General features: G+C 44.5%; 115 protein-coding genes, 1 tRNA gene, 3 pseudogenes and 2 CRISPR repeat arrays. Of the genes and pseudogenes, 62 read left to right on the top strand and 57 right to left on the bottom strand.

Annotation, left to right across the window (positions count from 1 at the left end; genetic code table 11):
* Positions 1-428: 428 nt before the first annotated feature.
* The 3 genes from QUA58_RS04670 (at position 429) to QUA58_RS04660 (ending at position 4199) form a co-directional block, all read left to right on the top strand.
* Entirely contained in the window at positions 429-914 is a 486-nt protein-coding gene (locus QUA58_RS04670; RefSeq protein ID WP_333257217.1) for a CRR6 family NdhI maturation factor, read from the top strand.
* Positions 915-1173: 259 nt separating this feature from the next.
* The gene (locus tag QUA58_RS04665; RefSeq protein ID WP_333393181.1) at positions 1174-2706 is read left to right on the top strand and encodes an NAD(P)/FAD-dependent oxidoreductase; all 1533 of its coding nucleotides are present in this window, start codon (positions 1174-1176) and stop codon (positions 2704-2706) included.
* A gap of 278 nt (positions 2707-2984) precedes the next feature.
* Positions 2985-4199 carry an FAD-dependent oxidoreductase gene (locus tag QUA58_RS04660; protein ID WP_333257221.1) on the top strand — a complete coding sequence of 405 codons (1215 nt, stop codon included), beginning with the start codon at positions 2985-2987 and terminating at the stop codon, positions 4197-4199.
* A gap of 146 nt (positions 4200-4345) precedes the next feature.
* On the opposite strand, the gene QUA58_RS04655 is transcribed toward QUA58_RS04660, so the two are convergent.
* Positions 4346-5218 (bottom strand): pentapeptide repeat-containing protein, encoded by an 873-nt coding sequence (locus QUA58_RS04655; RefSeq protein WP_333257224.1) that lies wholly within the window; start codon positions 5216-5218, stop codon positions 4346-4348.
* A 1217-nt stretch (positions 5219-6435) separates the two neighbouring features.
* Positions 6436-7113 carry a 5'/3'-nucleotidase SurE gene (gene surE / locus QUA58_RS04650; RefSeq protein WP_333393185.1) on the bottom strand — a complete coding sequence of 226 codons (678 nt, stop codon included), beginning with the start codon at positions 7111-7113 and terminating at the stop codon, positions 6436-6438.
* A 660-nt stretch (positions 7114-7773) separates the two neighbouring features.
* Here surE (QUA58_RS04650) and QUA58_RS04645 point away from each other — a divergent pair.
* Both QUA58_RS04645 and QUA58_RS04640 read left to right on the top strand, forming a co-directional pair.
* On the top strand, positions 7774-10026 hold the full coding sequence (locus QUA58_RS04645) for a carotenoid oxygenase family protein (RefSeq protein WP_333393180.1): 2253 nt from the start codon (positions 7774-7776) through the stop codon (positions 10024-10026).
* A 122-nt stretch (positions 10027-10148) separates the two neighbouring features.
* The gene (locus QUA58_RS04640) at positions 10149-15461 is read left to right on the top strand and encodes an AAA family ATPase (protein WP_333393179.1); all 5313 of its coding nucleotides are present in this window, start codon (positions 10149-10151) and stop codon (positions 15459-15461) included.
* Positions 15462-15566: 105 nt separating this feature from the next.
* Here QUA58_RS04640 and surE (QUA58_RS04635) read toward each other — a convergent pair whose 3' ends face one another.
* A complete protein-coding gene (gene surE, locus QUA58_RS04635; protein WP_333393178.1) occupies positions 15567-16244 on the bottom strand; it encodes a 5'/3'-nucleotidase SurE in 678 nt (225 codons plus the stop codon).
* A gap of 715 nt (positions 16245-16959) precedes the next feature.
* Between surE (QUA58_RS04635) and QUA58_RS04630 the strand changes: the two genes are divergently transcribed.
* The 3 genes from QUA58_RS04630 (at position 16960) to mscL (ending at position 20660) form a co-directional block, all read left to right on the top strand.
* Positions 16960-17694: a PEP-CTERM sorting domain-containing protein gene (locus QUA58_RS04630; RefSeq protein WP_333254263.1), complete on the top strand. Its 735-nt coding sequence runs from the start codon at positions 16960-16962 to the stop codon at positions 17692-17694.
* A 303-nt stretch (positions 17695-17997) separates the two neighbouring features.
* Positions 17998-19431 (top strand): DUF3370 domain-containing protein, encoded by a 1434-nt coding sequence (locus tag QUA58_RS04625; RefSeq protein ID WP_445301863.1) that lies wholly within the window; start codon positions 17998-18000, stop codon positions 19429-19431.
* A gap of 791 nt (positions 19432-20222) precedes the next feature.
* Positions 20223-20660 carry a large conductance mechanosensitive channel protein MscL gene (gene mscL / locus QUA58_RS04620; protein WP_194067975.1) on the top strand — a complete coding sequence of 146 codons (438 nt, stop codon included), beginning with the start codon at positions 20223-20225 and terminating at the stop codon, positions 20658-20660.
* Positions 20661-21267: 607 nt separating this feature from the next.
* Here mscL and QUA58_RS04615 read toward each other — a convergent pair.
* From QUA58_RS04615 to QUA58_RS04605, 3 genes are all read right to left on the bottom strand, one after another.
* A complete protein-coding gene (locus QUA58_RS04615) occupies positions 21268-22572 on the bottom strand; it encodes a dihydrolipoamide acetyltransferase family protein (RefSeq protein WP_333393184.1) in 1305 nt (434 codons plus the stop codon).
* A gap of 173 nt (positions 22573-22745) precedes the next feature.
* The gene (locus QUA58_RS04610; RefSeq protein WP_006631983.1) at positions 22746-23186 is read right to left on the bottom strand and encodes a YlqD family protein; all 441 of its coding nucleotides are present in this window, start codon (positions 23184-23186) and stop codon (positions 22746-22748) included.
* Between the two features lie 144 nt (positions 23187-23330).
* Entirely contained in the window at positions 23331-25280 is a 1950-nt protein-coding gene (locus QUA58_RS04605) for a long-chain fatty acid--CoA ligase (protein ID WP_333254271.1), read from the bottom strand.
* 135 nt (positions 25281-25415) lie between these two features.
* Here QUA58_RS04605 and QUA58_RS04600 point away from each other — a divergent pair, with 135 nt between their 5' ends.
* The gene (locus QUA58_RS04600) at positions 25416-26618 is read left to right on the top strand and encodes a leucine-rich repeat domain-containing protein (RefSeq protein ID WP_333393176.1); all 1203 of its coding nucleotides are present in this window, start codon (positions 25416-25418) and stop codon (positions 26616-26618) included.
* A 273-nt stretch (positions 26619-26891) separates the two neighbouring features.
* Here the strand turns inward: QUA58_RS04600 and QUA58_RS04595 are convergent, their stop codons facing one another.
* The 3 genes and pseudogenes from QUA58_RS04595 to QUA58_RS04590 form a co-directional block, all read right to left on the bottom strand.
* Entirely contained in the window at positions 26892-27854 is a 963-nt protein-coding gene (locus tag QUA58_RS04595; RefSeq protein WP_333393175.1) for a hypothetical protein, read from the bottom strand.
* A 209-nt stretch (positions 27855-28063) separates the two neighbouring features.
* The gene (locus tag QUA58_RS31470; protein ID WP_445243688.1) at positions 28064-28162 is read right to left on the bottom strand and encodes an RQC domain-containing protein; all 99 of its coding nucleotides are present in this window, start codon (positions 28160-28162) and stop codon (positions 28064-28066) included.
* Positions 28163-28343: pseudogene (locus tag QUA58_RS04590) on the bottom strand (IS630 family transposase); the annotation flags it as partial.
* A gap of 660 nt (positions 28344-29003) precedes the next feature.
* Between QUA58_RS04590 and QUA58_RS04585 the strand changes: the two are divergent.
* The 6 genes from QUA58_RS04585 to QUA58_RS04560 all read left to right on the top strand — a co-directional run bounded on the left by QUA58_RS04585 (position 29004) and on the right by QUA58_RS04560 (position 33016).
* The gene (locus QUA58_RS04585; RefSeq protein ID WP_333168740.1) at positions 29004-29096 is read left to right on the top strand and encodes an HNH endonuclease; all 93 of its coding nucleotides are present in this window, start codon (positions 29004-29006) and stop codon (positions 29094-29096) included.
* Positions 29097-29878: 782 nt separating this feature from the next.
* Complete coding sequence (locus QUA58_RS04580; RefSeq protein WP_333254280.1) at positions 29879-30085, top strand: hypothetical protein; 207 nt, start codon at positions 29879-29881, stop codon at positions 30083-30085.
* Positions 30086-30469: 384 nt separating this feature from the next.
* The gene (locus QUA58_RS04575) at positions 30470-30652 is read left to right on the top strand and encodes a CsbD family protein (protein ID WP_333254282.1); all 183 of its coding nucleotides are present in this window, start codon (positions 30470-30472) and stop codon (positions 30650-30652) included.
* A gap of 77 nt (positions 30653-30729) precedes the next feature.
* Positions 30730-31173: a hypothetical protein gene (locus QUA58_RS04570; RefSeq protein ID WP_333254284.1), complete on the top strand. Its 444-nt coding sequence runs from the start codon at positions 30730-30732 to the stop codon at positions 31171-31173.
* A 116-nt stretch (positions 31174-31289) separates the two neighbouring features.
* Entirely contained in the window at positions 31290-31802 is a 513-nt protein-coding gene (locus QUA58_RS04565; protein WP_333254286.1) for a hypothetical protein, read from the top strand.
* A 431-nt stretch (positions 31803-32233) separates the two neighbouring features.
* Positions 32234-33016 carry a DsbA family protein gene (locus tag QUA58_RS04560; protein WP_333254287.1) on the top strand — a complete coding sequence of 261 codons (783 nt, stop codon included), beginning with the start codon at positions 32234-32236 and terminating at the stop codon, positions 33014-33016.
* A gap of 96 nt (positions 33017-33112) precedes the next feature.
* On the opposite strand, the gene rpe is transcribed toward QUA58_RS04560, so the two are convergent.
* Positions 33113-33814, bottom strand: a complete 702-nt coding sequence (gene rpe / locus QUA58_RS04555) for a ribulose-phosphate 3-epimerase (RefSeq protein ID WP_333254289.1) — start codon at positions 33812-33814, stop codon at positions 33113-33115.
* 240 nt (positions 33815-34054) lie between these two features.
* On the opposite strand from rpe, the gene QUA58_RS04550 reads away from it, so the two are divergent.
* The 3 genes from QUA58_RS04550 (at position 34055) to QUA58_RS04540 (ending at position 36598) form a co-directional block, all read left to right on the top strand.
* Positions 34055-34429, top strand: coding sequence for a hypothetical protein (locus QUA58_RS04550; RefSeq protein WP_172192965.1), 375 nt, complete (start codon positions 34055-34057; stop codon positions 34427-34429).
* Positions 34430-34533: 104 nt separating this feature from the next.
* Positions 34534-35949: an LCP family protein gene (locus QUA58_RS04545; protein WP_333254291.1), complete on the top strand. Its 1416-nt coding sequence runs from the start codon at positions 34534-34536 to the stop codon at positions 35947-35949.
* 220 nt (positions 35950-36169) lie between these two features.
* Positions 36170-36598, top strand: a complete 429-nt coding sequence (locus QUA58_RS04540) for a DUF202 domain-containing protein (RefSeq protein WP_333254293.1) — start codon at positions 36170-36172, stop codon at positions 36596-36598.
* A 153-nt stretch (positions 36599-36751) separates the two neighbouring features.
* Here the strand turns inward: QUA58_RS04540 and QUA58_RS04535 are convergent, their stop codons facing one another.
* From QUA58_RS04535 to QUA58_RS04515, 5 genes are all read right to left on the bottom strand, one after another.
* The gene (locus tag QUA58_RS04535; protein ID WP_333393174.1) at positions 36752-37201 is read right to left on the bottom strand and encodes a DUF2809 domain-containing protein; all 450 of its coding nucleotides are present in this window, start codon (positions 37199-37201) and stop codon (positions 36752-36754) included.
* Positions 37202-37295: 94 nt separating this feature from the next.
* Positions 37296-38204 carry a hypothetical protein gene (locus tag QUA58_RS04530; protein ID WP_333393173.1) on the bottom strand — a complete coding sequence of 303 codons (909 nt, stop codon included), beginning with the start codon at positions 38202-38204 and terminating at the stop codon, positions 37296-37298.
* 1 nt (position 38205) lies between these two features.
* Positions 38206-39498: a DUF3696 domain-containing protein gene (locus QUA58_RS04525; RefSeq protein WP_333393172.1), complete on the bottom strand. Its 1293-nt coding sequence runs from the start codon at positions 39496-39498 to the stop codon at positions 38206-38208.
* Complete coding sequence (locus QUA58_RS04520) at positions 39488-40615, bottom strand: DUF262 domain-containing protein (protein WP_333393171.1); 1128 nt, start codon at positions 40613-40615, stop codon at positions 39488-39490. Before QUA58_RS04520 ends, QUA58_RS04525 begins: the two co-directional genes overlap by 11 nt.
* Positions 40616-40831: 216 nt before the next feature.
* Positions 40832-41737 (bottom strand): alpha/beta fold hydrolase, encoded by a 906-nt coding sequence (locus QUA58_RS04515; RefSeq protein ID WP_333393170.1) that lies wholly within the window; start codon positions 41735-41737, stop codon positions 40832-40834.
* Positions 41738-41975: 238 nt separating this feature from the next.
* Here QUA58_RS04515 and speB point away from each other — a divergent pair, with 238 nt between their 5' ends.
* From speB to QUA58_RS04470, 10 genes and pseudogenes are all read left to right on the top strand, one after another.
* On the top strand, positions 41976-42905 hold the full coding sequence (gene speB / locus QUA58_RS04510) for an agmatinase (RefSeq protein ID WP_333254308.1): 930 nt from the start codon (positions 41976-41978) through the stop codon (positions 42903-42905).
* Positions 42906-43038: 133 nt separating this feature from the next.
* Positions 43039-43596, top strand: coding sequence for a thioredoxin family protein (locus QUA58_RS04505; protein ID WP_333254311.1), 558 nt, complete (start codon positions 43039-43041; stop codon positions 43594-43596).
* Between the two features lie 183 nt (positions 43597-43779).
* Positions 43780-44586 (top strand): molybdate ABC transporter substrate-binding protein, encoded by an 807-nt coding sequence (gene modA / locus QUA58_RS04500; protein ID WP_333393169.1) that lies wholly within the window; start codon positions 43780-43782, stop codon positions 44584-44586.
* Positions 44587-44656: 70 nt separating this feature from the next.
* A pseudogene (gene modB / locus QUA58_RS31465) lies at positions 44657-45289 on the top strand (molybdate ABC transporter permease subunit); the annotation flags it as partial.
* A pseudogene (locus QUA58_RS31460) lies at positions 45275-45920 on the top strand (sulfate/molybdate ABC transporter ATP-binding protein); the annotation flags it as partial. The pseudogenes modB and QUA58_RS31460, both read left to right, overlap by 15 nt.
* Before the next feature lie 644 nt (positions 45921-46564).
* The gene (msrB, locus tag QUA58_RS04490; protein ID WP_333254318.1) at positions 46565-46963 is read left to right on the top strand and encodes a peptide-methionine (R)-S-oxide reductase MsrB; all 399 of its coding nucleotides are present in this window, start codon (positions 46565-46567) and stop codon (positions 46961-46963) included.
* Between the two features lie 275 nt (positions 46964-47238).
* Positions 47239-47967 carry a UMP kinase gene (gene pyrH, locus QUA58_RS04485; RefSeq protein WP_333254320.1) on the top strand — a complete coding sequence of 243 codons (729 nt, stop codon included), beginning with the start codon at positions 47239-47241 and terminating at the stop codon, positions 47965-47967.
* Entirely contained in the window at positions 47954-48502 is a 549-nt protein-coding gene (gene frr, locus QUA58_RS04480) for a ribosome recycling factor (RefSeq protein WP_333393167.1), read from the top strand. Before pyrH ends, frr begins: the two co-directional genes overlap by 14 nt.
* Before the next feature lie 855 nt (positions 48503-49357).
* Positions 49358-49813, top strand: coding sequence for an NADAR domain-containing protein (locus QUA58_RS04475; protein WP_333393166.1), 456 nt, complete (start codon positions 49358-49360; stop codon positions 49811-49813).
* 370 nt (positions 49814-50183) lie between these two features.
* Positions 50184-53189, top strand: coding sequence for a GAF domain-containing protein (locus QUA58_RS04470; protein WP_333393165.1), 3006 nt, complete (start codon positions 50184-50186; stop codon positions 53187-53189).
* A gap of 148 nt (positions 53190-53337) precedes the next feature.
* Here the strand turns inward: QUA58_RS04470 and QUA58_RS04465 are convergent, their stop codons facing one another.
* From QUA58_RS04465 to QUA58_RS04455, 3 genes are all read right to left on the bottom strand, one after another.
* Positions 53338-54114, bottom strand: a complete 777-nt coding sequence (locus QUA58_RS04465; RefSeq protein ID WP_333393164.1) for a pentapeptide repeat-containing protein — start codon at positions 54112-54114, stop codon at positions 53338-53340.
* 260 nt (positions 54115-54374) lie between these two features.
* Entirely contained in the window at positions 54375-55019 is a 645-nt protein-coding gene (locus QUA58_RS04460; protein WP_333254329.1) for a pentapeptide repeat-containing protein, read from the bottom strand.
* 531 nt (positions 55020-55550) lie between these two features.
* Positions 55551-55673 (bottom strand): hypothetical protein, encoded by a 123-nt coding sequence (locus QUA58_RS04455; protein WP_333393163.1) that lies wholly within the window; start codon positions 55671-55673, stop codon positions 55551-55553.
* A 435-nt stretch (positions 55674-56108) separates the two neighbouring features.
* Between QUA58_RS04455 and QUA58_RS04450 the strand changes: the two genes are divergently transcribed.
* Positions 56109-56546 (top strand): helix-turn-helix domain-containing protein, encoded by a 438-nt coding sequence (locus QUA58_RS04450; RefSeq protein ID WP_333254331.1) that lies wholly within the window; start codon positions 56109-56111, stop codon positions 56544-56546.
* Positions 56547-56848: 302 nt separating this feature from the next.
* Here the strand turns inward: QUA58_RS04450 and QUA58_RS04445 are convergent, their stop codons facing one another.
* On the bottom strand, positions 56849-57202 hold the full coding sequence (locus QUA58_RS04445) for a metal-sensing transcriptional repressor (RefSeq protein ID WP_006632109.1): 354 nt from the start codon (positions 57200-57202) through the stop codon (positions 56849-56851).
* Between the two features lie 177 nt (positions 57203-57379).
* On the opposite strand from QUA58_RS04445, the gene QUA58_RS04440 reads away from it, so the two are divergent.
* From QUA58_RS04440 to QUA58_RS04430, 3 genes are all read left to right on the top strand, one after another.
* Positions 57380-58669 carry an HhoA/HhoB/HtrA family serine endopeptidase gene (locus QUA58_RS04440; RefSeq protein WP_333254333.1) on the top strand — a complete coding sequence of 430 codons (1290 nt, stop codon included), beginning with the start codon at positions 57380-57382 and terminating at the stop codon, positions 58667-58669.
* 105 nt (positions 58670-58774) lie between these two features.
* On the top strand, positions 58775-59425 hold the full coding sequence (locus QUA58_RS04435; protein ID WP_333393162.1) for an RNA ligase family protein: 651 nt from the start codon (positions 58775-58777) through the stop codon (positions 59423-59425).
* On the top strand, positions 59400-59543 hold the full coding sequence (locus tag QUA58_RS04430; protein ID WP_333393161.1) for a hypothetical protein: 144 nt from the start codon (positions 59400-59402) through the stop codon (positions 59541-59543). The genes QUA58_RS04435 and QUA58_RS04430 overlap by 26 nt, the downstream gene beginning before the upstream one ends.
* 47 nt (positions 59544-59590) lie before the next feature.
* Here the strand turns inward: QUA58_RS04430 and QUA58_RS04425 are convergent, their stop codons facing one another.
* On the bottom strand, positions 59591-60991 hold the full coding sequence (locus tag QUA58_RS04425; protein WP_333393160.1) for an ADP-ribosylglycohydrolase family protein: 1401 nt from the start codon (positions 60989-60991) through the stop codon (positions 59591-59593).
* Positions 60992-61022: 31 nt separating this feature from the next.
* Positions 61023-62651: a DarT ssDNA thymidine ADP-ribosyltransferase family protein gene (locus QUA58_RS04420; RefSeq protein WP_333393159.1), complete on the bottom strand. Its 1629-nt coding sequence runs from the start codon at positions 62649-62651 to the stop codon at positions 61023-61025.
* A gap of 357 nt (positions 62652-63008) precedes the next feature.
* On the opposite strand from QUA58_RS04420, the gene QUA58_RS04415 reads away from it, so the two are divergent.
* Positions 63009-63227, top strand: coding sequence for a hypothetical protein (locus QUA58_RS04415; protein WP_333393158.1), 219 nt, complete (start codon positions 63009-63011; stop codon positions 63225-63227).
* Positions 63228-63410: 183 nt separating this feature from the next.
* On the opposite strand, the gene QUA58_RS04410 is transcribed toward QUA58_RS04415, so the two are convergent.
* The 5 genes from QUA58_RS04410 to QUA58_RS04390 all read right to left on the bottom strand — a co-directional run bounded on the left by QUA58_RS04410 (position 63411) and on the right by QUA58_RS04390 (position 74157).
* Positions 63411-63806 carry an ACP S-malonyltransferase gene (locus tag QUA58_RS04410; protein ID WP_333393157.1) on the bottom strand — a complete coding sequence of 132 codons (396 nt, stop codon included), beginning with the start codon at positions 63804-63806 and terminating at the stop codon, positions 63411-63413.
* Positions 63803-64177 (bottom strand): DUF433 domain-containing protein, encoded by a 375-nt coding sequence (locus tag QUA58_RS04405; RefSeq protein WP_333393156.1) that lies wholly within the window; start codon positions 64175-64177, stop codon positions 63803-63805. The genes QUA58_RS04410 and QUA58_RS04405 overlap by 4 nt, the downstream gene beginning before the upstream one ends.
* Positions 64178-64279: 102 nt before the next feature.
* The gene (locus QUA58_RS04400) at positions 64280-65494 is read right to left on the bottom strand and encodes a glutathione S-transferase family protein (RefSeq protein WP_333393155.1); all 1215 of its coding nucleotides are present in this window, start codon (positions 65492-65494) and stop codon (positions 64280-64282) included.
* Between the two features lie 205 nt (positions 65495-65699).
* Positions 65700-66449, bottom strand: coding sequence for a peptidylprolyl isomerase (locus QUA58_RS04395; protein ID WP_333393154.1), 750 nt, complete (start codon positions 66447-66449; stop codon positions 65700-65702).
* An 82-nt stretch (positions 66450-66531) separates the two neighbouring features.
* A complete protein-coding gene (locus tag QUA58_RS04390) occupies positions 66532-74157 on the bottom strand; it encodes a S8 family serine peptidase (protein WP_333393153.1) in 7626 nt (2541 codons plus the stop codon).
* A 378-nt stretch (positions 74158-74535) separates the two neighbouring features.
* Here QUA58_RS04390 and QUA58_RS04385 point away from each other — a divergent pair, with 378 nt between their 5' ends.
* Positions 74536-78156: a WD40 domain-containing protein gene (locus QUA58_RS04385; protein ID WP_333393152.1), complete on the top strand. Its 3621-nt coding sequence runs from the start codon at positions 74536-74538 to the stop codon at positions 78154-78156.
* Between the two features lie 155 nt (positions 78157-78311).
* Here QUA58_RS04385 and QUA58_RS04380 read toward each other — a convergent pair whose 3' ends face one another.
* Positions 78312-79187: a tetratricopeptide repeat protein gene (locus QUA58_RS04380; protein WP_445301862.1), complete on the bottom strand. Its 876-nt coding sequence runs from the start codon at positions 79185-79187 to the stop codon at positions 78312-78314.
* Between the two features lie 358 nt (positions 79188-79545).
* Positions 79546-82779 (bottom strand): ATP-binding protein, encoded by a 3234-nt coding sequence (locus QUA58_RS04375; protein WP_333393150.1) that lies wholly within the window; start codon positions 82777-82779, stop codon positions 79546-79548.
* A 396-nt stretch (positions 82780-83175) separates the two neighbouring features.
* On the opposite strand from QUA58_RS04375, the gene QUA58_RS04370 reads away from it, so the two are divergent.
* The 3 genes from QUA58_RS04370 (at position 83176) to kaiC (ending at position 86522) form a co-directional block, all read left to right on the top strand.
* Entirely contained in the window at positions 83176-84111 is a 936-nt protein-coding gene (locus QUA58_RS04370) for a circadian clock protein KaiA (protein ID WP_333251966.1), read from the top strand.
* A 188-nt stretch (positions 84112-84299) separates the two neighbouring features.
* Positions 84300-84614, top strand: a complete 315-nt coding sequence (kaiB, locus tag QUA58_RS04365) for a circadian clock protein KaiB (protein ID WP_006632119.1) — start codon at positions 84300-84302, stop codon at positions 84612-84614.
* Between the two features lie 345 nt (positions 84615-84959).
* Entirely contained in the window at positions 84960-86522 is a 1563-nt protein-coding gene (kaiC, locus tag QUA58_RS04360) for a circadian clock protein KaiC (protein ID WP_333251965.1), read from the top strand.
* 242 nt (positions 86523-86764) lie between these two features.
* On the opposite strand, the gene QUA58_RS04355 is transcribed toward kaiC, so the two are convergent.
* Positions 86765-86837: transfer RNA gene (locus tag QUA58_RS04355), tRNA-Arg, on the bottom strand.
* Positions 86838-87205: 368 nt separating this feature from the next.
* Here QUA58_RS04355 and QUA58_RS04350 point away from each other — a divergent pair.
* The 4 genes from QUA58_RS04350 (at position 87206) to QUA58_RS04335 (ending at position 94626) form a co-directional block, all read left to right on the top strand.
* Positions 87206-90073, top strand: coding sequence for an ATP-binding protein (locus tag QUA58_RS04350; protein ID WP_333393149.1), 2868 nt, complete (start codon positions 87206-87208; stop codon positions 90071-90073).
* The gene (locus QUA58_RS04345) at positions 90066-91502 is read left to right on the top strand and encodes a response regulator (RefSeq protein WP_333251963.1); all 1437 of its coding nucleotides are present in this window, start codon (positions 90066-90068) and stop codon (positions 91500-91502) included. Before QUA58_RS04350 ends, QUA58_RS04345 begins: the two co-directional genes overlap by 8 nt.
* A 125-nt stretch (positions 91503-91627) precedes the next feature.
* The gene (locus tag QUA58_RS04340; RefSeq protein WP_333251962.1) at positions 91628-92023 is read left to right on the top strand and encodes a response regulator; all 396 of its coding nucleotides are present in this window, start codon (positions 91628-91630) and stop codon (positions 92021-92023) included.
* Positions 92020-94626 (top strand): PAS domain S-box protein, encoded by a 2607-nt coding sequence (locus QUA58_RS04335; protein WP_333393148.1) that lies wholly within the window; start codon positions 92020-92022, stop codon positions 94624-94626. Before QUA58_RS04340 ends, QUA58_RS04335 begins: the two co-directional genes overlap by 4 nt.
* Positions 94627-94729: 103 nt before the next feature.
* Here QUA58_RS04335 and QUA58_RS04330 read toward each other — a convergent pair whose 3' ends face one another.
* The 6 genes from QUA58_RS04330 to tkt all read right to left on the bottom strand — a co-directional run bounded on the left by QUA58_RS04330 (position 94730) and on the right by tkt (position 104227).
* The gene (locus QUA58_RS04330; protein ID WP_333393147.1) at positions 94730-95818 is read right to left on the bottom strand and encodes a response regulator; all 1089 of its coding nucleotides are present in this window, start codon (positions 95816-95818) and stop codon (positions 94730-94732) included.
* Between the two features lie 124 nt (positions 95819-95942).
* Positions 95943-97445: an ATP-binding protein gene (locus QUA58_RS04325; RefSeq protein ID WP_333393146.1), complete on the bottom strand. Its 1503-nt coding sequence runs from the start codon at positions 97443-97445 to the stop codon at positions 95943-95945.
* 91 nt (positions 97446-97536) lie between these two features.
* A complete protein-coding gene (locus QUA58_RS04320) occupies positions 97537-98058 on the bottom strand; it encodes a response regulator (RefSeq protein WP_333393145.1) in 522 nt (173 codons plus the stop codon).
* Between the two features lie 204 nt (positions 98059-98262).
* Positions 98263-98709, bottom strand: a complete 447-nt coding sequence (locus QUA58_RS04315) for a response regulator (RefSeq protein ID WP_333393144.1) — start codon at positions 98707-98709, stop codon at positions 98263-98265.
* A 49-nt stretch (positions 98710-98758) separates the two neighbouring features.
* Positions 98759-101557, bottom strand: coding sequence for a PAS domain S-box protein (locus QUA58_RS04310; protein WP_333393143.1), 2799 nt, complete (start codon positions 101555-101557; stop codon positions 98759-98761).
* A 651-nt stretch (positions 101558-102208) separates the two neighbouring features.
* Entirely contained in the window at positions 102209-104227 is a 2019-nt protein-coding gene (tkt, locus tag QUA58_RS04305; RefSeq protein WP_333393142.1) for a transketolase, read from the bottom strand.
* Between the two features lie 29 nt (positions 104228-104256).
* Between tkt and QUA58_RS04300 the strand changes: the two genes are divergently transcribed.
* Together QUA58_RS04300 and lysS are read left to right on the top strand one after the other, a co-directional pair.
* Positions 104257-104394, top strand: a complete 138-nt coding sequence (locus QUA58_RS04300; RefSeq protein WP_333393141.1) for a hypothetical protein — start codon at positions 104257-104259, stop codon at positions 104392-104394.
* 329 nt (positions 104395-104723) lie between these two features.
* On the top strand, positions 104724-106277 hold the full coding sequence (gene lysS / locus QUA58_RS04295; protein ID WP_333393140.1) for a lysine--tRNA ligase: 1554 nt from the start codon (positions 104724-104726) through the stop codon (positions 106275-106277).
* Between the two features lie 335 nt (positions 106278-106612).
* Here the strand turns inward: lysS and QUA58_RS04290 are convergent, their stop codons facing one another.
* From QUA58_RS04290 to QUA58_RS04275, 4 genes are all read right to left on the bottom strand, one after another.
* Positions 106613-107212 (bottom strand): TerD family protein, encoded by a 600-nt coding sequence (locus QUA58_RS04290; protein ID WP_333251953.1) that lies wholly within the window; start codon positions 107210-107212, stop codon positions 106613-106615.
* Between the two features lie 211 nt (positions 107213-107423).
* On the bottom strand, positions 107424-107996 hold the full coding sequence (locus QUA58_RS04285; RefSeq protein ID WP_333251952.1) for a TerD family protein: 573 nt from the start codon (positions 107994-107996) through the stop codon (positions 107424-107426).
* A gap of 55 nt (positions 107997-108051) precedes the next feature.
* Positions 108052-108585 (bottom strand): peptide deformylase, encoded by a 534-nt coding sequence (gene def, locus QUA58_RS04280; protein WP_333251951.1) that lies wholly within the window; start codon positions 108583-108585, stop codon positions 108052-108054.
* Positions 108586-108831: 246 nt separating this feature from the next.
* Entirely contained in the window at positions 108832-110073 is a 1242-nt protein-coding gene (locus QUA58_RS04275) for an HhoA/HhoB/HtrA family serine endopeptidase (protein ID WP_333393139.1), read from the bottom strand.
* A 247-nt stretch (positions 110074-110320) separates the two neighbouring features.
* Here QUA58_RS04275 and dnaA point away from each other — a divergent pair, with 247 nt between their 5' ends.
* The 3 genes from dnaA (at position 110321) to dnaN (ending at position 113394) form a co-directional block, all read left to right on the top strand.
* Complete coding sequence (gene dnaA / locus QUA58_RS04270; RefSeq protein WP_333251949.1) at positions 110321-111691, top strand: chromosomal replication initiator protein DnaA; 1371 nt, start codon at positions 110321-110323, stop codon at positions 111689-111691.
* A 188-nt stretch (positions 111692-111879) separates the two neighbouring features.
* On the top strand, positions 111880-112209 hold the full coding sequence (locus QUA58_RS04265; protein ID WP_333251948.1) for a hypothetical protein: 330 nt from the start codon (positions 111880-111882) through the stop codon (positions 112207-112209).
* A gap of 45 nt (positions 112210-112254) precedes the next feature.
* The gene (gene dnaN, locus QUA58_RS04260) at positions 112255-113394 is read left to right on the top strand and encodes a DNA polymerase III subunit beta (protein WP_333251947.1); all 1140 of its coding nucleotides are present in this window, start codon (positions 112255-112257) and stop codon (positions 113392-113394) included.
* A gap of 297 nt (positions 113395-113691) precedes the next feature.
* Here the strand turns inward: dnaN and QUA58_RS04255 are convergent, their stop codons facing one another.
* Complete coding sequence (locus tag QUA58_RS04255) at positions 113692-115152, bottom strand: ATP-binding protein (protein ID WP_333251946.1); 1461 nt, start codon at positions 115150-115152, stop codon at positions 113692-113694.
* A gap of 815 nt (positions 115153-115967) precedes the next feature.
* Here QUA58_RS04255 and QUA58_RS04250 point away from each other — a divergent pair.
* From QUA58_RS04250 to QUA58_RS04215, 8 genes are all read left to right on the top strand, one after another.
* A complete protein-coding gene (locus tag QUA58_RS04250; protein ID WP_333251945.1) occupies positions 115968-117047 on the top strand; it encodes a permease in 1080 nt (359 codons plus the stop codon).
* A gap of 219 nt (positions 117048-117266) precedes the next feature.
* The gene (locus tag QUA58_RS04245) at positions 117267-118055 is read left to right on the top strand and encodes a TIGR03943 family putative permease subunit (protein ID WP_333251944.1); all 789 of its coding nucleotides are present in this window, start codon (positions 117267-117269) and stop codon (positions 118053-118055) included.
* 183 nt (positions 118056-118238) lie between these two features.
* Positions 118239-119618, top strand: a complete 1380-nt coding sequence (locus QUA58_RS04240) for an oligosaccharide flippase family protein (protein ID WP_333251943.1) — start codon at positions 118239-118241, stop codon at positions 119616-119618.
* Between the two features lie 20 nt (positions 119619-119638).
* Positions 119639-120640, top strand: a complete 1002-nt coding sequence (locus tag QUA58_RS04235; RefSeq protein WP_333393138.1) for a hypothetical protein — start codon at positions 119639-119641, stop codon at positions 120638-120640.
* A 467-nt stretch (positions 120641-121107) separates the two neighbouring features.
* Entirely contained in the window at positions 121108-122676 is a 1569-nt protein-coding gene (locus QUA58_RS04230) for a hypothetical protein (protein WP_333251941.1), read from the top strand.
* Positions 122677-122946: 270 nt separating this feature from the next.
* A complete protein-coding gene (locus QUA58_RS04225; RefSeq protein WP_333251940.1) occupies positions 122947-123513 on the top strand; it encodes a hypothetical protein in 567 nt (188 codons plus the stop codon).
* A 723-nt stretch (positions 123514-124236) separates the two neighbouring features.
* Positions 124237-125595 carry an ATP-binding protein gene (locus tag QUA58_RS04220; protein ID WP_445301861.1) on the top strand — a complete coding sequence of 453 codons (1359 nt, stop codon included), beginning with the start codon at positions 124237-124239 and terminating at the stop codon, positions 125593-125595.
* Between the two features lie 104 nt (positions 125596-125699).
* Positions 125700-127076, top strand: a complete 1377-nt coding sequence (locus tag QUA58_RS04215) for an ATP-binding protein (RefSeq protein WP_333393136.1) — start codon at positions 125700-125702, stop codon at positions 127074-127076.
* Positions 127077-127250: 174 nt separating this feature from the next.
* Here QUA58_RS04215 and QUA58_RS04210 read toward each other — a convergent pair whose 3' ends face one another.
* Positions 127251-128051: an ion transporter gene (locus QUA58_RS04210; RefSeq protein ID WP_333393135.1), complete on the bottom strand. Its 801-nt coding sequence runs from the start codon at positions 128049-128051 to the stop codon at positions 127251-127253.
* Between the two features lie 15 nt (positions 128052-128066).
* On the opposite strand from QUA58_RS04210, the gene QUA58_RS04205 reads away from it, so the two are divergent.
* Positions 128067-129662: a TerD family protein gene (locus QUA58_RS04205; protein WP_333393134.1), complete on the top strand. Its 1596-nt coding sequence runs from the start codon at positions 128067-128069 to the stop codon at positions 129660-129662.
* 329 nt (positions 129663-129991) lie between these two features.
* On the opposite strand, the gene QUA58_RS04195 is transcribed toward QUA58_RS04205, so the two are convergent.
* Positions 129992-130444: a DUF4276 family protein gene (locus QUA58_RS04195; RefSeq protein ID WP_333393133.1), complete on the bottom strand. Its 453-nt coding sequence runs from the start codon at positions 130442-130444 to the stop codon at positions 129992-129994.
* Complete coding sequence (locus tag QUA58_RS04190) at positions 130438-131637, bottom strand: AAA family ATPase (RefSeq protein ID WP_333393132.1); 1200 nt, start codon at positions 131635-131637, stop codon at positions 130438-130440. The genes QUA58_RS04195 and QUA58_RS04190 overlap by 7 nt, the downstream gene beginning before the upstream one ends.
* Before the next feature lie 140 nt (positions 131638-131777).
* On the opposite strand from QUA58_RS04190, the gene QUA58_RS04185 reads away from it, so the two are divergent.
* On the top strand, positions 131778-132122 hold the full coding sequence (locus QUA58_RS04185; protein ID WP_332991772.1) for an NAD(P)H-quinone oxidoreductase subunit M: 345 nt from the start codon (positions 131778-131780) through the stop codon (positions 132120-132122).
* Positions 132123-132468: 346 nt separating this feature from the next.
* Here the strand turns inward: QUA58_RS04185 and QUA58_RS04180 are convergent, their stop codons facing one another.
* Positions 132469-132825: a hypothetical protein gene (locus QUA58_RS04180; RefSeq protein WP_333393131.1), complete on the bottom strand. Its 357-nt coding sequence runs from the start codon at positions 132823-132825 to the stop codon at positions 132469-132471.
* A gap of 1171 nt (positions 132826-133996) precedes the next feature.
* Between QUA58_RS04180 and QUA58_RS04175 the strand changes: the two genes are divergently transcribed.
* Entirely contained in the window at positions 133997-136306 is a 2310-nt protein-coding gene (locus QUA58_RS04175; RefSeq protein ID WP_333393130.1) for a protein phosphatase 2C domain-containing protein, read from the top strand.
* A gap of 329 nt (positions 136307-136635) precedes the next feature.
* On the opposite strand, the gene QUA58_RS04170 is transcribed toward QUA58_RS04175, so the two are convergent.
* The 11 genes from QUA58_RS04170 to QUA58_RS04120 form a co-directional block, all read right to left on the bottom strand.
* Complete coding sequence (locus tag QUA58_RS04170; protein WP_333251931.1) at positions 136636-137331, bottom strand: CsgG/HfaB family protein; 696 nt, start codon at positions 137329-137331, stop codon at positions 136636-136638.
* Between the two features lie 261 nt (positions 137332-137592).
* Positions 137593-139253: direct repeats of the CRISPR family, unit length 37 nt; unit sequence GTTTCAATCCCTAATAGGGTTTTATGGGTTTTCCGGC.
* Between the two features lie 107 nt (positions 139254-139360).
* A CRISPR array of direct repeats spans positions 139361-144583; the repeat unit is 37 nt; unit sequence GTTTCAATCCCTAATAGGGTTTTATGGGTTTTCCGGC.
* A gap of 275 nt (positions 144584-144858) precedes the next feature.
* Complete coding sequence (locus QUA58_RS04165; RefSeq protein ID WP_333251977.1) at positions 144859-145224, bottom strand: DUF1823 family protein; 366 nt, start codon at positions 145222-145224, stop codon at positions 144859-144861.
* A 222-nt stretch (positions 145225-145446) separates the two neighbouring features.
* A complete protein-coding gene (gene gap, locus QUA58_RS04160; RefSeq protein WP_333393129.1) occupies positions 145447-146478 on the bottom strand; it encodes a type I glyceraldehyde-3-phosphate dehydrogenase in 1032 nt (343 codons plus the stop codon).
* 479 nt (positions 146479-146957) lie between these two features.
* Entirely contained in the window at positions 146958-147269 is a 312-nt protein-coding gene (locus QUA58_RS04155) for a P-II family nitrogen regulator (RefSeq protein ID WP_223300725.1), read from the bottom strand.
* Position 147270: 1 nt separating this feature from the next.
* Positions 147271-148242 carry a sodium-dependent bicarbonate transport family permease gene (locus QUA58_RS04150; protein WP_333251929.1) on the bottom strand — a complete coding sequence of 324 codons (972 nt, stop codon included), beginning with the start codon at positions 148240-148242 and terminating at the stop codon, positions 147271-147273.
* A 199-nt stretch (positions 148243-148441) separates the two neighbouring features.
* Positions 148442-149176 (bottom strand): glutathione peroxidase, encoded by a 735-nt coding sequence (locus QUA58_RS04145; protein WP_333251928.1) that lies wholly within the window; start codon positions 149174-149176, stop codon positions 148442-148444.
* 284 nt (positions 149177-149460) lie between these two features.
* Complete coding sequence (locus QUA58_RS04140) at positions 149461-151299, bottom strand: tetratricopeptide repeat protein (protein WP_333393128.1); 1839 nt, start codon at positions 151297-151299, stop codon at positions 149461-149463.
* Positions 151292-155383, bottom strand: coding sequence for a tetratricopeptide repeat protein (locus QUA58_RS04135; RefSeq protein ID WP_333393127.1), 4092 nt, complete (start codon positions 155381-155383; stop codon positions 151292-151294). The genes QUA58_RS04140 and QUA58_RS04135 overlap by 8 nt, the downstream gene beginning before the upstream one ends.
* Before the next feature lie 24 nt (positions 155384-155407).
* Complete coding sequence (locus QUA58_RS04130) at positions 155408-158239, bottom strand: tetratricopeptide repeat protein (protein WP_333393126.1); 2832 nt, start codon at positions 158237-158239, stop codon at positions 155408-155410.
* A 277-nt stretch (positions 158240-158516) separates the two neighbouring features.
* Positions 158517-159380 carry a calcium-binding protein gene (locus QUA58_RS04125; RefSeq protein ID WP_333251923.1) on the bottom strand — a complete coding sequence of 288 codons (864 nt, stop codon included), beginning with the start codon at positions 159378-159380 and terminating at the stop codon, positions 158517-158519.
* A 1482-nt stretch (positions 159381-160862) separates the two neighbouring features.
* Complete coding sequence (locus QUA58_RS04120) at positions 160863-161042, bottom strand: hypothetical protein (protein WP_333251922.1); 180 nt, start codon at positions 161040-161042, stop codon at positions 160863-160865.
* Positions 161043-162604: 1562 nt separating this feature from the next.
* Here QUA58_RS04120 and QUA58_RS04115 point away from each other — a divergent pair.
* Both QUA58_RS04115 and QUA58_RS04110 read left to right on the top strand, forming a co-directional pair.
* Complete coding sequence (locus QUA58_RS04115; protein ID WP_333251921.1) at positions 162605-162802, top strand: hypothetical protein; 198 nt, start codon at positions 162605-162607, stop codon at positions 162800-162802.
* Positions 162803-163511: 709 nt separating this feature from the next.
* A complete protein-coding gene (locus QUA58_RS04110; RefSeq protein WP_041622289.1) occupies positions 163512-163712 on the top strand; it encodes a hypothetical protein in 201 nt (66 codons plus the stop codon).
* Positions 163713-164039: 327 nt separating this feature from the next.
* Here the strand turns inward: QUA58_RS04110 and QUA58_RS04105 are convergent, their stop codons facing one another.
* Positions 164040-164789, bottom strand: a complete 750-nt coding sequence (locus tag QUA58_RS04105; protein WP_333393125.1) for a pentapeptide repeat-containing protein — start codon at positions 164787-164789, stop codon at positions 164040-164042.
* Positions 164790-164843: 54 nt separating this feature from the next.
* On the opposite strand from QUA58_RS04105, the gene QUA58_RS04100 reads away from it, so the two are divergent.
* Positions 164844-165356, top strand: coding sequence for a phosphoribosyltransferase family protein (locus QUA58_RS04100; protein WP_333393124.1), 513 nt, complete (start codon positions 164844-164846; stop codon positions 165354-165356).
* Between the two features lie 355 nt (positions 165357-165711).
* On the opposite strand, the gene dxr is transcribed toward QUA58_RS04100, so the two are convergent.
* Entirely contained in the window at positions 165712-166902 is a 1191-nt protein-coding gene (dxr, locus tag QUA58_RS04095; protein WP_333393123.1) for a 1-deoxy-D-xylulose-5-phosphate reductoisomerase, read from the bottom strand.
* 127 nt (positions 166903-167029) lie between these two features.
* On the opposite strand from dxr, the gene QUA58_RS04090 reads away from it, so the two are divergent.
* Both QUA58_RS04090 and QUA58_RS04085 read left to right on the top strand, forming a co-directional pair.
* The gene (locus QUA58_RS04090; RefSeq protein WP_333393182.1) at positions 167030-168613 is read left to right on the top strand and encodes a DUF2079 domain-containing protein; all 1584 of its coding nucleotides are present in this window, start codon (positions 167030-167032) and stop codon (positions 168611-168613) included.
* Positions 168614-168622: 9 nt separating this feature from the next.
* Complete coding sequence (locus QUA58_RS04085) at positions 168623-170059, top strand: DUF2079 domain-containing protein (protein WP_333393122.1); 1437 nt, start codon at positions 168623-168625, stop codon at positions 170057-170059.
* The last annotated feature ends 95 nt before the right edge of the window (positions 170060-170154 follow it).

Raw genomic sequence — 170154 nt, 5'->3', positions numbered from 1 at the left:
TTGACAGTTGACAGTTGACAGTTGACAGTTGACAGTTGACAGTTGACAGTTGACAGTTGACAGTTGACAGTTGACAGTTGACAGTTGACAGTTGACAGTTGACAGTTGACAGTTGACAGTTGACAGTTGACAGTTGACAGTTGATCGGAGGAAGAAGGAACAAGGAACAAGGAATAAGGAAGAGTTTACAGTTGACAGCTTGCCCGCTCGTTTAAAGAATGGTAAACCGAAGGAAGAATGAAGAATAAAAAATAAAGAATGAAGAATGAAGAATGAAGAATGAAGAATGAAGAATAAAGAATGAATAGGGGAATGTACGGGATGGAACGGATTGAGATGAATCACTCGAATTTCAGATAATTGGTAATTGCTAATTGGTGATTGGTGGTATTATAGATAATGACTTAATTATATAAGGTTGAATATTTATGAGTATTATGATATCGATTGATGCCGATCGCATAAACAGCTTAGATTTGTCTCCGGTGCGGACTGTGATTGAACAGTGGCTGGCGGCTGGGGCGATCGCCCAAAACGAACAACAGCTACAATTTGAAATTGAGTATCCGCGCGAAGAGTTAGATCCGCGAGAAATTTCAGAAATTCCCGAAGTGCGGCTGTGGTTTATTCGCTTGGATGCTTGTTATCCTTGGCTGCCATTTTTGCTGGATTGGAAAGCGGGAGAATTGGCGCGCTATGCGGCGATGTTGGTGCCGCACCAGTTCCACCGCACCCAAGGCATTCAGTACAATCCTGAAGCTTTGGAAATGTTTTTGATGAACAAAATTTTTGTGCTGACTGATTGGTTGAATCAGCAGGGAATTCCCAGTAAATCGAAGTTGATGGCGATGTCGCAGATGTTTGGTTATGATTTGGACGATGCTTTTTTTGATGTGATTTTGCCGCACAAATAAGCTGTAAGTAAGCCCACCTAAATTGTATTTTTTGGGCGGGCGGGACGCCCACCCCACAAGAATTCGCTCAAACTTGACTGTAAAATTTAGATGCTTCACACTATTGTGGGGTTGGCTTCTAGCCCGCCCAAAAAGGCGTAAGGTACGCACTGCGTACCCCACAAATAGCGTGGTAAGCCCTCTTCACAATTTTCTCAGAATTGAGAGCTAGTTTAAATAAACAACGATCGCCCGATTCAATCGATCGAGGAAATTTCCCATGAAAACAGATTACCTCATCGTCGGCAGTGGTTTATCAGCACTGGTTTTCGGAGCTTTGATGGCAAACTCCGGCAAAACCGTACACATCCTCGAAGCTCACGAGCATCCCGGAGGCTTTGGCCACACCTTTACGATGGCCAAAAAATACACCTTTAATGCCCAATTCCACTACGTTTGGGACTGCGGCGAAGGACATACAGTGAATCGAGTTCTCAAAAAACTGAGTCTCGATCGAGATGTCACCTTTGAGCGGTACGATCCGAATGGCTACGACCACATGAGAATGCCGGGGTACGCCCTAGATATTCCCTCGGAACCAGAGGAACTAATCCGGCGATTGTCGGCGCTGTTTCCCGAAGCCAGCGAGAGAATTCGCCAATTCGTCAACGAAGTCGAGAAAACCGGCGCAGGACTAAGAAAACTCGCTCCTCCCGTCAAACCAATAGAATTGCTCAAAAATTTCGGTGACGTATTCTGTGCTGTCCAACACCTCAACAGTACACTTCAGGACGTTTTCGACAAGTTCCAACTCCCGCAAGCCGCCCAAACCTTATTAGCCCTGCAATGGCCGGATTTTTTGCTGCCCCCAAATCAGCTTTCTTTCTATGCTTGGATTGCCTTGTTTAGAGGCTATCAAGAAGGTGCATTTTACCCGACGCAGCATTTTGAAGATGTCATCAATTCTTTAGTTAAAGTCATTGAATCCAACGGGGGGAAGGTGCTGCTAAACCATGAAGTCACGAATTTTAGGGTAACAAACAGAACAGTAACTGGTGTTGAAGCGATGGATTTGACCACCCATCAAACCCATGAATTCACGGGCGACACGGTGATTTGTAACCTTGACCCGAAAAGAGCAGCCAAGATGATTGGAGAGGAACTGTTCTCTAAAAAAGTGCGGCGGAAACTCAACTATGAGTATTCTGCATCTAACTACATGGTGTACTGCGTTGTCAAAGATATCGATCTCCGAGACTATGGATTTGGCAAGTGGAATACGTTTCATTCGGAACACCTGGATCTAAATGAAGCTTTTGCTCAAATGTATGAGCAAAATGATTTTTCTCGTCCGAGTTTTGCAATTACAACGCCAACTTTACTGACCCAAGCGCGGCGGGATTGTCCAGAAGATTGTCAAATTGTCGAATTTCTGACTGTTGCTAATTACAGCTATTTTAAACAGCTTTGGGAGACCGATCGCAAAGCTTACAGACAGAAGAAACAAGAGATTCTGGACTCGATTTTAGATGTAGTTGAAAAACACTATGTTCCGAATTTCCGCAAACACATGGTCTTTCATGTTACCGGAAGTCCGACGACTAACGAGCGCTTCTGTTGGTGTCCTAACGGTAATTCCTACGGTTCCAGCCTGACGCCGCGCAACATGGGGGTCGATCGACTAAATCATGAAACATCCCTCAACAATTTCTATTTCTGCAACGCCTCCTCGGGCTATCCAGGCTTTGCGCCGACATTTTGGACGGGGGCGCTGCTTTATCAACGTTTATCTGGGGATGCGATTTTAGACTAAGCAATGCCAATTAAATAACTGCGATATTTTCTGATTGGGTTGAGTTTTGCGAAACCTACAATTGTCTGATATCTATGAGGAAACGGCAGATAAGACGGCGGTTGAAACCGCGTCTACAAAAACGATGTCCACCTCCGCGGACTGAATAAAATAACGTAATTTTAACCGCACAGTTCTTCAACCCGCGGAGGTGTTCGGCGAGCGAAGTCGAGTCGCGGGTTTTGTTTGTATAGACGCGGTTTCAACCGCCCAGTCTTCTATCTATTTAGGAGTGAACTATGAGAATTGCAATTGTTGGGGGCGGAGCTAGCGGTATGGCAGCAGCCTACTGGCTCGATAAACAGGGGCATCACGTCACTGTGTTGGAAAGGCAGCCGATTTTAGGTGGACACATTCGGACGCTGAATAAAAATGTTGCGCCAAATCAATCAGAGTGCAATGAAATATTAGAAAATGGAGTGCTGGAATTTCCGACTGTGTTTTATAATTTTATTGCTTTCATGCAGGAATTAGGCGTTCTATTAGAACCAGTGCAGATTGGTTCGGCACTATTTTTTAAAGATGGCAGTCACTTTTTGTCTGCGGTTTCAATCAAAAAGAATTTCACGGGAATCCAACGCCTGATAGAATATTTGCGACTTGATAGCCTGTACGCTCGTTCGGCTGGATTTATTTTAAAAATGCGGTTTGCCAAACAGCACGATTTCTACGATATAGCGCTTTCTCAGAGTTTGAAAAGTTCGTGCATCCGCAACGATTGGCTGAAGTTGCTGACGATGTACAGCTACTCGATACCGTTTGAATTGCTCGACGATTTCCCGGCCCAATTGGCGATGCCTGTTTTGTGCGATTATGCCTTGGTTAATTGGTTGAGGATTAAAGGGGGAGTATATTCTTACATTGAAAAGATTCTGGAGCGCTTTCAGGGCGATATACTGCTGAATGCGGAGATTGCCAATATTTTCAGAAGTGCTGATGCTGTAAAAATTGTGTTTTCTAATCAGGAGATTCAGGAATTTGATAAGGTGGTTTTTGCGATGCCACCAGACCAAGTGATGAGGCTGTTGTCTGATCCAACTGATGCGGAAAGGAAGCGGTTTTCGGATTGGAAAGGCAATTATGCAACCACTGTACTGCATTCGGATAGTTCGATGTACGATCGCTACGGTATCCGCAAGTTATCAGAATTTGATTTTTTCGAGACGAACAAAGGGTGGGGCTATAATGCGAGCCTGAATCAGCTTTGCGGCATCTCCTCGCCACGAGAGTACAGTTTAGCTTTTCAACTGCAGGAGTCGATCGCCCAAAAGCACATTATTCATATTCAGAAACATCACACCCCGCTTTACACTGTCGAGTCTTTTCGATATCGAGATGAAGTTATCGAGACTAATGGCGAGAACAACACTTATCATGCGGGAGCTTATTTGGGGGATGGTTTGCACGAAGGAGCCATTACCTCTGCTTTGCGAGTCGCGAAATTAATCGGGTGAACTCAATTGTGATGCTACAAACTCTCGCAAATATTAGTAAATTTCTTGCCGATGCAACACTCTCACAAAAGTAATGATGTCTGCATCAAAAGTTAAACCAATGCGAGAGTCGTCCACTCGGATGCGAAATTAATTTTTGGCGTTGCCTAAGCTGCTACACCACGTGCTGCAGTTAAGTAGACATCATTGCTCACAGATGGGGGCATTGTTGATCCGGCTAACTGAGTACCCTCAAAGTTGGTTCCCATGAACGTGGCCCCGCTCAAGTCGGCTTCGCTCAAGTCTGCATAGCACAGCCTAGCCCAATCGAGGTTTGCCTGCACCAAAGAAACTCCCACCAGATTTGCCCTGGTTAAATCTGCTCCCATCAACTGGACGCCCCGCAACTGAGCCCCGCTGAGATTGGCGGCTAACAAGTTCGAGCCTTCCAAGTTTACCCCGTTGAGTTTGGCTCCGCTCAGGTTGACGCCATTGAGATCCGTCCTGCTCAGGTCGATGCCATTGATGTAAGCTTTGCTGAGATAGATGCCTGTTAGTTGAGCGCCAAAAAGCTTTGCACCGCTGAGTTTTGCCCCTCCACAGTTTGCCCAGTTGAGGTTTGCTCCCGTGAGGTTGGCACCCCGCAGGTTGATGAATTGCAGGTCGGCTGTACACAAGTTGGCGTTCCAGAGGATGGCGCTTCGCAGGTTGCTACCGATGAGTTGGGCGCCACTCAATTTTGCCCTGGGGAGTTTTGCTTTGACGAGGAAAGCTCCGCTGAGATTGGCTTTGGTAAGCTCTGCGTCCGCTAGTCTGGCTTGGCCCATTTTGGCAAAACTCAAATTTGCCCTGTAAAGGTTTGCGCCGTTGAGTTCTGCTTTGGTCAGATGCGCCCGACTCAGGTTAGCTCCTGACAGGTTAGCCCTAGAAAGGTTTATGCCAACCAACATAGCTCCGCTGAGGTTTGCTCCGCTGAGGTTTGCGTCAGCAAAGTCTCTGTTTCCATTTTCGTACTCTTTGAGCAGCTCGGTTACTTCCATACGGGTCACATTCCTAATAGCGGAAATTTATCTAGAAATAAACACTCTTTATAGATATTTTATCTCAAAGGGAGCGGACTGGATCGCACTTTCAAGAAAGCGGACAATTAACTTTATGTTTATACATATACTTTGTGCTTTTTCCAGAGTCCCGACCGTTTTGAGGTCATAGTCTGAAACCCTTGATTTATCGTGGGTCTCTAGTGTGCTTTGGCAAGCGTTGCGATCGTACTGAGATCAGTGAAACCGTTATTCTCAATAGGTAAGCCATCACACACTGTCCGAAGTGTTAATCAATAGTAAAATCTATATTCTTATTGTCCACTGTGGTTAACAGCTTTTTTAAACCGAGACTGCAAATTTGTTGTTGTTTTTGCGCCCGGTGTCTCGAAGGCTGGGATGGTCATAGCTCCATATTTTATCTACGGTCATTTTTAATTAAAATTAGATGTGGAACAACAGCTTAATCAGCGAGAATTTTTCTCGATTGTCTCGCAGCAGTTAGACGATCGTGCTTTTCAATATTTCCTTTAGTCATCGGGGTTAAAAGTAATTTCAGACATTGTACTTCTGAGGAATTTATCGATATGCCTAACGGTAGAGGGTATTCGTTCAAAAGCTAGCGGATAATATACTGCAGATTGTACAAAACTAACAGCGAGTAATAGCTGTATAGGATTACCCCCCTCTACTGGCAGTTAGGCAAATGTGTCAATCTATGTTATGCTGAGTCAAAATTGAGGAAAGATCATGTCAAAAGAAAGAAAAAGCAATAAAGAAGTCAAAAAGCCAAAGAAACAACCTGATGGTGTTGCTAAGCCGAAGGATGACAAAAAAAATTATGGTAGCACGGACGGCCGCAAGTAGAGATAGCTGCCACTCTCGGAATTGCGATTAATTTTGTTTAAATTTTATTAGTATCAATTCTGAATAAATTACAATATCCTATTTTGGGATAATCCGAAAACAGGTTTATTATACCTAGGGTATATGCAGTGCTAAACCCAAAGTACAATAAAATCTGTTTTTAGCCATGAATATGGAACATTCTGTCGCCGATCGAATTTAACACCATTTATTTATACTTGGCAAAAAAAATATATAGCGGTTCTCAATAAAATGAGGTACACACCGCTCGCAACTGATGTCCTATGCCCTATGTCCGCGAGAGCACCTCATGTTGCTGAGAAAGGCTATAGTTCGATCGCCCAAATCTATCACAGCGATATCTCAGTCACCGCAATATTACCCCCAAAACACACGTCAACATCAGTCCCCGCCGCCCGATCGCGCGCTCCGTATTCTCCAACATAATAAAAATATTCTCCCTCCATTTTGTACTCAACCGGCAGCGGCTCAGTCGAAGGCTTGCAAAACACAATTTCCGGTTCCGCACTTCCCGGCGCTAAATGCGGAAAATTCACATTCCAGAAACACCCCGACTTTGGTTCCCGCTTCAGCAAATCCGCCAACACCCGCGATGTCCAACGAGTCGCGACATCCCAGTCTATTTCGAGCGGCCTTTTAATCCGGTGGGAAATTGCGATTCCCGGAATACCGTGCATGGCTGCTTCCCGCACAGCCGCCACCGTACCCGAAATATACACGTCAACCCCCAAATTGCCACCCGCGTTAATACCCGAAAGCACCAAATCCGGCTTCGCACAAACGTGATGAAGAGCGATACGCACGCAGTCTGCCGGTGTTCCCCCTACAGCATATTCCACGGACGATCGCCGATCGACATGAATCGGACTGTGAGCCGTCACTTGATGCCCGCAGCCCGACAATTGCCCCTGCGGAGCCACCATAATTGTTTTGCCGCTGACAGCCTGCAAAAGTGCCTGAATCCCTGGAGCGTCGATGCCGTCGTCGTTGGTTAAAATTATCGTCATTAAAAATGTGTCGGTTTTATAGAACCGATTTGAGAGCGCAGAGGCTGGCAACCTTCTGGTAGCTCTAGCCCAAATTGGTTGTTGGTTGGTGGCGATCGTCAGTATGAGCATTGCCACACATTTATATCATGGCATTAATTGAACAGTTGCCCCAGAAATGTGGCGCGCCACATTTTAGCCCAGTCGCACCTTGATATGACAGCTAAAGCGACTTGTGACGCTTGCCCCAGTGCAGCATTCATGACATCAGTGTCGATGCAAACATCTAATCACATAATTTTTTCCTCAGCTCTCTCCGATGCTTGGTGTTAAAAGTAGCAGATGATACTAACTATCTGAGGCTGAACGTTGAAACTTTCGATCGTGCTAAATTATTAGCTTACGTTATCACCATAAGTACGAGAGAGCCACACGGGAGAAGAAAATATATGATATAATTATGATTCACTATTTAAGTCGAGTTGATTTTCGCTGAATCGCTTACGGTGACTAATAACGCAAGTTTCTAGTTATAAACTGCGGTGTTGCTAATTGCCAGCTTGCTAATCAAGTTTTTTACTCGAATTAGCCATTAGCAGCCTGTTTGAGATAACTAGCAACTTAAGTTAAGAGCAATTAGTGCAGGTGTCATTCATCTCAAATTTAACCCCTATAAAAACTATGAACCAATCTGTAGAAAATGACGATAAGGTTGAAAAAAATAGTAGTTTCCCGCGATCGGTATTGTCAGTTAGTCGAGTAGAATTTGGGCTAAGAGAAGATAACCCAGAGGCCAAGTATTGCCCGCTAAAACTGCTAGTTAAGGACGGAAAACAACTTCCGTCAGGATTGCAAGGCCACGTATTTATTATTTCAGCCACAGGCTCTGTTGACTCCAAATCTCGCGATGATAACAAAGATATTGTATTTCCTTCCAGTGATGGTTTCACGCCATTCTACAACGGCGACGGGATGGTTTATCGCTTTGATTTTGACAATCTTGAGGAAGGAGTATTTCTCACAACTAGAATTGCTACAACCCCCTGTTACTATGCCGACGCAGCCACAAATAAATGCCAGCCTAACCTGAGATTTAAAAATCGCGGCATCATGCGAATGTCTGACCAGTTAGGGATTCGCAATCAGCTAAACACCGGATTTCTGCCCATGAAATTTCTTCAGGAAGACAACGAAAGACTGCTGATAACTTGGGATATAGGGCGTCCCTACGAAATTGATACAAAAACGCTGGAAGCAGTCACGCCCGTGGGTTGGGATCGAGATTGGAGAGCCTTTAATCCGCTATTAGCCAACCTTCCCTTACAACCGCCTTTTCCGTTTAAATTAGTTCAGACTTCAGCCCATCCTTGTTTTGACGAGAACACAGGGGAAATGTTTACTGTCAACAGCGGGCGATCGCTCTCCACTTTTATTGCTCAATTGCGTCCAGTCCTCTATTGGGCACTCGGTTTGATTGACAGCATCAGATATCCCTCCCAGCGACGATTTCAGAAAGCTCCCGACCAAAAAAACTTTTTCCAAAAATTAGCAGCAGCCTTTAAACAAACAATTCATTTATTATGGAGTCTGCTGCAAAGTTTTAATATATTTGCCAACTTTGTCTATGTGATTTCCTGGGATGGCAAAGAAAAGATTAATAAATGGCAGGTAACGCACCCCAATGGTTGCCCGATCGCAATTAAACAGAGTATGCACCAGATAGGATTGACTGAAGACTACGTGGTGCTGATGGACACTGCCTTTAAATTCTTACTAGAAGAAATACTTCCGGCGCCAAACGAGCCAAAATATGAAGAAATAGAAAAAAGGCTGAGAAACTTAATCGATCGACCGCAATTACCCGACAGTACGATCTACATTGTCCGCCGCACTGACTTGAAATCAGATGTCAAGAAAGTGGTAGCGCGACAGGTTGTCATTCCCCGCGAAACCACGCACTTTCTCACAGACTATAAAAATCCGAACGATCAAATCACGCTGCACTTAGCGCACGTATGCGCTTGGGATGTAGCTGAATGGATTCGCGAGATCGATTTCAGCAACTCAGACAACAATGGAGGCTTACCCCATATGTTTGGGATGACAGTAGGGCCATTAGATATTAGTCGCATGGGATGCTACGTACTCGATGCTAAGGATGCCAAACAAATCAAAGTTGCCAGAAGCGATTTGACAGGAGTTTATGCAGACAACCAGCCTAACAAATATTGGCAGGATACTCAGACCAACGGTAAAGAATATTGCAAATACACTTGGGGACCAGCACTTTATGCTTACCGGGAAAATCCGCCTTCTGGACACTTTGAAAATATCTACTGGAGCTTTTTTGGATGCTGGGAAGATATTTTCAGTGAAGAAGGATTCCAAATGTATCAAAACTATAAATATCGGGAAATACCAGCCGATGAAGTGCGCCAGTTGACCAAAAAAGGCATCAAATCTAACTTGTTACGACTGCACATAGCAGATCTGGATACCCTTGAAGCAAATGAAAATCGGTTGCAGATTCAAGACGCATACGAATTTGACACAGGTTATTTCGGCAACTCGCCGCAATTTGTCCCGCGCGCGGGCTCAACAGGCGGCTCAACAGACGGCTATATTGTATGTGTAGTTTATAATGGTACAGATGAGCAACCTGACAACGGCAATGAAATCTGGATTTTCGACGCTGCGGATTTGAAGAGCGGCCCCCTATGCAAACTCTGGCATCCACAACTTAATTTTGGGATTTCCGTACACACGACTTGGTTGTCCAAGATTGGCAAACGGACGGCTAGTTATAATATTCCGGTGAAACAAGATTACGAATATTTAGTCAAACAGCAACCTCAAGAAATTCAGGAGTTCTTTAATGAGTGGGTATATCCGAAGCGAGAACCAAAAGACAGCGGTGACTGTAGCGTTAGTTAGCTCCGCAAGTCAGATTGCTAACTCAAAAGCGATCGCTGTTTCAACTGACTAGCAGTTGGCGCGATCGCTATATTGTATTTTATATATGATGGCACTGATATCACTTCAAGATTAAGACACCTATGTTAGCAATTCGCGGATATAAAATTACTTCACAAATTTACCAAGGGTTTAATACTGTTATTTATCGAGGGATCAAAGAGTCAGACGGACAGCCAGCGATATTGAAAATCCTCAAAAATGAGTATCCTAATCTAGAAGAAATCACCCGTTTAAGACAGGAATATGAAATTTCCAAAAACCTTAATATAGAGGGTATAGTTAAACCTTTAGAATTACAAGAATTGGGAAACCGCCAATTTATCCTAATTTTGGAAGATTTTGGCGGAATTGCTCTCTCAGATAGCGAACAATTTAAGCAGCCACAAATACGAGATTTTCTAGCGATCGCGATTCAGGTAGCATCTACCCTCGCTCAGTTGCACGATCGTTGCATTATTCACAAAGATATCAAACCCCAAAACATCATCGTCAATTTGGCCAAAAATCAAGTAAAAATTACCGATTTTGGTATTGCAACCCGCCTGTCTAAAGAAAATCAATCCCTCAGCCACCCCAACTTATTAGAAGGAACTCTTGCCTATCTATCCCCAGAACAAACAGGTCGGATGAATCGGGCAATCGACTACCGAACGGATTTCTATTCTTTAGGAGTCACGTTTTATGAAATGCTAACAGGGAAACTGCCCTTTCCGACCACTGACGCCCTCGAATTAATTTACTCCCACATTGCCATTCAACCCGTACCACCAGCAAAAATTAACAGCCAGATTCCTCAAGCAATTTCTGAAATTGTGATGAAATTGATGGCTAAAACTGCTGAAGAACGCTATCAAAGTGCTGAAGGTTTGAAATTCGATCTAGAACAGTGTTTAACTCAATTAGAAACTACAGGGAAAATTGACAACTTTCAAATTGGTCAAGAAGATTTATCAAGTCAATTGCAAATTCCGCAGAAACTCTACGGTCGATTTGAACAAGTTCAGACACTCCTAGCCGCCTTCGACCGCATCAGTAATGGGACAGCGGAAATGATGCTAGTAGCTGGCTATTCAGGCATTGGGAAAACTGCTGTAGTTAATGAAGTTCACAAACCGATTGTCCGGCAGCATGGCTATTTCATTTCTGGTAAATTTGACCAATTTAAGCGCAACATTCCCTACGCTTCTCTGATAGAAGCTTTCTCGGATCTGATGCGCCAGCTATTAACTGATAGTCCGCAACAGATAGAGAATTGGAAACAAAAACTCTTAAACGCATTAGGCCAGCAAGGCCGAATTATTACAGAAGTTATTCCCGAAGTTGAACTGATCGTTGGCGAACAGCCGCCCGTGCCAGAAGTGGGAGCAACTGAAGCTCAAAATCGATTTAATCGGGTGTTTGCCAGCTTTATTCAAGTTTTTACTCAACCAGAACACCCGCTGGTTATTTTTCTAGATGATTTGCAGTGGGCTGATTTATCGTCGCTCAAGTTAATTCAACTGCTAGTGACTAACCCCGACAGCCAATATCTACTGATGATTGGTGCTTATCGAGATAATGAAGTTAGTCCGACGCATCCTTTGATGCAAACTTTGAAAAATAATCAAGAAAATTCAGCTAATTTAACAACAATTACTCTCGCACCTTTGAGTAGTACAGATGTCAATCAAATAGTTGCCGACACTCTTAGGGAAAGCCAAAAATCCCAAAGTCTATCCGCTCTGCTATTTAATAAAACTCAAGGCAATCCTTTCTTTTTAAATCAACTGCTAAAATATCTTTATGAAGAAAAGCTGTTAGCTTACAATTTTAATAGTCGCCAATGGGAGTGGGAAATAGATGAAATTCAAGCGATAGGAATTGCGGATTATAACGTTGTCGAGTTAATGGTAAAGCAGATTCAAAGGCTGCCGGAAGCAAGTCAAAAGATTTTGCAGTTAGCAGCTTGTATCGGCAGCAGATTTTATTTAGATGTTTTGGCGATCGTCAATGAAGAATCTCCTGTAGAAACGGCAAATCAACTGTGGTCTGCCCTAGAGGCAGGTTTGATTCTCCCCTTGAACGACGCCTACAAAATTCCGCTCTTTTTTGACCGCGAATTGGCACAGATGCACCTTGACGATATCGCCAGCCGTCAAACTGCATCTGTGCAAATTCCTTACAAGTTTTTGCACGATCGCGTACAGCAAGCAGCTTATTCTCTCATTGCCGAAGACCAAAAAAAATTAACTCACCTCAAAATTGGTCAACTGCTGCTGAAAAATACGACCCCATCTCAGCAAGAAGAAAACATTTTTGCGATCGTCAATCAACTGAATATCGGCAGCGAGTTCATCACCGAGCAGTCAGAAAAAAACCAACTCGCTGCCCTGAATCTCGCCGCAGGTCGGAAAGCTAAAGCAGCAACAGCCTCCGAAGCGGCTGCCAATTATTTTAATGCGGGCATGGAACTCCTGGCAGCTTCTAGCTGGCAAAGCAATTACGAACTCACGCTCAACCTCTATATAGAAGCTGTAGAAGCAGAATACTTGTGTACCAACTTCGAGAGAGCTGCTGCACTGGCAGAAATAGCGCTGCAACAGGCAACAACCCTGCTCGAAAAGGTGAAAGTTTACGAGCTAAAAGTTGAATTTTATATCGCTCAAAACCAGCTATCCAAAGCCCTTGAAACCGGACTGCAAGCGGTAGAGATGCTCGGAGTTTCCCTAACTCCTCTGCCCAGCGAGGGCAGCAGTTCCGTGCAGATGCCGAGATTAGAAGAGTTAGAAAACCTTCCCGAAATGACCGATCCCTATTTGCTAGCAGCTCTGCGAATCTTGATAACGGCAACGGCCGCTGCTTCGATCTCAGCGCCTTCAACCTTTGTTCAGATCGTTTTAACGAAGGTCAATCTTTGTGTGGAACGAGGTCATTCAGCTCTGGCAGCGATCGCTTACGCAAATTACGGCATAATTTTGTGCGGGCCGATGGCAGACTTGGACGCGGGATATTACTGCGGGCAGTTGGCGATTAAACTCCTAGATATTTTTCCTGACAACAAACTCAAATGTCGAGTTTATGCGCCCTTTTACGGTTTGATCTCCCATTGGAAAGAGCAGGCTAAGGAAAGTATTGCACCGTTAGAAGAGGCGATTCAAGCCGGTTTGGAAACGGGAGATTACCAATATGCAGGCTATTGCGTACTCCACTCTTGTACCAACCTATTCTTGAGCGGCGAACGCTTAGAAATTGTCGATGTAAACATTAGCGAATATATCAAACTTTTAAATAAAATCAAACAGGAATTTCCGCTCAATTTCATTAAGGTATGGCATCAACTGACCTTAAATTTGCAAGGATTATCATCAGATAAAATGCTGCTGCAAGGCAAAAGTTTTGATGAAGCAGCGATGCTGGTATATTTGCAGGAAACCAAAAATGCAACAACGCTGTTATTAGTTTACCAGGCCAAAGCCTTTCTCTGTTATTTATTTAAAGATTATTCCCAGGCTCTTGCCTGCATTTTGGCAGCTCACGAACACCTCAGAGGCGATAGCGGCATGATGACGTTTCCCGCTCACTACTTCTATTATTCGCTGATCCTGCTCGCTAATTACAACAGCGCTGCGCCGAGGGAGCAACAGCAATATCTGGAATTGGTAGAATCTCATCAGGAAAAAATGAAATTCTGGGCGCAAGACGCGCCGATGAACTATCAGCACAAGTACGACCTGATCGAGGCAGAAAAAGCGCGGATTTTGGGGCAAAATGAGCAAGCAATTAACTTGTACGAAAGAGCGATATCGGGAGCGATAGAGTACGAACGCCTGGAAGATGAAGCTATTGCTAAAGAACTGGCTGGAGAATTTCATTTTGCTTGCGATCGCGAACATATGAGTCAGTTCTATCTGAACGAATCCTACTACGCTTATATTCGCTGGGGAGCTACGGCAAAAGCCCAAGATTTAGAGTCAAGGTATCCAAAAATATTTGGGAGAATAACAGCTCAAAAAAATCTCGGTCTTGATTTTAATACCACGACATTAACAACAGGATCTAGCTTGGAAGGATTAGAGCTACTTTCTGTGCTTAAATTTTCCAAAATCATCTCTGGGGAAATTGTTTTAAGCGAACTGATTTTACAATTTATGAAAATTGCGCTCAATAATGCTGGCGCTCAAAAAGGATTTCTGATTTTGAATCAGTCAGAAGGTTTTGAGATCGCAGCCGCTGGGGAAGTTGAGGACAGCGATATTAATGTGTTGTTATCTCCCCAGATTGAACTAGAGCAAGTTGTTCCCTTAAGCGTTATTTATTATGTGGAAAAGACTCTCAAAACTGTCGTTTTAAATAATGCTAAGGCTGAAGGAGCTTTTAGAACAGACCCTTATATCAGGACGCATCAACCCAAGTCAGTCTTATGTATTCCCATCATCAATCAAGGCAAAATGATGGGTTTACTTTACTTTGAAAATAATTTGGCAACTAGCGCTTTCACTCCGACGCGGCTGGAAGTTTTAAAACTGATATCTTCTCAAGCAGCAATCTCGCTAGAAAATGCCTTACTTTACCACACGCAGGAACAAAAAGTAGAAGAGCGCACTGCCCAACTCGCCCAAGCAAACCAGGAAATTAGCGGCCTCAACGACAAACTTAAAGCCGAAAACATCCGCCTCAGTGCTGAGTTAGAAGTCACGAAACGACTGCAACAAATGATCTTGCCCAAACAATCAGAACTTGATAAAATTAAAGGATTAGAAATAGCTGGATATATGCAACCTGCCGATGAAGTTGGTGGCGACTACTACGACGTGCTAACCCAAAATGATCGGGTAAAAATTAGCATCGGCGATGTTACGGGACATGGTTTAGAAAGTGGCGTATTAATGATTATGGCGCAAACCGCCGTCCGCACTCTCCAACAAATGAACGAAACCGATCCGGTGAAGTTTCTTGATGTGTTAAACCGCACCCTTTATGCCAATATCGAGCGCATTGACTCGTCTAAAAACATGACCTTGGCTTTGTTAGATTATCAAGATAGTAACCTCACCATCAGCGGTCAACATGAAGAAATAATTGTAGTCCGTACTGATGGTAACATCGAACTGATCGATACAATGGAACTCGGCTTTCCTCTGGGATTAGAGGAAGATATTTCTGGTTTTGTTTCCCAAGTTCAAGTGCATCTTAATCCCGGGGATATAGTAGTGCTTTACACAGATGGAATTACCGAAGCTATAAATATAAATCGAGTGTATTACGGCATAGAAAGATTGTGCCAAGTGGCGCAAAAAAATCGCCACAAAACGGTTGAAGAAATTCGACAAGCAGTAATTGATGATGTGCGGCAACATATTGACAAACATAAAGTTTTTGACGACATTACGTTGGTAGTCCTAAAACAGAAATAACGCAAGTTGGTAATTGGTAATTGGTAATTAATCATATCAAGTCCGGTTGCACCGGACTTGTATAGTGGGGGTGTAGTCGATCGAGAGTGCTATCGCCCAAATCTATCACAGCGATATCTCAGTCACCGCAATATTACCCCCAAAACACACGTCAACATCAGTCCCCGCCGCCCGATCGCGCGCTCCGTACTCTCCGGCATAATAAAAGTATTCTCCCTCCATCCGGTACACCACAGGCAGCGGCTGTGTCGAAGGCGGGCAAAACACAATTTCCGGTTCCGCACTTCCGGGCGCTAAATGCGGCAAATTCACATTCCAAAAACACCCAGACTTTGGTTCCCGGTTCAGCAAATCCGCCAACACCCGCGATGTCCAGCGAGTAGCTAAATCCCAATCAATTTCGAGCGGCCTTTTAATCCGGTGGGAAATTGCGATGCCCGGAATACCGTGCATGGCTGCTTCCCGCACAGCCGCCACCGTACCCGAAATATATACGTCAACCCCCAAATTGCCGCCCGCGTTAATCCCCGAAAGCACTAAATCCGGCTTCGCACAAACGTGATGAAGAGCGATTCGCACGCAATCAGCCGGTGTTCCTCCTACAGCATACTCAAATTCTGATCGGCGATCGACATGAATCGGACTGTGAGCCGTCACTTGATGCCCGCAGCCCGACAATTGCCCCTGCGGAGCCACCATAATTGTCTTGCCTTCTACAGCTTGCTTCATTGCCTGAATTCCGGGAGCGTCTATGCCATCGTCGTTGGTTAAAATTATCGTCATTGAAAATTTGTCTGTTAGTAACGTTATTGTGTCACTGGCGGGCGAGTCGAGGCAATCTCAAATTGTAGGGTGGCGCGGGGATTGTATCGGTGTCAGTCGATTTTAGATTTTAGATTTTAGATTTACTCCACAGATGAATCTCGGAGATTGAACAACAGCCTAAAATTTTTGAGCCCTCCACGCCGTACTTTAGTGGCTCAAACCCGTTATCTGCGCCCAGGAAGAGTTACTAATTCTATATTTACTTACTGTGCAACTATAGCGGTTCTCAAAAAAGTGAGGATAGCCCTATGCCATAGCCCTATGCCATAGCCCTATGCCATATCCCGGAAGCGTACCTGATATGAGAGATCGAAAGGCTATATATTTTACTTTCGCGTACATCAGGCGATCGACAAACCGATTTCTCAATTATTGTATAAATACACACTTATTTGTAAGTAATATTACGCAATTGGCCATTGTGACAGCCGATGATACCGAAAGTTGCAATAACGGATAGTTAGCCGTGGAATACCTCAGCAACAGTCATCCTAGCCTTTGCGGCACAACCAAGTTTACTAAAACTTTAAGAATAAACCTCGCACAATATTGTTTTGGTAAAGGTAGCAAAAATGTATATACAAATACCTTTACATGATAGATGATGTAAATAGACACCAGAAGAAATCAATAAAGTCAATCCCCCCAACGATATAAACGAGGTATTACTCTTATGAAAACCAACTTCGCCCAACCACTAACCGCCTGTATAGCTACCGCTGGTTTAGTTGTTGCTTCTTCATTACTAACTGCAACGCAAGCCCAAGCATTCAGTTTATCTGTGGCTCCTCAGTACGGTACGACCAACGGCATTGGCACCGGCGCTACTGCAACATTAGACTTCAACGTTGTCCAAAGTGGAGCCGATTTGCTCCTGAATTTGGGGATCACCAATACGACTGGCACTCAGGCTACAGCCGGTGGCGCAACCAACTCTTCTCTCGTTGCGGTGGCATTTGACGTATTGAGCGGCGTTAGTGCATCGGTTAAATCTACCGCAGGCAGCACTTTTACAAAGTTTTGGCAAAACGTTGATATTAGTGGCTTGCACAATGGTTTCGACTATGGCATTAGCACTCCGCGCAATAGCTTTAATGGTGGCAACGCTAATGGAGGCTTATATAAAAATCAGTCTACTTTGGTTAGCTTTTTGCTAACTGGCAGCAGTCTGAGTGCGTCTCAGGCAGAAAATGCTTTCTTGACGGGATTTCAGAATGGTACGCTCAAGGCAGGAGTTCGCTTCCAACAGGTAGATGGGTCTAATGTTGGTACCAGTGACAAAGTTATGGCCGGAGTTTCGGCTGATGCTGAGCCAGTACCCGAACCAACTACTATCGCAGGTATGGTAATGGGGTTGGGAAGTTTAGTCGCAGCCCGCCGCAAGCAGGCAAAAAAAGCTCTTGCTTAAATTTTCTCAGGGGTGCAGGCCATCCATCTGCAGAAAAGAAAAGCTCGTCCCATTTCTAGTGAATTCAGGTTAACTTCTAGTATCAACTCATAAGAGCCAGCGCAGCTATAGTGCTTCTGGCTCTTATTTTTGCTCTACATTTTGTCATTAAGTAGAACAAAAAATTTGCGATGCCAGAATTTCCACAAAAATTGACCTAACATCCCAAATTCCCCAAAAAATATCAACCAACTTGTGGTAAAGTTTTGTGTCGATCGCCCGATCGAATTATCAGCACAAGTTCAGTTAAACGCGATCGCAGCAATGTTTTTACCAATTCTACCCTTAGCTCAAGCAATTGCCGCACCTCCCACCCAACAGCAACTGATTATCCAGCCAGAAGTTCCCCTACCGGAAAACGAACGGGATGTGCAGCCGCCGCCGCCAAGCAGCAGCCCGCTGAATACTGTGACAGTGCCCCAGCAAGTGCGCGTTTTGCCGGGAAAACTCGACAACATTCCCGTTTTCAACAGCAACAGCCCGGAAGTCGTGCAAACCGAAGGCATTTTGCTCTCCACATTTCCCCAAGAAGGCAAACAAGTACCTTCTGCACACTTAAACTTTCCCTTCAAAGGTCGATTTGATATCTTCGCCCACCACATCGCCAAAGCTAAAAATCGCGCCGAAACTCGCACCTTATTTCAAGGAATAATTGTCTACAATCCGAACTCGGAACCTGTTACTTTAAATGTCTTGCAAGGAGCGACTTATTTAACTCGGCCGGATGCGTTGTTTGTCGATTTGCCGTCGTATTTAGAAAATCGATTCGGCACGGTGTTTGCGGGGCCTGGAAGCCGGATTACGAGCGATGTGCTGCGGGGGTACAGACAAGCCATTTTGCCCGCTGCGATCGAGATTCCGGCCAATGAGAGCCGAATGCTGATGAATTTGCCGATACCTGTGGGGAATATCACGCCTGCTTCCAACGGGCGATCGACTTTGATGCGAATGTCGAGCAGCAATTCGGTTTATGTTGCTAGTTTAGCAATGTTTGCTCCTCCAACTAAAAATGGAGTCGAACAATCTCCGACATTAGAACAGTGGGAAAATATTTTAAACACCAAAGGTTTAGCGGGGCCGAGAGATTTGGCACCAACTCCGCAAGACGAAAATCCGCTGCAAAAAATTTACGGGCGCGTGGCGGGAGTAGCTGAAGGTTCGGAGTGGAAAGCTAAAATTACTGATAATTATAGAACCGATTATTTAACTGTTCCCAAGCGCGGCGAGTCATTTTCCTATGCTCTGAGCACTACGGATACGGGTACTTTTGGAACTGGTCAAGTTCAAAGCGCTAAAATGTTAGCTCGCTATCCCGATACTGCTTATTTTGCTCACGGCAATTACGGGATTCAATACAACTTAGCTTTTCCGCTTTACAACAAATCTCGCGAGTCTCAATCGGTGAGTATTAGAATGCAAACACCGATTAAAGCAAATACAAAATCGGGTGGATTGATGTTTTACGATCCGCCGGAAAATCGGATATTTTTCCGAGGTACGGTGCGGGTGATATTTAATGACGATGCGGGCAAGACTTTGACGCGCTACATTCACATTGTGCAGCGCCGGGGACAGCAGGGGGAACCTTTGGTGAATGTGAATATGAAGCCGGGGGAACGCCGTTTGGTTCAGGTGGATTTTTTGTATCCGCCTGATGCGACGCCGCCGCAAGTCTTGACAGTGCGATCGAGTAATTAGTTTGTAGTCAGTAGTCAAAGGTTTGTAGTGAGGACTTTAGTCCGCATCAAGAAAAACTAAAATGTAGTCCATTTGGCTTTTTTTACCTGCTCACGCACTTGCCCATGTAGCACTCTCATCAGCTCTTCTATCACTCCCTGTGTTCGCCACTGCAAGTAAAGCCAATATACGGCCCTTGTAAGGGGCCAATCCTTGGGTAGGTCTTACCAATTGCAGCCATTTTTTAGTTGATAGAAGATTCCATCTAAGATTTCTCTTTTTGTCCAGTTACATGGTTTTAGTTAGCTTCTTCCTGGGCAATATCTCATGTAGTATGGGTTCAATTATTTCCCATTCTGAATCCGTTAGACTGCTACAATAAGGCATGGCTGCTGCTGGATAATGCTTTTGCGGTCACGTATAACAGCGTAAAAGATGTCAAACGGGTTTTATAGAGGCTCAAAACCTTTGCACCTTGGTTGTTCGTCTCTGGCTAAATTTGGGAATTCACCAATAAACCTACTATTTTTCAAGCTGTGTAGCCTCGTTTTTCCACTGCGTACACTTTTTCAGCAAGCCCTAAGTAGAAATCATTGACAAACGTCTTCAGATGAAACCCTTGCCTGAAAAGGCTTTCAGAGATAGCGTGAAAAGTAAGGACAACATCCGTTGCACCAAAAAGTCGCGCCACTCCGTTCTTAGATTGAACCCGATCGCCTTTGACCAGTTTGTTTGGTTTAAAATATAATAAAGTTTTTCCTGAATCATGAGAAAATAAATTTTACTGGCATATCTATAGGGGAACATCCATCATGGCAAGAAGTAGTAGCGGATTTTGGAGCGATTTCTGGAAGTTTTTAGTTCAGGGAAATGTCCTTGAACTGGCAGTTGCCGTCATCATTGGTGGAGCCTTTGGAAAAATCATTGATTCTTTAGTCAAAGATATTATTACTCCCATTCTTCTTAATCCTGCTTTAACGGCTGCGGGAGCTAAAGACCTGGAAAGTTGGGCACCAGGAGGTATAAAATGGGGTGTTTTCCTGGCATCTGTAATTAGTTTTGTGATTATCGCCTTTGTTATTTTTCTATTACTCCGAAGCGTAGAATCTGCAAAAAAAAGATTAATTCGTCGGCAAGCAGCAGAAGCAGAAGCAGAAGTTGCACTTGTTGATGCTGCTACTCTCAACCAGGAAAAGATGACAGAAGTTTTAGAACGCTTAGCAAAAGCATTGGAATCGCGTGGTATTTAGAGCCTACGTAAGTAACCAAACGAAATTAATTAGATAAAGACTCTTTACGTTGTAAGGCTTTCAGGGGATATTTTGTGTGATTAATTTTGTACAACTACTTAATACTTGATTTTTAGGGGATGCAGGCAAAAGTTTAGGCTGTTATCTCCTTTTTTGCACACTCACACTAAAGATATTTCAAAAGCCTTCTTTGCGATTTCGTAACCGGCATCCTGAATCCAAAGTTTGGTGGTGATAAACAGTATTTTTCATAATTTTTCTTTTACGTGTTTCCGAATTGCGTGCTTTTTTAACGCTGAGAAATTACACGTTATTAACGTTCAATTTGGAGATGCTTTCTTTATTATCGAGGGTATGGCTGTAGGCATAGTTCAGGCCTATAGAACCCATTTGACATCTATTCCAGACTTATTACCACAACTAGGTTTGGGGCGAATCAGTAGAATTCTAAATTTAGGCTAGAATAGTTGCCCTGTAAGGATTTTACAAAAGATGTCAAATGGGTTCTATAATAATAAAAATCCTTTTTGCAATACTGAGATGTTCCCGACTGAAGTCCTGACTACGAACCTCAGAGTAAGGTTTGTAGTCAGGACTTTAGTCCTAATTAAAGTGTCAAAGATTGAGGATTTGTCTCAATCAATTTAGCTAAATCTTGCAAGAAAGATGCAGCGTCAGCACCGTAAATCACTCGGTGATCGCAAGTAATATTCACCTGCATTTGGCGCTTCACTCCCATCAAGCCTTCCTCGTTTGCTACTACTTGCGGCCGCGAAGAGCCGATCGCCAAAATCGAGCCTTGATTCGGCGGCAAAATCGCATCAAACTTATCTACTCCAAACATTCCCAAATTGGAGAGAGTAAAAGTGCCCGTGCTGTATTCATCGGGTTTTAACTGTTTGGCGCGGGCGCGATCGACTAAATCCTTCCAAGTGCGCGAGAGCGAATAAATATCGAGGCGATCGGCATTTTGCAACACCGGCGTAATCAAACCGCCACCATCCATCGCCACCGCTACCGCCACATTAATATCAGCCCGGTGTTGAATTCCCGACTCCACATAACAAGCATTCAGCAGAGGATGTTTTTGTAAAGTTACTGCTACTGCTTTTGCCAGCAAAGCCGTCATCGTGACGCCTTTCGACTTAATTTGTTTGTAGAGTTTGTCCAGATTGTCAGTAGTAATTGTATAGCCGACGCGGAAACAGGGCACGCTCAAACTTGCTTCCATATTGCGGACTACCGCATTTTGCAGCGCGTTCATCGGTACTCTGTTACCCGAAAGCGCCACTGCTGGGACTGGTGCGGGTGCAGGTTTGGCTGCTGCGGCTGCGGGTGCTGCGGCTGCGGGTGTTGCCGGGACTGTGACTGGTTGCTGAACCGGAACAGGTTGGGCTTTACCGGCAGCAGCTTCCACGTCTTCTGCGACAATCCGGCCGTTGGGGCCGCTGCCTTTGATCGAATTCAAATCTACTTTAAATTCTTTGGCTAACTTGCGAGCACGGGGAGAAACAATGCTGCGGCCGTTTTGGCGGCTGAGGTTTTGCTGCAAACCTGCTGATGCGGTAGCTGGGGCTGGGGCTGGGGCTGGGGCTGGGGCGGCTGGGGCTGGGGCTGGGGCTGGGGCGGCTGGCGCGCCGGCTCCTTGTTTCTGAGCTTCTGCGATTTCGGCTTCTGTTTCTGCGACTAGGGCGATCGCAGCTCCCACGGTCGCAACTTCGCCGGCTGGTACAATAATTATTGCTAGATAGCCTTCGTAGAAAGACTCGACATCCATGTCGGCTTTGTCGGATTCAACCACGACTACGGTTTCGCCCTTTTCTACTTTGTCTCCGGCGGATTTGACCCAGGAAACAATTTTGCCCTCTGTCATGGTAGAGCTCAGGGCTGGCATGAAAACTTCGCGAATCATCTGTAAAAAGTCCTTGTGAGTTGGTAATTGGCGATCGGTAATTGGCGATTGATAATTGGCGATCGGCCACCGGCAATACTTATTATTATGCCAGTCTCTCGCATTCTTGATGTGTGACTGTTGACTCAAAATCAATTGCCAATTACCGATCGCCAATTACCACTTACCAATTTCTAAATATCACCTCGAATTTCTTCGACTATGCCGTCGCGGAGGAGAATTTCTACTTGCATTTTTTGAATCAAGTTTTCTCCCAGGCCGACAGTGAATGTGCCGTCAATTTGACCTTGACTCACTTCTTGTTCCAGGTCTAGCACCTGCACTTGCTGAAGCTGTTGCAGGTTTTGGTTTTTCTGTTCTAGCAGTTCGCTTTTTCTTTGATTCACCTGCACTTGAATGTTTTCTATTTGCTGCATTACTTGCGGGCCTGGGGGCTGCAGGTTTTGCTTTTGGATTTCTGAAACCATCCGCTGCCCTTGCATTTCTAACTGTTGTAGCTGAGAGTCTATTTGGTTGATTTGGGCTTGGAGTTGCTGTTGAGCTTCTTCTTTCCAGCGGGGAGTAACGACGACTTTAACGTTAATCGATCGCTTCAAGAGTAATTGTGGTTCCATAAAGTTGTTGCTTGTCAATTAGGAATTAGGCATTAGTCATTAGTTGGTAAACATGAACTAATGGCTGAGGACTGAGGACTCGGACTTGGGACTCGGGTGTTGGGATAATTTTTTCTTTTCCATTCCCCAAGTCCTGCGAATATTTCAAAACATCTCGTCAATCATATCGCGGTAGTGTTCCGTCACAACCGGGCGCTTAATTTTCAGGGTCTGGGTCAACATTCCATTTTCCATCGAAAATGGCTCCTGAATCAACCGGAACGGGCCGATCCGATCGTCCGCGCGGTATCCAGGGCGATTTTTCACCTCCCGGTTCAACTCTTGGCGGAATAAGTCTTGAATTGTCTTGCTATTCCAGTCAATTTCCTGTAATGGGGGAGTCTGAGTTTCGCCCCATTTGAGTACGGCTTCTGGATTGGGGACAATTAAGGCACCGATCGATTTCTGGTCTTGGCCTACTACGATAATTTGGTCGATGTAGGGGCTGCGGACGCAGGCATCTTCTATGGGCTGCGGTTCGATGTTTTCGCCGTTGCTGAGGACGATCGTATCTTTGGCCCGCCCGGTCAAAACTAAGTCGTTTCCCGGTGTCAGCCAGCCTAAATCGCCGGTGTCAAACCAGCCTTCGGGGTCGATCGCCTTGGCAGTCGCTTGGGGATTAAGATAATAACCTGCCATAATTTGCGGCCCCCGCGCCAATACCAAGCCGCGCTGGCCTGTGGGCAGTTGCTGTCTGGTTTCTGGGTCTACTATTTTAATTTCCGTATGGGCGATCGGCTGTCCTGCGGAACCTTTAAGATTGTGCCAAGGGCGACGGACGGTTAAAACCGGGGACGTTTCGGTTAAACCATATCCCACCAACAAGCCGATATTAGCTATTTCAAAGAAATTGTCTAAATGCGTTGCCAAAGAACCGCCGCCGCTAATGGCCCATTTTAAGCGTCCCCCTGTAGCTTCCCTGACTTTTTTGTAAACCAATTTTTCGGCGAGGGCGTGTACGGGCGACCACAGAATGCTTTTGGTGCGGGCGATTAGTTTTTCGGAAGCAGAAGCAGGTTTCAAACTGAGAGTTAATCCTTGGAAAATGCGGCGGTTCTCAATGTATTGCTGGCTGGCAGATAACAGGAAATTCACCAATTTTTGTTTCTTAGGTGGTTGTTCCCGAAACTGCTTTTGTACGGCCTCGTAAATCGATTCCCAGAGGCGCGGAACGCTGACCATGTACTGGGGTTTGTAAGTTTTAAAGTCTTGTTTGAAATAGCGAATATTGGTGTAAATTTGCGTGCATCCTTGGGAAAGCAGGAAGTATTCGACGCTGCGTTCGTAGGCGTGCCAACTGGGCAGAATACTGAGGACGCCGTCGCCGGCTTCGGGCTGGAGAATTGTGCCCAAGGTGTTGAGTTGGTGCAGCAGGTTGCCATGAGTCAGCATGACGCCTTTGGGTTTGCCGGTGGTGCCGCTGGTGTAGAGGAGAGTGGCGAGGGTTTGAGGCTTGTGGTTGGAGGGTTTGAGGGGACGGTTGGCCCCTGTAGTCATCACTTGAGAAAATTTGACTGTGCTTAGGGTTTGGCTGGTTTCCGGTTCTTCCTCGGACAGGAGGACGATGAGTTGAATGGGCAAATCAGGGAGGCGGTGTTGCAGTTTTTTCAGTAATGCCAGGTTTTCGACTACCAAGGCGGTGCTGCCGCTGTCTTGGATGATGTACAGGAGTTCTTCGGGGTCGGCGGTGGCGCCTCGAACAACATTTGCGGCCCCGGCCATCATGATACCTTGGTCGGCTATCAGCCAGCGGGGGCTGTTGTCGGCGAAGAGGGCGATGCGGGGAGGGACTGCTTCTTCGGGATTTGGTTCGATGCCTAGGGCTTGTAAGCCGGCGGCGAATTGCTGGATTTGTTGGTACAGGTCGGTGTAGGTGAATTTGATTTCGGGCTGGCTGTGGGGGTCGTGGAGGGCGACGGTTTGACCGAATTTTTGTTTGACGATCGCCCAAATTTCGGGTATCGATTGGATGGAACTGTAATCAATTAGGCGGTTGAGGTTCGCACGATCGCGATCAGTCATTTCAGATGATGTGTAAGATGGTGGGCGGTTCATAAGGTATCTTCCTGAGTTTTCGGAGATAAAATTATTGGCTATAAGTTGAATATGAGAGCTATTTTAGAACTTTATGGCAGTATCGTGACAGTTTGCCAACCTGCCATTGTCTATTTAGAAAATTAGAGAGGCAAGATGATAAAATTTATAGTTGCACAGCAACACATTAATTTATCAAGGTTGATCGTAGTTGCTTTTAGTGCGATCGGCCTAGCATCATGTGGAAATAAACTGTCTGTGAAGGCCGCAGAAGTGCGATCGGCAAACAAAACATTTGCTGATTGGTGCCGCCAAAAAGCCGATTTGAGTCCTGAAACTAAACATACTGTTGATGTGCTGTTGGAGAAAGCGGGGACTACTGATTGTGTTGAGGGCGATCGGAAACTTTCAAGTTTCACGACACTGTATCTCACCAACAATAAAATCAGCGACACCAAACCGCTAGCATCCTTGACTAACCTGACAGAGCTCTACCTCGGCAATAATCAAATCAGCGACATCAAACCGCTAGTAGCATCTTTGACCAAACTGAATCGGCTCGTCCTGTACGAGAATAAAGTTAGCGACATCAAACCGCTAGCATCCTTGACTAACCTGACTGTGATCTACCTCGACAAGAATCAAATCAGCGACATCAAACCGCTAGCATCCTTGACTAACCTGACTGTGCTCTACCTCGGCAATAATCCAATCATCGACATCAAACCGCTAGCATCCTTGACTAAACTGACTTCGCTCAGCCTCGATAATAATCAAATCAGGGACATCAAACCGCTAGTATCCTTTACTAACCTGACTCGGCTCTACCTCGACAAGAATCAAATCAGCGACATCAAACCGCTAGCATCCTTGACTAACCTGACTGTGATCAGCCTCAATAATAATCAAATCATCGACATCGAACCACTAGCATCATTGACTAAACTGACTTCGCTCAGCCTCGACAACAGTCAAATCAGTGAGATCAAACCACTACAATCCTTGACTAACCTGACTTCGCTCAGCCTCGGCAATAATCAAATCAGCGATATCAAACCGCTAGCATCCTTGACTAACCTGACTGTGCTCAACCTCCTCAACAATCAAATCAGCGATATCAAACCGCTAGCATCCCTGACTAACCTTAACTCTCTCTACCTCGACAAGAATCAAATCAGCGATATCAAACCGCTAGCATCCCTGACTAACCTTAACTCTCTCTATCTCGACAAGAATCAAATCAGCGATATCAAACCGCTAGCATCCCTGACTAACCTGAAAAAACTCCATCTCAACGGAAATCCGATCGCTCCTGAAATTTGCCCTCTCAAACCAGAGTCTATCTGTCAATGGGAATGATAAATTCAACTTCAGTCAGGGGGAGATTGTCGGGAAGGTCGATCGTAATTTGCATGATCGATAGTACCTTTTAATTTCAATTGTCTCTGAAGTGCGATCGTTACAGATTCATTAAACTTTGATTCATGCGCTGTATTCTTCAAGATTAAAACGAGTATATCTGTCAGCACTTTAACATAGCTGGGTGCTTAGGGTACACCTTAACCCAATAAAATTGAACTCTTGTGGAACAGGCATCTTGCCTGTTCATGAATCTCATGCAATATCTCAGATTTAAGCGACCTTGCGCGGTGCATCAACCATCGGCGCAGTACCAAACAAATGTCTGAGATAACTACGACTGAGCTCCCGGTTCCAGCGCCGCAAACGCACCATCACTCGTGTGAATGTAAAAGTCAATTCCAACACCAAAGAAAGCTGTTTGAGACTAAGTGAAGTATTAAACACATCGTTACCGTGCGTGCGTTCAATCTGATGGTGTTTCAGCAAAGCAATCAGGTTTTTGGTAGAGCCTTTTAGTTGATTGAAATAACTCTGGGAGAATGCCCAGCGACTGAAACCCCAAAACTTAGCCAAATGATTGAGTTCATCCTGTAAAGGCTGGGAAATTGCCTGTTGCAACGCTCCAGTTGAGTGTACCATCAACCATAAATAAACAGAAGTAGCTCCCCACTCGGTACTCAGGCGACTAATCACGTGTTTATAGGTATCTTGCCAAGCGTCACCTGTGGATTGACAGCCATTCACAGAGTTGGGTTTTACTTGCAGTTTTTCCCCTGTAAGTTGCTGGTAAATTTTCCTAAATGTCGGGCAATGTTGGCGTTCTTCTTTTTCCCAGACACCTATCTCTAGAATGTTGCCATTGTCATCAAAAATTCCTCCCATAAACCGCGCCATTTGCGGGTAAATATGCTGTAAGTAGCACCAGCTTTCTCTACCGTAGCTGCGGATGGGAGCTTCAATTTCTGCCGCACTTGCCAATATTTGCAAAAAGATTTCTGGCTTGACACCAATAATTTGGTCGCGATTGATTCTTTGCCAATCTATGGGTTCCCAAGGGCGGGGATGCGGGGTGGAAAATTGCTGGGGTAGATCGGAAAGTCGATCGCTCAAAACTTCCAATGACATATAATGGTCGATGAGCGAGTTAATCCTGGCCCGACTTTGCAAATAGCGAGGGCTTTGATACTGATTACCAGCCAAATCAATTGTATACACCTTACCAGTAGCTTTCATTGTGTCTGCCTGTTCGTGACTTTTACAGCTATTGTGCAAAAGGCATTTGGGAAGTTGCAATGAGTAACGTGCAGGCTGCTCAATTACTAGCAGTTGCCTCGACTGAGCCGAACTCAGGTGAAACGGCCTGAAGTAGGGTGAACTAAGCAACACATGATACGGCTAAGATATGCGGCAGAGTAGGCTTCCTCTAATAAATTGTCTATACTTCAGTCTTGACTAATTCCATAAGTAGAAAGTTGGTGGTGCTGGCATTGCAAAAATTTTTGATTTTTAGAACCACGTAGCACGTCTAAGCGGTTGCACATTTAAACTGTCATACAAGCATTACCCTTGTTTTTGATTGGGCGACCCCATTTAATTATTAATTTTCCTTGATTTAAGAGGTGATGCCATAAATATTCTAGCTCTGAAATTAATATAAAAAATCGATTTACAATAATATATATGTATCGAGTGCCATACTAATTTAATTAAGTTATAGTCGGGTTGTTTTCGGGAAAATTATAAATGAAGATTAGGCATTTATGTCTCAATTCTTTTTAGGCACTATTCTTTAGATATCTCCCAAATATTCCCCTTATGTGGGAAAAGAACATAACAGACTTTTTTTTAAACATAAACATGAGCGAGATACTGAATTATATTGAAGAGAATCATCAAGAAACACAGCGATTACTTGGTCTACCCTATGAACAGTTACAACAATTACTCCCAAATGCCGAACGATTTTAACTTTAGCATACTTTGGACTCTCGTTAAAATGGGCTTACCCTAAATGAAAAACCCGGGTTCGATTTCTTAGGATTAAACATCAGACAATTCCCTGTTGGGCAAAACACATCAGGCAAAGTTAATGGCAAAATCCTGGAACTTCACACTATTATCACCCCCAGCAATGAAAGTCACAAAAGACACTACATAAAAGTTGCACAAGTAATAAATAAGTCGCGTGGGTTGGGAGCATCTCATATTTGTAAAAACACTTATTCTGGCTCTTTCCTTCTTCCTCTTTCCTCCTGGCTCATGACTCCCCATTCCAATTTCTAGCTTGCCTGCTTTCATTGAGATGCTCCAGTTCAAGAATGGGAGTACGCCTCGAAATACCCGTAAAAGTGTCTAAACTACTCAAGGGACAAAAATGGAAATGTGATCACTGCGATAACTACTTCAAAGATAGAGGTTGATCACGTCATCCCCAAATCGCAAAGTGGAAGGGAATCGTATGATAATTGGCAATGACTCCATCGACATTGCCACGACACAAAAACTGCTAATGATGGCAATCTCGGTAACAAATCTAGCTGCAAAAGTGCTAAACCTAAGCCAACAGTGGAAGGAAGGCTTTGGGCGTGGGAAAACGATATGTTGGTAACGACTTACTGATGACAACAGCCGTTTTATTGAGGAGCGGAATGATGGGAAACTATCACGTTCAGTTTTGGCAGTGGAGGAGGCGACTACTTCACTGACTTTAATTATCCTGAAAAAGGGAATGAAGATGCTAGGGATGGAGCGGCAAAACGATACCTCTGGGCCAGAGGTATCCGCCTCGAAAGAAGGAAAGTGTGGGGAGAAGACCCCCTCTACTATTGACGATGCACCCTGAGATAGCAAGTGGACTTCGATGAACCATGAATTAGAATCTCCGTCCGCGACGGTCGGGGAGTATGTCAAGGATGTCGAAACAGCCTCATCAAAGAACCGAGAAAAGGTACTTATGCCGATCGCGCCGCAAAAAAATTCTCCTCCCTCCTCCCCTTTCCCCAACTCATTCACTGCCCGCGCCTTGCCACTCACCAAGCAATCTCACGCACTATTCCCCTTCCCCTCTCTCCTTTGGGGCTAATCGCAGTTTCCGTAATTTATCTTAACTATAAAACTCAAAACTCAAAACTATTCCCCAGCCCCTATCTCCCTTCAGACAGAGGGAAGCCTTCGTGATTTCCCTTATTATAAATATAAGGTTAACTTCTAAGTACCCTTGTTAAAAATAAATTTTGCAAACAATAGGGGAAAAACTAATGAATACTCAAGAAAACGCGATCCACACGGACAGCGAAAATCAAGTCACGCTACCAAAATCTAGGGAAATATTGCTCGGCGAGGAAACAGAAAAAGCCCTGGGTCAGCAAAAACAAGAAGATGCTCAAACTATGCGCGCTGTCGAACAGTTGAAAGAAGAACTTCAGCACAAAATAGATGAAGAATGCCATCACAAGGTAGATTAAAACTAATAGTCTTTTTTTAGCGTGTGGGTAAAATGTGGTCTGGCCCACACTCCCCTTGGGAAGGCAGAAGGCAGAATTAAATCAAAAGATCAAAAGTATTTTTTTTTATTGCTTAAAAAAAAGTCTTGGGTGTATGGGTGACCATACACCATTTTTTTTACATAAATACTTCATTACAACCAGCATAAAAGGTAAAAACCACAAAAATTAAGTAGGAAAGTGGCAGTTGCTTCAAGACCGAAAATACCTATTCCCTATTCCCTATTCCCTATTCCATTTGTTATTCATTCTTTCTTCCTAGAGGTAGAGTGCAACGCAGCTCCTAGTTACCTATGATGAGTTTAAGTAAAAAATGTCAAATTAGATACACATAGGGAGAAACCGATGAGCGTTGAAGATAGAGCAAAGGCAACTGGCAAAAACATCGAAGGCGCTGCTCAAGAAGCCCTAGGCAATGTTACTGGCGATCCGAAAGATAAAGCAGAAGGCAAAGCCAAGCAAAAACAAGCTGAAGCTGGTCACGCGATCGAAGATGTAAAAGATGAGCTCAAAAAGAAACTAGACTAAGCCTCATACTAATTGAGAGGGTCAATCAACCTGACCCTTTCAATTATTCAACTTGTTTTCAGAACGGAGGAAAAAAGGTGAGTTTATTGCAGCAGAGTCGCAAAGTAATTGCGGGCTTACTCTTGGTTTTAATGCTGGCTGTTACGACTGCCTGCGCGCCCAGCATTAAAACCCAAAAACCGACTGATGTACCTGTAGCAATTGGCGGCAGTCAGGGTTATTACGCACAGCTAGAACGTGGCAATACCCCCGCAGGTCAAGATTTTGGTCAATGGGTAACAAAGACGGCTCAGGGTCTGGTTCAGGATGCTTACGTGCGTGACAATAATAAATTGGGAGTTGTAATTACCCCGCAAGTCCGCCCGACTGAAGTGAAAGATTTGGCGAAATCTTTAGCACAAGGTTTTCACCGCAATTTCCCAAATCAGGATGTAAGTGTTTTGGTTTACGCTCCTGACAAAAAACTGATTTTGACTGCTAAGTACGACCAGCAATCAAATCAGATTGAATACAAGTCTTGACCGGGTTAGCAAGCTTAAATGATAGCCGCGTGGCGGTTTAATATTCCGTAGTTTTTTGAAGGCGAAACTAACTCAATTTAAGACGGAAATGTTGTGTAGATTGGAAGAGAGTTACCATGAGTAGCAGCGATAATTACAAGCGTCAAATCATGAACGATTTAGCTCAGGGCGATCGAGAAATGATGCCGGAGACAACTGGTGAAGATTACGAAAACTTTGACGATTTTGCTCAGAGAACTTCGCCTGCTCAGCGCAAACAATTATTCGGGCGTTCCCTGAATCACGACTCCCTCCCGCCGGCTCAGTTGGAACCGGAATTGCAAAAGGCGATCGCCCAAATTAAGCCAAACGAACGCGACGATGTAGCGCGGGAATTCTTCAAGCATTTGGGCAAGAGAGGATTGGATGATCGCCAATTGGAAAAGCAGCTAGGACTTTCTACCCACCACGCCAGCCGCATGAATGCTGACGATGTTACCAAGCTGGCCTCGTTTACCTATCACAATCACCCAGATATTTTCCGAGAAGTGCTAGCAGAACAGCCGAGTTTGATGAAGTTTTTGGGAAATCCCGTTGTTGTGGGTATCTTGGGAATAGTTGCGGCTAAATGGCTCAACAATCGCAAATAGTCTCTGATTCAGACAAGCTTAAAAGCTGATAATACGTGCAGTGCAGCAAATAAGAGGACGATCGCCGGGGCGATCGTCCTTTTATATTTTATATCTAGTCCTGTAAAATAACCGCGATCGTGTTTGTCGTTAAGACTTTAGTCCTCAGAATCTGAGCAGGACTAAAGTCCTCACTACAAACCTTTTTTATTGAGTCGTTTGAGGCAAATTTATATTATATTAAATTCTCATGATTTAAATCTTAATTATTAGGTTAGTAGGTGTTCGGGTGATTAATACCCCAGGCAAATTACCGACTACGAATTACCGATTGCCAATGGCTAATTATTGCTCAAAGCTAAAAAAAGCTGGACAGCAGTCAACAGCGGCATACCTGACACTCAGCAAAATTAAATGTAGGATTAAGTGTTGCTGTGAATCAGAAAAAAAAGATGAACGTATCCACTATTTGGCGAAAACTCCGCAGCCAGCAAGCCTTGTGCTTGGCTGCACTCCTGGCAGGTTGCCTGGTATTTATCGGTTGTTCCCCCGCGCAGTCAGCGGCTGGCAATTCAGTCGATCCCAAGTTTAAAGAGCAAGTCTTGCAGGTTATCCGCGAAAATCCGCAAGCAATTTTAGAGTCGGTACAAGCGTACCAGCAACAGCAGCAGCAGTCTCTCAAAGCAGCGCAGCAGTCATTTTTGCAGGACATGAAAACTAATCCCAAATCTGCGATCGGGGATTCTCCCAGCACGGGTTCAGCTTCGCAGCAGATTGTACTTTTAGAATTCTCTGACTTTCAATGTCCGTTTTGCGCGCGCGCTCACGATACTGTCAAGCAGTTTATGGCAAAACACCAGGACAAAGTTACTTTAGCTTACAAGCATTTACCCTTGACTTCTATTCACCCTCAAGCGCTGCCAGCAGCTAAAGCAGCTTGGGCTGCTGGGCAGCAGGGCAAATTCTGGGAATATTACAGCGCTTTGTTTGAAGGACAGAAAGAGTTAGGCGAGCCATTGTACACATCGATCGCCCAAAAGCTCAATCTAAAATTAGATAAATTTAACACCGATCGCAACAGCCCCGCCGCCGAAGCCGCTATTGCCAAAGACGTGCAACTCGCTCAACAACTAGGTATTGAAGGCACTCCCTTTTTTATTATGAACGGCACAACTTTCTCCGGGGCGGTCGAGCTTTCTGAGATGGAAAGCATTCTCGCATCTGTCTCGAAATAAGTAATTCCTGACTCTTGGAAACCGAGTATAAAAATGCGTTCCCAGCCAAAGCAGGCTGGGAACGAGAAAAACCAGAAAAACTCGAAAAATCTTTGATTAAACCGCAGCCAACTCTGGAGTCGGACGCTTGCTGTGGCGGATACCCTCGATCGCGCCTGCGTAATCCTTCGCCTTAAACACAGCAGAACCAGCGACGATCGCATTTGCGCCCGCTTCCAGAACCTGCCAAGTATTGTTCCCCTTCAAACCGCCATCTACCTCAATCCAAGGATCGAGGCCCTTGTCGTCGCACATTTTACGCAACTGGCGAATTTTCGGCAAAACAGCCGGGATAAAACTTTGACCACCAAAGCCGGGATTGACGCTCATAATCAGCACCAAATCGCACAGTTCCAGCACGTACTCGATCAACTCCAGCGGCGTCGAAGGATTCAGAACCACACCAGCCATTTTGCCCAATTCCCGAATTTGGCCGAGGGTGCGGTGCAAGTGAGGCGAAGCATTATGTTCCGCGTGAACCGAAATAATGTCAGCACCGGCCTTAGCGAAGTCCTCGACGTACTTCTCCGGCTCCACAATCATCAAGTGGACATCGATCACCTTGGTAGTAACGGGGCGAATTGCCTCAACAATCAGCGGCCCGATAGTAATATTAGGAACAAAGCGACCGTCCATCACATCTACGTGAATCCAGTCAGCCCCAGCTCGATCGACAGCCTGAATCTCTTCTCCAAGACGGCTAAAATCTGCTGATAATATGGATGGAGCAATAACGATTGATTTTTGGGATTGGGTCATGGCTAAGTCTGTTCTCCTGTCTGCTGTGCTGTATCCAGTTTATCAAAATACGAGTCTCCGGGTCGAAAAGTTGTGAATAATAGGTAGGGGCAGGTTTAGCGGAAAAATTTTGCTTCTAACACACAAGTTTTGTGCAAAACCTGCCCTGCTCTCCGAATTTTGGTTTACGATATTAATTTTCCGTCTAACAAATAACTTTTGTGCAAAACTAGACCTGCTGCAAATTTTGAGTAGCGAATTATGAAAAATACAGATCCCTTAGAAAATCCTGAACTCGATCGTGCAAGTCTGTTTGTATTAATGATCCCTGTCATCGGCTTTTTCCCCGCCCTGTGGACTCTTTACCGCCGTCAGGGTAGTCCCGAACGCAAAGCCATCAGCCGCTTGGCAATTGCCCTTGCTTTTAGTTGGCTCTTAGGACATATTCTTTTAGAAGCTGGAGCGATTTCTGCGGAATCTCCGACACTTCCCATGTTATTAATGAGTAGCCTGCTAACCACCAGCTATTTCATCGTTGCTCTGGGACTGATGGTTCGCCTCTGGAAGCGTCAACCGCTATGGTTGCCCGGAATTAGTCGCGTAGCCGAGCAAGTAGTAGGCAAACATTTATCATAATTTAGGGTTCTTTTAAGCCCCTACCCTATTGATTGAGTGCGTCTTCAGCTTGATACTACATATTGCCATTATCTTTTTTATTTTTGTTGTGTGTGAGGAAGCCAGTGCCAGCTCAAAAAATTCCTAATCAAGACCCTATCCAACAATCAACTGCTCAACCTGCAACCAAAAAAGCTTCCCAGCCCCATCGAGGCCGCTGGCTGGGTTTTGGTTTTGGTTTGGCTGGAGTAGCAATGCTCTCAGCCACAGCCGGAGCATTGCTAGCCGTCTCCCTTTCTACAACGCCACTTCAGCAACAAAAGTTGAGCCCTGAAGAAGCAGCAGTATTTTCTCAAGGCGACATGGCAAAGCTCAACATGAAAATGCCGGAGCTGACTCGCCCAGTTAATATTTTAGTTTTAGGACTTAAAGTTCTGAGTTCAGACATCGACGGCCATGCCGATAAGGAGCTGGGATACGAGGTCTGGCAAAACTCTTTCAAGGGGTTAACCGATACCATGCTATTGGTTAGGTTTGACCCTCAAAATAAAAAGTTAAGCGTGCTTTCCATTCCGCGAGACACCCGCACCTATGTTGAAGGCAGGGGTGTTGTGAAAATCAACGAAGCCAATTACTACGGCGGCCCGGCTTCGTCAGCCAAGTCAGTCAGCGGACTCTTAGGCGGCGTGGGAATTGACCGCTATGTCACAGTCAATATTCAAGGAATCAAAAGTTTAGTCGATGCCCTGGGTGGCATTACTATTAATGTCCCTAAAGACATGAAGTATACCGATGAAAGCCAGCATTTATATATAGATTTAAAGGCTGGCAAGCAGAAACTAAACGGCGAACAAATCGTGCAATATTTGCTTTACCGGCACGACGATTTGGGCGATATCGGGCGGGTGCAGCGCCAGCAATTGTTGATGCGGGCTTTTGTGGAACAGGAAGTTAATGTAGGTTTGCTGTCTCGACTACCGAAGATTTTATCGGTGATTCAGTCTCACCTTGACACCAATTTGAGTATAGAAGAATTGGTAGCTTTGGCTGGTTTTGCTACTCAAACCGATCGCGCTGGCGTGCAGATGTTGATGGTTCCCGGTAAATTTAGCGATTCTAAGGACTACAAGGCAAGTTTTTGGTTGCCCGACCAATATGCCATCGAAACTATGGTGGCGGAACATTTTGACTTCGGCCAAAATACTTGGCAAATTGAGAATGCTGATTCGACTTTTCTGAATGTGGCGATTCAAGATAGTACCGGAGATCCATCGGCTGTTGAAGATTTGGTCAATACTCTGACTCAAGCCGGTTATCGGAATGTTCAGGTTTATAAAGCTTGGCCCGAACCGCTGGAGGTAACTACTCTAGTAGCTCAACAGGGCGATATTAAAGGTGCTCAAGCGATTCGCCAGTTTTTGGGTTTTGGAGATGTGCTGGTTGAGAGTACCGGTTCTTTGCAGTCGGATGTGACAATCAGATTGGGTCAGGATTGGTTGGAGAAAAAGGCTCAGTCCGGCGGTGCGGCTAAGTCTTTTTAAACTGGATTATAACTGGGGTATTTGTAGGGACACAGCATTGCTGTGTCCTCTTCTTTTGTGTTGGTAGAGATGGAGGCGATCGCTTTTTTGTCGATTTACTGATACTATCTTTTTTGGTGATGATGAATCACGATCGCAAGACCGATACTGCCCTCCGCAATCACAAGTGAAACAATAATCAACAAGGGAAAGCTTAAGATATTTTATAAAGGTAGGGTTGATGAACAAGGGTGCTAAAATAGACCGACAGCGCGAACATCAGGCAAATGAACGCACCTTTCTGGCATGGTTGCGAACTTCACTCGCTTTAATTGGTTTTGGGTTTGCGATTGCTCGGTTCAGTTTATTTCTCCGTCAATTTCAAGCTACAGTAACTCAGCAAGAAGTTTCCTCTCCTCCCTTCTTCAACTCCGAAACTTTAGGGCTGAGTCTGGTCGTTTTTGGGATTGCGGTGATTGCCTTAGCAGCATGGCGTTACAATCGAGTTTTCTGGCAAATTGAGCGAAGTGATTATCGCCCAAATCGTGTGCTAGTTTGGATTCTGACGGGAGTTGTGATGATTTTAGGAACGTTAAGCATTCCGTTGTTGCTATGGCGAGATCGCGGAAATATAGCTCCCACTTCAACTCCTAAAAATTCTCAATTGTAAGTTAACCAGATCGCTTAGCTAATGTGAAAATAACCCCAACCATATCATTAAGATTTTGTGGAGCTAGATTGTCTATGGTGTTAGAGAGATGGGGAGAGGATTTGACGATTTTGGCTCTGCTCGTCGAGATATACAATTTAAATGCAGTACAACTTACAAGCGGAAGCAAGTGAAATGAAGCCATCGCACCCACAACAAACCTAAAAAACTCCCCACAAAATAAGAGATAAAATCTGACCAACTAAAGTGATTTCCCAAAATCAGCCTTCCGGGTAAAGTAGCTCGCATTGCTTGTAAAAACGGATGTGTCCACAGTTGGAGAAACTCTACTCCGCAGGTAGCTAGACACACAGCTACAGCCGCCCTAATTTGCGAAAATCGCGGCAAGATCAGAACTACCAGCAAAATCCAAAATACCTCATAAGCTATGCTCCCAAAAGAGTCGTTGAACCATTCCGGTGCAGGGCCGCGAGAAAATCTCACTATGTAACCTAAAGGGACAATCCCGATTATACTGATGAGCAGGGCAATTCGATATTTTAAGAAACGGCGATCGGGAGAAATTGGGGAAGTCATTAAATTTGAGACAGGTTTTTTGTTCACTTTAACGCTTTTGCTGTAGTACGGTTTCTACTAGCACAAGGAAGAAGGAAAATGCAATAGCGGGACTCAGACAAAAGTTATCTTGAAAATAGGCTCAAACCCAGTCGTCAAGGCAAATTAATGTCTCTTCGTCTTTTTCCTTTCTGCGACTAGGAATGTCTAATAGTTTTTTGGGATCTTGTTTACACTCATCAATCTTGCCTTTTATATCAGCTTCTCCAACATGAGATTTATCTTTATTAAACACTTCTAAGTGAGCGGATTTCCCGAAATGTAAATTATCTACATACCAATATAGGTCTGTAGCTACTTCGCGGTAGATAGCTCTGCCATGATACCTGGATGAAGTTTTTTCAAATTTGTCTTTTTCTCTTAGTATAGTTTGCTCATCTCTGGGAGGGTCATTAGAAAGTTCATCATATACTGAACAGCTTAAATTAAATGTATGTTCTAGCCAATCTTCAAGCGCAGATTTATTATCAAGACCATCTAATTTTATACAATTTACTTCATCATTATTTTTAACGATAGTAATTAAGCAACAATTAGTAATATGTGGATGAACAAGGCGAAAACTGGAATTGATAAAATTAATCAATAAATAGGTTGAACTACTGTTTTGTAATTTTCTCTCAGCTATTTCTGCTAATGATGTATCATTTACAACCTTGTACTGTTCATTAATCATCAAACAATCAAACGAGTCTGTTGAAGAATGTACTTGTTCTTTACGCCATTCTTTAGGATTTAATTTATTAAAAAAAACATTCTTGAAGGCTAGTTTAAGTGATTTATCTTTAATTTGATTTAAGCTTTGATTAAAATCAGAGCCTTTTACCGCTTCATAGTTGACAAATAATTTACTATCCTTATATATCTGTTTATCTTTAATTTTTTCATTAATCAAATCAAAAATAGCTTTAAAAAATATTACTGCTTCTTTGAATTCGACATCATTAAGATACTGTCCCTCAAGGGATACTTCATTAATAAAAATTTCCATTTTAGATTCCAAAAAGACGTTCAAAATCTTTATCCATTTGGTCAAAAAATCCTTTAGGCCATTCTTCAATTCCTCCATTAGGTTGAACAGGGATTTGTACAACTGGTGGCTCTGAATTTAGCTGTAAGTATAATATATTTAAATTTTCATGGTCAATATTTTTATCAAGCACAGCTATTCGCAAGGCATTTAAAATATGATCGCTATGTGATTCAATAAAAACTTGTACGCCACAAGTGCTAACCTTAGCTAGAAAGTGAGTTAGTCGCGATTGCGCTTTTGGGTGTAAATGCGCTTCTGGGTTTTCTACAATTAATATTTCACCTTTTCTAGCAATTAATCCTGAAACAATAATTGGCAAAATGCAATGGTATCCAAAGCCAACATTAGCTGGTTTATAACGATCTTTTGAAGCGTTGGTATTAAATAAAGGTTCTAAAATGTTACTTATTGATTGTGATATTTCTACTTTAGCTCCCTCAAAAACATAACTTAGCCATTCTTCTGTTTGATTAGATAATGTCTTTGCATTGTCTCCTAAGCACAACATATCATTAACTAAATGATTTCTTTTTGTATAAAGCAAATTTACGGTAAATTCCCCTTTTGCACCTACATTAGGAAAGTTTTTCAAAGTGGACTTGAAATAAAATTCTTGTGGGCCAATGCGATCGGCTGAAATGTAGTGCATATGACTAAAATTGAAAGATTCATCTAAGGAATTCAAATAAAATTCCTCATCTTCTATTAAAGTAGGGCTAGAATCATTAGGTATTAAATTATTTAATGAACAGTCGCCCAATCTTTTTGGTTTATTATCAGTATTTGAGTATTCATTTATATTAAAAGAAGTATTGTCTTTTTTAAAATAGTTTCTCTGTATCGTAGTAACAGAATTGTCTAAATTAAATTTATTACACAAGTTAATCTCGCTGATTTCTGCCACCATATCATCATCTAAATTTTCTCTTAATAAATATTCCATACATTTATGAATAACTTTATTGGGATGAACAATTTCATAGAAATAATATTTAAGTACAATGGGTTCATCTCTTGAGATACTACTATTTCTAACATCAACAAAATTACCCAGTCTTATACAACTTCCATTCAACAGAATTTTGGTTGTCACTTCACTATGCTCAATGGATTGTCGCAGTAAAAGCAAAGCTTGTAAAATAGTAGACTTCCCCCGCCCATTTATGCCTGTTAATAGGTTAATCTGTCTTAAAGGAAAATGTATTTCTTCTTTAAAGCACTTAAAGTTTTTTAACTCTATTTTAGTTAGCATTTTCTACGTCTCCTAAAATATCTTGTGCCAATTTAAAGCGAGTGATAACTTTAGATTTGCTACTCGTGGAATACTTTATAGCGTCAAAGTATGCTGAATTTTCAAGCAATTTAATAAAGTTATCTTGAATAGACTTCTTGTGAGATTGTAAAAACTCATCGCTCCTTGCAGACAAAAAATAACACACAGATTCAAAAATTGCGATATTTATTCTTCCCCTATTTTGACCAGAGGGCAAACGAAAATTTTTATGTCCAAAAAATTCAAAAGTTAAATTCATTACTCGCTCAAAATCATTTTTTAATAGATCTATGTCTCGATCATTCATTAAATTAATTTTTTTCATAGCTCTTTCTACAAAATCACTCATATCACCTTTATAATCGTTTTCATAATCAAAGAGTTTAAAAGCCAAGTAACGCAAAATAACTTCTCTATCCTTCATTCTTTTGGGTGAAACACCGTTGTCTATAGCCTTTTGAAAATATTCTTTTTCTGATAATTCTTTTAGCAGCTTGGTTGATTTTCCTGAAAAAATACAGTTTCTAACTTCTTGACGTTCAAGCTTAGTTCCTGCTGTATTAATTCTATTGAAAATATCATAGACAACCTTACCCGGAACAGAAGGTTTAATCAAATATATGTAAAGTTTTTTATCTTCAATTCTTGTTTCATAGTCACCAGATATTTTTTTGAGTTCTGAAAAGTTGTGTCCATTCAAATTTGTCAAAGCTTGCAAACCTATTAATTGAAATTTATCGTTAACAAATTCATGTAAAGCTGTAGTTCGCTGTAAACCGTCTACAATAATAAGCTTTCCGTCTTTTGTTTGATTTAAATAAAAGGGAGGAAGAGGAAAATTTAAGATAACAGATTCAATAAATTGACTTTGTTTTTGTATGTCCCAAATTACATTACGTTGAAAATCCGGGTCGGTAATAAGTTTGCCATTGTCATATTTTCTCAATAGCTCAAAAACAGTTTGAGATTCGTCTCTAATATCAATATCTGCTTGAGTTGGATCGTAAGGATACAATCCACCACTATCACCACTGTCTTCTTCAGCAGTATCTTTATCTGTTTTGATGACATCATCTTGGAGTTCACTATCTGTCATTAGTTGTTGCTTCTCCTAATAGGTGTAACCTGGATGATTCCTCAATTCCACTAGCCTGTAATTTCTTAACGGGACTTAAACAAATTTTAAGCCCAAACCAAGCCAAAACTTGCTTTAATAAATTGTATCATCCTTAGCACTGATTTTTTGTTTAAGTCCCGACTTCTTCAAAAAGTCGGGTATCTGGGTCTTCTATTTTTTTACAAATAAAATGCACTAATTTTCTGCAATTACCGATCGCTCTTTAATCCAATCGAGTAAAATAGGATTGACCAATTCCGGCGCTTCATCTTGCGGACAATGGCCTACTCCCTCCAAAGGAATAAACTTTTCTACAGCCGGAAACTTGGCCAATTCTTGCCCCAGGGCGATCGGCTCCCAAGGGTCATTTGCGCCCCAAATAATCAAAGCAGGACACTTCAAACGCGGCAACAAATCCTCCGGTAGCGGCCCTTGAGAATAGCTGATAAATGCCACAAATACATCCACAGCGCCGCTGTCTCGCGCTGGTTTTAACAAGATTTCTACAAGTTCGTCGGTGACAGCTTCGGGACGGTGATAAGCTTGCAAAAGCACTTTTTTTACTGTTTTTGGCGTGGCTAATTGTTTAAAAAATAATTGACTTATCCACTTGACATTTAAAACTTTTTGTGCAATCGGCGCTCCAAAACTGCGATACCAAGGCATTTCGGCGCGCTTGCGATCGTGCAGCAAGCGCAGGGAACAATTGAGTAAAATTACGCCAGAAGCAATATCGGGAAAATCAACAGCCGCTTGCATTATTGCCACACAGCCGATCGAATTTCCCACCAAAAAAGCAGGCCCGCCCGCAACTTCCCGACAAAAATCAGCAATCAACTCTCCCCAAGTTTCAAAAGTATAATCAATCTCAAGCTTGGGCGCGGGCTTAGCAGAACCGCCAAAACCGATAAGATCGATCGCGTAACAGCGACAACTAGCAGCCAAAACAGGCAAATTCTTGCGCCAGTGGCCCCAAGAAGCGCCAAAACCGTGGACAAACACCACCGCAGGGCCCTGGGAACCCGCAGCCTGGTAACAAATCGGAAAGCCTTTCCACATCCAAGTTTGAGGCGCAACAGCAGTTAACGTAGAAGAAGTCATAGAAGTAAAAAAGTGAAAATTAAAGAGTTAGGAAGGACTGAAGTCCTTACTACAAACCGTATCGTAATTCGAGGCAACCACTAAAACATAAATCGCAAACCTTCCTTCTTCCCTTCTCCCTCTCTGCGCCCTCTGCGCCCTCTGCGGTTAAATCCTCTTTCTTCTTCCTTTGCACTACGAGCCGATACTATGCCACCATTAAAGATGCTGAATTTTTTGCCTTATTGAAATTTCCCCTATGCCAACGATCGCCCCAACATCTGTCGTACCGTTTCTCGGTTCCGAAATTGTACCCGACTACGACACAGCCAGAGTAGTAATCTTGCCAATTCCCTACGAAGCAACCACCACCTACCGCCGAGGCTGCGAAAACGGGCCCGCGAAACTACTAGAAGCTTCTCATCAACTCGAATGCTACGACGAAGAATTGGATTCCGAAGTTTGCTACGATGTCGGAATTTATACCGCAATGCCGATCGCCGATACCCGCAACAGGCAACCAGTTTCATCCTCAGAAATGCTGCAAGTCACCCAAGCCGCAGTGCATAAGCTAGTTACCGAAAATAAATTTGTCATCTCCCTCGGAGGCGAACACAGCATCACTGCAGGCGTTGTCGAAGGTTATCGCCAAGCATACCCAAACGAACCTTTCACAGTCGTGCAAATCGATGCCCACGGCGACTTGCGGCACGAATACGAAGGTTCAATCCACAACCACGCCTGCGTGATGCGACGTATTGTAGATATGGGCTTACCGACACTGCAAATCGGGATTCGCGCTATCTGCAAAGAAGAAGCAGACTTGATTAAAGCAAAACAGCTAAACGTGATTCGAGCTCGCGAAATTGCTACTCAACCGGATTGGGCCGATCGGGCAATTGCCAGCATAACAACTAAGCGACTATTTTTGACGATCGACTTAGACGGCATCGATCCGACTTTAATTCCAGGGGTGGGAACACCCGAACCGGGCGGGTTAAATTGGTATTCCCTCACCGGATTTTTGCGCCGCATCTTCGAGTCCTACGAAGTAATCGGGTGTGACATTATGGAATTAGCACCTCTTGTAGATTCTGTAGTCTCCGAATTTACCGCCGCCAAATTAGCATACAAACTTATTGGATACCAAGCTCTGGCTCAAGGTTGGCTAAAGCCAGACGAGGAATAAATCGCGAAGTACGAATCACAATAGGCTGTTGGCAAGGCTAGAATTAAGCTAAAGCCAAACAACAGCCAATTTTATTCGTGCTGACAGTTTCATCTTTCATGCTGGCAAATACTGCTCTTCACCTCCTGAAAACATGAGTTTACTAATCGATACAACGGGTACTCCCATTAACGGCTACGCTCCCGATTTTGAATTGCCGGGAGTTGACGAAGAAGTTCACCATTTAGCTCGATATTTAGAAAAATTTCGGGCGATAGCGGTGATATTTATGTGCAATCATTGCCCTTACGTGCAGTTGTATCTCAATCGTATGAAAGAACTTCAAGCAGATTTTCAAGATCGAGATGTTACTTTAATCGGGATTAATGCTAATGATGCAAACCAGTATCCCGACGACAGTTTTGAGAACATGAAAATTTTTGCGGCTAACAATCAACTTAACTTCCCGTACATCCGAGATGTTGCTCAAGATGTGGCGGAAAGTTTTGGGGCTTCTAAAACGCCGGAGGTTTTTTTGTTAGACCAAGACGGCAAACTGCGCTATAAAGGTTTAATTGACGACAACGCCGACGATGCGGCGGCGGTACAGGTTTCTTATCTGCGGAGTGCGATCGACCAATTGCTCAACAGCGAACCCGTGGAACCCACTATTACAGAATCAATAGGTTGTTCTCTCAAATGGCGAGAATAGATAAGACGGCGGTTGAAACCGCGACTACACAAACGATGTCCACCTCCGTGGACTGAAGAAGATAACGTATTTTAACCGCTTGCTCTTCAACCCGCGTCGGCGGGTTTCGTCTGTATAGACGCAGTTTCAACCGCCCGGTCTTCAACCGCCCGGTCTTCTATTTCCCATAAACTTCTATTTCCCATGAACCTAAAAAGCAAACGCATTCTCAACTCGATGATCGCAGCCGTCGCGACACTGGTACTGCTGATTAGTTGGAACTTATTTCAGAGTGTTTCCCCAGCCACAGCGCAACAGCGCACGTCTTTAACTGTATCCGCCGCCATCAGTCTCTCGCAAGCATTAGGAGAAATCAAGACTGTTTATGGGAGCAGCAATCCCAATGTTACTATTACTTATAATTTTGGTGCTTCCGGTGCTCTAGAGCAGCAAATTCAGCAGGGTGCACCAGTAGATGTATTTTTCAGCGCCGCTGCTAAGCAAATGGATGCTTTGCAGCAAGCTAATTTGCTGCTGAACGAGACGCGCCGCAATTTGCTGACAAATCGCCTGGTTTTGATTGTTCCTAAAAATGGCGCTGTTTTGAGCGATTTTAAACAGTTGACAGATGCGAAAATCAAGAAAATTGCGATCGGCGAACCCAAAAGCGTACCTGCGGGACAATACGCTCAGGAAATGCTAAATAAGCTTGGATTGTGGCAGCAACTCCAGCCAAAATTAGTGCTAGGAAATAACGTCCGCCAAGTGCTGACATTTGTCGAAAGTGGTAACGTTGATGCCGGTATAGTTTACACGACTGATGCCAAAGCATCGGACAAAGTAACTGTGCGCCTAACGGCTGCTGAAAACTTGCACTCGCCCATTGTTTATCCCCTAGCAGTTATCAAAAACAGCCGCAACCAGGCTGCGGCAAAAGCGTTTGTTGAGTTTTTTGCGGGCGATCGGGCTAAAATAGTATTTCAGAAATACGGATTTGGCATAGTTCGATAATTAACTAATTATGGATTTTTTACCGCTGATGGAAGCAGATAAGCGCTGATTAACGCGGATTTATTTATAAATGGAATTTGATATTTCTCCGCTCTGGATATCTCTAAAATCCTCCGCTATTGCGACATTTATCACCTTCTTTCTGGGAATAGCCGCCGCCCGGTGGATGCTTTCAACTCGCATCAGAGGTAAAGCTTTGATTGAAGGGATTTTAATTTCTCCCTTAGTTTTGCCGCCGACAGTAGTGGGATTTTTGCTGCTGCTGCTGTTTGGGAGAAATGGGGCGATCGGTCAATTCTTGCTACAATTCGACTTAACTATAATTTTCACTTGGCAAGCCGCCGTAATTACAGCAACTGTCGTATCATTTCCCCTCATGTACAAAACTGCTTTGGGAGCTTTTGAGCAAATTGATGCCAATCTTCTCAATGCAGCCCGCACTCTGGGAGCCTCGGAGTGGCAAGTCTTTTGGCGCATTATGTTGCCGCTAGCATGGCCGGGAATTTTAGCAGGAACTATTCTCGCATTTGCTCGCGCTTTGGGTGAATTCGGCGCGACGTTGATGTTAGCGGGGAATATTCCCGGACAAACTCAAACTATCCCGATGGCAATTTATTTTGCTGTGGAAGCAGGGGATATGGGGCAAGCTGCTATTTGGGTTTTGATTATTCTTAGTCTTTCTGTGACGATGCTCACTGCTGTTAATTTTTGGACTGATTTACAAAAGAGATCGCCCAAACCGAATTCGAGCTACAGATTGCAATCAAATATTCCCAAAATAACGTCTACTTTTACCACAAAACCCCAACAACAACCGAAAAGCGGACTTTGTTTAAGCATTTTTAAACCTCTCTCAGGCTTTGCCTTGGATGTCGGTTTCGATATCGGCCCGGAAGTGCTGGGAATTTTGGGCGCGTCGGGTTCCGGTAAGAGCATGACTCTGCGCTGCATCGCCGGTTTGGAAACTCCAAGGAGCGGTCAAATTTCAGTCAATGGCAGGGTTTTATTTGACTCAGCACAGGGTGTTAATGTAGCTTCTAAAGACCGCCGCATCGGTTTTTTGTTTCAAAACTATGCTTTATTTCCTCACCTGACTGTTGCTCAAAATATTGCGTTTGGTTTGCAGCATTTATCTGAAATCGAGCAAAAACTTCGGGTAAAAGAACAGCTAATTTCGGTGCAAATGTCGGGACTGGAAAACCGCTACCCGCAGGAACTTTCGGGGGGCCAACAGCAGCGGGTGGCTTTGGCGAGGGCGATCGCCCCTTCTCCAGAATTGCTGCTATTAGACGAACCGTTTTCTGCTTTGGATACTCACTTACGCAGTCAACTTGAACGGGAGTTAATGCAGACTCTGGCTAATTATCGGGGCATTACTTTGTTTGTCAGCCACAATTTAGAGGAAGTTTACCGGGTGTGCAAAAATCTGTTGGTGTTGGCCGAGGGAAGGCCGATCGCCTTTGATACCAAACAGAACATTTTCGATCGCCCTCGCAACTTCACCGTCGCCCAGTTGACGGGCTGCAAGAACTTCTGTGCAGCTAAACCGATCTCCGTAACTGTCGTCGAGGCGATCGACTGGGGCTGTACTCTGACTGTAGTCGAACCAATTCCCAAATCTCTAGTTTCTGTGGGAATTCGAGCTCATCAACTGAGTTTTGTTAGCCGGTGCGATCGTGAAAATACTTTTGCTTGTTGGCTCGCCTCGACTGTGGAAACTCCGCACCGGGTGACATTATATCTCAAATTGCACTCGCCTCCCAATCATTCCCAAGATTATCACTTGCAAGCCGAAGTTTTCAAGGAAAAGTGGAGGGCTATTAAGGACAATCCTTTTCCCTGGTATGTTCATTTCGAGCCAATTAGGTTAATATTAATGGAAGCCTGAGTTAACTAGCAATATACCGTTAACCGTCAACACTCAACAGTTAACCGTCAACACTCAACAGCTAAATACATCTTAACCAAACATCAAATTATGACTGAAAAAGTTCAAAAAACCGACGCAGAATGGCAACAACAACTCACGCCCGAACAGTTCAAAGTCGCCCGAAAGAAGGGAACGGAAAGAGCTTTTAGCGGCGAATATCACGACAGCAAAAAAACCGGAACTTATAAGTGTATTTGCTGCGGCACTGAGCTATTTGAATCAGAAACAAAGTTCGATTCCGGTACGGGTTGGCCGAGTTTCTACGCTCCCGTTAGCGAAGAAAATGTCAAGTGCGAGTCGGATAACACCTTGTTCATGCGCCGAACAGAGGTACTGTGCGCTGTTTGCGACGCTCATCTCGGTCACGTATTTAACGACGGGCCCAAACCTACCGGTCAGCGTTACTGCATGAATTCTGCTGCTCTTAATTTCGTACCCAAGGATTGATTCTTTTAGGGGCTAGCTAGAAGCCCAACCCCTACTCCCCACAAAAAATCAACCCGGTTGTGGAACAGGCATCTTGCCTGTTCACCTAGCATTCACTGAGAAAAAATCAATCCCGTTGTGGAACAGGCATCTTGCCTGTTCACCTAGCAGCCCACGCAACAAACAAATTCTCTGGCAGCACAAGCGGGATGCTTGTTCTGGGTAATTGATGTTCAAAATGCACCCGTACTGCTATCTTATTGTGGAGGCAAAAAGAGTAAAAAAATAGTGGCGGCATGGGGATGGTTTATCAGCGAGTTTTGCTGAAGCTCAGCGGTGAAGCGCTGATGGGCAGCTTGGGCTACGGCATCGATCCGATAGTCGTTCAGTCGATCGCCCAGGAAGTAGCCCAAGTCGTGTCCCAAGGCATTCAAATTGCGATCGTTGTCGGCGGCGGCAACATTTTTCGCGGGGTGAAAGCTGCTTCAGCAGGGATGGATCGGGCAACGGCTGATTATGTGGGCATGATTGCTACGGTGATGAATGCTATCACTTTGCAGGATGCCCTGGAACAAGCAGGAGTGCCAACGAGGGTGCAATCGGCGATCGCCATGCAAGAAGTAGCTGAACCCTACATCCGGCGGCGGGCAATTCGCCACCTAGAAAAAAAACGAGTAGTGATTTTTGGTGCCGGTTCTGGCAACCCTTTTTTTACTACTGATACTACAGCCGCTTTGCGGGCGGCTGAAATTGATGCAGAGGTGATTTTTAAAGCTACTAAGGTAGATGGGGTGTACGATTCCGACCCCCACCTCAACCCCAACGCGCGCAGGTATCAAACCCTCACCTATGCCCACGTCTTGAATCAAGATTTGCGGGTGATGGACAGTACGGCGATCGCCCTTTGCAAAGAAAATAATATTCCTATTATGGTATTTGACCTCTCGGTGTCGGGCAACATCTACCGAGCTGTAATGGGAGAATCTATTGGAACTCTTGTCGGAGGTTTTTGTGAAGTTAGCTGAAGCAGAAGATCATATGCAAAAGGCAGTTGAGGCTACTCAACGGTCTTTTAATACTATTCGGACGGGACGGGCCAACGCCTCTCTCCTCGATCGAGTCATGGTAGATTACTACGGCTCTCCAACTCCGATCAAATCCCTTGCCAACATCGGCACGCCGGATGCGACTACGATCACCATTCAACCGTTCGATCGTACAGCGCTTACCTCGATCGAAAAAGCAATTTCCCTGTCCGATGTAGGACTCGTGCCCAACAACGACGGTTCAGTTATTCGCTTGAACATTCCGCCGCTGACGAGCGACAGACGCCAAGAATTTGTCAAAATGGCCAGTAAGTTTGCTGAAGAAGGTAAAGTTGCAATTCGCAATATCCGCCGCGATGCCGTTGACTCGATTCGCAAGCAGGAAAAAAGCAGCGATCTCTCTAAAGATGAATCGCGGGACTTGCAAGATAAAATTCAAAAGCTGACGGATAAGTACATTGCCAAAATAGAAGAAGTTCTAGCAGCGAAAGAGAAAGATATCACGACTGTCTAATAGTTTGTAGTTCATTGTTATTAGTTATTGGTTATTAGTTATTAGTGAGTTGATCCTCATGACTAATAACTAATAACTCATGACAACAGAAAACAAACAACAGACAAATGACTAAAATGTTTGATTGCATTATTGTCGGTCGATCGCCACTTCAGGGGAACTGATACAGCATATTCCATGTAGATGTAGAGAGCGAGAAACCGGGTTTCTTGAACAGAATTAGTTGATAGGCGAGAACTGTAAAGAAACCCGGTTTCTGGGTGTACTTCATAAACTTGGAATACGCTGTATGGTTTGGGTCAGTGGTTTGGATCGGGCCTTCTATCAGTTTACAGGAGCTGCGAATCAGAGCGGGCGTCAAATTGCCGATGACTACTAAGTTGATGAGCAAAATTTTGTGCGGTGAACTGCGTTATGCCAATATCGCTAACCGCGCTCTTCCAAAGCTGATGCCGTTTTAGAACGAAGGAAGAAGAAATCATCTTAAATCCCAATTTCTTATTTTCAATTCTTAATCGTTAATTAAAATCGGAACTATATGATTTCGGCTTGCATCCGAATAATATTTTTCGGAGTGTAGCGCAAGTGTCCTCGCTCGCACTAAGTCTAAGCGCATCTAAATTTTACAGTCAAGTTTGCTGAAATTATTGTGGAGCGAACTCTAGCAGCCAGCCCAAAAATACAATTTAGATGCCCAAAAGCTTACACTCCGTTCGCTGTGGATGACGCGAGCGCGCTCATAATTCCGATGTAACGCGATTTGATATTACATCCTATTTATACTACCGGTAAGGTACACAATGCACGCCTTACATACATAGGTTATGCGTAAATCCTGTACAATCTAAAATAAATATGATAATTTATTTTTATAAAGTAGAAAAGCCTTACGGCTGCTTTTCTAATTTTTCACTACACGACATTTCTCTGCACGGTCAATATTGGTTGACTGTGGAACATTACTATCAAGCCCAAAAATTTGTCGGTAGCGCTGATGAAAGATTAGTCGCGGCGATTCAAGCCGTAGCAACTCCTCAAGAAGCCGCTAAATTAGGTCGCGATCCCAACCACCGGATTCGCGCTGATTGGGAAGCAGTGAAAATTCCCATCATGCGCGAAGCAGTTTTAACTAAGTTTCTCGCTCATACAGACATTCAAGCTATTCTCCTCGCCACAGGGGATCGAGTGATTGTCGAGGATTCGCCAACGGATTACTACTGGGGGTGTGGCTGCGATCGAACCGGTCAAAATCATTTGGGTAAAATTCTGATGAGCGTGCGCCAAGAAATTAGTCAGCGCCTTGCGCGCTGATAGAAACTCAAATTCTTTCGTTAATTATCATTATATGAAGTTATACAACAAATGTCAAGTTATCCTAACAATGAAGAATTCTCATAGTGAAAGTTTAAGATTGCGAGAAATTTATAAGAGCATTAAAATAATAATTATTATTGGGTTAAGTCGCTCTGCCTGTTGAAGGCAAGGATTAAACCGGCGCGATCGCAGATTTTACTTACCCCAGCCCACCAGAGGCGATACACCGTCGTCTCTGACAAGTGCGCGACGGATTAATTGTACAGATCGGTTGAGTCAAAAACTCAGGGTGAGGCATTTGAGTTCGATCGCGACCACAGCACCTCAAAACTTCTTATTATCATTGTATAAGTACAAAAGGAGATTTATGCAACTCAGAGAAAATACGCAAGAATTACATCATAAACTAGACAGAGAAGTTTTGATACGGCGGATAACAGAACGCATCCGCCAATCTCTAGAATTAGAAGATATTTTAACCAGTACGGTAGCAGAAGTGCGGTCTTTTTTGAAAACAGATCGCATTATGATTTACAGGTTTAGTGCTGACGGCAGTGGAGAAGTTGTTGCAGAGTCAATTAATAACAACCATCTCCCTTCCTTGAAAGGACTGCACTTTCCAGCAGACGACATTCCCGCGCGCGCCCGGGAGATGTATGTCACTTTGCGCCAGCGGACAATAATAGATGTTAACTCAGGGACGATCGTCCTGAGTCCCCTCGATGCTGCAGACACCGGTCAACCTTTAGTAAAGGAAGAGATGCACTACAGATCGCTCGATCCTTGCCACACCGCTTACCTGATGGCAATGGGAGTGCAATCTTCCTTAGTCGTGCCGATTTTGCACCGGAGGAGCGCGTCGCAAAACAGCAACACAGATATCTGCGATGCCGCGACTTGTCTGACTCGATACGAGCCAGGAAACAATCAAAAAATTCACATCGAACTGTGGGGACTTTTAGTGTCTCACCACTGTACCCCCCTCAATATTTCACCAGCAGATTTAGAAGTAGTTCAGCTCGTATCAGATCAATTGTCTAGCGCTATAGCCCACGCACTCCTCCTGCAGCAAACCCGCTCTCAAGCCGCCCGGGAAGCCACCGTGAGCCGCATAGCAGCCCTGTTGTACGGTCACGTCAACATTCAACTGCAACAGGGTTTAGAAGCCACCGTCACCGCTTTGGGCGGCAGCGGCGGCAGACTCTATCTCAACCCGCCGAAAATCAACGGTGAAAAGTTATCTGCTCCCAAGATTGAAGGAGGATTTCCCATTGCCCCTGCCCAAAGTGATGCTACCTTTGAACTGTTCACCACAGGAGAACAACCGACACTTCCCAACTGGGAAAAAGTTAAGGAGCTCGAAGCTCATCCCCTCTGGCAGGAATGGCTCACCAAAGGATTTAAAAATACCGAAGAACTTCCCAAGTTGCCAATAATTACTAACTCTCAGTTCCCTGTTTTGATCATTACCAACTTATACAAAGAACCTCTATTTAGAGTTTTAGTTCCTGCTTTCCAATCTACTAAAATTAGGGGTTTGCTGGTAATTCCCCTCCACTACAAACAACAAGTAGTCGGCTGTTTGACCATTTTTCGCAATGCAATTGATACCGAAAAAATGTGGGCGGGGCGCTTTGACAGCAGCGCTGCACAAATCCTTCCGAGACAATCCTTTGAAGTCTGGCGAGAAATAAAAAAAGGTCAGTCGCCCGAGTGGAAGTGCGATGAAATTGAGCAAGCTTTAGCTATAGGCAGCCAATTTTGTTCGGCAATTGGGCAGTACGTTCTTTATAAAGAAGTCCAAACCCTGAATGCCAACTTGGAGCGCCAAGTTCAAGAACGCACCGCCCAATTGCAAAAATCCTTGGACTTTGCCAAAGTATTGACGCGAGTTAGAGACCAGATTCGCAGCACCTTAGATTTAAAAATCATACTGCAAACTATTGTGCGAGAAGTCAGAGTTTTGTTGGATACCGATCGCACGGTAATCTACCAATTTGCAGCAGATAAACAGGGCGAGGTAGTTGTCGAAGCTGTTTGCGGCGAGTGGCGGTCAATTTTGGGTATCACATCTCCACAAGAATGCTTTCCCGAAGGCTCAGACTGCTTTTATCGAGCCGGACGGGTGCGAGCAATTAATGATATTTATACTGAGGATTTAACACCCTGTCACCGCGATTTTTTGGAAGATTTGCAGGTGAGAGGAAGTTTAATTGTGCCGATGAGAGGCAAAGATTCCCAATTGTGGGGGTTGCTGATTGCCCATGAGTGTTCGGGGCCGAGAGTTTGGCAAACCGCAGAACAGGAATTGGTGCAACATTTAGCGACTCAAGCTGCGATCGCCATTCACCAAGCAGAACTTTATCAAGAAAGTCTCAATGCAGCAACTGCCGATCGATTAAAAGCCGAACAGCTAGCTAAAACCCTCAAAGAACTGCACAATACCCAAGCCCAACTGATTCAAACCGAAAAAATGTCCAGTCTCGGACAACTCCTGGCCGGAGTCGCCCACGAAATCAATAACCCCGTTAACTTTATCTACGGCAATCTGTCCCACGCCAGCGAATACACCAAAGATTTACTCTGCTTGGTGGAACTCTACCGCCAGCACTACCCCAATCCCAACCCAGAAATTAGCGAGTGTTCCGAAGCAATCGACATCGAATTTCTTGCCGAAGATTTGCCAAAAATTTTGGGTTCCATGACAGTCGGAGTTGAACGCATCCGCCAGTTAGTTGTATCTTTGCGTAATTTTTCCAGAACCGATCAAGCCGAGAAAAAAGCCGTTGACATTCACGAGGGCATCGACAGTACCCTGTTGATTTTGCAGCACCGGATAAAAGCCAATTCCGATCACACCACCGTAGAAATTATTAAAGAATATGGCAAGTTGCCCTTAGTAGAATGCTATGCCAGCTCGCTCAATCAGGTATTTATGAATCTGATCGGTAATTCCCTTGACGCCCTAGAAATGGGGAAAAAAGAGCGAGTTATGGATCTTCCCTTTAAAGCCGCAAGTGCAGCGGCAACGCATTTAAGCTCCCAAATACTGCCTATTGAGTCAGGAGATATACAGGCAACCACCGAGTGTTTGATTCCTGATTTCCCATCCCCTTGCATTCGGATTCGCACTGAATTAATCGATGAAAAAACGGTAGGAATTTGCATTGCAGACAATGGTCACGGCATCCCCAAAGAGTTAATTTCTCATATATTTAATCCGTTTTTTACTACTAAACCCGTAGGTCGGGGCACGGGTTTAGGACTGTCTATCAGTTACCAAATTGTAGTTGAGAAACACCAAGGCGTACTTAAGTGTGTTTCTGTACCCGGTCATGGTACAGAGTTCTGGATCGAGATTCCCCTGAATTAGGCAACCGTCAATCGATTTTAGATTTTAGATTTTAGATTTTAGAGGCGACCCCACGAATAAATGCGGGGGCTGGAGGATTTTCGATTTTCGATTTTGGATTGATTCCACGGATAAATCACGTGGCGGGTACCACCTTTGAAATTCTTGGTCAAGGCAAGATTAGCTTCACCAGCACAGAACCGATCGAACCGAGAAGACTCATAAAGTCGCCGCGGCTGGAAGTGCGGGGTTCCGTAGGCTTTTGGCGTGCAACAATGGCTTCGCCTAACTGCTTTGACAACTCCTGACCTTGGGGATTTCCTTGATCTGCAAAGAGTTTGTTTGCTATTGCAGCGTCTTGAGTCGCGCCGGCGAAGTCTCCTAAGTCAGCGCGAGACATACTGCGCGCAAAATAAACGGCGGCTAAATCCGATTTCAGATTCAGCGCTTGATTGTAATAATCAATGGCGTTTCTGTAGTTTCCGGCTTGAGCTTCCAGCACTCCCAACCGGTAGAAGTCTTCAGCGGTGCCGATATTGGTTGGCATTCCTCTAACTCCGAGCAGTTGCGCGTTAGTTAAATTAGCGCCTTGCAAATTGGCGTCGCTGAGATAGGCACTTCTCAAGTCAGCACCGCTGAGGTTCGCACCGCTGAGGTTGGCCCCCGTCAGGTTGACGCCAAACAGGCTGGTGCCGCTGAGGTTGGCACCGCTGAGGTCAGCCCCGGTAAGGTTGGCTCGACTGAGGTTAGCCAACCTTAAGTCAGCACCTTTGAGATTGGCTCCGGTTAAATTGGCTAAAACTAAGCCTGCACTGCTGAGTTCGCAGTTGGGACACTCTCGGGTGGCTAGTAATTGTTGCGTGTGTTGGATGTTCTCGGCGGCGGCAGGAGCGATCGGGGCGATCGCGCTCAGCAGCGTTACAGCAGCGAGGATTCTGAGTTTCATTTTAACCGTCCAAAATCAAAAATATTAAATCTAAAATAGCTTTTCTCGAAGCAATTGAAAATCACCATAACACAAGTTCACCCAACAAATCTTTTGACTTGCCGTATGTAGGGGTTCTGTGCGCCATCAGCACCCTACATTGAAGTTCTCGGCCTTACCTGAGTGTCAAATAAAGATTTCGCTGCCAATAAATTAGGGTAATGAAAACCTCATTACCCTTTAGCCGCTGTTCTCGGCAACCATAAAAATTAACAAATAAATTAGTCGTGAATCGTGCCGTCGGGCATCGTTGTACCCTTAAGATATACTCCGCTCAGGTTAACTTTTGTAAGGTTTGCTCCCAACAGGTTTGCTCCGCTTAAGTCTGACGCACTTAAAATCGCTTCAGTCAAGTCTGCCCTAATTAGACTCGCCCCCATTAAGTCGGCTCCGCTAAGGTCTACTTTGCTCAAGTTTGCGCCAATTAAATCGCATTCTGTCAGCACCGCCCTACGCAAGTTTACTCCGTAAAGATTTACTCCGTGCAAGTCTGCACGGCTGAGTGTGGCCCGAGATATGTTGGCTCCAATTAAAGTTGCTTGGATCAGGGAAGCTCCGCTCAAGTCTGCTTTGCTGAGGTTCGCTCCCATCAACTCAGCTCGATTCAGGTTAGCTTCAACTAAAAGTGCTTCTGTGAGGTCGGCTCCACCTAAGTCTGCTTTGCTCAAATTAATCTTGCACAAATTGGCTTTGCCAAAGTTGACTCTGTTGAGTTTGGCTTTGCTGAGATTGGCTCCAATCAGGTCGGCTTCATACAGATTGGCTCCAATCAATTCTGCTTCGTAGAGGTAGACCTCGTGCAGGTAGACCCCGCTAAAATTTCTTTCTCCTATTGCGTATAGCTTGAGCAGTTCGTCAACGTTCATTGTGGCTTCTCTACACCTTTTAAATGAAGAATACTGTCAGCAAGCTGGTTGCACCGGATGTTCTGCAATTTTCGGTTCTGAAATATTCAGACCCAGCCTGAAAATTCCCTCAATCTGCAAGGTTTGAGTAAAAATTAGATGGTTTGGTGAGGGTGAAGGACAAAGCTGCTTTCTCTTTTCCCTTTTGTGAGAAATTAATATTTAAAAATATTAACAACAAGTTCGATCGCACTTCCTAAGTAAATCCCCAAGATTCTAGGTGGAAAGTCCGATCGAACCCATAACTTTTTGTGGGTAGTTGAGCTTACTGAGTAATACTGTGACCAAGATCACAAGCCTAGGTTAGTAGGATCACATAGAAACCCCCCTTTCGATCACAGCAGGCGGGCAAAAATAGCCGATACTTATACTGTAAGGCTGAGAAATTGACAATGCCACCCTCGTCGTGTTTTACTCAATTGGCGATAAAGCCAGTAGTTTCACTGATACTTGCCCGCTTGCTGTGAAAGTCGGTTGCAACGTCACTCGGCGCTACCCGCTCTGACCGATGAGAGTGCTGATATCTAAGGATTTTTCGCACAGCGAAAGCCAAAAATGCAGTTCGGGGACTAGGGGAATGTCTGTATAAAAATGCGATCGCTGGTGTACAGACATTCCCCTGTTTGCTAGCACCTAATGGCTAAAAATCGCTTATACGTTCGCAAAAAATACCAATAAATACCAGGAAAACCATGATAAATGTTTAACAATAAGAGAATAAATGGTATTCCTTAAGAGTCACCTATTGCCGGTAATGTTACAGTCGAGCGGTTCACTGCTATCACTATTAGCAATGACGCTTGTCCATCAAATACAAAAATGATCCAGAAAGCGGGTTTTTTACCCAAAAAAATCATGGCAACCTTGCTCCAGGTTAAAATAATCCGGTTTCTGAGCGTCTGACTGCCTCCAGGAAGGAAAAAGTTTAATGAGAACGATCGCTTTTGTATTGCTTCAGGGCAAACAAAAGGTCAGCATTTAGGATAGGAGCAGCTTTTGCTCCATTGTCAAACAAAGGTATTGTAGAACGCGAATCGTGAGGTAATTGATATGGCTGGAGTATGTAAACTTAGCATCACAGAGACAATTGAAGAACTAAAAAACCTGTTAACTGAACAAAAAACAGCAAGCGGCTTTCAAAAAATTCAAGCACTTTACCTGTTCAAAATTTGTCACGTTAAGACAGTTAAAGAATTGGCAATGACGATCGGGGTAAATCGAATTACAGTGCAGCGGTGGCTGAGAAAGTACCGCTCTGAGGGACTCGAAGGACTCCTCGAAACAAAGCACAGCGGCGGCCGCAAGCCGGCTATTCCTCCTGTGGCCCGCGCTAGTTTGGCAATGCGCCTCAGCGACCCCCAGGAAGGCTTTAAAAGCTATGGAGAAATTCAAGAGTGGTTGCAGCAGGAATACAGCATTGAAGCTTCCTATAAAGCAGTTTATGCAACAGTCAGATACCACCTAAAAGCCAAGCTGACCAAAGTCTAGACAGTTCATAGCACGTTGGATTAAGCACCGATTATCTAATTGTTTGCCGTCAGCTTTGGAAGATTTTGAGGAGTTGCGTAATCCCGACAAACGTGACTAATTCTTTTTTAAGAAAACTCGCTCTCATAAACTGCGGATCATATAAATTATATGTTGTGGCAATGGGGGTGAAGGGGAGAAGGTTTGACGCTTTTCCCGTGTTTGTGAAAGATGCTTTAAAAATTAGCCAGAAAGCATAACTTGGAAGTTTTGTCTAATCTAATTTGCAGGTTTTGTTATATGGATGTAAAAATTGGCAGCGGCTAAGGCAAAAATCGATCCAAAGCCGCTTTCAACTCTTCGATTTCCGTATCGATATTACCTTCTTTAGCGGCTCGGGCAATGCACTCGGTTAAGTGTTCGTCAAGAATGATTCTCGCTACGCGATCGAGCGCGCCTCGAACCGCAGCAACTTGCACCAGAACTTCGGGACAGGGACGGTTTTCTTGAACCATTGTTTTAATGCCGCGGACGTGTCCCTCAATCCGAGACAAGCGATTTACCAGCCGCCGCATCGATTCTTCATCGTGATGGTGAGGGTGGACTGATTTATCGTCGTGATGGTGGTGGGAATTTGAGGGCAAGGATTTGTCAGTAGAAGTATCAGATAGAATCATTGGGGTTACGAGGGAAATTTAAAAGTTAGAATTCAGAATATGTTGAGTTGGTGCGGGCTCGTGACTCATGTATTGTAACTGTCAAAATATATTTAGGATCTTCATAGTGGCAGATTATTGAGTCCGCACGATCGCACACCTTTACCAGACTAACCCAGACTAACAAAGATTGACGCTATGCGACTATTTAAGTTTTTTCGCCCCACACCTCGAACGGGTGTTCGTTGGTTGGCCCTAATTTTAGGAATGACGATCGCCCTGAGTGCTCTCTTCATCGATGCTGCACCCGCTTCGGCCGCTGACGGCAAAAATCCGCCCAACTTGCGGGAACAGCCCAAAACAGCCGTGCAGAGAGTACAATCCCAGAGTTCCCCAGCAACCCCCCCGAATCCGCAACTGTTAGCGCTGCGAAGCCCGGAACTCCCGGCGACGGTGGCGGCAGATACCAGCAGTTTTGTGACGGCGGCAGTCGATCGAGTCGGGCCAGCAGTTGTTCGCATTGATACCGAGCGCACAGTCAGCCGCAACCTCGACCCGTTAATGGAAGATCCCTTCTTCCGCAGATTTTTGGGAGAAGATTTACGCAGCATGACACCCAGACAAGAACGCTTACGCGGTCAAGGTTCTGGCTTCATCATTGACAAAAGCGGGATTGTTTTAACCAATGCTCACGTAGTTGATAAAGCCGATCGAGTGACTGTCACCTTAAACGACGGCAGAACATTTCCAGGAGAAGTGCAAGGTACTGACGAAGTAACAGATTTGGCAGTTGTCAAAATTAATACTAAGGAAGTTAACTTGCCCGTGGCAACCTTGGGAGATTCCGAGGCGGTGAAAGTGGGAGATTGGGCGATCGCCGTGGGCAACCCTCTGGGATTTGACAACACCGTCACCTTGGGCATTATCAGCACTCTCAAACGCTCCAGTGCAGCCGTCGGCATCCCCGACAAGCGGCTCGATTTCATTCAAACCGACGCGGCCATCAATCCCGGCAATTCCGGCGGCCCGCTGTTAAACAGCAGAGGAGAAGTGATTGGCATCAACACGGCGATTCGAGCTGATGCAATGGGTATTGGCTTTGCGATTCCGATCGACAAAGCCAAGGCTATCTACGCGCAGTTAGCCAAGGGAGAACAAGTCAGCCATCCGTTTTTAGGGATTCAGATGATTGCTTTGACTCCTGAAATGGCCAGAGAGAATAATGCTGACCCCAATGCTCCTTTGATTGTGCCGGAAGTTAAGGGGGTGTTAGTGATGCGAGTTGTGCCAAATACGCCTGCAGAGGAAGGGGGGATTCGCAAGGGAGATGTCATCGTTCAAATTGACGGCGAGGGAGTGACTCAGCCCGAACAGTTGCAAAATTTGGTGGAAAACAGCCAAATCGGTCAAATTCTCAAACTGAAGGTGCGCCGCGGTGCCCAGACGAAAGATATTGCGGTTCAAACTGCTCAACTGAGAGATTTTTAGAGGAGAAGGAGAAGGGGGAAACTGTTAGAAACCCTTTCCTTCTTCCGACGGCATTACATCCGTTACATCCGTTACATAATCCGTTGCCGAACTTCCTTCCTCTATATGACACGAATTCAGCTTGCATATCCCAAAATTCCAGATAGTAAAAATTGCCCTAACGAACAATGTATAGCTTTTGAAAAGTACGATGGCACTAATTTTCATTGGGTCTGGGAATTTGAACTCGGTTGGTATGCTTTTGGTACGCGCCGCAGTAGATTTGATTTGGATGAAATGGGAATTGCAGAATTTAATGCTGCACATCCAGGTTTAGAAACAGCACCTGAAATATTTAAGAGAGATTTTGCTAGTCCGTTAGAGTCTATATTTCGAGAGAACGAACAGTATCACTGTGCTGAAATTACTGTGTTTACAGAGTTTTTTGGTGCTAGCTCGTTTGCGGGAATGCACCAAAAGGACGATCGCAAACAACTGGTGCTTTTTGATGTGGAAACTGAGGGCGGTATGGTTGTTCCCGATCTGTTTATTCAGGATTTTGGTACATTAAATATTGCGCGAGTGATTTATCGCGGCAAACTGACGGGCAAGTTTATGGATGATCTTCGCAAGGGGAAATACGGTGTGGATGAAGGTGTTGTGTGCAAGGGAGGCGGCAATGCTAATAATCTGTGGATGGTGAAGATTAAGACTGATGCGTATATGCAGAGGTTGCAGCAAGCTTTTAAGGATGATTGGGAAAATTACTGGGAGTAATATCAAAGCTTTGACTTTCTCAAGTTACACAAATTTGGTATTTTTGAACAAACACTCAATGGAACTGCTGCTCGATCGAATCCTCGATGGATTTATGAATGATTTGCGATCGCTATAGAGGTAATATTGACTGGGTTTTCAACAAAGGCTGGAAAACAATACGCGCTAAATGATAAATAATGTTTCACTGGGAGTGTCTGCACGGAAGGCAAACTTGCAGCTTTGACCCACATCGAAATTGATGTGTACAACTGTTACCATTCGCCCTTGGGTAAGAAGAGGTTGTGTATCTACTTCTGCGATCGCACCCTTGCCTAAGCGACGGTGTACAACTCGCATATCGCTATGCACTTCATTGCGAGATAAGCGTTTTCCTAACTTCACACCACTTGTTCCAGAGCGAATTTTTGTTTTGTCTGGTTCACTCACGGCAATTGTAGCTAAATGTTTGCCTAGCCCAATTAAAAATGGGGCATCTTGAATTTGTGATCGCCAGTTCTCAGGAATCGCTTCCAGTCCAAAAGCTCCACCACCTAAGCCTCCAACAAAAGCAGCTATTGAATCGGTATCACTGCCTATCATATTGGCGGCTGTAATAATGTTTTCCTGGGTTTGTTCTGGCTTTCGCGCAAACAGATAAATGCCAGCCATAGCAGTACCTAGTCCAGAGCCTTTGGTGTTGCGGTCAAAACAGCCTAGTTTTTTAAGTACGCTTTCCGGTGATTCATCTTTCCGTAATGCTGACCAGACTAGACGTAACTGCTCAACAGCTTCTTGTTTAGTGTTAGTAAAAACTGTCTCAAAAGGTTCTACTCTTCCTTTATTCCATTCACTCAGCCATACTTTGAGAGCGGGTATTTGCGGAATTTCCAACTGTTTTACCCAATTGCCTAGAATTTCAATTAACTCCTGAGCTGTGATAGATTCTGACCACTGCAAAACACTGTGCAGTGCATAGCCGTAGAGGATAGCTCCTATAATAGCTCTTGGATGACCATGACTGATAATTGAATTGCGCCAGATATCAGCCTCAGCTTGCGTCCAACGCCCAACATTAGCTAAGACATGAGGCGATATCCGCATAGCAGCACCATTAGCGCCACCATCGCGGTAGTCCATCGTTCCTTCTTTCATCTTACGGCTGAAAAAATTACTGTTCCAATCAGCCGACTTGCGCTGTATTTTATGGGCTGCTTCTTTGACAGTGCCACCAGCACCGCGAGCATACTCTAGCCACATAGGATACTCAAAGTCGCAAAAGGTGCGATAGTCAAAGCTTCCATTTGGAGAAATACAAGCCGCAGTACAGATCGTTAATTGGGTATCGTCGGAATAGTCACCAGGGGTCATGTAATCCTCATAACCTTGGAAGCGTCCCCCAACCTGCTTGCTCCATGCCTGATAGTCGGTGACGCGATCGACTCCCATTTTGCGTTTGAGGTCATCGGGCGATCGGATAAATTCTGTCATCCAGCCCATTGCGTCACCCGCGGCCGTCGCCAGTAGGGAGCCAGCAGTACGATTCGATAATAAGTCAATATTAGATGGTTGATTTTTTTCTTGCATAACTAGCCTTATTTAAAAACTACATCACTCACTACTTCAAAAGACCCTTCCAAATCCTAATTTCGCCTTGCCAACCTGCATCCCGCACCTTTTGCTCGTTACCTGGATCTTCATTAACCCCGATCCAGAGAACGTCATCTAAAGAGATACTTTCATGTACTTGTACTTCTGCTTGAATACAAGTGGGTTTGCGATCTAGTAGTCCTTGTCTTGTATATTCTCTCCCTTTTATATCAATTACCACAGACTTGTACATACTTTGAAGTCCGACCAAACCTTCCTTTATGTAAGCCCCCCGTTCTGACGCTGCATTAATCGGGCAAAACAGCGTTCCTTGTTTCCAGAGGTAATCTGGTTTAATAGCCAGCAATACCCAGCACTGGCTCTTGTATTTTGCATAATAAAAATACATCTCGTTGAAACTATTAATGCTACAACAAATGTGGTTCAGCTTCCCATCCCATCTTTCTTCATCTATTTGAGTGTAGGGGCTATTTCGAGACTTTAGTTGCCTGCTTGAGAGTAAACCACCTTCTCGACAAATACCTTGCAAGTTTTCAATAGTAGTAAAATGACACAGGCAGAAAATTCCACGTTCAGCAACAAACGCACGAATTGGTGTTGCTTCTGGAGTATCAGGGCGAGATTCGACACTGGGAAATCCAAATAATAATGCCCGGAACGAGGGAGTTTCTTTTACCCAATCGGGGATTTGAGGGATTATTGATGGTCGCCTAATTTTATTCCGAGCCTTATTCAACAGGGGGAGATTTTCTAAGCAACTCTGCAACTCCGTTAATAACGCATCTTCAGGTAAGTTTTTACTTTTCGCGTCTTCAATCAAAGCAATTGTAATATTTAGATGCTTCTCAAAACTTAAAAATTGACGTATTTCTTCGCTAAAACCTAATATTTCATCTGGCAAAGAATCAGAAAAACTCTCCCTTGAAACAGTTGAGAACGAACGATAAAAAAGCCTTTCCCCATCCCCAGGCAGTTTATTGATTTTATCCAATGCCAGTGCAACTTTTTCATCTGTTGTCTGGAGAGTAGTAAGATACTTATGAAATACAGGTTTCCATAGTCTTGTTTCTCTACTTTTGGCACAGCGTTCTATAATTTCCTCGTCCGTTTCTTCACTAAGAAGCTTTAACTTTAGAGCATTATCCTTGTATTGATTTTGATCTTTACGATATATTTTACGAATATCAAAAACAACGATATCTCCCTCTTTTAGCCGTTCGCTGCCACAAATAACTTTATGGTGGACAAAAACTTCTGCCTTTTTGGAAAGCATACCCAACGACTCTTGTAGGGTCGGCATCCTGCCTGCCTTTGATCTTATTTTCGGGTGTTTATAGCTCTCAAACATTTCCAGCAGCAACGAGTCATGTCTGATAAGAGTCGCACATCCAAAGCCTTTATCATAATCATACCAATCTATCACACCCACTTCTCTAAGTAGGCACAAGTTCTTTGCCTCTTTTTCTTCAATCTCAAAAGTGATAAACTGTCCTCTCCTGAGTTCATCTTCGGAACAACTAATTTCACCAGCATGAATATCCAGTCGTCGTCCGTCTTCGCATTCTAAAATTTTGTAATTAGAATGGCGTTCATTTCGGGAGTTCCCAAACCACTTGAATAGTGCTATTTCACTCATTTTAGAAATGTCTTAAGTTAATTGGAGGAATATCTTGATTTTTTTCTAACGGGCTATCTCCAAATCATCTGGTAACACATTCACCGTCCTTCCTGTTCCTTCACCATCCTCATTTAAGAGTTCAAACACACGAGTTACTTGAGCTTGTGAGGGTGTTACCTTCATGTCAAAGCCTCGTTCAATTACAAGCTGACCAGTTGATTTGATTCTATAGATTATTTTGCGATAACCCATTTTTTATCTCCCTATGTTTTCTACATAAATCTTGCTAAAAAGAAGACGACTAACTTGCATTAACATCAAGTATGGATTGCACGAGTAGCCGCATCTGCTAAAACTTCTTCCATCCAAGTATTGATGCTCTTACCTGCTTTTATAGCAGCTAAAAAAAATACGGCGCTGTTCTGGTGTCGTGCGAAATGGCAGCGGTTAAATGGTTTTTTAATTTTACCATACAGGCACAAAGCTTTGACTTTCTCAAGTTACACAAATTTGGTATTTTTGAACCAACACTCAATGGAACTGCTGCTCGATCGAATCCTCGATCGATTTATGAATGATTTGCGATCGCTATAGATACTTTCATAGACAGTATTTATGCTACTTTTAATACTACCAATGGTAGCACAACGATCGCGCAGATTGCCATTAGGGTGCGTCGCCATCTATAATCTGCAAGTTATATCCAAAATCTCGCAGCGACGCACCCTACGGATTAACTTGTTCGGCTAGCAGCACTGCCTTACTTATTGGCTCACCTTACGGAACAAAAAGACGACCAACGCCCATCCAGGTTTCGATATCCAGCAAGATTTCCAGAATATGATCGACACAACGATTTCGATAGACTCGATCGGCTAAAAATCGATCGGCATCTCCAATCGTAATCACAGGTAGGGAATCCACTGTATTTTCTTCTCGGATCACCTGTTCCAGGGAGTCTTCACCCTTCATGCTGCGGTTGGCAGTAAGCAAAATCATCTGATTTGCCTGAGCAAGTCGCCAAACAACTCGATCGTTACTGTCGATCGACAAATTCATCTGCTTGAAAGTGACAAAACGAATTGGGAGTAGATTTAACCAGCCTTGACTCGCAATATTTCCTAATAAAATCTCTGCATGACCTCCGAGATTGTGATCGATCAGAAAATTCATGCTTCTAATTCGTGTTTGGCTTTCTGCTCTTGAAGTTTTGCCCAAAGAGCCTCTCGACCGGGTTTGGGTGGCATCGCTGCAACGCGGGCTGAATGTTCGCGATTGCGCTCTTCCCAGTAATGCTGAATTTCCTTAGCTTGCCTTAAAACAATTTGATACTCTGCTTCGACTTCTGCACGATTTGCCTCAATGTAGGATAAAGCAACGTTAATCTGATCGTCTGTTAAGTCAAACAAGGAACGGATAAACTTGGGGGGATACTGAGCCGTCAGGTAGTCCATCACATCATAGAGAGTGATGCGCGTACCTGAAATTGTCAGTCCGCGCTCTGTACGAATAATGATTGGTTGGTTGTTGGATACTGAAACCATACCCATAGCCTCTGAAACAGTCTAGGAAATAATCCGATCGTACCTTACAAATCTCTGATGTCGTGTTTGTAGAAACCTTTGAGCAAATCCACGCTTGCCTCCCTACACAAAATTAGCCGGATCTTGATCTCGCCGATGCTTCAGCAGAATCGGAGAACCTTGGCCATCACCCACCAAAGCCGCCGTTTCCTCCAACGCTTCCCTCAATCGCTTGGCCGCGTAAATCGACATATCGCGGGGCACATTCACCCGATCGCGCAAATACCGCAAAGCCGCATCAGAACCACTCGGCGGCGTACAAACTTCGCCAGTCATCATCAAAGTTAAAGCACAACGCAAAGCCTCATCGAATAAGTTGTCATCAGCAGGATTGACTCGAACGATGTTGCGCTGGTGCTTAATGACGCGGTGAAGTGCTTCAGCGCGGGAGGTTTCCGGTTCTGGATACATCACATCCGGGAGTCCAGCCCAAGGCCCATTATCCACGCGGGCTTTGTTGAGTAGCATCTGCGGTTCGCCGTTTTCATAACACCCGCCCATCTGAGGCGGTAAATCGTGGACGTGGGTGTGAAAATCGCTCTGAGTGCCGCGATAGGTGGGGCGGCTTTCCATCGCCGCAAACCAGTCAGCAAAGCGCGGGTTTTCTTCCCGCATTGAGTAGCCTTTGTAGTAGTAAAGACTGGCATTCATCCGTTCGACGTAGGGCGTAAAGATGACATCCGCAGTGCCAAATTCATCGAGGAAATAAGGCCCGGATGTGCTAGCCAGAGCTTTTTCTACTTCGGCGACGACGCTGATAAATTGGTTGCGGTTGTGTTGTTCTGCTTTGGCTGAACTTGCTGGGTAGCACAGCCAGGTGCACCAGGCTCTAAATAGCAGTCGTTCTAACCGCCGCAGGGGTATTACTGCCGGGTTTTCCATGCCCAAACCCAAGGGGCCATAGACTCGTTCGAGGGCGATTAAGATATCATCGCTTTCGGTGATGATGCGGCCGTCTAGTTCGATCGCCGGTAGCATTCCCGATGGCACTTTCCGCTTGTACCAGCTTTCTTTTTCCCCATAGCAGAACATAGTAACTTTGTCAATACGGTAGGGGATTTGTTTTTCTTCTAACCACAGCCAGATTTTTTGGCAGTAAGGACACCAAGCATGGTTATCGCGGTACAGGGTGACTCGCACATCGGATTCGGTTTTACCAAAGAGGCGCAAGCAGGCTTGAGCGTTGGTGGGGCCGTTTGTGCGATCGACTTCAAAGTCTGTGAGGGCTTCTAGTTGTGTCCAGGTTAGAGGGGTGGCGATCGTGGCGGTGGATGTCATAGGTAAATTAGTGCTGATGAGGGTTCCCCAAAATATAGACTAAATGTATAGCTTTTCTTGGTCGCGATCGTCCACAAGTTAGCCACCCCCTTGATGATTCGGCGGTTAAAAGAGACTGTTGACTTTGTATGAAGGGTATTACGCCTCATACAAAGTCACAACCAATAGCGAGAATGATTATGTAATCAAAGTCACATTAAATAATCTAATTCAACTTGACATTCATATTTTGTAGTTTCTCTTTTAACCATTCCTCAAACAGAAGATTTTCCAAATCTCGCTTTAAAGCACCTTCTAACGAAGCAGGTAGCAGTTGTTCAACTTTCAACAAACAATAGCGTCCCTCAATCTGAAGCGGGCCAATAATTTGTCCAACTTGTGCATTTTCTGTGGCCTTGCGAACCATTTCTGGCATCTGAGCGCGAATAACTGGCCCCATTACGCCACCTACGACAGCATCATCTACGGTGGAGTATTGTTTAGCTAATTGGGCAAAATCTGCACCCTGTTCTAGTTGCGGTTTCAAATCTTGAGCAATTTCTGGATGCTGTACGACAATGCGTGAAAGGACAACCCGATCCAAATTTTCTTTATTTTGCACAAAGTGTTTTTGTACTTTTAATGCTGTGACCTTTTCTTTGAGATTTTCTTGTTTGATCCGAAAAATCACTTGCTGTTTAAGTACAGCATAATTTATCGCATTTGTCAATAACCATTTTTGGAAACTTTCAGGGCTAGTTAATTGCTGTTGCAACCGAAATTCTAGGATAAATTGTTCTACGATCTCGGCTTCCGGTTCAGGAATTTCTAAAGCTTTTATTTCGTTTTCTACAAGATACTGCTGGGCAATTTCTAACACAACTGTTGATAATTTACCAGCCGTGCGGAGATAGTCAAGGGATTGTTCTAAAGATAAAGTTACACTGTCTATCGATAAAAAATTGTTGATGTCCATTTGGAAATGTTGGTTAATGAGGGCGGTTGAAATGGTAAGGGCGGGTTACCACTATCCGTAGTTTAGCCGCCCCGGATCGATACTAGCTAACTAGCAACTTAAGCAACGTGGGATTGGTAGCCACTTGGGCAAGCGAGTTGGCAACACCTTTGAAATTGCCATCGCCTACTGCTTTGAAAGCATTGACTAAATCCTCGACACCGGGAATCATGTACATTCCTTCAAAGAAAGCATCTAAATACTTACCTTCTCTTAAGTTAACCGCAGCTTGGGCTAAATGTTCGCCTTCTGGGAATCCAGCAACTGTGAATCCTGTAGAAAGCGCTTTTAGGTAGTCGCCTTGCTGCAAACTCCACGCCATGTCTACCCAATTCTTACCATCTGGGAACTTGGCCATATCAAAGCCAGTCGAGAGTGCTTTGAGATAATCGCCCTCCTTGACAGATTGCACCATATCTATCCAATTTTTACCATCTGGGAACTTGGCAACGTCAAAGCCAGTAGAAAGTGCCTTGAGATAATCACCGTCTTTAATAGACCAAGCAGCATCGACCCAACTTTGAATCGTTTGGAAGTTGGAGTTTAAGAAAGCACCGATTGCTTTTCGATTAGCTTCCGCAGTTTTGCGCGTACTTAATGAGGTTGAAACATAGGGCGATACCAGTCCTAATGCGGCCAAGAATAGTGTGTAATCTAACTCTTTGTATTGGAAGGCAGGATTGCTCAAATCGAGAACGGAAAAAGAAGAGTATTTAACCCCAGATGCTTTTTGTTCGCCCTTAATTTCCACACCATTCAGCACAGCCAGTCCGTGTTTTTTCCAGACAAAAGGATTAGAGTACGAGGAAATAACGGCTTGACCGGGCAGAAATGCTTCTCCAGCCATTTGGACGATATCGCCAGATACGACGTAGTGGGTTACATTTTCTGGATTCCCTCCATTGAGGGCAAATTTAAGCGCGATCGAATCATCAATTCCGGGAGAATTAAAGGTGACAGTTTGACCCACTTTATCTGTGAATTCAGCCGCAATTGTTTGAGCTAATGCACCGCCTAAACTGTGACCCACAACATCAGGACGGCGACCTTGCTGATTTTGAGCAGCTAACCAAGCTTCGATCTCATTCTTATTCGCTTGGAATTGACTGTAACCGATGCTAATAGGATTGGCATCTTCCAAAACATCTTTTAACGTTGCGATGCCTTGCCGTTCCGTTGGGCTGCCTGCCGTACCGCGAACGGCAAGAACGGGTGGTTGACTGCCATCAATTGAAACAAGACCTACGGCATAAAATCCAGTGCTGGGATCGGAAATTACTTTGTCAACTTTGTAACCGGAGTTCAGCACTTCACCGACAGCGAGTTTATTGCCCAAGAGACTGTTATTGTTGAAAGCTGGTTCGGCAATAGCAGATACTTCAGGATCTTCGTAGGCAATACCGCGAGCCAGATATTCGTATAACTTGTGTTTTTGCGGGATAGCTGCGGGGTCTATACTTTGTCCTGGCAGCGAGTAATCGTCTGTAATAGCATCAAAAACATTCCCCACAAATGTTCCAGCATTACCCAAACCAGCCGTTTCTAAACCTGCACTCAAAGCTTGCTTGTAGTCGCCATCTTTAACTGCCCAGGCAACGTCTACAAATTTGTCAGCATTGGCAAATCCAGTGGTTGATAAACCCGTACTCAGAGCTTTCTTGTAGTCACCATCTTTGATAGCCCAGGCAATATCGACAAATTTCTCAGCATTATTAAACCCAGCGCCCGACAAACCAGCACTTAAAACATCCTTCCAGTCGCCATCTTTCATCGCCCAGGCAACATCTACAAAGGTGTTGGCGACATCGTTTTTTACATCAAGCTCTTTGAGGATATCTTTCAAGGCAGTCTTGTAGTCTTTGTTGATAATTCCCCAGCCGACATCTACTAGGATATTGACCAGCGTATCTGGAACAGCAGAGCCACCGGGTATTATACCTAGCACTCCATTGATAGCGTTCTTGACAACCTGTTTCCAATCTCCTCCAATCAGGGCAATCAATCCCTCTATGCCATTGACAACAGTGCCGACAACTGGAATTTTCTTTAAGACATCAAGGACAGCACCAACGTCTATACCGTCGAGGGAACTTTTAAGTTTGGCCGCGAGGTCATCTGCTAATTTTTTGACAGGGTTATTTTTATCCAATAACTCCTTAAATTCTTGACCCTGTTTCTTGATGTCGTCAATGCTCTTGGGAATGCGATTAGCTACTTCTTCAGCTACCTTACTGATAGCAATCCAACCTTTTTCCAAGCTCTTTTGCACGGAATGAACAGCATTGTTAGTTCCATTCCAGGCATCAGTCACCCAACCCGTCACTGAATTGGCAGTTGCTATGGTGGCGTTCCAGGTTGCTGCTGCTGTGTTTCTAACGTAGTCAGCAGCATTTACGAAACTATTCCAGCCGTTATTCACTGCACCGTCTATTGAGGTAGCAGCACTACCAACAGCATTCAAGCCATCATCAAGTTTTTCTCTAACGTAGTTAGCAGCATTCCACGTTTCCGATGCAAACTTGCTATTGAGCTGTTGTAGATAAACATCGGCATTTAGCATCGCTTGGCTAGTCTTTTGGGCAACTTGATCGAGAACTGTCACCGCACTGTCAAGCGATTGCCAGGTGCTGTTTGTCAAATCTCTTGCCCACTGCGGGAAGGGGTTGGAAGAACTACCACCACCTGAACCGCCAGAATTTCCAAACAATCCTCCAACTACTGCACCTGTTACAGGATCGCCTAAAACAGCACCAATTCCTGCACCTACAACAGCACCTCCCCAACTCCAAGCGGCTCGTTCTGTAGCAATACTACTGCCTGTACTATTCCAAACTGTACCTGTCATCTTGGCTTCCAGATCGTAGTAGTAGTACAAGTTGTAGAAGTCTTTCCAGTAAACTTCTGGGATGCCATAAGTTCTCAGAGTATTTTCAAACAGATCAAAGTTAGCAGGCTTGTAGGTTTCTGGTTCAGTTGCTTTCGCCAAATGCACCCCCGCCGCAATATTTAGCAGTCCCAAACCTGTTTTAGTATCCCAACCTGGCGTATCCAAGTCAGTCGCCGTGCGGCGAAGAATATCCATCACTTGGGTGTAGTTCAAATTGGGGTTCGCAGCCCAAATTAAAGATGCTGCACCTGTAACTTTAGCTGCTGCTACCGATGAACCAACAGCACCATTACTAGCAGTTCCCTGTGCCAAGATGTCAACACCCTTGCCGTAGTTGGAATAATCAATTTCCCCATAGCTGGAATAATCTGCCCGTTGCCAACCTTCAGCAGCACCCGCAACCAGAATATTGTCAAACTCTTTAGTTGCTTGACTTAGAGCAGACATGAGATCGTTCTGATTTCCTGTTGCGGCAACAACTAACACATTATTCTGCTGGGCATAAGTTAGAGCCGCTCTTTCTAAAGCAGTCAATTCGTGGCGCGTGACAACAATACCATCAGGTAAAGTCTGAGTTAGGTCGAAGCTGAGGTTAACTACAGAATTTGGTTGTCTTGATGCTTTGGCAGTATCAACAAACTCAATCAATGACTGTGCCCAATCGTTTGAATCAACAGCACCTCCTAGCCAAATCGGTGACTTATCATTGATGCCATCAATCCCAATGTTGTTTTTACGAGTCGCACCAATAATCTCTAGGATTTTAGTACCGTGATCGTTTCGCCACCATTCCCCAGAATCCAGCAAGGGGTTTTCGTCACCACCAACTAAATCTTTACCCAGTGTAATGCGCGAGTAGTCAATGTCTGGATTTTCGGCACTAAAACCCGTGTCAATAACGCCAATGAGTGGCAAACCGGATTTTGCATTATCGGGGGTGTTGTACCAACGATTTTCAAAGGTGGCGATTTTTGCCCAAACATCAATTTGAGCTTGAGTATCGTCAACAGAATCATTCCAAGAATTAGTAATTGCGCTATACTGATTCCAAGCGTCACTCATAACCTGCTGGCGAGTGCTGTCTTGCTCTTGATAATGAGTCCAAGCATCTGCCATAACAGCATCAGTATAGTTATCCAGAGCGTAGTATTGATTCCAAGCATCGTTGATTACCCCAGTTTGATAATCATTCATGCTGTTATATTGACTCCAAGCATCATTTATCATCCCAACTCGGTAGTTATCCAAATCGCGGTAGTCGTTCCAAGCATTGCTGATAACGGCATCCGTGTAGGAATCAAAGCTGTTATACTCACTCCAAGCATTGTCCACGACTTCAACTCGATAGTCATTCCACGCCCGGTAGTTGCGGGAAGCATTATTTAAGCTTGTATTTCTGTCCGTGGCATTATTGTTATAATCGATTACAGCATTATTCACTAGAGAGTCGCTGTAGTTGCTGAGGGCATCATACTCGTTCCATGCTGCATCTCCTACACCATATTGATTAAATTCATCTACAACATGGTTGGTACGATCGATCATCCAGTTTTCAATCCGGACGATCTCGTTCCAGTTATGGTTCGTCCATCCATACATCCAGTCGGAAACGCGATTGATTTCATTTGCCGTGTATGCTGCCCAGTCGTACATATACTGTCCGCTACCCGATATTTCATTGTTGAGGTAGTTATCCCAGGCATTTATGTAGTCCGTGTTGCTGGAGAGATTTTGCCAGATATCCCAAGCTTGGTTGTATGTAGAGCTATCGATAGAAGAGACTTCTCCTTGTAAATAGTTCGTCCAAGCATTCATAGAATCTCCACTGCTGGAAATTTGATTGCCTAGATAATCTACCCAAGCATTCATGTAGTTTCCATTACTCGATAGATTGCTCCCGATATCGGGAACTTGATTGTAGATAGAGTTCCCCGCATCACTCAGTTCATTTTGAAGACTTTGTAACTCTTGCTCTCCACTTGCTTCTAATTTGGTCATTTGGGAGTTTGCTTGTTCTAGCCACTCGTTAACGACGGTTTGGGGTGTAACAACTGACTCTGTAATTGTTACTTGTGCAGGGGAGGCGATCGGCCCTTTTCCCTCATCCTTACTAGCTGAATTTTCTACCACGGTTGGTTGTGGGATGGAGCCTGAATTACTGTCTGCTGAAGTGGGCGCGATCGCTCCTATCTCCCCACCCTCATTTGCAACAGTTTCCCCTAAAGTTGGCTGTGTGGTGGATTTCGAGTTATTGTCTTGAGTTGAAGGGGCGATCGCTCCTATCTCCCCACCCTCATTTGCAACAGTTTCCCCTAAAGTTGGCGGGGTATTAGAAGCTGAATTATTATTTTGGGTTGTGGACGTGAGCTCATCGGAGTTGGTAGAAGTTACATCAGTTTCCGTTTTAGCAGGATCGGATGTTGCGGCGGCTGGAGTGACGACGGGGGTATCTGATTTTGATACTTCAGAGGTGATCGCGACTGAATTATTATTGGTTACTACTGCTGAATCGAGATTTTTTGGAGTATCGGATACGATCGCTCCTGCATCCCCCGTGACGCTAGATGAAGACTCGGTTGTCACAACTTGCTGTTCTGGCGATACTGGTGTGGTCGATCCAGAGTCAAGCGGTGCGATCGCTTTATTTTCACTCTCAGAAGTTACCGCTGTTTCATCTGTGACAGGGGAAGTTTCCTCAACGGAAACTGATGGTTTCTCGATCGCGGGCGCGAGCTCATCGGAGTTGGTAGAAGTTACTTCAGTTTCAGTTTTAGCAGGATCGGATGTTGCGGGTGCAGTCACAACAGGGGTGTCTGATTTTGATACTTCAGAGGCGATCGCTCCTGTTTTACTAGCGTTATCTACCTGGTTATCTGTATTGCCGAAAACACTATCTAGCAACTCATCTGTTACCAACTCCCCAACGTTGGGATTCTCCGGTGTTACGTAAGGTTTAGCATACTCAGTCAACGCTTTACCCAAGTTAGTTGGACGCCAATCTTTCTTGAGATCGATGACGCTATCTATACTGACTGCGCTCCCCGTCGCACCCCGCACCTGGAAGATAATGTCATTGTAGTCGCTATCTGTACCTGGCTTGTCTACCCGCAAATCTTCCATGACAAAGGTATTTCCTATACCCGTGACATCGGCAATTTGCCCAGTCATAAAGCTACCATTTGGGTTAGCCATTGGCAGGGAAAATAAAGGCCGTGCGTCATCACCTGTTGCAGACTTGTTTGCAACTTGCTGTAAGTTAGCTCGATTAGGAACTAAGATGAAAGCAAACGTATCCCCTGGAAGCATTGTCAAGGTTTTAACGCCTTTATACTCGCCTTGATTACGGTTGATGTCGTCAGGGAGATCGCCATTAAATCGGGCTCCTTCAGTAGCATCGTTAATGACGACATAACCCAAATTAGAATTACTTACCGCTCTGCGTGCAGCCTCAGTAATAAAAGCATCGGAGTTTTGAGCTAATTTCTCCATCCCCTCCAGATTAAAAATCCCTAACTCTCCCTCATATCCACCTCCGTCAAACAGATAATCAATCCCAACATTGCCAGTTTCACCAACTTTAAATACCCCCATGTTAAATGTAAAGTTTTGAGATGTAGTGACAACGGGAGTATCTGATTTTGATACTTCAGAGGCGATCGCGACTGAATTATTATTAGTTACTACTCCTGAATCGGGATTTTTGGGAGTAGAAGTATCGGATACGATCGCTCCTTCATCCCCTGTGACGCTAGATGAAGACTCGGTTGTCACAACTGGCTTTTCGGACGATACTGGTGTGGTTGATCCAGTGTCAAGCGGTGCGATCGCTTGATCTTCACTCTCAGAAGTTACCGCTGCTTTATCTGTGACAGGAGAAGTTTCCTCAACGGAAACTGATGGTTTCTCGATCGCTGGTGCGAGTGCCTCTGAGTTGGTAGAAGTTACATCAGTTTCAGTTTTAGCAGGATCGGATGTTGCGGGTGCAGTTACAACGGGGGTATCTGATTTTGATAATTCAGAGGCGATCGCTCCTGAATTATTATTGGTTACTACTCCTGAATCGGGATTTTTGGGAGTAGAAGTATCGGATACGATCGCTCCTGCATCCCCCGTGACGCTAGCTGAAGACTCGGTTGTCACAACTGGCTTTTCTGACGATACTGGTGTGGTTGCTCCAGTGTCAAGCGGTGTGATCGCTTGATCTTCACTCTCAGAAGTTACCGCTGCTTTATCTGTGACAGGGGAAGTTTCCTCAACGGAAACTGATGGTTTCTCGATCGCACCAGCGATCGTTTTATTTTCAGTTGAAGTAATGGAAGTGTCGGGCGTCTTAGATTCACTTGTTGCTGGCGTAACGTTTTCTTTTGGCTGTTCCGTATTGTTAAGTGTTTGGCTTTGAGAAGCAGAAGGATTCGTTAATGAGTCCGGTTTTGAATTATCTATTACCGCTTCGTTTAGTTTTAAGCCTGTTAGGGTATCGATTCCTGTATCGGATGTACTAGATTTAGAGGTTACATCAGTTGAAAAAATAATTGTTTGGGTGGTGCTAGATACGGGCAAAATTACATTGTTAATTTCCTCGATTTTTAAGTCTAAAATAGTTGGTGATATATCTTTGTTAGTCGCTGAATCGTTAGCAATAACTGAATTAATAACAGAGTGACCACTGTTTATTTTATCTGATGCTGGTACGAGTGGATTTGTCGATCCTATTACTGCATCTAGGTTGCTTTTTTCATTTTCCAGGTTAAGCGTAGCGTTGTAATTAATTAATTCGCTCACGGTAAAGACCCTCTGATTTATCTACGTTGAATGGGTGGTTTTAGTGGATTTATCGTTGCCTGAATTTCAAAAAGTAAATTTTTAAGCATGGCAATAAAATTAAGCAGCTCTTGCAATGCCCATTACTACCTGATAACGAAACTGGATTAGATATGCACCCTTTTGATAGCTATTACTCTTAAGTGTGAACTTGGCTGGTTAAATCTATCTTGTTCAGTAATAACACTGATGCGCCGATCGCGTCTGTGAGTAAAAGTTATAAATAGTTATATCGTGGCTGCAAACTCTACCAACTTTTTAAGTATAATGGCTTAAACGCCTGCAATTGGGGACAGGAACCACGACCCTTGCGCTAACAAACCGGATAATTTTAAATAAATGACGATCGACGAAGCACTGCTTTTCCTCGACTCAGTTCTCAAACAAGAGCATCTCAACGATATTCACATACTGGTATTGCGGCAGTCTTGGGAAGGACACTCTTATCCACAGATTGCCAAAAGCGCGGGTTATGATGCCGAATATATTAAGTTTGTTGGCTTTCAGTTATGGCAAGTTCTCAGTCGGGTATTCGGAGAAAAAGTCACCAAGAGTAACGTTCAGTCAGTTATGCGACGGAAAGCACAACAGGCACAAGTAACCGTCGCACTACCCAATAGCCAAATTAGTCACGATATCAACCAACAAATCGATCGCAGTAGTACGATCGCCGATCGAGATCCAACTGACTTAACAAAACTCAACAAAACGATTAATTGGGGAGAAGCAATTGATGTTTCTATTTTCTACGGACGTGCAGAAGAATTAGCTTTATTAGAAAAGTGGCTGATCGTCGATCGCTGCCGCCTAGTGACGCTGTTGGGGATGGGTGGAATTGGCAAAACCTCTCTCTCTATCAAGGTAGCAGAACGCATCCAAGAACAATTTGATTATATTATCTGGCACAGTCTCCGCAATGCTCCATTAATACTCGACTTATTGGTAGAATTGATTCAATTTCTCTCGAACCAACAGGAAACGAATTTACCGGAAACTGTGGATGCTGGAATCTCGCGCCTGATGCACTATCTGCGACAGCATCGGTGTCTTTTAATATTAGATAACGTCGAGTCAATTCTACAAGAAGAAGAATGCACGGGTTGTTATCGACAGGGATATGAAGGATACGGTCAACTTCTGCGATGCGTAGCCGAAATCAACCATAAAAGTACCCTGCTACTAACCAGTCGAGAAAAACCGATCGGTGTAGCAGCTAAAGAAGGCGAAACTTTGCCTGTTCGTTCATTACAACTGACAGGTTTAACCACCCCAAGAGCACGGGAGATTTTTCAACGCATCGGTTCTTTTCAAGGGTTAGACTCCGAATGGGATATTTTGATATCCCACTATGCCGGAAATCCCCTAGCATTAAAAATGGTCGCTCCAGCCATTCGCGACTTTTTTGACAGTAGCCTGACCAAATTTTTAGAACTTTTAAATCAAGGAAGTTTAGTATTTGATGATATTCGGAACCTATTAGACCGACAATTCAATCGTTTATCAGATTTAGAAAAAAAGGTGATGTACTGGCTGGCTATTAATCGGGAGCCAGTCTCGCTGGGAGAGTTACAACAAGATTTAGTTTCAAAATTAACTGTCAAAGAATTACTAGAAGTTTTAGGTTCTCTCGTTAGACGTTCTCTCATCGAAAAAACCTCAGACGGCTACACTCAACAACCCGTCGTCATGGAATACATGACGGAACGATTAATCGAAAAAGTCTGCACTGAGATAACCAGCAGCGAAATTGACCTTCTCAGAAGCCTGGCTCTTCTCAAAGCTACAGCTAAAGAATACATTAGAGATACTCAATCAAGTCTGATCCTCAAACCTATTGCCGAGCGACTGCTTTTTAGTTTTGAATGCCAGCAACTTCTCGAAAACCAACTCAAACCAATTTTGGCATCGCTGCGCGGTAAACCAACACTAGAAACTGGCTACGCTGCGGGTAATATTATAAATCTATTGCGTCAGATGCAGCCAGATTTAAGCGGTTGGAATTTTTCTAATTTGACCGTTTGGCAAGCTTATTTAGCCGATACGAATTTGCATCAGGTCAACTTTGCTGGTGCTAATTTAGCTAATTCCGTTTTCGCCGAAGTTTTGGGAAGTGGTTTGTCAGTCGCTTTTAGCCCGGATGGAAAACTTTTAGCAATGGGCGATACAAATGGTGAGATTCACTTGTGGCAAATGCCAGAAGTTAGGCTGCTGAGAACTAGCAAAGAATACGGCAGCATCGTGTTATCCGCTGCTTTTAGTCCGGATGGGAAAACTCTTGCTACTGGCGGTAGTAACGGGACTATTCGTTGCTGGGATGTTAGCAGTTGGTCTATCCGTCAAATATTGCAGGGAAATCATAGCAGTGTGCTGGGAGTTGCTTTCAGTCCAGATGGCAAGATGCTTGCTAGTGGCATCGGTGATGGAACTGTGCGTTTTTGGGATTGGAGTAATGGACGATGTTTGCTAACTTTGCCAGCATACAAAAGTCAGGCTTGGTCGATCGCATTCAGTCCTCCAGGTAAGATTTTAGCTAGTGGCGGTGATGATGGAATACTTAAACTGTGGGATGTTGCTACTGGACAATGCCTGAAAATGTTTGAGAGTGACAGTCGTCAAATTCGATCAGTTGCTTTCAGTTTAGATGGTAAAACGGTAGCCTGTGGTGGTCATGATGCTTTGATTCGCATCTGGGATATTAGCACGGATCGAGTCGTGAGCATTTGCTCTGGACACTCACGAATAGTGGTGTCTGTTGCCTTTAGTCCAGACGGTCAGATTTTAGCAAGTTGTAGCGAAGACAGCACCGTAAGATTGTGGGAGGTGGCATCGGGTGAGTGTCTAAAAACACTGCAAAAACACACCAGTCGAGTTTCATCTGTCGCGTTTCGTCCAGATGGCAAAACTTTAGCTAGCACTGGTGAAGACTGTACGGTGAGACTGTGGGATGTTAAAACAGGTCATTGCCTGAAAACAGTATTGGGGCAAAGCAATCCAGTAAATTCGGTAGTTTTCTTGCCCGATGGCCAAACTTTAGCTAGTAGCGATCGCGCCGTGAGATTATGGAATATCAAAACGGGGAAGTGTTTTAAAAGTATACAGGATGGACGTACTAATCGATTGAAATCCATTGCCTTCAGTCTGAATGGAGACTTGCTGGCGAGTGGATTCTCTGACACTCGTGTCAGGTTATGGGATACTGCGATCGGTGAATGTCTAAAAAGTTTAGAGGGTCATTCTGCTTGGGTTTGGGGAGTTGCCATCAGTCCCGACGGTAAGACATTGGCAAGTTTCAGTGAGGACCAGACTATCAAATTATGGGAGATGAGCACAGGGCAATGTCTTGATACTTTTACTCAGCATGAGAGTTGGGTGATGGGAATTGCTTTTAGTCCTTCAGGTGATATCCTGGCTTCTGCGAGTACCGATAAGACGGTGAAGTTATGGGATCTCAGTACAGGGAAAGTTTTAAGAACTTTGATGGGAAATAGCGGCTGGGTTTGGTCTGTTGCCTTTAGTCCTGACGGTAATATCTTGGCAAGCAGCAACAGTGACGGTAGTATCAAGTTTTGGGATATCAATACCGGAGAATGTCTGACAAGTTTAGAGGGACATGAGGGTATTGTGTCATCTGTAATGTTCAGTCCTGATGGTACACAGTTGGCGAGTGGCGGTCATGACCAAACTGTACGAGTGTGGGATGTTAGCACGGGTAGATGTTTGCAAGTTCTCGAAGGACATGACAATTGGGTATGGTCAGTTGCGTGTAGTTCAGATGGTCAAATTCTAGCCAGTGCCAGCCAAGATGAGACGATTAAGCTTTGGGATGCAGTGACGGGTAAGTGCATCAAAACCTTACCAATTCCCAAACCTTATGAAGGAATGAATATTACAGGTGTTAAAGGTTTAACTGAGGCGACTATTGCGACGCTCAAAACACTGGGGGCAGTTGAAGTAAGTTGATCTGGACTTATACCAAATCCGGGTTTACTACCCCTTTTTTTGTATTATTTGTCATTGCGAGGAACGAAGCTATCACAGAGACTAAGCGATAGCTTCGTTCCTCGCAATGACGGAGGGGTAGTCATGATATTAAACCCGGATTTGGGATCGGGCGACTACATTTGGGGAGGGGGTGGGGCGTCTTGAATTTTAGCCAGTGCTGCTTTCATTTCAGGAGTGGCTAGCAACTTTTGGGTATCTGCGATTAAACGATCGCCCCAGAGGTTTTCTTTGAGATATTCTACGGTAGCATAGCGTTTGTCGAGTTTCAGAGCTGCTTCTCCCATCGCTAAGCCTTTTTCTTTGTCACCTTTGGTGTAGAATGCTACTGCTAGAGCTAGCATTGCTTCGGCTGCTTTGTCGTCGATCATGATCGCCTGTTCCCAGCGTTTGATGGCGCTATCAATATCTCCCATTTCGTATTTGACTAATCCGATATTGTTAATAGCAGGCCAGAGGTTTTTTTCTAAAGCAAAGGCTTTTTCGTATTGGGCGATCGCCTGATCAAACCGCTTCAGCTTATAAAAAGCATTGCCTAAATCAAATAATGCACCTGGAGTGTCTGGTTTTAACTTTAACCCTGCTTGCAAATATTCGACTGCTTTCTCGTAGTTCGCTTTCCGAAAGTGAGCTTCTCCCAAGACAAATTTAATTGATGGATTTTCTGGTGACAGAGATTGAGCTTGCCCCAAAGCTTCAATGCCTTTGTCAAACTGCTCGACTTGAAGGTACAAGCTACCTAACAAAGTCCAAGTTTGAGCATTTTTGGGGGCTAACTGTGTGGCGAGTTCGGCTCTGGGTACCGCTAGTTGGTACTGCTGCAGTCTGGCTAGCTGGACGGCTTCTTCTGCAAGGCTCAAGGCCGTTTGTTCGAGTTGGGCCGAGTCGATTTGCAGGGTGTAAGGCAGGAGTGCCTGACAGGCAGCAGGCTCGGGCATTGTCCACAAACCGAGTGCAAGTAGCAGAGATATTAAAGGAATGCGATTAGGCACTGTACAGCCCCAGAAAAAAATATAAGGGTTTCTCGATCGCCTATAATAACTCATATTTTTGAGTTTTGATATTGCTTCTTGACTCGCAACACTTCGGGGTTTTCATTTAAATACTTCTCAAATTATGTTTACATTCAGGATAGCCGTTTTTCTTCACCGTTGTATTGACGAATTATCACCTCACTACAAATAGGCAAAATTATGAGTTATTAGAAACTTGAATTAGTTAATAAATAACGTTTCGCGGTTTTCCGTTGAAGAATTCCCAAACTATGTTTTTAATCAGAAATAATAGTTGGTCTTTACAGGTTTAGAGAGGAGTGAATTCCTCACTACAAACCTAGTAAATTCTTCATTTTCAGGAATTTGAGTGAGTTAATAAAGTGTGTTGAATTTTGTCTAATAATTGTGCGGCTGACAAGGAAGAAGGCAAAATTTTGGCAGATACTTCTTGCAGCAGAAAGTCGATCGCCTCGGATTCGGAATTTACAGCAGACCGATAATCCCAGACTAAAATTGGCAGTTTTACTGCCATTTGTCGCAGGTTCGATAGCGCCTGCAACATAGCGGAGGATTCTGAGGGAGCATCTCGCAAGCACAGCAAAACTAAGTCAACACTTTGATATTGCAACTGCTGCAAAACTTCTGTCCAGCAAGGAGCGATGGACCATCGAAATCCTGCGGTTTGGATGTACTGAATCAAAGCTTGAAAGTTGGGAGTAGAAAACTGGGAATTGGGCATGGGAATCTCGACTTTTGTCGATCGCTCGCAATCTTTCAATTCTTCCGTCGGGTTCCCCCCAGAAGTTCGGTGCAAATCGGGTAAAGTCGAAATGTCGGCCAATAAAATGCTGGGCTTCCAACTCATGCCCGCAGCAACTTGAATCACTTGCCACAAAGCACTTGGCACCAACCCGGTACCTGAAGTTTCACTGTCGTCGGGACTGCGGGTAGCCAAACAGGGAAATACCGACAATCCTTTGACTTGATTTGCCAGTTGCGTAGTGGGATGGTCTAAAGTCACCAAGGGGAGAGAACCCAAATTTCGAGATCGACTTAACTGTTCGATAAAAGCTAAGGGGTTTTGCAGTTGACTTGTACCGTCTAAGACGATCGCGTCGGGCCGCCAAATTCTGGCCACGAGTTCTGCTTGGCCGAGGTCGTCTGCTTCTAAAACCCGGCAGTAGTTGGGGTTGAGCAGTAAAGCGGAACCTTGAGAGGAACCGTTTTGCGGGCTGAGCCACAACACGGTTAAAGAACTCCTTACTTTGGGGCTACTAGCATTACTGTGGCCGATCAAGTCTGCCAGCAGCCGCCGCAAAGCTGGTTCTTCCACCGGCAAGCTCAAAAAGCCTTCGGCTCTGTTGACACTGGCCCGTTCTTTTTCGCCTCTGGTGGCCGTGACGATCGCCGGAATCGATCGGGTATCCGGGTCACTCTTGAGCAGCGTCAGCACGTCCCAACCCGACAGCAGTGGCAGCAGCGGGTTGAGGAAAATCGCTTCGGGACTGAACCTGCGGGCTTTTTCCAGCGCTTCGGTGCCGGAACGGGCGACTATTACTTGGTAGCCCAAACCTGAGATCACGTTGGTTAAATCTTCGATATATTTGGGAACTGCTTCGACTATTAATACTAAACGAGAGCGAGAATTGGCGATCGGAGTCTGATATTTTGGTTTTAATAATTCTTCCTCGGTGGCTGTACGTGCTGGGAATTCTTCGCTGCTGTTTCCCGGAGGATTTGGCGGCAGCAGCAGGGTAAATTGAGAGCCTTGGTTTTCTGAGGAAATAAACGAAACGTCTCCGCCGTGGAGCCGAGCTAGGCGTTGAGTCAGTACCAGTCCCAGTCCGGTTCCTTGAAAGCGCCTGGTGAGGGGGCTTTCTAGCTGTTGGAATTTCTGAAAGATTAGGTGCTGTTTGTCGGCGGGGATGCCGATGCCAGTGTCCCAAACTTTGAATGCGATCCAGCCTTCCCAAACATTTACTTTCAATCCGATTTTGCCACCGAGTTCGGTGAATTTTAGGGCGTTGGAAAGGAGGTTAACCAGCATTTGCCGCAATCGCAGTTCGTCGGCAATTAAGTGGCTCAGTTCCGGTTCTATTTCGAGTGTAAATTCTATTTGGGCGGAGGGTTCTGCGTTTGCTGTACCGTCCGTTTTGCTCGGGCCGGCAGGGTTTTTTTCTTCTTGCTGTTGCAGTTGTTTTGCTTGTTCAAAGGCTCTTTGGCAGGTTGATGCTATTTCGACTGCTTCGGGAATTAGTTCTAGCTGCCCGGTTTCCATCCGGGTTAAGTCTAATATATCGTTAACTATTGTCATCAAATGCCGCCCGCTTTTATGGATTAGTTTGGCGTAGCGTGTTTGGCGATCGTTGAGTTCTCCGATCAATTTATCTTTGAGGAGGCTGGACAAACCGAGGACGGCGGTGAGCGGGGTTTTTAGTTCGTGGCTGATGCAGGATAAAAATTCGTCTTTTAGTCGGTTGAGGTGGATTAAATCTGCGTTTTTCGCTGCTAGTTCTTTGGCGACTAAATGTTCTTCGGTGACATCTTGTCCCATTACTAAAATTAGCTGGTCTGAGAGTGGCTGTTTGACAAATTGCCAGATCCGTTCTTGACCTTTTTGTACGGGGCACTCGCAAATGTAGGTGTCTGGTTTGCCGGCCATGGGACACCAAGCTGGAGCGGTTAATGTTGAAGGGGAGGCAGCAGCGTACAGGGGCAGCGGGCAACTGGTGGCTGCGGTTGAATCGCGCTCGTCCGATCTACTTGCTCCTACTAGGCTCCTGCACTCTTTGGTGATTGCCTCTAACTGCACGCTCTTGTATTCGCTTGTTAAATGGCTTGGTTTGCGGGGCGAGTGTTTACCCAAATTTGCTGCTGGTTCTGGAACTGGTTCTGGGCCTGCTCCCAGCAAAATCCGCCACGCTGCGTTTTGGCTGACTATTTGTGCAGTAGGGGTTTGCAATCTCAGGGGCAGGGGCAGTTTTTCCAACAGTTCCACTAGGGAGTTCAGGTTTTCCGAAGGTTTCAATCCTGCTTCTAGAAAGCGCACTTGAGCGTCTAGAACCGTGGCGATGGCTTCGGAAACCGGCCTTAATTCGATTTCTTTGACGACTGTTGCCGGCTCTGTGAGGCTGCAGAGCGAGCTGCTGTTGAGTGCGGCGAATTGCAGCAGGCTCAGGCTGTCTAGCATTCCTAAAAATTGACCACTGGCATCTGTCAGGGCGATCGGGTTGTTTGATGAAATGCCTGCGGTTTGGCGGTTTGGCCGGGCTGGGGTGTTCTGTTCCTCTGTTTGCAGGTACTGCCAGAATTCGCTGATGCTCATAGCGGCGGGTAATGCCCTGACTGGTTCGATCGCGATCGGGCTTTCTGACAAAGGTTGCTGCCCGTCGTTTGGGCGATCGGCCGCGCGGGCCCAAAGGCTGCGGAGGTACACTAATCCCAGCGGCTGTAGCTGTTCGTTGACTACTGCGACTCGATCGCAGTTGCTGGAGCTGAAAATTGACCGCAGCGCTTCTAGCGTCGCCGTTTGGAGGCACAGCGGCACTGGCTCGATAAAATTTTTGAGACTGGGGGTGGTGGTTGACATAACAAACCTGAGAGTCTGCTATCTATAGCAGTAATATTTTTGATACCCAATGTAGCTGCGGATTTCTATATCTTATTTGTTTTATATCAGTTCGCTATTAGGCCGGGGATCGCCACCGAGACCTAGGAGTTCGATGCCTGCACCTGATTTGAGGCGACTAGCAATTATTTTAAGGCTTAAGCTTAATTGCAGAAATCAAGCTCAGGGTGCTTGACACAAAAACCAAGGAGTACACTTTGATTATTCCTTTGCTGTAAGCACATCGCTTATTTTGCGGTTAAGATTGGTTAAAATAAATATTGAGATGATTGTTAAAATGTTAAGTTTTTTGTAAAGGAGATATCAACTCTGAGCGATCCAGCACTTTCAGGCAACTTAGGTGGTGCACCTACAGCTTTGCTTCCTCAACTGTCTATCGGTATTTTTGTCCGCTCTGAGGAAATCGCAGCCTCTGCGATCGAGCTTTTGAGAGGCGAACGCTATGCTTTAACGCACATGAAGTCGGCGGTGGAGTTTTTGGGATTCCTTAAGCATAATTATCACCTTGATTGTTTGGTTTTGGAGGTGGATGGGGATCTGCGATCGCTTCTGAGCAAGCTGCAAGAACGATCGCTCTTTTTGCCTGCTGTGATTTTTTCGCCCCAGCCGGGGGAGGATGCAACACCCGAAGCATCACCTTCAGATAATTTTGAGGCCGCGGCCAGTACCGCCGACCATAGTCAAGAGCAAAGTTGTGCTTTTTTTTACCACCCTGCTGAGGTACAACTGCCAATCGATCGATCAACTGAAATAAATGCAAGTATCGATCGGGCGATCGCACAATTTCTGAAACTTTCAACTCCGGTTCCTGTCAATTACCAATCCGTAACGGTCGATGCGACAGCCCAATTGACTGCTCAAAGTTTGCTCAGCCGACAGCAGCGGCGGCTGGCGGAAAAATTACGGGAGCGATTAGGATACTTAGGTGTGTATTATAAAAGAAATTCCCAGATTTTTTTGAGAAATCTGTCGGGACCAGAGAAGCAAAAGTTTTTGGAGCAACTCAAGTCAAGTTATCGCGACATCGTTTTGAATTATTTTTCTCAAGGTGCTGCGGTCAACAATCAAATAGATGAATTTGTGAATTTGGCTTTTTTTGCTGACGTTCCCGTGACTCAAATTGTAGAAATTCACATGGAATTGATGGACGAGTTTGCTAAACAGCTAAAATTAGAAGGGCGCAGCGAGGAAATATTGCTTGATTATCGTTTGACCCTGATTGACGCGATCGCTCATATGTGCGAGATGTATCGGCGATCGATTCCGAAAGAGACATATCAAAGTAGAATGTAGAAGGGATTCGGCCTAATTTAAGAAAGAAAAGGTAGAAGGTAGAACCTAACAAAAAAGAAAGGAGCCGACCAACGGTCGCGCGAGCGCGAGGCTGAAATTATTATAAAATAACAAAGAACAGCGGATTTAAGACAAATAACAACTACAACTAACATCTGACAACTAATACTCAACATTTAAAAAAGTTCATGAGTCCTCTGAAGAAAACCTACGTTCTGAAGCTGTACGTTGCGGGGAATACTCCCAACTCAGTGCGAGCTTTGAAAACCCTAAAGGACATCCTAGAACAAGAATTTCAAGGAGTCTACGCGCTGAAAGTCATAGACGTTCTCAAAAATCCTCAGCTAGCAGAAGAGGACAAAATATTGGCAACCCCGACGCTGGCCAAAATCCTGCCGCCGCCGGTGCGAAAAATTATTGGCGATTTGTCCGATCGTGAGAAAGTTCTGATAGGATTAGATTTGCTCTATGAAGAACTTCGCGAAGAAGACCTGAATTCATAAGATAATCAGGTGAGAGTCAGTCAATTTTAGATTTGAGACTTCGGTTTGGCGTGAAACGTTCGGCGAGCGCGAGCGTCGAAGCGTCGAGTCGCGCTCAGTCGAAAGATTTTAGATTTTAGATTTACTCAACAGATGAATCTGGGAGGTGGAACAAAAGTCTAAGATTTTGATCTCTCCACGACAGGAATACGTGGCAGGGTATCCGTTTTTCCGCGGGTCATTAGTCAGCAGTCAGCAGTCATTAGTTATTGAGCAAGAGCCAAAACTAAAAGCTGGGTACAAAGACTCATGATCGGCGGTTAATGAGTGACAACTAAAGAATACTGAGAGTTGACAAAAATCGATATGAATGAAATTAGTCAAACGGTTCAACGAGAAGGATTGGTAACCGCAGGAGTTGAAAAAATTCGCACAATGATTGAGGGTTTCGATGACATCAGTCACGGCGGAATGCCGATCGGCAGAACCACCCTAGTCAGCGGCACGTCAGGAACGGGAAAAACTTTATTTGCCGTACAATTTATCTATAACGGAATCACCCATTTTGACGAACCGGGAGTGCTCGTAACTTTTGAAGAATCTCCGACAGATATTATTAAAAATGCTTGCAGTTTCGGTTGGGATCTGGCCAAGTTAATCGATGAAGGCAAGCTATTTATTTTGGACGCTTCCCCCGATCCAGAAGGTCAGGATATCGTGGGAAACTTTGATTTATCTGCCTTAATCGAGCGGATTCAGTACGCCATTCGCAAGTACAAAGCCAAGCGCGTTTCTATAGATTCGGTGACAGCCGTATTTCAGCAGTACGACGCTGCATCGGTGGTGCGCCGAGAAATTTTTCGCTTAGTTGCGCGCCTCAAACAAGTAGGAGCAACTACAGTTATGACTACCGAACGGCTGGAAGAATACGGCCCGGTGGCGCGGTTTGGAGTGGAAGAATTTGTGTCAGATAATGTAGTGATTGTTCGCAACGTTTTGGAAGGGGAACGCCGCCGCCGCACAATGGAAATTTTGAAGTTGCGCGGTACAACTCACATGAAGGGCGAATATCCTTTTACTATGACTAATGACGGAATTAATATTTTCCCCTTGGGGGCGATGCGATTAACTCAAAAGTCTTCAAACGTGCGGGTTTCTTCTGGCGATAAAACTCTCGACGAGATGTGCGGCGGCGGTTTCTTTAAAGACTCGATTATTTTGGCTACGGGTGCGACGGGAACAGGCAAAACGCTGTTGGTGAGCAAGTTTTTGCAGAATGCTTGTATGAACGGCAATCGGGCGCTGCTGTTTGCCTATGAAGAGTCGCGAGCTCAGTTGTTCCGCAATGCTTATTCTTGGGGCATTGATTTTGAGGAAATGGAACAGAAAGGACTGCTGAAGCTGCTGTGCACTTACCCGGAATCTGCGGGTTTGGAAGACCACTTGCAGACTATTAAATCAGAAATTGCTGAGTTCAAACCTTCTCGAATTGCAATAGACTCGCTGTCGGCCTTAGCTAGGGGTGTCAGCAATAATGCTTTCAGGCAATTTGTGATCGGAGTAACAGGTTTCGCGAAGCAGGAAGAAATAACCGGCTTTTTCACGAATACCAGCGACCAGTTTATGGGTTCTAATTCTATTACGGACTCCCATATTTCTACGATTACGGACACGATTATCATGCTGCAGTATGTAGAGATTCGAGGGGAAATGTCGCGGGCAATTAATGTGTTTAAGATGCGTGGTTCGTGGCACGACAAAGGGATTCGGGAATACACGATTACTGAAAGAGGGCCGCAAATTAAAGATTCGTTCCGTGGTTACGAACGGATTATCAGCGGTTCTCCGACTCGGATTACGATTAATGAGAAGAGTGAGCTATCGCGGATTCTCCAGGGTGTGCAAGGTCAAAGCGATGACGATATTTAAGAGTTACCAGTGATTGGTCGTTAAAATTAGGTTGGGTTGAGCTAGGAAACCCAACTTTTTTAATTTGAGGAGTTTGTGAACATTTATAACAACCGCGGCGCAAAAAGTCCGGGGCAAACTTGGCAGATATGGAGGTAGTTTTGGAGATACTTGGAACAGATGGGAGCGAAACTTGAGCAGAAAATAGGACTATCGGTAATACAATTAACCTGAAACCCTTGCTCTACAAAAGACATAAACAATGAGCACGGAGGGATTTGAACCCCCGACCCTCAGGACCGGAACCTGATGCTCTATCCACTGAGCTACGTGCCCTCGACTTTTTTGAGTATAACACGTCTTGCGGAAAATGGCGAGTGTCGATCGCAAATTTCCTGGTCTACCTCCAAACCGCTTGAGCCATGCGGGTTCAACTCGCCCGCGCGCTCAAATATCAGGCTGTTCTCGAAGCCAGAGACTGCAACTTTTACCTAAATGGTAACAATAATACGACAATGGGTAAAATAATAGACTTTAATCGAGTAAACATTAGGTTCACATTAGATCGGGGTCGAGCATCTACCACAGCTAAAATAGCCCGCATCAATTCCCCCTAGCTAAGCGGCAGTAAATAAATGGTGCTGCTATTAAGACCGGTGGTACAAATACGGTTCTAGACTAAGTTCACCAAACCTCTCAATCTTATGGTTTCTAAAATTTTAGACAAATTACCGCTGCGAACAGTTCTCATAGTTCCATTTGTACTGCAAATCGTGGGAGCCGTGGGACTCGTAGGATATCTGTCTTTTAGAAACGGACAAAAAGCAGTTAATAACCTTGCCAGTCAGTTAATGAGCGAGGTGAGTTTGCGTGTCGAGCAAAACCTGCAAGTTTACCTGACAACTCCCCATCAAATCAATCAAACCAAGCTGGATGCTGTCAAGCTCGGGTTGTTAAAAATGGAAAACTTATCAGCTTGGGAGAAATATCTTTGGCGGCAAGTAAAATTATATCCCTATATCAATTTTACCTCGGTTGGCAACGAAAAGGGAGATTATAGATCCGGTGAACAACTTTCTAACGGCTCCCGCACGATGAATGTGATAGAAACATCTACTGGGTTAAATTTTAATTCTTACAATACGAACGAGCGAGGCGATCGCACTACATTTATCACCCTTGTAAAAAACTATGATAATCGGCAACATCCTGCGTACAAAAAAGCCGTAAAAATCGGAAAAGCTACTTGGAGTTCGGTTTATGTTTCCTTGCTAGAGCCGACCTTAATTATCAGCGCTATCCAACCCGTATACAGCGACAAAAATCAGGTAGAAGGAGTATTATTTGCTGCTTTGCGTCTCGACCATATTGGAATATTTCTCAACAGTCTCAAAGTGGGCAAATCCGGTCAAACATTTATTGTAGATCGCCAGGGTACTTTGTTAGCAACTTCCACCACAGAAAAACCGTTTCGCACCCAAGGTAATGAAAGACAATTGTTTAAAGTAGAAGAAAGCAGTAACCCTTTTACTCAAGCGACAGCTAAATATTTGACTGCAAAGTTTGAAAAATTAGACCAAATTAAAAAATCTGAGTTATTGAGCTTTGAAATAGATGACAAGCGACAATTTTTAAAAGTCTTGCCGTTCCAAGACGGCAAAGGTTTAGACTGGCTGATTGTCGTAGTTGTTCCCGAAGCAGATTTCACCAAAGAAATCGATGCCAATACCCGCACAGCGGTTTTGCTCTGTTTCGCAGCTTTAGGAGTAGCTGTCGCGATCGGCATTCTGACTTCTCGGTGGGTGACAAATCCTATTTTGAGCTTAAATACAGCAGCAAAAAATATTGCTAAAGGTGAATGGGACACAACAGTACAAAGCGAACGCTCCGACGAATTGGGGGAATTAGCCAAGTCATTTAACAGCATGGCTCAACAACTGCAACAATCTTTTGAAACTTTAGAACAGCGAGTGCAAGAGCGGACGGCAGAATTGGCTATAGCTAAAGACAAAGCGGAAGTAGCGAATCAAGCTAAAAGCACTTTTCTTGCTAACATGAGCCACGAATTGCGATCGCCTCTCAATGCAATTCTTGGCTTTTCCCAACTGATGACTCGCAGCCAAACTCTATCCCCAGAACATCAAGAAAATATTAGCATAGTTAGCAGCAGCGGAGAACACCTCCTTACCCTGATTAATAACGTACTGGATTTATCTAAAATTGAATCGGGGCGCACCACCCTCAATCCCCATAAAATAGACCTCTATCGCCTGCTCAATGACTTAGAAGATATGTTTCAACTCAAAGCAGATGACAAGCACTTGCAGTTGGTTTTTGACCGCAGTCCCGATGTGCCACCATACATAGAAGCGGACGAGTTAAAGTTGCGGCAAATCTTAATTAATCTGCTCAATAACTCTCTTAAGTTTACCCATGAGGGCGGTGTAGCGGTCAGAGTTAGCAAGCAGTCATTAGGCACAAATCAGCAGACAGAAGGGAGCAATTTTGAGCACTCCGAAGGATCAAAAAATACAGAAAATTCAGCAATTAATGGCATTAAAATATCTCAATTCAGTCAGTCGAACAACCAGATTATTGTAACGCCAAATGACGATTCAGCTTCTACCTCTTCCTTCTTCCTTCATTTTGAAGTCGAGGATACTGGTTCGGGTATTGCTACCAATGAATTAGACGATCTTTTTGAACCTTTCGTGCAAACCAAGACAGGCAAAGATTCGCAAGAAGGTACCGGCTTGGGATTGCCAATCAGTCGCAAATTTGTGGAATTAATGGGCGGCGAAATGAGCGTCTCTTCTGCTGTTGGTAAGGGAAGTAATTTTAAGTTTGACATTCAAGTTATTGCGGTCGATGCGGCTGATATTGAAAGCCCAAAACCGAGGCGGAATGTTATTGCCCTGGTTCCCAACCAACACACCTATCGAATTTTGATAGTAGACGATAAACCGCTCAACCGCCAACTGTTAATTAAAATCCTCTCTCCTCTGGGTTTTGAACTAAAAGAAGCTACTAACGGTCAAGAAGCTATTGAGATTTGGGATAGTTGGGAACCGCATCTAATTTGGATGGACATGAGAATGCCTGTGATGGACGGCTACGAAGCTACGCAATACATTAAAGGTACTCTTAAAGGTCAAGCTACTGCGATTATTGCGCTGACAGCGAGCGTTTTGGAGGAAGAACGGGCAGTTATTTTATCGGCGGGCTGCGATGCTTTTATGAGGAAGCCTTTCCGGGAAGCCGATATTTTTGATGCTATGCACAAACATATCGGAGTGCGCTATATTTATGAAGATCCGGGTCAAACTAATTTATCGGCAATCAAAGAGGGCGATCGCGGAATGACTGCGACTGATTTCGTGAAATTGCCGGATTCACTGGTAGCTGATTTAAAGCTAGCAATACTGAATGCAGATATGGATTTAATTGATACCTTGATAGAGCAAATTCGATTAAAGGATGCAGTAACGGCAGGTGCGATCGCAACTTGTATAGAAAATTTTGAGTACGACAAAGTTTTAAAGTTAATATCTCAAGCAATATCACATGAATAACGACATTCTTAGCACCGATCGCGGTAATATTTTAGTAGTTGACGACACCCCAGCTAATTTGCGGCTGCTAGCCGGAATTTTGAATAGCAAGGGCTATAAAGTGCGCCCGGTACCTAGCGGCGAGTTAGCGCTTTCGGCGGCAAAAGGTATGCCACCAGATTTGATTTTGCTGGATATTATGATGCCCGAAATGAATGGATATGAAGTTTGCGAAAAGATCAAAGCTGATCAACGAACTTGCGACATCCCGGTGATTTTTATTAGCGCGATTAATGACGTACTTGATAAGGTCAAAGCCTTTGCTGTTGGCGGGGTAGATTATATTACCAAGCCCTTTCAGGTGGAAGAGGTTCTAGTGAGGGTAGAAACCCATTTAGCAATGTGCCAGTTGCGAAAAAAACTCCAACAGAAAAACACTGAACTTACAGTTACTTTAGACCAACTGCAAGCTACTCAGAATCAATTAGTGCAATCGGAAAAAATGGCGGCATTAGGGCAACTGATTGCGGGCATTGCTCACGAAATTAATACGCCGTTGGGGGCGATTCGGTCGTCTATTGGAAATATTACCAGCTTTTTGGATAACAATCTCGAAAGTTTGCCAGTTTTTTTTAAAGAACTGTCAGCAGAACGCCAGCACGATTTCTTGCGTTTGATGTACAGTTCTAGTCAACAAAATTACTCTTTATCTACTCGAGAAAAACGGGTATTGAAAAAAGGCGTGAAGCAGCAACTAGAGTCGGAAGGCATTGACAATTCTGACAGCCTTGCTAGCATTTTAGTCAATATCGGATTGCAAGGAAATTTGCAAGAATTCTTGTCGTTGCTCAAAGATCCTGACAGCGAAAATATTATAAAAACAGCCTACGACTTTGCTAGCATTCACAAAAGCGCCCGAACCATCGCTACCGCTACTGAACGCGCTGCAAAAGTCGTCTTTGCTCTGAAAAATTATGCGCGTTACGATGTAAATGGGGAAAAAATACAGGTGAATATTACGGATGGAATTGAAACGGTATTAACCCTTTATCAAAACCAAATCAAGCAGGGTGTGGAAGTTGTCAGAAACTATCAAGATCAATTACCGGCGGTACTGTGTTATCCTGACGAACTCAATCAAGTTTGGACAAATTTAATTCACAATTCCTTACAAGCGATGGACAATCAAGGAACTTTAACAATTGACGCGGTACAACAAGATACCAACGTCTTGGTAAAAATTATTGACAGCGGTAAGGGGATTCAACCAGAGATTATTCCGAAAATTTTTGAGCCTTTTTTTACTACTAAACCTGCGGGAGAAGGCAGCGGGTTGGGACTGGATATTGTCAAAAAAATAATTGAAAAACATCAGGGTAAAATTGATGTGGAGTCGATGCCCGGTAAAACAGCATTTACCGTGTCTTTGCCGATTAATTTAACTGAGTAGGTAAAGCGCCGGAGACTGAAGTCTGGGGCTAAAATTTGCAGTCTACGCGCGCAGAATGTAGAATTTGGAAAACGGTGTGCTGCCCATGGGGGTTCACCCTGCCACACTAAAGAAGGAAACTAGCGATGTCTAAATCAGCAATTTTGTGTGTGGACGATGAAGTAGGAGTGTTGGAAAGTCTGGAAATTGAACTGCAACAGGCATTTAACGGTAAATATCTTTGCGAATTTGCTGAAAGTGCTGCCGAAGCCCTGGAAATTATTGAAGAGCTATGTGAAGATGAGGTTAACATTTTAGTAATTGTCTCTGATTGGTTGATGCCCGGAATGAAAGGAGATGAGTTGCTGATTAAAATTCATCAAAAATATCCGCAAATTGTGACAGTGATGCTGACAGGACAAGCAGATAAAGAAGCAATCGAACGCACAAGAACTCAAGCAAATCTTCATGCTTTCATAGAAAAACCTTGGCGAAATCAAGAATTAATTGAAGCGATTAAGTCGGGTCTAGCAAATTTATGAAAAAACCAGTCATTATTTGTGTCGATGATGAGCAGACTATACTCGATAGTCTGGAAATAGACCTGCTAAAAGCCTTTGAAGATAAATATTTAATTGAAACGGCCCAAAGTGGCGAAGAAGCTTTAGAGTTGCTGTCAGAACTTTTAGCAGAACAGTATGAAGTTCCTTTGGTAATTTCGGATCATATCATGCCGAACATGAAAGGAGATGAGCTATTAAGGAGCATTCATGCCATATCGCCGAACTGTCTCAAGATTATGTTGACGGGGCAGGCAGATTTGGAGGCGGTAGCCAATGCTATTAACTATGCTAAATTGTACCGATACATACCTAAGCCTTGGCAATGTGATGACTTAAAATTAACTGTCACTGAGGCAATATATAGATATTTTCAAGATAAACAATTAGCTGAAAAACAAAGAGAACTTCAGGAAATGAATCAGGAGTTGGTAAAATTAAACCGCAAGCAGGCAATGCTGATTGCCAAACTCCATGAAAACGAAAGTCGCTTGACGCAATATCTAGAAGCTATGCCATTGGGCGTGTGCGTGCTTGATGCGAACGGTCAATCTTTTTACGCAAATCAGAAGGCGCAGGAGATATTTGGCAAAGGCACTGTGCCGCATATTAATTCAGAGCAAAAAGCAGCAATTTATCAATTCTATAAAACCGGGACTAATCAGAGATGCCCCGTGGAAGAATTGCCAATTATGCGGGCGCTTCGGGGCGAAAATGTGCGGACTGAGGGTGTAGAAATTCGTACAGCTAGTAAGATTATTCCTGTAGAGAGTTGGGCAACTCCAATTTATGATTCTACAGGCGAGATTTCCTATGCGATTATTGCTTTTAGTGACATAACTGAACGGAAGGAAGCTGAAGCGGCGCTAATTCAAGCTGAAGAGAAGTATCGCGGGATATTTGAAAATGCTCTAGAAGGTATTTTTCAGACGACGCCGGACGGACATTTTATTAGTGCGAATCCTGCTCTGGCGGAAAGTTACGGCTACGATTCCGCGTCAGAATTGATAGAAAGTATTAATGAGATTCAGCAGCAATTGTACGTGGAACCGAACCGCCGTCAAGAGTTCCTGGCGCTGATGAAACAGCACGGTACTCTGTGTGAGTTTGAGTCTCAGGTTTACTGTCGAGATGGCAGCATTATCTGGATTTCTGAGTATGCGCGCACAGTTTATGATGCTAATGGTGAAGTGCTTTACTATCAGGGTTTTGCTAAGGATATTAGTTTGCAAAGACAGGTGCAAGTGGAACGAATCAGGTTTACTAATGATTTAGAAAAAGCTTTGGCAGCCGAAGAAAAGTTAAATGAGGCACTGTCAGAAAACGAAAGCCGATTGACTCAATTCCTGGAAGCGATGCCAGTGGGAATATTTGTTGTCGATGGTAAGGGTAAACCTTTTTACATGAATTCTTGGGGCGAAAGGATACTAGCCCAAGGTTTAATTTTTGATGGGGGTACTGACCAATTTCCTGAAGCTTATCATTTTTACGACGCTGGAACTAATCAATTGTATCCGAGGGATAGCCAACCGATTGTTCGGGCGTTGCGGGGAGAATTTGTGCGTATGGACGATCTAGAAGTTCATGGGTCGGATCGGATTGTGCCGATCGAGGTTTGGGCGACTCCAATCTACGACGAACGAAAAAACATAGTTTATGCGATCGCAGCTTTTCAAGACATCACGGAACGTCTAGAGGTAGAAACAGAGCGCCGCCAGTTCACAGACGAGTTGCAAAAAGCTTTAGCAGCGGAAGAAAAATTAACAGATGCTTACGGGCGGTTTGTGCCGCACGAATTTCTCCACTTTCTGGGATATGAAAGTATTCTGGAAGTCAAATTAGGCGATCAGGTACAGAAAGAAATGTCGGTGCTGTTTTCAGATATCCGCGATTTCACTTCTCTTTCGGAAAGGATGAATCCCGAAGAGAATTTTCAATTTATTAATGGTTATTTGTCGCGGATGGAACCGGCAATTACTGACAATTTTGGTTTTATTGATAAATACATTGGCGATGCGATTATGGCGCTGTTTGATGGCAGTGCGGACGATGCTGTGAAAGCTGGAATTGCCATGCTAGAAGAGCTTAACGAGTATAATATTAGTCGTAATCAGGTCGATTTCCCGCCGCTGCAAATTGGCATTGGCATCAATACGGGTTCTTTGATGTTAGGCACGGTGGGCGGCCAAAGTCGGATGGACAGCACGGTGATTAGCGATGCGGTAAACTTAGCCTCCCGCGTGGAAACTTTGACGAAAGAGTATGAAGTTTCGATGTTAATTACTCACAATACTTTTATAGAGTTAAACGATATTTATGATTTGAGGTTAATCGATCGCGTAACAGTTAAAGGCAAATCGCGAATGGTAACAGTTTATGAAGTATTTGCGGCCGATCCGCCAGAGTTACGACAGAAAAAGTTAGAGACAAAGACAATCTTTGAGCAAGCTTTGGTACTCTACTATAGTGACAAGTGTGGCGAAGCTATAAGATTGTTTTCGGCCTGCTTGGAAATCAACCCTAATGATAAGGTAGCTCAAATTTATATGCAGCGGTGTCTGAAAGGAGCGATCGCTCCTCCATAATACAATTTTAAATTTTAGATTTTAGAATTGGGAAGGATTTATTCCATAATGGTTGGGAGTGTGCCTACAGTTACATTTTTTTTGAAACTGGTATAATCATTGTTTAGACAGGCAGAGAAACGCAAACTATGGTTTCTTGCTGCGGTAAACTTTCTATTTTAAATTCTCCTCCGTGCAATTCTACAAGGCGTTGAACAATAGCCAGGCCCAATCCCAAACCTGCTTGTTGGTAAAGTTTGCGATCGAACTGCCTGTAAGCTTCTAGCTGTGCAATCTGATCGGTAGTCATGCCGCGGCCTTGGTCTTTGACAGACAGAATAAAAGTCTGATTTTCGATGACAGTGCTTAATAAAACAGGCGTTCCTTCTAAAGAAAATTTGAAGGCATTGTCCAATAGTTCTTCAACAATTTTTGCGAGTCGGACAGAATCCATAGCTACCGACGAATCTTGCAAGTTTAATTGTAAATCGTCTGTTCTATTCGCGTGTTTTGCTTGCTGCCGCGCTTTTTGACTCAGCAAAGATTTTACACAGCTAAATTCGCTGTTTCGCATCTCCTTTAGCAGTTCGGGATTTGTGGCTGCTATCTCCAGTTCTGCATACAGCAAAAAGTTCTGAATCAGTCGATACAAGCGATGACCGGAAGTTTGAATTTGACCGATCATCTCTAAGATATCTGATTCCTCTAAAACCTGATATTCTGACAGAATCAGCTCAGAAAAACCCATAATTGCATTCAAAGGAGTCCGCAATTCGTGGGGCAGCGACATACTAATATTCGTGCGTAATTCGTCTAGCGTCTTTTGAGATTGTCGGCTAATTGTTTTTTGTTTTTCAAGTCTAATAGAAATGGCTTTTAGCAGTTCTTGCGGCGTACACGGCTTAGTAATGTAATCGTCAGCTCCCAGTTCCATGCCTGTGCGAATGTCAACTTTATCGGCTTTTGCTGTGAGGAAAATAAACGGAATTGTGGCAGTCAAGGGTTCCGAGCGCAATGCTTTGATGACGCCGTGACCGTCTACTTCCGGCATCATCATGTCGCACAAAATTAAATCCGGGATTTTTTCGATCGCCAATTTGATGCCGACTTTGCCATTAATCGCTCCTATTCCTTCAAAATTCTCGGCTTCCAGCAACTCTAAAATATTCTCTCTAATCGCTTCTTCGTCTTCTATTACCAAAATCATAGCCACGGTGATAGCTCCTTTTAGTTAGTAGTTTGTTGAAAAATTCTGGGTTCAGACAATTGATAAGTTTGTTTGTTAGGCGCTTGATTAATCGTTAAGTAGCGGATATATATAGTTGATAATTCAGTTGTTATTGATTGGGAGGGCAAATTAGAGGCAAGGTAATAGTGAAAGTTGTGCCTTTTCCTTCTTGACTGTCGATCGCGAGTTTGCCGCCGTGAAGTTCCACAGCCCTCTTCACAATTGCTAAACCGAGACCTGTTCCCGAAATAGTGCCGACATTTGTAGCTCGGTAAAAAGTTTCTAATATCCGCTCTCGATCGGCTTGGGGAATGCCGATGCCCTGGTCTTGAACTTGGAAAATAGCTTCTTTGTTTTGACAGTTGAGGTGCAAGGAAACTGTACTGCCTGCGGGGGAATATTTGATGGCATTTGAGAGGATATTTCCCAAGATTTGCTGCAGCAGTTTTTCATCCATTTGAGCCTCGCAGTTGCCGCCTTCATATTGAAAGGCGATCGGGTGTTGGTTGCTGTCGTTGAGCTGCTGCTCTTCTACCAGTAGACGGCAAAATTTTTCGAGGTTTAAGGAAACAGGTTGAAACTGCAAGGTATTGGCTTCGATTTTGCCAATTACGAGGATATCTTCTAATAACTCTGTCATGCGTTTAATTGCTAATTGAATCCGCACAAAATGAGTAGATTTTTTATCTTGGGGCCACTGAGAACTGTAATCTTGCAGCAATCCAGCGGAAAATTGGATGGTTGTCAAAGGTGTGCGGAACTCGTGGGAAACCATTGTGACAAATTTAGCTCGCAGTTCTGAAAGTTCCTTTTCTCGTGCGAGGGCTTTGAGAATTTCCGCTTCTGCTCGTTTACGATCGCTAATGTCACGGGCTTCGGCAATCAGCAGCAAAACTTGTCCTGTTTCATTTTTAACAGGTTTCAGTGAGAAATCAACTGTCATAATTTGGCCACTTTTACCTAACAAGTCGATTTCGCTGCGGAAAAACTCGCCGCGACTTGCTTTGCCGATCGCGCATTGCAATTGTTCGCAAACCTGTAGCGACTGGGCCCAAATCGCCATTTCCCACATCGGGCGGCCCACAATATCCTCCGATCGCAATCCGGCAAAATCGAGGGCTGTCTCGTTCACTTCCAGCACGATTCCTTGGGGAGTCAGCAGCTTTGTTAGCTGAAACGAAGAGTCAAAAATCGCCCGAAAGCGGCGCTCGCTTTCCCGCAGCATTTGAAAGGTTTGAGATCGTTCGATCGCGTAGCGGATCGTCCGCACTAATAATTGAGTAGTAATGTGACCTTTAACAATGTAATCTTGAGCCCCCAAGCGAACTGATTCTAGGGCGATCGCCTCATCATCCAAGCCCGTCATTACCACCATTGCGGTATCCGGGGCAACTTCTCGCAGGCGAGTTAGGGTTTCCAAACCGTGGCTGTCGGGCAAAGAAAGGTCGAGCAAAACTACATCAAAGGGCTGTTTGCTCAGATGTGCGATCGCCTGATGCAGGTACTCAACCGACACCAGTTCCCACTGGACACCCACAGATACTTCTAACAGTTCTGCAAGCAAATCAGCATCAGCCGGATTGTCTTCTACTAACAGAATTTTAATCCACATAGCTTTGACGTTTTTGACTGTAAAATTTTCACTCTACCAATCTCAGGTTAAACTTTTTTGCTTTCCCTTGCCATTTTTAACTTGAAAGTTATTATTTGGGCGCGGTCACCACCGCCAGCCACAAATCCTCAATCCATCTTACCAAATTAGCAACTTGACTAAAATCGACAGGCTTAGTGATGTAGCACCGGGCTGACCGGGCATAAGACTTGAGAATCTCTTCATCGAATGCTGAGGTTGTCATAATTACCACCGGAATCATTTTTAACTTGGGTGCTGACTTAATTTCGGCCAACATTTCCAAACCAGTTTTTTTAGGCAAATTCAAGTCAAGCAGAATTAAATCGGGAGGGGGTACGTCCACATACAAACCTTCTTGCTTCAAAACATTCATTGCTGATATCAAATCCGGTAGCATCGGAATTATGTAGTGCGAGCGTCCCCGCTCGCGGCGTAGATCGCGAGCGGGGATGCTCGCACTGAAATCATCCAAATATATGATATCAATTCCGGTTGCATCGGAATGATTTAACCGCAGAGAACGCAGAGAACGCAGAGTCTCCAGAAGAGAGAGACGAATAATTCCGATGCTAAGAGATTTGATATCATTCATGAATTGCCCCCTAATTTATCACCTGACGATGCAACCGGAAACGATCTGACACCCCATCTTCCACTCTTGTGCAATTTGTTAAAAAAATTGCTTACCGCCAGACTTTCTAAAGCCAAGTCAGCATCGCTGGGCGAATCCTCCACCAGCAGAATGTCAATAGGTTTAACAATTTTTATATTGCTGACAAGCAAAGTATCTGGTCGTTTAATTTACAGGAAGTTCGACGACTGCGAGCCAGAATTCCTCAATTAACCTGACTACTTTAGTAAATTGTACGAAGTCTACTGGCTTAGTAATGTAACAGTTGGCGTGCAACGAGTAGGACATAAGAATATCCTCTGGGGCTGCTGAAGTGCTGAGAATTACTACGGGAATTATTTTTAAAATTGAGTCACTTTTAATTTCTTCTAGCACTTCAATACCGCTTTTTTTCGGCAGATGCAAATCGAGCAAAATCAAATCGGGACGGGGTACGCTGAGATAGGGTTCTTTGCGGCGCAAAAACTTGATTGCTTCGACTCCATCCTCCACAAAATGCAAGTTATTCAATATTTTACCCTGACCCAGGGCTTCTATTGCCAAATCGGCATCGCTGGGAGAATCCTCAATCAGCAGAATCTCTACGGGTCTAACAGTGCTTCGCTCGCTCATAACCGGCGTATCCTTTTGATTATAATAAAAAAAATTGAAATTTGAGGCTTCATGTACTAATTATAGGAATAGTGAAGTAAAAAGTCGCTCCTTTTCCCTCCTGAGATTCCACCCAGATGCGCCCGCCGTGGCGTTCTACAATTCGCTTGCATATTGCCAAACCTATGCCTGTGCCGGAATATTGGCGGCGTCCGTGCAGGCGTTGAAAAATGATGAAAATGCGATCGGCATACTCTGGCTCGATGCCAATGCCATTGTCTCGAACGCTAAACTGCCATTCACTCTCGTTCCCGCCAGCAGAAATATGAATTAATGGGAGTTCTTGGCAGCAGAATTTGACGGCATTGCCAATCAAATTTTGGAATAATTGTACGAGTTGAAATTCATCGGCCATCACTGTTGGTAGGGATTCGTAAGTGATGACAGCTTTCTTTTCGGCGATCGCAATTTGCAAATTGCACAAACTTTGCTGCACAGCCGCGTTGCAGTCCGCCGGCTCAAACTCCTGACCCCTCGTTCCCAGGCGCGAATACGCCAACAAATCGTTAATTAACTGCTGCATTCTGGTGGCGCCATCGACAATATAATTAATATACTTATCTGCTTTAGCATCCAAATTGCCTTGATAGCGCTGGGCTAACAATTGAGTGTAACTGATAACGGCTCGGAGCGGTTCTTGCAAATCGTGGGAAGCCACATAAGCAAATTGTTCTAATTCCTCGTTGGAACGCTTCAACTCTTCTGTAAGTTGCAGCATTTGCTGCTCTGCTTCTTTGCGGTATGTAATGTTGTAAACCAAGGCGCAACAAGACAGCAGATTCCCCTGGGAGTCCATGACTGGACTGGTAGAGAGATCAGTCCAAATATCTTTGCCGTCCTTGGTTGTGAATTTAAATTCGTGTTGTTCACCAATACCTTGCTTGCGGCGCTCGACATTATCAATAGCTTGTTGTTTTTGCTGTTCGTCCATGAAATCAAAAAGCGGCCGCCCGAACATTTCTAATTCACTATAGCCGAGCATTCGCGCCATTGCGTGGTTCACGTAAGTCGTGAGGGCATTGCTGTCAATTACCCAAATACCTTCTTCTGCTAATTCAACTATTTGCCTGTACTTGAATTCGCTTTCCTGCAAAGCTGTTTCAGTTAGTTTGCGCTCCGTGATATCTTTCATAAAACAGTGGTGGCCGTTAAATATCCCTTGTGCATCCCAAGCTTTTACCATCGTTAATTGCTTGTAAAAAAACGAGCCATTTTTCCGCACACCTCTAGCTTCTACTTCTACTTTGCCAGAAATTAGCATTTCTTGATAAGCTGAGCTCATCATTTCAACATCGCCCGGATGTACGGTGAGCTGCCATTCCATGCCGAGCATTTCTTCCGGTTCGTAACCGCATTTATGAGCGTAAGCTCGGTTAACCTTCACGTAGCGTCCCTCAATGTCCAGCCGCGAAATGCCTTCCACCGTATTTTGCATGGCATTGGTGAGGTCGCGCAGCTCTTTTTCAGCTTGTTTGCGATCGCTAATATCCTGACCGATACCCAAAAAACCGTTAATATTTCCCTTGCTGTCAAATAAAGCAGTCACCGACAGCAGTACCGGAAACCGCGAACCATCTTTGCGAATGTAAGTCCATTCATTTTCGTCAGCGATTTCCCGGCACGGCAAGGCAACCAAGGCTTCAATTCCCGGTTCTATTTTCACTCCCAATTCTTGAGAAAGAACTTCAGCTCTTTTAGCTATCTCCAGAGGATCGTGAATGATTGCTAGCGTGACTTTCCCCACCACTTCTTCTAGCGAATAACCTAAAAGTTTCTCGGCAGCCCGATTAAATGTTTTAATTGTACCGTCGGGTTGTGTAGAAATAATTGTGTAGTTAGCGCTATTAAGAATTGCATTTTGCAGTTGCGTCAATTCCAACAAAGTGATCGCAATTTTTTCGCGGTAGGCTATTTCTTTTTGCAATTTGTGGTTAGAAATTTCAATTTGAGCAGTGCGCTCAGCAACTCGACCCTCCAGAGTTTCATTTAGCAGTCGATTTTCCTCTTCTACCTGCTTGCGTTCTGTAATATCAGTAATAGTACACACATAACTTTTAACCTCCCCATTTTCTCCGATTTGACCGAGAGATTGACCGAAAACCCAACTAATTTGAGTGTGATTAATGCCTTGAAAGCGGTACTCAGATTTAAACGGCAATTTATCCTGCACGGCGCTATACCATTCACTAAAAACCCGATCGCGGTCGTCTGGATGAATGCCTTGCAACCACCCTTTGCCCAAAGCTTCATCACAGGTTATTCCCGAAATTTGACACCAGCGCTCGTTGACATACAAGCAGTCTCCTCCAGCATCTGCATAAAATATTCCTACCGGCGAAGCTTCAGTTAAAGTTTGATAGCGAGCTTCCGTTTCTCGGCGCTCAATGATTGCTTTTTGCAGTATTGAATCGATCATCCCTAATTGAGTTGGACTGAGGAGAGTTAATGCTTGGGGAACTAAAGGAATTAATGCAAAAGCAGTGTAAGCAGAAATCGCAGCGGTAATAATTTTCAGACTGCCAGAAACCCAATAAACAGGATGCCAAAGCGTCCAAACTTCCATTATATGAGTAGTGCCACAAGAGATAATAAAGGCTGCAAGCAGCCAAAAGATGTTACGGAAGGGCAAGTCTTTTCGCTGACCTATAAAATAAATTAGGGATAGGGGTATTGAATAGTAGGCCAGGGCAATTATAGAGTCTGACACTATGTGGAGCGCGACTAGCTCTCGCTGCCAAAGGTAACAGTAGCCTTGAGGAATATAATTCCCGGTGAATAACAGGTGATTTAAAAATTTCCAAATCATCATAAATGGAATGGGTAATCGAGAATTGGTAATTGGTAATTGGTAATTGGTAAGCGGGAATTGGTAAGCGGGAATTGGTAATTGGTAATTTAACCCAATGACTTATAACCTATCTCAAATTTTTGAAAGATACAGTCTTGAACGCACCGGGGGCTAAAAACCCGGTTTCTGGTTAGATGCCTCGTTGCCAAACCGAATATTGTCGTAGAAACTGGTTTTTCTTCCGTAACTCTTAATATAGCAATTCTCAATGATTCGCGAGCTGTAGCGAGCTCTAGGCTGGGTAGACCGAAGTGAAACCCAATATTCCGATTTTAGATTTTAGATTTTAGCTTTTCCTTCCTTCTTCCTTATCTTCTAGATAACTAAAGCCTTCTCTCGCGACGATAACTAAGGAATGAGAATTAAATAACTTACAATGCGTGATAGTTCTTGTGGGATGGGCGTCCCGCCCGTCCAGAAAGGGCGGGCGGGACGCCCATCCCACAAACGTTGTGTAAATTATTTAATTCGAGATCCTCAAGCCTTCTTCCATCCATCTGTTACATCTGTTACATCCGTCGAGCGAATCCGTTGCCGAACTTCTTCCTCCTTCTATAAAAAATGGGGCGAGCCCAAAGCCCGCCCCACCACAAATTATGCTGTTGCTATTGATTAACCCAACAGCGCCTTAGCCTTAGCTAACACATTGTCAACGGTGTAGCCAAACTTTTCTAGAACAACTGGCCCCGGTGCAGAAGCGCCGAATGTATCGATGCTGATGCTGTCGCCTTCGGAGCCCAAATAACGTCCCCAGCCGAAGCTAGAAGCCGCTTCAACTGCTAACCGCTTGGTAACAGCTTTCGGGAGTACAGATTCGCGGTAAGCGGCATCTTGCAAGTCGAACAATTCCCAGCAAGGCATTGAAACGACGCGGACTTTTTTGCCGGCTGCGCGCAATTTTTCAGCGGCATCAACGCAGAGGTATGTTTCGCCACCGGTGCCGATTAAAATGATGTCGGGAGTGCCGCCGTCGTCAGACAAAGTGTAAGCGCCTTTGGCTGTTCCTTCGATCGAGCTTCCGGCCAAATTCGGCAAGTTTTGACGGGACAAAGCCATTAATGTGGGGCGTTTGGGGCTTTCTACTGCCACTTTATAAGCACCGGATGTTTCGTTTCCATCCGCAGGGCGCATCACCAACAAATTGGGGATGGCGCGCAGGGAAGCGATGGTTTCGACTGGTTGGTGAGTGGGGCCATCTTCGCCCAAAGCTACGGAGTCGTGAGTCATGACATAGATGACTCCAGCTTCCGAGAGTGCGGAGAGGCGAATTGCACCGCGCATATAGTCGGCAAATACCAAGAATGTGGCGCAGTAAGGAATCAAACCGCCGTGGAGTAGCAAACCATTGGCGATCGCGCCCATAGCGTGTTCCCGCACGCCAAAGCGCAGGTTGCGTCCTTCGTATTGACCTTTTTGAAAATCTTTTTCACCCTTAAGCAGAGTCATGTTAGAAGATGCCAAGTCAGCCGAACCGCCGATCAATTCAGGTAGGACAGCAGCCAAAGCATTCAAACATTTTCCAGAATGATTCCGAGTCGAATCAGCCTTATCTTCTACCTTGTAAGTCGGGAGAACTTTATCCCAACCTTCGGGAAGTTTGCCAGCAACTGTGCGTTCGTATTCTGCTGCTTCGGCGGGATATTTTGCTTTATAATCTGCAAAAGTTTTATTCCATTCTTGTTCGGATGCAGCACCGCGATCGACTGCTTTGCGGAAGTGTGACAAAGCATCATTAGGAATTTCAAACGGTGCGTATTCCCATTTCAAGAAATCGCGAGTTGCTTGGACTTCATCGCTACCCAAAGCAGCACCGTGAGCGCTGTAAGAATTCCGCTTGTTAGGAGAACCAAAACCAATGATTGTGCGGACTTTAATCATGGACGGTTTGTCCGTGACTTTTTTCGCTTCTTCAATAGCTTTGTCAACTGCTGCTAGATTAGTATCGTGGTCTAGAGCAGTATTATCTACTGTAATGACGTGCCAGTTGTAAGCTTCAAAACGCTTGCCGACATCTTCAGTAAAGGCCAAGTTAGTGTCGCCTTCAATGGAAATGTGATTGTCATCGTAGAGGGCTATTAATTTGCCGAGTCCGAGGTGTCCAGCCAAGGAACAAGCTTCGCCTGAAATGCCTTCCATGTGGCAGCCGTCACCCATGATGACATAGGTGTAGTGGTCAACAATGGTGCTATCGGGCTTGTTGAATTTGGCAGCGAGATGAGCTTCTGCCATTGCCAAACCGACGGCGTTAGCAATACCTTGTCCCAAGGGGCCTGTGGTAACTTCTATGCCTTCGGTAACGAAGTTTTCGGGGTGTCCGGGAGTTTTGGATTCCCACTGACGAAATTGCTTGATGTCGTCGAGGCTGACGCTATCGTAGCCGGTCAGGTGCATGAGGGCGTACTGTAGCATACAGCCGTGGCCGGCGGAGAGGACGAAGCGATCGCGATTGAACCACTTGGGGTTTTTGGGGTTGAACCGCATAAACCGATCCCACAGCACGAAGGCCATAGGCGCAGCGCCCATCGGCAGTCCTGGATGACCTGATTTTGCTTTTTCTACCGCATCGATGGCGAGAAAGCGGATAGAGTTGATGCAGAGTTCTTCAGTCTGTGATTGAGTTGCAACAGCCATAATTCTGGTTTTTATATCTAAGAGTGTGTGTGGTCGATTCTGGCAGAGGTGCGATGAGTCGAGTTCGATCGCCCGCTTCTCTGCTGTTCAGTTTCTGTGGAACTGCCGTGAGGCTGCACTACATATCATCTCACCACTTGCGATCGACATACAACTTAATTTTTTAATGTTTCGCCCGCTTTGACAGTTGGCAGTTGACAGTTGACAGTTAGTAGTTGACAGAAAGCAGTTGACAGAAAGCAGTTAGCAGTTGACAGATTTTAGTTGACAGTCAAGGTCGGCTCGACGCTCGCAATGTATCTTGGTTGTTTGAAAAATTCGTCTGTGTTGCCCAGTTATGATAAAGTCTAGTGTTTCTCACATTTTGCAGCTTGGTCACGAACAGGCAAGATGCCTGTCCCACCCCAAGTGAATTTTCTGGTGGGGTGGGCTGGCGAGCCAGCCCGAGAATAGTGCAAGATGTAAGATATTGGTAATTTTAATCAGGCAATAAGTAATGACTCTGAGTGAAGCCGAAGTCCGCAGTCAAAAAGTAGACGAACTGCGATCGCAAGGCATAGAACCGTATCCTAGCCAATCCTACGCGCGATCGCACACAGCCCAACAAGTTCGCGAAATATTTAGTCAGCCAGGAAAAGAACTCGAAAACGGACAAAGTGACCCCGAAGAAATTCCCCTGCGATTAGCCGGCCGGATTATTTCCAAGCGAGACAGCGGCAAAATTGGCTTCATCGATTTAAAAGACGCCACAGACAAAATTCAACTCAAAATCGAGAAAGCAATCGTCACCGGCGAAGTCGGTTTGAGCTTTGACCAAATTAAAAAATTGCTTGATGTCGGCGATTTTGTCGGCGTAGAAGGTATCGGCTGCCGCACGCCCAGGGGAGAACTTTCTATTTTAGTGCGGGAATTCACGCTTTTATCAAAAGCTACGATGCAATTTCCCGATGCTTATTACGGAGTTAATGACCCCGAAGTATGCCGTCGCCACCGCGAAATGGATTTAGCTAGCAACCAAGATGCGCTCAACCGTTTCATGCTGCGTAGCCGCATCGTCCAAAGCATCCGTTCCTATCTCTGGAAAGCCGATTTTTATGAAATAGAAACACCGACATTGCAAGCAATTTATGGCGGTGCTGCTGCTAAGCCATTTATCACGCATCATAATGCTTTGGAGATGGATTTGTATTTGCGAGTTGCACCGGAACTGTTCTTAAAAAGGGCAATTTGCGGCGGTTTTGAGCGAGTATTTGAACTAGGAAAAGCCTTTAGGAATGAGGGCATTGATAGCACACACAATCCAGAGTTTACGTCTTTAGAAGTTTACCAAGCTTATGCAGATGTGTTCGACATCTTAGGAGTTGTCGAAGATATAATGTGTTTCGCAGCGGCTGCTGTCTTTGGGGATGTCAAAGAAATTGAAAATCAGGGGGAAACGATTAGTTTAGAACGCAAGTTCGACTACAGCGAAAAATATCCCGGTTTCAGTGGCAAACACTGGCAAGTGAAAACGATGGTAGAAGCTGTCAGAGACGAGTTTGGGCTGGATTTTGACAGTTTGGATCTCGAAAGTGCGATCGCCTCTGCAACCAAGCTAGAAATGCACCTTTCCAAGTTAGAACAACAGAGTTTAGGCTACGTGCTCTACGCAGTTTTTGACAAATTAGTTGTTCCCAAACTAATTCAACCTACATTCATCATCGACTATCCTGTCGAAGTTAGTCCCTTAGCCAAAGGACACCGCAGCAAACCCGGATTTGTCGAGCGTTTCGAGCTATTTATCAACGGCACAGAATACTCGAACGGATTCTCAGAATTGAACGATCCGAAAGAGCAAAGAAAGCGGTTTGAAGAACAATTAGCACAGAAGAATGCAGGAGATGACGAAGCGCATCCAATGGATGAAGATTTCATCCAAGCGCTATCTTTGGGAATGCCGAATTGTGCGGGAATGGGCATCGGCGTAGACAGATTGGTAATGCTTTTAACTAACACTCAAAGCATCCGAGATGCCGTGATGTTCCCGACAATGCGGCCTGTCAAAGATTAGTAAAATCTTGTAGGGTCGGGTTCACCAATAACATTTGATTCCCACAAACAATCTAGATAAACCCGCCCCCCCCACAACAAACAATTCACATCAACATTGATTTTTATTGAACGCTCAAATTGTGCATTTAGATTGCTGGTTGGGTGGGGGCGGGTTTATTTAGTTTGTCAATTATTGGCTAATATTGGTGGTGAACCCGCCCCTACAGTTCTGCGTGGGGAAATTGTGCATTTAGATTGCTGGTTAGGCGAGGGCGGGTTTATTTAGGTTATCAATTATTGGCAAATTTTGTTGCTGAACCCGCCCCTACAAGCCTCAATCTAACGAATTTCATATCACCGCATAAATGAACCGACAACACCGTTCATATCTTCAGTTAAAGGATTTCCCAAAGCCTTAAATTTCCACTCGCTACCTTCTCGATAGACTTCTCCCATCAACATATTTAATTTGCCTTCATAGGAAGGATCATTTGACAAGCGATAGCGAGCGATTTCTTTCCCGGCGGCATCTACAGCCCTCACGTAAGCATTTTCTACCATGCCAAAATGCTGTTTTCTTTCTTTGCCATTGTAAATATTTACGCCCAAGATAATTTTGTGATATTCTGCTGGCAATGAGCTCAGTTTCACAAATATTTGTTCGTCGTCTCCATCTCCAGCCCCGGTGAGATTGTCGCCAGAGTGAACAACTGTTTTGTCGTTTGACTCCAAATGAGAGTAATAAATTACATCCTCTTTGTAGTTCTTGATTTTGCCATTTTCCCCCAGCAGCAAAGCGTAGGAATCTAAGTCAAAATTAGCACTGCTGCTTCTGCCGAAAAGACCTTTTTTAGCTTGTGCAACATCCCAGCCCAAAGCCATTGTCACTCTGGATAAGTCGAATTCGCTTTTGCTGAGAACGATCGATTGTCCTTTTGTCAAGTTGATAGCCATAGTTTTGTGATTTTGTAAGGTTTATCGTGCAATATGGGATTGATAAAAAGACCGGGCGGTTTCAACAGTACGTCCGATCTGTTTATTCCCCGGAGATTCCCCTAAATCCCCCTTAAGGGGGGGACTTTGAGAACTCTCTTGCCCCCCCCTTTTTTAAGGGGGGCTAGGGGGGATCGACTTTACCTGAACCGTATTGTTTTATATCGACCTTTTATCCGGCATACTTGTCTACAAAGCTTTGCAAGCCTGAATTGTAGCCTTGTCCTACGGCTTGGAACCTCCACTCGCCGTCTTTCTTGTAGAGTCTGCCAAATTCCATCGCAGTTTCCTTCCCAAAATCCTCATCCAAATCGTACTTCGTGACTTCTGTGTTAGTAGTGGTATCGTAAATCCTGATAAAAGCATTCCGCACTTGACCGAAGTTTTGCCTTCTCGATTCAGCTTGGTCGATTGTTACCACAAACACAATTTCTTGCACCGCCGGATCAATTTTTGTTAAATCGACTGTAACGGTTTCATCATCGCCAACTCCTTCTCCGGTTCTGCTATCTCCCAGATGTATTACAGAACCGTCTGGCGACTCTTTGTTGTTGTAGAAAACAAAGTATTTTTCGCTGGGAATTTTGCCAGTAGCCCCCAACATAAACACGGAAGCATCTAAGTCAAAGGCCCCGCCGGTGTCTGTAGCATTTATATCCCATCCCAAACCGATCCCGGCATTTTTCAGCCCTGGTGCTTCTTTAGATAGATTGATTCTCCCGCCTTTTTCCAAATTGATAGACATTCGCCCTCCTATTCACAAAATCAATTTTAGTTACCGATCGCCATTATATCAATTATCACAGGAGCTTGACAAATTGCTGCTGGTACTCATCCTCTGTCATCAGTTCGTGGGTATTTTCCACTCTGTCTAAAAACACGATGCCATCTAAATGGTCGTGTTCGTGTTGAAAAATACGGGCTACAAAGTCGGTCAATTCTTGTCGGTGGAGTTTGCCGTCTCTACTGGTGTATTCTATCTCGATCGCCCTACTTCTCGGCACCAACCCGCGAATCCCCGGAATGCTCAAACAGCCTTCCCAGTCTTTGACCGTCTCTGTTGATACAGCGAGAATCCGGGGATTAATCATCGCCGTCGGTTCCATCTTCGGCGCTTGGGGATAGCGCAGGTTGGGGCGGGATGCGACGATGAACAGCCGATCGCCCTTCGCCGCTTGGGGGGCCGCAATCCCTACTCCGTTCGCCTGTTGTACGGTAAAAATCAGGTTGTCGATTAGCTGTTGAATGCGATCGTCCTTCACATTCTCCACAACTTGCGACGGTTGGCGTAATACGGGATTTCCTAATTGTGAAATTTGCAAGATTTCTGGCATATTAATTAGTTATTGGTGTTAAGTTAAGCCTGGAAGCATTAAAAAATCTCGTTTTTATCCGAGGCCAGATCCCCCTAAATCCCCCTTAAGAAGGGGGACTTTGATCAGAATCTTGTCCCCCCCTTCTTAAGGGGGGTTAGGGGGGATCTGGGCCTAATCGTCAAACAGCAGTCTCTAACTACGTTTGAGGTAAAACTGAAAGGAATGGGTAATGAGGAATTGGTAATTAATCTTCCTTCTTTCTTCCTATCGAATTTTTTGCACCGGCAAACTCCCCGGTTTTACAGTCAAATTAACTATTTGTCCATTCCGATTAATCTCCATTTGCAAAAGACCGCCAACTTTCGCATTTTGCACGAAATCCTGAACAGCTTCCGACTGAATAATCGGCTGATTGTTAAGCTTTTGAATCACATCTCCAGCCCGCAAACCTGCCGCCGCCGCCGGAGAATTAGGAACCACGCTCACAATCGCCACACCCCGCTCGACTGCAACTCGCAGATTGCTATTAGCATTGCTGTTAATTTGCTGCTTAACTTCAGGAGTCAGCGTCGCCATTTCAATGCCCAAATAAGCGTGTTCGACTTTCCCCGTCGAAATCAGTTCCTGCGCCACCTGTTGGGCCGCCTGAATCGGAATCGCAAACCCCAATCCTTGAGCACCTTGAATAATTGCCGTATTCATCCCAATAACTTCCCCCGAAGCATTCAGCAGCGGGCCGCCGGAATTCCCCGGATTGATTGCAGCGTCTGTTTGAATAAAACCGATGCGCTTGTCGGGCACGCCCACATCAGAGCTCGATCGCCCCGTAGCGCTAATAATCCCCGCAGTGACGGAATTGTCCAAACCCAAAGGATTGCCGATCGCGATCGCCCATTCCCCAGACAACAGCTGATCCGAATTGCCGATCGCCACCACAGGTAGAGCGTTCGCCTCAATCTTCACCACAGCCACATCCGTCACCTTATCCGCCCCCAACACCCGCCCCTGAAAGCTGCGGCCATCCTTGAGAGTTACATTTACCGTATCGGCTCCCTCTACAACGTGAGCGTTAGTGAGAATCACGCCGTCGGCACCAATGACAAAACCCGAACCAGTGCCGCGTTCGATCCCGCCCCGGCCGCCCGAATTCGGATCTGCACCAAAAAAATCTTCCGGCGACAGCCCTCTATTTCCCGGTTTCACCCGGCGCGAAGCATCGATCCGAACCACTGCCGGGCCAACTTTTGCCACCGCAGCCACAATAAAATTCACATTAGCCCCGTCGCCCGACAAGGAAGCAGGCGGCAAGACTTTGCTAACTCGATCCTTTGTACTAGGAGGCAGTTGCAATTTCGGTTCCAGCGCCCTTTGTCCCGAGTCGCCAGAATTTGCACGAAATTGAGAAACCGTCAGACGATCGCCCAACATGGCGGCCCCAGCTCCCGTTGCCAGCAGCAATATGTAAATTGCCGGTTGCTTCCAAAACTTGCCAGTAGAACTCTTCATAGCCATGTTTTTAGGCTTTCCTGCCGAATATAAATACTTGTTTAGAGCTTCTCTCTGATACCTGTTTTTTGCCTCATTGCCGCAAAATTTTGGGCGATGGCGTCCCGCCCCGCAAGCTACGGCAGACTCCCTTAAACTTTAGCATTGTTGATCGATCGATCAACCTTCAAAATCGCCAATTCGATTAAACTGAGTTTTCGAGAAGACAAATTCAATCTCTTTAAATGCCGATCGGCAAAGGTAAGCAGTGGACATTACCCTCGAAAGTCTGTGGAATCAGATACTTGAACGTCTCCAGGTACAACTGAGCAGACCTAGCTTTGAGACGTGGATCAAAACAGCTACAGCCGAACAACTCGAAAATAACTGTTTGATCGTCAGCGCCCCCAACCCCTTTGCTCGCAATTGGTTGCAAAAATATTACAGAGAAATCCTTGCCGATGCAGTCGAAGAAATTCTCGGCTATCCCGTAGACATTTACTTGACAATTGCCGGGGGAAATGAAACAGGTGGCAGCAACGACTCCGCCATGATTTGGGCATCCCCGATCGCCGATAGCCCCGAAAGCCACTCGCTACACCCACCTAAACCAGCGCATTTAAACCCAAAATACCTATTTTCCCGCTTTGTCGTCGGTTCCAACAACCGCATGGCCCACGCAGCATCCCTCGCCGTAGCCGAGTCTCCGGGCCGAGAATTCAATCCCCTATTTTTGTGCGGCGGCGTCGGTTTGGGCAAAACTCATCTCATGCAGGCGATCGGTCATTACCGCTTAGAAATTGACCCCAACGCCAAAATTTTTTACGTTTCTACTGAAAAATTTACCAACGATTTGATTGCAGCCATTCGCAAAGATAGTATGCAAGCTTTCCGCGATCATTATCGCGCAGCCGATGTTTTATTAATAGATGACATTCAATTTATAGAAGGCAAAGAATACACTCAAGAAGAGTTTTTTCACACTTTTAATACTTTGCACGAATCGGGAAACCAAGTAGTTTTAGCTTCCGATCGTCCGCCGCAGCAAATCCCCCGTCTGCAAGAGCGCTTGTGTTCCCGATTTTCGATGGGATTAATTGCTGATATTCAATTGCCAGACTTGGAAACGCGGATGGCAATTTTGCAGAAAAAATCTGAATATGAAAATATGAGGCTGCCGCGAGATGTCATTGAATATATTGCTTCTAGTTACACTTCCAACGTTCGGGAATTAGAAGGAGCTTTGATTCGGGCGGTAGCATATCTTTCAATTACCGGTTTGCCGATGACCGTGGAGAATATCACCCCGGTTTTGAACCCGCAAACTGAAAGCGTAGAGGCGACTCCCGATGCAGTAATTGCAGTTGTGGCCGAGGCGTTTGATGTTTCTGTTGAAGATTTGAAAGGCATTTCCCGCAGGCGAGAAATTAGCTTTGCCCGTCAAATAGGGATGTATTTAATTCGGCAGCACACTGGTTTGAGTTTGCCGAAAGTTGGCGAAGTTTTCGGCGGCAAAGATCACACAACTGTGCTTTACAGTTGTGACAAAATTGCTCAGTTGCGGAACACTGACCCGAATTTGGCCCAAACTTTGCGTCAGTTGAGCGATCGAATTAACGTTATTAGCCGCAAAAGTTGAGAAGAAGTCATTAGTCAGTTGTCAGTTGTCAGTCAGTCAGTTGTCAGTTGTCAGTCAGTTGTCACACCAATGACTCTATGCAGCGATTTCAAGATCCGAATCATCGAAGGGGTAACTCTCGCATAACCGACACTCTCTATGCGTAGCAGCTAGCCTGTGGAAAAACCTGTGGAAAATTTGCCCTCCATTTGTGGAAAACTTTACTCGATCGCCCTTCCATTTTTGTGCACAAAAATGGAAGGGCGATCGACTTTAGCCAGCTTTTCCACAAGTTTTCCACAGGCATTTATGAGCGACAACTCAAGCACAGCAAGCAATTATTTTATTTTTCCACAGTTTCCACAGGGCGATCGCACAAAAATAATTCAATAAAAAAAAACTGTTCCGCCAACTGCCAACTCTTCCTGGTTGCTTCGGTAAACTCTCAACTGACAACTGACAACTGCCAACTGCCAACTGCCAACTGCCAACTGTCAACTGTCAACTGTCAACTGTCAACTGTCATCAGCTTTCTGTGATACGATTTGTTTCTGTTTCAAATCCGGTTAATTAACCTTCCACCCATGAAATTGGTTTGCACCCAAAGTGACCTCAACGCCAACCTCTCGTTGGTAAGTCGGGCCGTTCCCTCCCGCCCGACACATCCGGTACTAGCCAACGTGCTCTTAGTAGCGGATGAGGAAAATCAGCGGGTTAGCTTGACAGCTTTCGATCTCAGTTTAGGCATTCGTACCAGCTTTGCAGCAGAAGTGACCGGCGGCGGCAGTTTTACCATACCCGCTAAATTGCTCAACGATATTGTTTCCAGACTCCCAGATGGAGAGATTACTTTAGAAGACGAAGCCGGAGACACCGTAGCATATCTCACTTGCAGTTCTGGCAGCTACCAAGTCAGAGGCATGGGCCCAGAAGAATTCCCAGAATTGCCTGCAATAGAAGCCGGAACAATCCTCAAATTGCCACCGGAAGCCTTGATAGAAGGACTCAAAGGAACTTTATTTGCTACTAGCCCCGACGAGGCAAAACAGGTACTTGCAGGCGTGCATTTAAAGGTATTGCAAGATTGCTTGGAATTTGCAGCTACAGACGGCCACAGATTGGCAGTAGTTCAAACTGCCAATGAAAAAGCTGAAGGCGAAGAAACCCAAGAAGAATTTGAGGTAACAGTCCCCGCTAAAGCATTGCGGGAAGTAGAAAGAATGCTGGTGATGCGGCAGTGGACTGAACCTGTAACCCTGCATTTTGAACACGGTCAAGTAGTGTTTGAATGGGCAGACCAGCGGCTGACAACCCGCACCTTAGAAGGGCAATATCCCGCATACCGCCAGTTAATTCCGCCCTCCTTTGAGCGGCAAATTACTCTAGAAAGGCGATCGCTCTTAGCAGCCGTCGAAAGAATAGCAGTCTTTGCCGACCAAAAAAATAATATCCTCAAATGCAGCATCGACGAGGAAAATCAGGAAATTACTTTGTCGGTAGATGCCAAAGATGTCGGCTGCGGCAAAGAGTCAATGCCGGCACAGATTTCCGGAGATAGCATAGATATTGCTTTCAACGTGAAATACTTAATTGACATTTTGAAAACAGCTCAGTCTCCCGAAATTCAACTGCAATTAAACGGTGCTCTTGCTCCTGTAATTTTTCAACCTTTGGGCGGAGTCAATGCTACATTCTTAGTGATGCCAGTTCAGCTAAGAGCTTAATTGACAGTTGACAGTTGACAGTTGACAGTTGTCAGTTGGCAGTTGTCAGTTGGCAGTTGTCAGTTGGCAGTTGACAGTTGACTCAAGCAACAAGGAAGAGTTGACACCCGTAGAGTGCGTCAGTTTAGTAATTCTCAATCATTATCGAAAATCTCATAGGGATCTGTTTAGGTACGTTGTTGCGCTTTAGGGCTCTTATATATAGTAGCGCCCAAGCCCAACAACATACCTTTATTGAATGTGACAGTTGCGTAATTACTCTACAAAAATACTTCGTTACTTAATCCTGAACAGCCTTCAAATCAATGGCAACAAAATTTCAAACTCAGTACCTGTACCGGGCGTAGAATGCAAATTTAACTTGCCTTTATGCTTTTCCGTAACAATTTGATGGGTAATTGCCAACCCCAAACCGGTACCTTTCCCGGCAGGTTTAGTGGTAAAAAATGTCTCAAAAATCCGCCGTTGAATTTCTGGCGGAATTCCCGGCCCGTTATCGGCAATTCGGATGGCTATCCAAGCGTTATTTTGATTTTTTTCCGCTGCTTCTGGGCAGAAGTCGCCGTTTTGGCTGGCGGACGATAGCTGTTTTGCATTTTGTCGTAGCTTGCGGGGCGGAACGCCATCGCCCAAAACATAATTTTGAAGTAATTCCGAATTCACGAAGTCTCCGTCAGAACTGTCTATTAGCTCAGTTTCAATCGTAATCGCAGGTACAAAACCTATTTCTCCTTTTACCTCTTCCAAAGCATCGATCGCATTGCTGACGATATTCATAAATACCTGACTCAACTGACCAGAGTAACACTTGACCAAAGGCAAATCCCCATACTTTTTAACTACTTTAAACCCGTACTTAAGACGGTTTTTCATGATTAGCAGCGTACTGTCAATACATTCATGGAGGTTAGCTTCTTTCAAGTGAGTTTCGTCCATGTGAGAAAAGGTGTGCAGGCTGGTGACAAGTTCCCTCAGTCTCTCTGATGAAACCTTCATACTTTTGAGAATTTCCACCCAATCTTCTTGCAAAAAATCAAATTCTATGTTTGCTTTGAGTGCGTGAATTTTTTCGCTAGGCCCGACAATTTGCTCGTAAGCCGACAGCAACTCCATGATGTCTTTCGAGTAGTTAGACAAAAAGCCGAGATTTCCGCTGATGCAGGTGACAGGGTTTCTAATTTCGTGAGCGACTCCAGCTACCATCTGCCCCAAACTGGCCAATTTTTCGGTTTGAATTAGTTGAGATTGAGTTTGCTGCCTCAGCAATTTTGTCGCTAATTCGTGAATGTTTGACTGGGCCACTAACAGTTCGCGTACATCTACCAAAGTATAAGTTTGGGGCGACACTTGAACCACAATCGGCTCGTAAAGCAGTTCTTTCGAGCGCTGCAGCGACTTGCGGGCTGCATCCACGATTAAAGTATTGCTGGGAAAGATCAAAGTCTCAATTTCAGCAAAGCGGTATAAAGCCTTCACAGGTCGTTTTAAAAATAATTCTCTTCCAAAAGGACGGCTGAGAAATTCTAAAAATCTCCGCCGGGAAATCATGCCGACAAATTTACCTTGATTTGTCAAAATGACTCCCGGTAACAGCGGATTAGTTTCTAACATCTGGGAAATTTTCATCCCGAAATCCGTAGCTTCTACTTGAAAATCGTAAAGCGATAATTCTTGGAGAGTAGAGTCTAAACGAAGTTCTCCAGAGTCAGCTTCGGACGCGGGTTGTACTGGTATTTCTACGCAAGAAGTATTTAACATAAATTCATCAGCACGCTTTTTAGGGTTTTTATTTGCCAGCAGACATTCAGTTACCAAAGCTCAGTCGGTGAGTAGCTGAGTGCTTTGGCCGACATCCCTCTGGCAAACAGCATTTTAAATTACACAAAAAACTTATGGTGGAAAATGTGATTTTACCACTCCAAGTATTAGGCAAGTTCGAGCATGACCGAGATAGATGCGCTCTGGCGATTATGCCTGACTTTATTTTATATCGGCTTGATGCGTATTAACTATTATTTGGAGTATTTAACTATTAGTTAACCTTGGGCTAAAACCTTAACCTGTTGTTAACAATAACCCAATTTTGCTGAAAAATATCATTAATTGATGATACAGGAAAATCATAATTGCGCGAATCTCAAATACCCCGCTAGGTTTACCCATAGAGTCTCGCCGTCTAAACAAGCTTGCCACTTTAATTATTTTTTCGTTGCAACAAACCAATAAAACGCCATATTTTGCGATACTTTAATTAATTAAATTTTCGTTAATTTGTCCAATGATTCGCGCCAATACAATTAAGAATTATCCGGTCTTTCAGAACAATATAAAATTAATTTTAACGAGTATTATTCTCAGGTTGAAATATAGAGATTATAGCCGAGCATTGCTAGGGAAGCGACATTGCCGTGTCCGGTGCTGGAATCTGCAACTTTTAATGGTTGCTATAACATTGAGGACGATCGCCAAAAAGTTTCAACGGAATTTTAAATTTAGTGCTGTGCAGAAGGTATGATCGACAGGGAGTCCGCCAAATACGTGAAACTAAATACCAATTTACCAGTAGGCGATCGATGCAACCAGCCCTAACGAATCAGTTAAACAATGCTTTTACCCTTTTTCTCAGCTTGTTAGTAGAAGCAATACCTTTTCTGCTGCTGGGAGTCTTATTCTCAGGTTTGCTGCTGGGCTTTGTAGACGAACGCAAACTCGTATCCCGCATCCCGCGAAACCCGCTGCTGGCGGCTTTGATGGGTAGTTCGATCGGCTTTTTGTTTCCCGTGTGCGAGTGCGGTAACGTGCCCGTTGCCCGCAGGTTACTGATGCAGGGAGTGCCCGCACCAGCCGCGATCGGCTTTTTGCTTGCGGCCCCCACCATCAACCCCGTGGTAATTTGGGCTACTTGGACGGCATTTCGGGATCAGCCAGAAATTGTAGTTTTGCGGGTGGTATTTTCTCTGTCTATAGCCACAATTATCGGCTGGGTGTTCAGCGCCCAAAAAGACTTGCGGCCTCTGCTTCAACCCTCTGTAGCCCGCGCGATTCCCCTCCCAAAACCAGAGTTTTCCGAAAAAAACCTCGCCCAAGACAACACTCCGCTATTGTTGCAGTCGGGAACTTTTATGCTCGGTCAGCCGGGGGGGGCGGTGCCGATCGAATCTTTGCTACAAGACGACTGGAAGCCATTACAAACAGGCAAAACAGAAAAAACCTCGAAACGTTCCTCGATGTTCCACCCTGTTTCTAAAGAGCGTCTGCGCCTGCTTTTAGATACTATGGTACAGGAGTTGCGCGAATTGGGAGGAGTTTTGGTAATCGGAAGTGCGATCGCCGCCATCATTCAAGTTGGCGCACCCCGCGAACTAATTCTCAACCTCGGCCAAGGCCCCGTTTCCTCGATTCTCGCCATGCTGCTATTAGGCGCAGTCGTATCGATTTGTTCTACAGTAGATGCCTTTTTTGCCCTGTCTTTTGCCGCCACATTTACCAGCGGTTCGCTGTTAGCATTTCTCGTTTTCGGCCCGATGATTGACCTCAAAGGCATCGGTTTAATGCTCTCTATTTTTAAAGGTCGAGCCGTAATTTACTTAATTGTCTTGGCTGCTCAGTTAACCTTTTTAATGACCCTCGCTGTCAACTTGCATTTAGGTTAATAACTTAGCTAGAACAGACAACTAATACCCTTTGAAAATTTTTATTTTCAAATACCTTGATTCACGACACGGAAGTCACAGATCTACGGCTAGCTATTTTTCCCCTCTTCCTTCTTCGTTATTCCCTCTTTTTGTTCCTTCTTCGTTATTCCCTCTTCTTCTGCCTTTTTTCTTCTTCCTTCAACGTCTCAATTCCCAATTATCAATGACTATTAAAAAATGAATATTAAAAAAATTAGCCCCTGGCTGGACGCCCTAGCTATCTTAGCGTGGGGAATACTGCTTCTTAAATATTGGATTACCGGGAAATTAAGCATTCTCATTCACCCCAATTACTTTGGCTTGACTCTAGCAGGAGGAATCGGCTTAATGGTTATTGGCAGTTTAAAAACTTGGGAACTCTTAAAGGTCGATCGCACCACAAAGCAATCGCGGATATCAACAGCAAATAACTCTCTCAGAATCACAGAAATTGAACACGTTACTTTGTTTCCCCCCAGTATCGGCAGCACCTTAATGTTGAGCGTCGCATTAATCGGTTTACTAACAACGCCACGCACATTTACCAGCCAGACAGCATTAGAACGAGGTCTCACCGAATCCCTGCCCATCACCAGACTGCAACCACAAGAATTTCGCAATATTACAAAACCCGAACAGCGATCGCTCGTCGAATGGGTGCGGCTGTTAAATTTCAACCCCGAGCCAGATACATACAGAAGTCAAAAAGTCAAGGTTCAAGGATTTGTAATTCATCCCCCTAACCTAGCAGAACAATATATGTGGATCGGGCGTTTTATCATTACCTGCTGCGCGGCGGATGCCTATCCGATCGGGTTGCCGGTCAAATTAGCGATCGGTCAAAGCCGCATCACCTTTGCCCCAGACAGTTGGCTAGAAATAGAAGGAGAAACAATCGTAGAAGAACTACAAGGTAAGCGCAAATTAATCATTCAAGCATCCTCCCTCAAACCAATTCCCGAACCAAAAAACCCTTATGATTATTAGATGTGGAGCCGTTTGCAGATTAAATTTTATCTTTCTGATTGTAAAATGTGCGTCGGGCCCTTCCTCCCTAGAAAAATCAAGATACGGTAAAGTCAGCTAAAAAAATGGCTGCAGCATCCTGTAGAAGTTGCCAACGGCAAATTCAGCAACTAGACTCATAATTAGGAAATAAGTTGAGAGTATATGTCATCAGAAAAAAAATTAGCCATCAAAGGCGCATTCTGGACGATCGCCAGCTATGGAAGCAGTCAAATTATTCGATTTGGCAGCAACCTAATTTTGACCCGCCTGCTTTTGCCTGAACTATTTGGTCTGGTGGGTCTAGCCTACGTTTTCATCACAGGCGTCAACCTATTCACAGACATAGGTCTGGGCCCAAGCATCATTCAAAACAAACGCGGGGACGAACCTCAATTTTTCAACACCGCTTGGACAATGCAAGTTCTTCGCAGCTTACTTGTTTGGTTGTGTTTAATTGTAATCACCTGGCCAGTTGCTAAATTCTATGAAGAACCCCGTCTCCTGTGGTTGCTTCCCTGTATAAGTATAAATACCTTAGTAGGAGGGTTCAAATCCACTTCCGTATCCACTCTCGAACGCAAAATGAGCGTCAAGCAAGTAGTGCTTTTTGAGTTGGTCATACAGGCAGTTTCAACTACAGTGATGATTGTCTGGGCCTTTTTCAATCCCACAATCTGGGCCATCATCGCCGGCGGTTTGACTAGCTCTATAATAGAGTCAGTATGGAGCCATTTTTTGATTCGCGGCCAGTCAAACCGCTTCGCTTGGGATAAAGAAGCCGCTAAAGAAATATTTTCTTATGGAAAATGGATATTTTTGTCTACGATGTTATTTTTTCTGTGCTCTCAAGCCGATCGCCTAGTTCTAGGGAAAATCTTTACTTTAACAATCTTGGGCATTTACGGCATCGCTTTTACCCTCGGCGATCTGCCACGCCAAGTGATCATCGCCCTCGGAGGTAGGGTAATTTTCCCCTCTATTTCGATGCTAGCAGAGTTGCCTCGGGAAGAATTGCGCGCCAAAATTATTAAAAACCGCAACTTAATTCTGATACCTTTAGCCATAGGCTTAGCAATTTTTGTGAGCTTTGGAGATCAGCTAGTTTTAACACTGTACAGGAAAGAGTATATGGCAGCATCTTGGATGATGCCAATCTTGGCTTTAGGTATCTGGCACACTACTCTCCACAATTTGATGGGTTCTTGTTTGTTAGCGGTTGGCAAATCTCAATATGCAGCTATGGGCAATCTGGTAACTTTCTTGAGTATCGCTATTGGCATCCCGGTGGGATATCATTTTCTGGGTAATTTAGGTGCTGTGATTGCTGTAGCTGTTGGTGATATTCCTACTTATTTAGTAACTAGCTACGGTCTTTGGAAAGAAAAGCTAACTTGTTTTTGGGAGGATCTCCAATTGACAGCACTGTTCTTAGGGGTACTAGCAGGCATACTGTGCGTTAGAATGTATCTGCTGGGTTGGGGGCTACCTATCGATAAAATATCACCGATGGATTTAGTACCGATCAATCAACTGTTTCAGTAAACAAAAAGGAGATTGTCTGTATGTCAGCCGAAAATGCACCACACAGAAAAGTAATGCACTTTATCTTTTTACAAATTGCTTTGTTACAAGAAATATCGCGAGCGGTCATTAGGTATATTAAAATGATGCTGTTTTATCAAAGAAAAACCATCATAAATTTATTCAAAGAAAACGAACAGCCCGACCAAGAACGCCCCAAAATCTTTGCTGCTGTCGCACACATTACATCAGTTGAAGAATCTGAAAATCCCGAAAAAGGGGCAGCAAAAATAGAAAGACTCAGGCATACAATAGATGGACTGTTGGCGAGTTTTGCTCATTGCGACCTGACTATTGCGATCCAAACTCTACCGAACAGGCACGTTACAGCGTATTTACCTGAATATCAAATTAAGTGCATTCAGATACAAGAAGAGCCAGAATGCGACCCGATGTTTGTAGAGTTTAGGCTTCAGGAAGAATTCGTCGAAAAAGTAGAAGAATTTAACTGGTTTTTATTCATAGAAGATGACATTATTTTATCCGATGCTTTCACGATAGAAAAATTAGAAAAATTTAACAGAGAAAGCGGGTATGAGAATGCTATTCTTTACCCAAATCGTTATGAAATGTATCAAGGAACCAAGAGATATATTGATTTGACGATAACGCACCCATTGCTAATAAATAAGCTATCTAGTGTAGAGATAGAAGGTGTAAAATTTGCTGAATTTAACAATCCTCATTCAGCATTTTACTGTTTGTCAAAAAACCAGATGAAACACTGGATAAAGTCAGGTCGTTTATTCAAAAATCAAGTAGTGAATGTCGGGCCTTTAGAGAGTGCAGCCACTTTTTGTCTTTTGGAATGTTTCTCTATATATAAACCTCACCCGTCAAATTTAAACTATTTTGAGGTCAGGCATTACGATAGCAAATATTCTAAGTTATATCCCGAACTGGAATCGCCCTATACACTGTCAGCGGTTAATAATAGTTCCCACATACCAATCGTCAAGGATTCGTGCAATGGCTCTAAGTAGGTCGTCGTGATTATTAATAGGATGGGTAAAGTGCTAGCGTTATCGCTGAACCGATCGCACAATTGGCGATTTGAGATTGTAGATTAAATTAAAAATCTCAAATCTCAAACAGTCCAGGACGCAACTGCAACAATTGTAGGGTGCTCTACGGTCGTCAAAACCTCTCTAGAACGAGCAATTTTTACCTCTGAGGCACCCTACAAGCTAAAATTTCAAATTTCACATCTCAAATCGGTTGATGCTGTTGGAAGTGCCACAGACTCCACCGATTTAAGATCGTGAGTTTAATTCAGTCCTGGACGCACCACAACTTTCAGAAATCGGGTTTTTTACCAAAAGAGGGGTTGCAGTCCTTTCCCCTGGTAAAAAAAATAGGTTTCTGAGGGTCGGGAGTGCGTCTAGGACTGTAAAATTTAATAGGGAAAATTTTATAGTTAATTTTCAGCAGAAATAGGAGAGAAAGATTTGTGAGTATTTTTAACAAAAAAAAAATTAATCCTTCACCCTTCGCTATTCTGCCATTCAAACAGCCGATCGACCGCACGGCGATCGCCCTCATGCTATTGCTGAGCTTCTTAATAGGGCTGCTGCTGCTGAGCGGCGATCGCACAGCACCCAGAGTGCGAGAATTCACCTGGGAAAACAAACAAATCGGGGCCGAAGATACCGGCTTTATCCTCACCTTCTTTCGGCCGATGAACCAGTCCAGCGTTGAGGAAAACTTAAAGCTAGAACCCCCCCTCCCCGGTAAATTTAGTTGGGCTGGAAGGCGCATGGCTTACACTCTCAAAGATCCAGCACCCTACGGCGTTACCTACACAGTAAAACTCGCCGGAGCAACCGACAAGTATTTCGGAGAAAACAACCAAAATAAAGGAACGCCAATGCAGCCGTTTAGCAGTTCGTTTCGCAGCCGCGATCGAGCTTTTGCTTACATCGGTGTCCAAGGCGAAACAGAAAGCAGATTAATGCTAGTCAACCTCTCCAGCAGCGAATCGAAACCGATAGCACTGACTCCCAAAGACTTAGTTGTCACCGATTTTAAACCGTATCCCGACAGCGATCGCATTTTATTCTCCGCCACAGATCGATCAATCGCCCGTACTCGTGGCACCCTCAATCAAGAACTATTCACAGTCACCACCGGCCTCAACCCCCAATCAGGATCAGGAACTCAACAAAAATACCCAGCCGGTAGAATCGACAAAATCTTAGACTCCAAAGATTACCAAAACCTCAAATTCGACCTCTCAGCCGACGGAAAAATCATAGTTGTCCAGCGCGTCAACCGCCGCAATCCCGGCGATTTCAGTCCTTGGATTTTGGAAGAAAAACAGCCGCCCAGACCCTTGGAAAATGAACAAGGCGGAGATTTTATGATTCGCCCCGACAGTAAATCGATGGTAATATCTCAAAAACAAGGATTAGCGATCGTCCCCCTCAAACCCGAAGCAGACCCAGTAGAATTTTTGCCAAAATACGAACAAGTATTGGGCATGGCCCGCGACAACTCTGCCGCCGCCTATGTTAAATACAACAGCGACTTTACTCGATCGCTTTTCATCTTAGATAACCAAGGTGTAGAACAAGAAATATTGCGTATTCCCGGCAGCATTATGGGCGTTTATTTCGACCCCCGCAAAAACCAAGACAACCAAGTTCAGCGTCTCTACTGTTTGTTAGCCCAACGCCTCAAAACAGAAAGCTACAAAGAACAGCCTTTCATCGCCACCATCGACCTCAAAAAAGAGGGTACTCGTTTGGTAGGAACCATCAAACCGCTGCTGATTTTGCCCAACCAATTAGATACCCAAATCAGTTTATCTCCCGACGGGCTGGCATTAATTTTCGACCAATCAGTCACAGCAGCAAATCCCTCAGCAGCAGACAGGCCCCGCAACGATAGTGGACAGTCGATCGCCACCAGCCGCCTCTGGCTGCTACCCTTAGTAGAAATACCCGCAGACGCTTCTCGCGCAAAACTACAGCCAGAAGAACTTCCCTTTGCCGGCTATCACCCCCGCTGGCTCCCCTAAATCGATTTTAGATTTTAGATTTTAGATTTTAGATTGACCGATATTGGTAAATATCAATAGGCTAAGGTGCGCCCATAAACACCAAGCGTTGAAAAGTCCGCGGTGCACACCCTACTTTTACTAAATTGATTTGAAATTTGAGATTTGAGATTTGAAATTTGAAATTGAGTTAATACTAAGCCATACTGGTAAATATTACAAACTTTTGAAACCAACTCGCCAGCCTGCAATTTCACATCTAAAACCTCAAACCTAAAATCTAAAATTCGCATGACTCCCGAAGAAATTAGCAATACCCTTAAAGACTTATTTGGTGACAGTGTGGAGATGCCTGCTGCCACTTCTTGGCAAGTAGAAACCCCCAATTTTCGCCTATTAGTCCTCCTTTCAGAAGACGGGACTTGGCTGCGGATTTTGCTGCCGATCGCCGATGCCCAGGAAGCTCAACCATTTCTTGATAAACTGCTAGAAGCTAACTTTGACACCACCCTCGAAACTCGCTACGCCTTACATCAAAACGTTTTGTGGGGAGTATTTCAGCACAGTTGTGCCACACTCGCGGCCGCCGATTTCTCAGCCGCCGTCGCCAGACTGCTGGCTTTGCAAGAGAGAGGTTTGTCTGACTTTTTCGGCGGTTTGATAGAAAGCCGCCTCCGTCAAATCATCAAAGCTGCGAAGATGCAGGGACAGTCTGTGGAAACTACCCTTCAGACTTTAGACCGTTTCTACGCAGAGGGATTGATGGGTGAAATGGAACTAGGGCGAGAGTCTAGCGAAAAAACTCTCGCCGCTTGGCGGTATCAGCTAGAACGCCTTTGGCCGGAGGTGGAACCCTAAGACGATTTGAGATGGCAGATGGCAGATGGCAGATTGCAGATTGCAGATTGCAAAAAACTGACTACCATCGAGGTTGGAAGTTGCCTAAAGTTGCATTTCTTTTGAGTGGTATAGCAACCGCCAATACGGTTAGAACGTTCTTAATTGCACAAACCCTTGCGGAACATTGCTTATTCCTTCTCTCCTACATAACTCAAGCCTTCCATCCGTTACATTCGGTTACATCCCAAGACAGCGAATCCGTGGCCGAACTTCCTTCTGCTGTACAAGCTGCAGATTTTGGCCTGGGCCCTAGTCTTGACAGTTGGAGCCTGCAGCTCCCTGGACGATGGCTAATCCCGATCCTCGAACCCTCGAAGGATGCCAATATATTCACTGATAACCCGCGAGCGGTTCTCCAATTCCCTTCTATCACTGGAAAAATGGTATAACTTATCACAATAATTCGTTATAAATATTAAAATTTTTCGGAAAACACGCGATCGCAGGTATATCATGGTAAAAAGTTTAAAGCGCCTACTCCGTAAGTTCCACAAAAGCTTAGATCGTTTAATATTGATTTAGAAACAAAATCTTTAGCACACAATGCTAGTGCGATCGGGTTTGCCCATCGGGTGCTGTTGTAATTTCACAAATTAGCAACTACCCGCTACCAATTACCCGTTACGAATTAATAGCAACTTAAGTTGTTCATGAATACAATTTTTAACAGGGGTTTCATCTATGTTTGCTGTGCGTGAGACTAGCTCGGAGTTATCAGTGTTGCATATACCTGAATTTTGTACTTGGAACATCTCCTTAGAATCAACTCTCCTAGACCTGCCACTCTCCAACTGCCAAATTGAATTAACTCAACAGGCAAAAGAAGTAGCCAAGGCTTTTGAAGAAAATTCCATGCTTCCCGGCGTCATTTTGACAAATCAGGGTAATTTTGTCGGCATCATATCCAGGCGTCTATTTTTTGAAAAAGTTAACCGCCGCTACGGAGTAGAAATGTTTTTCAAGCGGCCAATAGAGGTACTGTACAAGTTTGCCAAGCCAGAGGAACTCGTACTTCCCGCCAGTAAGTTAATAGTAGAAGCCGCCCAGGAATGTCTTTACAGATCAGCAGAATTAATTTACGAACCCGTAGTAGTGGAAATAGCCCCCCAGACCTACAAGCTGTTAGACGTACACCAATTAATGGTCGCTCAATCAAGAATTCACCAATTAACAAATAAGTTACTCCACAAACAAACCCAAGCCAAACTCATCCAAACAGAAAAAATGGCTAGTTTGGGGAGGATTGTAGCAGAAGTAGCCCACGAAATCAGAAATCCGCTGAACTGTATTTGGGGAAATTTAACTTTTCTGCTGTCCTATTTTGAACACTTGCTTCAGCTCATGTCGGTTTATGAAGAAGAATATTCGGCACCCTGTCCCCGAATTGATGCCCTTAAAAAAGAAATTGAGTTTGATTTTATACAAGAAGATTTGCCGATCACCTTAGAAGGGATGGAGTTGGGAGCCTCGCAATTGCTAAAAATAGTTAACGGGCTGCACCACTTCTCTCACATGGACGAGACAAAACCAGCCGAGACAGACATTCACGAATGCGTGGAGATGACGCTGTTAATTTTGAAAAACCGCTTTAAAAACAGCATAGAAGTGGTTAAAAATTACGGCGAACTGCCGCTAGTTAGTGGCTACTCAGGTCAGTTGAGTCAGGTGTTTTTGAATTTGCTAGTTAATGCTCTAGACGCCCTGACAGAGTACGCAGCCGATCGAGAAATACAGACCGAGTGCCTGGACAACTGGCAGCCTCAAATCGAAATTACCACTAAAGTCATAGAAACCGAAGACGGCAAGCGGGTGGCAATTTGCATTGCCGATAACGGCCCCGGCATTGCCCCAGAAAATCACCAGCAGATATTTGACACCTTTTTTACCACTAAACCAGCAGGCAAAGGCACCGGTATGGGGCTGGCTATCTCCCATCAAATCGTCACAGAAAAGCACGGCGGCCAACTGAGAATGCGATCGCAACCAGGTAAGAACACTGAATTTGAAATTCTCCTGCCCATAGTTGGCACAACAGATTAACTCAAGAGTATTCTCGGTTGTTCGCTCCTGCGGTGAAGTGATAGGCTAGCTTAGTAGTAGGTTCTCAATTCACTTTCCCAGCGTTTCGGCAACTAAAAGTTCTAGTGGCAAATAAATTCAGTTCCAAACTCCTTGGCCCTTCACTCTCCGAAGGCAGTCATCAAGACCTTTCCCTAGAATCTACCCTCTGGGACTTGCCCCTGTATGACTTTCAGGTTAAATCGAGCTGCTTGGCCGTGGCAGTTGCCGAAATGTTTGAACAGCATCCCCTAGTGCCGGGAGTGGTCTTGATGGAAGCAGGAGAGTTTGCTGGCATGATATCCCGCAGGCAACTGCTGGAATATTTGCTCAAACCCCAAGGCCCTGAGCTCTTTTTGCACCTGCCGCTGAAAGTTCTCTACAGTTACGCTCGCGTCGAAATATTATTAGTCGCAGAGAGTACAACCATTTTGGCAGCAGCTCCACAAGCTCTGCGTCGATCGCCCGAATTGCAGTCAGAACCAATCGTCGTCCAAATAGACTCCCAATCTTACCGCCTCTTAGACCCTCACGCGCTAAACATCGCCTACTGGCAAATTCGTGGCATAGAAACTCAAGTCCGCTACGAAAGAGCTCAAACTCAAATGATTCAAAGCGAAAAAATGGCTAGTTTAGGGCGTTTAGTCAACGGAGTAGCCCACGAAATTTTAGATCCGGTAGGCTTTATCTGGGGGAATTTAACCTACGTCAGCGACTACAGCAAAAACTTGATGGAGTTGCTATCAGTTTACGACGCATACTGTACTGATCCCCCGCCGCAAATAGCACGGCTCAAGGAAGAGATCGACTATGACTTTTTGCAAAACGATTTCCTCCGAACTGTTGCCAGCATCAAATCTGGAGCCGAACGTTTGAGCAAGCTGGCAAGCAGTTTGCAAAACTTCTGCCACATAGACGATGTTTATCCCAAACCGACAGACTTGCACGCCAACATAGACAGCATACTTTTGCTACTCAAAAGTCGTTTAACTAGGGAAATCAAAGTAGTAAAAAACTACGGCTACCTGCCGCCAGTGCCGTGCTATGCAGGCCAGCTAAACCAAGTATTTATGAATATCTTGACCAATGCTATTAATACATTAATTAACGAAGCAGTCGGTCAAGAGTTGGCGAAAGAATTTAAAGGTGCAGGACTCAAAGACTTTGATCGCCAGCCTCAAATTGAAATCACAACTCAAGTCTGCTGTCCCGAACCTGCGCCGGATTTAGACAAACTTCATGTTCGCTGGGTTTCGATTTGTATATCAGATAACGGGCCAGGAATGTCACCTAGCAAGTACAAAAAAATCATAGAATCATTCTCTACCGAAAAACGCGCCCTCAAAGAAACCAGTTTAGCAGTTAGCTATCAAATAGTGACGGGCAAACACGGCGGTGCATTCAGAATGCGATCGGAGTTAGGCAGGGGCACTGAATTTGAAATTTTGTTACCCTTAGCTTAAGAAGTCAGTTGTCAGTTGTCAGTTGTCAGTTGTTATTGGTTATTAGTTATTAATTATCATGAAAAATACTGCTACATATAAATTAGAGGCAATCTTCTGTAGGGAAACGGCAATGCTGTGTCCCTACTTGAAAACTGCTGTAACAGTCAACAGTCAGCAGTCAACAGTCAACAGTCAACCATTATCTAACTGAGTGCCGCACATTTTACAAAATCTAGCATTAGCATCATGTACAGACCAACCGCAACCTTTACAAACCGCTTCTACCTGATTAGCACTTTTAACTAAGTGTTTAATCAAATCCCCCAATTGCCAAGGAATCAGAGCAATTCCCGTCAAAATCATCAAAATAGTCAAAAAACGGCCGGATTCCGAAATCGGAGTAACATCGCCAAATCCCACCGTGGTCATCGTGACAACCGAGAAATAAACAGCATCCAAAAAAGTTCCAAAACTTTCGGGATTTGCCGGATGTTCGACTTGATAAATCAAACCAGAATAAACAAAAATTATTGCCAGCAAAGTAAACAAAATCCGAGCAAAAATCACCCCATCTTCGCTACTGATGCGGAAAATAGAAATTTTTAATTCCAGAAAGCGGATAAGTCGGAGAATTCTAAACCAGCGAAAAATTCGGATAAAACTAACGTTGACAAATCCCAGTAAAAATGGTAATATTGCCAGCAAATCAATAATTGAAAAAAAACTAAAAATAAATTTAACTCGATTTTCTGCACACCATAGTCGCAATAAATACTCAAACACAAAAACAACTAAAAGCGCTGTATCCAGAGTTTGCAAATTAATTCTAACAGTTTCCGAAATCGGGTAAGTTTCGGCGATGAAGCTGGCGGCAGATAAAAGAATGAGTCCGGTAATACTTAAATTGACGGTTCGGCCAATTGGGGTTTCGATGTCTTCGAGATAAAATCCAATTTGCGATCGGGTTAACATAGATGGGATAATGAATAGCATTTCTGAGGTAAGGGAATGAGCATCGAATTAACTAAGGGTGAAAGGTTCAATCTTTCTAAAGAAACTCCTAATTTCAGTAAAATTGCGATCGCCCTGGGTTGGCAAGTCAGCCAGACAGCACAAAACTGCGACATTGACGCATCTGTTTTTATGTTAGCGGCAGACGGTCGCATTCCCGATGAAAAGTATTTTGTATTTTACAACAATCTGACATCGCCGGACGGTGCGGTGCGACATTCGGGAGACAGCAGGAATGGACAAATAGAGGGAGATGACGAGACGGTTTATCTGGATTTGAGTAAAATCAATTCGGCGATTCAGGAAATAGTGTTTGTTGTGACTCTTCACGAGGGACAGGAAAAGAATCAAAGTTTTAGTCAAGTTACAAATGCTTTTATCCGGCTTTACAATTCAGAAACTGGAAATGAATTGGTTCGGTACAATTTAAATCAGATATTTTCTCAAGAAACGGCTTTAGAATTTGGACGGTTGTATAAGAAGAATGGCGAATGGAGGTTTCAGGCGGTTGGACAGGGATATAATGCTGGGTTGCAAAGTTTTGTAGACAAGTATTATGTTGAAAATGCGGTTGAGAAAAGCTCGAATGCTGGTGAAAAGGTTGATGATGCTGAGGTTGTGAGGCGGTTTAGCGATCGGGTGGATAAGCTATTGCAGGAAAAAGCAGCGGGAGAGTCTGTTGCTAATCCTGTGAATGCAGATAATTTGGAAGCTGATCAGGATGTTGATGATTCTGTTAAGGATTTTGATGATTCTGTTTCAAAAAATCAGGAACCTGCTATCACTGCTGAGGAATTTTTACGGCGGTATAACCAGGGAGAACGGGATTTTACAGGGATTAACTTAGCAGGAGTCGATTTGAGCGGAAAAACTCTGGAATATCCCATTAGTTTCAGTCAAGCAAACCTGAGCAATGCCAACCTCAGTAATGCCAAGCTAGTGAAGGCCAACTTGATTGGAGCTAACCTGCAAGGGGCAAACTTGAAATCCACAAACCTGCAACAAGCCGATTTAATTCAAGCTAACTTTAGTGGAGCCAACTTAACTAAGGCAAATTTAAATAACGCAAGACTCATTCAAGCGAATTTAAGTCAAGCAAAATTGAGCGAGACACAATTGCATAGTGCGAACTTGACTACAGCCAATTTAAGTAGTGCCAACCTAACTCAGGCAAATTTAAATAACGCTAATTTGATAGGAGCAGATTTAAGTCAAGCCAAAGTAACTAAAGTTAACTTATCTTATGCTGATCTAAGGGGGGTTAAGCTGAATGGGGTAAGTTTAGTTGGAGTCAACCTTGATGGAGCTAACCTGAAAAATGTAAATTTGAAAGTGGTAAGTTTGATCGGATCTAGTCTTGCTCAAGCTAATCTGAGCGGTCAAAACTTGGCTGGCTTAAACCTGTCTGGAGTTAGCTTTTACAATGCTAACTTGAGTGAAACAAACTTAACTTCAGCAAACCTGTGCGGAGCAAATTTGAGTTATGCAAACCTAGAGAAAGCTACCCTGAAAGATGCCAACTGGGTTGGAGCAAATATGGCAAATGCTAAACTCGCAGGTGCAATTATGCCTGACGGTACAACTCACGAATAAATCAAAGTCCAATGTTCGTAGTAAGGACTTCAGTCCTTATATTTCTGGATTGAAGCACTGCGACTCTGAGAAACCGGGTTTTTTGCCGAATCTGCGGACTGAAACGAAATATTTTCGAGAAAAAACCCGGTTTCTGGCCTGAGCGCGTAAGTCGCTCTATTTGTCTTGTTCCATGAGTTTGATGAGAGTTGTAAACATTCGCTCGCACTCCAAAGAAGCCTTGCGAACCTGGTCAACATTCAACATTTCTAACAGCTTGGAAGCGTGCTTTATCTTTTTATATTCGCCTTTCGATTTTGTGTCGCGGGTAGCTGCTTCCAGACTTGGTTCTAACCTATCCTTTCAATCGTCTCTACATTGATATTTTTAGGAATCGCCTTTTCTTTAAATCCCTGCCCGTAAAATCTTTTTAAAGTATCAATATCAGCCATGAACCAAGCTTCCATCGCTTGAACCATGAGATAGCAATGAGTGTCATCAACCCCAGGCGAATCCCAATTATCCCTCCACTTCAAATGCTCCCAAGGCGACTGCTTTACAACAGGTGCTTCTGAGTCAACCAGAAGGATGACAAACGCATCTGGGTGAGCGGCCAAAGCATTCTTGAAATCCCTGAAAGCATTATTCCGGGAACCGCAAAGAGTGATAGTCCACTTGATTTTATTGCTTTGGACAACCTGCACAATTTCTTTGAAAAAACTGCTAAATCCTTGTCGGAGCAATGCCTTTGTATTCTTGCCCTCGCCGCCGCCTTCGATGTAAATGCGAATTTCTTTTACCATCGGTTGCCCCCGATTTCTCCCATCCGCCAAAGGTCTCCCAAAGTGTAATTCTCAAGCCATTTTTTCAGTCGTTCGGGATCGAGACGGTTCAGGTGACTTCCTCTATCATCCCGATCGCATATTAACACTGACTCAGGACTCAGAGCCGACACTAAAGCATCGGAATGAGTTGTCACAATCAATTGTGTGCGCTGTGAGGCTTCGATCAACATTTCAGCAACAGCAGGCAGAATATCGGGATGCAAGCCAATCTCCGGTTCTTCAATACAAATAAGTGGCGGGGGAGTTGGATCTAGAAGTAAAGCTATTAAGAATAAATAACGCAGCGTACCGTCTGATAAACGAGTTGCGGGAATTGGCTGAATTAATCCTGTTTCGCGGATGAATATCTGGACAGTGCCGCCATAAATCTTGATACTCAGTTCTTCCGCTGCATCGTAGAACAGTTGTAATTTTTCAATAATCTGCCGGCTTCCTAATTGATACTGTAAGTTATTTAAAACCAGTCCTAAGTTCCCACCATCTTCTATGAGGGGATGTTCTGGCAAGTCAGTTTGCTGAGCCTTTCTAGATACTGAATCTCTCCCTGTCTGCCAGTTACGATATAAACCAATGTCGGCAAATTTATTTCCCAGATATGATAGTTCTGGATAGAGTTCGGGATCTTTTCTTTGAGATAAGATAGATTGATCGGGAATGATATCTTCTCGCCGCAGATTCCGCAGCTTTCTTGTTTGCTGCTCGTTGTCCTCTATAACATTGATAACAGGGCGAGCCCGATCGTTATAACGGTAATAGAAAAATGGCTGGCTTTCAAAACTATGGCGGGGTTCCATATCTTCTATAGCTTCGTCCACTACTTCAAGTCTCTGACCGGTTGCGGTAAAACTAATCTGATAGCGCAGTGGCATCGTTCGTTCTGGATAATCTAAAATAGCCTCAATTTTTGCTGTGGGAATACCTTTTTCACCTTTCCACAGCAAATCGCTGATGCCACCTCCTTGACGAATCGGAGCAAGCAAGTCTGTAGGTGTTGCCTTCAACACTCCCATCGCTTCGATTAAGTTAGACTTGCCGGATGCGTTAGTTCCGATCAACACATTTAGGGGTTGCAGTTCAATTTTTTCCCCATCACTTCCATAGGAAAGGAAGTTTTGCAGTTGCAGGGAGTGAATAAATCTCTTGCCTTCCACCTTGTCTTCCTATGCCAATTCTGAATTATTATACTTTGCGAAAGCTTTCTCTTTTAGTCTTGAATTGAGTAGGGGTCTCCTGCAACGGTCTTTGACCCATTACAATAAGTTCAGGAAAAAATCTTTACACATAAGAACTCATGCAGCTCAAGTCCACAACCCGCCATATTCGCATTTATACCGCCATCCTCGAAGACAACGAACTCGTCCCCAGCAACGACCTTTTGACGATCGACATTGACCCAGATAACGAACTTAACTGGAACGACGAGTCAGTCAAACAGGTATATGCCAAATTCGACCAACTCGTAGACGCTTACGAGGGCGAAGACTTGACCGAGTACAACCTCCGCCGCATCGGTTCGGAATTGGAGCATTTGGTGCGATCGTTCTTACAAAAAGGCCAAATCAGCTACAACCTCAACAGCCGCGCTGTCAACTACAGCATGGGACTTCCCCGTGTTGATGCCAAAATTCACCTGTAAGGGCGATCCTCTTCGAGGGCTTCGCTAACGGGCGATCGGCATTTATGTCAAGTTAAGATTGAAACCCATAATAAATGTCGCTTGTAGCTGAGTTTCGATCCCTCCTACTGCTCTTAATCAGGGGAGTACGGCAGGGCGGTTTCATTTTCTTGTAGGGGCCGTGCCCCCGTGCCGGCCCTTTTGGTCTGACTGCCGATCGAATCGTCTCGGTCGGGGGTAGGCACGGGGCACTACCCCCTACAAAATTCATGTTTTTAGTGAGAATGAAACAGCCCTGGGATTGAGGGGGATCTAGACTTCTATACAAAGGAAAGGCCCAGATGGGGAGAAGTGGGAAAATCTGCTTTTATTCTTCTTCCTGCTTGTTTCTGACTCCTGACTCCTGACTCCCGGCTTCTTCCTTCTTCCGACTTCGATCGGACTTCTCCCCCGCCTCCCCAGCATCAACCGGAGAATTTGGAACGCGATCGCGTTCCAAAAACTGTTTAACTGCAAGTTGGCGGTTGGTCATAAAGTGACCCCAAGCGCCGGGAAACAGGCCATCCAAGGTTTCCACCAGCGCCCAAACCTCAAGATTCATCACTTTATAATAAAAACTGTGAGACTGTTGAATGCTAGTGAGTATTTCGTCTATTTCAACGGCCGGCAGTAGCTTCGGATCGGGCAAATTCTTGGAAAAGGCGCTGGGTTCATGTGGGGCCATGGTTAAATACTCAACAGCTTGCAGAGGCCGGTCAGTAGATTTGAGATTTGAGATTTGAGATTCATTCCACAGATGAATGTGGGGGCTTGAACTAATATCTAATTTTTTTTGCTCTCCACGACTCCTGTGGGGGGCTGGCATCCGTCAGTTGATCGATTTGAGATTAATTCCACAGATGAATCTGGGGGCTTGTATCCATCTTTGGGTAGGGTTAAATTTAACTTCTCTTGCGAAACTAGGGCGCGAGGCACAGATGACCCTTCGCGAGAAAACCGAGAATTGATATTTATTTATACCTACCGGCTCAGGTGATTTCTACGTACCAGCATCCTACCATTATAGTTAGTCTAAAATCTCAATTCACTTGACGATCGCGATTTCTTCGCAAATTGCCACTATCAGGAATATGCTGAAAAGAGCGTGCTTTCAAGCCGAGGACTTGGGCATCGCGCGATCGTCTAACCCTCAAAGCTCATAGCAAGATTCAACCGGCCGTCAACAAAATGGTAAACTGTTCCTGTCAGTACAAGACATTAAAACCTACCCCTAGACTGGGGGAAAGTAACGCCTAAAATATTGTCAGGAGTTAGACTAAATAGCAAAAAAGTTTACTAAAGTTAGTCATACTTAACTTGACTGGTTAACCTTTGTGGGTGGTAGAATTAGAGCGATGCCAAAAACCAAGGCTTAATTATCTGGGAGAGTAAACCGAGCGTGCAAGTCAAAACTGACCAGCCTGTAAAAAGGTCGAACGGGAGTCCGCGTTTCGTTAAATTGGTTGAAAATATTGGATGACTCATGGCTAAAATATTCAACTAAAATTAATTCGATTAGGGTGGGCTACACCCGAATTAACGCCTGTGGACAAGAAGGAGCCGACTCCCTTGGGTGAAGCAGGAAGCAGACCCTTCAGGAGCAATCCCGATTGAATGGTGAGACTTAAATAAGTTTAGCCAAGTTTTGTGTAGCAGATATCACTACGCACACAACAGTGGAAACGTGGTGAGCCCGGGAACCTGAAAAATCAGGATATTAGGACTGCGAAGTCTTAAGAATCTGCGTCTGTTGAGAAAGCGGGAGTGTCAAATAATCGCCACGTATCAACCCGTCGAGGTTCAATCGCTAAAATAATTCAGATCAGCACGCTTGCCCAAAGGCGTCAGGAACCCTTATGCAAAACTCTGTGGCAAAACACTACTTATGGGCTTTAGGTGAAGGGATCAAAGGGTGTAAGCCAGGCGATCTGATCGCTGGTCGCTACTTGGTCAAGCGCGATCGACTTCTGGTCGATACTCAACCCGAACACTTGCCGGAACTGCCCGAAGAGATTCCGAGTGTTGTCACTCCTTATCTGAGACTGTTTGCCTATCAGTTGCACGTACCTCAAGTATACGGCATGGTATCGTCCAAGATGAGCAAGCTATCGGGAGATATCTGGCTACTGGAAAACGGGCCGATTTTGAAGGTGACGGAATCTTTAATGCCGGAATTGGCCGATTCCTGGAAAGGAGCAGCAGCGATGCGCCAGCTCAATTGGCTGTGGCAAATAGCCCAGTTGTGGCAGCCCTGTATCGCTCAGGGCGTGGCTTCGACCCTGCTGACTCCAGAACTGCTGCGGGTGGAAGGGCAATTGGTGCGGTTTTTGGAATTGCAGCCCGATCGCAAACCGCCTCATTTGTCGCAGTTGGGCAAATTGTGGCAGCAGTGGCTCGAAGATGCTCACCCAACTATTGCCAATTTTTTGAGGCAACTTTGCCAGCAAATGGTTGCCGGTCAAGTGCGCCACGGCGAACAACTGATGGGCCAGTTGGATAAAGCTTTGGCAAAGTGCGGCCGATTGTACGATCGTCACGTTGAAATTGCCACGGGCACAGATGTAGGCAGATCCCGGGCTCACAACGAAGATGCTTGCTATCCGCCCAGCGGTACGCTGTTCGCAGGAAACCCGGGTGCGGAAGCTTGCGCGATCGTCTGCGACGGTATCGGTGGACAAGACGGCGGCGAAGTCGCTTCGGAAGAAGCAATTGGTGTGCTGCGCGACAAGTTGCAGCAAATGCCCCTGCATCAGGCTAATTGGGACCCGTTGAGCCTGACTTCCAAGCTGGAACGGGCGGCTTGTGCTGCTAACGACAAGATAGCCAGTCGCAACGACAGCGAACACCGCCAAGGCCGCCAGCGGATGGGAACTACGCTAGTTATGGCTTTAGCCCACATTCACGAGCTCTACGTCGCCCACGTCGGAGACAGTCGGGCTTACTGGATTACCCGCACCGGCTGCTATCAAGTTACTCTCGATGATAATGTGGCTTGCCGCGAGGTGCGTTTGGGCTACTCTCTCTACCGGGATGCTTTGGAACAAGTGGCCGCCGGAGCTCTGATTCAAGCTTTGGGGATTACTTCGTCCAACACTCTGCACCCGACCGTGCAGCGTTTTCCGGTGGATGAAGACTGCGTTTTGCTGCTGTGTTCCGACGGTTTGAGTGATAAAGACCGGGTTGAGGAATGTTGGGAAGCGGAGATTTTGCCAATTCTAGACGGTAGCATTAGTTTGGCTAAGGCGCGCGATCGACTGATTGAGATTGCTAATACTAGAAACGGTCACGATAACGTCACTGTTGCTTTAATTCACTGTCAAGCGCATTTGAGGGAAGACGGTAATACTGCTACAGAACTGTCTGTCGCACCTTTAGATACGCCGATCGAACTAATTTCCGACAGCGAGGATATGCCAACGGATTTGAATGGGCCCACAAGCATTGGCGAGGGGGATTCTGAAGGAAAAACGCAGTTGTTACGGCCGGACAAAAGCAAAAGCCCATTTTCGCTGCTGCTGAAAATTTTATTTTTATTAGGGTTGGGGGGTGTATTTGCTTATTTTTTCATTCCTCCGGTGGGTCGCGCGATCGATACTGCCGGGGAGTCGATTTTCGGGAAACGCGGTTTAATTAAAGCTGGAAGCACGCCGGAGAAAACAGTTAACTCTGTACCTTCTCCGGTCCAATCTTTAGAAACAGGCTCGTTTATAGAGATTAAAAGTTCTGTGGCTGGGGAATTGAGCGCATTGGGCGATCGCTTGGATTTGCGAGTCGCAATGGGTGAGTTGACTGTCAAAGGAACAGTCCCAGCCGGCAGTGTTTTGCAGGTGACAAACAAACAGCTTACGCCTCAAGGCAATTGGCTGGAATTGAAAGTTTGTTCGATTCCTGAAATAGTGCGATCGAACTCTCCCAAACCCGAGTCAAATAAAGATTTTTCTACAGTTTCAAAACCTGCACTGAAGCCATCTCCCGCTGTGGCAAATCCCTCACCTTCCCCGGCAGTTAAGCCAACAGTTGAAGTAGAAAGCGCCAAGCTGCAAGCGGGGGAAATTGGATGGATTCAAGAACAAGCTGCCGTTTCTAAAGTAGTGTCTAACCTAGCCTTAAACCCAACTCAAAAGGGTAAGTGCGTTGAGGCTGACTCAAATCCAAACCCTAATTAAACTGTTAATGCTTGAGTATGTTGAGCGAAATTGATAGAGTTCAGTATAAAGCAATACGGTTCACTTAAGACAGATACCCCCTAACCCCCCTTAGGTCGGGGGACAAGAATGCCCTCAAATTCCCCCTTGCTTTCGGGGGATGCGAGGGGGGTCTCCGGGGTATAAATAGTGTTAAGTGAACCGTATTGCAGTATAAAGGAAAAGGCAGATTCCTAAACAAAACTAATATTAACAGGTACAATTGCAGGTCAAGGATCTGAAAAAATTTTAGATTTTAGATTGGGGAGTTAACAATTACCAATCTAAAGTCTAAAAATGTTTCAAAATTTCTAACCTAATTTGTTAGATACTTCTGCCAGTTTAGTCACCATTTGGGATACCGCTTTGTCAACTGCCGCGCTCAAAAGTGAGTCTTCATTGCTGCTGCCAGAATTGCTGCTGATACCTCTGACAGAAATATTAGAATCGCTTTGATCGGCTTCTCCTACTGCTTTGGCGGTGGCAAGAATATCTCCTGAAGCTGTACCGATTAACCGCACGTCTATTTGAACGGTAGCTTTGGTTTTTTGCGAACCGCCGCCGATTCCCATGAAACTGCCGCCGCCGGATTGTTTGTCGATATTAAACTTGGTAATGGTGCCGATGAGTACGGCGTCAACTCCTAGTTTTTTGCCAATTTCGGCTGCGGTGCCGGCATCCATTGTACCGCTGCGATTTTCCTGTTTGAGCACTTGTTCGAGCTTGCTACGATCGACTATTGTATAGGTGCCATTGTTGACGAGTTCGTTGATTAGCAGTTCGCTGATGCCTTTGGCGGCGCCGACTCCCCGATAAGAAGTGTAATAGCTGTTGGTGGTGCCGTAGTCGAAATCCATGACGACGAGGCGCTTTTTGGCCGTAGCTTGGGCGAGTTGGGTGGCGGGTTTGATGGTGGCTGGCGTGGCGATCGCATTTACTGAAACGCCTACTAGCATTAGGGTAGCTAGGGAAATGCTGGTTAAGCGAGATATGGTGGTTGTTTTCATAAGTTTTTCCTCACAGTTGTTTTGTGCCGACTCTAGGATACTTCACGGAACAGCCCGATGTCAGGGTTGGGGGTGAGGAGGTTGGAATTGGCGGGTTTTAGTGTTTTTTGACTTTCAAAAGGCTTAATTTTAATTAATTAACCGCAGAGGACGCAGAGGACGCAGAGAAAGAAAGGAAGAGTGCGATCGAGGTTTCAAGACCTAGATAGGGAAATATGGGTTTTCCGGCCCAACAGCAGGAGCGGAAGACACAATCGACAAGTTTCAATCCCTAATAGGGTTTTATGGGTTTTCCGGCCTTGGTGTCCAACCACAATTGTTGAGATGTTTCCTGTTTCAATCCCTAATAGGGTTTTATGGGTTTTCCGGCCGCCGAAGCAAAGCGCGAGGGAAAAAGTTGCACCCGTTTCAATCCCTAATAGGGTTTTATGGGTTTTCCGGCCTTCTAGTAACAAAGGCAGTGCCTTCTGCACGGTGGTTTCAATCCCTAATAGGGTTTTATGGGTTTTCCGGCGCTGAATATGTAAGGGAATACACCAAAGCAGACGGGTTTCAATCCCTAATAGGGTTTTATGGGTTTTCCGGCGTGAAAGCCCGTAGAAGGATTTATGAGTAAACGCATGGGAAGTTTCAATCCCTAATAGGGTTTTATGGGTTTTCCGGCTGGCAACGGCAACCGTCGCATAGACCGTTTACGGCAATTGGCTTATGTTTCAATCCCTAATAGGGTTTTATGGGTTTTCCGGCCTTATGGGTCGCCCTGTAGGGCCTGAAGGATTAAGTTTCAATCCCTAATAGGGTTTTATGGGTTTTCCGGCTAGAAAAAAATGAGGTTTGTTGTGTCTACTCTCTAGTGTTTCAATCCCTAATAGGGTTTTATGGGTTTTCCGGCCGGACTGTACTTTTAGATGTGGCGGAAAAAGTACCTGACCAGGAGTTTCAATCCCTAATAGGGTTTTATGGGTTTTCCGGCAATAATCTTGAAATCATTAGCAGCAAAATATTCGTTTCAATCCCTAATAGGGTTTTATGGGTTTTCCGGCGCAAATATTGCTGTACCGTCAGCCAAACAAACTCTGTTTCAATCCCTAATAGGGTTTTATGGGTTTTCCGGCCGGTGTTGTTGAAACTCTGAAATTAGTTGCAGATCGTTTCAATCCCTAATAGGGTTTTATGGGTTTTCCGGCCTGGCATATTGTGCGGTCTACCGCACTATAATAAAGAAGTTTCAATCCCTAATAGGGTTTTATGGGTTTTCCGGCAATTGCACACCGGCTTTGGTGAATGTATCACTGAGTTTCAATCCCTAATAGGGTTTTATGGGTTTTCCGGCACTGATTTTGAGGATAATCCTTGAGTTGTTGCCGGTTTCAATCCCTAATAGGGTTTTATGGGTTTTCCGGCAATGTGGTTAAAATTCGCCAAATTCAACACTGAAAGTTTCAATCCCTAATAGGGTTTTATGGGTTTTCCGGCCCGGTATGGAGCTTGGCATTACTCCGATCGCAAGCATGTTTCAATCCCTAATAGGGTTTTATGGGTTTTCCGGCTCGTTCGTCTGCCGTGGTTCGGGCTGTGTCGGCTGCCGGTGGTTTCAATCCCTAATAGGGTTTTATGGGTTTTCCGGCACTCCAGCCATTAGAAGACGCTAGCTTATTTACTGGGTTTCAATCCCTAATAGGGTTTTATGGGTTTTCCGGCTAAGCATCATCATCTGTAAGTTGTCCAAGTCGCTGGGTTTCAATCCCTAATAGGGTTTTATGGGTTTTCCGGCTGTAACAGTTTCAGCGGGGCCTTTTTCACATACTTATGGTTTCAATCCCTAATAGGGTTTTATGGGTTTTCCGGCGAGAAGCTCAAAAAAGCCAGAGGAGAATGGGGAAAAGTTTCAATCCCTAATAGGGTTTTATGGGTTTTCCGGCTAGCAGAGGGCAACAGTCATCCGGCCCCGTTCGCGGGTTTCAATCCCTAATGGGTTTTATGGGTTTTCCGGCCCCAGTCGCTCAAATTCTTGCTGTATTTCAGTGAGTGTTTCAATCCCTAATAGGGTTTTATGGGTTTTCCGGCCTGCTAATTCCATAAGTCGGTTTATAGTGTCAGTGTTTCAATCCCTAATAGGGTTTTATGGGTTTTCCGGCCCTCAAAGAAGGTATCTTTGAAGTTACAGCCGATTTCGTTTCAATCCCTAATAGGGTTTTATGGGTTTTCCGGCACTAGCTCGACTTTGTGATATGAGTGTTACAAATATTCGTTTCAATCCCTAATAGGGTTTTATGGGTTTTCCGGCGTGCATGAAGCAGCCCGCCAAGCAAAAGTGCTTGTTTCAATCCCTAATAGGGTTTTATGGGTTTTCCGGCTTGTTGATGAAGGAGCTTCAGTCAAGGCCGGTGGTTTCAATCCCTAATAGGGTTTTATGGGTTTTCCGGCTCAAGCGGCTTTTCGCTTGTATTGTTGACCCGAAGTTTCAATCCCTAATAGGGTTTTATGGGTTTTCCGGCTTTCTAACTGAATTTGCATTCTGCCATCGGCTGCGTTTCAATCCCTAATAGGGTTTTATGGGTTTTCCGGCTAAGGCGAATTCCTGCAAAGGTTCGCTTCTTAAGCTGCGGTTTCAATCCCTAATAGGGTTTTATGGGTTTTCCGGCCCCAACAATCTAATTCAAAAAACAGGTACGCGGGGTTTCAATCCCTAATAGGGTTTTATGGGTTTTCCGGCCCAAGTAATTACGAAGTCGAACCAGGTTGATTCCCGAGTTTCAATCCCTAATAGGGTTTTATGGGTTTTCCGGCATTCCCCGCAGAATCTCAGGGGAGTAATCGCCAGTTTCAATCCCTAATAGGGTTTTATGGGTTTTCCGGCTCTTGAAAGTCCGCTGCAAGCTTCCCATGCTCAAGTTTCAATCCCTAATAGGGTTTTATGGGTTTTCCGGCGCGCAATGAAGAGGAAAACACTACTAAAATAGGTGCGGGTTTCAATCCCTAATAGGGTTTTATGGGTTTTCCGGCTTGGCGCTGTGCCGTAGGCAAAAAATCAGCCCTGTTTCAATCCCTAATAGGGTTTTATGGGTTTTCCGGCGCTCGGATATTCTTCGCGTAGTTAATTTGCTTTGGTTTCAATCCCTAATAGGGTTTTATGGGTTTTCCGGCCTTCTACTGGTCTATGGGCGCACCCCTTCCTATGTTTCAATCCCTAATAGGGTTTTATGGGTTTTCCGGCCTTTGTGGTGCGGGTGTTTATTCTTGAACTTGTCTGTTTCAATCCCTAATAGGGTTTTATGGGTTTTCCGGCCCAGCGCAAACGGCGACGTTTCTTTCTTCAAGAAGTTTCAATCCCTAATAGGGTTTTATGGGTTTTCCGGCAAAGCGCAATAGCAGAAGCAGCGGTTTTTACTGTGTTGTTTCAATCCCTAATAGGGTTTTATGGGTTTTCCGGCTAGATGCTTTGCGCTAGCCCTGACGTATCAATTCTGACTTGGGTTTCAATCCCTAATAGGGTTTTATGGGTTTTCCGGCGTTATTTGTCAAAGCTATCCTACAAGCTACCGCGTTTCAATCCCTAATAGGGTTTTATGGGTTTTCCGGCGTTATGGCCGTTGTAACACCTTCAGAGCGCAAGTACGTTTCAATCCCTAATAGGGTTTTATGGGTTTTCCGGCTGATATTCCGATCGATACACGCTGAAAGTTGCCCCTTCTTCTGTTTCAATCCCTAATAGGGTTTTATGGGTTTTCCGGCTTCTGCTGCAAATGGGCTGTTTGGTACTCCTTCAAATTGAAGGTTTCAATCCCTAATAGGGTTTTATGGGTTTTCCGGCTTCAGGGACTAAGCACATGGTTGATCTTGCTAAAGGTTTCAATCCCTAATAGGGTTTTATGGGTTTTCCGGCGCTGGCTCGCAGAATGCAGTCTGTACTCAGATGGTGAGTTTCAATCCCTAATAGGGTTTTATGGGTTTTCCGGCCCTGGGAATCCGAGCAGCTTTGCAGGCATAGAGATTGCAGTGTTTCAATCCCTAATAGGGTTTTATGGGTTTTCCGGCGAGCAAAAACTCTGCGACCAACAGACAAGCTCCAGGAGTTTCAATCCCTAATAGGGTTTTATGGGTTTTCCGGCAATAATCAATTGGGTTGGCCAGTTCGAGCCCGCGTTTCAATCCCTAATAGGGTTTTATGGGTTTTCCGGCTAAAATCCATCCTTTTGACCGCAAAATTCTTGTATGGTTTCAATCCCTAATAGGGTTTTATGGGTTTTCCGGCGTTTGCCCTGCAGCGGCGTACAATGAAGTAATAGGTTTCAATCCCTAATAGGGTTTTATGGGTTTTCCGGCGAAAAGATTCAACAGCTCTTTCACTAACAAACTCAGTTTCAATCCCTAATAGGGTTTTATGGGTTTTCCGGCCACGGAGTATGCCAGACCAAAATATGTAAAGGTCGGTTGTTTCAATCCCTAATAGGGTTTTATGGGTTTTCCGGCCGTAACGGGAAGCGCTACCGTGTTCGGTGTCAATGTTTCAATCCCTAATAGGGTTTTATGGGTTTTCCGGCTTGATGAAGATTACCGATCGACTTTTGCTTTGTTTGTTTCAATCCCTAATAGGGTTTTATGGGTTTTCCGGCTTGTGCCAGATTCCCACTTTTCAATATTTTTGGCTGTGGCGTTTCAATCCCTAATAGGGTTTTATGGGTTTTCCGGCTTCCTCCCAATACTTAATATCTGTCTGTAACTTGTGTTTCAATCCCTAATAGGGTTTTATGGGTTTTCCGGCCCCAAGCTTTGTAAGCCACTTCAAATTGTTCGATCGTTTCAATCCCTAATAGGGTTTTATGGGTTTTCCGGCAGGGATTACACCTTTAGCTACCTTAAACGCACTTAGTTTCAATCCCTAATAGGGTTTTATGGGTTTTCCGGCCGCTGGCATTTGAAACGTATATTGTCGATTTCTTCCCCAAAGGTGGGCGAGTTTCAATCCCTAATAGGGTTTTATGGGTTTTCCGGCAATTTCTAGAAAGATGGACGCAGGGAGAATATGGAGTTTCAATCCCTAATAGGGTTTTATGGGTTTTCCGGCGGTTCCTTCCGGATAGCTTAGCTCCAAGTTTCCCAGCGTTTCAATCCCTAATAGGGTTTTATGGGTTTTCCGGCGCGAGCATCTGTCGAGCCTTCCTTTGCCGTCTTGGTTTCAATCCCTAATAGGGTTTTATGGGTTTTCCGGCCCGCGTAACCACCGAAGTTTCCGTCAAAAGTGTCCGGTTTCAATCCCTAATAGGGTTTTATGGGTTTTCCGGCGATGCTGACGATCGTGGAGGGAAGAAATTCAAAATCAATGTTTCAATCCCTAATAGGGTTTTATGGGTTTTCCGGCAATAAGTACGCAAGTTCCCATTAATCCAAAATGTTTCAATCCCTAATAGGGTTTTATGGGTTTTCCGGCTTAACATAGGGATCGTCTGCGAGCATCAAATCAAAGTTTCAATCCCTAATAGGGTTTTATGGGTTTTCCGGCTATCGCAATAAATTTCCCAAGGATTCCGAGCAAGTTTCAATCCCTAATAGGGTTTTATGGGTTTTCCGGCTGTCTCTAGTGTGCCTAACTCCTAGCATTAATTGATTGTTTCAATCCCTAATAGGGTTTTATGGGTTTTCCGGCATGCTAAATACTACTACTGCTACTTATGCTGGCACTGGTTTCAATCCCTAATAGGGTTTTATGGGTTTTCCGGCTTCTCTTCTTAAATCTTCCAAAAAGGATAGTTAAAAATGTTTCAATCCCTAATAGGGTTTTATGGGTTTTCCGGCTCAAAAAAGTAATTTAATAGTTTCTACCAAGTCAATGTTTCAATCCCTAATAGGGTTTTATGGGTTTTCCGGCCGGTCAGGTAATATCGATCGCCCATTGCCCAGTTTCAATCCCTAATAGGGTTTTATGGGTTTTCCGGCCTCATCTTTTGCCTCACAAATGGTGTGGATATTTGTTTCAATCCCTAATAGGGTTTTATGGGTTTTCCGGCTTTGATATTTCCGAAGCAAGTTTGAGTATTGTTGTGGGTGTTTCAATCCCTAATAGGGTTTTATGGGTTTTCCGGCATTTGCATCGGCGGCAGTAGCGTTTGAGGTAGCTGCGTTTCAATCCCTAATAGGGTTTTATGGGTTTTCCGGCCTGGAAGCAAAGGATTCGATCCAAGCGAAGTGTTTCAATCCCTAATAGGGTTTTATGGGTTTTCCGGCTCTCATCAGGTCTGACTAATGTGAGAGTTTAAATGTTTCAATCCCTAATAGGGTTTTATGGGTTTTCCGGCGTTTGATATCGAACAATCCTTGGCTCAAAGTCAAACGTTTCAATCCCTAATAGGGTTTTATGGGTTTTCCGGCTCCGAATCTTGTATTTCTTCAAAGGTGCGTCTTTGCCTGGTTTCAATCCCTAATAGGGTTTTATGGGTTTTCCGGCCCTCCAGTAGCAAGAGCGCTTCCCCCAGTAATTACAGTTTCAATCCCTAATAGGGTTTTATGGGTTTTCCGGCACGGGTTAGCTCATCCGAAGTTTGCGGGTGTAAATAGACGTTTCAATCCCTAATAGGGTTTTATGGGTTTTCCGGCGCGATCGCGCAATATAACGCGCCTCATAAATACACAGTTTCAATCCCTAATAGGGTTTTATGGGTTTTCCGGCTAACTAATTTTCAACTATTTGACGATGATTATAAATTGTTTCAATCCCTAATAGGGTTTTATGGGTTTTCCGGCACAGTCTACATTCCTGGTCTAGTCCGTCAACTATATGTTTCAATCCCTAATAGGGTTTTATGGGTTTTCCGGCTCAGAATTTCTGCTGGCAAGTGAAACTTGCTCAAAGTTTCAATCCCTAATAGGGTTTTATGGGTTTTCCGGCTTGTAAAATGCGGTACGGCTGCACCAAGGCTGGAAGTGTTTCAATCCCTAATAGGGTTTTATGGGTTTTCCGGCATTACTCGAAGTACCCTACTGGCTGCCGGAAGTTTCAATCCCTAATAGGGTTTTATGGGTTTTCCGGCTCGAGGGAAGCAAAGCCCCAAAGGGCCGGCGGCTCGAGTTTCAATCCCTAATAGGGTTTTATGGGTTTTCCGGCCGGATGCAGACTAGCTCGAACATAGTCAAAATTGTTTTGTTTCAATCCCTAATAGGGTTTTATGGGTTTTCCGGCGTGGAGTGAAGGTACTCGCTTGTTGCCTTCTCACAGATGTTTCAATCCCTAATAGGGTTTTATGGGTTTTCCGGCCGCTGGCATTTGAAACCGTTGCAGTATTTAGTTTTCAAGGTTCGTTTGCGTCTGCACCAACTAAAAATACCATTTCAGCCTCGGCCTGTCAATACCCCATTTTGACTTGTGCCTTGAAACTCCTATTAGATAAAGGTTTCAGCAATTGCGTCTGCCTTTTGTTCCGGATTGGGGCATCAAACCCTTACAGCAGTTCGATTACAGCCGAAAAATTCAACCCCTCGATTTTTACACCTACCAACAGACGCACTTTTAAACAAAAAATATAGTTCCATCTACGCCCCAGCCTCCATAAAACCCATCAACCAATTAGCCATCGTCGCCCTGCGAGTCTGTCTCGGCCCGAATTCCCCAATCTTATAGCCCTTAAACCCCAATTTTTCCTTCAGCAACTGCTTGTTTTCTGGAAGGGTCGATCGCGTCAATTTCACCGTCGCCGGCCTAGAATCGATAAAATCCGGCGGTTCAGGATAATCTTCGCGCCACTCCCTAGCAACATCAGCACTGTTCCACTTACCAGTCTCCGCATCCCAGCGGTAGCCCAGATACAGCCAAACTAACCGGTTGACGGCAGCATCGTCGATTTCTTCATTGAGAATAGCCCAAATAGTTTCGTTATTCAGCGGTGGTAATTCAGACATATAAAGGAACGGAGGGGGCATTGGGCATTGGGCATTGGGCATTGGGCATTGGGAAAGAAGGAAGATGAAACCAATTGTTTCAGCAATTAAAAATGCTTTAACTACCAAGAAGATTGCTATATAATTGTCAGAAACGGGCAAGATGCCCGTTCACAAAAAATCATAGGAATTTATTTGTGGGGTGGACACGCGAGCCCGCCCAAAATGTCACCCCACAAAAAATTAATTATTCAAAATTCCGTCTTTCTCGGCCATCGACAGCATTAAGTCTATCACGCGACTAGAATAACCCCACTCGTTGTCGTACCAGGAAATAACTTTGAAAAACTTAGAATTCAGTTCAATTCCCGCACCTGCATCGAAAATGCTCGATCGCGCGTCGCCCTGAAAATCTGTCGAAACCACCGCATCCTCAGTATATCCAAGAATGCCTTTGAGTTCGCCCTCCGAAGCTTTTTTCATTGCCTCGCAAATTTCTTTATAGCTAGTTTCCTTCGCCGTTTTGAAAGTAAGGTCAACTACAGACACGTCGGGAGTTGGCACGCGCAAAGCCATTCCAGTCAATTTTCCTTTCAATTCGGGCAACACCAAAGTAACAGCTTTCGCTGCACCGGTCGAAGATGGAATAATATTTTGAGCCGCACCGCGTCCTCCCCGCCAATCTTTTTGGCTTGGCCCATCTACAGTTGGTTGAGTAGCAGTTATCGCGTGAACAGTAGTCATTAAACCTTCTTCCAATCCGAAGTTATCGTTAATAACTTTGGCAATTGGTGCTAAACAATTCGTCGTACAGCTAGCATTGGAAACAACAGTATCTTTTGCCGGGTCAAATTTGTGGTGGTTGACGCCTACTAAAAAAGTTGGAACTTTTTCCGGGTCTTTTGTCGGTGCTGAAAGTATTACTCGTTTTGCTCCCGCCGTCAAGTGTTTTGATGCGCCTTCAAAATCTGTAAACAATCCGGTAGATTCTACAACATAATCTGCGCCGGATTTACCCCAAGGCAATTCTGCCGGGTTTCTAATCGCTGTACAGGGGATAAAATTTCCGTCAACGACAATCCCGTCTGGTTTGCTTTCAACTTCGCCGTCGTAAATGCCGTGGGTGGAGTCGTATTTGAAAAGATAAGCCAGGTTGTCTGGCGAAACTAAGTCGTTAATGCCGACAAATTCGATGTTGGGATTTTTGATGCCGGCACGCATGACTAGCCGTCCGATGCGACCAAATCCGTTGATGCCAACTTTTAATGCAGCCATGTTTAAACTCCTCTTGAAAATCTCGTTAGTCGATCGCGCGTTAGCGAAGCCCTAGAAGAGGATCGCCTGTTGTGGCTTAGAATTTACCACGCTAACGGATTTTTGCAACTGATTCTTTTCTATCTCTTAAGAATTCTGAATAGTGCCCCGGCTGGGAAGGGCAATTAACCCTGACAAGACTGCTGACTAATCGCTAATACCTGATGAGTATAAACTTGTAAAAGTGCTATAATAGACATAAAATATTTTCAAAATCGCCTTTTTTTAATCGGCTAAAGTAATAATAAAAAACTTATGGAAAAGCTAAAACGGATGGGCATTCTCACCCGTGGTGGCTGTCGGAATCCGAAGCCTAGGATTAAAGTCGCAGATACGCGCAAGAACACGGCATTGCCGTGTCCCTAAACATCTGGCGTACAATCTATATGTAGCTCTACTTTTGGGAATTGGTATAATCACCAATCACTAATGACTAATAACTACCCCACGCATCTAGTAATTAGCAATTCCACCGCATCTGAAATAAAACACGACCCACCAAATTTATTGAGCACTGGTCTAATGTTTTCTGCAACTGCTGAAACTTGAGCTGGTGAACAAAAAGCAAGCACATAAATGTTATCCAGCGCCGTCATTGATGAATCACGGGAAACGTGATCCCTAGTGCTTTTTCCAGCGACATCACGAATCACCGAATAACCAGGTACGCCAGCTTTGTCTAAACCGTCTAAAATCTTGCCGAGTTCGACTGAGTGGGCTATGATTTCTACTCTTTTGACTGACTCCATCATCTCACCTCCAAAACATATTTATTCCGTATAGATACAGGGGAATGCCAACAATGATATTAAATGGAAATGTCACTGCTAAGGCCGTTGAAATGTAAAGACTTGGATTCGCTTCGGGAACAGTTAGGCGCATGGCTGCTGGTACTGCTATATAAGAAGCACTCGCGCACAACACGGCAAACAGCAAAGTGTCTCCCTGCGGCATTCCGATTAATTTGGCTATTACCAAAGCAATTACTGCGTTGACTATCGGAATTAGGATTGCAAAGCCGATCAGAAAAATTCCTGCTTCTTGCAAATCTTTAATTCTGCTGGCTGCAACCAGCCCCATGTCTAGCAAGAAAAAAGTCAGAACTCCGTAAAACAAGTCTTGAGTAAACGGACTCATAACTTCCCAACCATGTTCTCCTGTCAGTATGCCCATAATTAGGCTGCCAATCAGCAGAAAAACTGAACTGTTTAGGAATGCTTCTTGCAACACTTCTGGCCAAACTATTTCGCGTTTTCCTTCTTCCCCGCCAAATACACTGACTAGAATGAGACCAACTATAATTGCTGGGGATTCCATTAATGCTAGCGCGGCTACCATGTAACCGTCAAAGTCGATTCCCTGTGCTGTGAGGAAGGAGGTTGCGGTAATAAATGTGACGGCGCTGATGGAACCGTAGGTGGCTGCGATCGCCGCGGCATTGTAGGCGTCGAGTTTGATCCTCAGTATGAAAAAAGTATAAATCGGTACTAGCATTGACATCAGCATGGCTGCCAAAATTGTCAGGGCGATTTGCTGGTCAATTCCGCTTTTGGATAGTTCGACGCCACCTTTAAATCCGATCGCAAACAGCAGGTACAGCGAAAACAGTTTGGGGATGGGCGCTGGAATTTCTAAATCAGATTTGAGAAAAATTGCCAGCATTCCCATGAAAAAAGCTAATATTGGGGGATTTAAGATATTTGACGATACTAAACTCAAATCCACGATCGTTCACTCCCATTTCTTGCGTTTTTAATATTACTTCCCCAGTAATTGTTGCACGAGAATGGATAAATAGACCGATCGAACTTTTAACACCGAAGCTCGATCGGGCTAAATACCGCCAAATACGGCAAAGGCGCACAGTGCACACCGTACAACGAGTAAGGTGTGCACTGCGCGCCCGCAGGCTATTGTTGTTTAACTAAGCAACTGCCAAATAAGACTCTAGGGCTTCGGAACCACCGATCAACTTGCCGTCGATAAATACTTGCGGCACAGTTGTAGCCCCAGTCACAGCCCGGAGCGATCGAGTTGTGATATCCCGGCCCAAGACGATTTCTTCATAATCCAAGCCCTTTTGACTCAGCATTTCCTTAGCCTTAGCGCAGAAGGGACAGCCCATTTTTGTAAACAGCGACACTACCTTCGGCTTGGTTGCTGCGGAGTTGATGTAGTTAAGCATCGTCTCGGCATCGGACACTTTGAAAGGGTCGCCCGGTTCATCAGGCTCAATAAACATTTTTTCAACCAAGCCATCTTTTACCAGCATCGAATAACGCCAAGACCGCTTGCCAAAGCCTAAATCTGTTTTGTCTACCAGCATTCCCATGCCTTGAGTAAATTCGCCGTTACCGTCGGGAATTAACGTCACATTGTCTGATTCTTGGTCTTTGGCCCACTCATTCATCACAAAGGTGTCGTTGACGGAAATACAAACGATTTCATCTACGCCGTTTTCTTTGAAAACTTTGGCCAATTCGTTGTAACCGGGGAGGTGCGTTGACGAACAAGTGGGAGTAAAAGCTCCCGGCAGCGAAAACACTGCTACGGTTTTACCTGCAAATATATCATCGGTGGTGACATCGACCCACTCGTTGTCTTTGCGAGTGCGAAAGGTGACTTTAGGTACTCTTTGACCTTCTTGGTTCGTCAGCATGATTTTAAATTTTTGGGTACTTGGGTTCAATTCCTTTGCTTCCTTTAGCGTACTCATAACGAGTATGAGTTGTCAAGGGTAGGCGGGTTTTTTTTAGTCAGTTGACGGTTGACGGTTGTCAGTTGACGGTTGTCAGTTGACGGTTGTCAGTTGACGGTTGTCAGTTGACGGTTGTCAGTTGACGGTTGACGGTTGACTGTGGTGAGCTTTCCAGTCAACAGTCAACAGTCAACAGTCAACAGCTAACAATGCCCAATGCCCAATGCCCAATGCCCAATGCCCAATTACCAATCAAGTTTTCGGCCTAAATACTCCTCTAGCTGCTGATTGTAAGGTCGAAAATAATCCCTCAACCAATCGCGAATCGATTGATTAACCGGCTCGTAAGAACCGGGATTAGCATTTTGGTATTCAGACAATTGATATTCCGGCAAATCTAAGAATTCTAAAACTTGCTTGACAGTTGTCGCCGCACCTGCATAAAAATCTTCGCTTTTCAAAATTAACAACTGTTCTCGGGGAAAGAAAGTCCGCCAGTTTTTGATAAATTCTATGTACCTACCGCGAGCTAAATAATTCCCCGGTTCCTCGCCGATGATGTATTCTGGATTGTGATTCAAGCGTTCAATTTCATCGCTAATTACTCGATCGAGCGATCGCCCTTCCCAATTTAACTCCCTCAAGCGGTAGAAATGAGAAATCGCCCGATCGACCGGATTTCGCAAAAGTACAATCAGTTTAGCCTCTGGAAACAGGCTGTAGAGCCGTTCCGGTGCTTCCCGATAGTCAAAATAGCTCGGACTTGCTTCACCAGTTACAAATTGCTCTCCCGAAGGCATGGGCGGAAAATGAGCCAAATACCAATCAATCCCTCTTTCAAAGTGCCACGACAAAAAATCCATCTCCTTTTTAATCGGAGTCAAAATTTGCGGGTGTTGGGATAAATAAGTGTACAGAGAAGTCGTGCCGCACCGCTGAGAACCAATGATGATAAAGTTAGGAACTTTGACTGGTTTTAAGTTCCAATTTTGTGGAACAGGCATCTTGCCTGTATCTGCTTGTGGAACAGGCATCTTGCCTGTTCTCTTACTGAGAATAGATGCAAAACTTTGTTTGTAACTGACAGTTCGATAAAAATCAATCGCCTCTGCAATTCGGTCTTGCCTCGTCAAAGCTTCCCCCAAATTCAGATAAGGCCAAAAAGCCTCCGGTTTAGCTGCAACAACTTCGCGGCACAAGTTCTCAACTTCCTCTAACTTGTTTTGCCTAACAAAAACTTCCCACAAATTGTAATAAAACCACCAAGGAAGATCGGGATTTATTTCTATTGCTTGAAAAAATGCCGCCGCCGCTTCCTCCCAATATTTTTGGTGGCTCAGAACAGCACCTAAATTGTAATAAGACCAGCAATCATCCGGTTTTTGGGCGACAGTTGCGCGAGATGAGGCTAATGCGCTAACGTACTTTTCTTGCTGCTGCAACAACTGCTCTAATTCCGCTGACAGTTCTGCACAACTCGGAGCGTATGTCAAGAGAAGTTGGTAAAAAATAATTGCGCTTTTTGGGCGATCGTACTTTACTAAATTCCCTCCTAACTGCAAATAAAACTCCCAATTTTCCGGTGTAATTTGCAATTGATATTGTTCTAAGACCAAGTTTAAATCCGACTCTGTTTGTCCGAGAGCGTATCCAAACTTCTCGTAAATCCCCGGCAAATCTTCTTCAATTTCAACAGCTTTTAAATACGTGGCGATAGCTTCATCCCACTGTTTTAGTTTAGTTAAAGCGTCGCCTAAATTGCAAAAAGACCAAGCAAAATCCGAGTTAAGTGCAATCTCGCAGCGGTAAGCAGCAGCAGCCTGTTCCCATTGCCGAAGTTTCAGCAAAGCATCGCCCAGATTGTGATAAGACCAAGAAAAATCGGGATTTAACTCAACAGCTTTTTTGTAAGCAGCGACAGCTTCCTCCCATTTTTCAAGTTTCAGCAAAACATCGCCCAAACTGTGATAAGACCAAGAAAAATTAGGATTTAATTCAATAGCTTTTTTGTAAGCAGCAACAGCCTCATCAAACCGACCGCTTTCTTGCAGGGAGTTCCCCAAATCGTGGTAGTCATTATCCATGCAAAACTCCTGCAATAGTCAGTAATTTTTCCAGCGAGTTCACATCCAACCGCATATCTTTATGTAAAGGTTTGGTCGGAGTTCCATTATTAACCAAATCACCAATTAAATAGTAATGTTCCAAACCGCACAAATTGCTAATCATCCAATAACAATACGGAACGTAAAGGGGGGAAAAAATCTCAATTACTTTAGTTCCCGGACTGCAAAAAACTAGATTAGTCAATCCTGCTCCGTGAGGTGCGACAACTACTTTAGCAGCAGCCAAACACGATGCTTGTTCGGCTACCGACATCGTTTCCAACTTGACACTGCGAAACCCAAATTGTTCTAAGTATTTAATTACCTCTTCATCGTTGACAATTCGGCGATAGGATGCTTGTTGGCGGCTGATATAAATTCGCTCTGAATAGTCTGTATTTAGTGGCTGTTGTTCATTTAAAAATGTCTGCCTGAGATATTCACACTTCCATTTTGAAACCGCTCCCGATCCGTTATAAGATATTGACGGAACTATTAATTTATCGGCTGTGATGTGTAAATTGCAGCGACTTTCTAAAAGTTGATCTTGAGGAATTCCTAAAGTATCTAAAGTTTCTGTTTGATAGGAAGCATCCCAGGCATTGACAACAAACTTATCTATAGTTTCTATTAATCCGCTTCGCTGTAAAAGGTCAAATCGCGTCATCACATCAAACATCCAATGAAAATAAGAGGCTCCACCCCAGCGAGCCGATAAAAAAGCCACATTTCCATCGACGTGTTCAGCGGGAGGCAATTTGTGGGAAGTGATTACCAATTCAGCACAACCCATTGAAATATCAGCAACAAGTTTATTGTCTGAAGTAATCACGGCGGTAGTCACAACATCCGCCCAAGCTCGTCCGTTTGGCAATACGGCAACAAAAGCTTTTCTGGAATGACTTTGATCTTCCGAAAATCTGCGGCTGCTGTCGATTGTTTTGGAATCGGATAAATTGATTTGACTCGCAGGATGGATGTCAATGCAGGTGAGGTGCGAATTGGATTCTGCTGCAACAATCAAATCTTCTGTAAACCCACAGTATTTTTTGAGAATACTTAAGGGTAAGATTTGATTGCTGTATTCTCCCCGATCGCTCTCCTCGACTTCTCCTTCTTGTTCCAGAGCATAACCTATATTATCGTAAGCTTCAAACAAATCGGGTTGAATTTGCAGGGCTTGAACTAAATTAGTGATTGCAGGTTCCCATTGCTGTTTTGCAATTAAACTCAAACCCAATCCTTCGTAACACCAACAAGATTTTGGATCGAGATTGATACCTTTTTCATAAATGGCGATCGCCCTTTCCACTTCCCCTTGATTCCGCAGTGCATCACCCAACTTTTTGTACAGCCAACTATGCTCAGGTTCTAGCTCAATAGCACGACCAAAAGCCGCTGCTGCTTCTGGCCAATTTTCTTGGAATTCCAGAATTTCCCCCAAACTATTGTACAACCAACAATCATCGGGATTTAATTCAATAGCTTTGCGGTAAGCCGCCGCCGCTTCTTCCAAGTTTTCCAGTGCAACCAAAGCCTTACCTAATCTCTCGTAAGACCAACAAAAATCGGGATTTAGTTCAACTAACTCGCGGTAAGCAACAGCAGCTTCCTCCCACTCAGAAAGCTCCATCAGCACATCACCTAAATAGTTGTAACTCCAACAAAAATCGGGATTTAACTCAATAGCTTTGCGGTAAGCAGCAGCGGCTTCGTCGTATTCCTCAATTGCCTGCAAAGTTTCCCCCAAAAAGTGGTAAGACCAACTAAAATTAGGGTTGAGTGCGATCGCCCGTTGGTAAGCGGCCCGAGCTTCCTCAAACAGTTCTTTCTCTTGCAGAGTTTTACCCAACTTGTGGTAAGTTAAATAGTTGTCCGACTTAATTTTAATAGCTGTTTGATAGCGCTCGCTCGCCTCATCCAAATAACCCGCATTTGCCGCAATATCCCCCAACTTTTCCCAACCCAGAGACAACAGAGTTTGCTCTTCGCCCAATTTTTGATTTCCGATTTTTTTGACCATCAGTTGATAGCCTTTGTGTACTACTTCTAACTGACTTCCAAACATCTCCAAAAAAACATCAATCCCAATTTTAGTATCTTGCTCCGGGCTGTCGGGAAACGTAAACTCGTAATCATCAAAAATCATCAATCCCGCAACTTTCACCAACCTCCAAGATAAAATCGCATCTTGCAGGGCGCTGGTGGGTTTGTGACAGCCGTCAACGTAAGCAATATCGTAAAATTCTGAATCTAAGTTTACTAGCAAATCTTGAGAGTAACCTTCTAATTCAATTACTTTTTCGGCGACTCCCGTTTTAACAATATTGCCCTTAAAATGTTGTTGAAAATACAAATCAATACAAGTAATCTTTGCCGTCGGATGAGTTAAAATATTATCCAGCAGCCAGCAAGCCGACATTCCCTGAAAACTGCCGATTTCCACAACTTGAAAATCCGCAATTCCGGTAAATTCCTGCAAATGCCGTTTCCAAATAGGAATATTGTGGGTAAACCAATCTTGGGTAAATTGATAATTTTTCGCCGCACACTCAGGCCAACCTCTCAATTCGCTGGCTTTTTGGTGGCAAATAATTGCTTCTTCTAATTCCCCTAATTGCGGTAAAATATTTCCTAAATCGTTGTAAGGCCCAGAATTGCTCGGATCGAGATCAATTTGGTGGCGGTAAGCGGCAATTTGTGCGTATAACTCCTGTTGTTTCGCCCGCACATCATTTAGTTGGGCGACAACTTCCGCAGCATTAGGTTCAATTTGCAGTGCCATACTATAAAATACGATCGCACCTTCCAACTGCTTCTGTTTCGCTAAACTATTGCCTAAATTTATATAAAACTCCGCTCCCTCTAACTCAATTTCCAGCAATTTGTGGTAAATTTTCCCGCTTGCAAGTACCGCAATACCTTGACAATAAGTTTCGATTGTGCTGTCTAAACCCGATTCGCTGCGCTTCCGCAAAACATATCCCAACCTCTGATTGATTCCCGTCAAATTCGGCTCCATCTGAACCGCGTGCAGGTAAGCGCTAACAGCTTCATCCCAGGATTGTTCGCAGGTTAAAGCAATTCCCAAATTGACATAAAACCAAGGAATATTTTGATTTATTTCAATAGCTTTGCGGTAGCAACTAATAGCTTCAGCCCACTGTTTCTTGTGAGCCAAAGCGTCCCCTAAGCAATTGTATGCCCAGTAGGAATTATCATTGATTTCCAGAGTCTGACGGTAGCATTTTATGGCTGCATCAAAGTCGCGTTTTTGAGCAAAAACATTACCTAAACCCACGTAAGCACGAGCATAACTTGGATTGAGTTCGAGGCTTTTGTTGTAACAGGCGATCGCCCGATCGAATTCTCCTCGCTCCGCCCAAGTTTTACCCAAACTGTGGTAAGATTCAAACGAATCTGGATTGATGGCAATGGCTTGTCGGTAATTGGCGATCGCCTCATCCCACCGCTTCTGACCAACCAGCATTTCCCCCAAATTGTGATAAGCTGTTGCCAGTTGCGGGTTTAACTTAATTGCCCGCGAATAACATTCAATAGCGCGATCGAACTTTCCCAATTCAACACAACTATTTCCCAGAGTGACGTGCTCGTCAGCAGTTGCCCAAGTCGGCTCGATATTAAAAGCTTGATACCAACAGTCTGCCGCCTCTTCTCGCTTCTCCAACTGCGTCCAAATTCTCGCCAACTGCCGATAAACAGCAGCAAAATTAGGCGCTAGCGAAATCGCTTTTTCACAATTGGCGATCGCCTTTTCCCACTGTTTCCCCTGAGAATACAGACTGCCTAGATTAGCATAAACTTCCGGCAAATTTGGATTGCGATCGATCGCGCTTTCATACCACTGCTTAGCTTGCTCGATTTCACCTCGAACCTGCATCACCTTTCCCAGCGTCTGGCAAGCTGTCGCCAAATTCGGTTCAATTTTCAACGCTAACTCGCAAGCAGCAACTGCCTCATTTAACCTTCCTTCGGCTAAATAAACTTCTGCTTGCCGACTCAAATCAACCGCTGCCTTTTCCATCTTCTCAATCGAGGGCATAATTAAACTTGCTCCAGACACCAACTAACCCAAACCCACCACTTCAACCATCCTTTTCAGCGAACTCAAGTTCACCAAAATATCCTCAGTCAGCGAATTCTGATACATCAACTGTCTAATAGGATAGCATTCAAAAGCCTCACCCGTTAAAAAGTAATGTTCCAACTGCAAATATTGACTGATTCCCCAGTAATAATGGCTGATATAGTGAGGCGACACCAACTCAATTACTTTAGTTCCCTGGCGACTAAAAATCGTATTTGTCAAGCCGCTGCCGTGGGCCGCGACTATCACCTCAGCGTGGTAAAAATGAGCAATTTGCTCTGCCAAAGACATCGACTCAGGCAAAATAGAAACAAAGCCAAATTTATCCAAAACCTCCACCACATCTTCCTCGTTCAAAACTCGGCGGTATCTTGCTTTGCTGCGGCTGATATAAATCCGTTTTGGATAGCTGGAACTAGGTAGAATTCCCTTGAGAAACTCGCGCCTCAAAAAATCCATCGCCCACCCAGAAGGCCAGCCCAAATATCCCGCAAAAGACGGCACAATCAACTCGGTTGCTTGTATGTGAGGCAAGCGATCGCTCTCCAAGACTTTTTCTTCGGGAATGCCCAAAATTCTCAGACTTTCCCGCTGAAATTGGTGCTGACAACTATTCACCAAAAACCAATCAATCTCCGCCAAATCCCTACCGCTGTGCCGCAGCAATTCTATCCTCGGCAAAACATCAACCATCCAGTGAAAATAGACATTTCCCGACAAACCAGAAAGCACTGCCACGCTGCCGTCAATTTGCTTTAAACCGGGAAACGATTCTAACTGAAAAACGCTGTGTTTTCTAACATCATGCTTTTCACATCCAGGTAAAAACCCCGGATAATCTCTCGACACATCAGCCAACAAATAATTGTCAGGAGTAATTACAGCGATCGCCTTGCAAATCAGCCAATAATTTTCCTGCGGCACAATCCAAACTCGCCCGTTGGGAATTGCCGCCACAAAAGTCTTGGGCGACTCCACAGGTAGCGGTTGCGAGTTGGACAAACGGCAAACTCCCCAACCCAAATGCACCGGATCGAACCACTTAGAAAGTCGCTGCAAACACAGCCCGCAAGTTAAACCGGCACACTCGGAATTTTCCAATTTGGAATTGGCGATCGCAAATTGGGAATTCGGAATATTTTCTGCACTTGCTTTTGGTGCAGATTCCCAAAATATTTCCACATAATTGTCAGCATCCAACTTAGCATTAACCAGCCAATCCCAGCTCGATAAATAAATACCGTGAGGAGGTTTTATAGAAGTGCTATCTCGCAATATAAAGCTCTTTTTTTTCCAGTTTTTCGGCTCCCCATACCCGTGCAATTGCAACTCTAAAACTTTTTGATAATAATCTATCGCCCGTTCCCAGCGGCCCTGTTTTTCCAGCAGTTTTGCCAACTCAAAATAAACCTGCGGTAAAGCAGGTTGAATTGTCAACGCCATGCGGTAAACTGCAATTGCTGCAATTATCCGCTCTTGCTGGGCTAAGGAATTTCCCACCCGCCAGTAAATCTCTGCATTTTGTGGCTGAATTTGCAAAGCTTTTTGATAATAAGTGGCGGCCGATTCGTGTCCGCCGTACTCTGTTAAAGCATTTCCCAAATGCAAGTAAATTTCTGTTAAATTATCGCAGATTTCAGCAATTGGTAATTCGCAAGCTGCACTTGACAAATATCTAGCCGCACCATCTTTTTTATTTACTTTTAAATCTGTTAAATCCGTGACATCCGTGACATCCGTGACATCCGTTACATCCGCTACAAAATCCGTTGCCGAACTTCCCATCAATGCTGTGAGAAATCGATCGCACGCAGCGATCGCCCTTGACAATTCATCATCATCTACAGCAGCAACTCTGTACCTGTCTCCCAAGCGGCAGTAAGCCTCAACAAAATCAGGCTTCAGAGCTATCGCCCGCTCAAAATAAGGCATGGCTTCCGCAATTTTGCCCAAAACCATCAAAGAAAACCCGGCGTCTGTATAGCCCGAAATATAGTGGGAATTGATCTCGATCGCGCGATCGAAACAAGCAACCGCCGCCGAATGTTCCCCCTGCAATTGCCACGCTTTCCCCAGATTGTAGTGAGCCACAACCATGTCCGGCTCCAACTCAATAGCTGTGAGGTAAGATGCGATCGCCCTTTCCGGACTTTTGTCCAGCAAGGCTTGACCCAAATTATTGTGCAGTGTCGCCCAATCCGGCTTAATCTCCATCGCCCGCTGGTAAACCTCGATCGCCTCAGCAGCGCGATCGTCCTTGAGCAAAATCACACCCAAATTGCTGTAAGCTTCCACGTAATCCGGCTTCAGAGCCATCACCTGTCGGTAGGCATCCATTGCCGCTTCGAGCTGACTATTTTCATCTAAAAGCACAGCCAGATTGTATAAAGCATCGAGATAATCCGGTTTTTTGGCGATCGCATTTCGGTAACACTTGATCGCCCCCAACAAATTACCCTGCTTGTGAAAAACATTTCCCAAGTTATAATGTAACTCCGGCCAGTCTGGTTTCAAATCCAGAGCTTGCCCGTAGTGAAAAACCGCCTCATCCAGCCACGCATAGTCACTGTAAAGTTGACCCAAATAAGCATGAGCCAGAAAAAACTGCGGCGAAATCTCCAAAGCTTGCACAAAAGCGTCTCTTGCCGCCGTCGGATCGCCTTGAGCTTCGAGAATTGTGCCTAAAGTCGTGTAAGCCGAGGGCGAAAACGGTTGAAGTTCGATCGCCTTTTTGCAAAACTCGATCGCCTCAGTTAACTTCCCCCGGTTCAAATAAATTTGGGCTTGCCGGATATATTCTTCAGTGCTCATTGCTAGCCAGCAGTTGCGGTTTCTTTACCGCTTCAGTAAAACCTAGAAATTTTAATTTAAAAATTTTCTATTTATATTTTGCCCGATCGGGCGAGCGATTAATTTTATCAATAACTGTCGATCGATTTTTTTTAACTGCCCTTGCCTCAGTTCCTGCATTGAATATTTCAACCTCACCCCGCTTGTGGCAGAGTGAGGTTGAAATCCTTTAAAACTACCAGCTTTGTGAGAACAGCCCCGAATCTTATCCGGTGCTGCCCCACAACAGCCAGTTGTTTTAGAACAACTCGAAGTTGTTCGAGGTAATCGTCAGGCCAGTCTGCAACTGAGCAACCTGTAGCACTCCGTTGCTGCCGTTGAAGAACAGCGCACCGCTTGTTGGGTCGTAGACCAACTTGTTGCTCGTGGCTGCTCCTGGAGTAGCTGCGTTGAAACCAGAAACGACGACAAACTCGCTTGCCTCGAAGCTGGTACCCAAACCAGAGAACACACCGCCCTGCTTCAAGCGGATCTTATCTTCGCCTGGGGTAAAGTCAGTGATCGTATCTACGCCATAATCGCCACCGCTGGAGAAGAAGTAGAACGTATCGCTGCCAGCACCGCCGGTCAAGACATCGCTGCCTCTGTCGCCAGAGATAAAGTCATTGCCAGAGCCACCATCGACAGTATCGTTATCTTTACCGCCGTAGAGAACGTCGTTGCCATCGCCGCCGCCGACAACATCGTTGCCCCGACCGCCAAAGACTGTATCGCTCCCAGATCCGCCGAGTACGGTGTCGTTGCCGTTGTCGCCAGAAACCAAGTCATTGCCATCACCGCCATCAACGAGGTCATCCCCTTTACCGGCAAAGATCCGGTCATCGCCAGTCCCGCCAGCTACCGCATCAGCGCCACTGCCTGCAAAGATATTATCGTTGCCGTCGCCGCCGCCGATACTGTCATTTCCGCCTCCGGTAATAATCAGGTCGTTGCCACCGCCAGCAGCGATGACATCTGCATTTCCAAAAGTCAGGATGATGTCATCACCGGAGCTGCCGTTCAACCTGTTGGCGCCGGTGATGCCGATAACGGTTGAGCCGCCGCCACCACCACCACCTGGTAGTGAACTTGCTGGCTGTGTTGGATTAGTTACCTGTGTCATTTACACTCCTCCTAAAAGATCAATCATTTTTCTACAATACACTTTTCCCTCCAAAGGGATTCAATAAATGAAACCGGACATCGGTTGAGACCCTAATTTACCCGGCTGCTATAAGCTGTCATGTAATTTAAATTGTCAGCAGCGAGCCTGGGAGCGCGAGTTGAATCCTGTATTCGTTGAGCAGCAAATCTCGGTTGTTTCCTGCTTTTGACTCTCGACTCCACCACTGCCTCCTCTAACACGAAAATATTCCAGTTAAACGTTTGTGAGTTTACCATACCGATACTGGGTGCGGCTAGTCCTTTTTCAAACAATAGCCGGGAAATACACATAAACCATTTTTAATCGGAGTATGCTCTCAAGATTGAGAAGTTGCACCGCAGTCGTGACCAAATGTCGATCGCCCGGAAGTTCGATCGCCCGCAATGGGGCTGGAACTGAGCTGCGATTTCTTTTAAGTACACTGTACCTGACCTGACTTTTGATTTTCGCCAATAGTTCCCCAGAAATCAAAATTTTTTAGCTGGCTTTCACAGCAAGCCCGCGCACGCTACAGGCCGGATTCAATCAAAAGTGCGTCCCAACCCGCTCCCGGACGGACTTTTGAGCCTCATCACCTTGATATTTCCAGCCAAATCCCTCACGCTCAATGTAGGATTTTGGCTAAAAAACCCAGTTTTTCAACCACAATCCGTCATTTCAACCATGAGCCGCATCCATCCGGACAATCTGACAATGCAGTGATCGTCTTTTGGTGAAGTTGGGATGAACGGTGGGCCGGTAGAGTTGTGACGGTACTGTAACTAGATTTTAGATTTTAGATTTACTCCAGAGATGAATCTGGGAACTGGAACTAGGATATAAAATTTTTGGCGGCTGGCGAATCCTGCCCCAGTTATGGGTTGGCGCAATTGTAGTTATGAAGAATTTACCTGTTAATAATGCTAAAGCCATCAATTTTTTGATGTATCTATCGGCTCCCAAGTAAAATTCTTACCTGCCTACTCGCCGGATTTGTCTCCCATCGAGTTGTATTGGGCAAAAATCCAATCGATTTTCCGTTCTGAAGGAGATCCACCTTCAAATGTTCTTGATGAAGCGATTAGTAAAGCTATTAAGCTGTTTGGCATTTAAAGGAGGATAGTAGGGTGCGTCCATAAATCAGCGTTTCCCATATATAGTTAGTGTTCTAGCTGACGCACCTTACCTGAATCGTTAATGGTTTAAATGCTCCACAGCTTAATGCTCTTAATGATGAAAATGCTTGGCCATCCTTTCATCACTCTGGTCTCTTTTGAGAACTAATTAAATAGTTAATTTTTGTGGTACATTCGATGGCTAATACCTGTGAGTTAAAGTATTAACTTTTTAGCCAATAGTTGTTTACTAATTGTTGTTAACTTCGAGCTGCACATTAAGGATTAGCAAATTATCCGAAATTTGGTTCGGCATTAATTCAGAGAAAATCTCTACTATTTATTCCTAGCGGTGTGCTTCTAGTTGCGCTGGTGACGCGTTGGAATTACTCTGGCTGTCGTAACTGTAGATGTGAGCGTCACTCTCGAAAATATAATTGATGGAAGTAGCTGCATAGTAGCTCAGCGCTAGCAGGGACAATAGATTAAGAACTCTATAAATTGGTTTCTCAGATACTTCGTTCATTTTGACTCCTACTTTTTATGCAAATAACAAATTTGGATACCGTGACGGCACTTTTTTTTAGAAGTTCCCAAACATCTCGCACCTCTAAAAATTTAGCTGGCTCGCGTTATAAACTCATGAGGCCCGATCGCCCAAAATAAGTCGTACTTGCGATTTAAAACAGTTTTTGTTGCCTATTTCATATTGCAGTCTCTGCCTGGAATTGTCTATCTAACTGCGGTAAGAGTTAGGCTATTTGGGCGCAAACGAACTCTACATTTTCCTATTTAGAGCTGCTACGATTTGAAGAAAGGGAGCTGGAAAAGGTTACATAGCAAAGATCCTAGCTGTTTTTCAACAGCCAGGATTTTCCCACCTTCGATATAATGGTACGTCGCCGCCGGAAGTATAAAAATTCTTAAGTTGGTCAACGGCAGGCGAAAATATGTCTGAAGTTATATTTTTGCAAGCAACAGGCCATGTTAAATTACATATTAATTTTGAGCTTGGTTGAGGTGGCAGATAATTTTTGGGTAAAAAATGTTGTGGTCGCTGTCCGATAATTTGAGTCTGACAATTTTGACTGAGCCGCACCCTTAAATCACGATTTGACAGAAGAAAAGTAGGCGTCATTCGATTGGAGACTTCGGGGTGAGACATTCGGCTAGCGCTCAGTCAATCTCGCTCAGTTGAACGATTTGAGATTTGAGATTGTATTCGATAGATGAATCTGAGAGCTTGAACAAAAGCCTAAAGTTTTGGGCTGCGGCCAACTCCTGTCGGAAAATTGTATCCGTTTTTGGGCGGGTTCAAAAAGCAGAAGGCAAAATTTTATATTGGTAAAAAAAATACTGTTTTAGGATTCAGATTTTTTTTTGGATTCTACCTTCTCGCTGATTTTTTTTACAATGAAACAAAATAAATTACTCGCTGCCAGGAGCGATGCACGCCGAATAATTTAGGACGAGATAAGCGACTGTGTTGAAGCCAGTTACTTCCACAATTTATTATAATTCTTGCTCGCATTGAGCTGTTTTTACAACAGACTTTTTGCTGGTAATTTGCAAAAGGGATAGGGGCAGAACAACAGGCCAAAACAGAGGCCCCATTATTAAGGCTATCCAAGATATCACGTCTTTTTTAGATGTCGCTGTATCATTCCAAAAACTTTTGAACCAAACAAGAAAAACGATTAAGGCAATCGAAAAGTAGCTAATCATTATCATTTTTTTACCTGCCAGCCTATAGATGGGATAGAAGTATTTATAATTATTGTATCTCAGGCCGTGGCTCGCCGATCGCAACTTTATGCCCTGAGCTGCAAGCTGCAAGTGTCTAAAACCCAAAGTTTCACAGCTATCCAAGTCCAGAGTATGCGATGTAGAGCGGACTTACTCCCGCTGCTCGGCGGTCTTGGGAACTCAAAGCCTTTCGTTTAGGGCTTTTCGAGGTTTTGTCAAACCTTGAGGCTACCACCCCAATCATAGCTTATGCGATCGAGGTCTTTGGTTTTCTGTGATTTAACTCACGCTACTCTTTTCTCAAATGCTCGATATTATAATAGTCGAGTTCAACGAGATTTCATGCAAGCTCTGACTTTAAAATATGATCGCGCGATCGCTGAACTGTTCTATCAAGTTACTCATTCAGGCAATCTGACTCGCACTCAAAGCCACGGACTGCGCGAACTCTGCCAAAGCGCTCTCAGCGAAGACGCCAGAGATGCAGTCAACCGCCTGCTGCACGCCACCCGCCGCGGATGGGTCAGGATTTCCGATTAGTCCCCTCACACAAGAAGTTGAGATGAGTATTTCTACTTTCTCTCCTGTCAAGCTTTGCCAAGAATAAGATTTTCGTGAGTAGGTCGCTCCATTAACCCTCTCCAAAAAAAATTGTACTGCGATCGAAAAGCTCGACCCGGTTTCTTGAAGAAGCCGGGATTTTTGATTTGAAGCAGTCAGTCGATTTTAGATTTTAGATTTTAGATTTTAGATTTTAGATTGACTTCACAGATGAATGTGAGAGCTTGAACTAGAGCTTAAAATTTGGGGCGGATGCCCGATCCTGTCGAAAACTTGTATCTGTTTTTGGGCGGCCATTAAGTATATCCACGGAACAAAGACCATACTAAGAAACTAGGTAAATGTAGGTAAAAGCAGGCTTCTTAACACGCTAAAAGTTTTACCTTGAATTAAGCCAAGCGATTTAGCTAGCAGTCATTAGTAATATATTAATAGATAAATATTAAAAAATTTGTCACAGCCTCTTGACAAAAAGTAGAGATTTCGGAGTTGCCAGAAGCGAGGAATCGGGACGGGGTTTGTGTTTCAAGTAGCAGGGCGATCGAGGAAATATCCGATCCCCAAGTTCGGCTGACACAAATCACTCATCAAGAGCCAATCGATCACATTTACTCCCGTAGTTGAATCACATAAATTTTGGAAAAATCAGTCAATACTGTCAAAAGTGAGTTCAAAAACAAAACAGATGATGAAAACCCAAACGCTTTTACCTCAATTTACTATTGCAGAGCTAGTCTTTCAGGTATATCACTCCGGTCTGCTGACTCCCACTCACCGACAACAGCTCAAGACAGCCCTATTAAATGACTGTCTTACCGAAGAAGATCAAACAGCCATCAACCGCTTGCTCCACGCCGTTCGCCGGGGCTGGCTGAAGGTTGTAGATTAAATTATCGCCAATTTTTTTTGCCACTCTATTTAAATGAACTGTCAGTCAATTTTGGATTTTAGACTTCCGCAAGCGCTCAGTCGAACCGTGGAGTCCCGCTCACTCGAACAATTTGAGACTTTAGACTTACTCCACAGATGAATCTGGGAGCTTGAACAAGACTCTAAAATTTTTGCCTCTCCACAACACGAGTCCGGGGCTTCTCTCGATTTTTGGGCGCATGAGATTAACGCAGAATTAAATCCCCTTAAAAAAATCAGGCATTAGCCTAAATGTAGGGTGCACCACAGGCACCCTGCGGTTTTAACTTCTATTTTCTCAGCTTATTTACTCAGAGATTGTGCCGTCAGGCATCATGGCCTCTCTGAGATTCGCTTCATTCAAATTTGTCCCGCGCAAAGAAGCTTGATGCAGGTTTGCTCCCCGGAGATTTGCTCCCTTAAGGGAAACTCCGCTCAAATCTGCTTGATGGAGATTTGCACAGCTCAAGTTAGCTCCGCTCAAATCGGCTCCCTTCAAATCAGCTTTTTCCAGATTTGCTTCCGTCAAATTTGCCCAACTCAGATTTGCTTGAGTTAGGTTAGCACGGCTGAGGTCAGCTTGTGTTAAGTTTGCATCGGTTAAATTTGCTTTACTGAGGTTGATTTCGCAAAGCTTTACTTCTGTCAAGTTTGCACCTTGCAAGTTAGCGTTAACTGCATAAACTTGAATCAAAATTGCTCCCTGAAGGTTTGCATCTCTCATGTCTGCACCCCTGAGACTCGCCCCCGTTAAATCAGCCCCGCTGAAGACGACACTCCGCAAGATGGCTCCGCTCAAGTTCGCTCCTACCGCCTCGCATTCGCCAAAATTAGCGGACATGAGGTTGGCTTGGGAGAGGTTGGCTTGGCTGATATCTGCTTGATACAGATTAGCTCTGTAGAGGGTGAGACCGATCGAATTTGCACCTTTTAAATTAGCGTGACTCAGGTCAATATCGCGCAAATTTGTCCTTGACATAAGGGCACCGCTCAGGTCTACTTTGTGAAAAACCCGTTCTCCGGCTGCATACCGTCTGAGAAGTTCATCTGCATCCATGTCATTTTCCCCAAAATAATTAATAATACCTTTGATATTTCAATAATATTAGGAATGAGTGACCTTTACGTTTCTTGGCCTGAGTACCATCGGAAAATTGAGGATTTGGCTGTAAAAATTGAGGAATCTCAGTGGAAATTCGATCGCATTGTCTGTCTGGCGAGGGGAGGGCTGCGCGTCGGCGATACTCTGTCGCGGATTTTCGACAAGCCGCTGGCGATTTTAGCTGCCTCGTCCTATGGTGGGGCCGAGGGAAATGTCCGGGGTTCGATCGAGTTTGCCCGCGATTTGACAATGGTGGGCGATAATTTGGGCAGCCAGATTCTGCTAGTTGACGATTTGGTGGACTCGGGAATTAGTTTAGAGCAAGGTATCGCTTGGCTCAATAGTCGCTACGGCGAGGATATTCAGGAAATTCGGACTGCTGTACTCTGGTACAAGGCTTGTTCTGTTGCAAAGCCGGATTATTATGTAGATTATTTGGCTGACAATCCTTGGATTCACCAACCTTTTGAAATGTACGAAAAAATGAGTGCGGCTGATTTGGCAGCGAAAGTTGGGAGTTAGTCTATAAAAGACTAAAGTCTGGTCAATTTTTTATAGGGTTTGCCGATATTTTGCACTTTTTGGAATAGTCCGCCAGGGGTTAAAAACCCCTGTCTCATAGCTAAAGTCCTCTCAAAAAGGACTGGATATTTATCAAGGTTGGGCAGTCGGTTTCAACTGAGATATTGTAGCATTGTCAGCAACAGGCAAGATGCCTGTTCCACCAAACTCAATTTTATTGTGGAACGGGCATCTTGCCCGTTCTAAACAGGTAATTGACAATGGTGCAATATCTCAGTTACAACCAAATTTAGCTATGAGACGGGGAATTAATTCCCCGGCAGGCTTGTGGGTAAGTGCAAGTCTGCTGATACAATTAGCGAACCGAAAGAATGCGATCGCCCAATTCCATACTCTCTGCCAAAACTTCCTGCCTCGCCCACCGATCCGCCGCCAAAATATCATCTAAAGCCGGACTTTTACAGTTATCAGCTTGATGTTTGTCGCACGCCTTCTCAATCAACTTCGGAATATCCAAAAACTGAATTTTTTCCTCCAAAAATAGCGCTACAGCCTGTTCGTTTGCCGCATTCAGCACCGCCGGCATCGAACCGCCCGCACGTCCCGCCGCATAAGCCAACTGCATACAAGGATACTTTTCGTGGTCTGGTTCTCGGAAAGTTAAATCCCCAGCTTTTACCAAATCCAGCCGTTCCCAATCTGTATGAATTCGCTCCGGCCAAGACAAAGCGTAAAGCAGCGGCAATCGCATATCCGGCCATCCCAATTGCGCCAAAACCGAGGTATCTTGCAGCTCAATTAACGAGTGAATTATGCTCTGAGGATGGATGACAATATCAATGTCGTCATAATCCATTCCGAACAAGTAATGAGCCTCAATTACTTCTAATCCTTTATTCATCAAAGTAGCAGAATCGATCGTGATTTTCTGCCCCATCGACCAATTCGGATGTTTCAAAGCATCGGCTACTGTTACTGCGGCTAATTTGTCGATCGGCAAATCTCGAAAAGAACCCCCCGAAGCCGTGAGAATAATTCGCCGCAACCCGCCAACCATAACACCTTGGAGACACTGAAAAATTGCTGAATGTTCCGAGTCAGCAGGCAATATTTTAACGCCGTATTTTTCGATTAAGGGGTTGACAACGGGGCCCCCTGCGATTAATGTTTCTTTATTGGCTAAGGCGATATCTTTGCCTGCTTTGATAGCCGCAATTGTTGGCAGCAAACCGGCACAGCCAACTATGCCGGTGACGACGGCTTGAGCGTCGCCATATTTGGCAACTTCGACAACGCCTGACTCGCCAGCAAGTAAAATAGGTTGAGGGTCGATATCTGCGATCGCCTCCTTCAATTCCTGTAATTGATCTTCGTCGCAAATTGCGACAATTTCCGGTCGAAACTGGCGAATTTGCTGGGCCAGCAACGTTACATTTCGTCCGGCAGTTAACCCGACAATCCGAAATTGATCGGGGTATTGAGCTACAATATCCAGAGTTTGAGTGCCGATGGAGCCTGTGGAGCCGAGAAGAGTTATTGCTTTCACAATTTTTTAATGTTTTGTGGATTATTCTAATATTACGATTGCGGGAACTAAAATTAGCGGTTAACTATTGCGCGGCAAGCACATTCGATGGCATTATATTTTGACCGATCAGCTAGTGCCAGATTTCATGGAGAATAGGGAAAATTTTGTTGATGACCGTGAGGACATCAGTGTCTCGAACTCGGAAAATATAGAGAAAAGTCGATCGCCGATACCGTCGAGTTTGGTTTGGGCGATCGCTACTGCTGCGACAATTTTCTTTTTGTGTAGCACTTTACGCCACGCTTTATTCCAATCAACTGCTTTCGATTTGGGAATTTTTGACCAAGCAATTTACTTGATCAGCCAAAACCAAACGCCTTTTTCTTCTTTCATGGGGATTCATATTTTGGGCGATCACGCAGCGGTAATCTATTATCCGCTAGCTTGGCTGTACAAAATTTCCCCGGATGTGCATTGGCTGCTGTTGGTACAAGCAGTTGCATTATCCCTGGGGGCTTGGCCTACCTGGAGTTTAGCGCGTTTAGCAGGTTTGAATCAAGAACAATCCCGTGCGATCGCATTGATTTATTTGCTCTATCCGGTGGTATTTAACATCAATTTATTTGATTTTCATCCGGAAGTAATCGCTTTACCCGCACTTTTGGCAGCAGTTTTGGCGGCGCGTTTAAATAAAATTGTGTGGTTTTGTACCGCTATTGTGTTAGTTCTCAGTTGCAAGGCGGTTTTGTCCCTAACCGTTGTTGCTATGGGTTTGTGGCTGTTTTTTTGTGAAAAAAAGCAACGTTACGGGGCGATCGCACTTTTGCTCGGTGCAGCTTGGTTTTTGATAGCTTCCCAGAAAATCATCCCCTTCTTTAGCGGCAGCGAAGTCGCTGGAGTCGGGCGCTACAGCTATTTAGGAAAATCCGTACTAGAAATCATCATCAATCTCATATTAAAACCACAGTTAGTATTAGGAAAAATCCTTTCCTTCGATACATTCAAATATTTATTTCTCCTCACCTTACCTGTGATTTGGCTGCTATTACCATTTTCTGGCCAACTACGCCTAAAATATTTAACAGCGCTAATTCCTGCCATCCCTACCCTGCTGATTAATATCCTCTCTGACTTGTCATTTCAACGCAGCTTAGCCTATCAGTATTCAGTACCTGTAATTCCCTTTTTATTTTTAGCAGTAATCGCGAAGGAAGAAACAAGGAACAGGGAAGAAATAAAAGGCAACAAGGAAGAGGATAAAGCAAATAAGCAACATTTTTTAACATGGGTCAATCTGCCACAATTTAAAAACTTCCGAATTTCTCAACTTTGGCAGGGAATTCAATTGCCGAGAATCATGATAATTTGGTCATTACTAATTTTCCTATGTGTGGGCGAATATAAAGATTTTTATCTGTACATAAATAGACTAGATACCTGGCAAGCTACACGCGAAGCAGTCGCACAAGTTCAACCGCAAAGCAGTATTTTAACCGATAATAGACTTGCCCCTCACTTTGCCCACCGCCCAATAGTAAAATTGCTGTCACAAATTTCGCCCCAAACAAATTTAGCTGAATTTCAATACATATTATTAAACCTGCGCCATCCCTGGCCTGATACTGAAAAACTTGGTGCTACCTTAGCAAATAAACTTAAAAATTCTCCCGATTTTAAATTAACTTATCAAAAAAACGAAGTTCTGCTATTTAAACGAAGCGCTGATTAAACCAATAAAATGCTAACTTTAAAATCCCTAAAAAATCATCCAGTATTTTTAATGATTGTCGTGACAACGATAGTCTTATTTGCCGCCAGCAGCGCGCGGCACGCTTTGTTTCAGTCAACTGCATTCGACTTAGCAATTTTTGACCAAGCAATTTATTTAATCTCCCAAAATCAAACGCCATTTTCCTCTTTAATGGCAATCAATATTTGGGGAGATCACGCCGCTTTTATTTTCTATCCACTAGCTTTACTTTACAAAATATATCCCGATGTTCACTGGCTTTTTTTAGTGCAAGCTGTTTCCCTAGCTTTAGGCGCTTGGCCGAGTTGGAGTTTGGCACGTCAAGCCGGATTAAACGAACAAAAAGCAATTGCAATTTCAGCCGTATATCTGCTTTATCCCGCAGTATTTAATGTCAATCTCTTCGACTTCCACCCAGAAGTCATTGCTTTACCAGCACTGCTAGCAGCAATCTTAGCCGCGAGGCTGAATAAAACCTTGTGGTTTTGTGCTGCTATTGTATTAGTCTTGAGCTGCAAAGCCGTGCTATCTTTAACTGTGGCTGCGATGGGTTTGTGGCTGTTGTATTTTGACAAAAAACGCAATTGTGGGCTCATAGCTCTCTTTCTAGGCGCGGGTTGGTTCCTGGTAGTTACTCAGGCCGTTATACCGTATTTTAATCAGGGAAGAGAACACGCGGGGATCGGGCGATATCAATATTTGGGAAACTCTGTTTTTGAAATTGCTATTAATTTAATAGTAAAGCCCAATCTAGTTTTAGGGCGTTTGTTTTCTCTAGAGACTTTTGGATATTTAGCATTATTGCTATTACCAGTAATTTGGTGGCTGTCCCCGCGTCATCTGTCATCTTTAATTAGTGCTGTGCCGATGTTGGCGATGAATATTCTTTCCGATATCCCCGCTCAACGGGATTTAATTCATCAATATTCTGTGCCGATATTGCCGTTTTTGTTGGTTGCCGTAATTTCCAGTTTAGCAGCTAGCAATCAGCAAAAGGGAAAGACAATATTTGATAGATTGTCAATTCCTAATTATCCATTGCCTAGAGTCATTGTAATTTGGTCGTTGATTGCTTTCTTAGCTTTAGCGAAATACGGCTATTTTTGGACTATTTATTTAAATGGGTTCGACACTTTGCCCGCTACCAGAGAAGCAATTTCTCTTGTTGAAACCAAAGGCAGTGTTTTAACAAGTGCTCAGATTGCTCCGCACTTAGCGCACCGCCCTGTAGTAAAATTAACTCTGGCTGACGCACCGCCGGCAAATCTCGCAGAATTTGATTATGTATTGCTGAATTTGCGCTATCCTGGCTGGATGAGCGATCGAGCTTTTGTGGAAAACCTCATAACTAAACTAAAAAATAACCCTCATTTTCAACTCAAATATAAGCGAGACGACATATACCTATTTACTAAGAGTGATTAGTCAGCAGTCATCACTCATCAGTCAACAGTCAACAGTCAACAGTCAACAGTCAACAGTCAACAGTCAACAGTCAACAGTCAACAGTCAACAGTCAA

This window comes from Microcoleus sp. N9_A1 (assembly GCF_036701795.1).
Taxonomy (GTDB): domain Bacteria; phylum Cyanobacteriota; class Cyanobacteriia; order Cyanobacteriales; family Microcoleaceae; genus Microcoleus.
The sequence above is the reverse complement of the archived record's forward strand: the minus strand, read 5'-3'. Positions and strand labels throughout refer to the sequence as shown.

What these genes read in the sequence shown, in the direction of transcription:
- QUA58_RS04670 (WP_333257217.1), top strand. Translation starts at nt 429, where the DNA reads ATGAGTATTATGATATCGATTGATGCCGATCGCATAAACAGCTTAGAT.
- QUA58_RS04665 (WP_333393181.1), top strand. Translation starts at nt 1,174, where the DNA reads ATGAAAACAGATTACCTCATCGTCGGCAGTGGTTTATCAGCACTGGTT.
- QUA58_RS04660 (WP_333257221.1), top strand. Translation starts at nt 2,985, where the DNA reads ATGAGAATTGCAATTGTTGGGGGCGGAGCTAGCGGTATGGCAGCAGCC.
- QUA58_RS04655 (WP_333257224.1), bottom strand. Translation starts at nt 5,218, where the DNA reads ATGGAAGTAACCGAGCTGCTCAAAGAGTACGAAAATGGAAACAGAGAC.
- surE (WP_333393185.1), bottom strand. Translation starts at nt 7,113, where the DNA reads ATGACGATAATTTTAACCAACGACGACGGCATCGACGCTCCAGGGATT.
- QUA58_RS04645 (WP_333393180.1), top strand. Translation starts at nt 7,774, where the DNA reads ATGAACCAATCTGTAGAAAATGACGATAAGGTTGAAAAAAATAGTAGT.
- QUA58_RS04640 (WP_333393179.1), top strand. Translation starts at nt 10,149, where the DNA reads ATGTTAGCAATTCGCGGATATAAAATTACTTCACAAATTTACCAAGGG.
- surE (WP_333393178.1), bottom strand. Translation starts at nt 16,244, where the DNA reads ATGACGATAATTTTAACCAACGACGATGGCATAGACGCTCCCGGAATT.
- QUA58_RS04630 (WP_333254263.1), top strand. Translation starts at nt 16,960, where the DNA reads ATGAAAACCAACTTCGCCCAACCACTAACCGCCTGTATAGCTACCGCT.
- QUA58_RS04625 (WP_445301863.1), top strand. Translation starts at nt 17,998, where the DNA reads ATGTTTTTACCAATTCTACCCTTAGCTCAAGCAATTGCCGCACCTCCC.
- mscL (WP_194067975.1), top strand. Translation starts at nt 20,223, where the DNA reads ATGGCAAGAAGTAGTAGCGGATTTTGGAGCGATTTCTGGAAGTTTTTA.
- QUA58_RS04615 (WP_333393184.1), bottom strand. Translation starts at nt 22,572, where the DNA reads ATGATTCGCGAAGTTTTCATGCCAGCCCTGAGCTCTACCATGACAGAG.
- QUA58_RS04610 (WP_006631983.1), bottom strand. Translation starts at nt 23,186, where the DNA reads ATGGAACCACAATTACTCTTGAAGCGATCGATTAACGTTAAAGTCGTC.
- QUA58_RS04605 (WP_333254271.1), bottom strand. Translation starts at nt 25,280, where the DNA reads ATGAACCGCCCACCATCTTACACATCATCTGAAATGACTGATCGCGAT.
- QUA58_RS04600 (WP_333393176.1), top strand. Translation starts at nt 25,416, where the DNA reads ATGATAAAATTTATAGTTGCACAGCAACACATTAATTTATCAAGGTTG.
- QUA58_RS04595 (WP_333393175.1), bottom strand. Translation starts at nt 27,854, where the DNA reads ATGAAAGCTACTGGTAAGGTGTATACAATTGATTTGGCTGGTAATCAG.
- QUA58_RS31470 (WP_445243688.1), bottom strand. Translation starts at nt 28,162, where the DNA reads ATGTGCAACCGCTTAGACGTGCTACGTGGTTCTAAAAATCAAAAATTT.
- QUA58_RS04580 (WP_333254280.1), top strand. Translation starts at nt 29,879, where the DNA reads ATGAATACTCAAGAAAACGCGATCCACACGGACAGCGAAAATCAAGTC.
- QUA58_RS04575 (WP_333254282.1), top strand. Translation starts at nt 30,470, where the DNA reads ATGAGCGTTGAAGATAGAGCAAAGGCAACTGGCAAAAACATCGAAGGC.
- QUA58_RS04565 (WP_333254286.1), top strand. Translation starts at nt 31,290, where the DNA reads ATGAGTAGCAGCGATAATTACAAGCGTCAAATCATGAACGATTTAGCT.
- QUA58_RS04560 (WP_333254287.1), top strand. Translation starts at nt 32,234, where the DNA reads ATGAACGTATCCACTATTTGGCGAAAACTCCGCAGCCAGCAAGCCTTG.
- rpe (WP_333254289.1), bottom strand. Translation starts at nt 33,814, where the DNA reads ATGACCCAATCCCAAAAATCAATCGTTATTGCTCCATCCATATTATCA.
- QUA58_RS04550 (WP_172192965.1), top strand. Translation starts at nt 34,055, where the DNA reads ATGAAAAATACAGATCCCTTAGAAAATCCTGAACTCGATCGTGCAAGT.
- QUA58_RS04540 (WP_333254293.1), top strand. Translation starts at nt 36,170, where the DNA reads ATGAACAAGGGTGCTAAAATAGACCGACAGCGCGAACATCAGGCAAAT.
- QUA58_RS04530 (WP_333393173.1), bottom strand. Translation starts at nt 38,204, where the DNA reads ATGGAAATTTTTATTAATGAAGTATCCCTTGAGGGACAGTATCTTAAT.
- QUA58_RS04525 (WP_333393172.1), bottom strand. Translation starts at nt 39,498, where the DNA reads ATGCTAACTAAAATAGAGTTAAAAAACTTTAAGTGCTTTAAAGAAGAA.
- QUA58_RS04520 (WP_333393171.1), bottom strand. Translation starts at nt 40,615, where the DNA reads ATGACAGATAGTGAACTCCAAGATGATGTCATCAAAACAGATAAAGAT.
- QUA58_RS04515 (WP_333393170.1), bottom strand. Translation starts at nt 41,737, where the DNA reads ATGACTTCTTCTACGTTAACTGCTGTTGCGCCTCAAACTTGGATGTGG.
- speB (WP_333254308.1), top strand. Translation starts at nt 41,976, where the DNA reads ATGCCAACGATCGCCCCAACATCTGTCGTACCGTTTCTCGGTTCCGAA.
- QUA58_RS04505 (WP_333254311.1), top strand. Translation starts at nt 43,039, where the DNA reads ATGAGTTTACTAATCGATACAACGGGTACTCCCATTAACGGCTACGCT.
- modA (WP_333393169.1), top strand. Translation starts at nt 43,780, where the DNA reads ATGAACCTAAAAAGCAAACGCATTCTCAACTCGATGATCGCAGCCGTC.
- msrB (WP_333254318.1), top strand. Translation starts at nt 46,565, where the DNA reads ATGACTGAAAAAGTTCAAAAAACCGACGCAGAATGGCAACAACAACTC.
- pyrH (WP_333254320.1), top strand. Translation starts at nt 47,239, where the DNA reads ATGGGGATGGTTTATCAGCGAGTTTTGCTGAAGCTCAGCGGTGAAGCG.
- QUA58_RS04475 (WP_333393166.1), top strand. Translation starts at nt 49,358, where the DNA reads ATGATAATTTATTTTTATAAAGTAGAAAAGCCTTACGGCTGCTTTTCT.
- QUA58_RS04470 (WP_333393165.1), top strand. Translation starts at nt 50,184, where the DNA reads ATGCAACTCAGAGAAAATACGCAAGAATTACATCATAAACTAGACAGA.
- QUA58_RS04465 (WP_333393164.1), bottom strand. Translation starts at nt 54,114, where the DNA reads ATGAAACTCAGAATCCTCGCTGCTGTAACGCTGCTGAGCGCGATCGCC.
- QUA58_RS04460 (WP_333254329.1), bottom strand. Translation starts at nt 55,019, where the DNA reads ATGAACGTTGACGAACTGCTCAAGCTATACGCAATAGGAGAAAGAAAT.
- QUA58_RS04455 (WP_333393163.1), bottom strand. Translation starts at nt 55,673, where the DNA reads ATGTCTGTACACCAGCGATCGCATTTTTATACAGACATTCCCCTAGTC.
- QUA58_RS04450 (WP_333254331.1), top strand. Translation starts at nt 56,109, where the DNA reads ATGGCTGGAGTATGTAAACTTAGCATCACAGAGACAATTGAAGAACTA.
- QUA58_RS04445 (WP_006632109.1), bottom strand. Translation starts at nt 57,202, where the DNA reads ATGATTCTATCTGATACTTCTACTGACAAATCCTTGCCCTCAAATTCC.
- QUA58_RS04440 (WP_333254333.1), top strand. Translation starts at nt 57,380, where the DNA reads ATGCGACTATTTAAGTTTTTTCGCCCCACACCTCGAACGGGTGTTCGT.
- QUA58_RS04435 (WP_333393162.1), top strand. Translation starts at nt 58,775, where the DNA reads ATGACACGAATTCAGCTTGCATATCCCAAAATTCCAGATAGTAAAAAT.
- QUA58_RS04430 (WP_333393161.1), top strand. Translation starts at nt 59,400, where the DNA reads ATGATTGGGAAAATTACTGGGAGTAATATCAAAGCTTTGACTTTCTCA.
- QUA58_RS04425 (WP_333393160.1), bottom strand. Translation starts at nt 60,991, where the DNA reads ATGCAAGAAAAAAATCAACCATCTAATATTGACTTATTATCGAATCGT.
- QUA58_RS04420 (WP_333393159.1), bottom strand. Translation starts at nt 62,651, where the DNA reads ATGAGTGAAATAGCACTATTCAAGTGGTTTGGGAACTCCCGAAATGAA.
- QUA58_RS04415 (WP_333393158.1), top strand. Translation starts at nt 63,009, where the DNA reads ATGCTCTTACCTGCTTTTATAGCAGCTAAAAAAAATACGGCGCTGTTC.
- QUA58_RS04410 (WP_333393157.1), bottom strand. Translation starts at nt 63,806, where the DNA reads ATGAATTTTCTGATCGATCACAATCTCGGAGGTCATGCAGAGATTTTA.
- QUA58_RS04405 (WP_333393156.1), bottom strand. Translation starts at nt 64,177, where the DNA reads ATGGTTTCAGTATCCAACAACCAACCAATCATTATTCGTACAGAGCGC.
- QUA58_RS04400 (WP_333393155.1), bottom strand. Translation starts at nt 65,494, where the DNA reads ATGACATCCACCGCCACGATCGCCACCCCTCTAACCTGGACACAACTA.
- QUA58_RS04395 (WP_333393154.1), bottom strand. Translation starts at nt 66,449, where the DNA reads ATGGACATCAACAATTTTTTATCGATAGACAGTGTAACTTTATCTTTA.
- QUA58_RS04385 (WP_333393152.1), top strand. Translation starts at nt 74,536, where the DNA reads ATGACGATCGACGAAGCACTGCTTTTCCTCGACTCAGTTCTCAAACAA.
- QUA58_RS04375 (WP_333393150.1), bottom strand. Translation starts at nt 82,779, where the DNA reads ATGTCAACCACCACCCCCAGTCTCAAAAATTTTATCGAGCCAGTGCCG.
- kaiB (WP_006632119.1), top strand. Translation starts at nt 84,300, where the DNA reads ATGAGTCCTCTGAAGAAAACCTACGTTCTGAAGCTGTACGTTGCGGGG.
- kaiC (WP_333251965.1), top strand. Translation starts at nt 84,960, where the DNA reads ATGAATGAAATTAGTCAAACGGTTCAACGAGAAGGATTGGTAACCGCA.
- QUA58_RS04350 (WP_333393149.1), top strand. Translation starts at nt 87,206, where the DNA reads ATGGTTTCTAAAATTTTAGACAAATTACCGCTGCGAACAGTTCTCATA.
- QUA58_RS04345 (WP_333251963.1), top strand. Translation starts at nt 90,066, where the DNA reads ATGAATAACGACATTCTTAGCACCGATCGCGGTAATATTTTAGTAGTT.
- QUA58_RS04340 (WP_333251962.1), top strand. Translation starts at nt 91,628, where the DNA reads ATGTCTAAATCAGCAATTTTGTGTGTGGACGATGAAGTAGGAGTGTTG.
- QUA58_RS04335 (WP_333393148.1), top strand. Translation starts at nt 92,020, where the DNA reads ATGAAAAAACCAGTCATTATTTGTGTCGATGATGAGCAGACTATACTC.
- QUA58_RS04325 (WP_333393146.1), bottom strand. Translation starts at nt 97,445, where the DNA reads ATGTGGATTAAAATTCTGTTAGTAGAAGACAATCCGGCTGATGCTGAT.
- QUA58_RS04320 (WP_333393145.1), bottom strand. Translation starts at nt 98,058, where the DNA reads ATGAATGATATCAAATCTCTTAGCATCGGAATTATTCGTCTCTCTCTT.
- QUA58_RS04315 (WP_333393144.1), bottom strand. Translation starts at nt 98,709, where the DNA reads ATGAGCGAGCGAAGCACTGTTAGACCCGTAGAGATTCTGCTGATTGAG.
- QUA58_RS04310 (WP_333393143.1), bottom strand. Translation starts at nt 101,557, where the DNA reads ATGATGATTTGGAAATTTTTAAATCACCTGTTATTCACCGGGAATTAT.
- tkt (WP_333393142.1), bottom strand. Translation starts at nt 104,227, where the DNA reads ATGGCTGTTGCAACTCAATCACAGACTGAAGAACTCTGCATCAACTCT.
- lysS (WP_333393140.1), top strand. Translation starts at nt 104,724, where the DNA reads ATGACTCTGAGTGAAGCCGAAGTCCGCAGTCAAAAAGTAGACGAACTG.
- QUA58_RS04290 (WP_333251953.1), bottom strand. Translation starts at nt 107,212, where the DNA reads ATGGCTATCAACTTGACAAAAGGACAATCGATCGTTCTCAGCAAAAGC.
- QUA58_RS04285 (WP_333251952.1), bottom strand. Translation starts at nt 107,996, where the DNA reads ATGTCTATCAATTTGGAAAAAGGCGGGAGAATCAATCTATCTAAAGAA.
- def (WP_333251951.1), bottom strand. Translation starts at nt 108,585, where the DNA reads ATGCCAGAAATCTTGCAAATTTCACAATTAGGAAATCCCGTATTACGC.
- QUA58_RS04275 (WP_333393139.1), bottom strand. Translation starts at nt 110,073, where the DNA reads ATGAAGAGTTCTACTGGCAAGTTTTGGAAGCAACCGGCAATTTACATA.
- dnaN (WP_333251947.1), top strand. Translation starts at nt 112,255, where the DNA reads ATGAAATTGGTTTGCACCCAAAGTGACCTCAACGCCAACCTCTCGTTG.
- QUA58_RS04255 (WP_333251946.1), bottom strand. Translation starts at nt 115,152, where the DNA reads ATGTTAAATACTTCTTGCGTAGAAATACCAGTACAACCCGCGTCCGAA.
- QUA58_RS04250 (WP_333251945.1), top strand. Translation starts at nt 115,968, where the DNA reads ATGCAACCAGCCCTAACGAATCAGTTAAACAATGCTTTTACCCTTTTT.
- QUA58_RS04245 (WP_333251944.1), top strand. Translation starts at nt 117,267, where the DNA reads ATGAATATTAAAAAAATTAGCCCCTGGCTGGACGCCCTAGCTATCTTA.
- QUA58_RS04240 (WP_333251943.1), top strand. Translation starts at nt 118,239, where the DNA reads ATGTCATCAGAAAAAAAATTAGCCATCAAAGGCGCATTCTGGACGATC.
- QUA58_RS04235 (WP_333393138.1), top strand. Translation starts at nt 119,639, where the DNA reads ATGTCAGCCGAAAATGCACCACACAGAAAAGTAATGCACTTTATCTTT.
- QUA58_RS04225 (WP_333251940.1), top strand. Translation starts at nt 122,947, where the DNA reads ATGACTCCCGAAGAAATTAGCAATACCCTTAAAGACTTATTTGGTGAC.
- QUA58_RS04220 (WP_445301861.1), top strand. Translation starts at nt 124,237, where the DNA reads ATGTTTGCTGTGCGTGAGACTAGCTCGGAGTTATCAGTGTTGCATATA.
- QUA58_RS04210 (WP_333393135.1), bottom strand. Translation starts at nt 128,051, where the DNA reads ATGCTATTCATTATCCCATCTATGTTAACCCGATCGCAAATTGGATTT.
- QUA58_RS04205 (WP_333393134.1), top strand. Translation starts at nt 128,067, where the DNA reads ATGAGCATCGAATTAACTAAGGGTGAAAGGTTCAATCTTTCTAAAGAA.
- QUA58_RS04195 (WP_333393133.1), bottom strand. Translation starts at nt 130,444, where the DNA reads ATGGTAAAAGAAATTCGCATTTACATCGAAGGCGGCGGCGAGGGCAAG.
- QUA58_RS04185 (WP_332991772.1), top strand. Translation starts at nt 131,778, where the DNA reads ATGCAGCTCAAGTCCACAACCCGCCATATTCGCATTTATACCGCCATC.
- QUA58_RS04180 (WP_333393131.1), bottom strand. Translation starts at nt 132,825, where the DNA reads ATGGCCCCACATGAACCCAGCGCCTTTTCCAAGAATTTGCCCGATCCG.
- QUA58_RS04175 (WP_333393130.1), top strand. Translation starts at nt 133,997, where the DNA reads ATGCAAAACTCTGTGGCAAAACACTACTTATGGGCTTTAGGTGAAGGG.
- QUA58_RS04170 (WP_333251931.1), bottom strand. Translation starts at nt 137,331, where the DNA reads ATGAAAACAACCACCATATCTCGCTTAACCAGCATTTCCCTAGCTACC.
- QUA58_RS04165 (WP_333251977.1), bottom strand. Translation starts at nt 145,224, where the DNA reads ATGTCTGAATTACCACCGCTGAATAACGAAACTATTTGGGCTATTCTC.
- gap (WP_333393129.1), bottom strand. Translation starts at nt 146,478, where the DNA reads ATGGCTGCATTAAAAGTTGGCATCAACGGATTTGGTCGCATCGGACGG.
- QUA58_RS04155 (WP_223300725.1), bottom strand. Translation starts at nt 147,269, where the DNA reads ATGATGGAGTCAGTCAAAAGAGTAGAAATCATAGCCCACTCAGTCGAA.
- QUA58_RS04145 (WP_333251928.1), bottom strand. Translation starts at nt 149,176, where the DNA reads ATGCTGACGAACCAAGAAGGTCAAAGAGTACCTAAAGTCACCTTTCGC.
- QUA58_RS04140 (WP_333393128.1), bottom strand. Translation starts at nt 151,299, where the DNA reads ATGGATAATGACTACCACGATTTGGGGAACTCCCTGCAAGAAAGCGGT.
- QUA58_RS04135 (WP_333393127.1), bottom strand. Translation starts at nt 155,383, where the DNA reads ATGCCCTCGATTGAGAAGATGGAAAAGGCAGCGGTTGATTTGAGTCGG.
- QUA58_RS04130 (WP_333393126.1), bottom strand. Translation starts at nt 158,239, where the DNA reads ATGAGCACTGAAGAATATATCCGGCAAGCCCAAATTTATTTGAACCGG.
- QUA58_RS04125 (WP_333251923.1), bottom strand. Translation starts at nt 159,380, where the DNA reads ATGACACAGGTAACTAATCCAACACAGCCAGCAAGTTCACTACCAGGT.
- QUA58_RS04120 (WP_333251922.1), bottom strand. Translation starts at nt 161,042, where the DNA reads ATGAACGAAGTATCTGAGAAACCAATTTATAGAGTTCTTAATCTATTG.
- QUA58_RS04115 (WP_333251921.1), top strand. Translation starts at nt 162,605, where the DNA reads ATGCAAGCTCTGACTTTAAAATATGATCGCGCGATCGCTGAACTGTTC.
- QUA58_RS04110 (WP_041622289.1), top strand. Translation starts at nt 163,512, where the DNA reads ATGAAAACCCAAACGCTTTTACCTCAATTTACTATTGCAGAGCTAGTC.
- QUA58_RS04105 (WP_333393125.1), bottom strand. Translation starts at nt 164,789, where the DNA reads ATGGATGCAGATGAACTTCTCAGACGGTATGCAGCCGGAGAACGGGTT.
- QUA58_RS04100 (WP_333393124.1), top strand. Translation starts at nt 164,844, where the DNA reads ATGAGTGACCTTTACGTTTCTTGGCCTGAGTACCATCGGAAAATTGAG.
- QUA58_RS04090 (WP_333393182.1), top strand. Translation starts at nt 167,030, where the DNA reads ATGGAGAATAGGGAAAATTTTGTTGATGACCGTGAGGACATCAGTGTC.
- QUA58_RS04085 (WP_333393122.1), top strand. Translation starts at nt 168,623, where the DNA reads ATGCTAACTTTAAAATCCCTAAAAAATCATCCAGTATTTTTAATGATT.